Origin of the sequence: Azospirillum sp. 11R-A, assembly GCF_049472615.1 — a bacterium.
Lineage (GTDB): Bacteria > Pseudomonadota > Alphaproteobacteria > Azospirillales > Azospirillaceae > Azospirillum > Azospirillum palustre.
In genome coordinates, this window is record NZ_JBCEBL010000004.1 from 171844 (window position 1) to 380701 (window position 208858).

At 68.2% G+C, this 208858-nt stretch carries 179 protein-coding genes, 1 tRNA gene and 1 rRNA gene (1 of these 181 cut by a window edge); 86 read left to right on the forward strand and 95 right to left on the reverse strand.

The window, feature by feature from the left end; all coding sequences use genetic code 11:
* The 3 genes from VH569_RS08365 to ptsP form a co-directional block, all read right to left on the reverse strand.
* Nucleotides 1-1259, reverse strand: partial view of a fructose-specific PTS transporter subunit EIIC gene (locus tag VH569_RS08365; RefSeq protein WP_423314925.1) — the 5' portion only. The gene continues 514 nt to the left of window position 1, outside the view; 1259 of the gene's 1773 nt are visible here — the first part of the coding sequence; its start codon is at nucleotides 1257-1259; the stop codon falls past the left edge of the window.
* A 70-nt stretch (nucleotides 1260-1329) separates the two neighbouring features.
* The gene (gene pfkB / locus VH569_RS08370) at nucleotides 1330-2298 is read right to left on the reverse strand and encodes a 1-phosphofructokinase (RefSeq protein WP_423314926.1); all 969 of its coding nucleotides are present in this window, start codon (nucleotides 2296-2298) and stop codon (nucleotides 1330-1332) included.
* A complete protein-coding gene (gene ptsP, locus VH569_RS08375) occupies nucleotides 2295-4835 on the reverse strand; it encodes a phosphoenolpyruvate--protein phosphotransferase (RefSeq protein WP_423314927.1) in 2541 nt (846 codons plus the stop codon). The genes pfkB and ptsP overlap by 4 nt, the downstream gene beginning before the upstream one ends.
* Before the next feature lie 259 nt (nucleotides 4836-5094).
* On the opposite strand from ptsP, the gene VH569_RS08380 reads away from it, so the two are divergent.
* The 11 genes from VH569_RS08380 (at nucleotide 5095) to VH569_RS08430 (ending at nucleotide 22345) form a co-directional block, all read left to right on the forward strand.
* On the forward strand, nucleotides 5095-6108 hold the full coding sequence (locus VH569_RS08380; protein ID WP_423314928.1) for a LacI family DNA-binding transcriptional regulator: 1014 nt from the start codon (nucleotides 5095-5097) through the stop codon (nucleotides 6106-6108).
* A 518-nt stretch (nucleotides 6109-6626) separates the two neighbouring features.
* Complete coding sequence (locus VH569_RS08385; protein WP_423314930.1) at nucleotides 6627-8012, forward strand: oligosaccharide flippase family protein; 1386 nt, start codon at nucleotides 6627-6629, stop codon at nucleotides 8010-8012.
* A 41-nt stretch (nucleotides 8013-8053) separates the two neighbouring features.
* Complete coding sequence (locus VH569_RS08390) at nucleotides 8054-9901, forward strand: glycosyltransferase (RefSeq protein WP_423314931.1); 1848 nt, start codon at nucleotides 8054-8056, stop codon at nucleotides 9899-9901.
* A complete protein-coding gene (locus VH569_RS08395) occupies nucleotides 9898-12078 on the forward strand; it encodes a hypothetical protein (RefSeq protein ID WP_423314932.1) in 2181 nt (726 codons plus the stop codon). The genes VH569_RS08390 and VH569_RS08395 overlap by 4 nt, the downstream gene beginning before the upstream one ends.
* 60 nt (nucleotides 12079-12138) lie before the next feature.
* The gene (locus VH569_RS08400; protein ID WP_423314933.1) at nucleotides 12139-14457 is read left to right on the forward strand and encodes a GumC family protein; all 2319 of its coding nucleotides are present in this window, start codon (nucleotides 12139-12141) and stop codon (nucleotides 14455-14457) included.
* Nucleotides 14458-14509: 52 nt separating this feature from the next.
* On the forward strand, nucleotides 14510-15682 hold the full coding sequence (locus VH569_RS08405; RefSeq protein ID WP_423314934.1) for a glycosyltransferase: 1173 nt from the start codon (nucleotides 14510-14512) through the stop codon (nucleotides 15680-15682).
* A 20-nt stretch (nucleotides 15683-15702) separates the two neighbouring features.
* Nucleotides 15703-16689, forward strand: coding sequence for a glycosyltransferase family 2 protein (locus VH569_RS08410; RefSeq protein WP_423314935.1), 987 nt, complete (start codon nucleotides 15703-15705; stop codon nucleotides 16687-16689).
* Entirely contained in the window at nucleotides 16686-18203 is a 1518-nt protein-coding gene (locus VH569_RS08415) for an O-antigen ligase family protein (protein WP_423314936.1), read from the forward strand. The genes VH569_RS08410 and VH569_RS08415 overlap by 4 nt, the downstream gene beginning before the upstream one ends.
* Nucleotides 18188-19375: a glycosyltransferase family 4 protein gene (locus VH569_RS08420; RefSeq protein WP_423314937.1), complete on the forward strand. Its 1188-nt coding sequence runs from the start codon at nucleotides 18188-18190 to the stop codon at nucleotides 19373-19375. The genes VH569_RS08415 and VH569_RS08420 overlap by 16 nt, the downstream gene beginning before the upstream one ends.
* 10 nt (nucleotides 19376-19385) lie before the next feature.
* Nucleotides 19386-20645, forward strand: coding sequence for a glycosyltransferase family 4 protein (locus tag VH569_RS08425; protein ID WP_423314938.1), 1260 nt, complete (start codon nucleotides 19386-19388; stop codon nucleotides 20643-20645).
* Nucleotides 20642-22345 (forward strand): hypothetical protein, encoded by a 1704-nt coding sequence (locus tag VH569_RS08430; RefSeq protein WP_423314939.1) that lies wholly within the window; start codon nucleotides 20642-20644, stop codon nucleotides 22343-22345. The genes VH569_RS08425 and VH569_RS08430 overlap by 4 nt, the downstream gene beginning before the upstream one ends.
* Nucleotides 22346-22355: 10 nt before the next feature.
* On the opposite strand, the gene VH569_RS08435 is transcribed toward VH569_RS08430, so the two are convergent.
* Nucleotides 22356-23558, reverse strand: a complete 1203-nt coding sequence (locus tag VH569_RS08435) for a glycosyltransferase family 4 protein (protein WP_423314940.1) — start codon at nucleotides 23556-23558, stop codon at nucleotides 22356-22358.
* Between the two features lie 342 nt (nucleotides 23559-23900).
* Here VH569_RS08435 and VH569_RS08440 point away from each other — a divergent pair, with 342 nt between their 5' ends.
* Together VH569_RS08440 and VH569_RS08445 are read left to right on the forward strand one after the other, a co-directional pair.
* On the forward strand, nucleotides 23901-26672 hold the full coding sequence (locus VH569_RS08440; protein ID WP_423314941.1) for a carbohydrate-binding domain-containing protein: 2772 nt from the start codon (nucleotides 23901-23903) through the stop codon (nucleotides 26670-26672).
* Between the two features lie 720 nt (nucleotides 26673-27392).
* Nucleotides 27393-28202, forward strand: coding sequence for a LuxR C-terminal-related transcriptional regulator (locus VH569_RS08445; RefSeq protein ID WP_109049090.1), 810 nt, complete (start codon nucleotides 27393-27395; stop codon nucleotides 28200-28202).
* Between the two features lie 41 nt (nucleotides 28203-28243).
* Here the strand turns inward: VH569_RS08445 and VH569_RS08450 are convergent, their stop codons facing one another.
* The gene (locus tag VH569_RS08450; protein WP_391346613.1) at nucleotides 28244-30301 is read right to left on the reverse strand and encodes a sensor domain-containing protein; all 2058 of its coding nucleotides are present in this window, start codon (nucleotides 30299-30301) and stop codon (nucleotides 28244-28246) included.
* A 662-nt stretch (nucleotides 30302-30963) separates the two neighbouring features.
* Here VH569_RS08450 and VH569_RS08455 point away from each other — a divergent pair.
* Nucleotides 30964-31800: a formate/nitrite transporter family protein gene (locus tag VH569_RS08455; RefSeq protein WP_423314942.1), complete on the forward strand. Its 837-nt coding sequence runs from the start codon at nucleotides 30964-30966 to the stop codon at nucleotides 31798-31800.
* 66 nt (nucleotides 31801-31866) lie between these two features.
* Complete coding sequence (locus VH569_RS08460; protein WP_423314944.1) at nucleotides 31867-33621, forward strand: protein kinase domain-containing protein; 1755 nt, start codon at nucleotides 31867-31869, stop codon at nucleotides 33619-33621.
* Nucleotides 33622-33649: 28 nt separating this feature from the next.
* Here the strand turns inward: VH569_RS08460 and VH569_RS08465 are convergent, their stop codons facing one another.
* Complete coding sequence (locus VH569_RS08465; RefSeq protein WP_412504566.1) at nucleotides 33650-33829, reverse strand: zinc-finger domain-containing protein; 180 nt, start codon at nucleotides 33827-33829, stop codon at nucleotides 33650-33652.
* A 188-nt stretch (nucleotides 33830-34017) separates the two neighbouring features.
* Here VH569_RS08465 and VH569_RS08470 point away from each other — a divergent pair, with 188 nt between their 5' ends.
* From VH569_RS08470 to VH569_RS08485, 4 genes are all read left to right on the forward strand, one after another.
* A complete protein-coding gene (locus VH569_RS08470) occupies nucleotides 34018-35016 on the forward strand; it encodes an ABC transporter ATP-binding protein (RefSeq protein WP_423314945.1) in 999 nt (332 codons plus the stop codon).
* A gap of 4 nt (nucleotides 35017-35020) precedes the next feature.
* Complete coding sequence (locus VH569_RS08475) at nucleotides 35021-35998, forward strand: lysophospholipase (protein WP_423314946.1); 978 nt, start codon at nucleotides 35021-35023, stop codon at nucleotides 35996-35998.
* 98 nt (nucleotides 35999-36096) lie between these two features.
* Entirely contained in the window at nucleotides 36097-36276 is a 180-nt protein-coding gene (locus tag VH569_RS08480; RefSeq protein ID WP_423314947.1) for a hypothetical protein, read from the forward strand.
* Nucleotides 36277-36414: 138 nt separating this feature from the next.
* Nucleotides 36415-36654, forward strand: coding sequence for a hypothetical protein (locus VH569_RS08485; protein WP_246306903.1), 240 nt, complete (start codon nucleotides 36415-36417; stop codon nucleotides 36652-36654).
* 115 nt (nucleotides 36655-36769) lie between these two features.
* Here VH569_RS08485 and VH569_RS08490 read toward each other — a convergent pair whose 3' ends face one another.
* Nucleotides 36770-40090, reverse strand: a complete 3321-nt coding sequence (locus tag VH569_RS08490) for a maltotransferase domain-containing protein (RefSeq protein WP_423314948.1) — start codon at nucleotides 40088-40090, stop codon at nucleotides 36770-36772.
* A 217-nt stretch (nucleotides 40091-40307) separates the two neighbouring features.
* On the opposite strand from VH569_RS08490, the gene VH569_RS08495 reads away from it, so the two are divergent.
* The gene (locus VH569_RS08495) at nucleotides 40308-41123 is read left to right on the forward strand and encodes a polyphosphate kinase 2 family protein (RefSeq protein WP_423314949.1); all 816 of its coding nucleotides are present in this window, start codon (nucleotides 40308-40310) and stop codon (nucleotides 41121-41123) included.
* A 53-nt stretch (nucleotides 41124-41176) separates the two neighbouring features.
* Here VH569_RS08495 and leuD read toward each other — a convergent pair whose 3' ends face one another.
* The 14 genes from leuD to VH569_RS08565 form a co-directional block, all read right to left on the reverse strand.
* Nucleotides 41177-41776, reverse strand: coding sequence for a 3-isopropylmalate dehydratase small subunit (leuD, locus tag VH569_RS08500; protein ID WP_423314950.1), 600 nt, complete (start codon nucleotides 41774-41776; stop codon nucleotides 41177-41179).
* 2 nt (nucleotides 41777-41778) lie between these two features.
* Nucleotides 41779-43200: a 3-isopropylmalate dehydratase large subunit gene (gene leuC / locus VH569_RS08505; RefSeq protein ID WP_423314951.1), complete on the reverse strand. Its 1422-nt coding sequence runs from the start codon at nucleotides 43198-43200 to the stop codon at nucleotides 41779-41781.
* A complete protein-coding gene (locus VH569_RS08510; protein ID WP_423314952.1) occupies nucleotides 43197-44621 on the reverse strand; it encodes an FAD-dependent oxidoreductase in 1425 nt (474 codons plus the stop codon). The genes leuC and VH569_RS08510 overlap by 4 nt, the downstream gene beginning before the upstream one ends.
* Entirely contained in the window at nucleotides 44618-45232 is a 615-nt protein-coding gene (locus VH569_RS08515) for a cysteine hydrolase family protein (protein WP_423314953.1), read from the reverse strand. Before VH569_RS08515 ends, VH569_RS08510 begins: the two co-directional genes overlap by 4 nt.
* A complete protein-coding gene (locus tag VH569_RS08520) occupies nucleotides 45229-47316 on the reverse strand; it encodes a hydantoinase/oxoprolinase family protein (protein ID WP_423314954.1) in 2088 nt (695 codons plus the stop codon). The genes VH569_RS08515 and VH569_RS08520 overlap by 4 nt, the downstream gene beginning before the upstream one ends.
* A gap of 20 nt (nucleotides 47317-47336) precedes the next feature.
* Nucleotides 47337-49094, reverse strand: a complete 1758-nt coding sequence (locus VH569_RS08525; RefSeq protein ID WP_423314955.1) for a hydantoinase B/oxoprolinase family protein — start codon at nucleotides 49092-49094, stop codon at nucleotides 47337-47339.
* Nucleotides 49091-49993 carry an isocitrate lyase/PEP mutase family protein gene (locus VH569_RS08530; RefSeq protein WP_423314956.1) on the reverse strand — a complete coding sequence of 301 codons (903 nt, stop codon included), beginning with the start codon at nucleotides 49991-49993 and terminating at the stop codon, nucleotides 49091-49093. Before VH569_RS08530 ends, VH569_RS08525 begins: the two co-directional genes overlap by 4 nt.
* Nucleotide 49994: 1 nt before the next feature.
* Nucleotides 49995-51422 (reverse strand): MmgE/PrpD family protein, encoded by a 1428-nt coding sequence (locus tag VH569_RS08535; RefSeq protein ID WP_423314957.1) that lies wholly within the window; start codon nucleotides 51420-51422, stop codon nucleotides 49995-49997.
* Nucleotides 51423-51448: 26 nt separating this feature from the next.
* The gene (locus VH569_RS08540; RefSeq protein ID WP_423314958.1) at nucleotides 51449-52162 is read right to left on the reverse strand and encodes an ABC transporter ATP-binding protein; all 714 of its coding nucleotides are present in this window, start codon (nucleotides 52160-52162) and stop codon (nucleotides 51449-51451) included.
* A complete protein-coding gene (locus VH569_RS08545) occupies nucleotides 52155-52901 on the reverse strand; it encodes an ABC transporter ATP-binding protein (protein WP_423314959.1) in 747 nt (248 codons plus the stop codon). Before VH569_RS08545 ends, VH569_RS08540 begins: the two co-directional genes overlap by 8 nt.
* The gene (locus VH569_RS08550) at nucleotides 52888-53886 is read right to left on the reverse strand and encodes a branched-chain amino acid ABC transporter permease (protein ID WP_423314960.1); all 999 of its coding nucleotides are present in this window, start codon (nucleotides 53884-53886) and stop codon (nucleotides 52888-52890) included. Before VH569_RS08550 ends, VH569_RS08545 begins: the two co-directional genes overlap by 14 nt.
* Complete coding sequence (locus VH569_RS08555) at nucleotides 53883-54755, reverse strand: branched-chain amino acid ABC transporter permease (protein WP_423314961.1); 873 nt, start codon at nucleotides 54753-54755, stop codon at nucleotides 53883-53885. Before VH569_RS08555 ends, VH569_RS08550 begins: the two co-directional genes overlap by 4 nt.
* Nucleotides 54756-54862: 107 nt before the next feature.
* Nucleotides 54863-56107 carry an ABC transporter substrate-binding protein gene (locus VH569_RS08560; protein ID WP_423314962.1) on the reverse strand — a complete coding sequence of 415 codons (1245 nt, stop codon included), beginning with the start codon at nucleotides 56105-56107 and terminating at the stop codon, nucleotides 54863-54865.
* Between the two features lie 5 nt (nucleotides 56108-56112).
* Nucleotides 56113-56997 (reverse strand): GntR family transcriptional regulator, encoded by an 885-nt coding sequence (locus tag VH569_RS08565; protein WP_423314963.1) that lies wholly within the window; start codon nucleotides 56995-56997, stop codon nucleotides 56113-56115.
* A gap of 374 nt (nucleotides 56998-57371) precedes the next feature.
* Here VH569_RS08565 and VH569_RS08570 point away from each other — a divergent pair, with 374 nt between their 5' ends.
* Nucleotides 57372-57680 carry a putative quinol monooxygenase gene (locus VH569_RS08570; RefSeq protein ID WP_423314964.1) on the forward strand — a complete coding sequence of 103 codons (309 nt, stop codon included), beginning with the start codon at nucleotides 57372-57374 and terminating at the stop codon, nucleotides 57678-57680.
* A gap of 29 nt (nucleotides 57681-57709) precedes the next feature.
* Here VH569_RS08570 and VH569_RS08575 read toward each other — a convergent pair whose 3' ends face one another.
* Nucleotides 57710-58306: a TetR/AcrR family transcriptional regulator gene (locus VH569_RS08575; protein WP_109049114.1), complete on the reverse strand. Its 597-nt coding sequence runs from the start codon at nucleotides 58304-58306 to the stop codon at nucleotides 57710-57712.
* Nucleotides 58307-58460: 154 nt separating this feature from the next.
* Here VH569_RS08575 and VH569_RS08580 point away from each other — a divergent pair, with 154 nt between their 5' ends.
* Nucleotides 58461-59660 carry an acetyl-CoA C-acyltransferase gene (locus VH569_RS08580; RefSeq protein WP_423314965.1) on the forward strand — a complete coding sequence of 400 codons (1200 nt, stop codon included), beginning with the start codon at nucleotides 58461-58463 and terminating at the stop codon, nucleotides 59658-59660.
* A 19-nt stretch (nucleotides 59661-59679) separates the two neighbouring features.
* On the opposite strand, the gene VH569_RS08585 is transcribed toward VH569_RS08580, so the two are convergent.
* Nucleotides 59680-60579 carry a LysR family transcriptional regulator gene (locus VH569_RS08585; RefSeq protein ID WP_423314966.1) on the reverse strand — a complete coding sequence of 300 codons (900 nt, stop codon included), beginning with the start codon at nucleotides 60577-60579 and terminating at the stop codon, nucleotides 59680-59682.
* Between the two features lie 112 nt (nucleotides 60580-60691).
* Between VH569_RS08585 and VH569_RS08590 the strand changes: the two genes are divergently transcribed.
* The 5 genes from VH569_RS08590 to VH569_RS08610 all read left to right on the forward strand — a co-directional run bounded on the left by VH569_RS08590 (nucleotide 60692) and on the right by VH569_RS08610 (nucleotide 64972).
* Nucleotides 60692-61408 carry an SDR family oxidoreductase gene (locus VH569_RS08590; protein WP_423314968.1) on the forward strand — a complete coding sequence of 239 codons (717 nt, stop codon included), beginning with the start codon at nucleotides 60692-60694 and terminating at the stop codon, nucleotides 61406-61408.
* Nucleotides 61409-61449: 41 nt separating this feature from the next.
* Nucleotides 61450-62004 carry an ester cyclase gene (locus tag VH569_RS08595; RefSeq protein ID WP_423314969.1) on the forward strand — a complete coding sequence of 185 codons (555 nt, stop codon included), beginning with the start codon at nucleotides 61450-61452 and terminating at the stop codon, nucleotides 62002-62004.
* A gap of 156 nt (nucleotides 62005-62160) precedes the next feature.
* Nucleotides 62161-62556 carry a (R)-mandelonitrile lyase gene (locus tag VH569_RS08600; protein WP_098738516.1) on the forward strand — a complete coding sequence of 132 codons (396 nt, stop codon included), beginning with the start codon at nucleotides 62161-62163 and terminating at the stop codon, nucleotides 62554-62556.
* Between the two features lie 48 nt (nucleotides 62557-62604).
* Nucleotides 62605-63654: an NAD(P)-dependent alcohol dehydrogenase gene (locus VH569_RS08605; RefSeq protein WP_423314970.1), complete on the forward strand. Its 1050-nt coding sequence runs from the start codon at nucleotides 62605-62607 to the stop codon at nucleotides 63652-63654.
* A gap of 100 nt (nucleotides 63655-63754) precedes the next feature.
* Nucleotides 63755-64972 carry an MFS transporter gene (locus tag VH569_RS08610; RefSeq protein WP_423314971.1) on the forward strand — a complete coding sequence of 406 codons (1218 nt, stop codon included), beginning with the start codon at nucleotides 63755-63757 and terminating at the stop codon, nucleotides 64970-64972.
* A gap of 22 nt (nucleotides 64973-64994) precedes the next feature.
* On the opposite strand, the gene VH569_RS08615 is transcribed toward VH569_RS08610, so the two are convergent.
* On the reverse strand, nucleotides 64995-65345 hold the full coding sequence (locus VH569_RS08615; protein WP_423314972.1) for a cyclophilin-like fold protein: 351 nt from the start codon (nucleotides 65343-65345) through the stop codon (nucleotides 64995-64997).
* 262 nt (nucleotides 65346-65607) lie between these two features.
* Here VH569_RS08615 and VH569_RS08620 point away from each other — a divergent pair, with 262 nt between their 5' ends.
* Nucleotides 65608-66501, forward strand: coding sequence for a LysR family transcriptional regulator (locus VH569_RS08620; RefSeq protein WP_423314973.1), 894 nt, complete (start codon nucleotides 65608-65610; stop codon nucleotides 66499-66501).
* Between the two features lie 36 nt (nucleotides 66502-66537).
* Here VH569_RS08620 and VH569_RS08625 read toward each other — a convergent pair whose 3' ends face one another.
* A complete protein-coding gene (locus VH569_RS08625; RefSeq protein ID WP_423314974.1) occupies nucleotides 66538-67944 on the reverse strand; it encodes an amidase in 1407 nt (468 codons plus the stop codon).
* A 204-nt stretch (nucleotides 67945-68148) separates the two neighbouring features.
* Here VH569_RS08625 and VH569_RS08630 point away from each other — a divergent pair, with 204 nt between their 5' ends.
* The 4 genes from VH569_RS08630 to VH569_RS08645 are packed head-to-tail and all read left to right on the forward strand — an operon-like array spanning nucleotide 68149 to nucleotide 72118.
* Nucleotides 68149-69267 carry an ABC transporter ATP-binding protein gene (locus VH569_RS08630; protein ID WP_423314975.1) on the forward strand — a complete coding sequence of 373 codons (1119 nt, stop codon included), beginning with the start codon at nucleotides 68149-68151 and terminating at the stop codon, nucleotides 69265-69267.
* Between the two features lie 59 nt (nucleotides 69268-69326).
* Entirely contained in the window at nucleotides 69327-70373 is a 1047-nt protein-coding gene (locus tag VH569_RS08635) for an ABC transporter substrate-binding protein (RefSeq protein ID WP_423314976.1), read from the forward strand.
* A 35-nt stretch (nucleotides 70374-70408) separates the two neighbouring features.
* Nucleotides 70409-71266: an ABC transporter permease gene (locus VH569_RS08640; protein ID WP_423314977.1), complete on the forward strand. Its 858-nt coding sequence runs from the start codon at nucleotides 70409-70411 to the stop codon at nucleotides 71264-71266.
* A 15-nt stretch (nucleotides 71267-71281) separates the two neighbouring features.
* Complete coding sequence (locus tag VH569_RS08645) at nucleotides 71282-72118, forward strand: ABC transporter permease (RefSeq protein WP_423314978.1); 837 nt, start codon at nucleotides 71282-71284, stop codon at nucleotides 72116-72118.
* 6 nt (nucleotides 72119-72124) lie between these two features.
* Here the strand turns inward: VH569_RS08645 and VH569_RS08650 are convergent, their stop codons facing one another.
* On the reverse strand, nucleotides 72125-72478 hold the full coding sequence (locus VH569_RS08650; protein WP_423314980.1) for a hydroxyisourate hydrolase: 354 nt from the start codon (nucleotides 72476-72478) through the stop codon (nucleotides 72125-72127).
* 26 nt (nucleotides 72479-72504) lie between these two features.
* Here VH569_RS08650 and VH569_RS08655 point away from each other — a divergent pair, with 26 nt between their 5' ends.
* From VH569_RS08655 to VH569_RS08665, 3 genes are read left to right on the forward strand one after another with little or no spacing between them, the layout of a single operon-like run.
* A complete protein-coding gene (locus VH569_RS08655) occupies nucleotides 72505-73701 on the forward strand; it encodes an MFS transporter (RefSeq protein ID WP_423314981.1) in 1197 nt (398 codons plus the stop codon).
* The gene (locus VH569_RS08660; RefSeq protein ID WP_423314982.1) at nucleotides 73698-75104 is read left to right on the forward strand and encodes an amidase; all 1407 of its coding nucleotides are present in this window, start codon (nucleotides 73698-73700) and stop codon (nucleotides 75102-75104) included. The genes VH569_RS08655 and VH569_RS08660 overlap by 4 nt, the downstream gene beginning before the upstream one ends.
* Nucleotides 75101-75838, forward strand: coding sequence for a GntR family transcriptional regulator (locus VH569_RS08665; protein ID WP_423314983.1), 738 nt, complete (start codon nucleotides 75101-75103; stop codon nucleotides 75836-75838). The genes VH569_RS08660 and VH569_RS08665 overlap by 4 nt, the downstream gene beginning before the upstream one ends.
* Nucleotides 75839-75859: 21 nt before the next feature.
* Here VH569_RS08665 and hydA (VH569_RS08670) read toward each other — a convergent pair whose 3' ends face one another.
* The 6 genes from hydA (VH569_RS08670) to VH569_RS08695 are packed head-to-tail and all read right to left on the reverse strand — an operon-like array spanning nucleotide 75860 to nucleotide 82167.
* Nucleotides 75860-77296 carry a dihydropyrimidinase gene (hydA, locus tag VH569_RS08670; protein ID WP_423314984.1) on the reverse strand — a complete coding sequence of 479 codons (1437 nt, stop codon included), beginning with the start codon at nucleotides 77294-77296 and terminating at the stop codon, nucleotides 75860-75862.
* Between the two features lie 37 nt (nucleotides 77297-77333).
* Complete coding sequence (locus VH569_RS08675) at nucleotides 77334-78080, reverse strand: maleate cis-trans isomerase family protein (protein WP_247879520.1); 747 nt, start codon at nucleotides 78078-78080, stop codon at nucleotides 77334-77336.
* A gap of 42 nt (nucleotides 78081-78122) precedes the next feature.
* On the reverse strand, nucleotides 78123-79457 hold the full coding sequence (locus VH569_RS08680; protein WP_423314985.1) for an amidohydrolase family protein: 1335 nt from the start codon (nucleotides 79455-79457) through the stop codon (nucleotides 78123-78125).
* Nucleotides 79454-80272: an ABC transporter ATP-binding protein gene (locus VH569_RS08685; RefSeq protein WP_423314986.1), complete on the reverse strand. Its 819-nt coding sequence runs from the start codon at nucleotides 80270-80272 to the stop codon at nucleotides 79454-79456. The genes VH569_RS08680 and VH569_RS08685 overlap by 4 nt, the downstream gene beginning before the upstream one ends.
* A gap of 4 nt (nucleotides 80273-80276) precedes the next feature.
* A complete protein-coding gene (locus tag VH569_RS08690) occupies nucleotides 80277-81098 on the reverse strand; it encodes an ABC transporter permease (protein ID WP_423314987.1) in 822 nt (273 codons plus the stop codon).
* A 52-nt stretch (nucleotides 81099-81150) separates the two neighbouring features.
* Nucleotides 81151-82167, reverse strand: coding sequence for an ABC transporter substrate-binding protein (locus VH569_RS08695; RefSeq protein WP_423314988.1), 1017 nt, complete (start codon nucleotides 82165-82167; stop codon nucleotides 81151-81153).
* A 223-nt stretch (nucleotides 82168-82390) separates the two neighbouring features.
* Between VH569_RS08695 and VH569_RS08700 the strand changes: the two genes are divergently transcribed.
* Nucleotides 82391-83119, forward strand: coding sequence for a GntR family transcriptional regulator (locus VH569_RS08700; RefSeq protein ID WP_423314989.1), 729 nt, complete (start codon nucleotides 82391-82393; stop codon nucleotides 83117-83119).
* 23 nt (nucleotides 83120-83142) lie between these two features.
* Here the strand turns inward: VH569_RS08700 and mnhG are convergent, their stop codons facing one another.
* The 8 genes from mnhG to VH569_RS08740 are packed head-to-tail and all read right to left on the reverse strand — an operon-like array spanning nucleotide 83143 to nucleotide 90709.
* Nucleotides 83143-83562, reverse strand: coding sequence for a monovalent cation/H(+) antiporter subunit G (gene mnhG, locus VH569_RS08705; protein ID WP_423314990.1), 420 nt, complete (start codon nucleotides 83560-83562; stop codon nucleotides 83143-83145).
* The gene (locus VH569_RS08710; RefSeq protein WP_174469222.1) at nucleotides 83559-83840 is read right to left on the reverse strand and encodes a K+/H+ antiporter subunit F; all 282 of its coding nucleotides are present in this window, start codon (nucleotides 83838-83840) and stop codon (nucleotides 83559-83561) included. Before VH569_RS08710 ends, mnhG begins: the two co-directional genes overlap by 4 nt.
* Nucleotides 83837-84337: a Na+/H+ antiporter subunit E gene (locus VH569_RS08715; RefSeq protein WP_423314991.1), complete on the reverse strand. Its 501-nt coding sequence runs from the start codon at nucleotides 84335-84337 to the stop codon at nucleotides 83837-83839. Before VH569_RS08715 ends, VH569_RS08710 begins: the two co-directional genes overlap by 4 nt.
* Complete coding sequence (locus VH569_RS08720; RefSeq protein ID WP_423314992.1) at nucleotides 84334-85962, reverse strand: monovalent cation/H+ antiporter subunit D; 1629 nt, start codon at nucleotides 85960-85962, stop codon at nucleotides 84334-84336. The genes VH569_RS08715 and VH569_RS08720 overlap by 4 nt, the downstream gene beginning before the upstream one ends.
* Entirely contained in the window at nucleotides 85959-86303 is a 345-nt protein-coding gene (locus VH569_RS08725; protein ID WP_377806781.1) for a Na+/H+ antiporter subunit C, read from the reverse strand. The genes VH569_RS08720 and VH569_RS08725 overlap by 4 nt, the downstream gene beginning before the upstream one ends.
* Nucleotides 86303-89269: a monovalent cation/H+ antiporter subunit A gene (locus VH569_RS08730; protein WP_423314994.1), complete on the reverse strand. Its 2967-nt coding sequence runs from the start codon at nucleotides 89267-89269 to the stop codon at nucleotides 86303-86305. The genes VH569_RS08725 and VH569_RS08730 overlap by 1 nt, the downstream gene beginning before the upstream one ends.
* A 51-nt stretch (nucleotides 89270-89320) precedes the next feature.
* On the reverse strand, nucleotides 89321-89818 hold the full coding sequence (locus tag VH569_RS08735; protein WP_423314995.1) for a PTS sugar transporter subunit IIA: 498 nt from the start codon (nucleotides 89816-89818) through the stop codon (nucleotides 89321-89323).
* Between the two features lie 21 nt (nucleotides 89819-89839).
* A complete protein-coding gene (locus VH569_RS08740; RefSeq protein WP_423314996.1) occupies nucleotides 89840-90709 on the reverse strand; it encodes a universal stress protein in 870 nt (289 codons plus the stop codon).
* A gap of 235 nt (nucleotides 90710-90944) precedes the next feature.
* On the opposite strand from VH569_RS08740, the gene VH569_RS08745 reads away from it, so the two are divergent.
* Together VH569_RS08745 and VH569_RS08750 are read left to right on the forward strand one after the other, a co-directional pair.
* Nucleotides 90945-92624 (forward strand): ATP-binding protein, encoded by a 1680-nt coding sequence (locus VH569_RS08745; RefSeq protein WP_423314997.1) that lies wholly within the window; start codon nucleotides 90945-90947, stop codon nucleotides 92622-92624.
* Nucleotides 92621-93265, forward strand: a complete 645-nt coding sequence (locus VH569_RS08750; RefSeq protein ID WP_423314998.1) for a response regulator transcription factor — start codon at nucleotides 92621-92623, stop codon at nucleotides 93263-93265. Before VH569_RS08745 ends, VH569_RS08750 begins: the two co-directional genes overlap by 4 nt.
* 10 nt (nucleotides 93266-93275) lie before the next feature.
* Here VH569_RS08750 and VH569_RS08755 read toward each other — a convergent pair whose 3' ends face one another.
* The 7 genes from VH569_RS08755 to VH569_RS08785 form a co-directional block, all read right to left on the reverse strand.
* Nucleotides 93276-94025 (reverse strand): hypothetical protein, encoded by a 750-nt coding sequence (locus VH569_RS08755; RefSeq protein WP_423314999.1) that lies wholly within the window; start codon nucleotides 94023-94025, stop codon nucleotides 93276-93278.
* A 66-nt stretch (nucleotides 94026-94091) separates the two neighbouring features.
* Entirely contained in the window at nucleotides 94092-95474 is a 1383-nt protein-coding gene (locus VH569_RS08760; RefSeq protein WP_423315000.1) for an L-serine ammonia-lyase, read from the reverse strand.
* A 63-nt stretch (nucleotides 95475-95537) separates the two neighbouring features.
* Entirely contained in the window at nucleotides 95538-96812 is a 1275-nt protein-coding gene (gene glyA / locus VH569_RS08765; protein WP_423315001.1) for a serine hydroxymethyltransferase, read from the reverse strand.
* Between the two features lie 15 nt (nucleotides 96813-96827).
* On the reverse strand, nucleotides 96828-97382 hold the full coding sequence (locus tag VH569_RS08770) for a sarcosine oxidase subunit gamma (RefSeq protein WP_423315002.1): 555 nt from the start codon (nucleotides 97380-97382) through the stop codon (nucleotides 96828-96830).
* An 11-nt stretch (nucleotides 97383-97393) separates the two neighbouring features.
* A complete protein-coding gene (locus VH569_RS08775; RefSeq protein ID WP_423315003.1) occupies nucleotides 97394-100393 on the reverse strand; it encodes a sarcosine oxidase subunit alpha in 3000 nt (999 codons plus the stop codon).
* On the reverse strand, nucleotides 100390-100746 hold the full coding sequence (locus VH569_RS08780) for a sarcosine oxidase subunit delta (protein WP_423315004.1): 357 nt from the start codon (nucleotides 100744-100746) through the stop codon (nucleotides 100390-100392). The genes VH569_RS08775 and VH569_RS08780 overlap by 4 nt, the downstream gene beginning before the upstream one ends.
* A 10-nt stretch (nucleotides 100747-100756) precedes the next feature.
* Nucleotides 100757-102010, reverse strand: a complete 1254-nt coding sequence (locus VH569_RS08785) for a sarcosine oxidase subunit beta family protein (RefSeq protein WP_109047642.1) — start codon at nucleotides 102008-102010, stop codon at nucleotides 100757-100759.
* A 114-nt stretch (nucleotides 102011-102124) separates the two neighbouring features.
* Between VH569_RS08785 and VH569_RS08790 the strand changes: the two genes are divergently transcribed.
* From VH569_RS08790 to VH569_RS08815, 6 genes are all read left to right on the forward strand, one after another.
* Complete coding sequence (locus tag VH569_RS08790; RefSeq protein WP_423315005.1) at nucleotides 102125-103138, forward strand: GlxA family transcriptional regulator; 1014 nt, start codon at nucleotides 102125-102127, stop codon at nucleotides 103136-103138.
* A gap of 191 nt (nucleotides 103139-103329) precedes the next feature.
* Nucleotides 103330-103860: a YbaK/EbsC family protein gene (locus tag VH569_RS08795; RefSeq protein WP_423315006.1), complete on the forward strand. Its 531-nt coding sequence runs from the start codon at nucleotides 103330-103332 to the stop codon at nucleotides 103858-103860.
* Between the two features lie 41 nt (nucleotides 103861-103901).
* Nucleotides 103902-104765, forward strand: coding sequence for a formyltetrahydrofolate deformylase (purU, locus tag VH569_RS08800; RefSeq protein ID WP_423315007.1), 864 nt, complete (start codon nucleotides 103902-103904; stop codon nucleotides 104763-104765).
* A gap of 19 nt (nucleotides 104766-104784) precedes the next feature.
* Nucleotides 104785-104961 (forward strand): hypothetical protein, encoded by a 177-nt coding sequence (locus tag VH569_RS08805; protein ID WP_169055240.1) that lies wholly within the window; start codon nucleotides 104785-104787, stop codon nucleotides 104959-104961.
* 75 nt (nucleotides 104962-105036) lie between these two features.
* The gene (locus tag VH569_RS08810; RefSeq protein ID WP_423315008.1) at nucleotides 105037-106311 is read left to right on the forward strand and encodes an MFS transporter; all 1275 of its coding nucleotides are present in this window, start codon (nucleotides 105037-105039) and stop codon (nucleotides 106309-106311) included.
* Nucleotides 106312-106511: 200 nt separating this feature from the next.
* On the forward strand, nucleotides 106512-107258 hold the full coding sequence (locus tag VH569_RS08815; RefSeq protein WP_423315009.1) for a substrate-binding periplasmic protein: 747 nt from the start codon (nucleotides 106512-106514) through the stop codon (nucleotides 107256-107258).
* 54 nt (nucleotides 107259-107312) lie between these two features.
* Here VH569_RS08815 and fae (VH569_RS08820) read toward each other — a convergent pair whose 3' ends face one another.
* The 3 genes from fae (VH569_RS08820) to VH569_RS08830 form a co-directional block, all read right to left on the reverse strand.
* A complete protein-coding gene (gene fae, locus VH569_RS08820) occupies nucleotides 107313-107846 on the reverse strand; it encodes a formaldehyde-activating enzyme (protein ID WP_174469205.1) in 534 nt (177 codons plus the stop codon).
* Nucleotides 107847-107884: 38 nt separating this feature from the next.
* Entirely contained in the window at nucleotides 107885-109627 is a 1743-nt protein-coding gene (locus tag VH569_RS08825; RefSeq protein WP_423315010.1) for a methyl-accepting chemotaxis protein, read from the reverse strand.
* A gap of 135 nt (nucleotides 109628-109762) precedes the next feature.
* On the reverse strand, nucleotides 109763-110653 hold the full coding sequence (locus VH569_RS08830) for a glycine betaine ABC transporter substrate-binding protein (RefSeq protein ID WP_098738481.1): 891 nt from the start codon (nucleotides 110651-110653) through the stop codon (nucleotides 109763-109765).
* Between the two features lie 752 nt (nucleotides 110654-111405).
* On the opposite strand from VH569_RS08830, the gene VH569_RS08835 reads away from it, so the two are divergent.
* The 11 genes from VH569_RS08835 (at nucleotide 111406) to pabB (ending at nucleotide 125773) form a co-directional block, all read left to right on the forward strand.
* On the forward strand, nucleotides 111406-112686 hold the full coding sequence (locus tag VH569_RS08835) for an aromatic ring-hydroxylating oxygenase subunit alpha (RefSeq protein WP_423315011.1): 1281 nt from the start codon (nucleotides 111406-111408) through the stop codon (nucleotides 112684-112686).
* Nucleotides 112687-112768: 82 nt separating this feature from the next.
* On the forward strand, nucleotides 112769-113890 hold the full coding sequence (locus tag VH569_RS08840; protein WP_423315012.1) for an FAD-binding oxidoreductase: 1122 nt from the start codon (nucleotides 112769-112771) through the stop codon (nucleotides 113888-113890).
* Between the two features lie 65 nt (nucleotides 113891-113955).
* Complete coding sequence (locus VH569_RS08845; protein WP_247879513.1) at nucleotides 113956-115152, forward strand: GlxA family transcriptional regulator; 1197 nt, start codon at nucleotides 113956-113958, stop codon at nucleotides 115150-115152.
* A 167-nt stretch (nucleotides 115153-115319) separates the two neighbouring features.
* On the forward strand, nucleotides 115320-117365 hold the full coding sequence (locus tag VH569_RS08850; RefSeq protein ID WP_423315013.1) for an FAD-dependent oxidoreductase: 2046 nt from the start codon (nucleotides 115320-115322) through the stop codon (nucleotides 117363-117365).
* Between the two features lie 38 nt (nucleotides 117366-117403).
* A complete protein-coding gene (locus VH569_RS08855; RefSeq protein WP_423315014.1) occupies nucleotides 117404-119320 on the forward strand; it encodes a DUF3483 domain-containing protein in 1917 nt (638 codons plus the stop codon).
* A complete protein-coding gene (locus tag VH569_RS08860) occupies nucleotides 119317-120546 on the forward strand; it encodes an electron transfer flavoprotein subunit alpha/FixB family protein (RefSeq protein WP_423315015.1) in 1230 nt (409 codons plus the stop codon). Before VH569_RS08855 ends, VH569_RS08860 begins: the two co-directional genes overlap by 4 nt.
* Nucleotides 120539-121336, forward strand: coding sequence for an electron transfer flavoprotein subunit beta (locus VH569_RS08865; RefSeq protein ID WP_423315016.1), 798 nt, complete (start codon nucleotides 120539-120541; stop codon nucleotides 121334-121336). Before VH569_RS08860 ends, VH569_RS08865 begins: the two co-directional genes overlap by 8 nt.
* A gap of 67 nt (nucleotides 121337-121403) precedes the next feature.
* Entirely contained in the window at nucleotides 121404-122687 is a 1284-nt protein-coding gene (proV, locus tag VH569_RS08870; protein ID WP_423315017.1) for a glycine betaine/L-proline ABC transporter ATP-binding protein ProV, read from the forward strand.
* A 3-nt stretch (nucleotides 122688-122690) separates the two neighbouring features.
* A complete protein-coding gene (locus VH569_RS08875; RefSeq protein ID WP_423315018.1) occupies nucleotides 122691-123575 on the forward strand; it encodes an ABC transporter permease in 885 nt (294 codons plus the stop codon).
* Between the two features lie 140 nt (nucleotides 123576-123715).
* Nucleotides 123716-124318 carry a GNAT family N-acetyltransferase gene (locus tag VH569_RS08880; protein WP_423315019.1) on the forward strand — a complete coding sequence of 201 codons (603 nt, stop codon included), beginning with the start codon at nucleotides 123716-123718 and terminating at the stop codon, nucleotides 124316-124318.
* 3 nt (nucleotides 124319-124321) lie between these two features.
* Nucleotides 124322-125773: an aminodeoxychorismate synthase component I gene (gene pabB, locus VH569_RS08885; protein WP_423315020.1), complete on the forward strand. Its 1452-nt coding sequence runs from the start codon at nucleotides 124322-124324 to the stop codon at nucleotides 125771-125773.
* A gap of 104 nt (nucleotides 125774-125877) precedes the next feature.
* On the opposite strand, the gene VH569_RS08890 is transcribed toward pabB, so the two are convergent.
* The 4 genes from VH569_RS08890 to VH569_RS08905 form a co-directional block, all read right to left on the reverse strand.
* Nucleotides 125878-126951 carry a haloacid dehalogenase-like hydrolase gene (locus VH569_RS08890; protein WP_423315021.1) on the reverse strand — a complete coding sequence of 358 codons (1074 nt, stop codon included), beginning with the start codon at nucleotides 126949-126951 and terminating at the stop codon, nucleotides 125878-125880.
* Nucleotides 126952-127091: 140 nt separating this feature from the next.
* Nucleotides 127092-127664 carry a GreA/GreB family elongation factor gene (locus tag VH569_RS08895; protein ID WP_423315023.1) on the reverse strand — a complete coding sequence of 191 codons (573 nt, stop codon included), beginning with the start codon at nucleotides 127662-127664 and terminating at the stop codon, nucleotides 127092-127094.
* Between the two features lie 10 nt (nucleotides 127665-127674).
* Nucleotides 127675-128724, reverse strand: coding sequence for a hydantoinase/oxoprolinase family protein (locus tag VH569_RS08900; protein ID WP_423315024.1), 1050 nt, complete (start codon nucleotides 128722-128724; stop codon nucleotides 127675-127677).
* Complete coding sequence (locus tag VH569_RS08905) at nucleotides 128717-129709, reverse strand: ATP-grasp domain-containing protein (RefSeq protein WP_423315025.1); 993 nt, start codon at nucleotides 129707-129709, stop codon at nucleotides 128717-128719. The genes VH569_RS08900 and VH569_RS08905 overlap by 8 nt, the downstream gene beginning before the upstream one ends.
* On the opposite strand from VH569_RS08905, the gene VH569_RS08910 reads away from it, so the two are divergent.
* Nucleotides 129708-130451, forward strand: a complete 744-nt coding sequence (locus VH569_RS08910; protein ID WP_423315026.1) for a HisA/HisF-related TIM barrel protein — start codon at nucleotides 129708-129710, stop codon at nucleotides 130449-130451. The genes VH569_RS08905 and VH569_RS08910 overlap by 2 nt on opposite strands.
* Here the strand turns inward: VH569_RS08910 and fae (VH569_RS08915) are convergent.
* The 7 genes from fae (VH569_RS08915) to VH569_RS08945 are packed head-to-tail and all read right to left on the reverse strand — an operon-like array spanning nucleotide 130430 to nucleotide 136883.
* On the reverse strand, nucleotides 130430-130918 hold the full coding sequence (fae, locus tag VH569_RS08915; RefSeq protein WP_244592669.1) for a formaldehyde-activating enzyme: 489 nt from the start codon (nucleotides 130916-130918) through the stop codon (nucleotides 130430-130432). The two genes, VH569_RS08910 and fae (VH569_RS08915), sit on opposite strands and share 22 nt — an antisense overlap.
* Complete coding sequence (locus VH569_RS08920) at nucleotides 130813-131889, reverse strand: triphosphoribosyl-dephospho-CoA synthase (RefSeq protein WP_423315027.1); 1077 nt, start codon at nucleotides 131887-131889, stop codon at nucleotides 130813-130815. Before VH569_RS08920 ends, fae (VH569_RS08915) begins: the two co-directional genes overlap by 106 nt.
* Nucleotides 131886-132803 (reverse strand): ATP-grasp domain-containing protein, encoded by a 918-nt coding sequence (locus VH569_RS08925; protein ID WP_423315028.1) that lies wholly within the window; start codon nucleotides 132801-132803, stop codon nucleotides 131886-131888. Before VH569_RS08925 ends, VH569_RS08920 begins: the two co-directional genes overlap by 4 nt.
* A gap of 13 nt (nucleotides 132804-132816) precedes the next feature.
* The gene (gene mch / locus VH569_RS08930; protein ID WP_423315029.1) at nucleotides 132817-133782 is read right to left on the reverse strand and encodes a methenyltetrahydromethanopterin cyclohydrolase; all 966 of its coding nucleotides are present in this window, start codon (nucleotides 133780-133782) and stop codon (nucleotides 132817-132819) included.
* Nucleotides 133757-134920 carry an ATP-grasp domain-containing protein gene (locus tag VH569_RS08935; protein WP_423315030.1) on the reverse strand — a complete coding sequence of 388 codons (1164 nt, stop codon included), beginning with the start codon at nucleotides 134918-134920 and terminating at the stop codon, nucleotides 133757-133759. Before VH569_RS08935 ends, mch begins: the two co-directional genes overlap by 26 nt.
* Nucleotides 134917-135819 carry an NAD(P)-dependent methylenetetrahydromethanopterin dehydrogenase gene (locus VH569_RS08940; RefSeq protein ID WP_423315031.1) on the reverse strand — a complete coding sequence of 301 codons (903 nt, stop codon included), beginning with the start codon at nucleotides 135817-135819 and terminating at the stop codon, nucleotides 134917-134919. The genes VH569_RS08935 and VH569_RS08940 overlap by 4 nt, the downstream gene beginning before the upstream one ends.
* Nucleotides 135820-135869: 50 nt before the next feature.
* Nucleotides 135870-136883 carry a beta-ribofuranosylaminobenzene 5'-phosphate synthase family protein gene (locus tag VH569_RS08945; protein ID WP_423315032.1) on the reverse strand — a complete coding sequence of 338 codons (1014 nt, stop codon included), beginning with the start codon at nucleotides 136881-136883 and terminating at the stop codon, nucleotides 135870-135872.
* Between the two features lie 367 nt (nucleotides 136884-137250).
* On the opposite strand from VH569_RS08945, the gene VH569_RS08950 reads away from it, so the two are divergent.
* The 12 genes from VH569_RS08950 (at nucleotide 137251) to VH569_RS09005 (ending at nucleotide 149329) form a co-directional block, all read left to right on the forward strand.
* Entirely contained in the window at nucleotides 137251-138447 is a 1197-nt protein-coding gene (locus tag VH569_RS08950) for a formylmethanofuran dehydrogenase (RefSeq protein WP_423315033.1), read from the forward strand.
* Complete coding sequence (locus VH569_RS08955) at nucleotides 138440-140128, forward strand: formylmethanofuran dehydrogenase subunit A (RefSeq protein ID WP_423315034.1); 1689 nt, start codon at nucleotides 138440-138442, stop codon at nucleotides 140126-140128. The genes VH569_RS08950 and VH569_RS08955 overlap by 8 nt, the downstream gene beginning before the upstream one ends.
* On the forward strand, nucleotides 140119-141024 hold the full coding sequence (gene fhcD / locus VH569_RS08960; RefSeq protein ID WP_423315035.1) for a formylmethanofuran--tetrahydromethanopterin N-formyltransferase: 906 nt from the start codon (nucleotides 140119-140121) through the stop codon (nucleotides 141022-141024). The genes VH569_RS08955 and fhcD overlap by 10 nt, the downstream gene beginning before the upstream one ends.
* Nucleotides 141021-141830 (forward strand): formylmethanofuran dehydrogenase subunit C, encoded by an 810-nt coding sequence (locus tag VH569_RS08965; protein ID WP_423315036.1) that lies wholly within the window; start codon nucleotides 141021-141023, stop codon nucleotides 141828-141830. The genes fhcD and VH569_RS08965 overlap by 4 nt, the downstream gene beginning before the upstream one ends.
* Nucleotides 141831-142196: 366 nt before the next feature.
* A complete protein-coding gene (locus VH569_RS08970; protein ID WP_423315037.1) occupies nucleotides 142197-143216 on the forward strand; it encodes a GlxA family transcriptional regulator in 1020 nt (339 codons plus the stop codon).
* A gap of 192 nt (nucleotides 143217-143408) precedes the next feature.
* Nucleotides 143409-143906 carry a dihydroneopterin aldolase gene (locus tag VH569_RS08975; protein WP_109047611.1) on the forward strand — a complete coding sequence of 166 codons (498 nt, stop codon included), beginning with the start codon at nucleotides 143409-143411 and terminating at the stop codon, nucleotides 143904-143906.
* Nucleotides 143907-143910: 4 nt separating this feature from the next.
* Nucleotides 143911-144612, forward strand: a complete 702-nt coding sequence (locus VH569_RS08980) for a uridylate kinase (RefSeq protein ID WP_423315038.1) — start codon at nucleotides 143911-143913, stop codon at nucleotides 144610-144612.
* Entirely contained in the window at nucleotides 144609-145178 is a 570-nt protein-coding gene (locus VH569_RS08985) for a flavoprotein (RefSeq protein WP_423315039.1), read from the forward strand. The genes VH569_RS08980 and VH569_RS08985 overlap by 4 nt, the downstream gene beginning before the upstream one ends.
* Entirely contained in the window at nucleotides 145154-146578 is a 1425-nt protein-coding gene (locus tag VH569_RS08990) for a DUF6513 domain-containing protein (RefSeq protein ID WP_423315040.1), read from the forward strand. The genes VH569_RS08985 and VH569_RS08990 overlap by 25 nt, the downstream gene beginning before the upstream one ends.
* Nucleotides 146575-147210: a DUF447 domain-containing protein gene (locus VH569_RS08995; protein ID WP_423315041.1), complete on the forward strand. Its 636-nt coding sequence runs from the start codon at nucleotides 146575-146577 to the stop codon at nucleotides 147208-147210. Before VH569_RS08990 ends, VH569_RS08995 begins: the two co-directional genes overlap by 4 nt.
* Nucleotides 147207-147908, forward strand: a complete 702-nt coding sequence (locus VH569_RS09000) for a (5-formylfuran-3-yl)methyl phosphate synthase (RefSeq protein WP_423315042.1) — start codon at nucleotides 147207-147209, stop codon at nucleotides 147906-147908. Before VH569_RS08995 ends, VH569_RS09000 begins: the two co-directional genes overlap by 4 nt.
* Before the next feature lie 152 nt (nucleotides 147909-148060).
* Nucleotides 148061-149329: a CynX/NimT family MFS transporter gene (locus tag VH569_RS09005; RefSeq protein WP_423315043.1), complete on the forward strand. Its 1269-nt coding sequence runs from the start codon at nucleotides 148061-148063 to the stop codon at nucleotides 149327-149329.
* 13 nt (nucleotides 149330-149342) lie between these two features.
* Here VH569_RS09005 and hydA (VH569_RS09010) read toward each other — a convergent pair whose 3' ends face one another.
* From hydA (VH569_RS09010) to VH569_RS09035, 6 genes are all read right to left on the reverse strand, one after another.
* The gene (gene hydA / locus VH569_RS09010) at nucleotides 149343-150779 is read right to left on the reverse strand and encodes a dihydropyrimidinase (RefSeq protein WP_423315044.1); all 1437 of its coding nucleotides are present in this window, start codon (nucleotides 150777-150779) and stop codon (nucleotides 149343-149345) included.
* A gap of 56 nt (nucleotides 150780-150835) precedes the next feature.
* The gene (locus VH569_RS09015) at nucleotides 150836-152089 is read right to left on the reverse strand and encodes a cysteine desulfurase-like protein (protein WP_423315045.1); all 1254 of its coding nucleotides are present in this window, start codon (nucleotides 152087-152089) and stop codon (nucleotides 150836-150838) included.
* Between the two features lie 17 nt (nucleotides 152090-152106).
* Entirely contained in the window at nucleotides 152107-152634 is a 528-nt protein-coding gene (locus tag VH569_RS09020) for an ureidoglycolate lyase (protein ID WP_423315046.1), read from the reverse strand.
* Entirely contained in the window at nucleotides 152631-153410 is a 780-nt protein-coding gene (locus VH569_RS09025) for an amino acid ABC transporter ATP-binding protein (protein ID WP_423315093.1), read from the reverse strand. The genes VH569_RS09020 and VH569_RS09025 overlap by 4 nt, the downstream gene beginning before the upstream one ends.
* Nucleotides 153411-153441: 31 nt before the next feature.
* On the reverse strand, nucleotides 153442-154113 hold the full coding sequence (locus tag VH569_RS09030) for an amino acid ABC transporter permease (protein ID WP_423315047.1): 672 nt from the start codon (nucleotides 154111-154113) through the stop codon (nucleotides 153442-153444).
* Nucleotides 154114-154217: 104 nt separating this feature from the next.
* Entirely contained in the window at nucleotides 154218-155018 is an 801-nt protein-coding gene (locus VH569_RS09035) for a transporter substrate-binding domain-containing protein (protein ID WP_423315048.1), read from the reverse strand.
* A 192-nt stretch (nucleotides 155019-155210) separates the two neighbouring features.
* Here VH569_RS09035 and VH569_RS09040 point away from each other — a divergent pair, with 192 nt between their 5' ends.
* Nucleotides 155211-155930, forward strand: a complete 720-nt coding sequence (locus tag VH569_RS09040; RefSeq protein WP_423315049.1) for a FadR/GntR family transcriptional regulator — start codon at nucleotides 155211-155213, stop codon at nucleotides 155928-155930.
* 9 nt (nucleotides 155931-155939) lie between these two features.
* On the opposite strand, the gene VH569_RS09045 is transcribed toward VH569_RS09040, so the two are convergent.
* Genes VH569_RS09045 through VH569_RS09065 form a run of 5 tightly spaced genes read right to left on the reverse strand, consistent with a single transcriptional unit; the run spans nucleotide 155940 to nucleotide 160800 of the window.
* The gene (locus VH569_RS09045; protein WP_423315050.1) at nucleotides 155940-157220 is read right to left on the reverse strand and encodes a TRAP transporter large permease subunit; all 1281 of its coding nucleotides are present in this window, start codon (nucleotides 157218-157220) and stop codon (nucleotides 155940-155942) included.
* Between the two features lie 48 nt (nucleotides 157221-157268).
* Nucleotides 157269-157814 (reverse strand): TRAP transporter small permease, encoded by a 546-nt coding sequence (locus VH569_RS09050; protein ID WP_423315051.1) that lies wholly within the window; start codon nucleotides 157812-157814, stop codon nucleotides 157269-157271.
* A 43-nt stretch (nucleotides 157815-157857) separates the two neighbouring features.
* Complete coding sequence (locus VH569_RS09055; RefSeq protein WP_423315052.1) at nucleotides 157858-158796, reverse strand: dihydrodipicolinate synthase family protein; 939 nt, start codon at nucleotides 158794-158796, stop codon at nucleotides 157858-157860.
* Between the two features lie 56 nt (nucleotides 158797-158852).
* Nucleotides 158853-159749: a ribokinase gene (locus tag VH569_RS09060; RefSeq protein WP_423315054.1), complete on the reverse strand. Its 897-nt coding sequence runs from the start codon at nucleotides 159747-159749 to the stop codon at nucleotides 158853-158855.
* 28 nt (nucleotides 159750-159777) lie between these two features.
* Nucleotides 159778-160800: a TRAP transporter substrate-binding protein gene (locus VH569_RS09065; RefSeq protein WP_098738441.1), complete on the reverse strand. Its 1023-nt coding sequence runs from the start codon at nucleotides 160798-160800 to the stop codon at nucleotides 159778-159780.
* Nucleotides 160801-161061: 261 nt separating this feature from the next.
* Here VH569_RS09065 and VH569_RS09070 point away from each other — a divergent pair, with 261 nt between their 5' ends.
* Nucleotides 161062-162084 (forward strand): substrate-binding domain-containing protein, encoded by a 1023-nt coding sequence (locus VH569_RS09070; protein ID WP_423315055.1) that lies wholly within the window; start codon nucleotides 161062-161064, stop codon nucleotides 162082-162084.
* Here the strand turns inward: VH569_RS09070 and VH569_RS09075 are convergent.
* Nucleotides 162081-163028, reverse strand: a complete 948-nt coding sequence (locus VH569_RS09075; protein WP_423315056.1) for a LysR substrate-binding domain-containing protein — start codon at nucleotides 163026-163028, stop codon at nucleotides 162081-162083. The two genes, VH569_RS09070 and VH569_RS09075, sit on opposite strands and share 4 nt — an antisense overlap.
* Before the next feature lie 221 nt (nucleotides 163029-163249).
* Here VH569_RS09075 and VH569_RS09080 point away from each other — a divergent pair, with 221 nt between their 5' ends.
* From VH569_RS09080 to VH569_RS09130, 11 genes are all read left to right on the forward strand, one after another.
* The gene (locus VH569_RS09080) at nucleotides 163250-163999 is read left to right on the forward strand and encodes an SDR family NAD(P)-dependent oxidoreductase (protein ID WP_098738439.1); all 750 of its coding nucleotides are present in this window, start codon (nucleotides 163250-163252) and stop codon (nucleotides 163997-163999) included.
* 25 nt (nucleotides 164000-164024) lie between these two features.
* On the forward strand, nucleotides 164025-164882 hold the full coding sequence (locus VH569_RS09085) for a transketolase (RefSeq protein WP_423315057.1): 858 nt from the start codon (nucleotides 164025-164027) through the stop codon (nucleotides 164880-164882).
* Nucleotides 164879-165895: a transketolase family protein gene (locus VH569_RS09090; RefSeq protein WP_423315058.1), complete on the forward strand. Its 1017-nt coding sequence runs from the start codon at nucleotides 164879-164881 to the stop codon at nucleotides 165893-165895. Before VH569_RS09085 ends, VH569_RS09090 begins: the two co-directional genes overlap by 4 nt.
* 111 nt (nucleotides 165896-166006) lie before the next feature.
* Complete coding sequence (locus VH569_RS09095; RefSeq protein ID WP_174469157.1) at nucleotides 166007-167047, forward strand: TRAP transporter substrate-binding protein; 1041 nt, start codon at nucleotides 166007-166009, stop codon at nucleotides 167045-167047.
* A 193-nt stretch (nucleotides 167048-167240) separates the two neighbouring features.
* Nucleotides 167241-169133 carry a TRAP transporter large permease subunit gene (locus VH569_RS09100; RefSeq protein ID WP_423315059.1) on the forward strand — a complete coding sequence of 631 codons (1893 nt, stop codon included), beginning with the start codon at nucleotides 167241-167243 and terminating at the stop codon, nucleotides 169131-169133.
* Between the two features lie 59 nt (nucleotides 169134-169192).
* Nucleotides 169193-170110: an NAD(P)-dependent oxidoreductase gene (locus VH569_RS09105; RefSeq protein WP_423315060.1), complete on the forward strand. Its 918-nt coding sequence runs from the start codon at nucleotides 169193-169195 to the stop codon at nucleotides 170108-170110.
* Between the two features lie 50 nt (nucleotides 170111-170160).
* Nucleotides 170161-170910 (forward strand): response regulator, encoded by a 750-nt coding sequence (locus VH569_RS09110; protein ID WP_109096770.1) that lies wholly within the window; start codon nucleotides 170161-170163, stop codon nucleotides 170908-170910.
* A gap of 150 nt (nucleotides 170911-171060) precedes the next feature.
* On the forward strand, nucleotides 171061-172110 hold the full coding sequence (locus VH569_RS09115; RefSeq protein WP_423315061.1) for an ABC transporter substrate-binding protein: 1050 nt from the start codon (nucleotides 171061-171063) through the stop codon (nucleotides 172108-172110).
* Between the two features lie 153 nt (nucleotides 172111-172263).
* Nucleotides 172264-174453 carry an ABC transporter permease gene (locus VH569_RS09120; protein WP_423315062.1) on the forward strand — a complete coding sequence of 730 codons (2190 nt, stop codon included), beginning with the start codon at nucleotides 172264-172266 and terminating at the stop codon, nucleotides 174451-174453.
* The gene (locus tag VH569_RS09125; protein ID WP_423315063.1) at nucleotides 174450-175529 is read left to right on the forward strand and encodes an ABC transporter ATP-binding protein; all 1080 of its coding nucleotides are present in this window, start codon (nucleotides 174450-174452) and stop codon (nucleotides 175527-175529) included. Before VH569_RS09120 ends, VH569_RS09125 begins: the two co-directional genes overlap by 4 nt.
* Nucleotides 175530-175634: 105 nt before the next feature.
* A complete protein-coding gene (locus VH569_RS09130) occupies nucleotides 175635-178370 on the forward strand; it encodes a PAS-domain containing protein (protein WP_423315064.1) in 2736 nt (911 codons plus the stop codon).
* Nucleotides 178371-178452: 82 nt separating this feature from the next.
* Here VH569_RS09130 and VH569_RS09135 read toward each other — a convergent pair whose 3' ends face one another.
* Nucleotides 178453-179490, reverse strand: coding sequence for an ABC transporter substrate-binding protein (locus tag VH569_RS09135; RefSeq protein ID WP_423315065.1), 1038 nt, complete (start codon nucleotides 179488-179490; stop codon nucleotides 178453-178455).
* Between the two features lie 304 nt (nucleotides 179491-179794).
* Here VH569_RS09135 and VH569_RS09140 point away from each other — a divergent pair, with 304 nt between their 5' ends.
* Complete coding sequence (locus VH569_RS09140) at nucleotides 179795-180424, forward strand: hypothetical protein (protein ID WP_423315066.1); 630 nt, start codon at nucleotides 179795-179797, stop codon at nucleotides 180422-180424.
* Nucleotides 180425-180921: 497 nt separating this feature from the next.
* Here VH569_RS09140 and VH569_RS09145 read toward each other — a convergent pair whose 3' ends face one another.
* The 3 genes from VH569_RS09145 to VH569_RS09155 all read right to left on the reverse strand — a co-directional run bounded on the left by VH569_RS09145 (nucleotide 180922) and on the right by VH569_RS09155 (nucleotide 184597).
* Nucleotides 180922-181668 (reverse strand): metallophosphoesterase family protein, encoded by a 747-nt coding sequence (locus tag VH569_RS09145; protein ID WP_423315067.1) that lies wholly within the window; start codon nucleotides 181666-181668, stop codon nucleotides 180922-180924.
* 125 nt (nucleotides 181669-181793) lie between these two features.
* Nucleotides 181794-182876, reverse strand: coding sequence for a hypothetical protein (locus VH569_RS09150; protein WP_423315068.1), 1083 nt, complete (start codon nucleotides 182874-182876; stop codon nucleotides 181794-181796).
* Nucleotides 182877-183100: 224 nt separating this feature from the next.
* Nucleotides 183101-184597, reverse strand: coding sequence for an O-antigen ligase family protein (locus tag VH569_RS09155; RefSeq protein WP_423315069.1), 1497 nt, complete (start codon nucleotides 184595-184597; stop codon nucleotides 183101-183103).
* Nucleotides 184598-184701: 104 nt separating this feature from the next.
* Here VH569_RS09155 and VH569_RS09160 point away from each other — a divergent pair, with 104 nt between their 5' ends.
* Nucleotides 184702-185589, forward strand: a complete 888-nt coding sequence (locus VH569_RS09160) for a class I SAM-dependent methyltransferase (RefSeq protein ID WP_423315070.1) — start codon at nucleotides 184702-184704, stop codon at nucleotides 185587-185589.
* Nucleotides 185582-187852 carry a WecB/TagA/CpsF family glycosyltransferase gene (locus tag VH569_RS09165; RefSeq protein ID WP_423315071.1) on the forward strand — a complete coding sequence of 757 codons (2271 nt, stop codon included), beginning with the start codon at nucleotides 185582-185584 and terminating at the stop codon, nucleotides 187850-187852. Before VH569_RS09160 ends, VH569_RS09165 begins: the two co-directional genes overlap by 8 nt.
* On the opposite strand, the gene VH569_RS09170 is transcribed toward VH569_RS09165, so the two are convergent.
* The 16 genes from VH569_RS09170 to VH569_RS09245 all read right to left on the reverse strand — a co-directional run bounded on the left by VH569_RS09170 (nucleotide 187818) and on the right by VH569_RS09245 (nucleotide 206812).
* A complete protein-coding gene (locus VH569_RS09170) occupies nucleotides 187818-189038 on the reverse strand; it encodes a glycosyltransferase (protein WP_423315072.1) in 1221 nt (406 codons plus the stop codon). The two genes, VH569_RS09165 and VH569_RS09170, sit on opposite strands and share 35 nt — an antisense overlap.
* On the reverse strand, nucleotides 189016-190302 hold the full coding sequence (locus VH569_RS09175; protein ID WP_423315073.1) for a hypothetical protein: 1287 nt from the start codon (nucleotides 190300-190302) through the stop codon (nucleotides 189016-189018). Before VH569_RS09175 ends, VH569_RS09170 begins: the two co-directional genes overlap by 23 nt.
* Nucleotides 190299-191063: a polysaccharide deacetylase family protein gene (locus VH569_RS09180; protein WP_423315074.1), complete on the reverse strand. Its 765-nt coding sequence runs from the start codon at nucleotides 191061-191063 to the stop codon at nucleotides 190299-190301. Before VH569_RS09180 ends, VH569_RS09175 begins: the two co-directional genes overlap by 4 nt.
* Nucleotides 191060-192175, reverse strand: coding sequence for a glycosyltransferase family 4 protein (locus VH569_RS09185; protein WP_423315075.1), 1116 nt, complete (start codon nucleotides 192173-192175; stop codon nucleotides 191060-191062). The genes VH569_RS09180 and VH569_RS09185 overlap by 4 nt, the downstream gene beginning before the upstream one ends.
* A gap of 155 nt (nucleotides 192176-192330) precedes the next feature.
* Nucleotides 192331-193218, reverse strand: a complete 888-nt coding sequence (locus VH569_RS09190; protein ID WP_423315076.1) for a class I SAM-dependent methyltransferase — start codon at nucleotides 193216-193218, stop codon at nucleotides 192331-192333.
* A complete protein-coding gene (locus VH569_RS09195) occupies nucleotides 193215-194021 on the reverse strand; it encodes a polysaccharide deacetylase family protein (RefSeq protein WP_423315077.1) in 807 nt (268 codons plus the stop codon). The genes VH569_RS09190 and VH569_RS09195 overlap by 4 nt, the downstream gene beginning before the upstream one ends.
* A complete protein-coding gene (locus VH569_RS09200) occupies nucleotides 194014-194757 on the reverse strand; it encodes a class I SAM-dependent methyltransferase (RefSeq protein WP_423315078.1) in 744 nt (247 codons plus the stop codon). Before VH569_RS09200 ends, VH569_RS09195 begins: the two co-directional genes overlap by 8 nt.
* Entirely contained in the window at nucleotides 194754-195641 is an 888-nt protein-coding gene (locus VH569_RS09205) for a hypothetical protein (protein WP_423315079.1), read from the reverse strand. Before VH569_RS09205 ends, VH569_RS09200 begins: the two co-directional genes overlap by 4 nt.
* Nucleotides 195638-197668 (reverse strand): glycosyltransferase, encoded by a 2031-nt coding sequence (locus tag VH569_RS09210; RefSeq protein ID WP_423315080.1) that lies wholly within the window; start codon nucleotides 197666-197668, stop codon nucleotides 195638-195640. The genes VH569_RS09205 and VH569_RS09210 overlap by 4 nt, the downstream gene beginning before the upstream one ends.
* Complete coding sequence (locus VH569_RS09215; protein ID WP_423315081.1) at nucleotides 197665-199071, reverse strand: O-antigen ligase family protein; 1407 nt, start codon at nucleotides 199069-199071, stop codon at nucleotides 197665-197667. The genes VH569_RS09210 and VH569_RS09215 overlap by 4 nt, the downstream gene beginning before the upstream one ends.
* Before the next feature lie 20 nt (nucleotides 199072-199091).
* Nucleotides 199092-199715 (reverse strand): hypothetical protein, encoded by a 624-nt coding sequence (locus VH569_RS09220; RefSeq protein WP_423315082.1) that lies wholly within the window; start codon nucleotides 199713-199715, stop codon nucleotides 199092-199094.
* A gap of 58 nt (nucleotides 199716-199773) precedes the next feature.
* Nucleotides 199774-202041, reverse strand: a complete 2268-nt coding sequence (locus VH569_RS09225) for a GumC family protein (protein ID WP_423315083.1) — start codon at nucleotides 202039-202041, stop codon at nucleotides 199774-199776.
* Between the two features lie 49 nt (nucleotides 202042-202090).
* A complete protein-coding gene (locus VH569_RS09230) occupies nucleotides 202091-203464 on the reverse strand; it encodes a sugar transferase (protein WP_423315084.1) in 1374 nt (457 codons plus the stop codon).
* A gap of 18 nt (nucleotides 203465-203482) precedes the next feature.
* Nucleotides 203483-204823, reverse strand: a complete 1341-nt coding sequence (locus VH569_RS09235) for an outer membrane beta-barrel protein (RefSeq protein ID WP_423315085.1) — start codon at nucleotides 204821-204823, stop codon at nucleotides 203483-203485.
* 279 nt (nucleotides 204824-205102) lie between these two features.
* Nucleotides 205103-206215, reverse strand: a complete 1113-nt coding sequence (locus tag VH569_RS09240) for a glycosyltransferase (protein ID WP_423315086.1) — start codon at nucleotides 206213-206215, stop codon at nucleotides 205103-205105.
* Between the two features lie 3 nt (nucleotides 206216-206218).
* Nucleotides 206219-206812, reverse strand: a complete 594-nt coding sequence (locus VH569_RS09245; protein WP_423315087.1) for a polysaccharide biosynthesis/export family protein — start codon at nucleotides 206810-206812, stop codon at nucleotides 206219-206221.
* Nucleotides 206813-207137: 325 nt separating this feature from the next.
* Here VH569_RS09245 and VH569_RS09250 point away from each other — a divergent pair, with 325 nt between their 5' ends.
* A complete protein-coding gene (locus VH569_RS09250; protein ID WP_423315088.1) occupies nucleotides 207138-208313 on the forward strand; it encodes a glycosyltransferase family 4 protein in 1176 nt (391 codons plus the stop codon).
* 65 nt (nucleotides 208314-208378) lie between these two features.
* Nucleotides 208379-208564: a recombinase family protein gene (locus VH569_RS09255; protein ID WP_423315089.1), complete on the forward strand. Its 186-nt coding sequence runs from the start codon at nucleotides 208379-208381 to the stop codon at nucleotides 208562-208564.
* Nucleotides 208565-208617: 53 nt separating this feature from the next.
* Here the strand turns inward: VH569_RS09255 and VH569_RS09260 are convergent.
* Together VH569_RS09260 and rrf are read right to left on the reverse strand one after the other, a co-directional pair.
* Nucleotides 208618-208694 (reverse strand) — tRNA-Met (locus VH569_RS09260).
* A gap of 81 nt (nucleotides 208695-208775) precedes the next feature.
* A 5S ribosomal RNA gene (gene rrf, locus VH569_RS09265) occupies nucleotides 208776-208858 on the reverse strand; the annotation flags it as partial.

Consider the following 208858-nt stretch of genomic DNA (forward strand, 5'->3'; position numbering starts at 1 on the left):
GCCATCATCGCCCCGATCAGCAAGCCAAGCAGGATGGCGCTGCTGCCCTGCATGCCCTTCAGCCAGGCGCTCATCCAGGCCAGCGCCTCGGCGACCGGGGTGCCGACGACGTAGATCATCAGCAGGCCGGTCAGCAGCGAGCCCAGCAGCGGCAGGATCAATACCGGCTTCAACCCTTCCAGGTTGCGGTGCAGCTTGATGTGCCGGTTGAGGAAGGCGGTGCCGTATCCGGCGATGAAGCCGGCGACGATGCCGCCGAGGAAGCCGGCACCGATGCTGCCGGCCAGCATGCCGCCGACCATGCCGGGAGCGATGCCGGGGCGGTCGGCGATGGAATAGGCGATGTAGCCGGCCAGCGCCGGCACCATCAGGGCGAAGGCGCCCTTGGCGCCGATCTGGAACAGGGCATAGCCCAGCGTGCCGGCGTTGGATTCCTCGTAGACGTAGATGCCGCCCAGCGCGAAGGCCAGGGCGATCAGCAGGCCGCCCGTCACCACGAAGGGCAGCATGAAGGACACGCCGGTCATCAGATGCTTGTAGGGGCCGGTGCGCTGGGCCGAGCGCTCAGCCTTGCCGGCGGCGACGGCATCGGCCAGCGGGGTCGCGCCACCGGCGGCGCCATGCGTCTTCGCCTCGGCCAGGGCACGGTTGACCAAGGCCTTGCCGTCATTGATGGCGGGCTTGGTGCCGCTGAGGAACACGCGCTTGCCGGCGAAGCGGGACAGGTCGATCTGGGTATCGGCGGCGATCAGCACGACGTCCGCCTCGCGGATCTCCTCGTCGGTCAGGGTGTCGCGCGCACCGACGGAGCCCTGGGTTTCCACCCGGACCTTGTGGCCCAGCGCGGTCGCCGCCTGCTGGATGCCCTCGGCCGCCATGAAGGTGTGGGCGATGCCCGTCGGGCAGGAGGTGATGGCGACGATCCGGCGCGGGCCGGCCGCCGCGGAAGCGGCAGACGCGGAGGAGGACGCCTTCTCCAGCACGGCGGCGGGGTTGCCCAGCACCTCGTCGAGCGAGGCGGTGCTGCGCTTGAGCGCGGCGAAGCGCCCGTCGTCGAAATCGCCGCTGCCGATCAGGATCAGCCCGTCGGCCGTGGACAAAGCGGCGGCGTCGAGCGGAGACTGGATGCCGAGGCTGGTGCGAATCTCCACCTGGATGCGGTGGCCGGCCTTCGCCGCCGCCTTGCGCAGGGCCTCGGCCGCCAGAACGGCCTGAGTGGTAAGATCGCCCGCCGCGATCACGGCCAACAGGGTCGCCATTGTTTCCTCCTGGCGGGTTCGAGCCCGCGCCTGTCACTGCGTTGATTTCAGTCCGATAGTGTCGGAAATCTCAGTCGATCGGGGTCAGGGCCACCTGGGCGGCGAGCGACCGCACCGTCGCCGGATCGGGTAGGTTGGGGCCAAAGCAGCCGAGCTTGGCGGCGGCGAAGGCCACCGACAGCCGCGCGACGTCCTCCAGCCCGCCATCCTGTTGAAAGGCGGCGATCAGCCCGGCCACCATCGCGTCGCCCGCCCCGACGGTGCTGAGCGCCTGGACCGGCGGCAGCCGGCCGTGCAGGGCGCGGGCGCCATCGACGAACAGCGCGCCGTCCGCCCCCAGCGACACCACCACCACCGACACGCCGCGGCGATGCAGATCGCGGGCCGCATCGAGCAGGTCGGCGGTCGTCGGCAGCGGCCGGCCGGCCCAATCCTCCAACTCGTGCCGGTTGGGCTTGATGCAATGGGGCAGCGCACCGGTGGAGGCCAGCGCCGCCGCCAGCGGCGCCCCGCTGCTGTCCAGCACGACACGGGCGCCGGCCACCGCCAGATCGGCGGTCAGGGCGGCGTAGGAGTCGGCAGGCAAGCCTTCCGGCAGGCTGCCGGCCAGAAGCACCGGCGTTCCCGGCTCCACCAGCCCCAGCACGGTCTCCCGCACACGGTCGACGGCGCTCGCATCGGCGCTCAGGCCCGGCAGGTTGATGTCGGTCGTGTCGTTGGCCGCGAGGTCGGCGATCTTGATGTTGACCCGCGTTTCGCCCGGCAACCGGATGAAGGCGTCGGCGATGCCCTTGGCCTGGAACAGAGCCTCGAAAGGCGCGGCGTTGCCGGTGCCGAGCAGGCCGGTGGCGGTCACCGGTGTCCCCCAGTCTGCAAGGCAGCTGGCGACGTTGACGCCTTTGCCGCCGGCATTGTGGCGCACCGCCTTGGCGCGATGGACGCTGCCGGGCTTCAAAGCCTCGACCGTGATGGTCTGGTCGATGGCCGGGTTCAACGTGACGGTGACGACGGGCCGGGCCGTCTTCAGCTGGCCGCTCATGACGCTTCCCCCTCCAGCGCCCGCACCTCGTCGGACGATTCGCAATCCAGCGCCCGCTGGGCCAGTGCCCGCAGGCCGACGAGGTCGCTGTCGCGCAGCTTGTCCTTGACGCCGGGGATGTCGCGCGGGGTCATCGACAGCTCGCGCACGCCGAGACCGGCCAGCAACGCGGCGCCGAAGGGGTCGCCGGCGATGCCGCCGCAGACGCCGACCCAACGGCCGTGCTTTTCCGCCCCTTCCACCGTCAGGCGGATCAGGCGCAGCACCGACGGGTGCAGACTGTCGGCCTCCGCCGCCAGTTCGGGGTGCTGGCGGTCGATAGCCAGCGCGTATTGCGTCAGGTCGTTGGTGCCGATGGAGAAGAAATCGACATGGCGGGCCAGCACGTCGGCCTGGATGGCGGCGGCCGGCACCTCGACCATGATGCCCAGCGGCACCGCCGGGGCGTCCAGTTCCGCCCGGATGCGGTCGCAGACGGCGCGCAGCGTCTCGACCTCGCGCAGCGTGGTGATCATCGGGAACATGATCAGCAGCGCGCCGGGCTTCGCCCCCTTGGCGGCGCGGTAGAGCGCGCGCAGCTGCGGCTCCAGCAGTTCGGGATGGCGCAGCAGCAGGCGGGCGCCGCGCACGCCGAGGAAGGGATTCTCCTCATGCGGCAGTTGCAAATGCGGCACCTGCTTGTCGCCGCCGATGTCCAGCGCGCGGACGATCAGCGGACGGCCGTCCAGCGCCTCCAGCATGGCGCGGTAGGTCTCGTACTGCTCCTCCTCGCTCGGCGCATCGCCGCGCTCCAGGAACAGGAACTCGGTGCGCATCAGGCCGACGCCCTCGCCGCCCTGCGACAGGGCCATCGCCACCTGATCGGGCCGGTTGACGTTGGCGCCGATCTCCACCGTGTGGCCGTCGCGGGTGCGGGCGGGCAGGCTGCGCCGCTCCTCCTGCTGGGTCTTCCTGATGCGCTGCTCCTCGATCCAGCCATGGGCGGCGGCGATGTCGGCCTCGGAGGGGTCCAGATAGAGGCGGCCGGACTGGCCGTCGAGGATGGCGGTGGTGCCGTTGGCGAGCCCGGTCAGCGCAGCGCCGCCGGCGACCATCGCCGGCAGGCCAAGCGTGCGCGCCAGGATGGCGGTGTGGGAGGTCGGGCCGCCCTGTGCCGTCGCCAGACCGATGACGCGTCCCATGTCGAGGGCGGCGGTGTCGGACGGCGACAGATCGTCGGCGACCAGGATGCAGGGGGTGTCCGGCAGGTCGCGGATCGAGCCGCCGCGCAGGTCGGGATCGATGCGGGTCAGCACCCGGCGGCCGACATCGCGCAAGTCGGCGGCGCGGCCGGCCAGCACCGGGTTCGGGTTGGCGGCGAGCCTGGCGGCGCTGCGCTCCACCGCCTCGTTCCACGACCAGCCGGGACCATGCCCCTCGACCATCAACTGGCAGGCCAGCGTGATGACGTCGGTGTCGCTCAGCAGCTCCGCCTGCGCAGCGAAGATGCCGGCCTCGGCCGGCCCCAGCCGGCGGGCGGTGTCGTCGGCCAGCGCCTTCAGCTGCTGGCGCGTCAGGTTCAGCGCCTCGTGCAGGCGGTTGCCCCCCTCCAGCAGTGGGGCCGGACGGTCGGGAACGGTCAGGTCGGCCTTCGGCATCACATGGACAGGACCGATGGTCAGGCCCGGGCTGGCGCCGATGCCGGCAATCGCGGGCATCTCGCGACCGCCATTCGTGCCAGTGGCCGGCGGAGTCCAGCCCTGCACCACGGCCTTCGCCTTGCGCGCCGCGGCGGCGGCATCCGCCTTTTCCCGCGCGCTGAGGCCGGTGATGGTGGCGCGCAGCCGGTTCAGCACCGCGCGGGCATCGGGCCCGTCGGTGGACACGGTGATGCGGTCGCCAGGACGGAGGCCCAGTTGCAGCAGCGCCACCAGCGTCTTGCCGTCGGCACTCTCTTCGCCATGGCGGACGCGGACCCGGCCGGACGCGGCACGGGCGCTCTCGACCCAGACGGCAGCGGGGCGGGCATGCAGGCCGGTCGGATAATCGACCACCCACTCGAAATTCTCGGCAAGATCGCCGGCATCGGCGGCGGAGGGGACCGGCGATGCGGTCTCGTCGGACAGAGCGGCAACGAGATCGGCGGGGTCGCCGGTGGTGAACAGGGCAGCCAGCCGCGCCTCGTCCTGCATCAGGCGGGTCAGGCGGCGCAGGATGGCGATGTGGGCGTCGGACTGGGCGGCGATGGCGACGACGAGCCGGGCGGTCTGCCCGTCGTTCCACACCACGCCGTCCGGCACCTGCAGGATCGCGATCCCGTTGTGGCGGACCAGATTGCGGTCGTCCACCATGCCGTGCGGGATGGCGACGCCATGGCCGAGGAAGGTGTTCGCCACCGTTTCGCGCCGGATCATGCTGTCGGCATAGGCGGGATCGATGCAGCCCGCGGCGATCAGCAGCTGCGCCGCCTCGCGGATCGCCGCCTCCTTGCCCGCCGGAGCGGCGCCGAGGCGGATCAGATCGGGGGGAAGGCTCAAGGGGTGCGTGTCGGTGAGCATGGCGACCGTATCCTCCGCGGGCTTTTGTTTGTGCTGTTGAACTAAGTGAAAACGATTACAGTCCGGCTGTCAACGCTTGTTGCGTTGCAGCATATGGACTTTCCTGGATGAACGGCTTGTCAGGCGGACAAAAATAAAGGATGTTTTGCCGAGGCTACTGGAAACGTTTTCAGAAAATACCCCGCCCTGGTCATCTTCGGCCCATGCGGCTAAGGTCGCCTCCCCAATCGGGGCATCCCTCCACACGATCGGTCTGGACATGAGCGTCTCGGGAAAAACCGCCGGCATCAAGGACGTGGCCCTGGCTGCCGGCGTGTCGGTCGCCACCGTGTCACGCGTGCTGAGCAACGGTCCGGTCAGCGACACCCTGCGCAGGCGGGTGGAGGATGCGGTGCGCGCCACCGGCTACCGTCCCAACCTGTCGGCGCGGCGGCTGCGCTCGCAGCATTCGCAGACCATCGGGCTGGTGGTGTCCGACATCCGCAACCCCTTCTTCACCGCCGTCAGCCGCGCGGTGGAGGATGCGGCCTACCGCGCCGGCATGCGCGTGATCCTGTGCAACAGCGACGAGAATCCCGAACGGGAGGAGCTGTACCTGCGCCTGATGCAGGAGGAGCGGATCACCGGCCTGATCTTCGCCCCCACCCGGGCGACGCTCGACCGTCTGGACGGGCTGGATCTCGATTTCCCCGTCGTGCTGATCGACCGCAACGCGCCGACCGGCCGTCACGATGCCGTGGTCCTCGACAACCCGCGTGCCGCGGTGATGCTGGTGGAGCATCTGCATGCCCAGGGCTATCGCCGCATCGCCGGCCTGTTCGGCAACACCAGCACCACCGGCCAGGAGCGTCATGAGGGCTACCGCGCCGCCATGACCGCCCGCGGCCTCGCCCCGGCGGCCCGCTTTCTCGCCCCTCATGCCGATGCGGCGGAAGAGGCGGTGGTGGCGTGGATGGCGGAGCGCGACCGGCCGGAGGCCTTCATCGTCAGCAACAGCCTGTTCCTGATGGGCGTGGTCAAGGCGGCCCGCCGCCTGCGCCTGCCGATTCCGGACGGACTGGCGGTTGCCGGCTTCGACAACGAACCGTGGACGGAACTGGTCGGGCCCGGCCTGACCGTCATCGAACAGCCGGTGCAGGACATCGGCCAGTCCGCCATGGCCCTGCTGTTCGAACGGCTGGAGGCGCCGGACCGTCCCAGCCGCCGCCTCATTCTCGGCGGCACCTGCATCGTGCGCGGCTCCACCGCCGCGCGGATGGCCGCGGCCGACTGAAGACACCCATCAATGGCGTCAGGCGGCGGTCCGACGACGCCATGCGGCGGGGCGCAACGGCGCCTCCCCCTCCCCTCCCGTGTGCGACCGGCCCGGCAACGGGCTAATCCCGATGCCGGAAAATGGGCGTCGCCGATAACCGATGCCCGAAAGATACGCTAGGTCCGACAATCCCCACCAACGGATGTTCAAAGAAAAATACTCCCCTGGTGTGTGGGAAGAACAGTTCCGAAAGCGGCGTTGACCCTGGACCAACACCCCACTACCGTCCTGTTTGCAACGCACAACAAAAATGCGCGTCGGATCAAATAACGGCCGCATTTTACGATTGTTCCTCTTCCCGATAACTTTTGAATTCATCGGACAATGTTGGCAAGACCAACTATTTTTCGCCGGCAAAAGCAGGCAAGTGAAAGCCGCTTCAAATTGGGAATGGGGCTGCAATCAAAACAGGAGTTCCAGAACGGCAGGTTACGCAGTGCGCGGATTTCAGGGCCATCAACGGGGGTGACGGCGCGATGCTGAAGGGTTTGACCGGACGAACGGCGGCGGCAAAGCGGAACAGCTTCGCCCGGCAAGGCGTGGCGACGGTGCTCGTCACCGCCGCGACGATGGCGCTGGGGCTGCTGACGGGGATCCTGGTTGCCCGCACCATCGGTCCGGACGGCCGGGGGGCGCTGACCGCGGTCCTGACCACCGTGCAGCTGCTGGGCTGGCTGTTCGGCATGGGCTGCGGCAAGGCGGTGACCTATGCGCTGTCGCGGGACCATGCCGCCGGCGGTCGCCTCTTGAGCACCTGGACCCTGATCCTGCTGCCGGTCGCAGCGGTGGCGATCGGCGTCGGCTACTTGCTTCTGCCGACGCTGCTGGCGGCACAGCCGGCGGAGACGCTGGCGCTGGCGCGGCTCTACCTGCCGATGATCGCCATGGCCCTGCTGTCCGAACTGATGCTGGGGCTGATCCTCGGCGACCAGGATTTCCGCAGCTTCAACGCGCTGAATTTTCTTCAGCCGGCCGGCGTCGCCATCGTCTATGCCGCGCTGTGGGCCACGGGCCGCTTCACGGTGGAGGCCGCCGTCATCGTCCAGGCGGCGATGAGCACGCTGGTGCTGGTGGTGGCGACCGCTCTACTGGTCCGCCGGCACGGCATCGGCCGGCCCGATCCGGCACTCGGCCGTCAGACCGTCTGGTATGCCCTGCGCACCCACGGCGACGTGGTGGGCGGCGTCATCACGCAACGGCTGGACCTGCTGATCATCCCGGCCTTCCTGTCGGCGGCGCAGGTCGGGCTCTATGCGCTGGCGACCAGCCTGTCCTGGCTGATCGTCAGCCTGTCCGGCGCGCTCGCCACCGTCGTCATGCCCGCCGCCACCCGGCGGGGACAGTCGGGGCGCGCGCTTGTGCTGAACAGCCTTCAGGCGACCTTCGCCATCGGCGGGCTCCTGGGCGGCGGACTGTTCGTCTTCGCCGACATCGCCATCGGGCTGGTCTATGGCCCGTCCTTCGCCGACAGCGCGCTGCCGCTGCGGCTGCTGCTGCCGGGCGCAATCCTCTACGCCGCCGCGTCGATCCTGCTGAACGGGCTCTACGCGGAGAACCGGCCCTTCACCGCCACCCTGGCCAATCTGCTGGGCATGGTGGTCACGCTGGGCGGGCTGCTGCTGTTCCTGCGCAGCGGCGGGATCCTGGCGGCGGCCATCGTCTCCACCGTCGCCTACACGCTGGTGTTCGCCACCGCCGCGACGCTCTACCGCCACGCGACCGGACTGCCCTGGCGCGTCTTCCTTCCCGACCCGGCGATGCTCGCAGCCTTGCCGCGGCGCCTGTTCGACAAGCCGGCCCCGGCGGCAGCCGCTCCGGCCCTTACTCCGGTCGCCACCCCGGCCAGCCCCGCAGGCAAGTGACCGAACCCACCGGACATTCTTTAGGAATCGAGGAAACCGCAATGCGACTGTCGCTCTTGACGCCCGAATACCCACCCGGCGAAAAGCTCGGCGGTATCGCCACGCACACCCACACGATGGCCCGCGCGCTGGCGCGGCTGGGCCATACCGTCCAGGTGGTGACCCCATGGAAGGCCGGCGGCCTGCCGGCCGGCACCACCATCGAGGACGGGGTGACGGTGCAGCGCGTCGATCCGGGTCCGCACAGGCATGCGGTAATCGACCGCTTCCGGACCAACCGCCGGCTGGCCGATGCTGTCCGCGCCTTCGGTCCCGACGTGGTCCATGCGGCGGAGTTCGATGCCGACGCATGGTGGCTGACACGCTTCAGCACCATTCCGGTGGTGACGCGGCTGGCGACCCCGACCGGGCTGGTGATGGACACCAACACCCAGCCCTGGGTTCCGCACACCCATCTGCTGAATGCGCTGGAGCGCGACCAGACCAAACGCAGTGCCGCGATCTACGCCTCCACCCGCGCCATCGCCCGGCGGGTGGCCGATTACTGGCGCATCGCGCCGGAGCTGATCCAGGTCATCCCCAACAGCATCGACATCGCCGCGGTGGCGGCGAACCGGACGGCCGAACCGCCGATCCCTCTGCCGAAACGCTTCATCGCCTTCTTCGGCAGGCTGGAGGGGCGCAAGGGCATCGCCACGCTGGGCCGCGCCGTTCCGGGCGTTCTGGCCGCCAACCCCGACCTGCATCTGATGATGATCGGCGGCGAGGATGCGGCGAGCGCCGCCGTCATCGACCAGTTCCGCCGCGATGTCGCCCCGGTCGCCGACCGCGTCCATTTCACCGGCGCCCTGCCGCGCAACGACGCGCTGGCCGTGGTGGCGCGGGCCGAGATGGCGGTCGTCCCCTCCCTGTGGGAGAGCTTCGGCTTTGTGGTGGTGGAGGCGATGGCGCTGGGCGTGCCGGTGGTCGCCAGCGACTGCGGCGGCTTCCCGGAAATCATCGAGCATGGCCGCACCGGCTGGCTGGTCCCGCCGGGGGAAGCCGAACCGCTGCGCGACATGCTGATCGCCCGGCTGGCCGACCGCGAGGGGCTGAAGGCGGTCGCCGCGGCAGGTCTGGAGCATGCGAAGACCTTCGACGTCGACACCGTCGCCGCCCAGGTCGCCACCCTGCTGAAAAATGCCAGGGCGGAACGCACCCAGGCCGCCGGCTCCGGCATCTACAACAACGGCTACCGCCGCCATTTCCGTCCCGACCACCCGACCACCCCGTTCTACCGCATCTATGACGAGAAGCGGCGCGCGGTGGCGGCGGAGCTGGAGCGGCTGCCGCGGATGCGGATCCTCGATGTCGGCGGCGGCTACGGCCGCATCACTGGCCCCTTCGCCGGCCGTCACGACGTGACGCTGGTCGACATCTCCCACGAGATGCTGGCGGAAGCGAAGGAGCGCTTCCCCGCCCTGACCGTCCAGCAGGCCGACGCCCGCAAGCTGCCCTTCCCCGACGACAGCTTCGACCTCGTCATCGCCATGGATCTCCTCTGCCACCTGCCGGATCTGGAAGCCGGCGTCCGCGAGTTGCAGCGGGTGGTCAAGCCCGGCGGCCGGATCGTCTGCGACACCACCAACGCCAACCCGCTGTGGGTGATCGCCTATCCCCGCTATTACCGCTGGCGGCCCGACCGGCTTCTGGCGACCATGCGCTGCCATGGCGTGCTGCCGGAATGGAAGGCGCTGGTCCGCCACCATTGGGCGCCGGAGATGCGCAAGGCCATCGCCGCCACCGGCCTGACCCTTCAGAAGACCGATCATTTCGGCCCGCCGGGGGTGGCGAAATGGCATTTGTGGTGGTGCCGGCGCGGCGGCGGGACGGAGGGTCGCGCATCGTGACCAAACCGCTCCCCAAACCGCCCTTGCTCCTCTTCCTCGCCCATGGCGGCGATCCGCACCGCGTCGCCATGGCGCCGGTGCTGGCCGCCGCGGCGGAACGCGCCGGATGGACCTTCGACCTCTATTATGACGGACGCCGCAGCGGACGCCATTTCGGCGGCTGGGAAGACGGCAACCGCACCGAGGCGACCGGCACCGGCAGCCTGATGGCCGGCGGCCGGCATCTGGACCACGCGCTGTGGCTGACCACCTGCTTCCGCGTCGTGGCGCTGGGCGACCCCGCCTCTCCGCTTTGGCCGGTGGTGGAGGCGGGCGGCGAATGCGCCCTGCGCAGCACCGATCCGGCCGCCCTGTATGACGCCGCCTTCCGTCTGCTAGGCCAGCCGGTTCCGCAGGAGGTCGCGGTGCTGGATATGGCGCCGCAGACCCCGCTTGGCATCGTCGCCGCGCCGTTCCTCTATCCGCGTCTGATGGCGGAGCCCTGCCTCGGCATCGACGCCAGTGCCGATGCCGGGCTGCGGCAACGGCTGGAGGCGCTGGGCGCCCGCCGCTTCACCGGTTACTGCGTCGACCCGGTGCGTGCCCGCGCCTTTCCCGGCGGCCTCGATGCGGTCGAGGGCAAGGTGGCGGGGGAGAGCTATGCCAGCTTCAGCGTGGCGCTGGCCCGCCGCCATGCCGATTGGGGACGCGGCACCCTGCTGGGCGACCCCGACCTGATCGCCGCCCAGCTGCCGCTGGCGGCGGCCAAGCGGCTCCTGCCGCTCTATGGCCGGCCGCAGACCGACGTGATCGAGCGCGCCGCCGACCTGATCCAGGCCGGGGCCGATCCGGTCTATGGCCGACAGTTCGACGATCATGACTTCTTCGCGCTGGGTCGGCTCGGCCGCGGCTTGCAGATCGTCGATCCCGACCCGCCCTTCGCCAGCACTGCCGCGGTGCCGCTGCGCATCGCCGAGCCGCCACGCCCCTTCACCGACTTCGAGCCCGACGACGCCACCCTGCGCCGCTGGGCGGCGGAGGGGCGGGTGCTGACCACGCTGGTCCTGTGGTCCGGCATGATCCGCGAGTTGCATTGCATCCCGCGCATTCTCGATCTGGTGGCGGCGACCGGCCTGCGTTGCGGGCTGGTGGTCACCGTCGACAGCCTGACCCAGTCCAGCCCCGCCGACCTCGCCCTGCTGTCGGTGCCGGAGGAGCGCGGCGGCGTCCTGGGCCGGGTGGAGCTTCTGCTGGGCAGCACCGGCCGCGGCGTCTGCGCCGAGGGAGAGATGCCGGGCCTCGAAAACCGGGGCGGCGAGCTGACCCGTCTGTTGAGCGATGCCCGTGCGGAGATCGCCACCATGCTGCCGCCCGGCCTGATGCCGCGCGGCTGGTGGCCGCTGGTCGACTCGCCCCTGGTGCCCGGACACACCCCGCGCCTGCATTGGGAGGAGGGCCGCCCAGTGCTGCGCATCTCCCCGCGCCCCCGCCCGGCAGAAACTCCCGCAGCCAGCGTCGAGGTGCCCCCGGAAGGCACGCCGCGCACGGTACCGCAGACCGGTGCACCGGCGATGGACGCCCGGCGCCTGATCGGGAACGCGCTGCGCCGCTACCGGCTCGACCGCTTCTACGAAGCGTGGCGGCCCTACGACAGCGCCCGCCCCGGCCCGCTGCGGCCGGAGGTCGCCGCCGCAGTCCACTCCGCCGGCTTCGACTACATGTGGACCAAGTCCGGTTTCGGTGCCGCCGAGGCGGTGGTGACGGACGGCGGAGGTGGCGACGGCTTCGTGGCGCTGCCCTTCACCGCCGGCGACTGGGACGGCTGGTCGCCCTTCTACACCATCCGCAACACCGCGCAGGTCCGGTCGGCCGAACGCCGCCTGACGCGCAGCGGAAAGCCGGGATGGCTGGCCTCCAACATCGATTCCATCCTGTGGATGCTGCCCGGAGAGGTTCTGGAAAAGGGACGCGCGCTGTTCCAGGTCGCCCAGCTCGTCGCCAATGGCGGCGGGACCGGAACGCTGGTCAACGTCACCCCCAACACCGTCGCCCGCTATGCCCGCATCCTGGCCGAGGCCAAGGCCGGACATGGCGCCACCACGCCTCCCGCGATCCCACCGGAAGTCGGCGGCACACGGGCACAGGGTGAAGCGCCGGAAACCCGCCAGCCCAGCCGCGACCCGGCAGAGGTCGCCTGAGCCACCACAGCCGTCTTGCAACGCCGCGCACCGTTCGCCCGCTATGAAGGAGTTGAGCCCATGGACGCACCGGAACACCGATTGCCGTCAGGCACGTCCGGTCTCGCCGCCGGCTTTGTCGCACCGCCGGTCGGAACGGGCGCCGACAAGGTCGACGTCAGCCGGCTGGTGCAGATGCTGTGGCGCCAAAAATGGCTGATCCTCGGGCTGACCGCGGTGCTGTGGCTGCCGGCGGTGTTGCTGATCAACGCCATGACCCCACTCTACAGCTCCTCCACCGTGGTGGTGATCGACCCGCATCCGAACCGCGTCATCAACATCCCCTCTGTCTCCGAGCCGATGGGGATCTATCTCGACACCGTCAACACCGAAGTGGAAATCCTGCGCTCCCGCGATCTCGCCGCCCGCGTGGTCGAGGCACTAAACCTGGGACAGGAACCGGAATACGCCGCCCCCACCAACAAGCCCGGCCTGTTCAGCCCGCTGATGGAGGAAGGCCGTACCCTGTTGACGGAAGTGACGGCGATGCTGCCTGACTCGCTGGCCGTGCTGCTGACACCGCCGCCGCGCCCGGCCGCCCCGACCGGCAACGCGCAGGACAGGGAAGCCGACCGCCTGACCGAGGCGTTCCAGAAGAATCTGCGCATCAGCCCCGGCGTGCAGTCCCGCGCGATCCGCATCACGGTGGAGGCGAAGGACCCGCAGCTTGCCGCCCGCGCCGCCACCGCCGTCGCCGACGCCTATCTCGCCATCCAGGTGGAGGCGAAGCGCAAAGCCACCCAGAACGCCAGCGAATGGCTGCAAAGCCGCCTGGACGAGCTGCGCCAGGACATGACCACCACCGGCCGCGCCGCGGTCGAGGCGATGCGGTCCGAGACCGGCATGGTGAAGGGCCGCGACGCTCCGCTGGTGAATGAGGAAATGTCGGCCCTGAACGGGCAGCTGGCGGAGGCGCGCACCGCTCACGCCAATGCCCAGGCCCGGTTGCGCCAGCTGCAGTCGGTGCGGCCTGGCAACCCGGAATCGCTGACCGGCGCCGACATCGGCGGCGATCCGCTGATCACCACCCTGCGCCAGCGTCAGGCGGCGCTGAACGCCCAGCTCGCGGAATTGCGGGCCCAGTACGGCGACCGCCACCCGGCGCTGAACCGGCCGACCGCGGAACTGCGCGAGCTGAACGCCACCCTCGCCACCGAGGTCGACCGCGTGGTCCGCAGCCTGCGGGGCGAGGTGGAACAGCAGGTTGCCAAGATCCAGGATCTGTCCCGCCGGTTGGAAGGCCTGCGAACGGAATCCTTCGACACGCTCCAGGCCGACGTTCGGCTGCGCGACCTTCAGCGGCAGGCCGATGCGTCGGACGACAACTACCGCCGCGCCGTCACCCGCCTGAAGGAGACGCAGGTGCTCCAGGCGCTGGAGATGACGCCGGACGTGCGCATCGTCTCGGCCGCCGCCGTTCCGGGCGGCCCGGTCGGGCCGGGCAAGGCGGTGCTTGCCGGACTGGCCGCGGTCGTCTGCGGCGCCATCGCCACCGGCGTCGCCCTGGTGCGGACCATGCGGCAGCGCGGCGTCTACAGCTCCCATCAGGTGGAGGCGCTGCTGGGCCTGCCCGCGGTCGGCATCGTGCCGCTGCTGGGCCGGGCCAAGCGGTCAGCGCGTGCCGACGACGACCCCTATTCCAACACCGGCGGCGGCGATTTCGCCGAGGCGGTCTGGCGGCTCTGCGCCCGGCTGCATCTGGTCCGCACCGGGGCCGAGCCCGCCAGCGTCAAGGGCGGCGAGGTGGTGATGCTGACCTCGTCGGTGTCGGGAGAGGGCAAGACGACGCTGGCCGTCGCACTCTCCGCCTTCCTCGCCGACACCGGCCGGCGCGTCGTCATCGTCGATTGCGACACCCGCCGTCCGGCCGTGCACCGGCTTCTCGGCGGCGTCCGTCCGCCCAAGGGGCTGACCGACCTGCTGGAAGGCGACGCGACGCTTGATCAGGTGCTGCACATCGACGACCGCCGCCGGGTGTCGGTGATCGCCGCCGGCCGGCCGGTCGACCGGCCGCAGATCCTGCTCGGCTCCAAGGCCATGCTGTCGCTGCTGGTCGAGCTGGCCGAACGCTACGACGTCGTCGTCCTCGACACGCCGCCGGTGCTGTCGGTGTCGGACGCGCTGATCCTGGCGCCGCTGGCCGACCGTGTCCTCTACGTCGTGCGCTGGGCGCGCACCGCCTCCAGCCTCGCCAGCGCCGGCATCAAGCAGGTGCGGCAGGTCGGCGGGCGGATCGGCGGAGCGGTGCTGTCGATGGTCAACGCCCGCGAACACGCGAATCTCGAATATGGCGCCCGCCCGCCCAGCGGCCGTTCCTACCGCCTGCGCCGCATCGCCTGAGATCGAACTTTTGGGCTCAGGCAAGCGCCGGTCCCTTTCTGGAGAACCCACCATGAAAGTCGCGATCGTCCATTACTGGCTCGTCGGGATGCGCGGGGGCGAGAAGGTCGTCGAAGCCCTGTGCGAGCTGTATCCGGAGGCAGACATCTTCACCCATGTCTACCGGCCGGAACGCATGTCGCCGACCATCCGCTGCCACCGGGTCACCACGACCTTCATCGACAGGCTGCCGATGGCCCACCGGATGTACCAGAAATACCTGCCGCTGATGCCGCTGGCGCTGGAGCAGCTGGACCTCAGCGCCTACGATCTGGTCATCAGCAGCGAATCCGGACCGGCCAAGGGCGTGCTGACGCGGCCCGACGCGCTGCATGTCTGCTACTGCCACACGCCGATGCGCTATGTGTGGAGCGGCTATCACGATTACCTGCATTCGGCCGGCCCGATCGTCCGGCCGCTGATGCCCTATGCCATCCATCGTTTGCGGCAATGGGATCTGGCGACCGCGGCGCGGGTCGACCGCTTCATCGCCAATTCGCACACGGTGGCGCAGCGCATCTGGCGGGTCTATCGCCGCGACGCCACCGTCATCCACCCGCCGGTGGAAACGCAGCGCTTCGCCACCGTCACCTCTCCTAACGGCGGCGACAGGAGCGACCATTACCTGTTCGTCAGCCAGCTCGTTTCCTACAAGCGCGCGGATGTCGCCATCGAGGCGTTCAACCGCATGGGCCGCAAGCTGGTGGTCGTCGGCGAGGGGGAGGAGTTCCGGCGGCTGAAGCAGATGGCCGGCCCGACGGTGGAGCTGGTCGGCCATTGCTCCCCGGCCGACCTCGACCGCCACTATGCGTCCTGCCGGGCGCTGATCTTCACCGCCAACGAGGATTTCGGCATCGTCCCGGTGGAGGCGATGGCCGCCGGGCGGCCGGTGATCGCGCTGAACCGCGGCGGCGCCACCGAGACGGTGCGCGACGGCCTGTCCGGCCTGTTCTTCGACCAGCAGACGCCGGAGGGCCTGATCGAGGCGGTGGAGCGGTTCGAGGCGCAGGAGGCGCGCTTCAACCCTGCCGCCATCCGCGCCCATGCCGCCCGCTTCGACCGCGACGTGTTCAAGGTGCGCCTGCGCGAAACCATCGACAGCTGGATGAACGGCGAGGAAGCCTCGCTGGCGCCCGACCGCCCCACGGCGATCAGCCGCCGCGGACGGGAGCTGGCACCGGCATGAGCGGCGGAACGACTCCTTCCATGGCGACCCGCCCGGTATCGCTGGTGCCGATTGACCCCACCGCCACCGAGCGGCTGGGCGTCACCGTGATCGTCCCGACCTATCGCCGGCCGGACCAGCTGGCAGGTTGCCTGGACGGGCTGGTCCGCCAGACCCTGGCGCCGGTCCAGGTGGTCGTCACCGTGCGCGACAGCGATCCGGAGTCCGCCGAGGTCGCCCGCCGCTACCGCCCCGCCCTGCCCGTCCGGGTCGTCGGCATCGACGTGCCGGGGCAGGTCGCCGCCATTAACTGCGGCATGGACCATGCTATCGGCGACATCGTCGCCATCACCGACGACGACGCCGTCCCCCATCCCGACTGGGTGGAGCGGATCGAGGCGTGGTACCGCACCGATCCCCGCATCGGCGGGGTCGGCGGCCGCGACCATGTCTTTCACGGCAACGTGCCGGAGACCGGAGAGGCGGAAATCGTCGGCCGGCTGCAATGGTTCGGACGCGTCATCGGCAACCACCATCTGGGCGTCGGCCCGGCGCAGGACGTCGACGTTCTGAAAGGCGCCAACTGGAGTTTCCGCCGGGTGGCCATTGCCGGCCAACGGCTGAACACCCGGCTGCGCGGCAGCGGTGCCCAGGTCCGCAACGAGGTGGATTTCTGCCTGCGCCTGTCCCGCCAGGGCTGGCGGCTGGTCTACGATCCGCTGGTGGCGGTCGACCATTTTCCGGCCGTCCGTTTCGACATCGACCAGCGAGGCAGCGATCATTTCCACCCGCTGGCACAGGAGAACGCGACCTTCAACGACACGCTGGCGCTGATGGCCCATTTCGGCCCGGCCAACCGCGCCGCCTTCGCCGCCTGGGCCATGCTGGTGGGAACCTGCGAGTTTCCTGGACTGGCGCAATGGGCGAGGCTGCGGCTGCGCGGCGACCGCCATGCCGGGGCGAAGCTGCGCGCCACGCTGCGCGGCCGGCTGGCGGGGATGCGCGACTGGCGGGAGACAGCGGCATGACCTTCGCCACCGCCGGCCAGGATCAGAGCCATCTGGCGCAGAACCATCTGGCCCATACCCATCACGGCGCGGGCGGCCTACCGTCCCTGGGCAAGCTGGCCGCACCGGTCTTCTGGTTCCTGGTTCTGCTGCCGGTGCTGGTCGGCAAGGCCGGCCTGCTGGAGATCATCTTCCCGGTCGGAGCCCTGGCCGTCGGCGCGCTGCTGGTGACGCGCGACCCGGCCCGCTTCGCCGCCTTCACCTGGTGGCTGTGGTTCCTGACGCCGGAGGTGCGCCGGCTGGTCGATTACCAGGCGGGCTGGAGCGTCATCAGCCCGGTCATGGTGACCCCCTTCGCCGTCGGCGCCATGACCTGGCTGGTGATCGCGCAGTATCTGCCGATGCTGCGTTACCGCGCCTATTTCGGCTTCGTGCCGGTGATGCTGGGCATCTTCTACGCCTATTTCAACGGCATCACCCAGGCCGGCATGGCGGCGGCGACCTTCGCGCTGCTGAACTGGCTGGTGCCGGTAACGCTGGGTCTCTACGTCGCCCTGCACTGGCCGCTCTACCCGCAGATGCGCGACGCGGTGCTGCGCGCCTTCGTGGCAGGGCTGGCGCTGGTCGGCGGCTATGGGCTGATCCAGTACTTCTTCATGCCGGCCTGGGACGCGCGCTGGCTGATCAATGTCGGCATGACCAACCAGGGCATGCCGCTGCCGATGCAGGTGCGGGTGTTCAGCACATTGAACTCCTCCGGCCCGCTGGCTTTCCTGCTGGTGACCGGGCTGGCGGTGCTGCCGGCGGCCCGCGGCATCCTGGTGCCGATTGCTGGCGCGCTGGCGCTGGGGTCGCTGCTGCTCAGTCTGGTGCGGGCGGCGTGGCTGGCCGGGCTGTTCACCTTCGCCTGGCTGTTGCTGACCATGCCCGGCCGGCACCGGTTGCGGCTGGTCGCCGTCGGCGTTGGACTGATCCTCTGCTCCCTGCCGCTCCTCAGCGTGCCGTTGGTCAACCAGGCCATCGTCTCCCGTTTCGACACGCTGAATTCGATGGAGAACGACCGCAGCTATCAGGAACGGCAGGAGTTCTACGGCCGCTTCCTCATCCAGGCGCTGACCGAGGTGCGCGGCGCCGGGCTCGGTACCATCGACACCGCGACCAAGCTGACCAACGAGGACGGCCAGTTGGGCGCCATGGCCTTTTTCGACAGCGGCATCCTGCGCGTGCCCTACGAACTCGGCTGGCCCGGCACGCTGGGCTATGTCGCCGGGATCATCGCGCTGACGGTGGGCATGCTGCGCCGCGGCGGGGCGCCGCCCGACCCCTTCGCCCGCTGCGCCGAGACCGCAGCGCTGACGATCCTCCTCTGCATGGTGTTCGAGCACACGCTGGTGAAGGTCACGGGCGTCGGCTTCTGGTTCTTCCTGGGCATGGCGATGGCCGCCAAGAACCATGGGCTCGCCACCCAGCAGGCCATGCTTGCGGCAACCACCGCACGCCAATTCCAAGAGGACGAGCAATGGACGGAAGCCTGATCCTGCCCGGCACCCTGCCGGAGGAGATGCGGGAGGCCAGCGTGCTCCAGCTTGGGCTGGGCTGGTTTCCGGAGACCCATGGCGGGGCGGAGAACATGTTCTACCACCTCGCCCGCCATCTGCCGCAGCAGGGCATCGCATTCTCCGGGCTGGTGCTGGGCACCGTCTCCGAAACGCTGGACAACGGCGCCCGCATCGCCAGCTTCGCGCCGCCTTCGGCCTCCCTGCCGCGCCGGATGGTGGCGGCGCGGACCGCCATCGCGGAGGCGCTGCGCCGGCAGGCTCCGGACCTCGTCGCCTCGCATTTCGCGTTGAACACGGTGGGGGCCCTGCCGGCCCTGCGCAACCGCCCGATGGTCGTCCATTTCCATGGCCCCTGGGCACTGGAAAGCGCTGCGGAGGGGGCCGGCCCGCTGGCGGTGCGGCTGAAATTCATGGTGGAGCGGCTGGTCTATCACCGCGCCACCCGCTTCATCGTGCTGTCCCGGTCTTTCGCAACCGTCCTGGCCGAACGCTATGGCGTGCCGCCGGAGCGCATCCACCGGGTGCCGGGCGGCGTCGATGCCGACCGCTACGACCTTCCCGACAGCCGGCAGCGGGCACGCGCCCGGCTCGGCTGGCCTCCGGGGCGTCCGACCGTGTTGACGGTGCGGCGGCTGGTGAAGCGCATGGGGCTGACGGCGCTGGTCGATTCCATGGCGGAGCTGCGCCGCCGGGTGCCCGACGTGCTGCTGGTCGTCGCCGGGCGCGGGCCGGAGGCGGCAGCCCTTCAGGACCGCATCGGCGCGCTGGGGCTGGAGGAGCATGTGCGGCTGCTGGGCTTCGTCCCCGATGCCCATCTTCCGCTGGCCTACCGCGCCGCCGATTTGTGCGTGATGCCGTCCCAGGCGCTGGAGGGCTTCGGCCTGACCGCGCTGGAATCGCTGGCCGCCGGCACCCCGGTGATGGTCACCCCGGTCGGGGGCCTGCCGGAGGTGGTGGAGGGGCTGGACGGCGACCTCGTGCTCGCCGGGACCGACGCGCGGTCCATCGGCATCGGCCTTGCGGAGGCGCTGACCGGAGTCCGCCGCCTGCCGGATGCCGACGCCTGCCGAGCCCTGGTCCGCAGCCGCTTCGACTGGCCGGTGATCGCCGCCCGCACCGCCGCGGTCTACCGCGGCGCCCTGCAATGAGAATTTTGTTATGAGTACGGTGGTCATCCTCTGCGACCATGCCCACCCCAGCGGCGGGCTGGCGAAGGTCGCCATTGCGGGCGCCGTCGGGTTGGCCGGGCGCGGCCACCGGGTCCAATTCTTCACCGCCGTGCCGCCCATCGATCCGGCCCTGCTGACCGCCGGCATCACCGTGCATTGCCTGGAACAGGCCGACCTGAAGGGCAATGCCGACCGTGTGCAGGCGGCGCTGCGGGGACTCTGGAACCGCGAAGCGGCGCGTGCCCTGGAGAACCTGCTTGCCGGCTGCCCGGCCAACGACACGGTGATCCACATCCATGGCTGGGCCAAGGCGTTGTCGCCCAGCGTCTTCCCGGTCTGCCGCAAATCCGGCCTGCCGGTGCTTCTGACCCTGCACGATTATTTCCCGCTTTGCCCCAACGGTGCCTTCTTCGTCTTTCCCGAAGGCATCAACTGTCCGCACCGGGCGCTGTCCGCCGGCTGTCTCGCCACCGACTGCGATGCCCGCGCCCTGCATCACAAATGGTGGCGGGCGGCCCGCCATGCGGCAGGCGCGCTGGCCGGCGGCTTCACCGGGGGCATGGCGCTGGTGACGCTCAGCGACCGGCAGCGCGCGGTGATCGCCCCCCACCTGCCGCCCGGCACCATGACCTTGCCCATCCCGAACCCGGTCGAGGTGCCGGACGAGATCAGGAATCGCGGTCCGGCTCCGGTCGCCGACAACAGCCACATGCTGTTCGTCGGCCGCCTGTCACGCGAGAAGGGCGCCGCCCTGCTGGCCGAAGCGGCGGCCGAGGCCGGTTGCCCGGTGCGCTTCATCGGCGACGGCGACGAGATGGAGACGGTCCGCCGGCTGAACCCGGAGGCGGAGCTTGCCGGCTGGCTGCCGCCCGATGGAGTGCTGGAGGAGGTGCGGCGGGCGCGCGCCCTGGTGGTTCCGTCGCTGTGGTACGAGACCTTCGGCCTCGCCGCCTATGAAGCGATGGCGAACGGCGTCCCTGTCATCGTCAGCGACAATTGCGCGGCGGCGGAGGCGGTCCTGTCCGGCGAGAACGGTTTCCTGTTCCGCAGCGGCGACGCCGCCGACCTCGCCCGCTGCCTGAAGCTGTTCGCCCACGATGCGGAGGTGACGCGGATGGGCCGCAACGCCTACGACCGCTATTGGCAAGCACCCTTTACCCTGGATCGCCATCTCGACCGGGTGGAGGAGGTCTATCGCGCCGCCCTCAGCGGCGGGCTCCAGCGACCGGCGCGGGTTCGTGTCCCATGAATGACCGAACCGGCAGCCACATCGGCAGGCGTGCGCTGCTGGCCACGGCCCTGGCACTGCCGGCTGCCGCATCCGCCGCCGTAACTGCCCTGGCCGCTCCGGACAAGCCATCGCGCCCGTCCCCCAACCCGGCCCCCGACCACCACCCCGGCTCGCCGCCGCGGAACGGCCCGGCCCTGTCGATCCGCGACCGCGGCGCCATCGGCGACGGACGCAGCCACCCCCTGTCGGAACGCTACAAGACCCTGGAGGCGGCGCGGCGTGTCCATCCGCATGCCCGTTCCCTGGACCAGGAATGCGATTGGGCCGCCCTGCAAGGCGCTGTCCTGGAACTGTCGCGCACCGGCCAGGGCGGGACGGTGCTGGTGCCGCCGGGGCAATACCGGCTGGATGGCGAGATCGTCCTGCCCAACCTCGACCGCTACGACGATGCCTTCAACGAGGTCGAGATCGTCGGCGCCGGCATGCGGGCCTCGCTGCTGTCCTGGCCGGAGGATCTTGGGCCGGGCCGCTTCGCCATCCGTGCCGGCAGCCGGCAAGCAGGCCGCGACGATAACAAGGGCTATCAGCGCAGCCGCATCGCGCATCTCAGCCTGCGCGGGCCGAAGCCCGGCAACCGGCCGGGCAATGCGCCGCCGGGCATGGGCGGGGTGGCCCTGACCTCCCGCTTCCTGCTGGAGCGGGTCGGGGTCTACGGCTTCCGCGCCGGGGTGGATGTCTGGCGCGACCATTCCTCGCTAATTTCCTGCCAGCTGACCAAGAACCACATCGGTGCCTACTGGTCGGCGGGAACCGACAGCTTCGGCGATCATCTGTTCCTCGACACCGATCTCGCCGGCAACACGCTGGCCTCCATCGCCGTGGCGCCGGAAAACGGCATCGATCATGCCAGCTTCCTCTCCTGCCATTTCGGCTTCTCGCCCTACGCCATCCTGGCGGAGGACGGGGCGCCGAAGCGGACCTTCCTGTCCAACAACAAGTTCCTCGACTGCGCCTTCGAGGCCTGCGGCAACGGCTGGATCCAGGGGCCGATGGCGGAGATGTACGGCAATGTCCTAATCGGCTGCAGCGGGTCTCTGCTTCCCGACTATCGTCTGGCCGGGCGTCCGGTCACCGGATTGATCGTAGTTCGGTCGCTGGAGCGCAACCGGTTCACCGGCGGCAGCGCCAGCTTCGGCGACGGCACCAACGACCGCGCCGCCGACATCGAGACCGCGGCCGTGGTGGCATCCTCGGCCGTCGGCAACCGGTTCGAGGATGCGGAGCGGCTGATCCGCCTCGGCCGCGACGGGTTCGCTCCGGCGCTCAGCATCTCCGGCACCTGCCGCGCCAACCGGTTCGAGGCGGTGGACTGCGCCGGCGAGTTCCGCAGGGTGGGCTCCGGCGGCGTCGATGCCGGCAATCTGGTGCAGCGCGATTACGACCGGGTGCGCCGGCTGGAGCAGGACCGCCCGGCCGACGGCGTCGCCCTGACCTCGGCATCAGCCGGCGGCGTCGTGCCGGTCGCCACCAGCGGCACCGCACCGGTCGGCAAGACCCGCGCCGCCATCCGCATGGGCAGCCTGCTGCGCCCTGCCGGCGGCGTTCCTCAGCGGGTCGATTCCACTGCCGGACCCGCGGCTGCGGTAGGCGTGGCCGTGGCGGACGCCCCGGCGGGGAGCGACAGCGTGATGATGGATTTGCGGCTGGGAGCGCGCTGACGGCACCCGGTCAGGGGGCCGATCCGGCCAGCAGTCCCCGCCCCTCGACCGCCTGACCCGCGCATCCCCGCTCCTCCAGCAAGTCGGCATACTGCCCGGCCGTCACCGACCAGTCCTGGCTCTCGGCGATCCGGCGCCCGGCCTCGCCCATGCGGCGGCGGAGCGCCGGGTCGGCCGCCAGGCTGCGCATCGCCTGCACCAGCTCGGCATGGTCGTCCGGGCGATCCAGCACGATGGCCGCCCCGTCTTCCAGCAGCCGGCCGGCACCGGCGAGGCGCGTGGTGACGACCGGCAGCCCGCTCGCCGCCGCTTCCAGCAGGACGAGGCCGAAGGGCTCGTAGCGGGTCGGGAAAACGAACAGGTCGGCTGCCCGCATCAGCGCCGCCACGTCGCGCCGGTGGCCGAGGAAGCGGACCCGTTCCTCCACCCCCAACGCCCGCGCCATCGCCGGGAATGGGCCGCCCCGCTCGTCCCCGACCACCGCCAGCGCCAGATCCGGCACCTCGGCCAGCGCGCGCAGCACGCCGTCCAGATTCTTGCGGTCGCTGCGGGCATCGCCGACGAACAGCGCCACCGGCCGGCCGAGCGGCAGGCCGAACAGCGCCGGATCCGGCGTTCCCGGATGGAATTCTTCGACATCGACGCCATTGTCGATCACGTTCAGCCGCCCAGGCGCGATGCCGTCCTGGCACAACTCGTCCGCCACGGTGCGCGACACCGCCACCAGCCGGCCGGCGCGGCGAAAGCTCCAGCGCTCGAACCCGACATTCAGCAGCGTGTAGAGAGCCCGGTAGAGCGACAGGGGCGAGATGCCCTTGCGGATCGGGTGGGTGGGGGAGCGCATCCAGGCGGAATGGACGAAATGCACCGCATTCACGTCCGACCACGCCCAGCTGACGAAGCCGTTCACCACCACCCGGTCGATCTCCGGCCGGTCTTTCCCCCGGCGCTTTTCCCGTGCCAGCGCCCGGCTGGCCCGCCATGCGAACAGCTGGTCCTTCGCCAGTTGCGTCGGCACCCCTCCCCCGTCGATGCGGACCCAGCGCAGGCGCGGATGACGCGCCAGTTCGTCCGACAGTTCCGACGCGATGGCGACGACCTCGTGCCCGCGGCGAAGCAACTCGTCGACCACGACCGCGTTCACGCGGCCCTGGCCGTCATGGCGGACGATCTTCTGCGTAACAACGGCGATGCGCAGGGATTCGGTGCGCATGGGGAGGTCTCCTGCCCTGCCTGATCTGCGGTATCGGCGACGGTTCGTGCCGCAGTGGACCATGGAGGCGGAGCGGACACCAAACAAACGAAAGATACGATCTCCACACAACAGGCTTAAGACTGCCGATCCCGGATTCAGTCTTTCAGCGTCTAAAGCATTCGCGGACTCAAAATCGATTTTTTTGGAAGAGTCAAAGATGAGTCAGAGTCATGTCCCAAGATTGACTCTCTCAATTACATAACCTTTCGTGCGACTACTCCTAACGAGAAGGGTAATCCGACCGATACGGGTAATCCCGTTTTGGAAGATCTTAATATCCGATTAATAGGAGTCGTGCCGATGTCGTCCACCGAGTCCAATCTCATCGATGTCACCTTTGCGATCGACGCATGGGGACAGGCTGCCGGCGGCATCTGGCCGCATCTGGCGCTCAAACTCGATGGTGCGACCATCGGTCAGGCGACGGTGAACAGCAGCACCGCGGGCCGTTACACGATCACCACCAAGGTCGCCGCCGGCAGTGCGCACAACCTCCAGCTCGTCTATGACAATGACGGAGTGGTCGGCGGCGCCGACCGCAACCTGTTCGTCCGCGCCGTGGCTGTGAATGGCACCTCGATTGCCGTCACCGACCCGTCGGTCACCTATGACAAGGGCGCCGTCGACGGGAAGGACGTGGTGAAGGGTCAGGAAGGTCTCTATTGGGGCGGCGCCTTGAACGTGCCGCTGCCCGCCTCGCTGTTCCCCGCTCCCACGGCGACCGATGCCGCCGAGGCGGTGGTCGCGACCCCGGCGGCGACCAAGTCCTTCAGCGTGGTCGTCAACGCCTGGGGCACCAGTGCCGGCGGGGTGCCGCCGCACTTCAAGCTTCTGGTTGACGGCAAAATGGTGGGCGACGCCAAGGTGGCCGCCACCAGCCAGACCGCCTACAAGTTCACGGTCGATCTCGATCCGGCCCTGACGCACAAGGTCCAGGTCCAGTACGACAACGACGCCGTGGTCAACGGCCAGGACCGCAGCCTCTATGTCGGCTCCGTCGTGGTGAACGGCCACAGCGTCGCCTCGACCGCCGCAGGCGTCACCTATGACCGCGGCGCGCTGGACGGCAAGGACGTCATCGCCGGCCAGCAGGGCCTGTGGTGGAACGGCACGCTCAGCATTCCCGTCAGCAAGGACATGCTGGCCAGCGGCACGACGACGACCACCCCCACGGCGCCGACCACTCCCACCACTCCGACGGCACCGGCCGCCACGCTGCCGAAGAACGACCACAGCGCCAGCGCCGGGGTCAGCAGCGAGCGTCCGCCGCTGATGTCGGACGTGTCGACCATCTCCTGGGGCGCCGACCGTGGGCTGGCGCCGCAGCACCTGTTCTGGGAATCGGTGCCCGACTACGCCAATGCCGCCCATCTGAAGGAAACCCGCGACGTCGCCGCCGGCCATCTGGCCGACGGGGTGATGCCGCTGATCGGCATGCAGCTGTGGGAGGACACCTTCGAGTTCTCGCAGAACGGCGGCGAGTTCGCCAATCTGGGCGGCCACAAGGCGTGGGTGTCGTGGGTCAAGGCCCATCCGCAGTATCTGGGACGTGACGGCGACGGCAATGTCCTGAACTCCGACAGCAGCAATCCCTATGGCTGGGGCTATGTCAGCCCGCTGATGCCGCTGGACGCCAAGGATGCACCGGCCGGCTGGACCGGCGGTACCGCCCATTATGCCGACTGGATGGCCGACAAGCTGGGCCGCCTGTCCGCCCTGACCGGCACCCGCGGGTACGAGCTGGCCGACTTCTTCGACGGCAGCCCGCATTCCGGCGTGATGGACTTCTTCAACTCCCGCATGATCGCGGAGTTCAGCAGCAAGACCGGCATCAAGGTGGCCGGCAGCACGCTGGCGCAGCAGGCACAGGACATCGTCAACAACCACCCGACCCAGTGGCTGGACTATTTCGTCGACGGCTGGGCCTATGGTTGGAAGGCGCTGGACGACGCCATCGTGAAGAACACCGGCAAGGCGGCCTGGCTGACCACCCAGGTGTCCTTCACCCCGGCGGCGATGCGCGAATTCGCCGGCGTCGATGCCCGCGTGATCGCCGACACGATGAACGAGAAGGACATCCTGTTCAACGTGCAGACCCTCGAACGTTTCGAGATGCAGCACAAGCAGGCCCCGGCCTCCTACGAGCAGGCGATGCTGGGCATCCACGCCGCCCGCGCGCCGGACGCCCATTTCGGCCACATGATGTCCTCGTCGGAGGACGATTACTGGGGCGCGGTGAACAGCCTCTACACCGGCGTCACCGGCACGGTGCGTGACGAGCTGGGCTGGGGCCGGTTGGAGCAGACCTGGCTGCAAAGCGGCTGGACCATGATCGCCGACGACCAGGGCGGCGTCCGCCGGGCGGCGGAGCAGTGGTCGCGCAGCTATCACGATTGGGGCGAGGTCAAGCAGCCCTGGCTGGACATGCTGCGCGACATCGTGCCGACCCGTCCCTTCGGCCCGGCGCTCTATTACAGCGCCAACGCCGAAAAGGCGATGAATGCGCTGGAGCCGGCCGGCAACTCCATCGGCAATGCCTATCTGGGCGAATTGCTGGAGCCGATCACCAAGCTGCACGATGCCGGCGTGCCCTTCGGCTATTACGTCAGCGACGCCGCCCTGCAATCGATGACCAAGGCCAGCGCGCCCAGCGCCTTCATCATCCCGCAGGCCACATACGAGGGGCACAACCTGTTCAGCGACGCCGAGATCGCCGCCCTGAAGGCGAAGGCCCCGGTGTTGATCGGCGACGAGGCGCTGAACTATCACCATCCGCTGACCTTCACCGACAAGGATCCGGATGCCCAGATCACCGGCTACGGCTTCTACGACCAGAAGGACCGGCTGATCGTCGTCGCCTCCGACCGCGTCGATTTCAATGACACCGCGGCGCGCAAGGCGGTGGCCACCCATGTGGAATTGCAGCTCGCCAACGGCCACTACACGGTCCAGGACCTGATGCACAACACCACCCAGGGTTTCGACGTGGTGAACGGCGTCGGCGGCTTCGACACCACCATCGCCCGCTGGGACACCGGCGTCTATGCCATCACCCACGACGTGGTGGCATAAGGCGGCGGCCAAGACGCAGCTAGCCGGAACGAAAATGGAGCCCCGTCCAGGCGGGGCTCCATTTTCGTTTCCATGGTCAACGAAGATTCTCCTGGCAACCGCTGTTTAAGAGTCTATATTATCGATGGTGAACTGGCGCAGATCGGACAGATGACAAGTCAATCCATCTAATATAAGTTGCTTTATGATGGTTTTTTTCTTCTTAGTATGGCAAAATCGTTTGGCTCCCTTCCCTTCGGACCCGCCACTATTGGCGATATCCCTTGGAGCCCCCACTGTCTTTGTCGGGTAATCATCTCTATACCGGCACACGAGGATGGTTTATTACTGCTGTCCGTCTGACAAGGGACTCCGCCCTGACAGGGTGATTCTCACCCCCACTGAGCCTGGAACAATTCCAAAAGTGATGCAGACAATGCCGTGAGTGCCGGATCATAGTTTGATCTAAATTCGAACGGGCGAGCACGACACCAGCGATACAACGTGCATCGTCCATCGGAATTGCGGCATTGCGCGGCCAAGCGCGGCGGCATCGGAGACTGCGGAGGCAACGGTCCGAACGGGGGGCCGAAGGTCGGACGCCGGGCAGAAGAATCCGGCAAACCTGAATTGCCACGCACCGGCACCGCCGACATCCAAGCACAGCGTCCAGGGGGGAAAGCCTGCCTTCCGGCCGCGCAATGCCGTCCACCATTTCGTCTATTCCTGGGGGAGACGGACATGTCCGATCGTATTCGTGTGATTGTTCACAACCAAAGCCGATTGCTGCGCGAATCCATCCTGAACATTCTGGATGACTGCTTCGAAGTCATCGACCCGCAAAGCCGGCTTGTAACTGGACTTTCACCCAAGACGATGTGGAACGGCAGAACGAACGGCGCCGCCGACCGCTATTCCGACGGGTTCTCCGCCAGGGGGGCTGTGGCCACGCTGGAGGCGCCGCCTGGAAACGGCTCCGGAAACGGCAATCCCGACCGATCCGCCGACATCGTGCTGTTCGATCTGGCCTCGCTGAAGACCGACGCCTGGAACTTCCGCAGCTGGTACGGCGAGCAGGCCAAGCTTGCGATGATCGCCGACGAATTTTCCGCCCACCACATGCGGATGGCCCTGCGCTTCGGCGTGCGCGGCTATCTCCTGAACCGGATGGCGCCGGCCGCCTTCGTGCTGTCCCTGCGCCTGATCCATGCCGGCGAGCCGGTGGTGCCGGAGGAATGCTTCGATTACTTCTCTCCCACCGCACTGCGCCGCGGTGGCGAGGATGGGGCGATGGCCCAGCATGAAACCGAACTGCTGGGTTATCCCGGGCTCTATCCGCGTCACGCCCGCATCCTGAAGCTGATCATGGACGGATGCAGCAACAAGGAAATCGCGCGCGAGATGCTGATGACGGAAGATCTCGTGAAGCTTCATGTCCGTCACATCATGCAGACCATCAACGTCCGCAACCGCACCCAGGCCGCCCTGTGGGCTGCCCAGAGCGGCATCATCCAGGAGATGGAGTATTTCCTGGAACGGACGGCGCCGTAAGCCGGGTTATCCCCTCTCCCGGCGGGAGAGGGGAGCAGCCGTCAGGCCGGAACCACGCTGTTGCCGAGGAAGGCTTCGAACTGATCGATCGGCAGCGGCCGGCTGATCAGATAGCCCTGGATGCGGGTGCAGCGCTGCTGGCGCAGCATGTCGGCCTGCTCCTGCGTCTCCACCCCCTCGGCGATGGTGTCGAAGCCCAGGCTCTCGGCAAGATTGACGATGGTGCCGACGATGGCCGGGTCGGTGGTCGACTTCACGATGTCGCGGACGAAGCTGCGGTCGATCTTCAGCGTGTCGATGGGGAAGCGCTTCAGATAGGCCAGCGAGGAATAGCCGGTGCCGAAATCGTCGATGGACAGGCGGACGCCGATGTCCTTCAACCCGTTGAGGATCGTCACCGCCTTCTCGATGTCGCCGATCATGGCACCTTCGGTCAGCTCCAGCTCCAGCCGGTCGGCCGGGATGCCTGCCGATTCAACCACGCTGCGCACGAAACCGACGAGGCGGGCGTCCTGGAACTGGCGCGGCGACAGGTTCACCGACACCGAGGGGATCGGCAGGTCGCGCCGGATCCAGTCGGCCAGCCGTCGGCAGGATTCGATCAGGGTCCAGGCGCCGATTTCCCAGATCAGGCCGGTTTCCTCGGCAAGCGGGATGAACTCCGCCGGGCTGACCACGCCGCGGACCGGGTGACGCCAGCGGATCAGCGCTTCCGCCCCGATGGTGCGGTTGCCGACCAGATCGATCTTGGGCTGGAAATGCAGTTCGAACTCATCGCCGCCGCTGGCGCGGCGCAGGTCGCTCTCCAGCCCCAGCGTGAAGCCCGACCGCTCGCGCATCCCGCTGTCGTAGAAGACGTATTTGTGCTCGGGATTGCGCTTGGCGTGGTACATCGCCAGATCGGCATTGCGCAGAAGCTGGTCCGCCGTCTCGCCGTCGTCGGGATAGAAGGCGATGCCGATGGACGCGCCGCAGAAAAGCTCCTGATTGTGGACGCTGAACGGCTCCGACATCGAATAGAGCACCTTCTCGACCAGCCGGGCTCCGGCGGAGCGGTCGGCGGCGTCAGGCGCCACGATCAGGAACTCGTCCCCGCCCAGCCGGCCGACGGTGTCGGTCATGCGGGTGCAGTTGCGCAGGCGCCGGGCCACCAGCTTCAGCAGTTCGTCGCCGGCATGGTGGCCCAGCGTGTCGTTCACCTGCTTGAAGCGGTTGAGGTCGAGGAAGGCGACGGCAACCTTGCTCTTGGTCCGCTGGGCACGGACGATGGCCTCCTCCAACCGCTCGCAGACCAGCCAGCGGTTGGGCAGGTCGGTCAGCCGGTCGAAACTGGCCTGATAGCGGATCTGGTGTTCCTGCGACTTGCGCTGGCTGATGTCGGCGATGGTCAGGACGTAATGTTCCAGCACACCGTTCGGCGCGCGGACCGACGTCACCGACAGGGCGGCGGCGAAGGCGTCGCCCGAATGGCGGAAGCTGGTGACCTCCCCCTGCCAGCGGCCGGCCTGGCGCGCCGTGGTCCAGATGGCGTCGACGAACTCCCGCTCGTGCGAGCCGGGGGCGAAGAGCACCAAAGGCTTGCGGAGCAGCTCCTCCCGTTGGAAGCCGGTCATGATCTCGTAGGCCGGGTTGATCGCCTGAACGGTCAGTTCGGGATCGACGATCAGAATGCCGTCGGCGACGCTGTCGAACACGGTGGCGAGCAGCCGGATTTTCTCCTCATGCTGCTTGCGCTCGGTGATGTCCTGGACGGTGCCTTCGTAATAGCGGATGCGGCCGGCGGCGTCGCGCACGCAGCGCGCACTTTCCGAAATCCAGATGATGGAGCCGTCGCGGCGGAAGACGCGCGCCTCGAAGCTGAGGACGCGGTCCTGGCGGGCCATCAGGTCGGCGAAGGCCTCGCGCTTGCCGGGATCGACATAGAGCTGACAGGCGATGTCGGTGAGGTTGGCGATCAGGTCTTCGGGCGAAGCATAGCCGTAGATATCGGCAAGCGCCGGATTGACCCGCAGGTAACGGCCGTCGACGGTGGTCTGATAGATGCCTTCGACAGCATTCTCGAAGATGCTGCGGTACTGCTCTTCAGTGTCGTGACTCATAGTACGCGCCTCATCCGACGCCGATCCCGAACCGCCTGGAAACAACATAGGCCTGCAACTCAAACAACGATTGTGGAACTGCCATCTTTCCGCAATGCGGCAAAGTAGACGCCGGTTCGATGAAGCCCGTCAAGCGACATCGCCTGTACTGTCTCATAGTACGAAGGGAAAATATAACAAAAAGGTAACCGTTCCTGACCATTACCGGCACATCCGACCCGGACCATTGCTCAGAGCATTGATTTGCAACGATAGTTTGACGAGCTTCGGTTAAAATCCTGAAAGACTTCCCCGCTATAGCCCTCGCTGTAACGGCCGTTCGCTTGTCAGATAGCATAATCGTTCTTGTACAAATGACTGATTTTTATTCAGCACTGCCCGGTCTTTGAGCAGTACAGGATCTTCTTTGCGTTGCAGCGTCGTCGCGGTGATCGAAATGCCGCTGCTTTGCTGCATTCCAGCGTTTGGCACATCCCGTGCAATGTGCCTTCCCGTTCAAGCCAACGGCGGTTTGACCAGCGCGGACCCAATGACTGCGGCCCGCACCCAAATCACACGCACTGCGTCCTTCCTCCTCCCGCCCCGCACCGGACCGGTGCCGCGCGGATCGCACCGGACGCTGCCGTGCCGTTTCTTCAGCGCTTGTTCCAAGGGGACTTGTCATGTCGTATCTCGTGCCCTCCGAGTTCGTCACCAAAATGGTGGACGCCGGCGAATCCAAGATTTTCATGTCCACCCGCGACACGATCATCCGCGCCTACATGGCCGGGGCGATCCTGGCGCTGGCGGCGGTCTTCGCCGTCACGGTCACGGTCCAGACAGGGTTCCCGATCATCGGCGCCATCCTGTTCCCCGTCGGCTTCTGCATGCTGTATCTGCTGGGCTTCGACCTGCTGACCGGGGTGTTCGTGCTCACCCCGCTGGCGCTGATCGACAAGCGGCCGGGCGTCACCATCGGCGGCGTGCTGCGCAACTGGGGGCTGGTGTTCGTCGGCAACTTCCTGGGCGCGCTGACGGTGGCGGTGATGATGGCCGTGGTCTTCACCTATGGCTTCTCCACCCCGCCGGACAAGGTCGGCACCGTCATTTCCCACATCGGCGAGAACCGGACGCTGGGCTACGCGCAGTATGGCGCGGCAGGAATGCTGACCATCTTCCTGCGCGGCATGCTGTGCAACTGGATGGTCTCCACCGGCGTCGTCGGTGCTATGATCTCCACCTCGGTCAGCGGCAAGGTGATCGCCATGTGGATGCCGATCATGCTGTTCTTCGGCATGACCTTCGAGCATTCGGTGGTGAACATGTTCCTGTTCCCGTCGGCGATGCTGATGGGCGGCAACTTCTCGGTCATGGACTACATGATCTGGAACGAGCTGCCGACGGTGCTGGGCAACCTGACCGGCGGGCTGGCCTTCACCGGCCTGACGCTCTACGCCACCCATGTCCGCACGGCACCCAAGCGCCGCCTGCCGCAGCCCCACCTGCAGCCGGCCGAATAAGCCACCTTGCCCGTCCGTCCGCTCTCCCCGGTCCGTCCTGGACCGGGGCCCGGAGCGGAGTTTTCCTTGAGCGGGGCCGGTATCGTGAAAGAGCTGCGGATCTCCATCGGCCAATGGTCCGACAAGGGGCGCAAGGAGACCAATCAGGATTTCCATGGAGCGTTGATCCCGGTGGCGCCGCTGCTGGGCATGAAGGGCATCGCGGTGGCGCTGGCAGACGGCATCAGCACCAGCCGGGTCAGCCACATCGCCAGCGAATCCGTGGTGAAGAGCTTCCTGACCGACTATTACTGCACGCCGGAAAGCTGGTCGGTCAGGATGGCGGCGCAGCGGGTTCTGGCGGCGACCAATTCCTGGCTGCACGCCCAGAACCGGCGCAGCGAATACCGCTACGACCAGGACCGCGGCTATGCCTGCACGCTGAGCGCGCTGGTGCTGAAATCGGCCACCGCGCACCTGTTCCATGTCGGCGATTCCCGCATCTACCGAATTGCCGGCCGGTCGCTGGAGCAACTGACCGACGACCACCGCGTGGTGGTGTCGTCGGAGGTCAGCTATCTCGGCCGGGCGATGGGCGTCGTTCCGCATGTCGAGATCGACTGCCGAGAGTTGCCGGTGGAACCCGGCGACGTCTTTCTGCTGGCGACCGACGGCGTCTATGACCATATCGATGCCGAATTTTTAATCAGCACAATCGACAGGCACCCGGACGACCTCGACCTTGCGGCGCGATTCGCGGTGGAAGAGGCGTTGCGGCGCGGCAGCACCGACAACCTGACCCTCCAGATCGTCCGAATCGAGGCGGTTCCCGACGCCGATGCCGGCGACCTGTTCCACCGGCTGTCCGACTTGCCCCTGCCGCCCCTGCTGGAACCGAGGACGGAGTTCGAGGGCTACCGCATTCTTCGGGAGTTGCATGCCAGCAGCCGCAGCCACGTCTATCTGGCCCAGGACGGTGCGGGCGGCTCAGGGGGGGCCCCGGCGGTGGCGCTGAAGGTGCCGGCCATCGACCGGCGCGACGACCGCGCCCACCTCCGCCGCTTCCTGATGGAGGAGTGGATCGCCCGCCGGCTCAACAGCCCCCATGTGCTGAAACCCCCGCCGCAAAGCCGGCCACGCCGCCACCTCTATGTTGTCACCGAGTATATCGAGGGGCAGACGCTGACCCAGTGGATGCGCGACCATCCAGACCCCGACCTGCCCGCCGTGCGCGCCATCGTCGAGCAGATCGGCAAGGGGTTGCAGGCCTTCCACCGGCTGGAGATGCTGCATCAGGATCTGCGGCCCGACAATGTGATGATCGACGGCACCGGAACGGTGAAGATCGTCGATTTCGGATCGGTTCTGGTCCCCGGCATCCTGGAGACCATGCCCGACGCCGACCGCGGCGAGATTCTGGGCACGCTGCAATACACCGCGCCCGAATATCTGCTGGGGGAAGGCGGAACGCCGGCGTCGGACCTCTATGCGCTGGGGGTCATCGCCTATCAGATGCTGACCGGCCGCCTGCCCTATGGCGCCGATGCGGCGACGGCCACCACGCGGGCGCGCCAGCGCAAGCTGGTCTACCGCACCGCCCTGGACGACCGGCGGGCGGTTCCCGCCTGGATCGACGGGGTGCTGCGCAGGGCGGTCCACCCGGACCCGGCCAAGCGCTATCAAGAATTGTCGGAGTTCCTGTACGACCTGCGCCACCCGCGCAAGCAGGCGGCGGGCACGCGGCGCCGGCCGCTGATCGAGCGCAACCCGCTGGCCTTCTGGCAGGGGCTGTCGGTGCTGCTGGCATTGGCCGTGCTGATCCTGCTGGCCGGCCGGGTCTGACCGGCCCGCCAGCAGGAGAAACGGGCTGTCAGTGCCCGTGGGCGACCTTCGCACCTTCCTTCAGCTTGAACAGGCGCGAGCAATAGGGGCATTCGACCTGCCCTTCGCGATCCAGCGTCAAATAGACCAGCGGATGGCCCAGCGCGCCGCCGCCGCCGTCGCATCCGACGGTCGAGGTTTCAACAAGGATCGTCTCGGTCGGCTGCATAGCAGTCATCCTCTGTTTTGACAGGCGCGCCGGTTCACGCCATCGTGGACACGCCCGCTGTCCGGGCCCCCGATCAGGGTTCCGCGCGCGCGGGCCGGATGATACCCATCGCGCGCCGCGGATCAACGGGGGAAACCACCGGACGCCGGGGCTTTTTCGCAAACCGCAAACATCATGGTTCAGGATCAATGGCCGCGCCAACCGATACCCCCACGCCCGTCTCGCTCCCGGCCAACGCGGTCGAGCTGCGCGGCCTGACCAAGATCTACCAGCCGACCGGCAAAGCCGGGCCGAAGCACGCGCTGAAGGGCATCGACCTCGTCATTCCGCGCGGGTCTCTGTTCGGACTGCTCGGCCCCAACGGCGCCGGCAAATCGACGATGATCAACATCCTCGCCGGGCTGGTGAACAAGACCGGCGGCACCGCCACCATCTGGGGGCATGAGGTGGCCGACCATCCGCGCCGCGCCCGCGCCTCCATCGGCGTGGTGCCGCAGGAACTCAACATGGATCCCTTCTTCACCCCGCGCGAGATGCTGGAGCTTCAGGCCGGCCTCTATGGCGTGCCGAAGAAGGAGCGCCGGACGGACGAACTGCTGGCCGCCGTCGGGCTGGCCGACAAGGCCGACGCCCACGCCCGTTCGCTGTCGGGCGGCATGAAGCGCCGGCTGATGGTGGCGAAGGCGATGGTCCACACCCCGCCGGTGCTGATCCTGGACGAGCCGACCGCCGGCGTCGATGTCGAGCTGCGCCGCCAGCTGTGGGACTATGTGCGCACGCTGAACAAGTCCGGCACCACCGTCCTGCTGACCACCCATTATCTGCAGGAGGCGGAGGAGCTGTGCGACACCATCGCCATCATCAACCACGGGCAGGTGGTGGCGTGCGAGCCGAAGACGACGCTGCTGCGCCGGGTCGACAACAAGGCGCTGTGCCTGACCCTGGAGCGCGACCTGACCGCCGCCCCGCCCGCGCTGGAAGGCTATACGGTCGAGCTGCCGGAGCCGCGGCGGATGGTCGTCCGCTATCAGCCGAGCCGCCAGCGTGCCGGCGCCATCCTGTCCGCTCTGGCGGCATCCGGAATTGGGATCGTCGATGTCACGACCGAAGAGTCGGATCTTGAAGATATATTCCTCCAACTGACGGGTGGTGCTCACAGCGACACAGGGGTAATCCATGCGGCATAGCGGAATGGCGGCTGTTCTCGGGTTGGGGCTTCTGCTTGGCGGCTGTGCCGCGGATTTCCAACCGATGGGGATGGCCGTCGTCCAGCCGCAGCTGAACGACAAGGTGCTGATCGCCGCCGACGGCTTCGAGCTGCCCATGCGCTCGTGGCTACCGGCCGACGGCAAGGTGCGGGCCGCGGTGGTGGCCCTGCACGGTTACAACGACTATTCCAATGCCTTCGACGGTGCCGGCCGCGACTTCGCGACTGCCGGCATCGCCACCTACGCCTATGACCAGCGCGGTTTCGGCGCCACCCGCGAACGCGGCGTGTGGGCCGGCACCCCCACGCTGGTCAGCGACGCCCGCACCGCGGTGGAGATGGTGCACAAGCGCCATCCCGGCGTGCCGGTCTATCTGATGGGCGAGAGCATGGGCGGTGCCGTCGTGCTGAGCGCGATGACCGGTTCCAACCCGCCCAAGGTCGACGGCACCGTCCTGGTCGCCCCCGCCGTCTGGGGGCGGCAGGCGATGGGCTTCTTCCCGCGTGCCGCGCTGTGGATCACCTACAATCTGGTTCCCGGGATGGTGGTGCATCCGCCGAAGGATCTGGACATCCACCCGTCCGACAACATCGAGATGCTGCGGGCTCTCGGCCGCGACCCTCTGGTCATCAAGGGCTCGCGCGTCGATGCGCTGGAAGGGCTGACCGACCTGATGGGGTCGGCGCTCGACGCCTGCCAGCATCTCCAGACACCGTCGCTGGTGCTTTATGGCGCCCATGAAGAAGTCCTGCCGCCGCGGCCGGTCGAGCGTGCCCTGAAGGATTTCGAATCCGGCGGGCGGCATGTCGTCGCCGTCTATCCCGACGGCTACCACATGCTGCTGCGCGACCTGAAGGGCAAGCTGGTGGTCAACGACGTCATCGCCTGGATCGCAAACCCCAAGGTGCCGCTGGCCAGCGGAGCCGACCGGGCGCCACGAGCGTTGCTGGCCGCCAAGTAAAGAACGGCCATTTTTTATCACAGGCGCCTGCGCGATTGCCGGTCCGACGGATTGTTCTTCATCCATCGCACCCTTTGGCAATGGTGGAGGACTGCCCGGTGAGCAATAACCCCACTCCCGATTTGCGTCTGTCGCCGGAAGAAGTCCGGGAGATGGCCGCCGAATACAAGCTTTCACCCCTGTGGGTGCGGCTGGCCCTGCTTCTGCGCCCGGCCAACCGCGCGGCGCTGGTGGCACTGCTGGGCTGGGCCAGCGGATTGCCGCATCCACCTGCCTGAAAGGGGCGGCCCAGGGCATGGGACCTTTGCAGCCAAAGGTATAGTACCCGTTAGCACCAAAGCCACTCTGCCCCTTCCAGCGGTTGAGAGCTAAGGTACCGCATAAGCGGACACCGTATGTCCCCGTTGGGAGGAACCATGCACAGCGTCGAATCTCAGGTTACCCCGTCCGGCGCCACCCGCGCCGCGGCGACTGCCCAGACGACCATGTCCTCTACCATGGATGTTCAGACCATCGCCGACCGCTACGGCTGGACCACCCCGATGGCCCGCTGGTGGATGGCGTTCGCCGCCTCGTCGGTCGGACCGAAGCCGGATACCATGATCGATTTTCTCGACAAGACCGTCGGCGGCGTGACGATGATCCGCCGGCGCTGATCGGCGCATCGACGGACTTTAAAAAGCGGCCCTCCAGGGCCGCTTTTTTATTGGGAAATTTTTTCGGCGGCAGATGTGGGGCGGCAGAGTGGTATCTGCCGCCGAAATCCCTTCCTCACCCCCCCGGCGGTACGATCCGCCAGATCGCCGCCGGGTTGCGGTGGGGATCCAGCCAGACATTCTGGAACTTGCCGATCCAGGTGAAGCGGTGGCCGCTGAACAGATCCTCCACCTGGACATGGGCACCGTCGGACAGGCCCAGCTCCCACAGCGGCACCTCGATGGTTCCGCCATGGCCGTTGTACGGATCCAGGTTAACCGCGATCAGGATCACGTTGTCCTTCGCCGCCGTCATCTTGCCGTATAGCAGGATGTTGTCGTCGAAGGCGTTGTAGAATTTCAGATTGGTGAACTGCTGCAGCGCCGGGTTCTCGGCACGGATGCGGTTGATGGCGGTGACGTAGTCGCGGATGTTGCCGGGCTTGTTCCAGTCCCAGTGCCGGACCTCGTATTTCTCTGAATGGTTGTATTCCTCCTTGCCGGGATAGGCTTCCGCCTCGCACAGCAGATAGGGACCGTAGAGCCCATAGACGCCGGCCAGCGTCGCCGCCAGAACCGCCCGCATCATGTGCGCCGGACGACCGCCATGGGTCAGGATCGGCGGCAGGATGTCCGGCGTGTTGGCGAAAAAGTTCGGCCGCATATACTCTCGCGATTCACCCTGCGTCAGCTCGGTCAGGTACTCGGTCAGTTCCGGCTTGGTGGTGCGCCAGGTGAAGTAGCTGTAGGACTGGGTGAAGCCGACCTTGGCCAGCCGCTTCATCAGCTTCGGACGGGTGAAGGCCTCGGCCAGGAACAGGGCGTCGGGATAGCGGTCCTGCACCTCGCGGATCATCCATTCCCAGAAGGGGAAGGGCTTGGTGTGCGGGTTGTCGACGCGGAAGATGCGCACACCCTCCTTGCACCACATCAGCACCACGTCGCGCAGCGCGTACCACAGGTCCGGGTAGGACTGGCGGTAGAAGCTGACATTGACGATGTCCTGATACTTCTTCGGCGGGTTCTCGGCATAGCGGATGGTGCCGTCGGGCCGCCAGTAGAACCAGTGCGGATGTTCCTTCACCCAGGGATGGTCGGGCGAGCACTGGACGGCGAAGTCCAGCGCGATCTCGATGCCATGGCGCTTGGCCTCGCGCACCAGCCGGCGGAAGCCGTCGAAGTCGCCGATCATCGGGTCGATGGCGTCGTGCCCGCCCTCCTCCGCACCGATGGCATAGGGCACGCCGGGATCGTCGGGGCCGGGGTTCAGCGTGTTGTTCCTGCCCTTGCGGAAGGCACGGCCGATGGGGTGGATAGGCGGGAAATACAGCACGTCGAAGCCCATGTCGCGTACCATGGGCAGCAGATTGACCACGTCGTCGAAAGTGCCGGGACGCGACGGGTCGGGCGAGGCCGAGCGTGGGAAGATCTCGAACCATGCCGAATAGGCGCCGGCGGTGCGGTCGACATAGACCTCCAACTCACGCACATAGCGCGACTTGTACTGCCGCTCGCCATACTGCTTCATGACGCGGCGCGGCTCGTCCGACAGGGCGTAGTCGATGGCCTCGCGGCCCGACAGCGCCTGCATCCGCTCGATCACCGCCTGGAGCGCCGCACGCCCGTCGCCATGGTTGAGGTCCAGCGCCTGCTCGACGAAGCGGCGGCCCTCCACCAGTTCCAGATCGACGACCATGCCGGCATCGACCTTCTTCTTGAAGTCGGCGCGCCAGCTTTCCCACACGTCGCGCCAGGCTTCGATGCTGTAGGTGTAGCGGGCGTTGCGGGTCAGCGGCACGCGGCCGACCCAGCGGTCGTTCTCGTGGAAGCGCATCGGCGCTTCGCTCCACCCGTCATCGCCGTCCGCCTTGTACATGACGGAGGCCGCAAGCACGAAGGTGCCGTCGGTGTAGATGTCGGCCCACACCTCCATCGCATCGCCGACCGCGCGCTTGATGGCGAAGCGGCCGCCGTCCAGCTCCGGATAGACATTCTCGATGGTCATGCGGCCGGCGGCGATGGAATCCATCCATTCCCGCTCCTCCACATCGTGCAGTTCGATGGCGTGGCTGCGGGCGGCGCGGGCGCGGAAGACGCGCAGCTCCATCGGGCGCAACGTCATCGGCGCGCCGGGCTCCACCGGCAGCGGCTCGGCCTCCGGCGTCACATCCTCGAACGCCTCGTAGGTGCCGCCGGTGGCCGCCAGGATCGGACCGACATCCAGCGTGTGCGTCCGGTTCTCGTCCGGGTTCAGCACCAGGATGGCGCAGCCGTCGGGCTGGTCGAGGGCAGCGCCGTCCACCTGCCGGATCAGTCCCAGCACCGGGCTGTGAGGGGAGGTCACGCGGCGCTGCGGCCCCTCGACGTTCAGGGCCGGGGTGGCCGCCTTCATGGCGTTGACGGCACCGATGAAGCCGGTCAGGTCCAGCTTCGGCTGCTCCCAGTCGGCCGGGCTGCTGCGCACCACGTCCAGCTTGCGGGTGAAACCATATTCGAAGCCGACCGGCATCATCACGCCGGTGGAGAAGCTGGCTGCGAACAGGTAGTGCATCTTCAGCTGGGCGGCGAGCCGCACGGCGTCCTGGCTGCCGACCTCCGCCGCCAGCCTGTCGGTGTCGTGGCTTTCCGGGAAGGCGATGGACGGCGCGATCCAGCGGAATTCCTCATACTGGTCCAGCAGCCAGTCGGCCTTGAAGTCCCACCATTTGGCGCTGTTGAACAGGAAGTCGAAGCCGGCGCCGCACAGCTCGCGCACCTGCTCCACCGTGCAGCCCAGCGTCTCGGCGAAGAATTTCACCTCCGGGTTCACCGCGTGGGCGGCTTCGATCAGGCTCTTCCACACCTCCGCCGGCACTTGGTAGGCGGCGTCGCAGCGGAACCCCCGCACGCCAAGCCCGATATAATGGCGCAGGTAGTCGGACCAGTAGCCGATCAGCCCGGCGCGCGACTCCGCCCGCTCATAATCGAGCGAGGCGAGGTCGCCCCACACCGTGACATGGGCGGTGTTGTTGGGATCGACGGCCCCCGGACGGTGCAGGTCGCCATCCGCGCCGCGCTTGTACCAGTCGGGATGGCGCTCGACCAGCAGCGCATCGCGCGAGGTGTGGTTGATGACGAAGTCCATCATCACCGACTGGCCGTGCGCGGCGGCGTCAGCCGTGAAGCGGCGCAGAAGCTCGTCGTCGCTTTCGTGCGATCCGCCGCGGAGCGCGTCATGCAGGCGGTAGGGGTCCTTGATGGCGTACAGGCTGCCGGAGAATCCGGGCTGGTGGATCGGGTTCAGGAATATCCAGTCGAAACCCATCCCCTGGATCCGCGGCAGGTGCCCGGCCCAATCGCGCACGGGACCGACCAGGGTCGGAAACAGGTTGTAGATGCGCGGTCCGACGATGCTCATGGAACCCCCTTCCTTGGCCCTGCTTCTCCGTTGACAGCCTGCCGCTCCCCGTTGTGGGATCGACCAGGCGGCATCGGTGCTTTTCCCCTCACGGGTGTGCCGGCGCCGACGCAGATGCCGACACCGTGCCCCCGCCGGAAAACCCGCAGGAGCAGTGAAGGTTCCGCCCGCCCTGTTGGCAAGCCGCAACCGAACCCACCAGCACAGGATGCAACGCATGGCCGAGAAGCCCGGCAAGGTCTCAAAAATCCGTCTCGGGAAACTGGACCAGGAGCAGGCGCGGATCGAGACGGCGGAGGAATATGACCGCCGACTCGGCAAGCTGCAGAAGGAGCTTCTGCACATCCAGCAGACCTACTGGCACGAGAAACGCCGCGCCATCGTGGTGTTCGAGGGCTGGGACGCGGCCGGCAAGGGCGGGGCCATTCGTCGCATGACCGAGCCGCTCGACCCCCGCGGCTTCCATGTCTGGCCGATCTCCGCCCCCACCGCGGACGAGCAGGGAAAGCATTACCTGTACCGCTTCTGGACCAAGCTGCCGGCGCCCGGCACCTTCGCCATCTTCGACCGGTCCTGGTACGGCCGCGTCATGGTCGAGCGGGTGGAGAAGTTCGCCACCAAGGACCAGTGGAAGCGCGCCTATGACGAGATCAACGAGTTCGAACGGCTGCTGACCGACGACGGCGTGCGCATCGTCAAGCTGTTCCTGCACATCACCCCGGAGGAGCAGCTCGACCGCTTCCGCGAGCGGATGAAGAACCCCTACAAGCGCTGGAAGCTGACCGAGGAGGATCTGCGCAACCGCGCCAAATGGGACGATTACGTCAAGGCGGCGGAGACGATGTTCGAACGCACCTCCACCACCAACGCGCCCTGGCATGCGGTGGAGGCGAACTCCAAATGGCATGCCCGCCTCAAGGTGCTGGAGATCGTCACCGCCGCCTTGAAGGAGGGTGTGAACATCGCCCCGCCCCCCATCAACGGCAACGTCGCGAGAATCGCCGCCGAGGTTCTGGGGATAGAGGCGGAGTAAAACAAACATCCCCCCTTTTCCCCCGCGGGAGAGAGGGGATGTTCCCAGGCGAGTTATCCCCCCGCCGGCACCAGCCAGGGCCGCCGCACCGCATCCTCGCGGTCGAAGGCGTCGATGGCGTCCTGTTGGCGCAGGGTCAGGGCGACGTCGTCCAGCCCTTCGACCAGACAGTCCTTCTTGAAGGGATCGATGGCGAAGGACAGCGCCCGGCCGTCCGGACCGGTCAGGCTCTGGGCCGGCAGGTCCACGGTGACGGTGGCACCCGGCGTCGCCTGCAACTGGCGGCGCAGCAGTGCCACCGTATCCTCCGGCAGGGTGACGGTCAGCAGGCCGTTCTTGGCGGCATTGGCGGCGAAGATATCGCCGAAGCTGGGGGCGACGACGCAGCGGAATCCACCGTCCACCAGCGCATAGACCGCGCCCTCGCGCGAGGATCCGCAGCCGAAGTTGCGGTCGCTCACCAGAATGCGGGCGCCGGCATAGGCCGGGTCGTCCAGCGGGAATCCCGGCTTGCGCTCGTCATGGAACAGGAAATTGCCATAGCCGGCGCTGCGCGGCTTCTTCAGGAAGCGGGCGGGCAGAAGCTGGTCGGTGTCGATGTTGGCGATGTCGAGTGGCACCGCCGGCGCGGTCAGCGTGACGAAGGGATCCATCCTCAGGAAACTCCCAGCTTGCGTACATCGAGCTTTCTGACATCGGTGAGTTTGCCGGTCGCGGCGGCGGCGGCGGCCATCGCCGGGCTCATCAGATGGGTGCGGGCGTTCGGCCCCTGGCGGCCGGGGAAGTTCCGGTTGGTGGTGGAGGCGCAGCGCTCCCCCGCCGGAACGAGGTCGCCGTTGATGCCGACGCACATCGAGCAGCCGGGTTCGCCCCATTCCAGCCCGGCGTCGATGAAGACCCGGTGCAGCCCCTCCGCCTCCGCCAGCATGCGCACCGGGACCGAGCCCGGAACCACCAGCCCCGGCACCGCCGCGCGACGGCCGCGCAGCACCGACGCGGCGGCGCGCAGATCCTCCAGCCGGGCGTTGGTGCAGGAGCCGATGAAGACGCGGTCGATGGCCACCTCCTCCAGCGCCATGCCGGGGGCGAGGCCCATGTAATCCAGCATCTTGCGCATCTGGCCGGCGCGCACCGGATCGCTTTCGAATGCGGGATCGGGGACCGCCGCCGTCACCGGAACCGCGGTTTCCGGGCTGGTGCCCCAGGTCACCGCCGGGGCGATGTCGGCGGCATCCAGCGTCACTTCGCGGTCGAAAACGGCATCCGGATCGCTGGGCAGGGTGCGCCAATGCTCCACCGCGCGGTCGAACACATCCCCCTTGGGGGCGAAGGGCCGGCCCTCGATCCAGGAGAAGGTGGTGTCGTCCGGCGCGATCATGCCGGCCCGCGCCCCGGCCTCGATCGACATGTTGCAGACGGTCAGGCGGCCTTCCATCGACAGGGCGCGGATGGCGCTGCCCGCATATTCGATGACATGGCCGGCGGCCCCGTCGGCACCGATGGCGGCGATCACCGCCAGGATCAAGTCCTTGGCCGTGACATGCGGCCCCAGCACGCCATCCACCGTGATGCGCATCGTCTTGGGCCGGCGCTGCCACAGGGTCTGGGTCGCCAGCACATGCGACACCTCGGTGGCGCCGATGCCGAAGGCCAGCGCGCCGAAAGCTCCATGGGTCGAGGTGTGGCTGTCGCCGCAGACGATGGTCAGGCCGGGCAGCGTCAGCCCCTGTTCCGGAGCCAGCACATGGACGATGCCCTGGGCCGGATCGTGCAGGCCGAAATGGCGCAGGCCGTGGCGGCCGGCATTCGCCTCCAGCATCGTCACCATGTTGGCGATCTCGGGATCGGCAATCGGCCTGGACCGGCTGTGCGAGGGGACGTAATGGTCGGCGACGGCGAAGGTCAGCTCCGGCCGGCGCACCTTGCGGCCGGCATGGTCGATCATGCCGAAGGCGTGGAAGGACCCCTCGTGCAGGAAATGGCGGTCGATGGCGAGCAGGGCCTGACCGTCCGGCCGGGTCGCCACGACATGGGCATCCCAGACCTTCTCGAACAGGCTGCGTGGCTGTGCGGTCATTGGTTGGTTTCCTCACTAACGGCGCCCGCGGCGGCCATCCCGGCGATGCGCCCCAGCGCCACCGCGGTCAGCAGGCCGTTGCCGGACAGGTAGCCGGACGCCTTGGATCCCGACACGCCGCAGGCGGCCCCGCCGGCGGCATAGAGGTTGGGCAGCGGCGTCCCCTGCCCGTCCAGAACGCGGGCCTCGTCATCGACGACCAGCCCGCCCTGGGTGTGGAAGAGGGCGCCGGTGACGCGGACGGCGCGGTAAGGCGGCACCAGCGGGGCCGAGCCGGCGAAGTCTCGGCCGAACCCATCAGTCCAGCCCTCCGCCTTAAGCCGGTCGATGTCGGTCAGAGTGGCGGCAAGGGCATCCGCGTCGATCTTCATCAGACGGGCCAGTTCGGCCGGCGTGTCGGCGATCAGCACCGCGCCCATCGCCTCGGCTTGCCGGAAATCCTCGAACTGGCGGGCGATGCCGGCGATGCGCTCGTCGAAGACGGTCCAGGCGATGCCGTCCGGCTGGCGCAGCACCACCGCCGCCTGTTCCGAATAGCCCTGCGCCTCGTTGGAGAAGCGCCGGCCCTCCGCATTCACCTGCACGCCGCCCTCGGTGATCGTCGCCCAGGTGACGAGGATGCCGGCGGGGTGTGCCACGGAGCCATGGCCCTGATGCCCCGACAAATGCCGGGTTGCCGCCCCCAACGCCTCGCCCCACAGCAGCGCGTCGCCCTGGTTGCCGGGATGGCCGAAATAGAGCGCGTCGGCCAGTTCCGGCACATGCTGCCCAACCAGCGCCCTGTTGCCGCCATAGCCGTTGCAGGCAAGGATCAGCGCACCGCAGCCGACCCGCTCGACACTGCCGTCGGGCCGCGTGATCTCGACACCGCGAATCCGTGCGCCATCGGCATGGAGCGCGGTGACATGTGCCTCGCACAGCACGTCGATGCCGGCGGTTTCCACGGCGCCGCGCAGCCGGTCGATCAGTTCCGCGCCCGACCGGCTGGGCAACCCATGCATGCGCCTGGCGCTATGTCCGGGATAGCTGAAATTGTCCACCACGGAAAACGGCAGGCCGTAACGGTCGGCCAGCCATTCCAGGGCCGGTCCGACCGCCTGGGCGACGCGGTCGACCTCGGCCGGATCGGGCTCACCCTTCGCCTTGGCGAGGATGTCGGTGGCGAAGCGCTCCGGGCTGTCCTCGATGCCGGCGTTGAGCTGCCAGCGGGTGCCGGGGGCCGGGATCAGCCCGGCCGACAGGGCGGTGGACCCTTGCGGCAGCGCATCGCGCTCCAGAACCAGCACGCCGGCACCCCGCTCATGGGCGGCCAGCGCCGCGACCATCCCGGCCGCTCCGCCGCCGATCACGACAACGGGGACGGTGAACTCGAACTCGACGCCATCGGCAGGCAGGATACGGCTTGGATGACCTCCACTCATGGGTTCGCCACCTCCTCCAGCATCGCAGCGACGGTCGCCACCCGGCAAACCGGGCGCAGCGCGGCGACGGAAACCTCATGCACCTCCGGGCTGAAGGCGGCGCAGCCGTCCTCCAGCAGGATGGTCTCGAAATCGCGGACATGGGCGTCGCGCACGGTGGAGGCGACGCCGCCATTGGTGACGATGCCGCAGACCAGCAGCCGCTCCACCCCGCATTTCCGTAAGACCCATTCCAGCCGCGACATGTAGAAGGCGGAATAGGCGACCTTCTCCACCTCGACATCGACGGGCTGGAGGGCGTCGACCGTCCGGTGCCCCCAGCCGCCGGGCTGGAAATCGCCCTTCGTCAGGAAAGGACGCAGCGATTTCAGATGCGGCGAGATCATCGGCTCGCCGCCACGGCCCGGCACCAGGGTGAAGTTGGTGGAGATCACCCAGCCGCCGCGCGAGCGCAGCAGATCGGCCAACGGCTTCACCCGCTCCGGCAGCGCCGCAATCTCCGGTGCCGTCTGTCCGGCCCGGCCATAGGCGCCTTCGGGATGGAGAAAGTCGTTTTGCAGATCGCAGACCAGCAGGGCGGTGCGCTCGACCGGGATAACGGTGGTGCTCATCGGCCGCTCCTTTCGACGATGACGTTGCCGAAGCCGTCGACACGGGCGGACAGGTCGGGGTCGATGACGGTGGTGGCGTCCGGCTGCTCAAGGATCGCCGGGCCCTGGACAACGGCGCCGACCGGCAGCTCCAGCCGGTTGTAGACGGCGGTCTCGTGCCAGGCCCCGTCGAACCACACCGGCCGCGACCCGGCATAGGCGCTCTCCACCGTCGTTCCGGCGGCCGGAGCCAGGGCGGAGAGGTCGAAATGCGGACGTCGGCCGATGGCGGCGGTGCGCAGATTGACGATCTTGGCACCGACGCCCGGCAGCAGCCGGCTGAAGGACGTCTGATAGGCCCGCTCGAAAGCGGCCCGGATGGTCGACTCGTCGATTCCGGTACTGCCGTTCTCGACCGACACCGGCAGCGGTACGGCGACCGTGTGGGTCTGACCGATGTAGTGCATGTCGAGTTCAAAGACGAGGTCGATGCGCTCGACGCTGAGCCCGGCGGACTCCACCACGGCGCGGGCTGCGGTCGCCTCCTCGACCATGCGGCGGTCGAGCGAGCGAGCGTCGATCCCCGCCAGCGGCAGATTGACCGTCTGCACCTGATCGTGGCGGATGTCGGCGATGACGCAGCCGAGTGCGGAAGTCACGCCGGGGAAGCGCGGCACCAGCGCCGCCTTCAAGCCGACCTCCTTGATCAGCGCGCCGACATGCAGCGCTCCGCCGCCGCCGAAGGGCACGGCGGCGAACTTGGCCGGGTCATGGCCGCGCTCGATGGAGACGAGGCGGATGGCGCCGGCCATCTTGCTGTTGGCGATGCGCACCACCGCTTCCGCCGCCGCCATGACGTCGAGGCCGAGCGGCTCGGCGACATGGGTGGCAATGGCGGTCCGGGCGGCATCGACGTCCAGCCGCGCCAGCTTGCCGCCAATGGGGCGTTCCGCATTGATGCGGCCGAGCAGGACATTGGCGTCGGTCAGGGTCGGACGGGTGTTGCCCTGGCCGTAGCAGACCGGCCCCGGCCGCGAGCCGGCGCTTTCCGGCCCGACCTGGAGCATGCCGCCAGGATCGACCCCGGCGATGGAGCCGCCACCGGCGCCGATGGTGGTGATCTCGATCATCGGGGTGCGGACGACCAGACCGAAATCGATGGTGGTCTGGGCGGCCAGCATGGTCTGCCCCTCCACCACCAGCGACACGTCGAAACTGGTGCCGCCGAGATCGCCGGTGATGACGTTGGGGAAGCCCGCCGCCTTGGAGATCGCCGCCGCGGCGATGACACCGGCCGCCGGCCCCGACAGGGCGGTGCGCACCGGCAGACGCCTTGCGGTGTCGGTGGACATCACGCCGCCGTTCGACTGCACAATGTGGAAGCGGCCGCCGAACCCCTCCCCCGCCAGTGCGTTGTCGAGCTTGGCGAGATAGCTGCCGACCACCGGCTGGAGATAGGCGTTCAGCGCGGTGGTGGAGGTGCGTTCGAACTCGCGGATTTCCGGCAGGATGCGGGACGAGCATTCGATATTGGCGTTCGGCCAGACCTCACGCGCCGCCTCCAGCGCCGCCAGTTCGTTGGCCGGGTTGGCATAGGCATTGATGAAGACGATGGCAAGCGCCTCCGCCCCCTGGTCGGCCAGCCGGCGGGCGCAAGCGCGCACCTCCTCCGGGTCGATGGCGCTGCGGATGGTGCCGTCGGCCAGCGTGCGCTCCGCCACCTCCAGCCGCATATCACGGTCGACCACGGGGACGAAGTCGCCCCACAGGCCCCAGGTGTGGCGGCGGTCGCGGCGGCGCATCTCCAGCACGTCGCGGAAGCCGGCAGTCGTGATCAGGCCGACCTTGGCGCCCTTGCGCTCCAGCAGCGCGTTGGTGCCGACGGTGGTGCCGTGGACGATGGAGCCGAGATCAGCCACCGGGCCGAAGCTCTGCAAACCGGCCAGGAAGCCGACCGCCTCGTCGCCGCGGTTGGACGGGACCTTGGCGGTGCGGAAGCTGCCGCGCGCCTCGTCGTAATGGAACAGGTCGGTGAAGGTGCCGCCGACATCGACGCCGACGATTGCGCCCCCAGAGATGGCGCCCTTGGAAATACCGTTGCTCATGGTCTTGGATCCCGGAATCGTCAGGCGGCGGAGGATTCGCGCAAGGTCGCGGTGGCGGCGATGTCGAGTGCGCCGTCGTCGGTCAGCGCCACGCCATAGGCGCTGTGCGCCGCGTCACGGCCGAGGTAGCCGAGCCGCACGTCGCGGGCGACAGCCTCCGCATCGCGGCGCTTCGGGTCGCCCCATCCGCCGCCGCCCGGCGTTTCCAGCCGCACGCGCTGGCCGTCGCGGATCTTCACGTCGGTGACCTTGGAGGCGAGCGGCGGCGACTTCTCGCCCTCGTCGCTCTGCCAGGTGAAGCGGTTCAGCGCCGCCGGTGTGCCGCCGGCGACACCGAAGGGCGCGAAGACACCGCGCTCGCCCAGCAGAAAGACGTCGGCGTCGGTCAGCGCCTCGATCTCATAGACGGCTCCGAGCCCGCCGCGATGCAGGCCGGCCCCGGCGGAGTCCGGACGCAGCGCCCATTGGGTGAACATCACCGGATAGGCGGCTTCCAGGATTTCCACCGGCGGAATGGTGGCGGTGGAAATCGGGTTGTTGGCGTGGTTCAGCCCGTCCGTCTCCGGATTGCCGCCCAGGCCGCCACCGAAGAAGGAGAACATCACCCAGCGCGAGCCGTCCTTGCGGTGGCCGGCCAGCGACAGCGCGTTGATAGTGCCGAAGGGGGCGGCGGTGGCGCGGGCCGGGTCGGCCAGCGCCAGCGCGCCGAACACCACGCCGATGACGCGCAGGATGGTTTCGGTATAGCCGCCGACTGGCTTCGGCGGCTTGACCGCCAGCAGCGTGCTTTCCGGAATGACGAAGGTGATCGGGTTGAGGCAGCCGGCATTGGCCGGCACGTCGGTGAAGACATGCTTCAGCGCGACGTAGCAGCAGGCAACCGCGGTGGAATAGGCGATGTTCAGCGGCCCGGCGCAGGGAGCCGAGGACCGCGAGAAGTCCAGCGTCATCCGGTCGCCGGCAATCGTCAGGTCCAGCGCGATGAGCAGCCGGTCCGCCGTGATGCCGTCATTGTCGAGATAATCCTCGAAGCTGTAGACCCCATCGGGCAGCTTGGAGACGGCGCTGCGCATCAGCGCGTCGGCCCGCGCGGTGAAGGCGTCGAAGGCGGCGGAGACCGTCTCCTCGCCATGCTCGTCCAGCAGCTCGGTCAGGCGGCGCACGCCCAGATCCAGCGCGTTGAGCTGCCCGTTCAGATCACCGTAGTTCGACACCGGCACGCGCGAATTGGCGGCGAGGATCGCCAGCAGGTCGTGGTTCATTGCGCCCGCCTTGACCAGCTTCACCGGCGGAATGCGCACGCCTTCCTGGAAGCTGTCGGTGGCGCGGGCGTTGAAGTTCCCCGGCACATTGCCGCCGATGTCGAGCCAGTGACCGACCGAGGCCATCCAGCAGAACAGCTTTCCCTGCCGGAAGATCGGCCGCACCAGACGGAAGTCGTTCAGGTGGGTGCCGCCGTCATAGGGATCGTTGAACAGGAAGATGTCGTCCGGGTGGAGGTCGCCCTCCTTCGCCACCTTGTCGATCACCGCCTTGACCGCGAAGGCCATGGCGCCGACGAAGATCGGCAGGCCGTTGGTGCCCTGCACCAGCGTGGCGCCGGTCTCGGCATGGTAGAGCCCATGGCAGGCGTCGCGCGCCTCGGCGATGATCGGGTTGAAGGCGGAGCGGTAGAGCGTCGCGTCCATCTCGTCGGCGATCTGCTCAAGCCGGCCCTTCAGGACGGCCAGCGTGACGGGGTCGATGGAAGTGGTTTTGACAGTGGTCTGGGTGGTCATGCTGCGTCCTCCCGCTTGGCGGGGCCAAAGTCCTTATAGGTTTCGCCGAGCGCCAGCATCTCCGGCGTGCCGATCAGGTCGTTCAACGCGTTGAAGTCGAACATGCGGTCGCGGAAGGGCTGGGTGGTGCCGTGCTGCGCCAGCGAGCCGTAATAGTCCTGCGCTTGCCGAGCGAGCGCTCGCACGATTCCGCCGGGGAAGATCACCAGCCGGTAGCCCAGCTCGGCCAGATCGGCGGCGGAGCTGATCGGCGTCTGCCCACCCTCCACCATGTTGGCCAGCAGCGGACGGATGCCGCCCAGGTCGCTGGCGATGGCGGACAGCTGCTCGCGGCTCTTGGGCGCCTCGACGAACAGCACGTCGGCCCCGGCCTCGACATAAAGGCGGGCGCGGTCGAGGGCGGCGGACACGCCTTCCACCGCCACCGCATCAGTGCGGGCGACGATGAGCGTGCCTTCGCTGGTGCGGGCGTCGACCGCCGCCTTGATCTTGCCGGCCATTTCGCCGGCCGGGATCACCGCCTTGTCGGTCAGGTGGCCGCAGCGCTTGGGAAAGCTCTGGTCCTCCAGCTGCAACGCGGTGGCGCCGGCACGTTCGAACATGCGCACGGTGCGCTGCACGTTCAGCGCGTTGCCATAGCCGGTGTCCGCATCGACGATCAGCGGCGTCGGCACGCGGTCGCGCACCAGGGCGATGGTGTCCGCCACCTCGCTGACCGACACCAGCCCGATGTCGGGCCGGCCGAGCCGGGTGTAGGCGATGGCCGCACCGGACAGATACAGCGCCTCGAACCCGGCGGCGGTGGCCATCGACGCGGTGAAGGCGTCATAGACACCGGGAGCCAGCACGACGCGGTCTTCGGAAAGCCGCTGTTTGAAGCTGAGGTCGGGCATGGTCATCTCAGACGCTCCCCCCGGCGGCGGCAGGCGCCGACAGAAGCCGGGTCAGGGTTGAAAGATCGGCCGCGCGGTCGATGGTCTCGACGCAGTCGGCGATGGCGGCGGCGTGCGAAGCGCCCCAGACCGGGCCGGCGAGTTCGGCGAACTTCGCCCGCACCTCGCCGGGGCTGTAGGGATCTTCGGTGTCGCCCTTGTTGGTCAGCGCCTCCGCCGCGAAGTTGCGGCCGTCGGCGAGCGTCAGGCGGACACGGGCCGGGCGCAGGCCGGGAAGACGGGCGGTCAGGCCGACATCCTCGCGCACCGTCACCCGGCGGGCGAGTTCGCGGGTGGCTCGGGCCTGCCGGGCTTCGTCGCGGAAGGCGTCGGGCGTCGCCGCCCCGTTGGCGAGGACGGTCGCCAGGGCGAAGGGCAGCGAGAATTTCGCCGCCAGCATGTTCTTCGGCTCTGGCCCGTTCAGCTGGGCGGCCCAGACATAGGTGTCGACCTCGATGGAGGCCACCTGCTCCGGTGCGATCCGCCCGCCGGCCTGCGCCACGATGTCGCCCAGCGCATCGAGCGCGCCGTGGGTGTAGCGGCAGGCGGCGTGGCGCTTGAAGTAGTTGCGGGCGATCTCCCAGCGCTCGCCCAGCTCGTCGACCATCAGATCCGGCCGGAAATCGCGGGCGATGACGCCGCCGAACACGCTGCCGACCCCGTCGGTCTCGCCGACAATGCCGCTGGCCGCCAGATCCCAGGCGGTCAGACCCAGCTGGTTCGACACGCCGGCATAGGCGTTGCGCACGGTACCGCCCTCCAGCATCGTCCGCCGGCTGGTGGCGAGGCCGAGGGTGGAGGCGATGTTGATCGTCTCGATCATCGCCGCCGCGTCGGCCCGGTTCAGGTGCGCCACCGCCAGCGCCGCGCCCGCCGTGCCCCAGGTGCCGTGCGGGTGGGTGGTGACCAGCAGCTTGGCGGCGATGCCGATGCGCGAGCCGATCTCGTACCCCAGCGCCAGCGCGGTCAGCAGATCGGCCCCGGAGGAGGTCAGCCGCGGCCCGGCGGCGAGTGCAGCCGGCAGCACATGGATCCCCGGATGGCCGCGGGCATACTGGTTGCCCTCGTCCAGTTCCAGCATGGTCCCGGCGAGGCCGTTGAGGAAGGCGGCCGAGCCGGCGGGAAAGCCATGGCCCGAACCGATGGCCGGGCAATTCCCTGCACCGGCGGTCTGGGCCATCCGGCCGACCAGGGCGCGGCATTCCGGTTCCTGCATGCCGGCGGCGATCACGCCGATGCAGTCGAGCAGCACCAGCTTGGCCCGCTCCACCACCGGGGCCGGCAGGTCGGCGAAGGTCAGGCCGGCGGCGAAGGCGCCCCAGCGGTCGAGCCAGGACGGGCGGGCGGCGGCGAGCAGTTCGCTCGCCGGCTTCACGTCGAAGGACAGGCTTGTCATGTCACCGCTCCCAGGCGGACGGCCCCTCAAAGGCCGAGATAGGTGCGTTTCAGTTCGGGGTCGCGCGCGATCTCGTCGGACGGTCCCGACAGCGCGAAGACGCCGTTCTCAAGGATGTAGGCCCGGCGGGCGACCTCCAGCGACTGGACGACGTTCTGCTCCACCAGCAGGATCGCCAGCCCGTCGGCGTTCAGCTTGCGGATCAGCCCGAACATCTCCTCCACCACCAGGGGCGAAAGGCCGAGCGACGGCTCGTCGAGGATCAGCAGGAGCGGCTCGGCCATCATGCCGCGGCCGATGGCCAGCATCTGCTGCTCGCCGCCGGAGAGCGTGCCGGCGAACTGGCCCTCGCGCTCCTTCAAGCGGGGGAAGGTCGCGAAGATGCGCTCCAGGTTCCGTGCCCGGTTCGGCTTGCCGCGGCGGTAGCTGCCGAGTTCCAGATTCTCGCGGATCGACAGGTTGGGGAAGATCTTGCGGCCTTCCGGCACCTGGATCAGCCCTTGCTCGACGATGCGGGCGGCGGACTTGCCGTCGATGCGGGTGCCGCCGAAACGGATTTCTCCGGTCCAGGCCGGCAGCACGCCCGACATCACCTTGTTCAGCGTCGTCTTGCCGACGCCGTTGGAGCCCAGCACCGTGACGATCTCGCCGGCATGGACGGCCATGTCGATGCCGCGCAGCACCTCGGTGGCGCCATAGCCGGTCTTCAGCCCGCGGATTTCCAGAAGCTGCTCAGCCATGGGCCGCCCCCTCCGCCTTCAGGCGGGCGGCGGCGCCGTGGCCGAGATAGGCCTCGATCACGCGGGCGTCGGCACAGACGACGGCGGGCGGCCCTTCGGCGATCATGCGGCCCTGGGCCAGCACATAGACGCGCTCGCACAGGCTCATCACCGCCTGCATGACGTGTTCGATCATCAGGATCGTCACCCCTTCGTCGCGGATGCCCCGGATCACCGGGATGATGTCGCGGATCTCCGACGGGTTCAGCCCGGCCAGCACCTCGTCCAGCAGCAGCAGCTTCGGCTCGGTCGCCAGCGCGCGGGCCAGCTCAAGCCGCTTGCGCCCGGCCACCGTCAGTCCGCCCGCCGGCCGGTCAAGCTCGGCGCCCAGCCCGACGCGGCGCGCCACGTCGCGCGCCTTGGCGGTGGCGTCGGCCCGCCTGGCATGGCGCAGATAGGCGCCGACCGCGATGTTCTCGCACACCGTCAGCCCGGCGAAGGGCTGGACGATCTGGAAGGTACGGCCGATGCCGCGCTCGGCCCGGCGGTGCGGCTCCTCGGCGGTGATGTCGGTGCCCTCGAAGCGGATGCGCCCGTCGGTCGGTGCGACAAAGCCGGAGATCATCGAAAACAACGTGGTCTTGCCGGCGCCGTTCGGGCCGATCAGCCCGACGATGCCGCCGGATTGCAGCGACAGCGTCGCGCTGTCCACCGCCATCAGCCCGCCGAACCGCTTGGAAACGCCGTCAACGGCCAGCATGGGAAACCTCCTTGGGTCCGCGCGTGACCATCCCGCGGCCGCGGTCGCGTAAGCGTTCCAGCAGGCCGAGGATGCCGCCGCGGGCAAAGGCCACAGCCAGCACCAGCACGCCGCCGAAGACGATCAGGTCGATGCCGGGGATGCGGCCGGCGAACTGCTTGGCCACTTCGCCCAGCCCGTGCAGGGTCAGTGCGCCGACCACCGGGCCGAAGACGGTGCCGACGCCGCCGATGATCGGGGCCAGCAGAAGCTCCACCGAAATCCAGCTGCCATAGGCGATGTTGGCGTCGATGTAGAGGAAGTATTGGGCATAGAGGCAGCCGGACAGCGCCGTCACCCCGCCGGACAGGGCGATGGCGCGCAGCTTAACCGTCAGGGAATTGACGCCCAGCGCCTTGGCCGCGTCCTCGTTCTCGCGCACCGCCACCAGCTGCGCCCCGAAGCGGGAGCGCTGGATCCAGCGCGTCAGCAGCAGCACCGCGGCGACGAAGGCCAGCACCAGCCAGTAGAAGACGGCTCGGTCGTCGAATTGCAGGTTGACGGCGCGGACATCCAGCTTGATCAGCAGCCCCGCCGCACCGCCGGTGAATGACGCGGCGTTGGCGAGGATGCGGAACACCTCGGCAAACGCCAACGTCACCAGCGCGAAATAGGAGCCGCGCAGGCCCGAGCGGAAGCTGAGGAAGCCGATGACCCAGCCGACCGCCGCCCCGGCCAGGGTCGCCAGCACCAGCCCGGCCCAGGCGTTGACGCCGTAGCGCAGTTGCAGAATCGCCGTCACATAGGCGCCGGTGCCGAAGAAGGCGGCATGGCCGAAGCTGAACTGGCCCCCGAAGCCGCCCAGGATGTTCCAGCCCTGTGCGCCCAGCGCCACGATCAGCATGAAGACCAGGAAGTTCAGCACCGGGCTGGACGTCACCACCAGCGGCAGCAGCGCCGCCAGGAGGGTGAGGACGGCGATCGGGATCAGGTCGCGCGCGGTCATGCCTTGGCTCCGAACAGTCCGGTCGGCCGCACCAGCAGCACGGCGATGAAGATCAGGAAGATGCCGATCTGGCCCAGGCTGTCGCCCAGGAACAGGCCGCACAGGCTCTCCACCACGCCGATGAACAGGCCGCCCAGCAGCGCGCCGGGCAGCGAGCCCATGCCGCCCAGCACCACCACGGTGAAGGCGACCAGCACGAAGGCGCCACCGATGCGCGGGTTGACGTAGAAGGTCGGCATCAGCAGCCCCGCCGCGACGGCAAGACAGGCGCAGCCCAGGCCGAAGGTGACGGCATAGACATGCGGCACGTCGATGCCGACCAGATTGGCGCCGAGCTTTTCCTTGGCGACCGCGCGGATCGCCTTGCCGGTGTCGGTACGGTTCAGCACCAGCCACAAGAGACCGGTGACCACCACGGCGACGCCCAGCCCGATCAGCCGCGGGTAGCTGAGCAGCAGCGGCCCCAAGGCCACCACCTGGAAGGAATAATCGGTGTCGAGCGTGCGGGTGTCGGACTGGAACACGGCCAGCAGCACATTCTCCAGCACGATGGACAGGCCCAGCGTGACCAGCAGGATGTTGCCGTCGTCGCCATGGCTGGCCGGCCCGATGACGAAGCGCTGCAGGCCATAGCCGAGCGCGAACATCAGCGGCACCAGCGGCAGGATGGCGAGATAGGGGTCCATCCCCAGCCATGCCCAGGCGATCCAGACCGCGAACATGGCACAGGTCAGCAGCGCGCCGTGGGCGAAGTTGATGATGTGGAGCACGCCGTAGATCAGCGTCAGGCCGAGCGCGATCAGGGCATAGACCGCACCGGTCATCAGACCGTTCAGCGCCGCTTCCAGGATGATCTGAGGTGAATACATGGCAGCCCGCGCATGAGGGGAATGATCCCTTCACCCGCGCCGGGTCGGCCGGCTCGCGGCGACCCGGACGGATGGGGGAATGCGGAGGTGCGACGGCGAAAAACGGATCAGGCCGCCGGGAAGTTGGCCTTCGCCTCGGCGAATGCTTCGGGGAAGATCGCCTTGATGTCCTCACCCTGGATCTGGGTGTTGATCGGGGTGGCGCCCTCGTTCTGGCCGTTGACGAACTTCGTCGGGCCGTAGGGCATGATATGGCCGGCGAAGGTGGAGGCGTTCAGCGCCTCGATGATCTTCTTGCGGTCGGACGATCCCGCGCTCTCGATGGCGTCGGCCAGCAGCAGGACGTTCGAATAGTTCAGCGAGACGTTGTAGGCGAAGGACTTGCCCTGCCCTTCCACCGCCTTGCGGAGAGCCAGCGCCTTCGGATTCTTCGGATCGTGCCAGTGGTTGCAGTCGATGACGTTCTGCGCCGCCTGCGGGAATTCCTTGACAAAGCGGCCGTTCGACGCCGCCCCGCCCAGGATGGCGTAGATGCCCTTCGGCTTGATGCGCTGCTGCTGCATGGTGCGGGCGAGCAGCACGAACTCGCCATAGTAATTGGACGGGATCACCAGATCGGGGTTCAGCGAGCGGATGCGCAGAGCCACGTTGGACATGTCGCGCGCCGGGGTCGGGTGGGCGATGGTCTCCAGGATCTCGAAGCCGCGCTTGGGCAGTTCGCTTTGCAGCAGCTTGGCGAGGCCGGAGCCGAACAGCCCGTCCTCATGCACCAGCACCACGGTCTTGGCCGGCTTGCCAGCCTTGTCGTTGATGGCGGTCAAATTGTCGAGCGCCACCTGGGTGACCTTGCCGAAGCCGGGGCTGAAGCGGAAGGTGTTGGTCAGGCCGCGCGCCATGATCTGGTCCGACACGCCGACATCGACCAGATAGGGCAGGTCGTAGCGCGCCGCCGCCTGCGAGGCGGCAAGGCAGATCGGGCTGGCGAAGCCGCCGACGATGGCGGACACGCCTTCGGCCTGCATGCGCTCGACCTCCTGCGTGCCGGCTTCGGGGGTCGAGCGGGCGTCGCCGAACAGCATTTCCAGCTTGGCGCCGCCCAGCGACTTGATGCCGCCGGCGGCGTTGATTTCGTTGATCGCCATCTCCGCACCGGCCCGGCCGAGGTCGCCGTCATGGGCCAGCGCGCCGGTCACCGGCTGGAGAATGCCGATCTTCACCACCGGGGTCTGCGCCCGCAGGACCGAGGGGGCGGCAAACGGCAGCGCGGTGACGGCGGCAGCCGCCGCACCGGCCTTCAGAACCGTGCGGCGGGAAATGCCGGCGAGGGTGGAGTCCTGAACCGAACGTCCCATAACGCTCAACTCCTCTGTTTGATGACCCGCGCGGTGCGGGTGGGCTTTTCGCCCGATTTGCTTTTCTCGGATTTGCTCTTGTCGGTCTTGGTCTTGTCGGCCCTGGGCTTGTCGGCAGCGCGCGGCCAGCCGAGCGCCGGGCTCCAGCGCCGTTCGCCGTCGCTGCCGGTGCGCACCAGATCCATGTGGAAGCTGTAGCGGTCGGGCCGGTACAGCGCGTGGAGATGCTCCACGCCGCGGCCCGACGGCTCATAGACGATGCGGGTCAGGGTCAGCAGCGGCGAGCCGATCTCCAGATCCAGCGCCGCCGCAGCTTCCGGCCCGGCCAGCGTGGCGTTGATCGCCTGGGTGGCGCGTTCCGTCGTCACGCCCGACCGTTCGATCAGTTCCAGCAGCGGGCGCGCCGCCAGTTCCGCCTCCGAATAGGTCAGGCCGATCCATTCCGGCACATGGGTGGTCAGGTAGGAGAAGGGCTCTCCGTCGATCAGGCGCACGCGCACCGACCGCTGCGCCCGCTCGCCGGGTTTCAGGCCCAGGCTTTCGGCAATCGATTCGGGCGGCACGCCATAACCGAAGGACAGCAGCCTGACGTCGGTGCTGCGGCCCATGTCGATCAGGTGCGACAGCACATTGGACAGGTCGGCGACGATGGGCCGGACGGCGCGCGAGTCATGAACGAAGGTACCGGACCCGGCCTTGCGCTGCACCAGCCCTTCCTTGTCCAGAAGGTCCAGCGCCCGGCGCACGGTGACGCGGGACACGGCATGTTCGGCGGCCAGCGCCGGTTCGCCCGGCAGGCGCGCGCCCGGCGGCAGTTCGCCGGCGACGATGCGGTCGCGCAGCAGCAGATAGATCCTGCGAGCCTTCAGGGGTTCGACCGCCGACTTCACAGCACTCCGCCTCCCCTTCCACCGGAAACCGTCCCACCGGGACCCAAGGCTGTCCATTCATCAGACAGGAACCTGTATGATGGATAATACAGCTTTGGTCAACAGCGTTGTTGGGGGTGCGAACCATCGCGGCCCGGCCCGTCTGCAATGGCATACCTCTTACGCAGGCGCTTGGTGATCGATGGGATTCGCTTCTGGCTGAAATCGCAACTCCGCATTTCCGATTTCGATTTGCCCGGTCTATCCCTTGGTCACAGGCCAAGGGGCCGGGTTGCCAGCCGCCGCCCCGCGGACGAGGATCGGACGGATCCCGGCGCTGCAAAGCCCAAGTTCGAAAAGCTAGCTTCCAACCGTCCATCAGGGGAAAGACCGCCATGACCATTCCGCCGAGCGAGCAGGTGCAACTCGTCGCCTATCTGATCGCCAAGCCCGGCCAGGAGCAGGCGCTGGCCGACGCCATCACCGCCATCGTCCCGGACGTCCTGAAGGAGCCGGGCTGCCTCGCCTACTCCGCCCATGTCAGCCGTGAAAAGCCCGGCACCATCGTGATGTACGAGATCTGGCAGGATCAGGCGGCGCTCGACACCCATGCGAAGGCTGCGGCCTTCACCCGCCTTGCCGCGCAGTTCGATGCGCTGCTGGGCGAGCCGCTGCGGATCGACCTGCTCCGCCGCATCGCCTGACTGGAATCGCCTGATCGACGCAACGGCGGTCAGGCGTCGCCGGCCTCCGGCTTGCCGGGAGGCCGGCCAAGGCTCGTGCGTGCCGCCTCCAGGATCTCTTCCGACAGGGCGGGATCGTCGACGGCACGCGCGAGGATCAGGGCGCCGACCATCTCCGACAGGGTGGTCAGCGCCGCCTTCCGCTTCGCCTCCGCCGAGCGGCCCGGAACGAGGCGGCTCAAGCCGTCGAGGAAGGGCCGCAGTCCGCGGGTGAAGGCACTCCGCGCCACTCCGCCCTGACGGGCCACATCGATGCCGAGTGCCGCGATGGGACAGCCGGCGGCACTGCGGTCGCGGTGGCGCGGAGACAGGTAGCTGTCCAGCAGCGCCGTCAGAGCCTCGTCCCCCTTCGTCTCCGCCGACACGCGCCAGCGCTCCGCCGCCACCTCCATCGCGTGGGCGCAGGCCTCCGCCGCCAGATCCTCCTTGGAGGCGAACTGGCCGTAGAAGCCGCCGTGGGTCAGGCCGGCCTCCTTCATCAGGTCGGCGACGCCGATCCCGTTGAAGCCGCGCTCACGGAACAGCGCGCTCGCCACCTCGACGACGCGGCGCCGGTTCTCCGCCGCCTGCTCCTTGCTCACCCGCATGATGCACCTTCCCTGACACGACCCTGAGAAGCGTCCCCACAAAGCGATGGGAGACCCGTTGACAAATTATATGACGATCATCATCAATTATGCAAACATGATACTCGTCATTTAAATGTCGCCCCAGCCGGGCCACCGATCCGGAGACCGCAACATGCACACCACTTCGACCCACGACCCCGTCGTCATCGTGTCCGCCGTCCGCACGCCGCTGGGCCGCTTCCAGGGAGAGCTGTCGGCGCTGCCGGCCCCGGCTCTCGGCGCCCGCGCCATCACCGCGGCGGTGGAGCGTGCCGGCTTGCCGCCCGCCAGCATCGACGAACTGCTGTTCGGTTGCGTCCTGCCCGCCGGGCAAGGGCAGGCGCCGGCCCGGCAGGCAGCCCGCGGTGCCGGGCTGCCCGATGCAACCGGAGCGACCACGGTCAACAAGGTCTGTGGCTCGGGCATGAAGGCGACGATGCTGGCCCATGACCTGATCCGCGCCGGATCGGCCGACATCGTGGTGGCCGGCGGCATGGAATCGATGACGAACGCCCCCTACCTGCTGGCCAAGGCCCGCGGCGGATACCGCATCGGCCATGACCGGCTGCTGGACCACATGATGCTGGACGGGCTGGAGGATGCCTATGAGGGTGGCCGCGCCATGGGCGATTTCGGCGAGGCGACGGCCGAGGCCTACGGCTTCACCCGCGCCGAGCAGGACGCCTATGCCGCCCGGACGCTGACCCGTGCCCGTGCGGCGGTCGAAAGCGGTGCCTTCACGGCGGAGATCGTGCCGGTCACGGTTCCCGCCAAGGGTGGCGAGCGGGTGGTCGCGCAGGACGAGAACCCGCTGAAGGTCTCCCCCGACAAGATCCCGGCGCTGAAACCCGCCTTCCGCCGCGACGGGACGATCACCGCCGCCAGTTCGTCGGCCAATGCGGATGGTGCCGCGGCGCTGGTGCTGACCCGGCGTTCGGTGGCCGAGGCCGCCGGTCTGCCGATCCTGGCGGAGATCCGCGGCCACGCCACCCACAGCCAGGATCCGGCCTGGTTCACCACCGCTCCGATCCCGGCGATCCGCAAACTGCTGGACAAGGTCGGTTGGTCGGTCGGCGAGGTCGATCTGTTCGAGATCAACGAGGCCTTCGCCGTCGTCGCCATGGCGGCACAGCGCGACCTGGGGATCGATCCCGAGCGGTTGAATGTCAATGGCGGGGCCTGCGCGCTCGGCCACCCGATCGGCGCCACCGGGGCGCGGCTGATCGTGACGCTGCTGCATGCCCTGGCGGCGCGCGGACTGACACGGGGCGTGGCGTCCCTGTGCATCGGCGGCGGCGAGGCCACGGCCATCGCCATCGAGCGGGTCGGCTAAGGCGCCGGAAGCGGCGCACCTATCGCGCTGCCTCCTCCCGGTTCAGCCGGCGCCCCATGGCGTCGAGGAACAGGCGCACGCGCGTCGGCAGTTGCCGTTGCGAGGGGAACAGTGCACAGACCGGTGCGGGGTCGCCATGCCAGTCCGGCAGCACCCGCACCAGCCTGCCGGCGTCAAGGTCGTCCTCAACATCGATCCGCGACTTCCACAGGAGGCCGCAGCCGGCAAGCGCCCAATCCTGCGCGACGTCGCCATTGTCGCAGCGCAGGCGGGATGCGGTGTCCAGTTCGACCACCGCACCGCCGGGTCCCAGCAGGCGCCAGTGCCCGCCGGTGCCGCGATACTGGATGCAGTCGTGGCTCTCCAAATCCCGTGGCGAGGCGGGCCAGCCGCGACGCTCCAGATAGGCCGGCGCACCGACCAGGATCCGGTGATTGTCAGCCAGCCTGCGCATGACCAGCGCCGAATCCCTGGGCGCCCCGATCCGCACCGCCACGTCCAGCCCCTCGTCGATCAGGTCGACCATGCGGTCGGTCAGGCGGAGGTCGACCGAAATCCGCGGATAAGCTTCGACAAGCTCGCGGCAGACCGGGCCGACATGCATGCGGCCCAGCGCAGCCGGCGCTCCCACCCGCAGAATGCCCTGCGGTTCGACACGGCCATGGCTGAGAGCCTCCTCGGCCTCAGCGACCTCGGCGAGGATGCGCTGGGCATGCCGGTACAGCCGCTGCCCCTCCTCCGTCAGGGCGAGGCGCCGGGTGCTGCGGGCCACCAGCCGTGTGTCGGTCCGCCGCTCCAGCGATGCCAGCCGCTTGCTGACCACACTCAGCGCCAGATTCATCTCGCGGCCGGCGGCGGACAGACTGCCCGCGGCGACGATGCGGACGAAAGTGCGCAGCTCATCGAGATCGCCCAGCATGCCCGCCGCATTCTTTCCATTCGGTGGAGAGTATATCGATCAGGTCGAGGATACTGCGCAATCCGGAGAGGTTCTAGACTTCCTTCCAGCCCACCCCTGAAGGAAATACACCATGTCAGACAGCTTGAAGAACACGCGCGTGCTGGTGGTCGGCGGCAGCTCCGGCATCGGTCTGGCGACCGCGACGGCCGCTGCCGAAGCAGGCGCTTCGGTCACCATCGCCTCGCGGTCGCGCGGCAAGCTCGACGCCGCGGTCGCCGCAATCGGCGGCAACGCACGCGCCGTCGTGCTCGACACCCGTGACTTGGAGGCGGTCGAACGCTTCTTCGCGGAAGAGCCGGCCTGGGACCATGTCGTCATCTCCGCGGCGCAGACGCCCGGCGGGCCGGTGCGCGGCCTTGCCGTCGCCGACGCCCGGACCGCGATGGACAGCAAATTCTGGGGCGCCTACCACGTCGCCCGTGCCGCAAAAATCAGCGAGACCGGATCGCTGACCTTCGTGTCGGGCTTTCTCAGCGTCAGGCCCTCCGCGACCTCCGTTCTGCAGGGGGCCATCAACGCGGCGCTGGAGGCGCTGGCCCGCGGGCTGGCTCTGGAACTCGCCCCGGTCCGCGTCAATGCCGTCTCGCCCGGCCTGATCGCGACACCGCTGTGGTCCGGCCTGCCGGCGGAGAAGCGGGAGGCGATGTTCGCCGGCGCCGCCCAGCGCCTGCCCGCCCGCCGGGTCGGCCAGGCCGAGGATATCGCCAACGCCGTGCTGTTCCTCGCCACCACCCCCTTCGCCACCGGCTCCACGGTGCGCGTGGATGGCGGCGGCGCCATCGCCTGACCGGCCGCTGGACCTCACTGCCTGACACCCTGGAAAACGCCATGCCCACCAAATTCCAAAAGATCGCCAGACGCGCCCTGTTCGTCGCAGCCCTGGGTTCCGTTCCCGTCGGCAACCTGCTGGCTGCCGACGGCGTCCCCATCCACGAGTTGGTCGTCGCCACGCCGCAACCGGGGTCCCGAGCCGATGCGACCGTCAATGCGGCCCGTGCCTTTTACGAATTCTGGAACAGTGGAGACACCGCCTATCTGAAACAGGCGGTTTCCGACCGCTTCACCGACCGCACCCTGCCAGCCGGCCGGCCGCAGGGGCCGGAGGGGCCGGCATTCGCTTCGCGCGGCTTCCGCACCGCCGTGCCGGATCTGGGCGTCATGGTGGAGAAGATGATCGTGGCCGGCGATTACGTCACCGTTCACATGACCTTCACCGGGCATTTCAGCGGCAAATTCGGTGACACTGCCGGCAAGGGGCAGGCGATCCGCTTCATCGCAACCGACCTGCTGAAGGTGGAGGACGGCCGGATCACCGACAACTGGCATATCGAGGACAATCTGACCCTGTTCCAGCAGATGGAACTGGCCCGGACCGGTCCGTGAGCTGACATCGAAACCGCGACACGTCACGGGAATTGATGAATTTTCTTCATAAGTCCATGCATCTTTGGGGGACTAATCGCAGACAGTCCCGTGGACTAGCTTCTCTGGCGCCACCACCGCCGCACCGCGGCGGGCAACGACCGGAGGATCGAGGCCATGGACATCGCACGAGTCGGCTCGCAGCCATCCACCAGGGGACCGGCGGACTGGTTCACGGGTACGGTCCGCATCGACCCGCTGTTCCAGCCGCACCCGCCGGCCCGCACGACGGCCGCCAGCGTCACCTTCGAGCCCGGCGCCCGCACGGCATGGCACACCCATCCGCTGGGGCAGACGCTGATCGTCACCGCCGGCTGTGGCCGTGTCCAGCGCGAGGGCGGTCCCATCGAGGAGATCCGCCCCGGTGACGTGGTGTGGTTCGCGCCGGGCGAACGGCACTGGCACGGCGCCTCGCCCACCATGGCGATGACGCACATCGCCATCCAGGAACAGCTGGACGGCAAGGCGGTCGACTGGATGGACAAGGTGACGGACGAGCAATACGGCGCCTGACGCTGCCCATCCCGGAACAGAAGCCGAGAAAAGCGAGGAGTTTCCCCCATGACTGTGAAAGCCTATGGCGCCCATGCCGCCGACAGACCGCTGGAGCCGATGGACATCGCCCGCCGGGCTCCTGGCCCGCATGACGTGCAGATCGAGATCGCCTATTGCGGCATCTGCCATTCGGATTTGCATCAGGTGCGGGCGGAATGGGCCGGCACGCTGTGGCCCTGCGTTCCCGGCCACGAGATCGTCGGCCGGGTTTCCGCCGTCGGCGGTCATGTGAAGGGCTTCCGCGAAGGCGATCTGGTCGGCGTCGGCTGCATGGTCGACAGCTGCCAGCATTGCGACGACTGCGAGGCCGGGCTGGAGAATTACTGCGACGGCATGGTCGGCACCTACAACGGACCGACCGACGACCCGCCCGGCCACACGCTCGGCGGCTATTCGCAGCGGATTGTCGTCCACGAACGCTATGTTCTGCGCGTCAAGCACCCGGAGGAGCAGCTTGCGGCGGTGGCGCCGCTGCTGTGCGCCGGCATCACCACCTATTCGCCCCTGCGCCACTGGCAGGCGGGGCCGGGCAAGAAGATCGGCGTCGTCGGGATCGGCGGCCTCGGCCATATGGGCATCAAGCTGGCCCACGCGATGGGCGCCCATGTGGTGGCCTTCACCACGTCCGAATCCAAGCGGGAGGATGCGAAGGCGCTGGGTGCGGACGAGGTCGTCATTTCCCGCAACGAGGACGAGATGGCCGCCCATGCGAAGAGCTTCGACCTGATCCTGAACACGGTGGCGGCTCCGCACGATCTGGACGCCTTTCTCGTGCTGCTGAAGCGCGATGGAACGATGACTCTGGTCGGTGCGCCGGCCGCGCCGCATCCCTCGCCCAACGTGTTCAACCTGATCACCAAGCGGCGGTCCATCGCCGGCTCGATGATCGGCGGCATCCCCGAAACACAGGAGATGCTGGATTTCTGTGCCGAGCACGGCATCACCGCGGACATCGAGCTGATCCGCGCCGGGGACATCAACGCGGCCTATGAGAGGATGCTCAAGGGCGACGTCAAATACCGTTTCGTGATCGACAACGCTTCCCTGTCCGCCTGACCCCGGCTCTCGCCTCCCTTTAAAAATGCGAGCACCCCCGAACCGGCGCGCCCCCAGTGGTCCGCCGGACGGGGGCTTGCTGCCCTGGATTTCGGCAAATATGCAAACTCACGTCTCTTCGGATGCCGACAGGACCGCGCCGCAGCCGGCAGCATGGGGTGCCGTCTTTGCGCTGTCCCTCGGCGCCTTCGCCCTGGTCGCATCCGAATTCATGCCGGTCAGCCTGCTGACCCCGATAGCATCGGAACTTCACATCACCGAGGGGCAGGCCGGACAGGCCATTTCCGTATCCGGCGCCTTTGCCATGCTGACCAGCCTTTTCATCTCGTCCCTGGCCGGCTCGCTCGACCGCAAGCATCTGCTTCTGGGATTGACCGTCCTGATGATCCTGTCGGGAACCATCGTGGCCGCTGCACCGGATTACCCGACCTTCATGGCGGGCCGGGCCCTCATCGGCGTCGCCATCGGCGGATTCTGGTCGATGTCGGCGGCCACGGCCATGCGGCTCGTTCCCGACCGTCAGGTGCCGCGGGCGCTTGCGGTCCTCAACGGCGGCAATGCGCTCGCCACCGTCGTCGCCGCACCGATGGGAAGCTTTCTCGGCGGTCTCATCGGCTGGCGCGGCGCCTTCTTTCTGGTGGTGCCGGTCGCCGCAATCGTCCTCGTCTGGCAGGCGGTCAGTCTTCCGTCCATGAGGACGGAGAGCCGCTCATCCCCCGTGACGGTCTTCCGGCTGATGGGCCGCCCCGTCGTTGCGTTGGGAATGATTGCGGTCAGCGTCTTCTTCATGGGGCAGTTCACCCTGTTCACCTACCTGCGGCCGTTCCTGGAAACGGTCGCCCACGTCGACGTTTCCACCTTGTCGTTCATGCTGCTGGCGATGGGGGCGGCCGGCTTCGTCGGCACCACCCTGATCGGCGGATTCCTGAAGACGGGTCTCTACCGGACGCTGATCGTCATTCCGGCATTGATGGCTCTCATCGCCCTGTTGCTCGTCGCGGTTGACTGGTCTCTGCCGATGACGGCGCTGCTGCTCGCCTGCTGGGGGTTGTTCGCCACGTCTGCACCGGTCGGCTGGTGGACCTGGGTGGCGAGGACGCTGCCGCGGGACGCCGAGGCGGGTGGCGGCCTGATGGTGGCCATCGTCCAGCTTGCCATCACCCTGGGAGCGGTGGTCGGCGGCCTGCTGTTCGACACAAGCGGCCATCGCGCCACCTTCGGCGCCAGTGCGGCCATGCTCGCTCTCGCCGCCCTGCTCGCCGCCTTCACGTCCCGCGCCGCATGGAAACGGACGCCTGCGGATGGCAACCGCTCCTGAAGCGAATACACGGCAAGCCCCGTCACTCCACCTGCTCGACCCCGAGGGGAAACCTGCCCCGCGTCAGCAGCGGCCCGGTCCCGCCCTCAAGCCGGCCAAGCCGGATCAGGCCGCGGGAATAGCGATATCCCGCATGGAACAGGGCAAGATTGCCCCAGGGGGCATAATAGCAAAGGTCGCCGGCAGCCTCGTTTCCGAACGGGCCGCTGCCCTCCTCGGTCAGCTTGCGCGGCAGATAGGCGATCTTCTCGTTGGTCGAATAGTCGTCGATTGTCAGCGTCAGCGGCAGCATCGACAACAGGTCGCGGCTGGACGGCGTATCGTCGAGCAACGCCGTGAACACATGATCGCTGAAATGCAGCCTTATCCTCATGGCCCGATCCTCCCCTTTGCGCGTCGTGTCTGCGGCAACCGAGCCCGGCGCAACGAGCCGCGGAACCACGGCACCCAGCAGGACCGCCGCCAGGAGCGACCGACGCGTAGAATTTCCGATCATCCCGTGCGTTTCCCTCGTCTTGATTGCCGCGCACCTGCCCTGTCGTGGCCGGACGGCGCACGGTCGGGTAGCTTTCCTCCAATTCCCTGTGATTGGTTAGGCGCTATGATGCGCATGACGATATGAAGGAGAATCATGAATGCCGCGTGAGAGTGTCGACGATCTGCTGGCCTTCATCGCGGTGGCCCGTGAGCGGAGCTTCACCAGGGCGGCGGCGCAGTTCGGCCTGTCGCAGTCGGCCCTCAGCCACACCATCCGCCAGCTCGAAGCCCGGCTCGGAATCCGGCTTCTGACCCGCACGACGCGGGCGGTGTCGCTGACCGATGCGGGCGAGCGCCTGTTCAATGGCATCCGTCCGCATTTCGAGGAGATCGGCGCGCAGATCGACGCGCTCAGCGAGTTGCGCGAGAAGCCGGCCGGCAACATCCGTATCAGCGCATCCGACCATGCGGTCGCCCATGTGCTCTGGCCCAAGCTGCGCGACATCCTGCCGAAATACCCCGACATCAAGGTCGAGCTGGTTCTCGACAACGCGCTGATCGACATCGTCGCCACCCGGTGCGATGCCGGCGTCAGGATGGGCGAACTGCTTGCCAAGGACATGATCTCAGCCAGGATCAGCCCGCCGGTCCGCTTCGCCGTGATCGGCACCCCCGCCTACTTCGACGGCAATCCGATCCCCGCCAGCCCGCAGGAGCTTGTCCACCACAGCTGCATCAATCTGCGCCTGCCGACATACGGCGGCCTATGGGCGTGGGAGTTCGAGCGCGAAGGGCAGACGGTCAACATCCACGTCGATGGACAGGTGGCCTTCAACAACATCCACAATGTCCTGGAGGCGGCCCTGGATGGCTTCGGCCTTGCCTATGTTCCGGAGGACATCGCCACCCCCCACATCGCGCAGGGACGGTTGAGGCGCGTCCTCGAAGACTGGTCGCCTTACTGGGAAAGCTATCACCTGTATTATCCGAGCCGGCGGCAATCCTCGCCGGCCTTCATCGCGCTGGTCGAGGCGCTGCGCCATCGCGAATGACGGGACGGGACCGGCGTCGACCGGAGCGCCGGCTTCTCAGTCCGGCGGCCAGCGATGGACGAAGCCGGCGTCGCGCTCCAGCCGGCGGCCCAGGCCGATCAAGCGGCGCTCCTCACCCGGACGGGCGATCAGCTGGATGCCGAAGGGCAGCCCGTCGGCATCGCCGGCAGGCAGCGTCAGCACCGGAAAGCCGATCAGCGTCACGATGGCGGTGACGCCGAGATAATCCAGAATCGTCTCCGTCGGACTGCCGTCGATGGCGGTCACCTCACCATCCTCGTTCGGCCAGGGCATCACGCCGCAAGCGGGGGCCACCAGGATATCGATATCCCGGAACAGTGCCGTGAAGCGACGGTACAGCGCGGTTCGCGCCGCCTGCGCCTCCAGATAGGCCTGGGCGGTGATGCTTCTGCCCGCTTCGATGTTCCACCGCACGGTGTCGGTCAACCGGTCGCCGTGCCTGTCCAGCAGCGGGCCGTGGGCGTGGCTGATCTGTGCGGCGCGCAGCGTGCGGAAGGTCGCCATGGCGTCGCCGCAGTTGGGATGACGGCGGAGGACCGGCCCTGCCACACCCTCCAGCCGGGCAATGGTGGCGGCGAAGCGCTCCCTCACCGCATGCGACACGGTTGCGGCACCGAAATCGGCCGTGGCACCCAGCCGTGAGCCCACCCCTCCATCGGCACCGTCGCGGAACGGCGCCAGAAGCGATGTCGGATCGTCGATGTCCATTCCGGCCATCGCCGCGAGCAGCACTGCGCAGTCCGTGGTGTCACGCGCGATCACCCCATGCGTCGCCAGCGTATCCCAGCCCAGCGGCCGTTTCGGCGCCGGGATCGATCCGGGCGTCGGCCGGATCGAGGCGACACCGCAGAAGCCCGCCGGCACCCGCACCGACCCGCCGAAGTCGGTGCCGTGGGCCAGCGGAACCATGCCGGCAGCAACGGCGACCGCAGCGCCGCCGCTCGATCCGCCGGATGTCAGCCGCGGATCGAACGGGTTGCGCGTCGGTCCGGCCAGACGGTTGCCGCAGATGGCGCCGAAGCCGAATTCCGGTGTGTTGGTCTTGCCGATGACGATGCCGCCGGCCGCTTCGATCCGTTCCACCGCGACATCGTTCGCCGCCGGCACATGGTCGGCGTAAAGCTCCGACCCATAGGTCGTGCGGATACCGGCGGTGTCGGTCAGATCCTTGATGGCCACCGGCACGCCATGCAGCGGCCCGACCGGGCGGCCGGTCTTCGCAAAGGCGGCATCGAGCGCCCTGGCCCGCCCCAGCGCCTTGTCCGCGGCGACGGTGAGGAAGGCGCAGAGCGCGGAATCGGCAGCCGTGACCCGGTCCAGATGCGCCTCTGTCACCGCGCGGGCTGAAAGCTCCCCGCTGGCGAGACGCGCTGCCAGGGACGCCGCGCTGTCCCGCCACAAGACATCACTCTGCACAGACATTCATCAACCTCCCGGCAATGGCGTCAAAAGCGGCATATGCATCCGGCCTGCGCACAAGATGGCGGCAATTCGGGTTCCGCAAAAACCGCCGCCCAGCGCAAAACAAGGCTATCATATTGCTATATAACGCAAAATGCAAAATCGGCATGCCGTTTGCTAAAGAGGAAGGCAATCGAACGGCAACGCGAAAGGGATGGTGCAGCCATGGTCAGCGCTTCGCCCAACGGCCCGGCTTCCCCGCGCGGGCAGACGCTTCTTCTCGACGGGATCACCCAACGCTACGGCACGTCGCTCGCGGTGAACGAGGTTACGCTCGACATCCGCGGCGGTGAACTCGTGGCGCTTCTCGGCCCGTCGGGCTGCGGAAAGACCACCCTGCTGCGGATCATCGCCGGTTTCCTCGCCCAGACGAAGGGGCATGTGATGGTCGGCGGCAAAAGCGTGGACGGGCTGCCACCCAACCGCCGCTCGGTCGGCATCGTCTTCCAGAACTACGCGCTGTTCCCGCACATGACGGTCGCGGAGAACGTCGCCTACGGCCTGGATGCACGCGGCGCCGACCGCGCCACCCAGCGCAGCGAGGCGCAACGCATGCTGGATCTGGTCAAGCTCGGCCATCTGGGCGACCGCACCCCGCGCCAGCTGTCCGGCGGCCAGCAGCAGCGCGTGGCGCTGGCCCGCGCGCTGGCGGTCAACCCGTCGATCCTGCTGCTGGACGAACCCTTCGCCGCGCTGGACAAGAATCTGCGCCTGGACATGCAGATCGAGGTCAAGCGCATCCAGCGCCTGTCCGGCATCACCACCATCCTCGTCACCCACGACCAGGAAGAGGCGCTGTCGATGGCCGACCGCGTCGCGGTGCTGAGCCAGGGCAAGCTGGAACAGTTCTCCCCGCCGACCGAAATTTACGACACGCCCGACAGCCTGTTCGTCAACACCTTCGTCGGCTCGGCCAATTTGCTGGGCGGCGTGCTGGTCGACAGCGACCGCAGCTCCGGCCGGGTGCGGCTGGACGCCGGCGGACTGATCGAGACCCGCGCGCCCAAGGGCGATCTGCGGCCGGGCTCCCGCGTCACCGTCTGCCTGCGCCCCGAACATCTGAGCGTCGATCCCGCCACGGGCGACACCGAGACGCTGAACGGCGTGGTGGAGATGGGGCTGCCGCTGGGCGCCACCGTCGTCCACGAAATCCGCGTCGGCGACGGCACCGCCGTCAAGGTGTCGGAACCGCGCATCCAGCGCACCGACCTGCTGGCGCCCGGCACCCCGGTGCGGCTGGCACCGGTCGCCCCCCGCCTCGCCTCGGTCTTCGCCGCGGCCTGAATCTCCTCTTCACCCCCCTCCTCTCACCTTCAGGCCCCTCTCACCTTCAGGAGTGAACGATGCTGCTGACCCGCCGCAATCTGATGCAGACGGCGCTGACGCTGGGTGCCATGCACGCCTTCCCCGGCCTGACCTGGGCGCAGGCGCGCCCGCTGGTCTTCGCGACCTTCACCGGCAGCTGGGAGGAAGCCCACAAGGCCGTGCTCGTCCCCGCCTTCCGCAAGGCGGCGGGCAACGCCAACATCGTCCTCGACCCGATGCTATCGGTCGACCAGATCGCCAAGGTCAACGCCGCCAGGTCCAACCCGCCGATCGACGTCATGCTGCACGATCCGGGGCCCGCGCTCCAGGCCATCGCGCAGGATCTGGTCGAACCCTATCCGGTCGAACAGAGCGCCTATTACAAGGACCTGATCCCGGCGGCTCAGGTCCCGATGGGGCCGGCGCCCTTCTTCCAGGTGGTCGGCATCACCTACAACCCGGAGACGGTGAAGACGCCGCCGACCTCCTGGGCCGACCTGTGGAAGCCGGAATTCAAGGGCCGCGTCGGCATCACCAACCTGAACTCGACGCTCGGCACCGGCTTCATGGTGGAACTCGCCAAGATGCATGGCGGGTCGGAGGCCAACATCGACCCGGCCTTCAAGGCCATCGAGGCGCTGCGCCCCAGCCTTGCCGCCGTCGCCGCCAATCCCGGACAGCTCGCCACCCTGTTCCAGCAGGGCCAGATCGACATTTCCCCCGGCAACTTCAACGCCATCCAGATCCTGAAGGCGCGTGGAGTCCCGGTGGAGTTCGTCATTCCGAAGGAGGGCGCCATCGCCTTCAAGACGACCATCCACATCGTCAAGAACTCCCCCAACAAGGAACTGGCCTTCAAGCTGATCGAAGCCGCCATGTCGCCGGAGGTGCAGGCCACGCTGATGGAGGAGCCCTACCTGATCGTGCCGACCAACACCAAGGTCGCGATCAAGGGCGAACTGGCCAAGACGCTGGCCAAGGACCATGCGGAGATCGCGAAGAAGTTCGTGTTCCAGGACTGGGGCAAGATCAACGAGCAGCGCGCCGCCTGGATCGAGCGGTTCAACCGCGAAATCCGCGTCTGACCGCTCAATAGCCCGCCAGCCGGAGGAGGCGCCCCATGGCCGCGACGTTGCGCGACGTCACCACCTACGACCTGAAGCTCGCGGCTCCGCTGGCGGCGGGCTTCGTCCTGTTCTTCGTCACGCCGCTGGTGATCCTGCTGGCGCTGAGTTTCCAGACCGACCCGCAGGGCGGCCATTACGGGCTGACCCAATATGTCGCTTTCCTGGGCGACAGCTTCAGCCTGGGGGTTCTGGGTTCGACCCTGTGGCTGGGGGTGAAGGTGACGGTGCTGACCCTACTGCTGGGCTATCCGGTGGCATGGCTGCACCAGCGCTCTCCCGGCTGGGCCAGGGGGATCATCATGCTGCTGGTGCTGCTGCCGCTGCTGACCAGCGTGGTGGTGCGCACCTTCGCCTGGGTGGTCATCCTGGGCCGTCAGGGCATCGTCAACGCCACGCTGTCCTGGATCGGGCTGATCGACACGCCGCTGAAGCTGCTCTACACCGAGGGCGGCGTGGTCGTGGCGCTGGCACAGGTACAGATGCCGCTGATGGTGCTGCCGATCATCACCGCGCTGAGCCGCATCGACCCGAATTTCGCCGACGCCTCGTCGGTGCTGGGGGCCGGGCACTGGCGGACCTTCCGCAAGGTGATCCTGCCGCTGTCGCTGCCGGGCATCGTCGCCGGCTGCCTGCTGACCTATGCCGCGGCGATCACCGCCTTCATCACGCAGAGCCTGATCGGCGGCGGCCAGATGCTGTTCATGCCGATGTACATCTACCAGCAGGCTTCGACCCTGCAGAACTGGCCCTTTGCCGCGGCGATCTCCATCGTCTTCCTGCTGTCGGTGCTGGTGGTGGTGTCGATCTTCAACGCTCTCGGCCGCCTGTCGCGCGGCTATGCCAACGCCTGATCCGGGGAGGCAGCGATGTCCGATTACGCAAAGCCGGTCTCCGGCGGCCGCCGCATCGATTTCGATGCGCTCAGCTTCCGCATCGTCATGACCGGCATCGCGCTGATGGCGCTGGTCCTGCTGGTCGCCCCGACGGTGGTGGTGATCTGGGTGTCCTTCACCAGCGGCTATTCCCTGAAATTCCCGCCGCCCGGCTATTCGCTGCGCTGGTACGCCGAACTGTGGGACGCGTGGCAGCTTCAGTTCGCGATGATGAACAGCCTGACGGTGGCCGCCTGGGCGACCGGCCTGTCGATCCTTCTGGGGGTTTCCGCCTCGCTCGGCATCGCCCGCTCGCCGACCCTGACGGCCAAGGTGCTGGACAGCCTGTTCCTGTCGCCGCTGGTGCTGCCGGCCCTGGCCTTCGGCCTGTCGTCGCTGATGTTCTTCTCGATGATCGGGGTGCCGGTGTCGCCGCTGACGCTCATCATCGGCCACACCGTCGTCTCGGTGCCCTTCGTCGTCCGCAACACCGTGGCCTCGCTCGCCCAGATGAACCCGTCGCTGCTGGAGGCCTCGTCCAGCCTGGGTGCCGGGCGCTGGTACGGCTTCCGCCGCGTCACCCTGCCGCTGATCCGGCCCGGCATCATGGCGGGCGGCTTCATCGCCTTCATGGCGTCCTTCGACAACGTCCCCGTCTCGCTGTTCCTGCGCGACGCCGCCACCGACATGCTGCCGATCCGCATGTGGCAGGATCTGGAAGGCCGGTTGGACGTCACCGTCGCGGCGCTGTCGGGCGTGCTGATCGTCGTCACCATCGGCCTGATGCTGGTGATGGAACGCGTCGCCGGTCTCTCCAAAAGGTTGACCTGACCCCCGTCACACACCGAGAAAGAGGGAAACCCCGTAGGGGGTGAACTTGAAGGGCAGATGCAGATGGCGGTCGAGGTCGGTGACGACGAAGCGGAACGGAACGATGTCGAGGAAGCGGGCCTGCTCCTCGGCATAGCCCGCCGCCTGCAGCCAGTCGCCAACATGGAACAGCACCTCGTGCGGGCCGGCGGCGATGCCGTCGCCGCGCACGGTCGGGTGGTCGAGTTGGCCGTTGGCGCCAAGCTCCCCCGCCGCCAGCAGCCGGCGCTCCGGGGTCAGCGCGTGAAGCTCCACCCGCATGCCCTGGGCGGCGACGCCGCGCGCCACATCCACACCATGGATCGAAATTCCGCCAGCCATGCTGTCTCCGTCTTCGGTTCGCCGAAATGGTAGCCGAGACGGCGACGGCAACGCCAGCGCCGCTGCTCCCCCCGCTGCTGCCGGCACTGGTCGGCATGACCGGTTTGCAGGCGCTGGTCGCGCTGGCCCTGTTCGCGCCGGGGGTGCTGGCGCCCCGATTGGGGATCGACCCGGCGGGGCTGGGCCTGTTCACCACCACCGGCTTCGCGGTCGGGATGGCGGCGTCGCTCTATGGCGGCGTGCTGGCCGGACGTCTCGGGCCGTTCCGGATCGCCAGCCTCTGTGCGGTGGCGGTCGCCGCCGCCATGCTGTGCGCGATGACGGGCGGGAGCGCCGCGGGGCTGCTGGCCGCCGGTGTCGCCATCGGCCTTGCCTGCGGACCCGAGACGCCGGCCAGTGCTGCGATCCTCGGCCGGCTGGTCCGGGAAGCAGACCGGCCGATGGTGTTCTCCGTCCGCCAGACGGGCAACCAGATCGGCGCCATCGCCGGATCGCTGGCTCTGCCGCTTCTGGCCGTCGCCTTGGATCCCCGCGCCGGCTACGCGGTCATCGCCATGCTGGCGCTGGCCTGCATTCCGGTCTTCGAGCGGCTGCGGCCCGTCTACGATCCATTGACCCGCAATGCCGCCGCAGGTTTCGGATTGGGCACGGCGGTGCAGTTGCTGCGCGGCGACCCGGCGCTGCGGCGGATGGCGCTGGCAGCCATGCCCTATTCCGCCAGCCAATTGACGCTGAACGGTTTTTTCGTGGTCTTCGCCGTGACGGAACTGGGGCTGGAGCATGTGTCGGCCGGGGTGGCGCTGGCCGCCGGGCAGGCGGGCGGGCTGGTGGGACGGCTCGGCTGGGGCGTGGTGGCGTCGCGCTGGATGGCGCCGCGCCGGCTGGTCGGCCTGCTGGGGCTGGGCATGGCCGCGGCATCGATCCTGGTGGGATGGGCCGGCGCCGCCCTGCCCTTCCCGGTGCTGACCCTGGCGACCTTCCTGTTCGGATTGACCGCCAGCGGCTGGAACGGCGTGTTCGTGGCCGAGGTCGCGCGGCTGGCCCCCGCCGGCCGCATCGGCGAGGCGACAGGGGCGGTGATGGTCGGCGGCTTCGCCGGACTGATCGCCGGACCGATCCTGCTGGTCGCCGCCGCCGCGGTCAGCGACCTCGCCACCGGCTATGTCGCCGTCGGCCTGCTGGCGGCGCTGGCCGGCCTCAGCCTTCTGAAGGACAAGCGATGACCACTCCCCCGCGCGCCGCCGCCCCACGCGCCGCCGCCATTGCCGAAGCCGTGCGCATGGGCCGCAGCAGCGCCCGTGCCGAAACGGAAGCGGCGCTGGCCCGCATCGCCGCCGGCAATCCGGCGCTGAACGCCTTCGTCTTCGTCGACGAGGCCGAAGCGCTGGCAGAGTCGGATGCGGTCGACCGCAGGCTGGCCGCTGGGGAAACGCTGCCGCTGGCCGGGGTGCCGGTCGCGGTCAAGGACACCATCTGGGTCGCCGGCCGGCGCGTGACCCAGGGATCGCGCCTGTTCGCGGACTTCCGCGCTCCGGCCGACGCCATCGCGGTGGAGCGGCTGCGCGCTGCCGGCGCCGTCATCGTCGGCATGACCAACAGCTCCGAATTCGCCTGCAAGGGCGTCACCATCAACCCACTGTTCGGACCGACACATCACCCGCAGGACCCAAGCCTGACCCCCGGCGGGTCGAGCGGCGGGCCGGCCGTGGCGGTGGCGGCGGGGCTGGTGCCGCTGGCGCTCGGCACCGATGCCGGCGGGTCGAGCCGCCGCCCGCCCGCCCATGTCGGCGCGGTCGGGTTCAAGCCGTCCTTCGGCGCCATTCCCTATGGACCGGGTTTCGCCGAGCCCTTCACCGGCATTGCCGTGATGGCCCCCATCGCCGCCGATGTCGCCGACGCGGCACTGATGTTCGAGGCGCTGTGCGGGCCCGATCCGCGCGATCCCGAATCCATCGCCATCGCCCCGGCAGACACCCGACCGCCCGAAAGCCTGACCGTCGCCTACAGCCCCCGCCTCGGCCTGGATGCGCCAATCGACGAGGATGTGCGGCAGGCGGTCGAACACGCGGTGGAACTGCTGGAACGGGCGGGAGTCCGCGTCGTCCGACGCGATCCGCCCTGGCCGACCGGGGTGACGGAAACGGCGCTGATGCCCTTGCAGCATGCCGGGCTGGCCACCCTCTACGGCGACGCCTTCCGCCGCGATCCGGCCCGGTTCGATCCCGACATCGCCGCGCAGATCGAGCGTGGACTGACCCTGACGGGACCGGAGGTCGCGGCGGCGCAGTTGCTGGGTGTGGAGGTCGCACGCGCGCTTGCCGGCTTCTTCACCGACAACGACCTGCTGCTCGGCCCGACCACGCCCTGCGTCGCATGGCCGCTCGACCGGCTGGGTCCGGAGACCATCGGCGGACAGGCGGTACCGCCACGCGCGCATGCCGTCTTCACCCCGCTGTTCAACCACGCCAAGGTCCCCGCCCTCAGCCTGCCCTGCGGCACCGGCCGTGCCGCTCTGCCGGTCGGGTTGCAGGTCGTCGCCCCGCGCGGGCTGGACCGGCGGGTGCTGCGCTTCGCCGCCTTCATCGAAACGCTGCTCGCCACTGGCGGGCGAGGACTGGCCGGATGAGCATGGACAACACCGTTCCCGGCGACGTTTCCGGCGACACCCCCGAAGCCGCCCCCCGGCGGCGCCGGACGGTGCCGCCGCCGCCTCTGGCGGAAATGGCGGTGGAGCGCCTGCGCTCCATGATCATCTACGGCGAACTACCACCCTCGGCCCGGCTGATCGAGCCGGAGCTGAGCGAAAAGCTCGGCATCTCCCGCACCCCGCTGCGCGAGGCGCTGAAGCTGCTGGCGGCCGACGGGTTGGTGATGCTGCGCCCCAACCGCAACGCCATCGTCGCCCCGCTCGATGCCGACGAGCTGATCCACCTGTTCGAGGCAGAAGGCTGCATCGAAAGCTTCGCGGCGAAGCTCGCCGCCGAACGGATGACCGCCGCCGACCTGCGCCGCCTGCGCGGCTTCCAGGACAGGATCGAGGCTTTGCAGGGAGCCGGCGCGCTGGAGGAGTATTTCTCCATCAACCAGAAGATCCACCGGATGATCGTGTCGGGCGCCAAGAATCCGGCGCTGGTGGACGCGCATGACCGGCTGCTCGGCCGGCTGGCGCGGGCGCGCTATTTTGCGCTGGGCGCCCAGGGCCGCTGGAAGGAATCGGTGCTCGAGCACCGCGAGATCCTGGCGGCGATGGAGGCCCGCGACGGCGAGACCGCCCAGCGCCTGTTCATGCACCATGTCGGCCGCACCGGCGAGGTGGTGGCCGCCGCCTGCGCCTCGCCCAGGGCACGGCGGGCGGTGTAAGAGCACCGACCGCCGGGACCGTCAGAACGGCAGGACCGGCGCCGGGGCGCTCTTGGGACGGGCGGGCGCCGGCAGGCCGCAGGGCAGGAACCGGCCACGGCCGGGCTCAGCCAGCAGCGCGCCGTCACGGCACACCACCGCTCCGCGCGAGATCGTCGCCACCGGCCAGCCCATGACCTCCATCCCCTCATAGGGGGTGTAGTCGACATTGTGGTGCAGCATGGCGTTGGTAACGGTGACCCGGCGGTTCGGATCCCACAGGACGATGTCGGCGTCGGCCCCCACCGCGATGGTGCCCTTGCGTGGATGCAGCCCGTACATGCGGGCGGGGTTGGTGGCGGTCAGTTCCACGAATTTGGTCAGTTCCATCCGCCCGGTCATCACGCCGGCGGAGAACAGCAGCGGAAGGCGCGTCTCCACCCCCGGAATGCCGTTGGGCACACAGCGGAAAGGCGCCTGTTCGCCGTGGACCCTCTTGCCGCCCGGACCGTCGAAATGGAACGGCGCATGGTCCGACGAAAAGACCTGAAAGGTCCCGCCGGTCAGCCCATCCCAGATGACGGCCTGATTGGCGGCATCGCGCGGCGGCGGGGAACAGATGCACTTCGCGCCCTCGAAACCCTCCCCACCCAGATCGTCGGCGGTCAGGAACAGATATTGCGGACAGGTCTCGGCATAGATCCGCAGGCCGCGTCCCTGCGCCCAGCGGATCTGCTCCACCGCGTCGGCGCCGGAGACATGGACGATCAGGATCGGCACATCCACCAGCTCGGCGAGCGAGATGGCCCGGTGGGTGGCCTCGCGCTCCGCGACGCGCGGGCGGGAGACGCCGTGGAAGAAGGGCGCCGTCTGGCCGGCGCGCTCCAGCTTCTCGGTCAGCCAGGCGATGCAGTCGGCATTCTCCGCATGCATCATCACCATGGCGCCCTCGCTGCGGGCGATGTCGAGAACCTCCAGAATCTGGCGGTCGTTCAGCTTCAGCGCATCGTAGGTCATGTAGATCTTGAAGGACGTGTAGCCCTCGCGGATCAGTGCCGGCAGTTCCTGGCCCAGCACCTGCTCGGTCGGATCGGTGACGATCAGGTGGAAGGCATAGTCGATCACAGGCTTGCCGGCGGCCCGCCGATGATAATCGTCCACCGCCTCGCGCAGCGACCGTCCTTTTTCCTGGCAGGCGAAGGGCAGAACCGTGGTGGTGCCGCCGAAGGCGGCGGAGCGGGTGCCGGTCAGGAAGTCGTCGGCCATCACCGATCCGTCGCCGGTCGGCTGGTCGAAATGGACATGCCCGTCGACGCCGCCCGGCAGGACCAGCAGCCCTGCGGCGTCGATCTCCTCGGCTCCGGGGGCGAGGCCGGCGCCGAGCGCGGCGATGGTCCCGCCGCGCACGCCGACATCGGCCTTGAACACATCCGACGCGGTGGCGACCGTGCCGTTGCGGATGACCAGATCGAACTCCATGCTCCCCTCCCCCGTTTCAGCCCTCAACCGTCAGCGGTCAGCCGTGCAATTCCCGGAACAGGCTGCCCCAGCCCTCGACCCGGCGGGTGTCGACGCCGGTCATGCGCAGCGCCTTCCACACCACGGTGGACACGGTGTCGTAGACGGGAATGCCCAGCGCCTTCTCAACCCGCTCCGCCACCGGGGCGCCGCGCATGTTGGTGCAGATGATGGCGATCGCGTCGGGCTTGGCTTCCGCCACCTCGGCGCACATGCGCTCGATCCGCTCCTCGGTGATCTCGGAGAAGGAGAAGTTGCCGCGGTCGTTCAGATGGCGCTCCGCCACCACCTCGAAGCCGGCGGCGTTGTAGTTGGCGACCATCCGCTCCTGGATCTCGTCGAGATAGGGGCTGACGATGGCGAAGCGCTTGCGTCCCGTCGTCTCCAGAATCTCGTTCAGCGCCAGCATTGAGGTGCAGGCCGGAATGCCGGTCTCCGCCGCGATGGTGCTGCACAGCCGCTCGTCGGCATCGAAGCCGAGCCAGCCGGCCGAGGTGCCGTTCCAGCCGATCACGTTCAGCTTGGCGTCGGCCAGCAGCCGGGCGGCGTCGAGGAAAGGTGCATCGGTGAATTGGTCGAGTGCCGCGGCGCGCAGCGAGATCTCTTTGACGGTGAAGCGGCCGAAATGGGCCGACACCTCCGGCAACCCGCTCAGCATGGCGGAGGTCACCGGCTCGAGAACCGTGTTGGAGGACGGGGTCAGCATCCCCAGAAGGACGCGCTTGGTCAGATCAGGCGTGGTCATGTTCGGTCCTTATCGCTTCAGGCGTTTCTTGTTTTCAGGGATTTAAGCGCGCGCCCACAGCGCGCGGGCGGCCTCGTCGGCCTCGATGCAGATCCGCTCCAGATCGGCGCGCAGCAGACGGCCGTCCTCGACCAGAACTTCGCCGTCGACCATCACCATCTCCACGTCGCGGCCCTGGCCGGTGTGGACCAGCGTGCCGAGCGGGTTGGTCTGCGGGCGCAGATGCGGACGGCGGCTGTCGAACACCACCAGATCGGCGCATTTGCCGACGGTGAGCGTGCCGATCCGGTCGGCCATGCCGACGGCCTGGGCCCCGCCCAGCGTCGCCATGCGGAAGACATCGGCCGGCTGCCAGTCGGCGGTGACGCCGCCCTGGCCAACGCGGCCGGTGGCGAGCGCCCAGCGCATCGTCTCCACCATGTCGCCATGCTGGGTGTCGGTGCACAGCGCCAGATTGACCCCTGCCGCCTTCAGGGCCGGGGTCGGCGCCAGCCTGCCGGAGGCGGCGTTGCATTTGGGCACATGCACCGCATGGGCGCCGGCGCGGGCCAGCCGCGCGATGTCGTCGTCATCGACATAGAGGCAATGGGTGGCGAGAAGCCGGTCGTTCAGCATCCCGGTCTCTTCCAGCAGGGCCGCGGGAGAGAGGCCGGTGGAGGCGCGGACGCGTTCCACCTCCACCCGGCTCTGCGCCAGATGGGTGTTGACGCGCATCCCGCGGGCCGACGCCTCGGCGGCGAGGGTCCGCAGGAAGCCGGGGGAGCAGGTGTCCGGCGCATGGGCGGCCATCTGCACCGCGATGCGCCCATCCAGCGCCCCGTGCCAGCGGTCGTGCAGGTCGAGCGTCCGGCGCAGCAGATCCTCGCCGATCCCGGCATCGAAACGCCATTCCCCCTGCGGCACGCGGGCGAAATCCACGTCATGCACCCGCCAGCCGGCATGGACCCTCAGCCCCAGCTCGGCCACGGCCTCCAGCGTCGCCTCGGCATGGACGAAATGGTCGCAGACCAGAGTGGAGCCGGACAGCAGCGCCTCCGCCACGCCCAGCCGTGCGAGCGCCCGCGCCTCCTCCGGCGTGGCGTCGGTGCCCTTGGGAACGCCGGGGGTGTAGGACGGGGCGAAGCCGAGATCGGCGGCGACGCCGCGGACCATCACCAGCACCGCATGCAGATGGGCGTTGACGAAGCCCGGCGTCACCAGCCGGCCGGGACGGTGCAGCGTGCGCTCCGCCGCCGGCAGCCCGGCGGCGACCGGGGCCAGATGGGCGATCCGGCCGTCGCGGATGCCGATGGCGGCATCTTCGATGATGCCCAGCGCCGGATCGCCGGTGATGGCGGTGACGCCGGTCAGCAGCAGATCGAGGGGAGCGGGGTTCATGCCGCAGCACCCTGTCGGCTCACCGCCATGGAGCCCGGCTTCGCCTCCTTGCGCTGCTGCATCCCTTCCTCGCGGATCAGGTTCAGGATGTGGCGCTTGTGGTCGTTGAACTGCTGGCTGGTGATGTCGCGCGGGCGCGGCAGGTCGAGGTCGATCAGCTCGCGCACCCGGCCCGGCCGGCTGGTCAGAACAGCGACCTGCGTGCCCAGCACCAGCGCCTCGTCGACGCTGTGGGTGACGAAGACGATGGTGCAGTGCTGCTTCTGCCAGATGGCGACCAGTTCCTCCTGCATGTCCATCTTGGTCTGGGCATCCAGCGCCGCGAAGGGCTCGTCCATCAGGATGACCTGCGGGTTCAGCAGCAGGGCACGAGCGATGCCGACGCGCTGACTCATGCCGCCCGACAACTCCGCCGGATAGTGGTTCTCGAAACCCTGGAGCCCGACCATGTCGATGTATTCCTGCGCTGCGGCCCGGCGGTCGGCCTTGCGCCAGCCCTTCAGCCGCAGATGGAAGGCGACATTCTCCCACACCGGCAGCCAGGGCATCAGGTTGGCCTGCTGGAAGACCATGCCGCGGTCGGCGCCCGGCCCGTCCACCGGCTTGCCGCCGACCGTCACGCTGCCGCCGGTCGGCTTCTCGAAGCCGGCGATCATGTTCAGCAGCGTGGACTTGCCGCAGCCCGACGAACCCAGCAGGCACAGAAACTGGTTGGGTTCCACCGACAGGCTGACATCGTCGATGGCCAGCAGGTCGCGCTTGCGCTTGGCGTCGCGGAAGATCTTGGTGATGTTCTTCAGCTCGATGGAGGCCATGGCGTCAGCCCTCCCGGCTTTGCAGGGTGGATCCGTGCTGCCAGTGCAGCGCCACGGACATCAGGAGCTTGATCAGGCCGTCGGTCGCATAGCCGAGCAGGCCGATGCTGGCCATGGCGGCGAGCACGAGGTCGTAGCGCAGGAAGTAATAGCTGTCCCACAGCACGTACCCGAGGCCGCTCTTGACCGCGACCATCTCGGCGGTGACGGTCAGCATCCAGGCGGCGCCGATGCCGATGCGCAGGCCGGCGAAGATGCTGGGCAGGGCCGCCGGGAACACCACATGGCGCAGAAGCTGCTGTTCGGTGGCGCCCATCATCGCGGCGGCGCGGATCAGGTTGCGGTCGGCCGTCTTCACCCCATGGATGGTGTTCATCAGGATGGGGAAGAAGGCGCCGAGGAAGACCAGGAAGATGGCCGGCTTGTTGGCGATGCCGAACCAGATGATCGCCACCGGAATCCAAGACACCGGCGGAACCGGGCGCAGCATCTGGATCGTCGGCTCCACCGTCCGCTCGACCCAGCGCCACCAGCCGATGGCGATGCCCAGAAGGATGCCGCTGGCCGCCGCGATGGCATAGCCGGCGGCGACCCGCATGGCGCTGGACAGCGCATCGGCAAACCAGCGCCCGCTGTTGGCCTGGCTGGTCTCGTCGAAGCCGAACACCCAGTCGCCCCACGCATGCAGGACCACCGTCGGCGGCGGCAGCAGCGCCGCGGGCAGAAGGCCGGACCGCGACACGGCCTCCCAGGCCACGAGGATGACGAGGGGAACGACCGCCCTTTCCCAGGCGAACCGCTCCCAGATTTTTCCTATCGCCGTCATGAACCGGACTCCTGTCCCATGAAACATCTGGCCGGATAGAGCCGGCAGCCGATCAGAAGCCCAACTCGGTCTTCGGCTTGGCCGTGACGGTTTCCAGGAAGCTGTAATCGAGGTTCTTCTCGGCCGCGGCGGAGACGTCGTGGCTGATGTATTTCAGGTCGCGCATCATCGCGGCGATGGCGAGCGTGCTGTCCTTGTGCATGGCATAGTCGGGCGCGGCGTTCTTCAGCGCCTCGGCGGCGACCGTCTTGTCCATGCCGGTGTATTTGTTGATGGTGTCGACCCAGGCGCCCCGGTCGGCCTTCAGCTTGTCGACCAGCGCCACGACGGACGCGACGGTGGCCTCGACCGCCTTGGGATGCTCCTTGATCACGTCGGAGCGGGTGACGATCAGGTTGGTCAGGTTGCCGGCGGCCTGATCGTAGGGAAGCGTGAAGTGCCGGCCGGCTCCGCTGCTGCGGATCTGCGAGGCGAAGGGCTCCACCGTGCAGATCACGTCGACCTCGCCGCGCTGGAGGGCGGCGGCATGGTCGGACGGGTTCGGGATGTTGACGAACTGCACGTCCTTGTTGGCGTCGATCCCGTTCTTCAGGAAGGCGCCGCGCATGTGGATGTCCTGCGCATTCCCGCGCGAGGCGGCGACGCGCAGCGGCTCGCCCTTTGCCTTGCGGTCGGCGATCAGCGCCTTCAGCCCGGCCCAGTCGTCCGGCTTCAGCTCGATGCCCTTGGCGGTCAGGATTTCCGACCCGCCATTCACCTGGCCGGAGATCGCCACCACGTCGAAGCCCTTGTCGAGGGCGGTGATGTAATGGAGGTAGGTGACCTGCGCCACGTCGATGCTCTTGGACACCAGGGCCGTCAGCACGTCGTTGCCGGAATTGAAGTTGATGGCCTCGATCTTCACGCCCTTCGCCAGATCGGGCGTCAGCGCCATCGGCAGGCAGTGGGCGCATTTGGCGAAGCCCAGCTTCACCGCCTCCATGTCGGCGGCCTGGGCGGTCGCGGCGGCCGCGGACAGAGCGAGGACCGCGCCGGTGACGGCGCCAAGCGTGAAGGATCGAAGCGACATGGGCAGGGTTCCCTGATGCGATTGCGATATTCCCTCTGTCGCAAACCGCGTGCCAGATTGTATACAATATGACGATTTTAGATTTATTATTTAATATCAATGCTATATAAGTTTTTTGAAACCAAGTGCACACCGCGTCTCTCTTGCCTTGTTTTTAAGCGCATGGCATCGTTTGCGCATAGCTGCACAATCATTCAGCATTATGGACATCGCCGGATCGACCATGGACATTGTGAAGACCGCCAAGTTCCCCGCCGGGCCGATCCGCCGTGAAACGCTGCACCATGGTGCCGTCGCGGAGCTGCGCGCGATGATCCTGTCCGGCGAATTGCGGCCGGGCAGCCGCGTGCCGGAGGTCCAGCTGTGCGAACAGCTGGGGGTCTCGCGCACCCCTTTGCGGGAAGCGCTGCGCGTCCTGGCGGCGGAAGGGCTGGTGGAACTGCGCCCGCACCGCGGCGCCGTGGTGACGCCGATCGACCCCAAGGAGATCGCCGCCATCTTCGAAGTGATGGAGGCGCTGGAGGCGTTGGCGGGCGACCTTGCCTGCCGGCGGGGCACGCCGGAGGAGTTCGCCGAACTCGACCGGCTCCACGCCCAGCTTCACGCCCAGTTCGATGCCGGCGACCGGCCGGCCTATTTCCTGACCAACCGGCAGATCCACGCCCGGATCGTCGCGATGGCGCGCAACCCGTCCCTGGACGCCACCTATGCCGGCTTCGCCTCCAAGATTCTTAGGGCGCGGTCGCTGGCCAATTACGATGAGGAACGCTGGCGGCACTCGCTGAGCGAACATGACGGCTTCATGGCCGCATTCCGGCAGCATGACGCGGCGACGGCCGGCGGCCTCCTGGCCGCCCACAGCCGGCAAACCGCCGATGCGGTGCTCGCTGCGCTGAACGGCTGCGGTTCAGACGATCCAGGCAACGTTGGGCGTCAAACCGCATCGCCGTGATGGGCGATCCCTGTCATACCGCATCACACATCCTGCCCGCCACCCAAGCCCGGCCGGGACTGAGGGTCAGAGCCGGAAGTGCGCGCGTCCTGGCCGGAGGGCGGCGGCGGCACCTCGTCGCTTCCCTCGCTGCGGTCGCGGTAGAGGGCGGCGCGGGCCAGCAGCATCAGGGTGATCGGGGTGGTGACCACCATCAGCGCGGTGATCAGCACCTCGTGCAGAATCGCCCTGGATTCGAGAACCGAGAAGACCAGCATCGAGGCCAGCAGGATGCAGCCGATGCCCAGGGTCGAGCCCAGCGTCGGCGCGTGTACCCGCTGGTAGAAGCTGCCGAACCGCAGCAGCCCGACCGTGCCGATCAGGGTCAGCACCGCACCGGCCAGCAGCAGCAGGGCGGCGGGAATGGCGGCCCAGGCGGGGAGATCGGCCAGATGGTTGTTCATTCGATGACCTCGCCGCGCATCAGGAACTTCGCCAGCGCCGCCGTCGACACGAAGCCGAGCAGGGCGATGATCAGAGCCGCCTCGAAATAGAGGATGCTGCCGTTGCGGATGCCGAAGGTCAGCAGCAGCATCGTCGCCGTGACGTAGAGGGTATCCAGCCCCAGCACCCGGTCCTGTGCCCGCGGCCCCCGCAGCACCCGGAAGGTCGCGAAGGCCATGGCGACCACCAGCATGATCTGGGTGAGGAAGATCGTTCCCATCAGCAGGGTCAGGATCATTCGAACAGCTCCATCAACCGTGTCTCGTAGCGGCCCTTGATGGTGTCGATCCACTCCTGCTCGTCCACCAGATCGAGGATGTGCAGAAGGATGGTGTTCCGCCGCCGGTCATAGGCGACCCACACCGTGCCGGGAGTGGCGGTGACGATGCAGGCGAGCGTCGCCAGCCCGTAGGGCGCCCGCAGATCGAGCGGGATGCGCAGGAAGCCCGACACCCGTCCGCCGCCGCCCGGCCGCAGGATGATCTTCGCGACCGCCCAGTTGGAGCGGAGGATATCCACCAGCACCACACCCAGCAGCGACAGCGCGGCCTGCGGACGGCGGAAGCGTCCGCCCGGCAGGTCGAGCACGCCCAGCGTCGCGGCCGTCCCCAGCGACAGAACGCCGCCCAGGATGATGGTGCCGGGGGCGACGCTCTCGTTCAGCAGCAGCCAAACCCCCAGCAGCGTCGCCGTCATCATGGGATAGGGCAGCAACCGCCTCATCAGCCGTCTCATCGGGCACCTCCGGCCGTCGGGCCCGCCATCGGGATGCCGGACAGCACGGCACCGTTATAGTCCTGCGGCGCATGGAGCGCGCGCGCGGTGTCCTCCATGTAGCGCATGGCCGGTCCGGCCTGGATGGTCAGCGCCAGATTGAGGGCGAGCAGCAGCAGGACGGGCGCGATCTCGGCCACCCGCACCCGCGGCACCTCGGCGGCCGGCGAGGCCCAGAAGGCGTCGATGCCCACCCGCGTCATCGCCACCACCGTCGCCAGCCCCGACAGCACCAGCGCCGCCAGCAGGATCCAGGTGGTGACGGGAACCTCCGGCCCGGCGGCCAGCAGCGGCGACAGGATGGCGAACTTGGCGAGGAATCCGGACAGCGGCGGCAGGCCGGCCAGCAGGAGCGCGCTGGACATGAAGCCGATGCCGAGGATCGCCATCGTCGCCGGAATGGGGACGCCGGCCCCGCCGCCACCCCCGCCGTCGTCGGCATCCTCGTCGTCGCCTTCGCCGAAGGCCTCGCGGGTCACCGCCAGCACGTCGGCGCCGACCCCCCGGCCGCGCTCCACCAGCTCGACCAGCAGGAAGAAGCCGGCGACCGCCATCACGGAGCTGGTCAGATAGAACAGAACCCCGCCGGTGACCGCCATCTGGCCGGCGCCGATGGCCGCCAGCAGGGTACCGGACGACACCAGCACGGTGGCGCCGGCAAGCCGCGCCATGTTCTGCGTCGCCAGTACGGCGATGCAGCCGAAGCCAATGGTCAGCAAGCCGCCGATCAGCAGGACCGTGCCGCCGAAGCCGCTCGACGCCCCCGCCCCCTCGCCGAACACCAGCAGCCACAGCCGCAGCACGGCATAGATGCCGACCTTGCTGAGGATCGAGACGATGGCGGCCGACGCCGAGCCCAGGGTGGAATAGGTGTTGGGCAGCCAGAAGCCCAGCGGCCACATCCCCGCCTTGATCAGGAAGGCGAGCCCCAGGATCGCCGCGCCGGCCTCCAGCAGCCCGCGATCCTCGGCAGCCAAGCTGGCAACGCGGCCGGCGAGATCGGCCATGTTGAGGGTGCCGGAAACGCCGTAGATCATGCTGACGCCGATCAGGAACAGCAGCGACGCCGACAGGTTGATCGCGACGTAATGCAGCCCCGCCCGCACCCGCGCCAGCCCGGAGCCATGCAAAGCGAGACCGTAGGAGGCCGCCAGCATGATCTCGAAGAAGACGAACAGGTTGAACAGATCGCCGGTCAGGAAGGCGCCGTTCAGCCCCATCAACTGGAACTGGAACAGCGGGTGGAAATGCGCCCCCGCCTTCTGCCAGCGCGGCAGCGAGAAGGTCAGGGCGGCTACGCCCAGGATCCCGGTCAGCACCAGCATCAGGGCGGCGAAGCGATCCAGCACCAGCACGATGCCGAAATTCGCCGGCCAGTTGCCGAGCCGGTAGACCCGGATCCCGGCGGCACCCGTATCGGCGACGCTCAGCGCCAGAATCGCCAGCCCCAGCAGCATCAGCGCCGACGCCATGCCGATCGCGGCCTTCAGCGTGCGCTGCCGCTCGTCGATCAGCATCATCACCGCCCCCGCCAGCAGGGGCACGACGATGGGGGCAATCGTCAGATGGTCCATCCAGCCGCTCACCGGCCGCTCTCCTTTCCGTCGACATGGTCGGTGCCGGTCAGGCCGCGGGCGGCGAGCAGCACGACGAGGAACAGGGCGGTGGTGGCGAAGCCGATGACGATGGCGGTCAGCACCAGCGCCTGCGGCACAGGGTCGGCATGCATGGCAAGATTGCCGGCCCGGCCGCCCTCAAGGATCGGCGCAGCACCCGTGCGCAGGCCGCCGGTGGAGAAGATGAACAGGTTGACGGCATAGGAGAGCAGCGACAGGCCGACGATCACCTGGAAGGTGCGGGGCCGCAGCAACAGCCACACGCCGGAGCCGGTCAGCACGCCGATGCCGAGCGAAAGGATCAGTTCCATCAGTCGTCTCCCACGGCAGTCTGTCCCAGGGGGGTCGCAACCGGTTCGGGCACCGCCGGAACCTCCGGCGGACGGGGGGCGGCGGCGCGGTGGCCGCGCAGCGATTGGCGGGCCAACGCGATCAGGATCAGGATGGTGGCTCCCACCACCAGGGCGAAGACGCCGATGTCGAACAGCAGGGCGCTCGCCACCGGAACCTTCCCCAGCACCGGAATCTGCGAATAGGCGAAATAGCTGGTCAGGAACGGCCGGTCGAACATCCAGGCGCCGAGCCCGGTGCCGGCGGCCAGCAGCAGGCCGATGCCCATCCAGCGCATCGGCAGAACGCGCAGCCGCGCCTCGACCCACTGGGTGCCGCCGAACATGTATTGCAGGATCATGGCGATGGCGACGGTCAGGCCCGCGGCGAAACCGCCGCCCGGCAGATCATGGCCGCGCAGCAGCAGGAACAGCGCCACCAACAGGATCACCGGGAACAGCAGACGGGCGATCAGCGACGGGATGAACAGCCAGTCGGCCACGGTGTCGCCGTCCTTGCGGTCGGGCCGCGAGGCGTCGAAGGCGCTCTGGTCACGCTGCTGCTCGGGAACGTCGACGCTGTCCGACGCCGGGCGGAAGCGGCGCAGCAAGGCATAGGCGGTCATCGCCACCACCCCCAGCACGGCGATCTCGCCCATGGTGTCGAAGCCGCGGAAATCGACCAGGATGACATTGACGACGTTGGTGCCGCCGCCCTCGCTGTAGGCCAGCTCCAGGAAATGGCGGGCCAACAGCTCCGGCGGAAAGCGCGTCATCACCCCGAAGGCCAGCCCGGCCATGCCGGCCCCGGCGGCGACCGCGATGCCAAGGTCGCGCAGGCGCCGGGTCAGCGTGACCGCCTCCGACCCGCGGCCGCCGGCGCCGCCCATCCGCTTGGGCAGCCAGCGCAGGCCGAGCAGCAGCAGGATGGTGGTGACCACCTCGACCAGAAGCTGGGTCAAAGCGAGGTCGGGGGCGGAGAACCAGACGAAGGTGACGCAGACGACCAGCCCGGTGCCGCCGAGCAGGATCAGGGCCGCCAGCCGGTGGAACTTCGCCTGCCAGGCGGCACCCAGGGCGCAGGCGGCCCCCAGCAGCCAGATCAGCGCCAGCACCGGGTCGATCCCGGACGGCACCAGATTGCCCGGCCCCACCCCGCGGGTCCAAACGGTCCAGCCGGCGGCCAGCACCGCGGCGGCCACCACCAGCCGCAGCTGCGGCTGCAGGCGGCGGGTGCCGAGCACGCCTTCGGCGGTGCGGGCCAGCCGCCAGGACAGGAAGACCATCGTCCGTTCGAACATGCGCCGCCCTTCCAGGCTGCGGATCAGCGGCGGCCCCTCGATGCCCTTGGCGAGGTGGCTTTGCAGCAGCCGGTAGAGGATCAGCCCGGCGGCGAAGGCGGCCATGCTCATCACCAGCGGCAGGTTGAAGCCGTGCCATACCGCGAGGCTGTATTCCGGCGTCGCCGCACCCAGGGCGGCGCGGGCGGCCATGTCGAGATAGGGGCCGACGGTGGCGGCCGGCAGGATGCCGATGACGATGCAGGCCAGCACCAGCACCTCGACCGGGAAACGCATCCAGGCCGGCGGCTCGTGCGGCTTGTGCGGCAGGTCGACCGGATCCGGCCCGAAGAAGGTGCCGTGGATGAAGCGCAGCGAATAGGCGACGCTGAAGGCGCTGGCCACCATCGCGGCGACCGGCAGAATGTCGAAGAAAACCGGAAGCGGGTCCTTGGCGGAGAGCGCCTCGGCGAAGAACATCTCCTTCGACAGGAAGCCGTTCAGCAGCGGCACGCCCGCCATCGCGCCGGCGGCAATCAGGGCAAGACGGGCGGTGAAGGGCATGAAGCGGTTCAGCCCCGACAGCCGCCGGATGTCGCGCGTCCCCGTCTCGTGGTCGATGATGCCGGCGGCCATGAACAGCGAGGCCTTGAAGGTGGCGTGGTTGATGACGTGGAAGATCGCCGCCACCATCGCCAGTTCGCTGTTCAGGCCGAGCAGCAGGGTGATCAGGCCGAGATGGCTGATCGTCGAATAGGCCAGCAGCCCCTTCAGGTCATGCTGGAAGATGGCGACATAGGCGCCGAGCAGCAGGGTGGCGAGACCGGCCGACCCGACGATCCAGAACCACGCCTCGGTCCCCGCCAGCACCGGCCACAGCCGCGCCATCAGGAAGACGCCCGCCTTCACCAGCGTCGCCGAATGCAGGTAGGCCGACACCGGGGTCGGCGCCGCCATGGCGTGCGGCAGCCAGAAATGGAAGGGGAACTGCGCGCTCTTGGTCAGCGCGCCGAGCAGGATCAGCACCAGCGCCGGCAGGTAGAGCGGATGGGCGCGGATGAGGTCGCCGGCCGCCAGCACCGCGTCGAGTTCATAGCTGCCGACGATGTGGCCGAGGATCAGCACGCCGGCGAACAGGCAGAGGCCGCCGGTCGCCGTGACCGTCAGCGCCATGCGGGCACCGTCGCGCGCAGCGGCGGTGTGGTGCCAGTAGCCGATCAGCAGGAAGGAGAAGAGGCTGGTCAGTTCCCAGAAGAAGGCGAGCTGGATCAGGTTTCCCGACAGCACCACCCCCGTCATCGACCCCATGAAGGCGAGCAGGAAGGCGAAGAAGCGCGGCACCGGATCCTCGGCCGCCATGTAATAGCGGGCGTAAACCACCACCAGCGCGCCGACCCCGAACACCAACCCGGCGAAAAGCCAGGCGAAGCCGTCCATCCTCAGGGAGAAGTCGAGCCCCAGCGACGGCATCCATCCGGCAGTGAAGCGGAGCACGCCACCCGCCGAAACCGTCGGGTAGGCCGCCCACACCATCGCCAGCCCGAGCAGCGCCACCCCGCCGGCCAGCCACGCCGCGGCGTTGCGCGCATGGGTGGGCAGCAGTCCGGCGGCGACCGCGCCGACGAAGGGCAAGGCGATGGCGATCAGGAGCGGGAGTGCGTCGGGCATGAAATCCTACGGCAGACTGGCGGCACACTGGAGCGGCGGCGATGGACGGCGTCAGAAGCCGGGGGATGCGTCGTTGCAGTCCCGGTCGTCCTCGTCCTGGGCAACGGCCTGGACGACGATCTGGGCCGCGTCGTCGGCGGTCTTGGCGCCGCGCAGCCGGCGCAACGACTGCGGATCGCGCAATGCCCCGCAGATTTCCGCCATGGCCGCCAGCAGCCCCTTGCGGTTCGATGCCGGCCAGAGCGCCAGGAAGACCAGATCGACCGGCTCGTCGTCGCGCGCGTCGAAATCGACCGCGCGCTGGAGACGGGCGAACAGGACGACCGGGGCCGCCAGATCGGCAAGCTCCGTGTGGGGAAGCGCCACGCCCCTGCCGAGCGCGGTGGAGCCGATCTTCTCCCGCGCCTGCAAGGCTTCCAGGATCTCGGGCGCCGGCCGCCCGCTGCGGCCGGCAGCCTCCGCCGCCAACTGGTCGAGCAGCGCCGCCTTGTTGCCGGGCGCGGCATCGAGAATCACATCGGAAGCGGAAAAATGGTCAGCGATGGTCATCCGGTTCTCCATTCAGGCCCATCAGGGGCAAAGTGTGGGTGCGGGCGCCGGGGACCAGCCGGAGCCCATTCCCATTCCCACGCCACCGATCAGCACGTCACAGGGCAGCACGTCGATCACCTCGGACGCCGTGCTGCCCAGCAGGGCGCGGGAAACGCCGCTGCGCCGGGCGGAGCCCATTGCGACCAGATCGTACCGCCCCTGCCGGACCAGTCCGACGATCCGCTGTCCGGGAGAGCCGGTCAACAGGATCGTCTCCACCTCCACCCCACCCGGCGGCCCTTCCCCCTGGGGGCCGAGCACGCTCCGGAAATCGTGCTCCACCTGTGCCTTGTCCAGTGCCGACGCTTCCGGCAGATCGGCGACATGCAGCAGGTGGATGCATCCCTCCGCCATCAGCATGCGCGCCGATTCCACCGAAGAGCGCGACCGTTCGGAAAAATCGACCGGCACCAGCGCCCGCAGATAGGGCTGGAGCGGCTTGTCGCGCACGATCAGCATCGGCGTTCCATCGGCAATCGCGATGCGCTCGACGGTGGAGGCCAGGAACAGGTCCGCCACCCGGTCGCGCTGGTGCAGGCCAACCACCAGAAGGTCAGGACGCCACAAACCGGCATAGCCGGCGACCCGGTGTTCCACCGCATCTCCGCGCACCGCGACCGCCTGCGCCCGGATGCCCGCCCCGCCGCTTGCCGACAGGATGTGGCGTTGCAGTTCGCCTTCAACATGGTGGAGCGGCAGGCAGCCATAGCGGCCGCCCTTGCCGTCGACGACATGCAGCGCCGTCAGCTCCGCATCGAACCGATGGGCGAGCTGAACGGCGCGCTCCAGGGCGCGGTCCGATTTCGGTTCCAGGTCGGTTGCCAGCAGAATGCGCTTGAGGCTTGCCATCGTGACGGTTCCGGTCGCTTGGGGTCTCCGGTCCTTTTGTTCCGGTGCGGTCCGTTGCCTGCCGGAAATCGCTCTGCAGGAAACAGCTCAATGATCGGAAGTCGGCGGCAGTCTGTCCATGCCGGGAAATACGGACCCGAAGGGACCGCATCCGACGCCGCAGGCTGTCCGTAGTAATACGGGCCCGGCGATTTCACTTGATGCAGTCGGAGTGGGTTGGCGTTACCATCGCCCCATGTCGCAGATTGTCCGCCGCAAATGGATGTTCGTTCCGGCCTATCTGGCCGTCCACCTGTTCCTGGATTGGATCAGCTTCATCCATGCGGTCTCGTCCATCAACATCACGCCGTGGAACCCGCCGGCCGGGCTGATGATGGGGGTGTCAGTGCTGTTCGGCGTCCGCGCCGTGCCCCTGGTCTGGCTGGCCCTGACCGCCGCCGACCTCGTCGTCCGCGATCTGCCCATAACGCTTCTGCCCATGACGCTGTGGACCCCGTTCCTGGCGAACGGCGTCGTCGCCTTGGGCTATGGGATCGCAGGATGGCTGCTGCGCCGCGCAATCGATCCGGGTCTGTCCCGGCTGCGCGACATCGTCCTGCTGCTGGGCGGCAGCGCCGCGGCGGTGCTGGGCATCGGTCTGTGCTTCATCGCCATCCACACCGCGGCCGGGCTGTTCGCGTGGACGAACTTTCCCGAGGTGCTGCTGCGCTATTGGACGGGCGAAGTCATCGGCATCGCCGTTCTGACGCCGCTGGTGCTGATCGGCCGGCGGATGCCGGCCCTGCGCTGGTCCTGGAGCGGTGCGGCGGAGACGCTGGCGCAAGGGGGGCTGATCGGCTTCACCCTGTGGCTCGATTTCGGCCCGCTCGCCTCCTCGCAGTACGAGCATTTCTATCTGTTGTTTCTACCATCAATTGCCATCGCCGTGCGGTATGGGCTGGTCGGCGCGGTGGTGGCCTCGGTCGCCACGCAGGCCGGGCTGATCGCCGCCATCCAGGTGACCGGCGTCGACACCGACCGCATGGCGCATTTCCAGCTGCTGATGCTGACGCTGGCCGTCACCATCCTGCTGCTGGGCGCGGTGGTCAGCGAGCGACGCCGGGCGGAGGATAGGCTGCGGGTGCGGCAGTCCGACCTCGCCCACGCCTCCCGCCTGATCGAGGCGGGCGAGATGACGGCGGCGCTGGCCCATGAGCTGAACCAGCCGCTGGCGGCGACGATGGGCTACGCCCGCGCTGCCCGCAAGGTCGCGCGGCTCGAAGGGGCCTCCCCTCGCCTGACCGAGATCCTCGACAAGACCGTCACCCAGGCGGAGCGGGCGGACCGGGTCATCCGCAGCCTGCGCGATTTCGTGCGCAAAGGCGCCAGCGACCGCGCCCCGCTGCCGGTCGCCACGCTGATCGCCGATTGCCTGACGCTGGCCGGCCCGCTGGCCAGCCGCCATGCGGTGGAGATCGTCGCCGAAATCGACCCTGCCCTTCCCGCCCCCCTGCCGACTGTTGACGGCGACGCGGTCCAATTGCAGCAGGCGATTCTCAACCTCGTCCGCAATGCCGCGGAAGCGATGGGCGACGTCGCAAATGGCGGTCCGTCCGCCCAGGCCCCCCGGCGCCGCATCGTGATCTTCGCTTGCCCCGCCGCGCAGCCCGGCTTCGTCGCCATCGGCGTGCGCGACACCGGACCCGGCCTTGCCGAAGTGGTGGAGCGCAACCTGTTCGCCCCCTTCGTCACCACCAAGCCGACCGGCATGGGGCTTGGGCTCTCCATCGTCCGCACCATCGTCGAGAGCCATGGCGGCACCCTGACCGCAAGAAGCGGAACGGATGGCGGCACCGTTGGCGGTCCCATTGGCGGTACCGTGTTCCAGTTCACCATTCCCGCTCATGCCGCGGGCAAAAACGGAGAGCCCGCATGACGACCGAGACTCCCGCCGCGGACTCCGGAGCCACCCCGGTGGCTTTCGTGGTGGACGACGACGAGGCCGTGCGCGATGCCCTGGCGCTTCACCTCGATCTGGCCGGGTTGGCCGTACGCTGCTGCGCGTCGGCCGCCGAATTCCTGGAGACGGCATCCCCCGACCAGCCGGGCTGCGCCATTCTCGACATCCGCATGCCGGGCATGGACGGGCTGGATTTGCAGCAGGAGATGATCCGGCGCGGACTGACCCTGCCCGTGATCGTCATCACCGGCCATGGCGACGTCACCGCCGCGGTGCGGGCCTTCCGGGCCGGGGCGGTTGATTTCCTGCAAAAGCCGTTCGATGAGGATCTGCTGATCGAGCGAGTGCAGGAGGCGTTCGCGCGTGACCTCGCCGCGCGCAGCGCCGATGCGGAAGTCGGGGAAATCCGTCGCCGCCTCGCCCTGCTCAGCCCGCGCGAACTGGAGGTGATGGAGATGGTCGCCCAGGGCCTGCCCAACAAGACCATCGCCACCCGCCTCGCTATCGGCATCCGCACGGTCGAAACCCACCGCGCCCGCGTGCTGGAGAAGATGGAGGCCCGCAATGCCCCGGAACTGGTGCTGATGCGGATGAAGCTGGGTGAGCGGCTGGAATGACGCTTCGCGCTCAAAGGGCGAACAGCACCGCCCCTGCCGTGCGATCGAGAAGAGCGGCCAGCCGCCACTCGAAACCGATGGAAGTCCAGAAGCGCGCCGGACGCTCCACCACCAGAAGATCGCCGCCGGCGTCGAGACTGGCGGCGCTCTGCGCATCGGTGGTCGGCCGCACCATCGAAAGCCGGACCGGACACCGGCAGTCCAGTTGCCGCAGCCACTCGTCCGTAGCAGCCGGATCGGTGCGCTCGTCGAGAATCAGGTGAACCGACGCGATGGCCGGGAAGAGCCGTCGGGCGATGCGGAAGGATTTCAGTTCGCGTGGTGGCCCGTCCGCCAGGATGGCAATGCTTCGCCCCAGGTGGGACGGTGTCTCGCGCGGGGCGACCAGAACCGCGCCGAACCGCTGCGCATCGGCACTCCAGCCGGTTGGCTTGCCGGGCTGCGGCCTGCCGGCCACCAGCAGATCGAACCTCCCGATCGGCGGATCATGGCTCAGGTCGAGCGCTCCCTCACCGGGGAGAAGGGCCGCAAGGCGGCGCGCCTGGCTTGCCGCGCCAAGCAACAGCGCGTCGTTGCCGTGGTCCTGCGTGAGAATATGCGGATCCATATAACCGCGTGCGCACAGTCCGGCACCCGGCCCGCGGTCCGGAGGGCCGGCCGTGACGGTCACGCCTGGATTCATCGACAGCAGCCAGCCGCAGGCCAGCACCGCCTCCAAATCGCCTTCCAATGCGGCGAATATCCGGACGCCGTTGCCCATGGGGATCGACCTCGGCTGACGACGGAGAGATTGGCGGTGAGGCTGGCGGCAAGACGGCGGAGAGCGTCAGCACTCCGGCAGATTGACCGCAAGCCCGCCCAGGCTGGTCTCCTTGAACTTGGTGCTCATTTCCTCGCCGGTCTGCCGCATCGCCTGGATGCAGTTGTCGAGCGGCATGAAGTGCTGGCCATCGCCGCGCAGCGCCAGGGACGCCGCGGCCACCGCCTTGGTGGCGCCGATGGCGTTGCGCTCGATGCAGGGCACCTGGACCAGACCGGCAACCGGGTCGCAGGTCATGCCGAGGTGATGCTCCAGCGCGATTTCAGCGGCATTCTCCACCTGCTCCGGCGTCCCGCCCAGCACGGCGCACAACCCCGCCGCGGCCATGGCGGCGGCCGACCCGACCTCGCCCTGGCAGCCGGCCTCCGCCCCAGAGATCGACGCGTTGTGCTTGATCAGCCCGCCGATGGCCGCGGCGGTCAGCAGGAAATCGGCGACCTTGGCCGGCTCCGCTCCGGCGCAATGATCGAGGTAATAGCGGAGCACCGCCGGCACGACGCCGGCCGCCCCGTTGGTCGGCGCGGTCACCACCCTGCCGCCGGCCGCATTCTCCTCGTTGACCGCCATCGCATAAATGGCGAGCCAGTCGGACGCAACGTGCGGCAAGCTCGAATTGGCCCCGCGCTCGCGCAGAAGCTGCTGATGGATGGCCTTGGCCCGCCGCTTGACCTTGAGGCTGCCGGGCAGTTGGCCATCCAGGCTAAGGCCACGCTCGATGCAGCCGTTCATCGCCGCCCAGACCGCGCCGAGCTTCTCGTCCACCTCGGCAGGGGAGCGGACGACGATCTCGTTGGCGCGCTTCATCTCGGCGATGGACGCGCCGCTCTCCCGCGCCATCCGCAGCATCGCCGCGGCGTTGTGGAAAGGATAGGGCCAGCCGGCGGACTCGCTCGCGAACACCGTCGGCGGAGCTTCCCGCTCCGCCGCTGTGACGACGAAGCCGCCACCGATGGAATAGAAGATCTCCGACAGCGTCACCTTACCGGCCGGGTCCAATGCCTGGAAAACCAGCCCGTTGGCATGGCCGGACAGCGGCGGCCCGAAGTCGAAGACCAGGTCGGTTTCCGGATCGAAGTCCAGAGCCGGCAAACCGACCGGGTGCAGCCGCCGCGTCCGCCATAGCTCGGCGATCCGCTCCTCGGCTTCATCGACATTGAGGTTGTCCGGCCGGTAGTCGAGAAGCCCAAGCAGCACCGCCCGGTCCGTCGCATGCCCCTTGCCGGTGAAGGCGAGCGAGCCGTGCAGCCGGACCGTGATCGCCGCGGGTGCGGCATCCGCCGACGCCCGCAGCATGTCGAGGAACCGCACCGCCGCGGTCATCGGCCCCATCGTGTGCGACGACGACGGGCCGATGCCGATCTTGAACACATCGAAAACGCTGAGAAACATCGCGCGCCTCGTCAGGTCAAACAGTTGGCCTTAAGCAGGATTTCCCAGCGGCACGTGTCCCGGTCACCCGTAGATCGGGAAGCGCTCGCACAACTCGCGGACTTCGCCATGCACGCGCTTCTCGACCTCGGCATTGCCCTCCGGTCCGGCGGTGGCAAGGGCGTCGATGACGGTCAGGATCAGTTCGCCGATGCGGGCGAACTCCGCCTCGCCGAAGCCGCGGGTGGTGCCCGCCGCGGTGCCGAGACGGACGCCGGAGGTCACCGCCGGCTTTTCTGGGTCGAACGGGATGGCGTTCTTGTTGCAGGTCAGGCCGGCCCGCTCCAGCGCGCGCTCCGCGTCACGGCCCTTCACGCCTTTCGGCCGCAGATCGACCAGCACCATGTGGCAGTCGGTGCCGCCGGACACGATGTCCAGCCCGCCCTTGACCAGCGTACTGGAAAGCACCTTGGCGTTGGCGACCACCTGCGCGGCATAGGCCTTGAACTCCGGGGTCAGCGCCTCGCCGAAGGCGACCGCCTTGGCGGCGATGACATGCATCAGCGGACCGCCCTGGTTGCCCGGGAACACCGCCGAGTTGAACTTCTTGGCCAGCGCCTCGTCGTTGGTCAGGATCATGCCGCCGCGCGGGCCGCGCAGGGTCTTGTGCGTGGTGGTGGTCACCACATGGGCATGCGGCAGCGGGTCCGGATACTGGCCGGTGGCGACCAGACCGGCGTAATGGGCCATGTCCACCATCAGATAAGCGCCGATCTCGTCGGCGATGCGACGGAACTCGGCGAAGTCGATCACCCGCGGATAGGCAGAGGCACCGGCGACGATCAGCTTCGGCTTGGTCTCCAGCGCCTTGGTGCGCAGGGCGTCATAGTCGATCAGCTGGTCGCTCTCGCGCACCTCGTAGCTGACGATGTCGAACCACTTGCCCGACATCGTCACCGGCGAGCCGTGGGTCAGGTGGCCGCCATGGGCCAGCGACATGCCCATCACCCGGTCGCCCGGCTGAAGCAGGGCCAGGAACACCGCCTGATTGGCCTGGGCACCCGAATGCGGCTGGACATTGACGAAGCCGGCGCCGAACAGCTGCTTGGCGCGGTCGATGGCGATGGTCTCGACCTCGTCCACGAACTCGCACCCGCCGTAATAGCGGCGGCCCGGATAGCCCTCGGCGTACTTGTTGGTGAGGATGGAGCCCTGGGCGGCCAGCACATCCGCCGAGACGATGTTTTCCGAGGCGATCAGCTCGATCTCGTACTTCTGGCGGTTCAATTCGCGCCCGATGGCCGCCGCAATCGCGGCATCGGTGAGATCGGATTTCGGCAGGGACTGATGACGGGTCATGTGCGGTTCTCTCGATCAGAGGCCGAGCGCGATTTCGCGGCTGACGGCGTGCAGGATTCCCCAGACATGGTCGGCGAAGGAGCGCCAGACCTCGATCCGGAAGCGGTTCTTGTCCTCGCGGATCAGGACGATCTGCGCCTTGTCGAACAGGGTGCGGCAGCCGGTGCCGACCGCCATCGCCCCGACATCGAAGGCGATGGCCGAGCGCAGGGCGAGTGCCGCGGCCTCCCCCTCCACCATGATGCCGACCTCGCGATGGCCGATATCGACGAGGCTGTGCGTCTCCCCAAGGGCGGCGAAGGCATCGGCGATGCCGTCGCTCTCGGCGATCGGCGCCGTCAGCACCCATTCGTCGGGGCCGAGTTGCAGCGCCATCCGGCCGCCGGCCTCCACCATCCCGCCGATGCGGGTGGGGAGCGGCGTGCCGAAGGCGGCCCCGGCCGCCTGGACGGCGGCGGGATCAATGCGCAGGCTGAAGCGGGCAACGTCGTCGGCCGCGCGGATGGTCAGCTTGCTCGCGGTGTCGCCGGTGATCGTCTTGCCCAGCAACGGGTGATTGGCCAGAAGCATGGGTAAGCCTCCTATGCGCTGAGACGCTTGTTCTCGGGATCGACGAACACCATGCCGGTGATGGTCGCGGCATGGACCTTGTCCGGCATCGGCACATGCACGGTCTTGCCCTGCAGGGACCGGCCGCCCTGGATCACCGCAAAGGCGACGGACCGCCCCAGCTCGGCGCTCCAGTAGGACGAGGTCACATGGCCGACCATGTCCATCGGCACCGGCTGGTTGGGGTCGAGGACGATCTGCGCCCCCTCCTCCAGCACGGTCTTCGGATCGCTGGTCAGCAGGCCGACCAACTGCTTGCGGTCCGCCACCAGCATGTCCGGGCGGGACAGGGAGCGTTTGCCGACGAAGTCCGGCTTGGTCTTGCCGACGGCCCAGGACAGACCGGCATCGTCCGGCGTCAGCGTGCCGTCCGTGTCCTGCCCGACGATGATGTAGCCCTTCTCGGCGCGCAGGACGTGCATCGTCTCGGTGCCGTAGGGGGTGATGCCGAAGCGCTGCCCGGCCTCGAACAGTTTTTCCCACACTGCGCGGCCGTAGCGGGCCGGCACGTTGATCTCGAAGCCGAGTTCGCCGGTGAAGGAGACGCGGAACAGCCGGGTCGGCACGCCGCAGATTTTGCCGGTCGCCACCGCCATGTGCGGGAAGGCGCCTTCCGACAGGTCGATGCCCTCGACGAACGGCTCGATCAGCTTGCGGGCGTTCGGACCTTGCAGCGCGATCACCGACCATTGTTCGGTGGTCGAGGTCAGCCAGACCTTCAGGTCGGGCCATTCGGTTTGGAGGTAATCCTCCATCATGCCCAGCACGCGCGCCGCACCGCCGGTGGTGGTGGTGACGTGAAAGCGGTCATGCGCCAGACGCCCGATCACGCCGTCGTCGCGGATGAAGCCGTCCTCGCCAAGCAGCAGGCCGTAGCGGCAGCGGCCGGGCGCCAGCTTGGCCCAGGCGTTGGTGTACATGCGGTTCATGAACTCGGCGGCGTCGGGACCGACGATCTCGATCTTGCCGAGGGTGGAGGCGTCGAACATGCCGAGCGACGAGCGCACCGCCTTGCATTCGCGCGCCACCGCGGCGTGCATGTCCTCGCCGACCTGCGGGAAGTACCAGGCGCGGCGCCACAGCGACACCGGCTCGTACACCGCGCCGTTTTCCTCGGCCCAGCCGTCGATCGGCGTCTTGCGCGTCACCTCGAACAGTGCACCCTTGTTGTAGCCGGCGAAGGTGCCGAAACTGGTCGGGGTGTAGGGCGGGCGGAAGGTGGTCAGGCCCACGGCCGGGATCGGCCGCTTCAGAGCATCGGAGGCGACGGCCAGACCGTTGATGTTGGACAGCTTGCCCTGGTCCGTCGCCATGCCGTTGGTGGTGTAGCGCTTGATGTGCTCGATGGATTTGAAGCCCTCGCGCACCGCCAGCCGGATGTCCTTGGCCATCACGTCGTTCTGGAAATCGACGAACGCCTTGGCGTGGCCCGGATCGAGGTCGGTCGGCAGCTCGCGGCCGGTCACCCCGGTGAAGGACAGCTCGCCCTCCACATGGTAGGCGGCCGGCTCGACGCCGAACCCGGCATCCGCGGCAGCGGCGGCGCCGGCGGCGGCACCGTCCTCGAAGGCGGCCTTCAGCCCGAAACGGCCCTTGCCGGCGCCGGCCAGACGGCACTCCTCCTTGCCGCGACCGGGCAGGAACATCTGGCCGTCCTCGTTCCAGGTCAGCGACCCCTGGGTGTGCGAGAACAGATGGATGCTGGGGGTCCAGCCGCCCGACATCAGCAGGGCGTCGCAGGCGATGGTCTCGGCACCGCCGACCTTGCCTCCGGAGCCGACCGGATTGACCCGCACCGAGGAGACGCGCAGCCGGCCCTTGGTCCCGGTGACGGTCCAGCCGATCAGCGTCCTGATGCGCAGCGCGTCGGCCGCCGCGACAAGCTGGGTCGGCACGGTCCCGCGGACATCGACGATGGCCGCGACCTCCACCCCCGCCTTGGCAAGGTCGAAGGCGGCATGCCAGGCGCTGTCATGGCTGGTGACCGCGACGACCCGGTTGCCGACCTTGACGCCATAGCGGTTCAGGTAGGTGCGGGCGGCCCCCGCCAGCATCACGCCCGGCCGGTCGTTGCCGGCGAACACCAGCGGCTTCTCGATGGCGCCCTGGGCCAGCACCACCTGCTTGGCGCGCACCTTCCACATCCGCTCACGCGGGGCGCCGTCCGGCACGATGCGCAGATGGTCGGTCAGCCGCTGGCACAGGCCGACGAAATTCTGGTGGTAGTAGCCGATGGCCGTGGTGCGCGGCAGCACGGTGACGTTCGGCATCGCCGCCAGCGCGGCGTTGGTGTCCTCCAGCCAGTCCCAGGCCAGTTGCCCGTTGATCTCGGCCGTCGGCTCCGCCAGGAGCGAGCCGCCGATTTCCGACTGCTCGTCGCACAGGATGACCGACGCGCCGCTGCGGCCCGCTTCCAGCGCCGCGGCAAGACCGGCGGCACCGCCGCCGACGACCAGCACGTCGCAATGGGCGAAGCGGCTGGCATAGGTGTCGGGATCGGGGGCGGTCGGCGCCTTGCCCAGGCCGGCGGCGTTGCGGATGACCGGCTCGTAGACCTTGTCCCAGAAGCTCTTCGGCCACATGAAGGTCTTGTAGTAGAAGCCGGCCGAAAACAGCATGTAGAGCGCGTCGTTGACCGCGCCGATGTCGCGGGTCAGCGACGGCCAGCGGTTCTGGCTCTCGGTCTTCAGCCCTTCGAAGACCTCCAGCACCGTCGCCCGGGTGTTCGGCTCGAACCGGCCGTTGCCGCGGTTGCTGCCAACCAGCGCGTTCGGCTCCTCCGACCCGGCGGTCAGGATGCCGCGCGGCCGATGGTACTTGAAGGACCGCCCGACGAGATGGACGCCGTTCGCCAGAAGCGCGGACGCCAGCGTGTCGCCCTCATAGCCGTTGTAATCCACGCCGTCGAAGGTGAAGCGGAGCTGGCGGCTGCGGTTGACCCTGCCCTTGCCGGCAATGCGGAAATTGCTCATGGACGTGCATCCTTGACGCTGGCGGCGGAGGCGGCAGCGGAGTCGGCGGCGGCGCTGGAAGCGCGCGCGATCTCCTCGTCGCTCGGACGCGGAGCCCCGGCCTTGTAGGTCATGGAGAATTTGTCGGTCACGGTGTCGCGCACCGCGTTGAAGAAGCGGCCGCAGCCATGCATGTGGCGCCAGCGCTCGAAATGCCGGCCGCGCGGGTTGGTGCGGATGAACAGGAAGTCGCGCCATTCGTCGTCGGACAGGGCGGAGGGGTCCGCCGGGCGCGCGATGTGCGCCTCGCCGGCATAGGTGAACTCCACCTCCGGGCGCTCTGCTTCGCAATAGGGGCAGCGGATGAGCAGCATGATCGTCTCCTCAATGCGCGACGGCGGCGGCGGCGGCCTCGTCGATCAGCCGCCCGGTCTTGAAGCGTTCCAGCGTGAAGGGCGCGTTGATCGGGTGCGGCTCGTCGCGGGCGATGGTGTGGGCGAAGACGTTGGCCGACCCCGGCGTCGCCTTGAAACCGCCGGTTCCCCAGCCGCAATTGACGTAGAGCCCCGGCACCGGCGTCTTGGCGATGATCGGCGAGCGGTCGGGCGTGACATCGACGATGCCGCCCCATTTGCGCAGCATGCGCATGCGGTTGAAGATCGGGAACACCTCGCAGATGGCGGCGACGGTGTGTTCGATCAGCGGCAGACCGCCGCGCTGGCTGTAGGAGGTGTACTGGTCGGTGCCCGACCCGATGACCAGTTCGCCCTTGTCGGACTGGCTGATGTAGGCGTGCACCGTGTTGGACATCACCACGCAGGGGAAGGCCGGCTTGATCGGTTCCGACACCAGCGCCTGCAACGGATAGCTTTCCAGCGGCAGCCGGACGCCGGCGGTGTCCATCACCACCGAGGTGTTGCCGGCGGCCGACACCGCGACCTTCTTGGCCTTGATGAAGCCGCGCGCCGTCTCAACGCCGGTGACGCGGCCGGAGGCGTCGCGGCGGATCGCGGTCACCGGGCAATTCTGGATGATGTCCACCCCGCGCGCCGACGCGGCCCGCGCATAGCCCCAGGCAACCGCATCGTGGCGGGCGGTGCCGCCGCGCCGCTGCAACGCGGCACCCATCACCGGGTAGCGGGCGTTGGCGGCGATGTTCAGCGGCGGGCAGTATTCCTTGGCCTGCTCCGGCGTCAGCCACTCGTTGTCGATGCCGTTCAGGCGGTTGGAGTGGATGTGGCGCTTGAAGCTCTGGATGTCATGGACCGTATGCGCCAGCATCATCACGCCGCGCTGCGAGAACATGACGTTGTAGTTCAGCTCCTGGCTCAGCCCTTCCCACAGCTTCACCGCATGCTCGTAGAGCCGGGCGCTCTCGTCGTACAGGTAGTTGGAGCGGATGATGGTGGTGTTGCGGCCGGTGTTGCCGCCACCGAGCCACCCCTTCTCCACCACCGCCACGTTGGTGATGCCGTGTTCCTTGGCGAGGTAATAGGCTGCACCCAGACCATGCCCGCCCGCGCCGACGATCACGACGTCATATTCGGATTTCGGTTCCGCATCGGGCCATTGAGGCTGCCAGTTCTTGTTGCCGGTCAGCGCGTTGGTCAACAGCGAGGAGAATGAGAAGCGGGTCATGGCAGCACCGCGAAGTTCAATGTGCTGACAGTATCGGGAAGCGACCCTTCCTTGGACAGAATGGATGCGTCAGTTTAATGTCACCTGTGCGACGGTGCGTCCGCCGGAGGTCACATGACAATCATTGCCAAGGCAAACGCCATCAGGCCGGGCCGCTTCCCGGACCGTTCCGCGGCACCGCGCCTGTCCGTCGGTTTCATCCTCGCCCACCGCTTCACGCTGTGCGCCTTCGCCAATTTCGTCGATGTGCTGCGGCTGGCTGCCGACGAAGGCGACCGCAGCCGGCCGATCCTCTGCGAGTGGTCGGTGCTGTCCGACCAGATGCGGCCGGTGGCATCCAGCTGCGGCATGCTGATGCAGCCGACCGAGCGGCTGGGCGATCCGGCAAAGTTCGACTACATCGTCGTCATCGGCGGGCTGATCGACGAGATCTCCAACCTCAGCCCCGACTACATCCGCTATCTGCGTCAGGCGGCGGCAGCGAAGATCCCGCTGGTCGGCGTCTGTACCGGCGCCTTCATTTTGCAGCGGGCCGGGCTGATGGACGGATACCGCTGCTGCATCAGCTGGTTCCACCACGCCGACTTCCTGGAGCAGTTCGACGGCATCACGCCGGTCTCCGACCAGATCTTCATCGTCGACCGCGACCGGCTGACCTGCTCTGGCGGGACGAGTTCGGCCCATCTCGCAGCCTATCTCGTGGAAAAGCATGTCGGGCGGGCCCAGGCGCGCAAAAGCCTGCACATCATGATCATCGACGACGCCCTGCGCGGGGAGAAGCCGCAGCCGGGCATCCCGCTCGACTTCTCCACCAACGACGAGGTGGTGCGGAAGGCGCTTCTGCTGATGCAGCAGAACATCGACGTGCCGCTGTCGGTGGCGGAGATGGCCCGCCGGCTGGGAGCCGCCCGGCGCCAGATGGAGCGGCATTTCCAGAACGCGCTGGGCATGACGCCGACCGAGGCCTACCGGATCATGCGGCTGGAGCATGCCGAATTCCTGCTGCGCAACACCGAGCAGTCGGTGACGGAGGTGGCCGCCGCCGTCGGCTTCTGCGATTCCTCGCACTTCGTCCGCGCCTTCAAGGAACGGCGCGGCATGACGCCGTCCGTCTTCCGCAAGGGCTGAGACTCCGCCAGGGACTCTGCCAAGGCCGTTCCATTCAACGCCGGTGACGTACCTGTACAATCGGCAGGTGGATCCTTTCGCCATGCTGCGTCCAACGGAACGGTCGGGAGCGCAACCATCCACGGTGCCCTCGACCCGCACTGCGGCAATCCGCTTTCCGTGGCTTGCCGGGCTCAACAAGGATGGCGACCATGCTCGACGACAACGACACCATGCAGCTGCACTGGCGCGAGGCCGGCATTCCCGAAGAGCTGTGCCGGGAACTCGCCCTGGCATCGACGCCGATGCGCCTGCACGCCCATCCGCCGGTGCGGACCGTCGCCGATGCGGAGGAGCATTGGCGCAGCGTTCCCGGCGTGCACACCAAGAACCTGCTTCTGAAGGACGCCAAGGGCGTGCTGTGGCTGGTGGTGCTGCCGCACGACCAGTCGGTGAACATGAAGGAGCTGGCCCCGGTCATCGGCTCGGCCAAGCTGTCCTTCGCCTCGCCGGTCACGCTGGAACAGGTCCTGTCCATCGAGCCGGGCGGCGTCAGCCCGCTGGCGCTGGTGGCGGACAAGGAGCGCCGCGTCCGTCTGGTGCTGGAACGCCGCATCCTGGCCGGTGACACCGTCAATTTCCACCCGATGACCAACCGCGCGACGCTGTCGATGCATCCCGACGACCTGTCGGCCTTCCTGGCCCGGCTCGGCTATGAGCCGATCATCGTCGACATCGCCTGACCATACCTCCCCCGGCCAAATCCTTAGGCGCGAGATCTGCGATGCGTCCCAATCACAACCTCTTCTACATGAATGTCAGTTGCCTGAGCCGGCCGGGGATCATCTCCGCCATCTCTACCTACCTGTCCGACCGCGACTGCGACATCATCGAAAGCGCGCAGTTCGTCGATCACGATGGCGAGCATTTCTTCCTGCGGATGGCCTTCGACGCTCCGGAATCGATCCGCAGCGAAGCCGCCCTCATTGAAGATCTGCAACCCATCGTCGGGCGCTTCGGGATGACCCTGACGCTGCGGGATGCCCGGCGGCGGCCGAAGATCCTGATCATGGTGTCGAAGTTCGGCCATTGCCTGAACGACCTTCTGTACCGCCACAGCATCGGGGCGCTGCCCATCGACATCGTCGGCGTCGTCTCCAACCACGATGCCTTCCGGTCCCAGGTCGAATCCCACGGCATCCCCTATCACCATCTCCCGGTTTCGTCCGGCACCAAGCGGGAGCAGGAACTCCGCCTGATGGAGATCGTGGAGATGAACGACGTCGAACTCGTCGTGCTTGCCCGCTACATGCAGGTCCTCTCGCAGGACCTCTGCACGCGGATGGCCGGGCGGGTCATCAACATCCACCACAGCTTCCTACCCAGCTTCAAGGGGGCCAAGCCCTACCATCAGGCCTACAAGCGCGGCGTGAAGCTGATCGGCGCCACCGCCCACTACGTCACCGACGACCTCGACGAAGGACCGATCATCGAGCAGGAGGTGGCGCGCGTCGATCACTCGATGTCGCCCGACGATCTGGTCGCCATCGGCCGCGACGTCGAAAGCGTCGTCCTGGCCCGCGCCATCCGTCTGCACATCGAAGCGCGCGTCATGCTCCACGACCATCGGGCAATCGTCCTGCGGTAACAAAAGGAGTCCACCGATCTTGCAGCTCATTGACGAAAACGCCACCCAGGCGGTCCGCCGCGCTTTCGCATCGGGCGGCCTCGCCGCCGCGGTGCAGGAGTTGCGCCGTCATGTCGTGATCGAGGACGAACGCATGGCGCTCGCCACCGTCGAGGCCTTTCTTGCCAGTGTCCACAACGGCGATACCCGGCTATAAGGTCGCCGTTCCCGCCTTATCGGGACTGTCGGCCCCGACAAGGCGGGCGTTTCTCCCCCTCCGGCGGATCAAGCGATGTCCCTCATCCAACCGATCGTCCCGCTGCTTCTCGCGGTGTTCCTGATGATGGGAGGTACGGGAGCGCTGACGACCATCGTCAGCGTTCGGCTGGATGCCGCCGGCGCCCCGCCCATCCTGCTGGGCGCCCTGACCGCCGCCTATTACCTGGGGGTGACGGTCGGATCGACACAGGCGTTCCGGCTGGTCGGGCAGGTCGGACATATCCGCGCCTTCAGCGCCTCCGCGACGGTTCTGGTGGCGGCGACGCTCGGGCACACGCTGGGGTCCGACCCCGCAACCTGGATCGCCCTCCGCCTCGTGGAGGGCTGCTGCATGGCGGGCCTGTTCGTCTGCATCGAAAGCTGGCTGAACCAAAGCGCCACCTCGGCCACGCGCGGACAGATCCTGGCCCTCTACATGATCGCGCTCTATGGCGCGCAAGGGGCAGGCCAGTATCTGATGGTCATTGACGATCCGCACGGCTTCAAGCAGTTCGTCATCGTGTCGATCCTGGTCTCGCTCGCCCTTGTCCCGGTCGCGCTGAGCCGTACGGCCCCGCCCCTGCTGCAGAAGCTGGAGTCCGTCAGGATCGGCCATCTCTACCGCGCCAGTCCGCTGGGATTTGCCGGTACGGTGATCAGCGGGCTGGTCGTCGGCGCCTTCTATGGGCTGGGTCCGGTCTATGTCCGGCATCTCGGCTACGATCTGGGCCAATCCGCGACCTTCATCAGCGCTGCCATCATCGGCGGCATGCTCCTTCAATGGCCTTTCGGCAAGCTTTCGGACCTTATCGACCGGCGGCTGGTCCTGGTCGGCCTGTTCGCGGCCCTGGCCGTCATCAGCATCGGCATGACGATGCTGCCGGAGAGCGGGTTCGGCCCGCTGCTGGCCGGCATCTCCCTGTTCGGCGGGATCATCTTCGCGATCTATCCGATCTGCGTCTCGCACACCAACGACTTCCTGACGCCGGCCGAAATGGTACCGGCCAGCGGCGGCATGGTGCTGGGCTTCTCGATCGGCGCCATCGCCGGCCCCTTCCTCGCCTCGCTGGTGATGGCGGTTTTCGAGCAGGATGGGTTGTTCCTGTTCGCGGCCCTGGTCGCCATCGTCGCGCTGGCGTTCGCGCTCTGGCGGATGACGGTCCGCCCCCCTGTGCCGTTGGACCAGCGCCTCCCCTTCCTTCCCCAGGCACCGATTCCCGGACCCTTGGACGGCGTCACGCCGGGTGTGGAAAAGTCCGGGAACGGCATCGGGGAGGAAGAGCCCGAAGCGGAACCGTCGAGGCTTTGAAGGCCCCCGGGGCAACGGGGGGCGGCACGACCGTCGATAAGATCCCTTCCCCAACCCGAAGCTGTCGATGTACCACTCGCCGGAGACGGAGATGCTGCTTCACCCATGAAGCGTGCATCCCCCAAAACTCCGGCATGTTGGCGAGATCGATGGTTCCTGTTTCCAGTATTCTTCATCCCGCGAAGCGGACGGCACCGATCATGAGGGTGCTGGGCACTGTCCTGGGGTGCATCGCGACGCTGCTGGTTGGCGCGCTGATTTTCAACGCAGCCCCGGCCCGTGCCGAGAACTGGCTCGTCGCTTCCGAGGATTTCTTCCCGCCCTACAATTTTACGTTGCGGGGCAAGCGGACGGGAATGGACACCGAGATCGTCGAAGCGATGCTGAAGGAAATCGGCGTGTATCCGGTTCACCGCCCGATGACCTGGCCGGAGGTGGTGCGCGCCCACGATGAAAACGAGGTGGACGTCGCTTTCCAGTTCTTCACCTCGCCCCGCCGTCTGGAGCGCGGCCATCTGATCGGACCTTACCGGGTCGGCGCGACCGTTCTGATGGTCCGCAGCAATTCGGACATCGGTTACACGGGTATCGAGGATCTGCGGGGGCTGCGGGTCGGCGTCGTCGAAGGCTTCGAATACACGCCCGAGTTCGACAAGTCGCAGCTCTTCGAGAGGATCCCCAGCAGCAGCAGCGTCGTCTCGTTCCGGCGCCTGCTTCTCGGCCGTGTCGATGCCATCGCCGGCGATTTGCAGGTGCTCAAGTATCTCGCCGACAGCGAGGGCCGCACCGCGTCGGTCAAAATCCTGCCCAAGCCTCTGGCGATGGTGCCACGCTACATCTCGGTGCCGAAGGCTCGGGCGGATAAGGCCGAACGGCTGCGTGCAGCCTATGAAAAACTCAAGAAGGATGGCACCATCGACGCCATCATCCGCAACTGGGACCGGTAGTCGAAGACCCGATCCCAAGGAGCCGGCGCATGGCTGCCGTCCCGGGGCTGAAGCTCACTCCTGCGCATCCAGCATGAAGTGGCGAACCTTGTGCCGGTTCTCGATCAGCTCGTCGATGGTGGGTTCGTTGCGCATCGCCCGGCCGATGGCGATCTTGGTCGCCTCGTAGTTGGTGCGATAGAGATCGGCACGGTCGAGATTCGCATCGGTGGCGCAGCGGGGATCGATCCACACCATCACCAGAATGCACAGGTCGTTGATCCCGTCGCGCGGTAGAAGGCCGTCGATGACGCAGTCCAGCACCGCATCGGCGGTGGCGGCCTGGACGACGCCACCGAACAGGTCGACGTAGGCGCTCGACTTCATCGTCACCTTGGACACCATCATGGTGGCCGGACGAACCATCTGGTTGCAGTCCCGCACCGCGAACATGCGGGTATGGCCGGCGGTCTGCCCCATCATGGTGGCGAACGCATGGCCGGCCGGACCGTCGACCGTGCCGATCACGATTTCCGGCATGGCGTCGGTAAACTGGCCTTCCTTGGCGAAGACGGTGGCCTCGCCGACACGGAACAGCGGATTGCTCATGGGATTCTTGCTCTCTTGAGAAAGGGTGGTGGGGCCGGTCATCCGGTACGGATGCCGTCCAGCAACTGTTCGATGCTGCCGCGCAGCCGTACGGTCTGACCGGCGAGGTCGGCAGCGGCGGACAGGACGTGCCGTGTGGCGCTCTCGGTGTCTCGGGCGCCGCCGGTGACATGCCGGGCGTTGCGCGCGACCACGCCCGCCCCGGATGCCGCCTGGTCGATGCTGGCATGGATGGTGGCCGAGGCGGCAGCCTGCGCCTCCATCGACTTGGCGATGGCGACCGAAATCGTGCTGATCTCCTCGATCACCGTGGTGATGCTCTGCAAAGCCTGGGCGGCATTGCCGGTCGCGTCCTGCATCGCCTGGATGCGGATCGAGACATCCTGCGTCGCCTTGGCGGTCTGGCTGGCAAGCTGGCGCACCTCCTGCGCCACCACAGCGAAGCCCTTGCCTGCCTCGCCGGCACGGGCGGCTTCGATGGTCGCATTCAGCGCCAGGAGATTGGTCTGTCCGGTGATCTCGTCGATGATGCGCACGACGTTGCCGATGCCGTCGGCCGACTGCCGCAGGCTGTGCACCGACCGGTCGGCCTTGCGGGCCTCCTCGACCGCCGACAGGGCGATGCGGGTGGAATTGTCGATGCGGAGGCGGATTTCTCCCAACGACCGAAAGGTCTCGTCGGCCAATGCGGCAACGGACTGGACGTTGCTTGCGATCTGCTCCGCCGCCACCACGGTCTCGCCCGCCTGTTCGTTGGTGCGGTCGATGATGCCGGTCAGCTGGCGCGCGGTGCCGTCGAGCGCTCCCGCCGACGAATCCACCGTGTCCAGCCCCGCCATCGCCGTCCGTTCGAAATGGGAAATCAGTTCCTCCAGTTGGACGGAGCGCTGGCGCTCGCGCCGCCGTGCCGCGATATCCTGGAAGGCCGACCGAACATGGTCGTTCGCGGGAGACCCCAGGATTTCATCCAGGGTGCCGACCTGCGCAAAGCGGCCGTTTTCCATGAAGGCGATCCGGTCCGCGATCCGCATCGCCTCGTCCGGGTCCTGCGTGGTGAACAGCACGGCCGCCCGATGCGCCCGCTGCCAGTCGAGGAATTCCGCCTCAAGCTCCAGCCGCAGGACGGGGTCCACCCCGGCGAAGGGAGCATCCATCAGCAGCAGCGGCGGATCGCCGATCAGGGACCGCGCCAGCCCGATCCGCAGCCGCGCCTCGGATGGAATTTCAAGCGGACGCCGGTCGGCCAGATGGGCAAGCCCCATGCGCGCCAGCACGGCCCGGGCACGGTCCTGACGCTCGCGCCGGCGCAAGCCCGCGACCTCCAGCCCGAATGCCAGATTCTCCAGAACGGTGCGGTTGGGCATCAGCGCCACGGCGCCGAAGGTCATCGCCATGGTATCGCGGCGGGCGGCCACCAGTTCGGCCGGCTTCATCGCCGCCATGTCGCGCCCGTTCAGGCACACGATGCCCGAAGTCGGTTCGACCAGACGGTTCACCATGCGGATCAGGGTGGATTTGCCCGAATTGGACCGCCCGAGAATCGCAAGGATCTCGCCGGCCGCAAGACCGAACGAAACATCGGCGACCGCCACCGCCGTACCGGCTTCCCGCCGGATGTCGGCGTGGTCCTTCCCGGCATGCAGCATGGTCACGGCGCGGGCGGCATTGCCGCCATACAGCTTGCACAGTCCCGTAACCGACAACATCCCGGTGCCGTCCGGCACACTGTCTTGCCCGGTGCCGTCCGGCACAATGCCCTGCTGGTGAGCTGGCGAGTTCATCGGCGCTCCCGATCATGAAAGGACTGGAAACGGGAATGGCTGGAGACGGCCGTCCGTCACGCGATTGCGCGTCGAGAACGGACCGCCTCCATCGACAGTGCCGGAAATGGCGCGGGAAAGGCGCCCGGCTGTGGATCAGAGCTTGCCGGTGACCCAGTAATCGATCCGGGCCTTGTTGTTCTTGATGTAATTGTCGACCGCCTTCTCATAGCTGGTCTGGCGGGCTTCCTGCATCATCGCCTCGAGATCGCCGATGGGCAGGACCATCCGGTTCAGGAACTCGTAGATTTCCGGGTGATCCTGGTAGAAGCCCTTCCGGACCACGGCGTTCACGCTCTCCAGCCCGCCCAGCGCGCCCTTCGGATCCTCCAGATAGCGCAGCTTCCAGTTGGCGAACATCCAGTGCGGGCTCCAACTGGTCACGACGATCCACTCGTTGCGCTTCATGGCGCGCTCCAGAGCGGCGAGCATCGCGGCGTCGCTGGCCGACACCAGCTGCATTCCCTTCAGATCGTAGGTCTTCAGCGCCTTTTCCGACGCCTGCATCAACCCCGATCCCGGATCGATGCCCTGGATCTTGCCGCCGAGCTGCTTCTGCACCTCCGGCTTCTTCAGATCCTCGATGGTCTTGACCTGATCGACGGGGATGTAGTCCGGCACCACCCAGCCCAGGCGGGCGCGGGTGTAGAGCGGGCCGAGATCGACGATGTCCTTGCCGACCTTGTCGAGATAGGGCTTGTGGGTCAGCGGCTGCCACGACATCAGCATGGCGTCCAGCTTGCCGCTGGCGATGCCCTGATACTGGATGCCGATGTCGGCCATGGTCAGTTCGACCTTGTAGCCGAACCGCTCCTCGATCACCGCTTTGGCGAGTTTCGTCACCGCCTCGGCGTCCGACCAGGCGGTCCAGCCGATGTTGATCGACTTCTCCGCGGCCTGCGCCGGGATGGCGGTCACAGCGGTCCCCAGACCGACCGTCATGGCCGCCGACAACAGCATGCCCAAGGCTTTACCGAAGATTTTCATCAAGAAGCCTCCTCGTGTCGTTTGTTTTGTCGTTCGTTTGTTTGGGTTCTTCCGCTTGGAATGACCGATCCGCCGTGCCGGGCCTTCAACCGGACGCGTGCGCATGGCCCGGCAGGTCATCTCCGACCTACCGGTGATTGCGGCCGCATGACGGGTTGGCGTCCATGAGAACGGGTGGCCGACCGCCTTCCGGCATTGAACGGAAAGCTGTTTCCAACCGATGCGAACCTTTGCTGGCATCAGTGCTGATTGAGGAAGAATGCCGGGCTTGAAAGCAAAAAACCTTCATCACAGCGGCAGTTCGTATCGCATTTGCGACAACGCCGTACGACACCCGCTCGTCGGGCGAATGCTACCGGATTTGGCTACGGATATTTTAAAATCTGCCATGGAAATAGGAAAACGCTTCGGCAGTCCTGTGGCGATGAGACGTTATGGAGGATAGCCGGCACTTATCATCTCGCCGGATGCCGGCCGTTCATTCTCCCGGCCGGATCGAACGACCATCCTTCCCGAATATTCGCATCCTGTCGCAAACCGACCATTGCGTCCGCCCCGGCCTGCGCAAAAAGACAGGATGTCCTGTCGGCCTTTTTAAAGTTGATGTCGCAATCCAGAACGCGACGCGCTGCGGCCGGCGGCAGGCTGTGTGTCGTGGAATCGAGAAAATCACAGCCCGGTCAAGGTTGAAGCGGCTCCACGAACGCATTGCCCAACTCCCGCTGGCCCACTCCCGCAGAAGGTCAACAACCATGTCGTCCGAGATTTCCATAGAAGCCCTGCTGAAGCGCCGAAAGAAGGGTCACAGCCTGGAAGCCCCGTTCTACACCAGCGATGAGATCTTCAAGCTGGACATGGAGATCATCTTCGGCCGCCACTGGCTGCATGTGGGTGTGGAACCGGACGTGGCGGAGCCGGGCGACGTGATGGTGGTGGACATCGGCAAGACGTCCGTCATCGTCATGCGCGACGACGACATGGAACTGCGCGCCTATCACAATGTCTGCCGCCACCGCGGCGCGCGCATCGTCCTGAAGGAAAAGACCTCCGTCGGCAATCTGGTGTGCAGCTATCACCAGTGGACCTACGGCCAGGATGGCGAGCTTCTGTTCGCCGAGCATATGGGCAACGATTTCGACCGCAAGTGCCGGAACCTGAAAAAGGTCCACATCCGCTCGGTCGGCGGCCTGATCTTCATCTGTCTGGCGGAAGAAGCCCCGGACGACATCGACCGCATGGCGGCGGCCATCGAGCCCTATATTCTTCCGCACGATCTGAAGAACTGCAAGATCGCCAAGACCGTCGACCTGATCGAGAAGGGCAATTGGAAGCTCACGATGGAGAACAATCGTGAATGCTACCACTGCGTCAGCAATCATCCCGAACTGACCATCCCGCTGTTCGAATACGGCTTCGGCTTCGCCCCCGATGGCACCAACCCGAAGCGGATGGAACATGCCGCCAAGTACGATGCGCTGGTGCAAAGCTGCCATAGCAGCTGGGAGGCCTCAGGCTTCCCCAGCCGCGAGATCGAGCATCTAACCGACACCACCGGCTTCCGCGCCGAGCGGCTGCCGCTCGACGGTGCCGGCGAGGCTCACACCAAGGACACGCGCAGCGCCTCCAAGAAACTGCTGGGGTCGATCGCCGAGCGCAAGCTGGGTGCCTTGTCCTTCTGGACCCAGCCGAACTCCTGGAACCACTTCATGAGCGACCACATCGTCACCTTCTCGGTGTTCCCGCTCGGTCCCGACCGCAATCTTCTGCGCACCCGCTGGCTGGTCCACAAGGACGCGGTGGAAGGCGTCGATTACGACCTGAACCGCCTGACGGAGGTGTGGGAGGCGACCAACCAGCAGGACGCCGATCTGGTCGAGATCTCGCACAACGGCGCCATCAGCCCGGCCTACGAGCCGGGACCCTACTCGCCCTACACCGAGCCGCTCGTCGAGAAGTTCACGGAGTGGTACGTGGGCCGCATGGCCGAGCATCTGCTGGGCAAGCAGGCCGCAGTGAGCGTCGCCGCCGAATGACGCGGCGCCGGGGCATCCCGGCCGGCAAGGCGCCGGGACCGCCCACCGTTCGCGACCAAGGCTTCACGGCTCAGGAAGAGAGATGACGATGCAGCAGGATGCGGCTCTGCCTCCGGTCCGGAACTGGGATCCCGAAACCGACGACACGCTGGTGTGCCGGGCGGTGCGGGACGAAACGCACGATGTGAAGACCTTCGTCTTCGCACCGCGGCAACCCTGCCTGTTCCGGTTCAAGCCGGGCCAGTTCATCACGCTGGAACTGCCTATCGGTGGCGAAACCATTCACCGCAGCTACACCGTCTCCTCTTCCGCCGCCCGGCCGCACCGGCTTTCGATCACCGTCAAGCGGGTGCCCGGCGGCCCGGTGTCGAACTGGCTGCACGACACCCTGAAGCCGGGCGACACCATCCGCGCGGTCGGCCCGCTCGGCGAATTCACGCCGGCCGAGTCCGAGACGCCGCGCAAGTTCCTGTTCCTGTCCGGCGGCAGCGGCGTGACGCCGCTGATGTCGATGACCCGGACCTTCGACGATCTCGGCGAGGATCACGACATCGTCTTCGTCCACGCCGCCCGCACTCCAGCCGACATCGTCTTCCGCCGTGAACTGGACGCGCTGACCGGCCCCGGCCGGCGCCTGCGCGTCGCCCATGTCTGCGAGGGCATCGGCACCGAGGCTCATTGGGCCGGCTTCACCGGCCGGCTGTCGCTGCCGATGCTGGGCCTGATCGCGCCGGACTTCATGGAACGGGAGGTCTATGTCTGCGGCCCCGGTCCCTTCATGAAGGCGGTGCGCGCCTTCCTGGAGGAAGGCGGCTTCGACATGAGCCGCTACCATCAGGAGAGCTTCAATTTCGAAGAGCTGGTGGCCGACCTTGCCGCCGGGGGACCGCCCCAGGACGCACCGGTCCAAGAGGCACCGATTGAGGACGCGCTGCAATCGGCCGGCTTCCGCATCGAATTCGCCAGGACCGGCAAGGTCTTCACCTGCCTGCCGGACATGGCCGTGGCGGACGCGGCATCGGCGGCCGACATCCGGGTTCCGACATCCTGCTCGCGCGGGCTGTGCGGGACCTGCAAGACAAGGTTGATTTCCGGCACGGTGGAAATGAACCACACCGGCGGCATCCGCAAACGGGAAATCGACCAGGGGTTGATCCTGCTCTGCTGCAGCCGTCCCACCAGCGATCTGGTGGTGGAGCGTTAGACGCATCGCCAATGAATTGTCTTCCGGGGGCAGGCCGCTGACGCTAGCATTCCGAAGGATGGAAGATGGCCGTCAAACGGGGGCCGTCGGACTGGGAGGGTGTCCTGGTGGGGAAGACAGTGGAATATCGCCGGTTCGGCGGTAGCGGTCCCGCCCCCCGGCAGGAGGAACGCGCGCTTCTGTCGGTCGGGTTCATCCTGACCAACAATTTCACGCTGACGGCGCTGGCCCCCTTCATCGACGCCCTGCGGCTGGCCGCCGACGAGGGCGACCGGTCGCGGCAGATCCGCTGCCGCTGGACCATCATGGGGTCACGGGCCGAACCGGTGATGTCGAGCTGCGGCATCGGCGTCGCCCGCTGGGAACCGCTGACCGATCCCCGCCGCTTCGACTATGTGGTCGTGGTGGGCGGGTTGCTGCATGCCGGCCCACAGCTGGACGACGAAACGCTGGCCTATCTGCGCGCCGCAGCATCCTATGGCGTGACCCTGGTCGGCGTCTGCACCGGCAGCTTCGTGCTGAGCCGCATCGGCTTGATGAAGAACCGGCGCTGCTGCGTCAGCTGGTATCATCACCGCGATTTCATCGAGGAATTTCCCGATCTGGTGCCGGTGGCCGACCAGCTCTATGTGGTGGACCGCGACCGCATCACCTGTTCGGGCGGCGCCGGGGTGGCCGATCTGGCCGCTTTCCTGATCGAACGCCATCTGGGCCGCGCCACCGCCCAGAAAACCATGCACATCCTGCTGATCGACAAGGCGCGTCCGGCCAGCCAGTCGCAGCCCCAGCCGCCGACGGTGGTGGAGATCACCAACGACCGGGTCCGCCGCGCCCTGCTGCTGATGGAGCAGCACATCAGCGATCCGCTGTCGGTGGAAGAGATCGTCCACCGGCTGAACGTCAGCACCCGGCAGTTCGAACGGCTGTTCCGGCTGGCGGTGGGCACCAGCCCGGCCACATACTACCGGTCCCTGCGCCTGCGCTATGGTCACTGGCTGCTGCGCAACACCAAGCGGTCTGTCACCGCCATCGCGAACGAGGCCGGCTTCGCCGACTGCGCCCACTTCTCCCGCCAGTTCCGGGAGCTGTTCGGCGTTTCTCCATCGGAGGTGCGCCGCACCGCCGGACCGGATGCGGAGGCCGATCCGCATTTCTCCCCCCTCGCCGCCTTCCGGCGCACCAACGCCAACTCCCTTCTGCCCGACCGCCGCCTGTTCGAAGACCCGGAGCCAATCGTCCGGGACGCCGCGCAGGTCGACTGAAGGGGCAGATACGCGCCAATTTTCCGGAAAATTCATATACTTGTTCGGTCGGCGCCCTCCTGTTTCTCTCCTGTCGCAAAAAGGTAATTCCCGGTCGCGGGGGGCAACGCGACAATGGCGCCGATGGTGAATTCTTGGCAGGCTCAATACTGGGGATCGTTCCTGCCATGTCCTCACCCGCCGAAGCCCTTCTGAAGCCTCTGCAGATCAAGCATTTGACGATCCGTAACCGCGTGATGAGCACGAGCCACGCGCCGGGCTACGGGTCCGAAGGCAAGCCGAAGGAACGCTACCAGCTCTATCACGAGGAAAAGGCCAAAGGCGGCATCGGCCTGACGATGTTCGGCGGTTCCTCCTCCGTCGCGGTGGACAGCCCGGCGGCGCCGTGGAACCAGATTTCCGTCGCCGATGACAGCGTCATCCCCTTCTTCCGCGAATTCTCCGACCGGGTGCACCGCCACGGCGCGGCGCTGATGATCCAGCTGACCCACATGGGCCGGCGCACCCGCTGGGACACCGAGAACTGGCTGCCCACCGTCTCCGCCTCGGCCGCCCGCGAACCGGCGCACCGCAACACGCCGAAGGAGATGGAGGATTTCGACTTCAAGCGGATCATCGCCGGCTATGCCGCCGCTGCCCGCCGCTGCAAGGAAGGCGGTCTGGACGGCTTCGAGCTGTCGGCCGCCCACGGTCACCTGATCGACCAGTTCTGGAGCCCCTCGGCCAACCGGCGCAGCGACAGGTACGGCGGCAGCCTGGAAAACCGCATGCGCTTCGGCATCGAGGTGTTCGAGGCGATCCGCGCCGAGGTCGGCGACGATTATGTCATCGGCATGCGCATGTCCGGCGACGAGTTGATCGACGACGGCCTCAGCCATGAAGACTGCATCGCCATCGCCCGCACCTATGCCGAGCGCGGGCTGATCGATTTCGTGAATGTGCTGGGCGGACAGGCGCGCGATCATCTGGCGCATGCCATCTCTCTGCCCAACATGTCCTTCCCGGTCGCCCCCTTCCTGCATCTGGCCAGCGGCATCAAGCGCGAGGCCGGTATCCCCGTCTTCCATGCCCAGCGCGTGACCGACCTCGCCACCGCCGCCCGCGCGGTCGAGGAGGGCCATGTCGACATGGTCGCCATGACCCGCGCCCACATCGCCGACCCGCATCTGGTGCGCAAGCTGATGGAAGGGCGGTTGGACGACGTGCGGCAGTGCGTCGGCGCCGGCTATTGCATCGACCGCATCTATGTCGGCGGCGACGCGCTGTGCATCCAGAACGCCGCGACAGGCCGAGAGCGGACCATGCCGCACGTGATCCCGAAGGCGGAGCGCAAGCGCCGCGTCGTCGTGGTCGGCGGCGGTCCCGGCGGGCTGGAAGCCGCCCGCGTCTGCGCCGAGCGCGGCCATTCGGTCGTGTTGCTCGAACGCAACGCCGCCCCCGGCGGCCAGATCGGCATCGCCGCCAAGGCGACCTGGCGCGAGGCGATGAGCGGCATCACCCGCTGGCTGTCGCAGCAGGTCACCAAGCTGGGCGTCGATGTCCGGCTGGGGGTGGAGGCCGACCGTGCCGCCGTCGAGGCCGAGAACCCCGACGTGGTGATCCTCGCCACCGGCGGTCGTCCCAACCGCGGCGACTTCAAGGGCGCCGATCTGGCGGTGTCGACCTGGGACATCCTGACAGGCGCGGTGGAGCCGACGGGAACCGTCCTGATGTATGACGGCACCGGCCAGCATCACGGCGCCTCCTGCGCGGAGTTCATGGCGAAGCGCGGCGCCCTGGTGGAGATCGCCACCCCCGACCGCATGGTCGCGGAGGAGGTCGGCACCACCAACCAGCCGATCCACCTGCGCGAGCTGTACAAGCTGAACGTGGTGATGACCACCAACCAACAGCTCGTGGAAATCTACCCGGAGGGCAACCGCCGCGTCGCCGTCCTGCGCAACGAATACACCCACGAGGAAGAGGAACGGCTGGTCGACCAGATCGTGGTGGAGCTGGGCACCCTGCCCAACGACGGCCTCTATTTCGATCTGAAGGACCTGTCGCTGAACCGCGGCGAAACCGACCTCGACAGCCTGATCGCCGGCCGGCCGCAACCGGTGCAGGCCAACGGCCATGGCGGTTACACGCTGCATCGCATCGGCGATGCGGTGGCCGGTCGCAACATCCACGCCGCCATCTACGACGCGGCGCGTCTCTGCAAGGACATCTGACACCTCTAACCCCAGCCAAGCGACAGGAGCCGTCCGACGTGATCGCCACCGCTCTCACCACCGTCGTCCTTGCCGTCCTCGCCATCGGCGCGGCATTGGCCGCCTGGCAGTCGCGGCGTTGGCTGGCCGGCCGGCCGGCAACGGTCGGTGTGGTCGCCGGGTTGCGCGCCCTGCCCGGCCGCTATCTGGTCGATGTCCATCATGTCGTGGGGTGGACGCCGTTCAACGCCCGCTTCCATGCGCTGGTCGCCGGCGGTTTCCTGGCAGCGCTGGCGCTGCTGGTGTCGATGGGCGTCGCCTTCGGTGGATCGCGCATTCTCTGGCTGCTGCTGGCGGTGGTGCTGGCCGTCATGCTGGCAGGTGCCCTGATGGTCCGGCATCGCCGCCGGGTCTTACGCCCGCGCGAGCTGTCGCAAGGGCGCTTCGCCCGCCTTCCGCTGTCGCTTCTGGGGTTTTCCGGCGGCCTGCTGCTGGTGGCCCTCGACCAGGCGCTGGGCGGTGTGATGCCGGAGGCGCTCGCCCTGGTCCTGATCGCAGTTGCCGGGGTGGCGTTGGCCGATCTGGTGTGGGGCGTGTGGAAGGGGCCGCTGAAGCATGCGGTGCATGGGGCGCTGCATCTCGCCTTCCATCCGCGTCCGGCCCGCTTCCACGATGGCAAAGGCCGTGACACCGGGCTGAAGCCGCTGCCGCTCGCTCCCGCGGAAGAGACTGAGCCGGGCACCCTGGGTGTCGAGCGTCCCGTCGATTTTGCCTGGAACCGGCTGCTCGGCTTCGATGCCTGCGTCCAGTGCGGGCGCTGCGAGACAGCCTGCCCGGCCTATGCCGCCGGCCTGCCGCTGAACCCGAAGAAGCTGGTGCAGGATCTGGTCGCCGCCATGGACGGGCAGGCCAGCGACGCTGCCTATGCCGGCAACCCCCATCCCGGCCGCGGCGTCGGCAAGGCCCATGGCGGGGCAGCGCTGCCGCTGATCGGGCCGGATGCGATGATCCATCCCGACACGCTGTGGTCCTGCACCACCTGCCGCGCCTGCGTGCAGGAATGCCCGATGATGATCGAGCATGTGGATGCCGTCGTCGACCTGCGCCGCTTCCAGACGCTGGAGCTGGGCGCTACCCCGGGCAAGGCCGCCGTCATGCTGGAGGAACTGCGCGCCACCGACAATCCCGGCGGCCGCGCGCTCGCCCGGCGCTGGGACTGGGCCGCCGACCTGTCGCTGCCCCGGCTGGCGGTCGGCGGTTCCTGCGACACGCTGCTGTGGGTGGGCGACGGCGCCTTCGACCTGCGGGTCCAGCGCTCGCTGCGGGCGCTCGTCCTGCTGCTGCGCCGCGCCGGGGTGGACTTCGCCGTGCTGGGCGAGGAGGAGCTGGATTGCGGCGACGTCGCCCGCCGGCTGGGCGACGAGGCGACCTTCCAGTCGCTGGCGACCCGCAACGTGGCGACGCTGAACGCCCGCCGCTTCACCCGCATCGTCACCGCCGACCCCCATGCGCTGCACACGCTGCGCAACGAATATCCGGCCTTCGGCGGCAGCTGGACTGTCGTCCACCACACCGCCCTGCTGCTGGAGCTTGTCACCGCCGGGGCGCTGACGGTGACCAAGCCGGTCGGGCGCAGCGTCACCTTTCACGACCCCTGCTATCTCGGCCGGTACAACGGCGAGATCGAGGCGCCGCGCGCCCTGCTCGACGCCATCGGCGTGGAACGCCGGGAAATGCTGCGCGCCGGCCTGCGGTCGAGCTGCTGCGGCGGTGGCGGCGGCGCCCCGCTGACCGACGTGTCGGGCGAACGCCGCATCCCCGACGTCCGCATGGAGCATGCGCGGGAGACCGGCGCCTCTCTGGTCGCCGTCGCCTGCCCCAACTGTGCCCTGATGCTGGAAGGCGTCGTCGGCCCCCGGCCGGAGGTGGCGGAGATCGCCGAACTGGTGCTCGCCGCGACGGAGACCGCCCGATGACCAGCCCCTCTCCGATCCGCCGCCGCGTCGATCCCCGTGCCGAGCGCGCCGCCCGCACCGTCCTGACCGGCCAGCGTCCGCGCCTGCTGCGCCAGCCGGTCGCCGCCTCAGTCAACGAACGCCGCCGCGACCCGCGCGCCCTTCGCGCTGCCGCATTGGTGCAGAGCCAGCCGCGCCTACGCTATGACTGGACGCGCGACGCCGCCTCGGCCGGCACCGCCGCGCCTCACTCCGTCACCGTCGCCGCCATGCCTGCGATCCCGCTCCGGGTGATCGCCGAGCCGGCCTATCTGGTCCTCGCCATGCTCGACCGCTCCGGCGGTGAGGTCGGCGAGCATGACCGGCAGGTGATCGCCGCCGCCCGCCTGCTGGCCGATGCGGGGGGCGGTGCCGTGGTGACCGTCTGCACCGGTTCGGGCGAGGCGCTGGCCGAGGCCGGGTCCGACCGCCATGTCGCTCTGCCCGACGGCTGGGCCGACGATTACGTGCCGGAACGGCGCGCCGCCGCCGCTTCGGCGCTGATGACCGCACTGTCTCCCCGCCACATCCTGTTCCCGGACAGCCCGGACGGCGCCGACGTGGCGCGGCGGCTCGCGGCGGCAACGGGAGAGCGGCTGTTCACCGGCGTGCAAAGCCTCGGCCCCGACCGCGCAACCCGCCAGTCGGCCGGCGGCTCGTTGGAGACCGGGCACCGCCCCACCCGGCTGATGACGGTCGCGGCCGACGCCTTCGCCCCGCTCGACGGCGTGCGGCACGAGGCCCGGCCGCTCGATCTCGAAACTTCGGTGGCGGCGGACGAGGTTCGGCCCCGCCTGGGCGGCGCCCGCCGGCTGGCCGTCGATCCCGACGCCCTGTCCCTGTCGGAAACCGATTTCATCCTCAGCGCCGGCAATGGCGTGACCGACTGGCCGAGCTTCACCGATCTGGGCGAAGCGCTCGGCGCCACCCGCGCCGGCAGCCGCGTGGTCTGCGATGCCGGGCATCTGCCGCGCGAACGGCAGGTCGGCGCCTCCGGCACCGTGGTCGGCGCGCGCTGCTACCTTGCCTTCGGCATTGCCGGCGCGCCGCAGCATCTTCAGGGCATCACCGGCGTCCGCCACGTGATCGCCGTCAACACCGACCTCCATGCCGAGATGATCAAGCGGGCCGACCTGTCCATCGTCGCCGATGCGCAAGTCGTCATGCCCGCCCTGATCCGGCTGATCCGGGAGCGCCGCCATGACTGAAGCAGCCATGCTTGATGTCGCCGTCCTGCTCTCCATCGGCCGCCATCCGGTCTCCGGCCGCGCCCGCCGCGCCGCCACCGACGCGCAGGCATTGGAAATGGCGCTGGCGCTGCGGCCAAAGCGGCTGACGGCGATCCATGCCGGACCGGCCGCCGATGCCGACGCGTTGCGCGCCTATCTCGGCATGGGGCTGGAGCGGCTGACGGTTCTGGTCCTGCCGGAGGGGGCCGATCCGGTCGAGCCGCTGATCGCCCATCTGCGCCGCCTCGCTCCGTCGCTGGTCCTGACCGGGCGGCAGGCGGAGGATGGCGAGGGCAGCGGCATGCTGCCCTATCTGATCGCCCGCGGCCTCGAAGCCGCCGTCGTCGCCGATGTGGTGCGGATGGGCCCATCCGATGCGCCGGCCTCCTCGGCCAGCATGACCGACCTCGTCCAGGCGCTGCCGCGCGGACAGCGGCGGGCGCTGACCGTCACCGGCCGCCTCATAGCGACCGTCCATCCATCCGCCCCGCCCGCCCGCGCCTCGGCCTTCGGCCCGGCCCGGCGGGGCGTCATCGAGCCGGTGGCGGCCCAGGCGACCGCCGATCTCTTCCTGTCGGAATGCGAGCATCGGCCTTGGCGCCTGAAGCCCAAGCTGATGCGCGTGAAGCGCGGCGGCTCGGCCCTGGACCGGCTGAAGGCGGCGACCGAGAGCAAGAGCGGAAAAGGCCAACTGCTGGTCAACCCGACACCTGAAGCGGGGGCGCTGGCCATCTACGACAGCCTTGTCGAACAGGGAATGCTTCCATGAAAACCATGCAAAACGACCCTCCCAGTACCACAGGTCACGCTGTCGCCAACCCGGGGGAGGCACGCCGATGAACACGATGATGCGAAGCGCGGTCTCGGTCGGCGGCCCTGCCAGCCTTGGCTTTCCCCGCGGAGCGGCCAGGACGGGCATCGGCGAGGATGCGGCGGTCCGGCTGGAGGTGCGGAACGTCTACAAGGTCTTCTCGGCCGATCCGAAGCCCGCCCTGTCGATGCTGCGCCAGGGCGCCAGCAAGGCGGAGGTCCTGGAAAAGCTGAACGTCAATGTCGGTGTCCTCGACGCCAGCTTTCAGGTCCGCGCCGGCGAGATCTTCGTCATCATGGGGCTGTCGGGGTCCGGCAAATCCACCATGATCCGCCTGCTGAACCGGCTGATCGAGCCCAGCAGCGGCGAAATCCTGCTGGACGGCAAGGATCTGGTCAGCATGTCGAAGGCCGACCTGATCCAGGCCCGCCGCCGCAACATGGGCATGGTCTTCCAGTCCTTCGCCCTGATGCCGCATCTGACCGCGCTGGACAACGCCGCCTTCGGCCTGGAAATTTCCGGCGCCTCCAAGGCGGAGCGCCACAAGGCGGCCCAGCAGGCGCTGGAGCAGGTCGGCCTGGGCACCTATGCCCACCGTTACCCGCGCGAGATGTCGGGCGGCATGCAGCAGCGCGTCGGCCTCGCCCGCGCGCTCGCCAACGATCCGACCATCCTGCTGATGGACGAGGCGTTCTCCGCGCTGGACCCGCTGATCCGCACCGAAATGCAGGACGAGCTTCTGCGCCTGCAACGCGAACAGCAGCGCACCATCGTCTTCATCTCCCACGACCTCGATGAGGCGATGCGCATCGGCGACCGCATCGCCATCATGGAGGGCGGGCGCATCGTCCAGGTCGGCACGCCCTACGAGATCCTCAGCCGGCCGGCCGACGATTACGTCCGCTCCTTCTTCCGCAACGTCGATGCCTCGAAGGTGCTGCGGGCCGGCGACGTCGCGCGGTTCGAGGCGACCAACACGGTCATCCGCCTGCCCGGCGAACTGGCTCCCGCCTTGCAGCAGCTGCGCGAGAACGACCACAATTTCGGCTATGTCCGCACCCCGGAAGGCCATTTCGAAGGCATCGTCTCGCGGGCGACGCTGGAGCGTGAGCTGAACGGTCCGCAGCCGCGCTTCGTCAATGCCTTCCTGCCCGGCGTCCGCACGGTCAACGCCGCGGCGCCGATCCATTCCCTGCTCGCCCTGGTCGCTGACAGCGAATGGCCGGTGCCGGTCGTCGACGACGACGACAACTTCCTCGGCGCCATCTCGCGCGCCCTCATGCTCCACACCTTGGTTCGGGGGGATTGACCGATGGACTTCGAAATCAGAATCGGCAAATGGGTCGAGGAACTGGTCACCTTCATGCTCGACCATTTCCAGCCGACCTTCGACGCCATCGCGACGGTGGTGAACGGCTTCGGCGGCGCCATCGACTTCGTGCTGGTGGGCGCGCCCGCCTGGCTGCTGATCGGGCTGATCGTCGCGACCTCCCTGTGGCGGGTCGGCATCGGCTTCGCCGTCTTCACGGTCGCCGCCCTGTCGCTGATCGCCGGCATGGGGCTGTGGACGGAGACCGCCTCCACCCTGGGGCTGGTCCTGACCGCCACCCTGCTCAGCCTGCTGATCGGCGTGCCGCTGGGCGTCTGGATGGCGCGCAACCGCGTGGTCGAAAGCATCGTCCGCACCACGCTGGACTTCATGCAGACCATGCCGGCCTTCGTCTATCTGATCCCGGCGGTGATGTTCTTCGGTCTGGGCCGGGTGCCGGGCATCCTCGCCACCGTGATCTTCGCCATGCCGCCGGCCGTGCGCCTGACCTCGCTCGGCATCCAGCAGGTTCCGGCCGAGATCGTGGAGGCCGGCAAGGCCTTCGGCTGCCATGACCGCCAGCTTCTGTTCAAGGTCCAACTGCCGAACGCCCTGCCCTCGATCATGGCCGGGGTGAACCAGACCATGATGATGGCGCTATCGATGATCGTCATCGCCTCGATGATCGGTGCCGGCGGCCTGGGCAATGTCGTGCTGCAAGGCATCCAGCGGCTGGACATCGCGCTCGGCTTCGAAAGCGGGCTCAGCGTTGTTCTGCTGGCGATCGTCCTCGACCGCATCACCCAGAGCTTCGGCCAGACCGCCGCCGCTCCGCGCCCGGTACGCTTCGCGTTCCTGCGCCGGTTCCTGCCGGTGCCGGCACGGTGAGCCCGGGGGCGCTTCCGGAAGGGGGCTCCGCCGCCGCTCTTCCGGCGCGGCCCCTGCCTCCTCACGGGCTGCGGCCGCATGCCGATGCACAGGCGCGCGGCGCGGGGTTGGAGCCGGGGCCAGGGTTGGAGCCGGGCGACATGCAGGTGGAGCGGCTGGCCGGCGTCGCCCTGGCCGACCGGCTGGAGGAGCTGGCCGCCCTGCGGCTGGCGGTGCTCGGCGAGTTCCCCTATCTCTATCGCGGGTCGGCCGCGTACGAGGAACGGTATCTCTCCGATCTCGGCAGCCTGCCGGGCGGCCTCATCCTCGCCGCTTTCGACCGCAACCGCATGGTCGCGGCGGTCACCGGTGCGCCGCTCGACCAGGAAATCGACGCCTTGAGCGATCCCTTCACCCATGCCGGCCGCGACCCGAGCGCGATCTTCTATTTCGGTGAGGTGGTGGTCCTGCCCTCCCACCGCGGGCGGGGTGTCGGAACGGCCCTGCTCGAAATCGGCGAATCCCATATCCGCGACGACGGCCGTTTCGCATCCGCCGCCTTCGGCGAGATCGTGCGCTCAACCGACCATCCCCGCCGCCCGAAAACCTACCGGACGCCCGATGCCGCATGGCGGCGGCTGGGCTACCGGCTGGAGCCGGACATCGGCGGCACCCTGTCCTGGTGCGACTCCTGCGACCGGGAAGAAACCGCCAAACCTCTTCGCTTCTGGGTCAAGTCCTTCACCCCCAGCACCGGAGCATGACACATGCCGCATGACGGCCTTGTCTTCGACCTCCCGGCCGGGGAGAGCGCGGGCGACGAGTGTCCGCTGCTGATCCGCGAAATTCCCTACCGCGATCCGGTCACCGCCTTCGCACCCTGGTCCGGCCAGCCTTTCGCCACCCTTCTGCACAGCGCGGCGGAAGCCGGGGGCCGGGGCCGCTGGAGCATCGTCGCCGTCGATCCCTTCCGCACGGTCGAAGCGCGTGGCGGCTCCGTCACGGTGGATGGCGAGGCGGTTGCCGGCGATCCGTTCACCGCGCTCGAACGGGAACTGGACGCCCATCGCCTGCCCGTTCCCGCCGACCTGCCCGTTCCCTTCACCGGTGGCGCCGTCGGCCTCCTCGGCTATGAATTGGGTCAGGTGCTGGAACGGCTGCCGGCACGGCATGGCGACGACAGCGGCCTGCCCGACATGGCCTTCGGGCTCTACGACACGGTCATCGTGTTCGATGAACAGGAGCGGCGCGGCTGGGTCCTGTCCAATGGATTTCCCGAACGCAGCCCGGTGAGCCGCCGCCTCCGCGCCGCCCGCCGCCTTCAGTCCTTCGCCGATGCGCTGGCAGCGGCGCCCAGCGATTTGCCGCCGCCCAACCCCGCCACCGCGCCCTGGCAGCCCGAGATCGAGCGCGACGAGTATTGCCACCGGGTGGAGCAGGTGCTGGAGTACATCCGCGCGGGCGACATCTTCCAGGCCAATTTCACCGGGCGCTTCCTGGCCGACCGCCCGGCGGGCCTGTCGGTGCTCGACCTCTACCGCCGCCTGCTGGCGCGCAGCCCCGCCCCCTTTGCGGCCTGCCTGTCGCTGCCCGGCGGCACCGGTCTGGCCAGCGCCTCGCCGGAACGCTTCATCCGGCTCGACGCCGACGGCCGCATGGAAACCCGTCCGATCAAGGGAACCCGCCCGCGCGGCGCCACGGCGGAGGAAGACGAGGCGCTCGCCCGCGAGCTTGAACACAGCGTCAAGGATCGGGCCGAGAACCTGATGATCACCGACCTGCTGCGCAACGACATCGGCCGCGTGGCGCGCATCGGCAGCGTCAGGGTGCCGGTCCTGTGCGGGGTGGAGCGCTTCGCCTCCGTCCATCATCTGGTATCGGTCATCGAAGGACAACTGAAGCCGGGGCTGGGGCCGGTCGACCTGCTGCGCGCCACCTTCCCCGGCGGCTCGATCACCGGCGCGCCCAAAATCCGTGCCATGGAGATCATCGACGAGCTGGAGTCCTCTCGGCGCGGCGCCTATTGCGGATCGGTGGCCTGGATCGGCTTCGACGGGGCGATGGACAGCAGCATCGTCATCCGCACCCTGACCGTCACGCCCGACCGCGTCGTCGCCCAGGCCGGCGGCGGCATCGTCGCCGATTCCGATCCCGGTGGCGAGCATGACGAGATGATGGTGAAGATCCGCCCCCTGCTGCGCGCGCTGGATGGCGGCTGAACCGGCGACGACCGGCGCGGATGTTGGGAAAAAACAAAGGCCCCGGCCGGTTCAGCGGTCGGGGCCTTCCTGTTTTGGGCGATGGCGGGCAAGAGCCGCCGATGTCACTGGATATCGTTCGGTTGGACGACGACCCAGTTGCGGTCGGCGAGGACCGGCAGCTTCTGGTCCGCCTGCCCGGCGGCGGCGGCTTCCCACATCTGCTTGATCTGCTTCATATACTTGTCCTTGCGGTTGACCCAGACCCGCAAGCCGCCATTCGCCGCGTCGGTGGAATGCAGCAGCATGTAGCCGTCGCTGGTGGGGGTGTCTCCGGCCACCAGGACCGGCTTCTTCCACTGGTCGATATAGGTGAGAATCGCCGCATGCTTGCCGGCGAACCAGGTCAGCGGCGCCCACAGATAGGTGCCGAGTTCCAGGTCCATCGTCTTCGCCCAGTCGTATTTTCCCTCGGCGATCAGCTTGCGTGCCGTGGTCACCTCGCCGGTGGAGCGGTTCTTCAGCAGCATGGTGACGCCGATGACGTTCTGCGGCTTGACGTTGTAGCCGTATTTCGGATCGGACAGGACCATCCGGACCAGTTCCTCGCTGGCGGCGGTCACCACATAGACGTCGATCCCGTTGGCGGTCAGATGGTTCACCAGTTCCTGCTGGCCGGTGTAGAATTTGGGCGGGCTGACCTCGACCGTCTTGACCGCGTCGCCCTCGTAGTAGGTGGCGGGGATCGGCTTGCCATCGGCCAGCATCTCGTCGACGAAGCCCTTCAACCGGGCCAGGGTGAAGCCGGAAAAGATCTGCGCCACCCACGGATAGCACACCTGATCGTCGATCTCGCACAGCCGGTAATAATAGCTGTTCAGGCTTTCCTTGTGCCCGTTCATGTCCTTGAACGGAATGATCTTCAAGGACGGATCCATGCTCTCGCGCGACAGCACGCCCTTGCGCTCCAGATAGGGCAGCAGGGATTCCTCAAGGTCGTAGCGGTACAGCGTGTTGTCGGCATCGAACACCGCATAGGCGCCCTTGCCGGCATTGGCGGACACCAGAGCCTTGAGGCTCGCCGCAGCCTCCGCCGGCCAATGCGCAAGCGGTTGAGGGGATCCCGATTGCGCCATGGCGGCCATCGGCGCCATCGCGACCATGCCCGCGAGCAGCGCGGAGCGGAAAAGCGTCTTCATCTGTGCCCTCTCTTCCCTGTTCAAAGACACGATTCTTCGAGACCGGGACCACTCTGTTGGAGTGGTCCCGGCTGTTCTGGGGATTATCCCGAACTGTCCAAGATTTTTTCAGTTGAGAGGCGCAGTTTATGACAGATTCTTTACACATGTCCACTGAATCTAATTTTCAGAATCCGTCGCGGATTGGCCTGAAATCGTCGCCTATACAGAGGAATTCCTTGAGATATCTGTAGCCGCTCAGCTCGGCGAGACCGAACGGATGGTAAGGGATAGGGCTTTGCCCCGGCGCGGCCAGTCCACCACGTCGCCCACCCGTCCACCGACTCCCCTAACGGGGATTGCCAGCTGATGCGGCCGGCAGCGGGATCGGCCTCTTCCCCGCCCACCAGCGTGAAGGTCCAGCGGCGCCCGGTCTCATCCTCCGCCACAACGACGGAGCCGAAGCCGGCTTCCTCGGCCGGGCCGGACGGGCGCACCACCACGGCGGCAGCCAGCCGGGCGCGCAGAAGGTCGGCGCGCCGCTTGGCACTGCTCATCGCCTGCCGGTCCTCCGGCGCATCGGAACCGCGCAGCTGCGCCATCTCCGCGTCAGCCGCGGCAAGCTCCTCCTGCCAGGCGGCGACGGTGGCGGCGGACACATGCAACGGCCCGTTGACCTGGGGCAGCGGGCCCTCGGTCTCGGCATCGCTTTCCTTGACGAAGGCGCGGCTCATCCCGGTTCCCTCAGCCCAGCAGCGCCATGGCCGCGGCGGGGGCGCAGCTTGCGACCCAACCCTGACCGGGAGCCCCCACCACATCGCAGAAATCCAGGTAGGGGCGGCCGAGCCGGCCAGCCACCTCCCGCACCACGGCACGCCCGACACCGGCCCCGACCACGGGCGCATCCTGTGGCAAGGGCGGCGCGCCGGCCGACAGCACCCGCGAAGCGGCATCGTGGATGCAGCGCAGCTGGCGCTCGACCAGATCGCCGGCCATCGCCCGCCAGACCGCCGGATCGTAATCGCCGGCATCATGGCCGACCATGCGGGCCAGCCGGCGCAGGCTGGCCTCGACCGTCTTCTGCCCATTGTCGGCGGCGGGATGCTGGTCCGCCGCCTCGTCCAGCCGGCCCAGAACGCGGTAGAGGTCGGCGCTGGTGGCGAAATACTCGGCCATCATCGGCAGCCGCTCGCCAGCGACCAGGGCGGTGCGCTCCATCGCCATCACCGCCGTCCGGGTCAGTCCGGTATAGAGCAGCTCCTCCACCGCCATGCGGTCATGATCGGTGACACCACGGGCCGCCACCTCGCCGTCGCGCACCGGCACGATGTCGGTGGTGGTGCTGCCCATGTCGACCAGCAGCGCCGCCGGCAGCCGCTTGGCGACCACGGCGGCGGTCGCCATCCAGTTGGCCGATGCCACGTCCATCACCTGTCCGCGTGCCTCCTGCGGCGACAGCAGCCCGCGCCGCCCGGCATAAACGCGCAGCCGCCCCGGCGGGACGGCCTCAGCGATGCGGTCGATCAACGTGTGCACGCCCTGGGTGCGGTCGTCGAACAGATCGACCAGTTCGCCCGTCATCGTCACCACATGGTCGGCGCCGGCCGGCAGGCGTTCCAGAACCGTGGTCAATGCCGTGTCCAGCTCGCCCAGCCCTTGCCAGAGCCGGCAGGGCACCTGCACAGCGTCGCACAGTCGGCCATCCTCCGCCCAGGCGGCCTTCAGATGGGCGCCGCCGATGTCCCAGCCGATGACTGCCGTTCCATTGGGGGCCGTTCCACGGGTGTCAGACATGCGCATCCTCCCGGCCGGCATCGGCCGATCTGGTGTGGAACAGAACCAGGATGTCGCCCGCCGGGTTCCAGCCCAGCACCCGCGACAGCCCGGAATAGCCGACGGACAGGCGCGGGTTCACCTCCACCACCACCGGGCCATTCCCATCCGTGTCATCGGGCCGGTCGATGAGGTCCACGGCGACATAGCCGCGCAAACCCGGGATCGCGGCGGCAATTGCGCGGGCCAGCGGCTCCCAGGTGGCGCGGCGGTGCTCCATCGCCCCGACCTCGACACCGTGGAAAGAGAAGCTCCCGCTCCCGCGCTCCACCTTCTGGCGGTTGCAGCCAAGCAATCTCACCCCGCCGATGGCATCGACCAGCATGGACAGGCTGCATGCTTCGCCTTCGATCAGCGGCTGGACGATCCAGCGGCCGGCGTGCGGCGGCGTCCAGCTGGCGATGTCGTCGACGATGAATGTGTCGAGGCAGCCGGCGCCGTCGTCCGGCTTCACCACATGGCGGGCGGCGGGCGGCGGCGGGGCGCCGAAGGGGACGGTGGGAATCGTCGCGATGCCGTGGGCGGCCAGCCGGGCCGCCGTCGCCGTCTTCGACGACGCCAGAACGATGGCGTCGGGAGCGCAGGCGACCACCGGCCGGCCGGTGTCGCGGAACAGGGCGGTCACCTGCGCCAGCAGCCCGTCGCTTTCCGGCGCAATCGGCCAGACCATGTCGCACAGGGCGGCCGCGGCGCGCCAGCGCGCCTCCGGCTCCTCGCCCGGGGCAACCGGGAACAGGGCGACCCGGTCCGCCGGGAAAGACGGTGGGGCAAGGCGGTTGTCCCAGCACAGCGTGACGTGCAGTCCATCCAGCGCGACCAGATCGCCGACCAGGGCCGCGACCATCGCGTTGGCCTCCGCCATCAGGTCGGTCGGAAGCGGCCCGTTGCACAGCGCGCCGCCGGTGACATACTCGCAGACCAGAATCCGACGAAGGCTGTTCTCCATGGACATCGTTCCCGTCATCGACCTGCTGGGCGGGCAGGTGGTTCATGCCAAGCGGGGGGAGCGCGACCGCTACCGCCCCATCGAAAGCGCGCTGACCGCCGGATCGGCCCCACAGGATATCGTGGCCGCGCTGCTGGCGCTGCAACCCTTCCGCGCCTGCTATGTCGCCGATCTCGACGCGATCCGCGGGAATGGCGACCATCGCTCCACCGTCGCCGCCCTCCAGGCGCGCTGGCCGGAGGTCGCCTTCTGGGTCGATGCCGGGCTGGCAACGGCGGATGATTGCCAGCGCTGGTTCGACGCCGGACTCCGGCATCTGGTGATCGGCAGCGAAAGCCAGACCGACGGCAAGACGCTGGAAGCGGCGCTGGCGCTGGCCGGCGGGGACCGGGTGGCGCTGTCGCTGGATGTCCGGCGGGGCGAAGCGCTGGGACCGGCGGCGCTGCACGAGGATGCCGGACTCTGGCCCTCGCGGGTGATCGCCATGACGCTGGACCGGGTCGGCTCGGGCGAGGGTCCTGACCTCGACCGCATCGCCACGCTGGCGGCCCGACGCCCGGGGGTTCGGGTGTGGGGCGCCGGCGGGGTGCGCGATGCGGCGGACCTGGAGGCGCTGGCGCGGCACGGAACCGATGCCGTGCTGGTGGCCAGCGCGCTCCACGACCGGCGCCTCGACGCCGGAACGCTGTCCCGCTTCGTCTCCGGTCAGCCGGTTTCCGGTCAGGAGGCGGCGAAGGGGTGAACCGCGGCGGCCATGCCGTCCAGCATCTCCTTGGCGGTCGGGCTGCCGGCGATGGCGCGCTTCAGCGCCAGCTTGGTGGCCTCGTGGTTGTAGTCCTGGATCTTGCGGTCGTCCTCCGCCTGCCAATGGATGAAGACGCCGACCGAGATGAACAGGTCGTCGGCCTCGTCCGCCGGGATGGTGCCGTCCTCGACGCATTCGGCGACCGCCAGGGCGACGGCACGCTGGGCCGGGCCGAACATCTGCACGGCCTGCTTGGCGTTCTTGATCGTCACCTTGTTGAACATGACCGTGGAGGGCTTGACCATCAGGTTCGGCGCCAGCACGGCCAGCAGGCCGTTCACCCCTTCCTTCTGGTTGGTCAGGGTCTGGCAGAAGGCGGTCTCGGCGGCGCTGCCGCGCGGACCGACGATGAGATCGATGTGAGCGACCTCGTTGCCGTCGCCCACCAGAGCTTCGCCGACCATAACCTTGTCGATCTTAGGCATTGCGCGTCCCTTGCGATGGTTGGTTCGATCAGATTCCGCCGGTTGTCGTCCGGCGGCCACGGTCCGGCCGGCAGTTCGCCGGCCAGCCGAAGCACGAACAGGCAGGCCACCGTCAGATCGGCGGACGTGCCCGGATTGAGGCCGCGGCGCTTCAGCGCGCGGTCGAAAGCGAGGAGCCGGCGGGCGACGCCGGAATGGGTGCCGAACGTCGGACCGGTGGAAAGGCGCCGCTCCAGCCGGAACGCCTGCGCCCGCACCCGCTCCGCCACCGCCGCGCCATGCTTGCGGGCGATGTGGGTGTCGGGGTGCAGCGCCATGAAGCCCAGATGAATGGCGCTCGCCGCCTCCGCCGGACTGGCGCCGCGACGCAGGGCCGAGCCTCCACGCGCAACGCCGAAGGTGAAGACATCGGCGAAGGCGGTGGCATACTGCCGGGCGATCAGGTCGCGGTCGGCCGCCGCAGCCATCGCGGCGCGCAGATCGACACGCGGGGCCGCGGCGACGTCATGCTGCCGGGCCTCTCCCAGCCCGGCCGGCAGAGCCAGACGGATCGCGGCGAAGGCGTCGGCGGCATCGGCGACGCTCAGCCCATCGAGCACACGCGCCAACCTCAGCCGCAACGGCTCGCCCTTATCGCGGCACAGCACGGCGGCGGCGAGCGGCGCCAGCAGCAGGACGATGCCGAGATTGGTGTTGCAGCCGGCGACTTCCCGTGTCGCCGCGACCGCGCGTAGGATCGTCTCCCCCACCCGGCGGCCCGGTGTGGCGAGGATCGGGGCGATGGCCGCAGCGCTGTCCAGGAACTGCGTCACGCTCATCCCATGGCCTTCGGCATGGATGTGGACGTTGCCGGGCTTCAGCGCCATCAGTTCCAGCCGGCAGGCGGTGAACACCGCTTCCTCCACCAAGGCCCGGCAATCGTGGAGCGGGGTCGGCAGCAGGGCGCTCATCCAGCCCTCCGCGCGTCCGCCGATACCGGCGAGGCCGATGCCAGACGGGCCAGGACCAGATCGGCCAGCGCCTGCGCCACGTCCACCGGCGTCACCGCCTGCAGGCCGCGCCATGCCGGCATGCTGTTGACCTCCAGCACAAGGAACCGGCCGTCGGGCGCACGGATCACGTCCACCCCGGCATAATCGGCACCGACGGCGGCGGCGGCGGCCACCGCCAGATCGCCCAGCACACCGCCCGGACTGGCCGGATGGCAGCGCGCCCCCTGCTTGACGTTGGTGATCCAGTGATCGCCCTGGCGGACCATGGCGGCCAACGGACGCCCATCCACCACGAAAACGCGCCAGTCGAACCAGCCGCCATCGGCCGCACCGACATATTCCTGCAGGTGATAGACACCGGCGATCTCGTCGGAACCGGGCAGAGCCATGCCGGGATCGAGCCGGCGCAGCCCCTTGCCCTGCGACCCGAACAGCGGCTTCAGCACCGCGGACCGTTCCTCGGCATGAAGGGCGGCCAGGATGGTGGAGGCCTGGACCGGATCGGCGACGCTCCAGGTCCGCGGGGTCGGTATCCCGGCGGCGGCCAGCCGGAAGGCAGTGGCGCTCTTGTCGACACAGCGTTCGATGGACACGGGGGTGTTGACGACCGGCACCCCGCCATGGACCAGCGCATGCAGCACGCCAAGCCGCAGCGTCACCTGCTCGAAACTGCCGGCTGAGATGGTGCGGACCAGGCAGGCGTCGGGCAGCCCGCCATCGAACCCCGGAATCACCGCCCCCTCCGGACCGAAACCGCAGGCGCTGAGCGATATTGGGACAGCCTTGGCGCCGAGGCGGGCGAAGGCGGCGGTCAGCCGCCGGGTGTGCCAGTCGGCGCCGTCCACGAAGATGGCGATGCGGGTCCGCCCCATGGCCCGGCCTCCCCTACCCGCCGATGCCGAAGGAGCGGTCGAGCAGCGACGGTGCTAGCGCCCCGGCACTGAAGCTCCGTCCGCTCTCGAAGGCGGTGACGATCACGCGGGCCGGGCTGAACAGCATCGGATCGATTTTGAAGAAGTCGAAGCCGCTCGCCGCGAACAGGTCGGCGAAGGGCCGGCCATAGTCGGCGGAGGCCGAGCTGGGCAGGCGGGCCGCCAGATCGGCCGCGTCGTCGTCAGGACCGTCGACCAGCAGATGGACGGTGCCGCCGAACAGGATGGCGTCGTTGGTCCGGCCCATCGCCTGGACGAAGTCGCGTCCCGGCGGCGGCAACGGCGCACAGCCGACGCCGTCGCGCACACGCTCCAGCGGAAAATGCAGGGCGTGCAGCTTGTGCAGCCCGACCTCCAGCACGCGGGCGACAATCTGGACGATGCCGGCCGGGCTGCGGGTCGGCGTCAGGATCAGGGTCACGCGCTCCGCCGGCACGCCGCAGTCGCGCGCCACCTTTTCCACCACCGATGCCGGCGGCCACTTGTCCGTCTCCAGCACCAGCACGGCGCGGTCGGCCATGTCGCGGTAGCCGAGTTCGGCGAACAAAGGCTCCTTCACCGCCAGGGCGCGTCCCGGCCCCGATCCCAAGGCCGAGAATTTCTCGCCCGACAGGCTCCAGCCGGCATATTGGCTGCCGAGGCAGGCCAGGACCGGATCGGCGGCCGTCACCGTCACCTGCGCCGGCCAATGGGCGAAGGGAGAGTCCAAGCCGATGCGCACGCTGCCGGCGCCGCCCAGGCAAATCTCGGCGATGCGGCGCCCGGCCTCCAGGCTGCCGGGCCGGTCGATGCCGGCATCGATCACGGTGCAACCGGCGGGGTGCCGCTCCACCCCGATCCGCAGCATGGCGGCGTCCGCCACCAGGGCATGGACCAGGGGTGCGGCAAGCCGGCTAACACTGAAGGGAAGGGACGACATCGGCGGTTCTCTCCACAATACAGGCCCGCCGCGTGCAGTCCGCGACGATGCGTTCGATCCGGCAGGACAGGCGGCGCCGCGCTTCCTCCTCGTCGCCGCCCCAGGCGGTGACGCTGCACAGCGGCAGTCCGACCCCCACCGCGCTGCCGGCCCGAGGCAGGTCGGCGCACCAGGGGGGCCAGGGGAAATCCGCCGGCATCGTCAGGGCGGAGGCGGCATAGGCCACCGCACCGGCAACGACGCCCGGACGCGCCTCCCCCAGCGTCCAGCCGCGTCCGGCGGCAGCGTCGAGATGGGCCCGCATCACCCCACCCTGCCGGTGGCGTTCGAGCAGGTCGAGCGTGGCCCCCGGACGCGGATTGACCTCCAGCACCGTCACCGACTCTTCATCGACCAGCAGGTCCAGGCTGTTGAGCCCGACCAGCCCGAAGGCGGCGGCGATGCGGCGCGCCGCTTCCGCAAGCCGGTCGGCCAATGAAGTCGGCACCGCCGCCGGAAGCACCGCCCCGCCATAGCGGAAGGGCGCATCGGGCGCCGGATCGGCCCATTGCCGGCTGATCGCCACCGTTTCGCACCGGCCGGTGCGGTCGGCGATGAAGGCGACGGAGGTTGGCCGTCCCGCCGCCCGCCGTTGCAGATAATGACCGTCCGGCAGCGGACCTCCGGCCCAGGGAGCGACGTGCCAGCCCCCGGCCGCACCAACCCGTTTGACCAGCCAGTCCTCGGGGATCGCATCGTCTGGCATCGCCACCCGCGTTTCCGGATGCCGAATCTCCAACCCCTCCAGCCCCAGCACCGCCAGCCGCGCGGCGAAGCCGGCCGGGTCCTTGACCGCCCGCACCACCTCCGGCCGGTTGCCGAGCAGCCGATAAGGACCGGCCTGCATCAAGGCGGCCAGCAGGCCGGGCGCCTGTTCGAACCCCGATCCGACGACCAGACCGCTGCCCGGCGGAGCCAGCGTCCGGGCGGCGGCGATCAGCGCCTCCCGGTCGAAGCCGGTGACGGGATCGCCGGCCACGCAACGGGCGGGCAGCGGCAGGTCGGCGTCGCCGAACTGGTCCAGCGTCGCCACGGCGACCCCGGTGCGCACCACCGCCTGGGCGATTGCCCGGCCCGACAGGGCGGCCACCAGAATCACGCCGCTTTCCGGCATTGGGCGCGGGCCAGGACAAAGGCATCGTCAAAGGCCAGATAGACCGGCTTCGCCGCCTCGCGCATCGCCTTGAACAGGCCGTGCTGGGTCTTGAACTTCACGTTGCCGATGGCGAGCGCGCCGATGCCGACGGCGTCGGTCCCGTCGATGGCCACGCCATCGCTGAAGGCGTCCACCCCCTCCACGCCGGCCGGCGGCACGGCATTGACGTCGGCCACCACCCGCACCGATGGGGCGGCGGCGATCTGTGCACGGCTCAGCACCTGGACGCCGGCACGGGCGACCGCCAGCACCACATCGGTTTCCGCCAGGATGGCGGCCTTGTGGGCGTCGGTCGAGCCATCCACCGCGCCCAGCGTCACGCCGAACCGCTGACGGTAGGAGGTCGCCCGCTCGGTTACGGACGCCGCACCGTCATGGCCGACCAGTTGAACGGACGCACCGGCACGCGCGGCCAGCACCGCAGCGACACCGCCAACCGGTCCCTTGCCGCCGAACACCGCGACCCGCGATCCGGCCAACGCCAACCCAACCTTCTCAAGCTGAGCCTCGACCTTCGCGATCATCGCCGCGGCGGTGGTGTAGGCGCCGGACGGATCGGCGAAGACCGAGATTTCGAACGGCGGGACCATGGCCCGGCGCGCCGCCTCCAGCATGTCCAGCGCCGTCAGGATATCGCGGCCGGCGATGAACAGACCGGTCCGCTTGGCGTCGCCCGGAGCGCGGGAAAAGATCATGTCCTGGACAAGACCCGGCACCTCGCCAGTCTCGACATTGGTGTAAGGCACGATGATGCCATAGCCGGCATCGCACGCCATGTTGATGTCGAATGGACTGACCGCCTTTACCGGAGTAATGGCGTGCATGATATAGGGCTTTTCCATGAAACGAAGTCCTCGGTTCGCTTCATGGCACTGTCTTTCACCTTACATATTCACGCTGTCTTTTTTGCGACTGTTTCATATCCGGCAGCGACTGCGCTTCGATCGGAGAAAGTTTCCACCACCGCACCGTGATTCCGCCCCCGACAGACGACGAAACGCAGGTTGGGCCGTGTCCGCCAGCGCGTCTGCGCGCCCTCCGCCGCCCGCTCCGCCGATGCCGCATCGCCGAAGATGGCAAAGCCGGTCGGCCCCCAGGAGCTCTGCCCAACCCCCGTGGCGCCGGCCGACGGTAGCCAGCGCAGAACCTCGGCGACATCCGGGCTGCTGAAGCGCCCACCCTGGGCCGGGGCGAAATGATCGCCGACCACGCTCTGGAGTTCGGTCACGGCGGCGCCGAACCGCATCGCATCCCCTTCCGCCAGCGCCGGCAATCCGACCATCAGCGCCAGCCGGCACAGATAGGCCGCCTTGTCCGCCGGGAAGGGGGGCAGATCGCGGAAGGCGACCGTCTCGGCCGTGCCGGACAGGCCGCGGTTGGCGTCATCGAACACCAGCAGCATGCGCCACGGCTCCGGCAGGGCCATGCGGCTGATCACCGGCGGCGGTTCGTCCAACGCGCCCTTGCCGCCGTCCAGAATGACGCCGCCCTGCTCGAAGGCGCCAACGCCGATGCCTGACCGCGCCCCCCGGTCGAGCAGGCTGGCGACCCGGCGCGGCGGCAGCGGCCGGCCGGTCATCGCCGACAGGGCAGCCCCGACGGCCAACGCCAGCTGGGTGCCAGACCCAAGCCCGGAATGGGACGGGATGGTCCGGCCCAGCCTCAGGGAAAAGCGGTTTTCCAAACCCAGCGCACCGCACAGCCGGTCGAGATAGTCCGTCGCCCGGCAGGCAGGCCGGACGGAGAGATCGCCTCCCGGCCTTCCGCGCATCAGCATCAGTTCCGTTCCCAGCCCGTCGAGCGTCAGGCCCAGGCTGCCGAAGCGCCGGCCCAGCCCGCCTTCCATGTCGAGGAACCCAAGATGCAGCCGGGCGGGCACCTCCACCCGCACCGTGTCGACCGTCATGCGCTGTTCGCCGCAAATCATGGCCTACCTGTCGCAAAAGCCAAGGCGACCAGCCGCCTTTCGTACATAATAAAATTGACAGCGATAAAATCAATGAGAACAACGATAAAAAACAGATTATAGTCCAAAAATCTTTAAAAATCGGATTATATTTATTCATTTCCGCAAAGGATATGAACTGTAATTTCATGACCATTATTATTTAAGACAACCCTCCACACTCGACATCATGCGCGGGGTTTAGGATATGGACTATGGATTCGGCGGGAGCGATCTCCCACCGCCCATGAGCGATGTCGTTTGCCCATTCTGCGCAATGGCCTGCGACGACCTTGCAATCGCACGCGATGGCACAGGACAGCTCAGGGTGACCGCCAACGGCTGCGCACGGGCACGCACCCTGTTCGCCCTTCCGGCATTGCCTGCCCACTGCTTCATCAAAGGCCGCGCCGTTCCGCTCGACGAAGCGCTGGACGCAGCGGCGGCCTTGCTGCGCGATGCGGCCTCTCCCGCCGTCGGAGGACTGTCCGCCGACACCGAAGGAGTCTCCGCGGCCCTGGCGCTGGCCGAACGGCTGGGTGCGGTGGTGGACCATGCCGCGTCCGACAGCCTGTTCCACGGCCTGCGCGCGCTCCAAGTGACCGGCGCCATGACCGCCACCTTCGGCGAAATTCGCAACCGTGCCGACCTGTTCGTCCTGTTCGGAACCGAGTTCGAGCGCCATGCCCCCCGCCTGTTCGACCGCATCGTCCGTCCGCCGACAGCCCTGTTCCGCGATGCCGGCGCGGCGCGCGGCTTCCTGATCGGTCCCGGCGACGGCCCGGCACCGGACGGGTTCGAACGCCTGACCGCCGACCTGACGCACGCCCCTGCCATCGCCGCCGCCCTGTCGCAGTTGCTGGCCGGCGAAACACCCCGCGGTGACCAAGTCGGGGGCATCGCAATGGAGGACCTCGCCCGTGTCGCCGCAGCGTTGCGCGAGGCGCGCTTCGGCGTGGTCGGCTGGATCGCCGCCACGCTGGATCCGGCGGCCGGCGATATCGCCATCGAGGCCTTCAACCGATTGGTGGTGACCGCCAACGCCTCGACCCGCTGCGCCGGCTTGCCCCTGGGCGGCAAGGGTAACGCGCTGGGTGCCAACTATGTGTGCGCCTGGCAATATGGCGTGCCGCTGCGCTCCCGCCTGGGGGCCGGCCCACCGGAACATGATCCGCTGCGCTACCGGCTGAAAAGCCTGCTGGCAGGCGACGAGGTCGATGCGCTGGTCTGGCTTTCGGCCTTGAACGGCGCGGAACTGCCCGACACCCGCACCCCGATGATCGTGCTGGCCCGCCCCGGACAGCCGCTGCCCCGCGACCCGGAGGTGCTGATCCCGGTCGCCATCCCCGGCCTCGACCATTCCGGCAGCATCCACCGCGGCGACGGCGTCGCCGCCCTGCCTCTGCGCCGCTTGCGAACGACCGCCATGACGCTGCCGTCGGCCGCGTCGGTGCTGAGCGCCCTGCTCGACCGCCTCCCCGCCTCCCCACTCCCCGTCCCGCTTCGGGAGACAGCGCATGTCTGACGCCTACACCCTGCTGCGCAGCGGTCGCGTCTGCGATCCAACCGTGAGCACCGACGGCGGCGGGTTGCGTGACCTGTATCTGAAGGACGGCCGCATCGCGGCAGCACCCCCGGAAGACGCCCGCATCGGGGAGGTGGTCGATCTGGACGGCCGCATCGTCATGGCCGGCGCCATCGACATCCACAGCCACATCGGCGGCGGCAAGGTGAACCTCGCCCGCCTGCTTCTTCCGGAGGAGCATCGTGAGCACGCCAGCGGCCCCGACGGCCTGCGCCGCTCCGGCAGCGGCCTGTTCACCCCGTCCAGCTTCGTCACCGGCTACCGCTATGCCGAGATGGGCTACACCGCGGCCTTCGAGCCGGCCATGCTGCCGTCCAACGCGCGCCACACCCACCTGGAGCTGGCCGACATCCCAATCATCGACAAGGGCTGCTACGCCGTCCTCGGCAACGACGATTTCCTGCTGGAGCGGCTGGCCGCCGGGGCGACGCAGTCGGAAGTCAACGACTATGTCGCCTGGATCCTGCACGCCACCCAGGCGGTCGGCGTCAAGGTGGTGAATCCCGGCGGCATCAGCGCCTTCAAGTTCAACCAGCGCCGCCTGGATCTGGACGAGGCGCATCCCCATTACGGCATCACGCCGCGCCGCATCCTGACCACGCTGGCAACCGCCCTGTCCGACCTGGGGGTGCCGCATCCGCTGCACATCCACTGCAACAATCTGGGCATCCCCGGCAACGAAGCGGTGACGCGCGACACCATCGCCGCGCTCGACGGGCTGCCCGCCCATCTGACCCACCTGCAATTCCACAGCTATGGGACGGAGGGTGACCGCCGTTTCTCCTCGGCCGCCGCCGAGATCGCCGAAGCGGTGAACCGCAGCCCGAACATCTCGGTCGATGTCGGCCAGATCATCTTCGGTCAGACAATCACCGCCTCGGCCGACATCATGTCGCAGTTCCGCAACAGCGGCCTCGCCAGTCCGCGCAAATGGGTGTGCACCGACATCGAATGCGACGGCGGCTGCGGGCTGGTGCCGTTCCGCTACCGCGACAAGGCCTTCGTCAACGCCCTGCAATGGGCCATCGGGCTGGAGCTGTTCCTGCTGATCGAGGATCCTTGGCGGGTCTATCTGACCACGGACCACCCGAACGGCGGCCCCTTCACCAGCTATCCGCATCTGATCCGCCTGCTGATGGACCGCAGCTTCCGCAACGAGCAGCTGGCGCGGATCAATCCCGATGTCGCGGCGCACAGCCGGCTCGGCTCCATCGAACGCGAATACACGCTCGACGAGATCGCCATCATGACCCGCGCCGGCCCGGCCCGCGTGCTGGGCTTACGCGACCGCGGCCACCTGCGCCCCGGCGCCGTCGCCGACGTGGTGGTCTATGACGACCTGCCCGACCGCGAGGCGATGTTCGCGGCCCCAGCCTGGGTGTTCAAGAGCGGCCGGCCGGTGGCACGGAACGGCCGGCTGACCGCAACCGGCTGGGGCGACACCATCGTCGTCCGGCCGGAGTTCGACCCCGCCATCGAACGGCGGCTGAAGCCCTGGTTCGAGGATCACCAGACCGTCCGGCTCGGCAACTTCCGCATCGCGGACGGCGAGATCCTCGACCATGGCCGCGGCGGCCTGTCCATCGTTCCGACCCTGACGGCGTCCGACCCATGCTTCTGAACGGCATCCATATCGAAAGCACTTATGCCGAGGCCTTCGACATGAAGGCGACCCGGCTGATCGTGACCGCCGACACGCCGGCCTGGGCGCGCCATGCCGGCGGGGCTGCCACCGGCTTCGCCACCTCGGTCATCGCCTGCGGCTGCGAAGCCGGGATCGAGCGGGAGCTGGCGCCGGAGGAAACCCCCGACGGGCGCCCCGGCGTGTCCCTGCTGTTCTTCGCCACCGGGCGCAGCGTGCTGGGAAAGCAGGTCGAGACCCGCGTCGGCCAATGCATCCTGACCTGCCCCGGCACCGCCTGCTTCGCCGGCGTGCCGCGCGGGGTGACGGAGGATCTGATCCCGCTGGGCCGGAAGCTGCGCTATTTCGGCGACGGCCAGCAGATGTCGAAGCTGCTGGGCGGCCGGCGCTATTGGCGCATCCCGGTGATGGACGGCGAGTTCCTGTGCGAGGAATCGAGCTGGAGCGTTCCGGCGGTCGGCGGCGGCAACCTGCTGATCCTCGCCGATGCGCGGATGGCGGCGCTGGAGGCGGCGGAAGCGGCGGCGGACGCCATGCGCGCCGTGCCCAACGTGGTGCTGCCCTTCCCCGGCGGGGTCGTCCGCTCCGGCTCCAAGATCGGGGCGAAGTACAAGGGCATGCCAGCCTCCACCAACGACGCCTATTGCCCGACGCTGCGCGGCCTGCCCCGCTCCCGCCTGCCGGCCGAGGTCGAATCGGTGCTGGAGATCGTCATCGACGGGCTGACCGCCGCCGATGTCGCGGCCGCCACCACGGCCGGGCTGAAGTGCCTGATCGAACGCGGGCGCGGCTCCGGCATCTGGGGCGTCACTGCCGGCAATTACGGCGGCAAGCTGGGCCGCCACCATTTCCATCTTCACGAGCTGCTGCCATGAGCGTGCTGAGTTTCCGTCTGAAAGGCCCGCTGACCGGCCGCATCGACGCCTCCCCCCTGCTGCCGCACCGCTTGGCGGAATTGACCTTGCCGGAGATCGCCGCCTTGCCTCTGCGGCTCGGCCGGAGCCATGTCGCGGTGGGCGACCTGTTCGACCTGTCAGGCAGTCCGGGCGACATCGTCGAACTGGAGGGTGACGGGCGGCTCGACTTCGTCGGGGCGGGGATGACCGGCGGGACCATCCGGGTCGCCGGACCGGTCGGCCACCGCGCCGGCACCGGCATGAGCGGCGGCTCGCTGCTGGTGGAGGGGTCGGCAGGGCTGGCGGCGGGGGCGTCCATGCGAGGCGGCGAGCTGATCGTCCGGGGCGACGCCGGCAGCGAGTTGGGCGGCGCCCTCCCCGGCGAGCGGGCCGGCATGACCGGCGGGCGGATCCTGGTCCATGGCGCATGCGGCGACCGCGCCGGCGAGCGCATGCGCCGCGGTCTGATCGCCATTGGCGGCGATGTCGGCGCCTACGGCGCCCTGCACATGACTGCTGGCAGCCTGCTGATCGGCGGCAGGCCGGGGGCTTTCACCGGCCATGGCATGCGCAACGGCACCATCCTGTTCCGCGGCGAGATCGATCCGCTGCCGGGCTTTGCCGATTGCGGCCTCAACCAGCTGCCCTTCCTGTCGCTTCTGGACAATCACCTGTCGGGGCTTGACGAAGCGCCGCCCGCCTGCCGGGGACTGACCGGGCGGGCGCGGCGCTGGCTGGGCGACCGTGGATTCGGTGGGCGCGGCGAGATTCTGGCCTGCCTGTGAAGGCTCGCTCGCCGACCGTCGGCGAGCGGCGGCCGTTCACGCCAAGAGGGGCTACCTCATAGAGAGAGCGTGGTTGCTCCACCGGATGGTGCTATTGTTCGCTTCTCCGGATGATTTGCATGAAAAACAATCTCGACTCGGTCAACGTCGCGCTCCTTCAAGGATTATGTCCGCTTTGTTCAATGTCGCAGGGCCCCGACCTGCGTAGGCTGCTTGTCATAAAAACTTGATGGTGCGCAAAGGGATCGATCCCCCGCCCATCCGAACGCGGCCGCCACTGCAAACAAGGCCGCGGGTAAACAGCGTGTTCGCCGACCATTCGCGACCCACGATACGAACAGGAAAGCGGAAGAGGGGCACGGGACAATGAAGTGCAATGAGCAGCAATCCGGCGTTTCCCAGGCCGACACCATCGGTTTTCTCCTGGTTCCCGATTTCTCCATGATCGCATTCACCGCGGCGGTGGAGCCCCTCCGCCTCGCCAACCACATCAGCGGAAAGGAGTTGTATCGCTGGGTGCTGCTCTCCCCGACCGGCGGCGTTCAGCGGGCCAGCAACGGCATCGGCATCTGCGTCGACCACGCCATCGCCGACTGCCCGCCACTGTCCACCGTGATGGTGTGCAGCGGCATCGGCGGCCACTGGTACGAGGATCGGGCGATGTTCTCGTGGATGCGGCGTTCGGCCGCCCAGGGGATCGCCTTCGGCGCCCTGTGCACGGCCAGCCATATCCTGGCCCGCGCCGGCCTGCTGAACGGCTACCGCTGCACCATCCACTGGGAGAACATGGCCGGCTTCGCCGAAACCTTCCCGGAGATCGAAGCGACGGGCGAGCTGTTCACCATCGACCGCAACCGTTTCACCTGCGCAGGCGGCACTGCCGCCACCGACATGATGCTGCACCTGATCGCCGCGCGCCATGGCGAGAAGCTGGCGATGGACATCGCCGAACAGCTTCTGCACACCAAGATCCGCGCCGGCAGCATCCGCCAGCAGGAGGAGTTGCAAGCCAATCCGGTGCTGGACCACGAGGATCTCCACGCCGCGGTGGCGGTGATGCAGGCCAACATCGAGGAACCGCTGGATCTGCTGACGCTCGCCGCGGAGCTCGGCCAATCCCGCCGCAATCTGGAACGGCTGTTCCGCAAATACATGAACTGCTCGCCGGCCAAATACTATCTCGGCCTCCGGATGAAGCGGGCGCGGCAGCTGCTGTGCCAGACCCGCATGTCGGTGATGGAGGTGTCGATCAGCTGCGGCTTCATCTCCGCCACCCATTTCAGCAAATGCTACCGCGATCATTTCGGCATCGCACCGCGCAGCGACCGCCAGAGCCAGCGGCACAGCCCGCTCGCCGCCGCGCACGAGTTCGCCGGCCTGACCTGATGCCACAGCGGGCGGGCGGAAGGTCAAGCGGGACCGGATGGGGGAAACAGGCATGGGGCGGCGGAAATCGCCAGATTGCTGTCGCTTTCGAACAGATGCCGCCCCCCGGATGTCGGTAAGGTACAAATGCGGCCCGCCCGACACCAAATCCACGCTCGGCCCCGCCGGACAACAGCCAGGAGGACGGCACCGATGCTAGACGCGATTCTTTCCGCCCAATGCGCGCGTGGCCTGACCGCCGCCGGCTCCGGCCCGTCCACCATCCCCGCCGGCCTTTACGAGCTGTTCCTGGAAAACGTCGTCCTGCCCTGCCGGATCGGCGTCTTCGATTATGAGCGCGACGCGCCCCAGCGGGTGCGCATCGACCTGCTGCTGCAGGTGCGCCAGGACGGCGCCCAGTTCTCCGACGACATCGGCGACGTACTGTCCTACGACGATCTGCTGTCCGGGCTGAAGCGGATCCTGATGGACGAGCACACCAACCTTGTCGAGATGCTGGCGGAAAAGATCGCCCGCATGTGCCTTGCCCACGAACAGGTGCAGTCGGCCCGCGTGTCGGTGGCGAAGCTGGACATCTACGACGGCGTCGCGGTGCCGGGCATCCGGCTGGAGCGGACGCGCGACCAGATGCCGGGCCAATCCCTGCCGGCGTCGCGCCGCCCGCTGGCGATGGCGGACCGGCGGATCTGACCCGATGACGGCCAACGCATCGCCTGAGGACGGATCCCCAGCCCCCGCGGCGCGGCCCTGGGTGATCAAGATCGGCGGCAGCCTGTCCGACTGGCACCGGCTGGGAACGTGGCTGGATCTGATCGCCCGGCCCGGCCATCTCCATCCCGTGGTCATCGTACCGGGCGGCGGGCCCTTCGCCGACGCCGTGCGCGACGCCCAGGACAATTGGCGCTTCGACGACCGGCTCGCCCACCGCATGGCCCTGCTGGCGATGGAACAGTTCGGGCTGATGCTGCACGGCATCTGCCCGACCCTGCAAACGGCGGCGACGCGCGAGCGGCTGCGGTCGCTGATCCGGGCGCGGATGCCCGCGGTGTGGCTGCCGTCCGCCATGGCGCTCGACCAGCCCGAGATCGCCGAAAGCTGGGAGGTCACCTCCGACAGCCTCGCGGCATGGCTGGCGGTGGAGCTGGACGCGGCGGCGCTGGTGCTGGTCAAGTCGGGGCCCTGCCCCTGTGCGGCGACTGATGCGGCGTCGCTGGCCCGCGACGGGCTGGTCGATGCGGCCTTCCCGCTCTGGCGCGCCCGTTTCGCCGGCGACAGCTGGTGCATCCACCGCGACAACCACCTGCTGATGGAGGAGGCGCTGGCGGGCCGCGCCACCCCCGGCTGCGCCCTGCTGCGCTGCCCGGAGGTCGAGACCCTGCCCAGCGTGCGGGCATGAACAGCATCGCTCCCCCGCCGGCACCGCCGCGACTGGCCTGGGCCTTGACTGGGTCGGGCCATTACATCAAGGAGACGCTCGACCTGATGGCGCGCTTGGCGCCGCTCGACGTCTTTCTCAGCAAGGCGGCCGAGGAGGTGATGCGGATGTACCGCCGCCGCGACGGCAACTTTCCTCCCGGCACCCGCCTGTTCCGCGACCGGGCCGCCAGCGCCCCGCAGATCGGGCGGTTCTATTTCGGCGAATACCACACGCTGGTGGTGGGTCCGGCGACCTCGAACACGGTCGCCAAATGCGTGCAGGGGATTTCCGACACGCTGCCGACCAACGCCTTCGCCCAGGCCGGCAAATGCCGGGTGCCCTGCATCGTCTTCGCCTGCGACACCGCGCCGGAAATGATGACCGAGGCGCCGCACGGCATGGTGCCGGTCTATCCCCGGCGCATCGACTTGGAGAATGTCGAACGGCTGCGCGGGTTCGAGGCGACCACCGTCGTCGAAACCGTTCCCGAACTCGAATCCACGCTGAAGGCGCGTCTGGAATGTCTGACCACCTCGTCTTCGTGACCGGAAAGCTGGCGGAGCCGCGCCTGAGGGCGATGCTCGACGGGATGGCGCCCGCCCCCTTCCGCTTCGACGTGGTGCAGATCGGCGTCAGCGTCGCCGCCCTGATGACCGAGGAGCTGATCAGGCGCCGCCTGCCGCCCCCGCCTCCCGGCGCGCGCGTGCTCCTGCCCGGCCGGACGCGCTGCGATCTGGCGGCGCTGTCCGCACATTTCGGCGTCGCCTTCGAACGCGGGCCGGAGGAGCTGCGCGACATCCCCGCCTATCTCGGCGGGCGGGCGGCACAGGCCGACCTGAGCGCCCATGCGGTGACGATCTTCGCCGAGATCGTCGACGCGCCCCGCCGTTCCGTCGACAATCTGCTGGAGACCGCCGCAAGGCTGCGCCGCGACGGCGCCGACGTCATCGACCTCGGCTGCCAGCCGGGCGAGCGGTTCGAGGGGCTGGAAACTGCCGTTTCCGCTCTGGTCGCCGCCGGCCACACGGTCAGCGTCGACAGCGCCGACCCCGACGAACTGTTGCGCGGAGCGGCGGCCGGCGCCTCCTACCTGCTCAGCCTCAGCGAGGACACGCTGTGGGTGCTGGAGCGGACGGCAGCCACGCCGATCCTGGTTCCGGCCAAGCCGCGGGACCTGGAGTCGCTGTGCCGCGCCGTCGACCGGCTGCGGGCCGACGGCCGGCGTTTCCTGGCCGACCCGGTGCTCGACCCCATCCATTACGGCTTCACGGACTCGGTGGTGCGCTATCACGCCCTGCGCCGCCGCTATCCCGACATCGGGATGCTGATGGGAATCGGCAACCTGACCGAACTCACCGACGCCGACACCACGGGCACGACGGCGCTGCTGATGGGGATGGTGTCGGAACTGTCGATCGGCGCCGTCCTCACCCTTCAGGTCAGCCCGCATGCCCGCACCGCGGTGCGCGAGGCCGACCGGGCGCGGCGGATCATGCATGCAGCGGCGGAAAGCGGCAGCCTGCCGAAGGGCATCGACGACGGGCTGATGGCCCTGCGCGACCGCCGCCCCTACGCCGGCACGCCGGAGGAAATCGCGGAAACCGCCCGCAACATCCGCGACCCCTCCTTCCGGGTCGAGGTGGCGGAGGACGGGGTCCACGTCTACAACCGCGACGGCCACCATGTGGCAACCGATCCCTACAAGCTCTATCCCCTGCTCGGGCTGGCGGAGGACGGCGGACACGCCTTCTACATGGGGGTGGAGTTGCAGAAGGCCTTCCTCGCCTGGCAGCTCGGCAAGCGCTACGTCCAGGACGAGGATCTCGCCTGGGGCTGCACGGTGGAGGAAGCGCCGGAAGCGGAGGCAGGCAGCGATCCCCACGGTTTCAAGGCGGCGGGCACGACCTTGCAGGAGCGGCGGCGGGCCTGCGGAAAGGCATCATGATCCTCGAAACCATCGTCACCACGCTGGGCGCCGACGGAACCCCGCACATCGCCCCCTTCGGGGTGACGCGGACCGCGGACGATCTGGTGATCGCCCCCTTCCGCCCCTCCGTCACGCTCAACGCGCTCGAAGCCACCGGCCGGGCCGTGATCAACTTCACCGACGATGCGCGCCTGTTCGCCGGCTGCCTGACCGGGCGGCGGGACTGGCCGCTGGTCCCGGCAACCGCCATCGCTGGCGTGCGTCTGGCCGACAGCCTCGCCCACTGGGAGGTGGAGGTGGTCCGGATCGAGGCCGACCCGGTGCGCCCGCGCTTCCATTGCCGGCCCATCCATAGGGAGGCGCATCGGCCCTTCGAAGGCCACAACCGTGCCGCCGCCGCCGTGATCGAGGCGGCGATCCTGTGCAGCAGGCTGCACATGCTGCCGTGGGAGAAGGTGGAACGGGAAATGGCCTACCTTGCCATCGCCGTCGAGAAGACCGCCGGAGAGCGCGAGCGGGAAGCCTGGGGCTGGCTGTCCGACCGCGTGGCGGCCTTCCGGTCCGAAAGTCTCGCGGCAGAACCGCCCGCCACCGGAGACGCCGCCGGGCCCGCTGCGGACGATATGGCAAAACAACAGGTGTCCTCATGATCCGCATGCTCGCCAGCGTGACCAATCCCGTGGAGGCCGGGATCGCCGTGACGGCCGGGGCCGGCCTGATCGATCTGAAGAACCCGGACGACGGCGCCCTGGGTGCGCTGCCGGCCAACATCATCGACGCCTGTCTGCGGACGGTCGATGGCCGCAGACCGGTCAGCGCCACCATCGGCGATCTGCCGATGAACCCGGCAGTCATGGCGGCGGCGGTTTCCCGGACGGCGGCCACGGGTATCGACATCGTGAAGATCGGGATCGCCGCCGGAGGCGATCCGCATGCCTGCATCGCCGCAGCCGCCGAGGCGCGCGGCGCCGCCGCGCTGGTCGGCGTCATTCTTGCCGACCTGACCGCCCCTACCCCCGAACTGGTCCGCGCCATGGCCGATGCCGGCTTTATCGGTGTGATGCTGGACACCGGCCTGAAGGATGGCCGCACCCTGCGCGATCATCTGTCGGCCGACGCGCTGGCCGCCTTCATCGGGCAGGTGCGCGAGGCCGGATTGCTGGCCGGGCTGGCAGGGTCGCTGAGACTTGCCGACATCGGTCCTCTGGCTGCGCTAGGGCCCTCGATCCTCGGCTTCCGCGGCGCGCTTTGCCAGGGCGGCGCGCGGCGCGACGCAATCGACCCGGACAGGGTTGCCGAGGTCGTCCGAAGCGTGCGCGATGCGGTTGCGCTGAGCGAGTGCCTCTGACACCCGAACGCCTGCCCCGGATTTGCTGCTTTCTTCCTTCACACCACGGGTCCCCACGGTCGCTGGGGTGGGTTGCAGCGTGGGCGGGTTGACCCTGCGGGCAACCAATGGTCGATTGCTTGGCCCCGCCAACAAAACCGCCCAGGCTGCTCATGACCATCGAAAGCGCCGCCGGCCGATCCGCCGAGCCTCCCAGCGGCGGCCCGGCGGCCACCCGGCCCGCCCCCCTTCCGACGAAAAACTCACAGGCGGAGAACCCGGCGCTGCATCATCCGCTGCTGGTCGCCGTCACCCTCGTGCTGGTGGCGCTGAACCTGCGGCCGGCGCTGTCGAGCCTTGCACCGGTGATGGGCGATGTGGTGCGCGATGCCGGCCTGAGTTCGGGACAGGCCGGACTGCTGACGACCTCGCCCGTGCTTTGCCTCGGCCTGTTCGGGGTGATCGCACCGCGTCTGGCCCAGCGCTTCGGCACGGAGCGGACGATTTTCTTCACGCTGCTGGTCCTGGGGTTCGGCGTCGCGCTGCGCGGGGTCGGCAATTTCGCCGCGCTGTTCGCCGGGGCGACGCTGGCGGGTGCGGGGATCGGCATCATCGGCGTGCTGCTGCCCGCCGTCGTGAAGCGCGATTTCCCCCGCAAGATCAGCCTGATGATGGGGGTCTACACCATGGCGCTCTGCGCCGGGGCGGCAACCGCCGCGGGCGCAACGGTGCCGCTGGAACGGGCGCTCGGGCAATGGACCGGCGCCCTGGCCTTTTGGGCGGTGCCGGCGGTGGTGGCGGCATTGGCCTGGCTGCCGCTGACCCGCGGACGGCAGAGCGAAGCCGGCCCCGCCGGCGCGTCCGTGCGCGGCCTGTGGGGCAACCGCCTGGCCTGGCAGATCACCCTGTTCATGGGGCTGCAATCGGCTTTGGCCTACATCGTGCTCGGCTGGATGGCGCCGATGCTGCGCGACCGCGGGTTCGACCCGACGACGGCCGGACTGATCGTTTCCGGCTCGGTCATGGTTCAGGTGGTGGCGGCGCTGGTCGCGCCCATGCTGGCGACGCGGACGCCGAGCCAGAGTTTCGCCGCCGTCTCGATGCTCGGTTGCAGCCTCGTCGGCATGGTCGGCTGCCTCTACGCTCCGCTCTGGACCATCGCGCTGTGGGCAGTGATCCTCGGAATCGGTCAGGGCGGAGCCTTCGCCGTCGCCCTGACCCTGATCGTGCTGCGCTCACCCGACAGCCGCATCGCGTCGCATCTGTCGGGCATGTCGCAGAGCGTCGGCTATACGCTGGCGTCCGGCGGCCCGTTTCTGGTCGGGCTGCTGCATGGCTGGAGCGGCGACTGGCACGCCTCCGCCCTGCTTTTCGTCGTGATCGCGGTGGCGGCGGCCGTCTTCGGCTATCTCGCCGGCCGCCCCCGCCAACTCCGCCTCTGATCGCGCGCTCCGCTCAGTCATACTGAGTCGGGCGGCGGCCGCGCGGTGCCGCGAAGGGCGAGATCGACCGGTGCAGGAACCGGCCATCGCCCGCCTTGCCGGTCTGCACGCCCTTGTCGATGATGACGGTGCCGCGCAGCAGGACGGTTTCGGGCCAGCCCGTCACCTCCATGCCTTCATAGGGCGTGTAGTCGGCCCCGTGATGCATCAGCTCCTGGGTGATCGTCACCTTGCGGTCGGGGTCCCACAGCACGAGGTCGGCATCCGCCCCGATGGCGATGCTGCCCTTGCGCGGGGCGAGACCGTACATCCGGGCATGGTTGGTGGATGTCAGGGCGACGAACTCCTGCAAGGAAATCCGCCCCTTCCCCACCCCTTCGGAAAACAGGATCGGCAGCCGGACCTCGACGCCGGGGATGCCGTTGGGGACCCATTTGAAGGCCGTGCGCTCGCCCTGCTTCTTCTTGCCGGCGGGGCTGTCGAAGCGGAAGGGGCAATGGTCGGAGGAGAAGACCGAGAACAGCCCGGATTGCAGGCCGGTCCAGCAGGCGTCCTGGCTTTCCTTGTCGCGCGGCGGCGGGCTGCAAACATATTTGGCACCCTCCATGTTCAGCCCCTTCAGGTCGTCGGCCGTCAGGGTCAGATACTGGGTGCAGGTTTCGGCATAGACCTTCAGGCCGCGGCTCTGCGCCCAGCGGATCTGCTCGATGGCGTCGGCGGACGAGACATGGACGATCATGATCGGCACGTCGACGATCTCGGCGAAGGAGATGGCGCGGTGGGTCGCCTCCCGTTCCACCGGGATCGGACGGGATTCGGCATGGTAATAGGGATCGGTGCGGCCGGCGCGCTCCAGCCGTTCGGTCAGGAACTTGATGGCGTCGTAGCCTTCGGCATGGACCATCACCAGCGCCTTCTCGCGCCGGGCGACGTCGAACACCTCCAGAAGCTCGCGGTCGTTCAGCTTCAAATCGTCATAGGTCATGAAGACCTTGAACGAGGTGTAGCCGTCCTGCACCAGCGCCGGCAGCTCCTGGCCCAGCACCTGCTCGGTGGGGTCGGAGATGATGAGGTGGAAGGAATAGTCGGTCAGGCACTGGCCTTCCGCCCGCGCGTGGTAAGTCTGCACCGCCGCGCGCAGCGATTTGCCCTTGGGCTGGAGCGCGAAGGGGATGACCGTCGTGTTGCCGCCGAAGGCCGCGGACAGCGTGCCGCTGCGGAAATCGTCGGCCATGATCGTGCCGTCGTCGCCGTCCTGCGCGATGTGGACGTGACTGTCGATGCCACCCGGCATCACCAGCCTGCCGGAAGCATCGAGGACCTGTCCCGACGTGTCGAGCCGTTCGGCCAGCGCCACAATGCGGCCGTCCTTGATGCCAATGTCGCAGCGGCTGACATCGGCGGCCGTGACCACCGTGCCGTTGCGCACCACCAGATCGAACTCAGCCATGTGCCTGATCCTGTTCCAGATGTGATCGGTCGGTCATCTTCGGGTCGGCCCTAGGCTCACCGCCGCTGCGGCATGGCACTGCCGAGGGCGTCGATGAGACGGTCGACCTCGTCCAGCGTGTTGTAATGGAGCAGGGACACGCGGATCACGCCGTTGACCGCGGCCAGCCCCAGCGTCTCCACGAGGCGCTTGGCATAGAAATCGCCGAAGCGGATGCCGATCATCGACGCATCGACCGCGCTCACCACCTCGTCGGACCGGTATCCGTCCACCACGAAGCTGATGGTCGGCACCCGCAGGGAGCGGTCGGCCGCTGCGTGGCCGATGACCTTCACATCGTTGCGTCCGCGCAGATAGGCGAGCAGCCGTTCGGCAAGCGCCTCCTCATGGGCGGCGATGGCGTCGAAGGCGGCCTCGATCCTGGCTCGGCGCGGCCCGGTGGCGCCGCAGCGCTCGCCCAGCTCGGCAAGGTAATCGACGATGCCGGTGCAGCCGACGGCGAGTTCGTAATTCACGTTGCCGGGCTGGAGCTTGTAGGGGATCACCGTCTGGTCGATGAAGTAATGGTTGAGGCTGGGCAGCGCCGCCAGATGCTCGTGCTTGCCGTAGAGAACGGCGAAATGGGGACCATAGACCTTGTAGAAGCTGAAGACATAGTAATCGACATCCCAGCCGGCGACATCCAACGCGCGATGCGGCGCATAGGCGACGGCATCGACCAGCAGCTTGGCGCCGTGCCGGTGCACCAGCCGGGCGATGTCGGCCACCGGGTTGATGGTGCCGAGGATGTTCGAGGCATGGGTGACGCAGACGAGCCGCGTGCGCCCGTTCAGCAGCGATTCCAGATCGTCCAGCGCCAGTTCCAGGCTGTCGGGGCGGACCGCCCAGGTCCGGATCACGGCGCCCTTCTCCTCCAGCTTGCGCCAGGGTCCGATGTTGGCCTCGTGGTCGCAGTTGGTGACGACGATCTCGTCGCCGGGCCGGATCCGGTCGGCCATCGCCGCCGACAGGGTGTAGAGCAGGGCCGTGGTGCTCCCGCCCATCACCACCTCGTCCGGCCGGGCAGCGCCGATCAACTCGGCGATGTCGGCATGGGCGTCGGCGACCCGCGCGCCGGACTTCCGCGACACGGCGTAGCTGGCCCCCAGCTGCACGTTGCTGGTCAGCAGATAATCCCGGATGCGGTCGGCAACGCGCGTCAGGGTCTGGGAACCCCCGGCATTGTCCATGAAGATCCAGTCGCCGGCGAGCGCCGGGAACTGGGCGCGGACAAAGGACAGATCGAGCGGGGAGGTCGTCACGTTCGACACGGGTTCGGTTCCTTCGGTCAGATCGCCGCGGCGTGGTCGGCGACCAGCAGCGGCACGGACAGGGAGACGACGCGGCAGTCGGCGTCGGGATCGGGAGCGCGCCACATCATCATGGCGAAGTCGGCGGTCTCGTCGAGAGCCACAAGCGGACAGTGCCAGACCCCTCCCGCATAGGTGATCGCCTGATCGGGACCGGCGACGAAGGCGCGGGCGGTGTCGGGATCCGGCTCGCCCCCGTCGTCGGCGAGGGCGGCCACCACCAGGAAGCGCCCGCCGGTCATGGGGACGAATGTCTGGCTGCTGAGCGGATGCTGCTCCATCGCCGTCACGGCGAAGGGCAGCTGCGACGGGGTGATGCGGTAGAGCGCCAGCACCGGCGGCAGCGGCTCGCCGGCGAAGCCCAGCCCATGCTCGGCGTCATAGCGGATGCCGCGCCCGTCATTGACCAGGGACGACCTGCCCATGCCGGCGGAAAGCACCGTGCCGAACGGGGCGAAGGCGTCGCTGGTCAGCGGCACCGCCGGGATGATCCGGGCGGCGCTCAATGGTTCAGGACCGCTTGCAGGAAGGCGCGGGCGCGCTCCTCCCTGGGTGCGGAGAAGAAGGCTTCCGGTTTCGCCTCCTCGACGATCTGGCCGCGCTCCATGAAGATGACGCGGTCGGCCACACGGCGGGCAAAGCCCATCTCGTGGGTGACGATCACCATCGTGACGCCGGTGCGGGCCAGCGACTGCATGACGTCCAGCACCTCGCCGACCATCTCGGGGTCGAGCGCCGAGGTCGGCTCGTCGAACAGCAGGATTTTCGGTTCCATCGCCAGCGCACGGGCGATGGCGACGCGCTGCTGCTGGCCGCCCGACAGCTGGCCGGGGAACTTGCCGGCCTGTTCGGCGATGCCGACACGGGTCAGCAGTTCCATCGCCCGCTCCTCGGCGGCCTTCGGTGCCAGCTTGCGCACCCGGATCGGCGCCAGCGCGACGTTGCGGAGCACGGTCATGTGGGGGAACAGGTTGAAGCTCTGGAACACCATCCCGACCTCGCTGCGGACGGCAGCCAGATTGGGACCGGGCCGGACGGCGACATTGTCCACCGTCACGGTTCCGGAATCGTAGGTCTCCAGCAGGTTGATGCAGCGGATCAGGGTCGATTTCCCCGACCCCGACGGGCCGAGCAGAACGACCACCTCGCCTTCCCCGACATCGAGGTTGATGCCGGACAGGGCGCAGAAGCTGCCATACATCTTGCGCAGGTCGCGGATGGCGATGATCGGCCGGCCGGCCGGGGGCGCGGATGCCGCCCTGCCCGCTTCCCCCGCCTGCATATCCCCCGGCTGGATATCGTTGATCTGCATGTCAGCGGCGCTCCCTGGCGAAGTGTCGTTCCAGCGTGCCCACGGCGCGCACCATCGGCAGGAGCAGCAGCACATACAGCGCGGCAGCGCCGATCAGCGGCGTCGGGTTCGCCGCCAGCGCCTGGGCCTGGGTCGCCTGCTTCAGCAGGTCCGGCATCGCGACGACGGAGGCGAGCGCGGTGTCCTTCATCACGTTGATGCAGTTGCTGGTCATCGGCGGAATGACGATGCGGACGGCCTGCGGCAGGACGATATCCCCCATCATGCTCCAGTAGGACAGGCCGAGCGCCTGACTGGCCTCGAACTGGCCGCGCGGGATCGCCTGGATGCCGGCCCGCAGGATTTCCGCGCTGTAGGCGGCGCTGACCAGCGACAGGGCGGTGGTGGCGGATGCGAAGGGGGAAAGCCGGATGCCGACGAACGGCAGGGCGTAGTAGACGATGACCAGAAGCACCAGGATGGGAATGGCGCGGAACAGGTCGATGTAGAGCACCCACAGTCCGCTCAGGACCGGCGGGCCGTAAAGACGCAGAAGAGCGAGGGCCAGGCCGCCGATCAGGCCGAGCACGATGCTGAGGATCCCCAGCGACAGCGTGGTGCCCAGCCCCATCAGCAGGAGCGGCAGCGCATCCCACAGCACCCTTCCGTTGAAGAAGGTGTCGATCAAATCCATAAGGGAATGTCCAGGCATGGGCCGGGCACGCGCAACTCAGGCGCCGTGTGCCCGGCCATGGGGTCCGATGACGGGGTGTCCAATGGCGGGGAGACGGTCCGCGCTCAGGACTTCTTCGGGATGTCGAGGATCTTGACGGTGCTGCCGTCGGCGTCGGGCTTCACGCCGAACCACTTCTCATGCAGGGCGGCCAAGGTGCCGTCCTTCTTCATCGCGGTGATCTGGTCGTTGACGGCGGGCAGCAGCGGGCTGTCCTTGGCCAGCATCACGGAATAGCGCTCACCGGTCGGGATGCGCTGGACGACTTTGAACTGCGGCTTGTCCTTGGTGTAGTAGAGCAGCGCCGGGATGTCGCTGATGTAGCCGTCCAGGCGCCCGGCCCCGAGGTCGAGCATCGCCGGCTGGAGCCCCTCGTAGCGGCGGACATCGCCGAAGCTGTATTTGGCCTGGTTCTGGTTCACCCACATGTCGCCGGTGGAGCCGGTATCGACGCCCAGCGACTTGCCTTTCAGGTCATTGACACTCTTCAGCGGGGTGTTCGCCCGCACGGTCAGCGACTGGTCGCTGTCATAGTAGGGCTGGGCGAAGGAGACCGACTCCAGCCGCTTGTCGGTGATGGTGATCGACGAGATCGCCATGGCGATCCGGCCCGACTGGACGGCGGAGAACAGGCCGTTGAAGGGGATGTTGACGATCTCCACCGTCTTGCCCAGGCGCTTGGCCGCCTCGTTGACCACGTCGATCTCGAAGCCGACGAACTTGCCGGTCGCGTCCTGGAACTCCCACGGGACGTTGCCGATGTTGGCGCCGACGGCGAGGTCGGCGGCGTGGGCCGGTGCGAAGCCGCCCCAGACGGTGGCGGAGGCCGCGGCGAAGAGAGCGAATTTGAGAATCTGTCTGCGCATGGCTGTACCTGCGTCTCCCTGCATGGGTGGGTGAATGCCTGACGCGAATCCCTGAAAGCCGGTTTTGTCGTTTTCTTTGGTCTGATAGGCCATACCGGTCTGACCAGTTGGATTGCACGCCCTTTCTGGGCTATTGTCAAGGCGTCGCGTGGGGCACCCCGGCAAGAGCAACGACAGACAGGGATCGGCAGGATGCGTGGACGGCTGTTGGTGCCACAGGCGGCGGTCGAGAAGATCCGCCGGATCATCGACGAACAGGGGCTGCGGCCGGGCGACCAGCTGCCGCCCCAGCGCGAGCTTGCCGAGAGGCTGAGCATCAGCCGGGCATCGCTGCGCGAGGCGCTGTCGGCGCTGGAAACCCTCGGCCTGATCCGGATCGAGGTGGGGCGCGGCGTCTTTCTCACCGACGGCAAGCCGCCGGACCCGGTCGCCGCCTGGCGGTTCGCCGACCTCTATTCGCCCCGCGAGGTTTACGAGGCGCGGCTGGCGCTGGAGCCGCAGGCAGCCCAACTGGCCGCCATCGCCCTGCCCGACGCCGCGCTCGACACGCTGTCCAGCACGCTGGTGCGGATGCGCACCGCCTTCGAGGCGCATGACTTCGCCCAGGCCGGGGTGGAGGACAGCAAGTTCCACCACCTGATCGTCGAAGGCTGCGGCAACCGCATGTTCAAGGACCTGTTCCGCACGGTCGATGCGGTGGTCACGGAGATCCAGACGCTTCCCTTCGCCCAGGAGGACCGCATCTGGGAAACACTGGAGGAGCACGAACGGATTTTAAGGGCGTTGCAGACACGCGACGGCGCCCGCGCGGCGCAGGCGATGTCCGATCACATCACCGGTGCCGCGGGGCGCCTGGGCATCCTGCTGGGTGCCGGGAGAGCTGCCGAACCCGTGGCCGGCAGCTCCCTGTAGGGGATCGGCTCAGCCCGCGAACCAGCGGGCCGGGACCATCACCAGCGACGGGAACAGCACCAGCAGGGTCAGCACCAGAAGCTGGGCGAGCAGGAAGGGCCAGACGCCGCGCATCAGGCTGCCCATGTTCAGCTTCGCGACGCCGGCCACCACGTTCAGCACGGTGCCGACCGGCGGGGTGATCAGGCCGATGGCGTTGTTGATGATGAACAGCACGCCGAAATAGACGGGGTCGATGCCGGCCTGCTTGATCACCGGCATCAGAACCGGGGTCAGGATCAGGATGGTCGGCGTCATGTCCATCGCCGTCCCGACGATCACCACCAGCACCATGATGGCGGCCATCAGCAGGGTCGGGCTGCCCATGAAGGGCTCCAGCATCTCGCCGACCTGGGCCGGCAGGTTGGCGATGGTGATCATCCAGGCCGACACCATGGCGGCGGCGACCAAGAACATCACCACCGCGGTGGTGGTGGCCGCCGAGGCGAACAGGTCGAACAGCTGCGACGGCTTCAGCTCGCGATAGACCACCACGGCGACGAACAGCGCGTAGACCGCCGCCACCACCGCCGCCTCGGTGGGCGTGAAGATGCCGAACTTCAGGCCGAAGATGATGATGCCCGGCAGCATCAGCGCCCAGAAGCCGTCCTTCACCGCCGCCGCGACCTCGCCCTTCGTCGCGCGCGGCGGCGGGGCCAGATTCTCGTGACGGACGACCAGCCACCAGGCGGCGACCAGACCCAGACCCAGCATCAGGCCCGGAAAGATGCCGGCCAGGAACAGCTTGGTGATCGACACGTTGGCTGCGACGCCGAACAGGATGAAGCCGATGCTGGGCGGGATGATCGGCGCGATGATGCCGCCGGCGGCGATCAGCCCGCAGGAGCGCGCCTTGTCATGGCCGGCCCGCACCATCATCGGCACCAGCAGGGCCGACAGGGCGGCGGCATCGGCCACCGCCGACCCGGACAGGCTGGCGAGGATGCAGGAAGCGAGAATGGCGACATAGCCGAGCCCGCCGCGGATATGGCCGACCAGCGCCATCGCCACGGCGACGATGCGCCGCGACAGGCCGCCGGCATTCATCACCTCGCCCGCCAGCATGAAGAAGGGCACGGCGACCAGCGGGAAGCTGTCGGCGCCGTTGACGACGTTCTGAGCGACGATCTGGGCGTCGAACAGGTCCATATGGAACATCAGCGCCACGCCGCACAGCAGCAGCGCGAAGGCGATCGGCGTGCCGATGGCCATGGCCCCCAGCAGCGAGCCGAGGAAGACGGTGACGGTCATGGGAGAAACTCCTTGCCGCTCGGGCTATCGCGGAATCAGGCCAAGGGATCAGGCGTGCCGGCCGGTGGGCGCATGGGTGGCGTCGGCCGTTTCCTCGGACTCCGTCACCGTGATCAGCTCGCCGTCCTTGAGGCGGCCGGTGAGCGCACGGACGAGGTTGTAAGCCAGGATCACCAGCGCCAGGACGCCGAACACCACGCCGGAGCCATAGAAGAACCCCATCGACAGGCCGGTGGCCGGCGCCGTCACCGACAGGTTGATCAGGGTCTGGTCCCAGCTGCCGCCGAGCAGCAGGCCGGTCGCGTAGATCATCAGCAGATGGCTGAGGCAGAAGCAGACCAGCCGCCCCGTCCTGGGCAGGAGGGCGACCATGGTGTCCATGCCGAGATGGCCGTGCTTGTGCAGCGCCACCACCGCGCCCATGAAGGTCATCCAGACGAAGAGAAGCCGCGACAGCTCCTCCGACACCGTGATGCCGCTGTTGAAGCCGTAGCGCAGCACCACGTTGCCGAACACCAGCACCAGCATGCCGGCCAGACAGGCCACGATCGCGACCTTCAGAACGAAGACATACCCGTCGATGAAGCGGCCCATCCGTTCCTCCCCTAAAGCTCTTTTCGTTCAGGACCCCGTCAGGTCATTCGGCCGGCAGGGCCGCGATTTTGGCGCGGAAGGCGTCGGTGCCGGCGACGACCTTGTCGAGCACCGCGTCGAGCGCCCAGAAGCGTTCGCGCACGTCGTACTGGATCACCCGGCAGCGGATCGACCCGAAGGTGCCGAGGCGCTGGTGGTACATCTTGGCGAAGGCCGGATAGCCCAGGCTTTCCGACACCGCGGCCACCACCAGGAAGGTCGCCAGCTCGTCCGCCAGTTCGGGATGGCGGTCGCCATGCAGCCGCATCCAGCGGTAGAGGTCGGGGTGGATGTTGGTGAAGACGCCGGTGAAGCCCGGCGACCCGGCCCGCATTGCGTCGCGCGCGATGGCGGCGTTGGCGTTGATGATGGCGAGGTCGGAGCCCTCAGCGATCTTCAGCCGGCGCTCGACCGTCGGCAGATCGCAGCTGACGTCCTTCAGCAGGACGAAGCGGCCGCTGTCGATGCACAGCCGCAGTTCCTCGTCGCTCAGCAGCCGGCGGTAGGGCGCCGGGCACTCGTAGAGGCCGAGCGGGATGTCGCTCGGCAGACGCTCCAGCAGATGGGACAGGTGATGGCGGAACGCCTCGGTTCCCTCGTTCTTCGGGTCGAGGTGGTTGGTCACCAGAACCAGCGCGTCGCCACCGGTGGCGGCCATCGCCGTCAGCTCCTCGACCTGGGCGTCGAGGTCGTCGCTGATGTGGCCCGACACCACCACCGGCACCCGGCCGGCGACGGCAGCGACGACGAATTTCGCCAGATCCACCCGCTCGGCCAGCGACAGGAACTGCATCTCGCTGGACTGGCAGACGGCGAACAGGGCGTCGGCGCCGTTGGCGAGATACCACTCGATCAGGCGGGTCAGCCCCGGAAAATCGATCTCGCCGGCATCGGTGAAGGGGGTCAGCATCACCGGAATGATGCCGTCAATGCGCTGCGCCATGGGAAGACTTCCAATCGGGAGGGAATGCGAAAGCAAGAGAATGGACGGGTGGCCGGTCAGGCGACCGCCAGCCCGCCGAGTGCTCTGTCGGTTTCCGCCGCCGCCGGCAGGCTGGCCTGACCGCCGGCCCGCGTGCAGGACAGCGAGGCGGCGCAGGCGGCGCGGCGGATGGCGGCGGCGAGCGGCCGGCCGCGGTCCAGTTCGGCCGCCAGCACTCCGACGAAGCAATCGCCGGCCCCGGTGGTGTCGCGCACCGCGACGGCGGGAGCCGGCTGCCGGCCATTGCCGTTCACTGCCGACCATTCGACGCCGTCGCCGCCCAGCGTGCGGATCACCGTGCCGCCCAGCAGGGAACAGAGCGACGGCGCGTCGCCGGCGCAACCGAGATGGTTGCCGAGCCACGCCGCCTCATCCTCGTTGACCACCAGGATGTCGACGGACTTCAGCACGGGGAGCGGCAGCGGGGCCGCCGGAGCGAGGTTCAGGATCACCCGCGCCCCGAGCCGGCGGGCGCGCAGGATCAGCGCCGCGGTCTCGCCGGGATCGGACTCCATCTGCACGATCAGATTCGTGCCGGGCGAGAGAAGCGCGTCCTCCACCTGATCGGCACGCGCCTGCAGGTTGGCCCCGCCGGCGACGACGATCTGGTTGCGGCCCGCCGCGTCGGTGCAGACGGCGGCGGTGCCGGTCGCCCGGTCTGTCACCGCGACACGGGACAGATCGACACCGGCGCCGCGCAGACCGCTCAGCGCGGTTTCCTTCAGCCCGTCGCCGCCGACGGCCCCGACCATGGTCACCGCGGCGCCGTCGCGGGCGGCGGCGACGGCCTGGTTGGCCCCCTTTCCGCCGGGATGCAAATCCAGCGACCGCGCCAGCAGGGTCTGCCCGGCAAGGGGCAGGTCCTCCATGGCGAAGATCATGTCGAGGTTGATGGATCCGAAGACGACGATCATGGCTCTGCTCCGCTGCCTTACCGCACCGTCACTGGGCGGCGCGCGCCTTGGCGATTTCGGCCTGGGCCTGCGCCATCAGGGCGGGATCGACCTTCTGCGAGAACTTCTCGACCACCGGGCGGATCTTGGCGCGGAACTTCTCGACTTCCGCCGGGGCCAGCTCGGTGACGGTCATGCCCTTGGCCTTCAGCTCGTCCACCGCCTTGCTCGCCTGCTCGCGCGAGACGCGGCGCTCGTAATCGCGCGCTTCCAGCGTGGCGTCCTGGATCAGCTTGCGCTCGTCCTCGTTCAGCTTGGCCCAGAACTTGGCGCCGACCAGCACGGCCTGCGGGTTGTACATGTGGTTGCTGAGCGTCAGGTACTTCTGCACCTCGTTCAGCTTAGCGGTCAGGATGCTGGGGGCCGGGTTCTCCTGGCCGTCGACCGTCTTGCTCTCAAGCGCGGTGTAGACTTCCGGGAAGGGCAGCGGCACGGCGTTGGCACCCAGCGTGTTGAACAGGTCGATGTAGATCGGCGACTGCACGACTCGGATCTTCAGGCCGGCGATGTCTTCCACCGTGGCGATCGGGCGGCGGCTGTTGGTCAGCTGGCGGAAGCCGAGTTCCCAATAACCGAGACCGACCAGCCCCTTGGCCGACAGCTTGTCCAGCAGGGTCTTGCCGACCGGGCCGTCCATCACGGCATCGGCGACCTTCGGCGAGTCGAACTGGAACGGCAGGTCGACCATGACGAAATTGTCGTCCAGGCTCGACAGCAGCCCGGCATTCAGCACCGTCATCTCGACGATGCCGCCCTGGAGCGCGGAGATCATCTGCACGTCGCCGCCCAGCACGCCGTTGGTGAAGAGCTGGACCTTGATCTTGCCGCCGCTCTTCTCCTTCACGATCTCGGCGAACTTCGCCATGCCCAGCGCCAGCGGCGACCCGTCGGCACCGGCGCTCGCCAGCTTCATGGTGTGCGCGCCGATCTCCGCCGCATTGCCCATGCCACTGAACAGCAACATGCCTGCCGTGACGGCGCTCGCCAGAACTGCCTGAAGACCGTTGCGCATACCATTCCTCCTGATGCGGCCCGTTCGTCGGCGGGCCTTCGCGGGTTGCCATGGGAAAAACGGGCCGGGAAACGTGAGCGCGTCACAGGGCCGGCACCATTGATGTAAGCGCTTACATAGATCGCGTCACGGACTGATGCAACAACAAACTTGACGTGGATTGGAGGATATGTAACCGCTTTCAATGAAGCGGTTCCGCACAACCTTATGGAGATGCCGGCGATGTCAGAGCGCGATCCGAAGCCCGGACCTGCGCCCCGTGTGTCTGGTGCACCGCGTGCGCCCCGTGCCGTGGATGTCGCCGCGGCGGCGGAAGTGTCGATCGCCACCGTTTCGCGCGTCTTCAACAATCCGGAAAAGGTTGCCCCGGCGATCCGCGAACGCGTGCTGGCGACCGCCAAGGCGATGGGCTGGATGCCGCATGCCGCCGGCAGCGCGCTGGCCCGCCGCCGCACCTCCATCGTCGGGGCGGTGATCCCCACCCTCGACAACGAGGTGTTCGCCGCCCAGGTCGGGGCGATGCAGGCCGCCTTCGCCGACCGCGGCATCACGCTGCTGCTGAGCTGTTTCAATTACGACCAGGATCAGGCGGCGCACGACGTCCAGGCGATGCTGGCCCGCGGGGTGGAGGCGCTGGCCATTGTCGGCGAGGCGCACCGGCCCGACCTGTTCGCCAGCATCCAGGCCCGGCACATTCCCTATGTCGTCACCTACAGCCACCGGCCGGACAGCCCACATCCCTGCATCGGCTTCGACAACCGGCAGGCCTTCCACAGCATCGCCCGCCACCTGCTCGACCTCGGCCACGAAACCATCGGGGTCATCATCCAGCCGACCGCCGGCAACGACCGTGTCGCCGCGCGCCTGGACGGTGTGCGCGAGGCGCTGGCCCAACGCGGCCTCGGCATCCGCCCGCAGCATCTGTGCGAAGGCGAATGGAGCATCGATTTCGGCCGGCAGAGCGTGCGCGCCATGCTGGCGACCGATCCGCCGCCGACCGCCGTGATCTGCGGCAACGACTACCTCGCCCTCGGCGCCCTGCTGGAGGCGCGGGCGATGGGACTGACGGTGCCGCATGACCTCAGCATCACCGGCTTCGACGACATCGCCATCAGCCGCCAGCTCGACCCGCCGCTGACCACCATGCACGTCGACAATCACGAGATCGGCCGGCGCGCCGCCGCCTATCTGCTCGCCTGCCTGGAGGGGAGCCGGCCGGCCGCACTGCCGCCGCTGGTGCCGACCCTGATCCGCCGGGGAACGACGGCGGCTCCGCACACTTAACGCGCCGCCGCCACCCCTTGCAGGGACGCGAGGTAGCGCTCCTCCCACTGGCGGCAGGATTCCAACTCGTCGAACAGCCAGTCGCGGAAGAGCCGGACCTTCGGCAGGTCGAAGGACGACTTCAAGGTCACGAAGCCATGCCCCTGCGCCTTGAGCGGCCGGGGCGGAAACGGAATCACCAGCCTGCCCGACTCCAGTTCCCGCCGGGCGAGCAGCAGGCTGTCCAGGCAGACCCCCATCCCGTTCACCGCGGCGTTGATCGCCATGAAGGACCGGTCGAAGCGCAGGCCGCGCTCCATGTCCAGCTGTACGCCGCGATGCCGGCGGGCCCAGTCGCGCCAGCCGACGATGTTGATTTCCGAATGGATCAGGATATGGCGGCTCAGATCCTGCGGCCGGCGGATCGGGTTCAGGCCATTGGCCAGCTCCGGGGCGCACATCGGCACGATGGTGTCCTCCGGGAACTGGGCCATCACGCAACCGGACGGCGGCGGACCGGGTTTGTAGCGGATGTCGATGTCCACCGCCCCCGTCGTCAGGTCGATGGGTGAGACCGATGCCTGGAGCCGGATGTCGATGGCCGGGTGAAGCTCCTTCACGCGGTTCAGCCGCGGCATCAGCCATTGCGTGGCGAAGCTCGGCATCGAACGCACGGTCAGGATGGTGGTGCCAGCCCCGGCGGTGGTGGCGTTGCGCGTGGCGGTGTCGATGCGGGCGAAGGCGGCGATGATTTCGGAGGCATAGGCCCGCCCCGCGTCGGTCAGCGTCACCGACCGGTGAACCCGATGGAACAGCGGAAAGCCCAGCTGCTCCTCCAGAAGCTTCACCTGATGGCTGATCGCCGACGGCGTCAGCCCGAGATCCTGCGCTGCGGTTGCAAAGGATTGCAACCTCGCGGCAGCCTCGAACGCTTGCAACGCCTTGATTGAGACCCGCTTCCGCATCGCAGCATTTCAGTGAATTCAGTTCATCTAATTGCGATCTTATTCGTTTGTCAGGCTCATCTCAAGAACATAGTATTTCCTCAACGGTCGGCTGAACGAACCATCAGCGGACCACACCGAACACCCCGATAGCCCGACAAAACTCCCAACAAATCCGATGCTCCGTCGCGGCACCCGCATGGCCGCCACGGCGGAGCCTGCTTCGAGAAGAGGAAGCGACCATGCTGCTGTCCAACAAGGTCTGTGTGATCACCGGGGCGGCGTCGCGCCGCGGCATCGGCCGGGCGACCGCCAAGCTCTTCGCGCTGCATGGCGGGCGCGCGATCATCCTGGATCTCGACGCCGCCCAGGCTGCCGAAGCCGCCGCCGAACTGGGCGAGGCGCATCGCGGCTTGGCCTGCGACGTGACCGACCGCGACGCCTGCTTCGCCGCCGCCAACCGCGTGGTGGAGGAGTTCGGCCGCATCGACGTGCTGGTCAACAACGCCGGCATCACCCAGCCGCTGAAGTTCATGGACATCGGCCCGAAGAATTACGAGGCGGTGACCGACGTCAGCCTGCGCGGCACGCTCTACATGAGCCAGGCGGTCGTCCCCCACATGCGGGAGCGCAAGTCCGGCTCCATCGTATGCATCTCGTCGGTGTCGGCGCAGCGCGGCGGCGGCATTTTCGGCGGCCCGCATTACAGCGCGGCCAAGGCCGGCGTGCTGGGTCTGGCCAAGGCGATGGCGCGCGAACTGGGACCGGACAATGTCCGCGTCAACTCGGTCACGCCCGGCCTGATCCAGACCGACATCACCGGCGACAAGCTGACCCCGGAACTGCGGACGGAAATCCTGAAGGGCATTCCGCTGAACCGCCTGGGCGACGCCGACGACGTGGCCCGCTCCTGCCTGTTCCTGGCGTCCGAGCTGTCCTCCTACGTCACCGGCGCCACGCTCGACGTCAACGGCGGCATGCTGATCCACTGATCCCGAAATGCTGGAGACACCTCCCGTGGACACCGCAACCGACACCACCCCGCTGGGGCACAATGTGCCGCTGGCCGAACGCGCCTACCGCATCCGCCGCAACGCCCTGCTGATGGGCGAAGTGCAGGGCCAGGGCTATATCGGGCAGGCGCTGGACATCGCCGACGTGCTGGCGGTCTCCTACTTCCACGCCATGACGTACCGGCCCGAGGATCCGCATTGGGAGGGGCGCGACCGCTTCCTGCTGTCCAACGGCCATTACGCCATCGCCCTCTACGCCGCCCTGATCGAGGCCGGCATCGTCCCGGCCGAAGAGCTGGAGACCTACGGCAGCGACGACAGCCGCCTGCCGATGTCGGGCATGGCCGCCTACACGCCGGGCATGGAGATGTCGGGCGGCTCGCTCGGCCTCGGCCTCGGCATCGCGGTCGGCATCGGGCTGGGGCTGAAGCGCAAGAACTCCGCCAGCCGCGTCTACACCCTGTTCTCCGACGGCGAGCTGGACGAGGGCTCGGTGTGGGAAGCCATCATGTCGGCCGCCCATTACAAGCTCGACAATCTGATCGCCATGGTCGACGTCAACAACCAGCAGGCCGACGGCCCGTCGACCCAGGTGATGGCGTTCGAGCCGCTGGTGGACAAGCTGGAGGCCTTCGGCTGGTTCGTCCAGCGGATCGACGGCAACGACATGGACGCGGTGGTCGCCGCCTTCGACGCCGCCAAGTCCCACCCGGAGCCCAAGCCGCGGATGATCGTCTGCGACACCAAGATGGGCAAGGGCGTGCCCTTCCTCGAATCCCGCGAAAAGAACCACTTCATCCGCGTCGACGCGCACGAATGGCAGCTGGCGCTGGACGCGCTCGACGCCGGGAGGACCGCATGAGCACCGCCGCCACCACCCCCGGCTCCAACGCCGCCAAGCCGCGCCTGAAGACCTCCGCCATGATCGCCTCCATCGCGGCGGAGGGGCAGCGGACGAAACCGGCCCCCTTCGGCCATACGCTGGTCGAGCTGGCGAAGCAGCGGCCGGAGATCGTCGGCATGACCGCCGATCTCGCCAAATACACCGACCTGCACATCTTCGCCCAGGCCTTCCCGGACCGCTTCTATCAGATGGGGATGGCCGAACAGCTGCTGATGGGTGCCGCGTCGGGCATGGCGCATGAGGGCATGATGCCCTTCGTCACCACCTACGCCGTCTTCGCCTCGCGCCGCGCCTACGACTTCGTCCACCAGACGATTGCGGAGGAGAATCGCAACGTCAAGATCGCCTGCGCCCTGCCGGGCCTGACCTCCGGCTATGGCCCGAGCCATCAGGCGGCCGAGGATCTGGCGCTGTTCCGCGCCATGCCGAACATGGTGGTGATCGACCCCTGCGACGCGCACGAGATCGAGCAGGTGGTGCCCGCCATGGCCGCCCACAACGGCCCGGTCTATATGCGCCTGCTGCGCGGCAATGTCCCGCTGGTGCTGGACGAGTACGACTACCAATTCGAACTCGGCAAGGCCAAGCTGCTGCGCGACGGCGCCGACGTGCTGGTCATCTCGTCCGGCATCATGACGATGCGGGCGCTGGAGGTGGCGCAGCGGCTGGAGGCCGACAAGGTCGGCGTCGCCGTGCTGCACGTCCCCACCATCAAGCCGCTCGACACCGAGACCATCCTGCGCGAGGCGGCGCGCACCGGCCGCATGGTGGTGGTGGCGGAGAACCACACCGTCATCGGCGGGCTGGGCGAGGCGGTGGCCGGCACCCTGCTGCGCGCCGGCGTCACCCCGGTCTTCCGCCAGATCGGCCTGCCCGACGAGTTCCTGAAGGCCGGCGCCCTGCCGACCCTGCACGACCTCTACGGCATCTCCACCGATGCGATGGCGGCCAGCATCAAGGGCTGGCTGTAAGGGCCTTCGGGACGCGGGGAGGCTGTCTCCCCGCCCTGGCCGCCGTCAGATCCAGCCGCCCAAGAAAGCCGAACCCCAAAAAACCAATCATAGACCTCCGGAGAGGAAACCATGCTCAAGATGCCGCCCTTCCGCGCGACCTCCTTCCGTCCCAGCCGCCGCGCCGTTCTGGCCGCCGCCGGCGCCATGCCGCTGGTCACCATCCTGAAATACCCGGCGGACGCCGCCGAGTTCCAGTTCAAGTACGCCACCGGCCAGGACCCGACCCATCCCGTCAACATCCGCGCCCAGGAAGCGATCGACCGCATCCGCGAGGCGACCTCCGGCCGGCTGGACATCAAGCTGTTCCCGGCCAACCAGCTGGGCAGCGACACCGACCTGCTGGGTCAGGTGCGCAACGGCGGCGTCGAGATCTTCAATCTCAGCTCGCTGATCCTCGCCACCTTCGTCCCGGTGTCCGGCATCACCAGCATGGGCTTCGCCTTCAACGACTACAACGCCGTCTGGCAGGCGATGGACGGCGACCTCGGCAAGCACATCCGCGCCGAGATCGCCAAGACCCCGATCATGACGCTCGGCAAGATCTGGGACAACGGCTTTCGCCACGTCACCTCCTCCACCCGCGTCATCAAGACCGCCGACGACATCAAGGGCTTCAAGATGCGGGTGCCGCCGGCGCCGGCGCTGACCTCGCTGTTCAAGGCCATCGGCGCCGCTCCCGCCCCGATCAATTTCAACGAGCTGTATTCCGCGCTCCAGACCGTGGTGGTGGAGGGGCAGGAAAACCCGCTGGCGATCATCGCCACCGCCCGCCTGTACGAGGTGCAGAAGACCTGCAGCCTGACCGGCCATGTCTGGGACGGCTACTGGGTGCTGGGCAACAAGCGGGCCTTCGCCAAGCTGCCGGCCGATGTCCAGGGGATCGTCGGCCGCGAACTGGACCGCTCGGCCGACGACCAGCGCGCCGACATCGCCGCCCTGAACGACAGCCTTCAGAAGGATCTGGCCGCCAAGGGGCTGACCTTCCACACCGTCGACCGCGAGCCGTTCCGCAAGGCGCTGTCCTCGACCAGCTTCTATCAGGAGTGGAAGGACAAGTACGGCGCGACCGCCTGGGAACTGCTGGAGAAGGTGTCCGGCAAGCTCGGCTGAGACCGTCCGGGCCGAAACCGTCCAGGCCGAGGCCCTCCAGACTGAGACTGCCGTCCATTGAGACTGCCGTCGATTGCGACCCGGCCGATCCGCACCCCCGCCCTGAACCCGGTTCGAATGGTACCGGTTTCAGGGGCGGCGGGTCCCGGTCGGCCGTCCCGTCCACCGATCGTCCTTCCGAAGGGCTGGCCTCATGAACACTCCCATCAATGCGGCGGCAACCGTCGCTCACGGTTCCGGACAGCCGTCCGGCATCCAGGCCCGCTGGCTCGGCCAGCTCGACCGGGGCATCGGGTTCCTCGTCGAACTTCCGGCGGCGCTGCTGGTGCTCGCCGAGGTCGGCGTGCTGCTGGTCGGCGTCATCTGGCGCTATCTCCTCCACAGCCCGATCATCTGGTCGGACGAGCTGGCCTCCATCCTGTTCCTCTGGCTCGCCATGTTCGGCTCGGTCGTCGCGTTGCGCCGGGGCGAGCATATGCGGATGACGGCGCTGGTCGGCATGCTGGGACCGCGCGCCCAGGCCTTCCTCGACGTGCTGGCCATGACGGCGGCGCTCGCCTTCCTGCTGCTGATGGCCGAGCCCGCCTATGAATTCGCCTCGGAAGAAGTGTGGGTCACCACTCCGGCGCTCGACATCGCCAACTCCTGGCGCGCCTCGGCGCTGCCGGTCGGCATCGTCCTGATGATCTCGGTCGCCCTGCTGCGGCTGGCCCGTGTCGGCCGCGCTGCCGACGTGCTGTGGGCGGCGCTGGCGGTGGTCGCGACCATCGGTGCGGCGGTGCTGGCCGGTCCGGTCTTCGCCGGGCTCGGCAACCTCAACCTGCTGCTCTTCTTCGTCGTCGGCGTCGGCGTGATGGTGTTCCTCGGCCTGCCCATCGCCTTCTCCTTCGGGCTCGCCACCTTCGGCTACCTGTCACTCGCCACCTCGACCCCGGCCATCGTCATGGTCGGCCGCATGGACGAGGGGATGAGCCACCTGATCCTGCTGTCGGTGCCGCTGTTCGTCTTTCTCGGCCAGTTGATCGAGATGACCGGCATGGCCCGCGCCATGGTCGGCTTCCTCGCCAGCCTGCTCGGCCATGTGCGCGGCGGCCTGTCCTATGTGCTGATCGGCGCCATGTATCTCGTGTCCGGCATCTCGGGCTCCAAGGCAGCCGACATGGCCGCGGTGGCGCCGGTGCTGTTCCCCGAGATGAAGGCGCGCGGCGCCAAGCCCGGCGATCTGGTCGCCCTGCTGTCCGCCACCGGCGCCCAGACCGAAACCATTCCGCCCTCCCTGGTCCTGATCACCATCGGCTCGGTCACCGGCGTGTCCATCGCCGCCCTGTTCACCGGCGGATTGCTGCCTGGCATCGTTCTCGGCGTGGCGCTCGGCGGGCTGGTCTGGTGGCGCTATCGCGACGAGGACCTGTCCCATGTCCGCCGCGCCAGCCGGGGCGAGATCGGCAAGGCGTTCCTGATCGCCCTGCCCGCCATCGCCCTGCCCTTCATCATCCGCGCCGCGGTGATCGAAGGCGTGGCGACGGCGACCGAGGTGTCGACCATCGGCATCGTCTATGCCGTGATCGCCGGGCTGCTGGTCTACCGCCAGTTCGACTGGCGCCGCATCTATCCGATGCTGGTCGATACCGCGGCCCTGTCCGGCGCCATCCTGCTGATCATCGGCGCGGCCACCGGCATGGCCTGGGCGCTGACCCAGTCGGGCTTCTCCAACACCCTGGCGACGGCAATGCGCGAGCTGCCCGGCGGCGTGCCGGTGTTCATCGCGGTGTCCATCGTCGCCTTCATCATCCTGGGCAGCGTGCTGGAAGGCATCCCCGCCATCGTGCTGTTCGGTCCGCTGCTGTTCCCCATCGCCCGCCAGATCGGCGTGCATGAGGTCCATTATGCGATGATCGTCATCCTGGCGATGGGCATCGGCCTGTTCGCCCCGCCCTTCGGTGTCGGCTATTACGCCGCCTGCGCCATCAGCCGCATCAGCCCGGACGAAGGCATGAAGCCCATCCTGGGATATCTGGCGGCGCTGGCGGTCGGGCTGATCGTCGTCGCGGCGTTCCCCTGGGTGTCGATCGGCTTCCTCGGCTGACCCGCTCCGGCACCGGCCTCTCTCCCCTTCACAGTCTCCGCATCCAAGGACACCGGACAATGACGATTGTCGGATTCATCGGCCTCGGGTCCATGGGAATGCCCATGGCGAACAATTTGCTGGCCAAGGGCCTCGCCGTGCAGGGCTTCGATGTCCGCGGCGACAGCGTCGCCGCCCTGGCGTCGCGCGGCGCCCGGCCGGCGGCCAGCGCGGCTGCGGCGGCGGCCGGTGCCGATGCGCTGGTGCTGATGGTGGTGAATGCCGCCCAGGCCGAGCAGGCGCTGTTCGCCGACGGTGCGCTGGAGGCCTTGCCGGACGGATCGGCGGTGATCCTGATGGCGACCTGCTCGCCGGGAGCGGTGGCCGCCCTGGCGGCGCGGGTGGAGGCGGCAGGACGCTGCTTCGTCGACGCGCCGGTGTCCGGCGGGGTGGTGGGTGCGGTCGCCGGCACCCTGTCGATCATGGCGGCGGCACCGGCCGCGGTGGTGGAGCGGCTGCGCCCGGTGCTGGCGGCGATGGGGGACAAGGTCTTCCATGTCGGCGAGCGGCCGGGCCAGGGCGCCACGGTGAAGACCGTCAACCAGCTGCTCTGCGGCGTCCACATCGCCGTGGTCGCCGAAGCCTTCGCGCTCGCCGCCAAGGTCGGCGTCGATCTCGACATCCTGCTGGAGATCATGAGCGGCTCCGCGGCGTCGAGCTGGATGCTGAAGGACCGCGGTCCGCGCATGTTGCAGGCCGATCCCGGCATCACCAGCGCCGTCGACATCTTCGTCAAGGATCTCGGCATCGTGCTGGAGGCCGGCCGCGACACCAAGGCGGCCTTGCCGCTGGCTGCCGTCGCCCACCAGATGTTCCTCGCCGCCTCCGGCCGCGGAGAGGGGGCGATGGACGACAGCCAGGTGATCCGCAGCTACCACGCGCTCAATGGAACAGGCCAGGCTGCGGAACCGATTGGAAATCCCGGCCAGACCGGTTGATCCCGGCGGGAAGGAATGCGATCCTGCGCCCTCATCAGCGGGCGGGCAGGATGTCATCGAACACGTCACCGAATGGCGGCAGGCGTCTGACGATCGGGATCGTCGACGACGATCCCGATGTCCTCCAGATGGTCGCCGACCTGCTTGCCGGCGAGGGGTACGAGACGGTGCGCTGTCCCGACGCGGCGACGCTGATGACGGTGCTCGGCGCCGGACGGCTCGACCTGATCGTGCTCGACCTGCGGCTGCCCGACCGCGACGGCATCTCCATCGCCGCCCAGGTGCGGGGCACGATGGATATCCCGATCATCATGCTGACCGGCCGCGGCGACGACATCGACCGCATCATGGGGCTGGAGGTCGGCGCCGACGATTACATCGTGAAGCCGTTCAACAACCGCGAGTTCATCGCGCGGGTGAAGGCGGTCCTGCGCCGCACTGCCCGCGAGAGCGTTCCCGTCCCGGCGCCCTGCAAGCGCGGCTACCGCTTCGCCGGCTTCACCCTGGACGAGGACGGGCGGCGGCTGTTCGACCCGGCCGGCAAGCCGGTACCGCTGACGGTGGCCGAGTTCGATCTTCTGGTGGCGCTGGTCCGCGCCCATGGCCGGGTGCTCAGCCGCAACCAGATCCTCGACCTGACCCACCATGACCGGGACGACGTCTTCGACCGGACCATCGACGTGCTGATCCTGCGCCTGCGCCGCAAGATCGAACGCAACCCGCAGCAGCCCTGGCTGATCCGCACCGAGCGCGGGCTGGGATATGTCTTCGACTGCGACATCGAGGCGTTCGGCCACTGACAGCCGCCCCCAAGCGGGCTTCTGTTAACAAAGTTACAGCCACTCCCTTGAAGCGTGACATTCGCCGTTCACCCTGACCGCTTACGTTGGGGAAGCGAACAAATGCGCGATCGTCAAAAATCAACCCGAACTCCAAGGGAGGAGTGTTCCGTGACATCCGCTGGCAACTGGATCAAGTCGGTCGGCCTCGGCATCCTGGCGGCCGGCTCCGTGATCGCCCTGACGGCGACCCCGGCCAAGGCGCAAGGCCCCCTCACCGTTCTCTGCGGCGTGCAGGAGGAATGGTGCAAGGCGATTGCCGTCGCCTTCGAGAAGAAGACCGGCACCGCCGTCGCCATGAGCCGCAAGAGCGCCGGTGAGGCGCTGGCGCAGATCCGCGCCGAGTCCGCCAACCCGAAGACCGATGTCTGGTGGGGCGGCCCCGGCGACCCGCATCTGCAGGCGGCCGAGGAAGGGCTGACGATGGCCTACGAAAGCCCGCAGTTCGCGGACCTCCAGCCCTGGGCGCAGAGCCAGTACAAGCAGTCGCAGGGGCGCAGCGTCGGCATCTATGCCGGTGCGCTCGGCTTCGTCTACAACACCGAGCTTCTGGCCAAGCGCAAGATCAGCGCGCCGAAATGCTGGGCCGACCTGCTGCGTCCGGAATTCAAGGAAGAAATCCAGATCGCGAACCCCAACGCGTCGGGCACCGCCTACACCGCGCTGGCCACCCTGGTCCAGGTTCTGGGAGAGGATGGGGCGTTCGATTACCTGAAGAAGCTGAACGACAACGTCAACCAGTACACCAAGTCGGGCAGCGCCCCGGCGGCGGCCGTCGCGCGCAGCGAAACGCTGGTCGGCATCATCTTCATGCATGACGGCATCAACCAGAAGGTGAACGGCTTCCCGGTCGATGTCGCCGCCCCCTGCGAGGGCACCGGCTACGAGATCGGCTCGGTCAGCATCATCAAGGGCACGAAGAACCTCGACACCGCCAAGGCCTTCTACGAGTTCGCCCTGTCGCCGGAAGGTCAGGCCACCGGCGCCGAGACCAAGCAGTTCCAGATGCCGTCCAACCGCAAGGCGGCGATCCCGCCGGAGGCGCCGAAGCTGGAGGCGATCCGCATGATCGACTACAACTTCCAGAAATTCGGCACCGCCGAAGAGCGCAAGCGCCTGCTGTCGCGCTGGGACGCCGAAATCAAGGCCGTCGCCAAGTAACGGTTGCTGAATAACGGTTGCCGAATGGCGGTTACAGCGTAACCGCTGTCCGGCCTTTCCCACCGATCAGGACATCCGTCGCCACCCTCCCCCCGCCACAGGGGGAGGGAAGGGGCGGTCATGCCCGGACCGCAAGAATTCGCAGGTGAAGTGATGCGTCCTCGTTCAGCAGTCTGGCTGGCGCTGGGGTGGGTGGGCTTCGCCCTGCTGCCCTGGTTCGCCGGCAGCGGCACCCAGCCCGCACTTGCACCACCGTCCCCAGGCCCGGCCGGCTCCGCCCTGATCGACGGATTGACCAACGGGCGCTGGTGGCTCCTGCCCGCCGCCCTGCCGCTGATCCTGGCGCTCGTCGCCACCGCCCTGCCCCGGCTCCACGCCCGGCAACCGGCGATCCTGCTGGCGAGCGGAGCCTTCGGGCTGGCCTGGGTCGCCGCACAGGGCTTCGCCATCGGCCTCAATGGATGGGCCTGGGGTTGGCTCGGCGCGCTGTTCGGTCCGCTGCCGCTGGGCCAGGGCGGCTTCGGCGCCGGAGCGGCGCTAACCGCACTGTCCTTCCTGTTCCTGATGACCAACGGCTTCGCCGGGCTGGGCTTCATGAAGGGCGACCGCTTCACGGCGGGCGCCATCGGGCTGGTGCTGGCCGCCATCGCCGCCTTCGTCTTCCTGCCGGTCGGCTATGTGCTGAGCGGAGCCGGCGACACCGGCAGCGGCGCCTTCTCGGCCGCGGCGTTGTGGTCACGCCTCGCCGCCCCCGACATCTGGCGCCTGTCCTGCCTGACCGAGGCGAAAGCCTGCGGGGTGGTGTGGAACAGCGTCTTCCTGGCGGTGATGACCGGCATCGCGACGACCCTGCTCGGGCTGGCCTTCGCCCTGGTGGCGGTGCGCACCGGCTTCCGCGCCAAGAAGCTGCTGCGCGTGCTGACCGTGCTGCCGATCATCACGCCGCCCTTCGTCATCAGCCTTGCCGTGATCCTGCTGTTCGGGCGCAACGGCACCGTCACGCTGGTGCTGGCCGACTGGTTCGGCATCCCGGTCTCGCGCTGGATCTACGGGCTTCCCGGCGTGCTGCTGACCCAGACGCTGGCCTTCACGCCGATTTCCTTCCTGGTGATGATCGGCGTCGTGCAGGGCATCGGCCCCTCGCTGGAGGAGGCCGCGCAGACCCTGCGGGCCAGCCGCTGGGTCACCTTCCGCACCGTCACCTGGCCGCTGATGCGTCCCGGCGTCGCCAACGCCTTCCTCATCAGCTTCATCGAGAGCCTGGCCGACTTCGGCAACCCGCTGATCCTCGGCGGCAATTTCGAAGTGCTGTCGACCAAGATCTATTTCGCGGTCGTCGGCGCCCAGAACGACCCCGGCCGTGCCGCCGCGCTGGGCATCATCCTGCTCTTCATGTGCCTCGGCGCCTTCTGGGTGCAGCGGCAATGGCTCGGCAAGAAATCCTACGCGACCGTCGGCGGCAAGGGCGACAACGGCATCCCGTCGCAGCTTCCGCGCGGCATCAAGATCGCCGCCTATGCCACCGCCCTGCCCTGGGCAGCCTTCACCTTCGTGCTCTATGGCCTGATCCTGTTCGGCGGCTTCACCGAGAACTGGGGCCGCAACAACAGCCTGACCCTGCGCCATTATCTGGCGGCCTTCGACCTCAGCTGGGGTCCGGGCGGGCTGATCTGGTCCGGCCGCGCCTGGGGCTCGCTGTTCACGACCATCGAGGTCGCCGCCCTGTCGGCTCCGCTGACCGCCGCCGTCGGCCTGCTCACCGCCTATCTGCTGGTGCGCCAGCGCTTCAAAGGCCAGGGCGCCTTCGAGTTCCTGACGATGCTGAGCTTCGCCATCCCCGGCACGGTGATCGGCATCAGCTACATCCTCGCCTTCAACCAGCCTCCGATCGAGCTGACCGGCACCGTCACCATCCTGATCGTCTGCTTCGTCTTCCGGAACATGCCGGTCAGCATCCGGGCCGGCGTCGCCGCCATGTCGCAGATCGACCGCAGCCTCGACGAATGCTCGCTGACGCTGGGGGCCGGCAGCGTGCAGACGATCCGCCGGGTGATCCTGCCGCTGCTGCGCCCGGCCATCGTCGCCTCGCTGGTCTACAGCTTCGTCCGGGCCATCACCTCGATCAGCGCGGTGATCTTCCTGGTCAGTCCGAAATACGAACTGGCGACCGCCTACATCGTCGGCCGCGTCGAGCAGGGCGATTTCGGCCTCGCCATCGCCTACAGCTCGGCCCTGATCGTCCTGATGTCGGTCGTCATCGCCCTCATCCAGCTGCTTGTCGGCGAGCGCCGCATCGGCCGCCGCACCGCCACCCCCGTCACGCTTCAGGAGAAGCCGGTATGAGCATCGCCAGCAAGCCCGCGGGCGTCGAGTTCCGCAACGTCAGCCGCCGCTACGGCAACACGGCCGCCGTCGACAACGTCAGCTTCACCATCGAATCGGGCACCCTCGTCACCCTGCTGGGGCCGTCCGGCTGCGGCAAGACCACCACGCTGCGCATGATCGCCGGGCTGGAGATGGCGAGCAGCGGGACCATCCTGATCGGCGGCAAGGACGTCACCCGGCTGTCGGCCACCGACCGCAACGTGACCATGGTGTTCCAGTCCTACGCCCTGTTCCCGCACATGAGTGTGGCCGACAACGTCGCCTACGGTCTGGTGGTCAGCGGCGTGCGCAAGCGCGACGCCGCAGCCAAGGCGGCGGAAGGGCTGGAACTGGTCGGGCTCGGCGGCTACGGCCAGCGCCTGCCGAGCGAGCTGTCCGGCGGCCAGCAGCAGCGCGTCGCCGTCGCCCGCGCCCTGGTGCTGGAGCCGGAGGTCCTGCTGTTCGACGAGCCGCTGTCCAACCTCGACGCCAAGCTGCGCCGCAAGATGCGCGACGACATCCGCGAGCTTCAGCAGAAGCTCGGCCTGACCTCCGTCTACGTCACCCACGACCAGGAGGAGGCGCTGGCCGTCTCCGACCGGATCATCGTGATGAACAGATCGGTGATCGCCCAGACCGGCACGCCGGACGAGCTGTACCGCCGGCCGAAGAACCGCTTCGTCGCCGACTTCATCGGCGGTGCCAACCTGATCGACGGTGAACTGGTGGGGCGCAGCGGCGGCATGGCCACGGTGGCGCTCGGGCCGCTGACGCTGTCGGTCCCCGATCCCGGACTGCCGGCCGGCGAGGTGCTGCTGGCCGTCCGGCCGAACGCGATCCGCCTGCGCACCGTGTCGGCCGGCGAGACTGGCGGAGACGGCATCCCGGTGACGGTCCGCAAGGCGACCTATCTCGGCTCGCACATGGAGTATGGGCTGGTCAGCGAGTTCGGCGACCTGTTCGTGGTCGATCCGAACGTCGCCAACCCGGTGCCGGCGGGGGCCAGCGCGCTCGCGACCTTCACCGGCGACGGCATCGCCGCCGTCGCGCGCTGAGGCCCTCCGCCCCGTCTCCTACCGCCCCGTTCGCGCCGGCCGCTGATTTTCCCGCTGGCGCCGGCGGGGTGGCCGGCGCTAGCCTCCAACCCGATGGTCAGACGCATGCTGTCCCCCGTTAGTGTTCGCGGCCGGCTGCTCGCCGCCTTCGGAGCCATGGTGGTCCTGACGACCGCGGTCGGCGGGGTCGGCTGGTTCGGGCTGGGGGAGACGGAACGCGCCCTGCTCTCCCTCCAGCGCGAGGGGTTGGGCAACATCGCTCTGGCGATGCGGATGGCGGAGCTGAGCACCGGCCTCGCCGCCCGCGCGCCCTTCATCGCCGCCATCGAGGCGACGCCCAGCCTGGACGAGGAGCGCAGCCAGCTCGAACTCAAGCTCGCCGACCTGACCGGGCTGGTCAACCGCCTGCCGGGACTGGAGCGCGCCTCGCTGCATGTCCCGTCCGACGTGCCGTCGCTGGTCCGCCTCGCCGGCCGGCTCGACGGCACCTTGCGCAACCTGATGGACGTCACCGGAGAGGCCATCGCCGTGCGGGCGGAGGCGTCGGCGATCCGGCTCGGGCTGGAACACCAGCGCATCCTCGGCGAGACACTGGCCGGGGCCGCGGCCAGGACCTTCGAGCATCCCGGCTTTCCCGGCCTTGAGGGAACCGGGGCGCCGCCCCTGCCCTTCTCTGTCCTGCGGCTGGCCGACCGCACGCGCGACGCCGTCTCGGCTGCGTTGACGACGACCAACCCGGCCGACCTCGCCCGCTGGTACGGCGGCTTCGACGCCGACCGGCAGAGCCTGCGGGCAATCGACACCACCGCTCCGGCGCTGGCGATCATGGCCCCTTCGCTCGACCAGCTTCTGACCGTGCTGGACACCCAGTCGTCCGTCTTCGACATCCGCACCCGCCAGCTCGGCATCGAGCAGCGCAGCCGCTTCCTGGTCGCCGCCGCCAACACCCTGTCGGTCCAGCTGAACCGCGAGGTTGAGAGCGTCACCAGCACGATGCAGACGGCGGCGCGCAGCCGGGGGGACGCGACCTTCTCCGCCCTGTCCTCGGGCAAGGCCAGCATCCTCGCCCTGGGTGCCCTGTGTGCGCTCGCCGCAATCGCCGCGGCGGTCTATGTCATGCGCGATGTCGCCGGCAACCTGCGCGCGGTGACGCGGGCGATGTCGGCGCTGGCCGGCGGCGACAGGCTGGTGAGCGTCCCCGCCACCGGGCGGCCCGACGAGATTGGCGATCTTGCCCGCGCCTTCAGCGTGTTCAAGGAGAATGTCGCGGAGCGCGACGCGCTGGCCCGCAAGCTCGGCGAAAATTCGCGGATGCTGGAAGCCGTGTTCGTCAACATGAACGACGGGCTGTCAGTGTTCGACGAGAACGGCCGGCTGGTCACCTGGAATCCGCGCTTCCTCGACCTCAACGGCTTCACCCCGGCCGAGGTCGCCGGTCGGGAGCTGGCGGAACTGCAACGCAGCCTGTTGCGGCGCGGGGTCGGTATCCGCATGCTCGACGGCAGCAGCGTCGATCTCGACGCGCTGACCCGGCTGCGCACGGAACAGGCGGTCCGCTGCGAGCATCACTTCCCCGATGGCCGGGTGGTGGAGTTGCACAGCAGCCCGATGCCGTCCGGCGGCTTCATCACCACCTATTCCGACCTGACCGAACGCAAGGACATCGAGAAGCAGCTGCGCCACGCCCTGAAGATGGAGGCGGTCGGCCAGTTGACCGGCGGCATCGCCCACGACTTCAACAACCTGCTCGCCGCGATCATGGGCAATCTGCAGATGATCCACGACGAGTCGCCGGAGCAGGACCCGGTGCGCGGCAAAGCGCTGCGGGCGCTCGACGCCGCAGAGCGCGGCGCCACGACGATCCAGCGGCTGCTGGCCTTCTCGCGGCAGCAGGCGTTGCAGCCTCAGGCGGTCGACCTGAACGAACTGGTGGAGGGCATGCTCGACCTGCTGGCCTACGGGCTGGGCGGCGGCATCGTCCTGAAGACGGCGCTGACGCCGGGGCTGCCCCCCGCCCTGGTCGATCCAGGCCAGTTGGAAAACGCGCTGCTCAATCTCGTCGTCAATGCCCGCGACGCCATGCCCGATGGCGGCACCATCGTCATCGCCACCGAAGCCGCCACGCAGGATTCCAGACAGGATGGGAGCGACGCCATCGTCCTGTCGGTCCGCGACGACGGCAGCGGCATGCCGCCCGCCGTGCTGTCGCGCGTCTTCGAGCCCTTCTTCACCACCAAGCGCTTCGGGCGGGGCAGCGGGCTCGGCCTGTCGATGGTCTATGGCTTCGTCCGCCAGTCGGGCGGCAAGGTCGATATCCAGAGCGAGGCCGGTGTCGGCACGCTGGTGGCGATGGCCTTCCCGCGTGCCCGGATGCTGCCGGAAACACGGGTCCTGCCGCGCGACCCCAGCCCGGTTGAAGGCGGTCCCGAGCGCATCCTGGTGGTGGAGGACGACCCCGCCGTCCGCACGACCACGGTCGACATGCTGACGGCGCTGGGCTACCGGGCGGTGCCGGCGGCCTCGGCGGAAGAGGCCCTGCTCCTGCTGGAGGGGACGGCGTTCGATCTCCTGTTCACCGACGTCATCCTGACCGGCGGCATGAACGGCCCCGCCCTGGTCGCTATCGCCAAAATCCGGCAACCGACGCTCCAGACCCTTTTCTGCTCCGGCTATGCGCGGGACTTTCTAGTGGAAAGCGCCAGTCTGCCGCTCGACATCCACTTCATTCAGAAGCCCTACCAGAAGCCCTTGCTGGCCGCCCAGATCCGCAACGTCCTGGGCGGCGCCCCGGCCGCGGCCCGCGGCCGGGCGGAGATTTCGGCCCTGCCGGGACAGCCCTGACGCCGAACCGGTTCCCGCAAACGGAAAAGCCCGCCTCCCCCGGCATGGGGGGAAGCGGGCTTGCCGAAGCCGGGCCGCCTGCTCAGTTGGCGGCGGACTTGATCTCGGCATCCCAACGGCCCAGCAGCCGCTTGCGCTCCTCGGCCATGCCGTATTTCTGGAAATTATAGTCGATCAGCCGGACATCCTCGAATTTCGGCGCGTCGGGCGGCAGCACCGACCGCTTGTTGGACGGTGTCATCTGGAAGTTGGTGGCACCGTAATCCTGGGCTTCCGGCGTCAGGGCGAAGTCGTAGAACTTCTTGGCCGCCTCAAGGTTCTTGGCACCCTTCAGGATGCTCATCGAACCGATCTCGTAGCCGGTTCCCTCGCAGGGGGTCGAGATCTCGACCGGGAACTTGTTCACCTTCTGGATGACGCTGTCGTTGACCCAGGAGATGCCGACCAGCGTCTCGCCCCGCGCCACCGCCGCCGCGGGTGCGGCCCCGGACTTGGTGTACTGGTTGACGCTCTCGTTCAGCTTCTTCAGATAATCGAAGCCGGCATCCTCCCCGAAGATCTGCACCAGGGTCGCCACCGCGGTATAGGCTCCCCCCGACGAATTGGGGTTGGGCATCTGGATCTCGCCCTTGAATTCCGGGCGCAGCAGGTCGGCCCAGCATTTCGGCGGCTGGATGCCCCGCTTGGCAAGCATCTCGGTGTTGTAGACGAAGCCGAGCGCACCGGCATAGATGCCGACGCTACGTCCCTGCGACTGCTTGTACTGGCTCTCCGCCCAGGATTGCAGGTCCTTCATCTGCCCGCTCTCGTAGGCAACGGTCAGGCCCTCCTCGGCCGCCTGGAGATGCGGATCGCCCGAGCTGCCCCACCAGATGTCGATTTTCGGATTGGCCGCCTCGGCGCGGATCTGGGCCAGAGCCTCGCCGGCGCTCTTGCGGGTCATGGCGACGCCGATGCCGGTCTTCTTCTCGAAGGCGACGACCATGGCCTTGCACCATTCCTCCTGCACACCGCACATGACGGTGACGCTTCCCTGCGCATAAGCCGGGATCGCGGCAAGCGCAACCAGCGCGCCGATGCCGACACCGACAGACTTCATCTTGGCAACCGCACCAACCATGAGAGGAATCCTCCGATTGAACTTGTGTTCTTGTTTTCTCTGACGATATCGCGTCGCCCAAAAGCTTTGGCACTTCAGGGAAAGGCTGATATCAATGGCGACGAGGGGCAAAGGCAACTTTCCCTGTTCCTTCGACCGCCCCCATATTTCTGCATGGCGCATTGTTTGCCGGCACCATTGTTTCCAATTGTTCATACAAGGGCCGAATGAATGGTGGATGTCACCGTTATGGGAAATCGGCGAAACACTGTTAACCGAAGGCTCCCGGCTCTGCCCGGATCGAGGCCTGCGGAGGCCGGCGACCTTGAGTGACTCCCTCGTCGCCGCCGCCAACCGGGCGCGCGGATGCGCCGGTTTCCTGCCCGTCGAAGCGGTGGCAGCGCTTGCCGACGACGGTGTTCTGGTGCTCGATCCGTTTTCGACCCTGGTTTCGCCGGGCGTCACCCTGGCGGCCGGCGTCACGCTCTGGCCCGGCACGATCGTTCAGGCGACGGGGGGCGGCGCGGTGACGGTCGGCAGCGGCACCCGGCTCTTTCCCGGCACCCGCATCGTCGCTGCCGGCACGCGGGTGACAATCGGTGCCGACACCGAAATCGGCGAAGAGGGTGGCTTCACCATCAAGGCCGATCATCCCGACGGCCTGATCGAGATCGGCAGCCGCGTCCGGCTGCTCGGCGCCGGTTCGCTCGCACTCGACAACCATATCGGTGACGGGGCCCAGGTCCTCGGCGCGATCCGGATGCAGAATTGCAGGCTCCAGGCTGGCGGCAGCCACCGCGACCCGGACCCGGACCGGCGGGGTGGCGTCCTCAAGGGGAGCGGCGTCGCCCGCGGCCTCACCGTACCGACCGGAATGGTCATTCAGGCTTTCGGCCTGTTCAACGACGCCCCTCTGCGCCCTCAGTCCTTCTTCCATCCGAAACAGCGGACGTGACGCCAAGTGAACGCTTCAGGATCGGTCCAGCGAAACCGGGCCGCTCAATGCGGCACGCATGATTTCGATAGATCGCTGTGGGTGAAGGCGACGCCACACCCGTTCCCCGGCCGTTGCGTCGCCGAATTGATCGAGCCATCGCTCCGGATTTCCCTGCTCGCGCACCTCGTCCCAGCTGTCCACAAAGACCAACGGCAACGAGTCGAACAGAGGGTTTAGAGTGCGGATCAGAACTGGTCTGCGGTTGAGGAAAATCAACGCCTTCAGCACATCAGACCGGGGTTTTGATAGACGCTCTTAGGTCATGCCCCACGGGGTGGTGCAGGAGCTGTTGGGAACCGGCCCGCGGTGGCGCCCTCCGATGGCTGGCGTAGGCGGGACGGTTCCCAACAGCGGGCGGTCATCGTGGCTCTTCGGTAATGTCTGGTCACCACAACACAACCTCGACCGAGGGTGACCACGATGACCGCCGAGCGATTGGCGCTTGATCGGCTCGTTTACCGCCGGTTCGGCCCGGCGTCTGACGGGCTGGATCGGGATCCGTCGGCACGAGCCTGGATGAAACGGATCATCGTGCCGTGCAGCACTACTGAGGTCAAAGGCCCGCCGGCATAGGCGCCGGTATCGATGCCAATCCGGTTGTAACGCGCCTCGGGAAACGGACTTATGGAATGACCGTGGACGATCCGTTTTTCGTGCGCTCCGACGAAGTCCAGAAACGGCTCCCGTATCCGGCACAGATCGTTCTGATTCTGATCGGCCAGGGGCAGGCCCGGACGAATGCCTGCATGGACGAAGGCATAATCGCCAATGATCGTCAACGGCGCGAGACTCTCCAGAAACACCCGATGGGAGGGCGGAAGGCAGCGGCACAGACCGTCGCGAAGCAAGGCCAGATGCACCGGGTCATCCAGATTGTGCAGAGCGGTCACGCCGTAGCTGGCCAACGTCGCCACCCCTCCAAACTGCAGCCAATCCTGGCCGGACACGGGGTCACGCAGAAACTCCAGCATCGCCTGCTCGTGATTGCCGATCAGAAATCGAAGGGAAAAGCCCGGCATCGAAAGAGAGACGAGGCGTTCGATCACCCCGGCGCTATCAGGGCCGCGGTCGATGTAATCGCCGAGAAAGATCAGCCACCGCTGCATACCGTCCGGCTGCTGGCCGGCGTCCGCACGGACACGGTCCAGCAACTCGTCCAGCTGCCCCAGACAACCATGGACATCGCCGATGGCATAAACCACGACGTCATCCGGAACGCGGGAAGGCTCTGTGCGGACATCGTCCCCGTCATGCGCCTTACCGAAGACACGATCGATCCGGGTGCGAAGCCAATCAAAAGGGCAGCGTGACGAAAACCGGAACCCGATCACGACGGGCTGGCGTTGGCAAAGATGGTCGATGTGTCGTTGCTCGGGTTGGTGACCTGGGGCGTTTGGGTCCCGGTCTGCCGATCGGTTTGCATGCTCGATGCCGTGACCGGGACGGAATTGTTCAGGATGCGGTTCATCTCCGACGGGTTGTTCGGATTGACCTGACTGAGAACGTTGCTCTTGCCGGCATCGGCGATTGACTGGGCAACCTCCCGCGACGCGGACGGGGCGACCGATGCGACGACGGTGGATTGTGCCGCGGCATAGGAGTTCGACATGGCCTGGATGGCCGCAGCGGGTGCCGACTGATACACGACCGGGTTGGACACCACCGTTGCGACCATTCCGGCGATCGCCCCCACGGCCTGCGGCGACCCCCGTTGCGCTTCAGGATTGATGATGATCCGGGCGGCGGAGGTGGCGACGGCCATCACCTGCTGCGGAGAACTCTGCTGGACCACGCTCGAACCCACCGCCTGCATCGCCTGGCTAGCGATCTGGACCGCGGCCGCGGGGTTCACGGAAAGCACGGACTCGGCGACCCGCATGGCGTTAGCGGAGACATTGGCCACCAGGGTCGGGTTCCCCGTCGAAACCGCAACGGAGATGGCGGCGGCCGCGACGGAGGCCGTCAACTCCGGGGCAACCCTCTGCGCAGCGGGAGAGACGAAAATGCGCGCGGCCTGGGTCAGGACCGATTCCGTCTGCTGGGGCGCCGCGGTGGCGACAGCAGCCGCGCGCACCGCCTGGACAGCGGCGGCGGCGGCTTGAAGCGCCCGCATCGGATCGGTGGCGAGGGTGGCTTCCGCAGTGGATAACAGGCTGGCGGACAGCGATGCGGCAACCGTCGGATTGCCGCCGGACAGGGTAGCGATGGCGGTGGCGATCTGCTGTGAATTGCCGGCGCTGAACGCCGCCTGCAAAGCCGGAGGAAGGCTGGCCGCTCCCGAACCGTTCTGCCTGGCCTGCTGGGACCAGGCCGGCGACAGCGGAGCGGCAAGGGTCAGAACCGCAAGGGCCAGAACCGCGCCCGCCATATCGATGCGGCGTTTCCCTAGGCCGTCAGAAAAGACCTTCATCTCACCCCCGCAGATCGCAACACGGTTTTGACAGTCCAGCGGATGCCGCACCGGGCAGAACCCGTTTATTCACATAAGAAAAAATCTAGCACACGATCCTGTTGATTGACCAGGGCGTACAGCCGTCGATCGAACAGACGGTGGACGCCTTGAAATTCTACTTGCGGTATCGTCACCAGGAGCTGCGGTCGATGCGGTTCCAGCGCCACAACCTGCCTGACCGATCAGGTCGCCGTGCCAACCCCCATTGGGGCCGCTTCATCCACCGATACCCGGCGTTCCAGCCCTCCGGCACCCGTGGACACGCCCCTCACGTGACGCGCCGCGCATCCCATGGCGGTTCCGGCGATGGCCGCCCAGGTGATCGCGACCGCGGGAATCTGCATGCTGAAATCGACCAGGGAGTGGACCGCCACCAACGCCGTCGCGGCACAGCCCAAGGATACATGCACCCGCCGTCCGCGATGCCGGAACGCGGCTCGCAGACAAGCGGCGAACACCCAGGCGATGGCGGACAGCAGGCCCAGCGCGGCTGGAATGCCCAACTCCATCGCCAGTTCCAGATAAAGGTTGTGCGCCTGGAGCCAGACCTGGGAAATGCTGGCCGGGCGGGCCATGGCAAAGACATCGGGAAAGCTGCCCAGCCCATAGCCGGTCCAGGGGCTTTCGGCGATCAGGCCGGCGGTGACGACATAGACCCGGAGGCGATCCGCCGCTTCGGAGGCCGGATGGGTCGCGCCATGGTCGAGGAACACCAGAAAGGCCAGCACGACCGCCCCCGCGAGAGCGGCGCCGGCCATCGCCCTCCGCGGCCAGCCCCAGCGCGGCGAGAGCAGGCCATAGGCGAACACCGCCATGCCGACGGCGGCAGCGGCCATTCCGCCGCGGGATCCCGTCGCCACAAGCGCCGCGATCACCGGGATCGCGGTCAACAGATAGAACAGCGTCGGACGCGCCAGATGCCGCAGCAGGCGGCTTCGCCGCCCGCCCCCTTCAAGCCGGCGGACGACAGCAGCCGACGCCGCCAGCAGCCCCAGCCCCGCATAGGTTGCGTAGCTGTTGCGGTTGACGAAGGTGGAGGTCAGGTTGTCGCGGTAGGCCCATTTCTCCATCCAGAGGACCATCGGCGGATCGGCGTTGAAGGCGGCCAGCCCATAGAGCGCATACAATGCGGCGACGACAGCCAGACCATCGACCAGGGCGTCGGCCCGCCGCCCCGAGGCCGCGTGCTGATAGGCCAGCCAGAATGTCAGTGCGTAGCAGGACAGCCGGACCAGGCCCTCCGCCGCGGCCGATGGCGCCAAACCCAGGCGGCCAACCGTTTTCGGCGCCACGGACAACAACGCCGCAACATCGGTCCACAGCGGATGCCAAGCGACGAAGGGTGGCGCCAGCCAGGTCTGCGCCGCCGCCCACCCCGCCACGCACAGGAACGCAACACCGGGAATGGCCAGGGGACCGAGGCCGTTGCTTGGCGCACCCCGTTCGCGCAGGACGGCCAGGGGCCACAGAATCGACAGGACCGCCATGGCCATCGCCAACGCCGTCCAGGCCAGGGGCCGGTTCGCGCCGAGCGGCAAGGGGGCAAGCGACACCGTCGCCAGGAAAATCCAGAAATGCAGTCGCCGTGGCCGCATGGGCGTCGATCGGTCCTTCGGAGATTGGCGTCGGGACGCACGACGACGATGCTCGAAGGTAAGAGATCCGATGACACGCCTCAAGCGGTGTCCGCACATGCCGGGCAGCGCGCCCCGTGCAGCCCGCAGTTGGCTTTGGAACAATCTGGTGGCATTGATTTGGCCCCCACCGATTGTAGCGGATTCCGATGAGTGACTTGACGCCGACGCGGACGGTCGAATTCGATTTCACACAGGCCGACCTGACAGAACTGGTCGCCGGCTGCGCCGCCGATCCGCTCGCCGCGATCATCCACCGCCGGATTGCGCCGGGATCGCATGTTCTCGAAGCGGGCGCCGGATCGGGAAAATGGCTCAAGGCGCTTGCCGACCAGGGCTTTGCGGTCGACGGGATCGAGATCAACGCCGCGAACGTCGAACGGTTCCGTGCCGCGTGGCCGGACATTCCCTTCATCCAGGGGGACGTCGAAAGCATGCACTACGGCGACGCCGCGTTCGACGCCATCCTCTCGCTGGGGGTCGTGGAGCATCTGATCGACGGACCCGAGGGCGCCCTGGCAGAAATGCATCGGGTGCTGAGGCCGGGCGGCACGCTGATCCTGACGGTGCCCGACGCCAACGCCTCGTTCCGGCTGGAACAGGCCAAGGACCATGTTCTCCACCGGCTGTATGGCTGGGACACATTGCGCCGCTTGCTGGGCAAGCCGCCGACGACCTATTCCCGCAACACCGAGAGGCAGCGGCTGGACGCCATCGGACGGCGGCGACGGGCAGGCGTTCCCGTCAAGTTCAGCTTCGCACCGGACCATGGGCGCCGATTCTACGAATACCGCTTCACCGCCGCGCAGATCGCCGGACTGATCGGAGCCGCCGGTTTCGAGACCATCGCCGTCGAGCGGCTCTATCACGCCGACCGGCTCTATCAGATTTTCGGCCGGATGGCGGGGACCGCCGGGATGAACCGGCCGGTCTCGCTCAATCCCCTGGGGCGGTTCCTGCTCTCGTCCTTGCCGCCGAACTGGACCGATCACATGATCCTCGTCGTCGCGCGGCGACCGGACCAGCGGCATGGGTGAGCAGGTCGCCGTGATCGGACGCTCCCTGCGCTGGACCTGGGGCCTCAACACCGTCGCCGCCGCCCTTCAACTGGCGCTGGCCTGCCTGACCGCGCGCTTCGTCGCGCCCGCCGACTACGGCCTGATGGCCGCGGCTGCGGGCACCGTCCGTTTCGCGCTCTATCTGGCAGATCTTGGCATTTCGTCCACCATCATCCAGAAGCCCGATTTCGATACCGCGCGCGATGGTCCGGTCTTTTTTTGGACGTCGGCCGGGGCCGGGGCCGTCACCGCTTCGCTGATCTGGCTGCTGGCTCCCTGGCTGGCGGGATGGAGCGGGCATCCCGAGGCGGTCTGGCTGATCCGGGCCTACGGATTGATCGCCGTGCTGTCCGGAGCGGGGCAGACCGGCCTTGCCCTGGCCCGGCGGCGCCTGGATTTCCGCGCCATCAGCCTGTGGGGGCTGAGCGCGATGCTGGTGGGGCAAGGGCTGGTCGCAACGCCTCTGGCCGTCGCCGGATTCGGTCCCTGGAGCCTGCTGGCGGGCGGTCTGACGCAAGCCGCCATACTCGCGCTGCTGGCTCTCCGCTCCAGCGCCGGCATCCTGCGGATCGTTCCGCTCACCCGCGTCCGCGGCATCGAACTGGCGAGGCTGTCGTCGCGCTTCCTGACATTGCGCATTCTCGACTCCGCGGGTCTGCACCTGTTGCCGGTGGCCGTCTTCCTGCTGTGTGGCGCCTATGGGGCCGGCTTGTGGGACCGCGCCTTCGCCCTGACGGTCGTGCCGTTGGACATGGTCGCGATCGGGCTGGGCCAAATCCTGTTCCCGCTGTTCAGCCGCCTGGGCGACGATCCCGCCGCAAGGCGGGAGGTCTGGCTGAGCAGCCTGATGCTGATGGTCACGATGACCGCCGCCATCGCCGCCGGCATGGCCGCCGCCGCGACCGCCCTGGTTCCCCTGGCGCTTGGCGAAGACTGGTCGGCCACGGCGGCACCCTTCTTCTGGCTGGCCGTGTGGAGCGCCATCCGTTCCGTTACCCAGGTCTCCGGCTCCCTGCTGGAAGGGGCCGGCCGGCTGACGGTCCGCGCGACGATCCAATCGGCCTACCTGCTGGCGATGGGCGCCGCGCTGCTGCTGGTTTCGCCGACCAGAGCCGAGGATGTGGCGCTTTGCCTCGTCGCCGTGGAGCTGGCGGCGGCCTTGCTGCTGCTGCCGGCGGCGGCGCGCACCTGCCGAGCGGCACCGGGCGCCGTGGCGGTCCGCCTTGCCGCCGCCCTGTCGCCCACACCCGTCGTTGCGGCGGCGGCAGGGGCCGGCGTGGCGCTGGGCGGCAGCCCGGCCTCCGGCACCGTCCTTGCCATCGTCTTTTCCATCCTGGCCCTGCTCGGCACCCTGCTGTGTCACCCCTATCGGCCCTTGCGTCGCACCGTCTTCCACCACCTGCTGCCGGCCCTGACCGGGCGGTCGGCCACCGTGCCGCCCGAGCCGGCTCCACCAGACACCGCACCGGGCACATCGCCCCTGCCGCCGCCTGGAACGGCACGGCTCGATGTGCTCGGCCTCGGCGTCGATCCCTTCAGCCTCGACCGGGCGGTGGCCGCCATAACCGAGTGGATCGCCGCCGGAACGCCCGGCTACATCTGCCTTGCGACGGTGCACGGGGTTATCGAAAGCCGGCGAGATCCAGAACTGGCATCCGCCTATGCCGGGGCGTCCCTTGTCGGAACCGACGGCGTGCCGCTGGTGTGGTGGTGCCGGGCGGCGGGGCTGCCGGCCGAGCGGGTGTACGGGCCGGACTTGACACTGGCGGTCTGTGCCGCCTCGGCCGCGCTGGGGTGGCGCCATTTCCTGCTGGGCGCCACCGATGAGACGCTGGCGGCGCTGACCGGCAATCTCCAGCGCCGTTTCCCCGATCTCCAGATCGTCGGGACGCTGGCTCCGCCCTTCCGACCGATGACCGGGGCGGAGGAGGCGGAGATCGTCGCCGCGATCAACGCGGCCCGGCCCGACATCGTCTGGATCGGCCTCGGCGCGCCGAAACAGGAAAAATGGATGGCCCGTCATCGCGGACAGGTGGCGGCACCGATGATGATCGGGGTCGGCGCCGCCTTCGACTTCCTGGCCGGAACCAAGCGGCAGGCGCCGCCCTGGATGGGCCGCAACGGGTTGGAATGGCTGTTCCGGCTGTGTTCGGAGCCGCGCCGTCTGGCCCGGCGCTATCTGGTCGGCAACACGCTGTTCGTCGCGCTCACCCTCGCCCGTCTTGTCCGGGGACGGGGCTGAGGGACAAACCGCGCAGCGCCCGCCGGTACAGCGCCAGGGTGGCGGCGAAGGCCGCGTCCGGCGCCAGACGACGCTCCCAGGAGTCCCGTTCCCCCGCTCCCAGACTTGCCAGAGCGTCCGGATCGGCCAGAAGGGCCACGGCCTTGCGCCGCCAGTCCTCGGCGTCGCCGGGACGGGCGAACAGGCGCGGGTCGCCGGCCTCCCCCAGCACGTCCGCCGCCGCTCCGCCCCCGGCGCACAGCGCCGGCAATCCCGCCGCCATCGCCTCGGCCACCACCAGCGGGAAATTCTCGTAGCACAAGGACGGGAACACCAGCAGCGCCGCCCGCGCCATGGCCTGCGCCGCGATGGCGGCCGGCTTGTGCCCGAGGAAGCGGACCTGCGGGGGCGCCATGCCGCGAAGCCGGTCCATATCGGGGCCATCGCCGATGATATCCAAGGGAGCATCCACGCCTCTCCAGGCGGACAGCAGGGTATCGAGACCCTTTTCCGGGCTGAGCCGGCCCACGAACAGCGCGCCGGCACGCGGCGGGCCGCCCGCCGGATGCCCCACCGCCGCGCCGCCGCGGGCGGACGGGTAGTCGAGCAGCGGAGGGCGGACGGCGATCCGATCGGCCGGGATCCCGCCGCGCGCGAAAAGCCCGGCGGCGAACGGGGTCAGGGCGTGATAGACGGCCACGCCACGGCGATGAACGCCGCCCAGGCGCTGTGACAACGCATATCCGGCCACCGCCGCGGTGGCGGCGCGGCTTCCGCGATAACAGCCATGCCGCAAGCCCGACCATTTGGAGGTTTGCCCGACGCAGGCCTCGCACGGTGCGCCGTCGCGCAACAGCAGGGCGTTGGGACACAGCAGACGATAGTTGTGCAGGGTCTGCACGACCGGCACGCCCATCGAGCGGGCGGCATCGAACACCGACGCGGACAGCAGCGGAAAGCTGTTGTGGACGTGGACGATGTCGGGACGGAACCGCGCGATCGCCGCCCTGGTCGACGAATATCCGCTGCGCGACCACAGGGCGCCGACGGCGAGGCCAAGGGAGCCGCCGCCGTCGATGGCGGCGTTGTCCGCCGTCAGCAGATCCGTTTCCACGCCGTAACGGGCCAGCAGTTCGGTCTCGCCTTCGACCACCACATCCTCGCCGCCGCGCTGGCGGTAGCGCTCATGTACGATCAGGACGCGCATGGACCGCCATAACCTCGATCAGATGAGCGCGGACCTTCAGGGCCACCGCCGCCGGCTCCAACACGCCGGTGTCCAGCACCAGCCCGCCCGGTTCCTCCGCCGCCAGCCGCGCATAAGTCCGGTTCTGGCGCGCCGCCTCCTCCAGCGTCGCTTCCCCCTTCCGGCGGATCAGGACATCGGGTGGCGCGGTCAACACGACGGTGACGGCGGGGCGCGGTGCGAAGCGGGCCATCAGCGCCAGGGCCGGGGCCGGAACGGCGATCCCCCGGCGACCGGGCGCCGCGCGGTAGTCGGGAACATAGCGGTCGAAGACCACCACCCGTCCGGCCACCAGCGCCGGCCGGACCCACAGCAGCCCGCCCAGCCAATAATCGGCGCAGGCGATCGCCCAGCGAATCCAGGAGCGGACGAGGCCGGGAGGGATCCGCGGCGCGGCGGTCTCCACCGCCACGGGTGGAGGAGGCGATACGCCCAGGCGCGGCAGCAGAAACGGCCGGGTGTGGAACACGCGGACGCCGGGGGCCATGCGGCGGGTCAGCGCCGTCGTCAGCCCGGCGATCAGAGAGGACTTGCCGGCACCATCAGGTCCGCTCACCGCCAGCAGAATGCCGGGGGGGCGGACCAGCCGCCGGCCCCAATCCAGGATTTTGGCCGCCGCCAGGCGCAGGACCAGAGCCGGCCGGCGCCGCAACGCGACCATGAGCGCGGTGAAACGCCGCGCCGCCGCTCCACCATTCCATGGCCGGTCAAGACCGTCCTCGCGCCCCACAGCCGCCAGCGCCAGCGCCGCCGGAACGTCGACAGGCGGCGAGCCGCCGTGTACCAGCCACTTCTCCAGGCTCCGCACGGCACAGGCATCCTCCGGCCGCAACCGCAGCGCCCCGCGCTCGACGGTGGCGGCGGCGAAAAGGGCGGGCACATCGGCGAACGGCACGCCGCGGGCGCTGAGCGCACGATGGAAATCGATCTGCGCCGCCCCCGACGGATCGTCCGGGTCGGCAGCCAAATCTGCGGCCGGATCGGCCAACCACACCGCCATCACGCCCCCCATCGGGACAGCGTTGACGACCTTCCAGCCCCGGCGTTCGGCCACGGCATGGACCAGCCCCAGCCAATCCGGCCAGGGCCGCCAGCCGGCCAGGAGATCGGCATCGGTTCCCTCGAAAGCCGCCGCCGGGTCGGCGGCGGCATCCAGCCGCGCCAGATGCCAGGCCCGGCCCCGCGCCATGCGCAGCAGATCGGCGAGCAGCGCTTCCCGACTCATCGCCGCATCGCCTCGCGCACGCCGTCCCACACAGCCTCGCCCACCAGCCGCTTGATGCCGGCCTTGACGCCGGCGAGCCTGCCGAGGGCGCCGTTCGGCCGGGCCTTCAGCAGCCAGCCCAGCGTCCGCGAACCGACATGGCCGGACAGGACGATTGCCGGCAGAATGGCGTCGGGATCCTTGTCCCAACCCTCCTTGTCCCACCCGGCCGGAGCCACCCCCCAGCCGGTGCCGCGGATATGGCGGAACCCAAGCCGCCGCGCCGCCGCGGCGGCGGCCGGGGTCCATATCCCGCCGGGCGGAGCCAGCCAATCCACCGGACCCGCCGTGAGCGCGCCGAGGCATTCACGGCTGTCGGCCAATTCGGCGGCAAGCTCCCCGGCCGTCAGCCGGTCGAACGGCCGATGGCTCCAGCCATGGCAGCCGACGACATGGCCGGACGCCGCCAGCGCCGCCACGTCGGCCCGGCCCAGGCGCCCCGCCCCGCCGATCCGCCCGGCGGGAATGAAGAAGGCTCCGCGCCAACCCCGGCGGTCCAGGCAACGCGCCGCGGCGAGATGATCCATCGATCCGTCGTCGAAGGTCAGGGCCACGCCGCGGCCGTCCCCAAGCCGCAAGACCGGCGGCCCGTCCGATGCGCTGGCCCCCAGCCGGTCCAGCAGGTCGAGATGCCGCTTCAGCATAGCGGGGGCGACATCGTGGAAGCGACGGCCCGCCGCGTCTCCGGTCAGCCGGTGATAGACGAGGAAGCAGGTGCTCATCGCCCGTCCTCCGTCGTCCCGCCGGCTTGTTCCATCGTCAGCCCGGCCGCCGCATAGACGGCCCCGACGGCCGCCGGCCAGCCGAAGCGGTTGCCGGCGTTCCCGCCCGCCCGCCGGGACAGGGCCTGCCAGCGCGCCGGCTCCTCGATCAGGCTGCGCAGTCCTTGCGTCAGCCCGCGAACCGCTTCCGCCGGCTCCCGCGCCGGCACGGCGATCCCGCCTTCCCCGGCCATGGCGCCCGGTCCGCCCAGGGCGAGGCAGACCGGCGGCAGGCCGGCGGCCATGGCCTCGGCCACCGCGAAACCTCCCGAATCATGCAGGGCCGGCAACAGCAACGCCCGCCCGGCAGCCATCAGCCGCCATGCCTCCTCCTGCGGCAGGCGGCCGTGGAAGATGATCCTGCCGGCGATGCCGAGCCGCGCGGCCCGGCTTTCCAGCCAGCCTCTGTCGGGACCATCGCCGACGATGTCCAACCGCCAGTCGCCGGACAGCCCGGCCACCGCCTCCAGCGCAAGGCGGGCGCCCTTGTGGGGACGCAGGTCGCCGAGATAGATCAGCCTTGCGGGCGCCGCCTTCGGGACGGTTTCGCCCAGGAACGCCAGCATCGCCAGCCGATCCGCTTCCAGCGCCACCTGCGAGCGGACGATCACCCGGCGCGCGCCCAGCCGGACCAGACGCTCGGCCGTTTCCGGCGTGGCCGCGACCGCGAGGCGGCACCCGGCGGCGGTGGCGCGCGCCCAGGGCAGCCAGGGGGACGCGCGGTGAAGGAGCCAGCGCGCCGCCTCCCACAGGGCCGCCCTCCCCCCCATGCCCGGCCAGAAGGCGGCGGGTTCGATCTCGCCGCCGCCGACCGGTCCCCAGATGAAGGGAACGCCCAGGCGCGCCGCCTCGGTCAGGGCGCAGGGCGACCAGAATTGCGCGAAGGTGACGTGGTGGGCCGCATCGAAGCGGGCGGCAGACAGCAGGCTGCGCACCCGCCCCTTGACGGCGACCTGCCACAGGCAATAGCGCAGCCGCTTGCCGGGTCCGCCGAGCCGGCGGAAACAGGCGTCCAGCCAGGATGGCAGGTCGTAATAATGGACATGCAGGCGGGGCGGCGCCTCCCCCGCCATCGCGCGCTCGATCTCCGTCCGCCAACGCCTTCGGGTCAGAACATGCGTCTCATGCCCGGCCTCTGCCAGGGCGGTTGCCCACCCCCAGCCCAAGCCGGGTTCGGAGCCACGGCCGGGCGCGCAGGCATATGCGGAGAGCAGCACCCGCATGGCCGTCAGCGCCTTCGCGCCAGAGCGATAAGCCCATCGCGCGCCAGTTCGCGGTCGGGCAGATGGGCGAAATCGGCATGTGGCGGGGCGCGCCGCAGTTCCGCGAGATCGTCGGTTCCGCCGCCGGTGGTTTCCCAGAACAGGACGTCGAACGGCGCCTCCTCCAGCAACGTGCGATGCTGCACCGCGCGCAGCCGGTTCAGCGGGGTGTAGGGATTGTCGAACCAGCGCCGCCACGTCGTTTCGGAATAACGCAGGAAATGGAAGCGTGGCAGGGCCGGATCGAAATGGTGATACAGGTCGGTCAGCTCGATCGACAGCAGATAGAGGCCGCCGGGCCGCAGCAGCCTGGCGGCATCGCGATGGATGGCGCGCAACTGGTCGGATGCCGGATATTGCAGCACCTGCGTCGCCGTGATCAGATCGAAACCGGCGTCGGGAAACGGCAGGGGTGGCGACAGCGGAGCGTGATAGGCGATGCCCAGCCGCTCCAGCCAGCCGGCCGGAGGCTCGTCCGCTGCCGGGGCCAGCGGGACGGCGGCGGGATCCAGCCGGTCGAGAATCGCGGCGGCGGCGGCGGCGTCCTCCGGCCGCATGAGGCGGGCGACGTCGATGATCGTCTGCCGGGCCAGTCCATGACGACGCAGGATCAGCGGAATGACCGGAAGCCAACCTCCGCCGATCTCCAGATGATCGGTCAGGGCTTCCGCCTCCGTCCCGCCGGCCGCCCGGAGTATCTCCAGATACCGGCCGGCGACGCCGAGTTTCTGAACCGTCACCTCCTCCAGATCGGCCAGGATCCGCCGCCGTCGCGTCCGCTCGTAACGCGCCGCGCCGCCGGGAACGGTGCCGATCAGCCGCTGGATCGCCACCTTGGCCAGAAATCTCATCATGGGAAGCCGTCCTGTGGTCGCGACGGCGGGGCATCCACCGGCCGAAGGGTCACGAGCGCGCGATTGACCACCCGGCTTTCGGCCGGGAAGGCCGCAGCCGCAGTCGCGAGCGCGCGGTCCAGCGCTCCCCACAATCCGCGGGCCTCGATCTCCCACGAATGACCCCACAGGTGGAAGACCCCACGGCGAAGCGCCGTCCGCCGCGCCAGCACGGCAAGGGCGTCGCCCAGGGCGACGTCCTGGGCCGCTCCCCCCCGCAATGCCAGGGCGCGCAGGATCGCCAGCCGGCTCCCCCCGCCGCCGTGGCGCAGCCAGTTGCGCAAAAGCGCCGCCGGCCGATGAGGGTAGATCTGGGCGGTCGTGGCCATGGCGAAGGGGTCGGCGCCGGCATCGATGCGGAGCATCTGGGTGGTCCTGGCGTGGGAGAACCCCAGCTCCCGCGCCAGGAGCCGGCCCCAGCGCCCGGGCCGGCCGCCTGGGAAGCAGAAGCCGTCCACCGGCCGGCCAAGGATGTCCTCCAGCGCAGCGCGCCCATCGGCCATCTGGCGTCCGGCATCCGCCCGCGACAGGCCCGGCAGCCGGCGATGGTCGGCGGTGTGGGAACCGATCTCGAATCCGGCCGCGGCCAGTTCCCGCAGGTCGGCCGCCGCCATCACCGGCCGGTCCGCCCGGTTGCGCCCCGGAACATAGAAGGTTCCGGTCACGCCATGGCGGAGCAGCATCTCGGCCAGCCTCATGTCGAGCGGATGACCGTCGTCCCATGAGGTGGTCAGGACGGGCGCCGACGGAAGCGGTTCAGCCATGGTCGGCCTTCCGCGCCAGGACGATGCCGCCGACATGAAACGGCGCATGGGGCCACAGCGCCCGGTCCAGCGGCTCCAGCAGCCGCGCCAGCGTGTGGAACGGCGCGGCCAGAAGCAGGGAGAACCCGAGCCGGAGGGCGTCGGCCGGAGTCCTGCCGGACCGCCAGCCCTGTCGCCTCGTGACCAGCAGGCGGCCGGGAACCGAGGCCATGATGCTGGCCACCGCGTAAAGCGGTCCGCCGATCGACCGCGCCGCCACGGGCGTCAAGCCGGCACGTTGCAATTCCAGGGTCATGCCGTCCAGTGTCCAGCGCCAGAGGTCGCGGTCGCGTCCCTGCAAGGTGATGAAGGGGTGGACGACAAGGATCAGGCCACCCGGACCCAGCACGCGCGCCGCCTCCGCCACTGCGGCCCGGGGATCCGTCACATGCTGCAGCAGGTGACAGGCGATCACCACCGAAAAGCGCCGGTCGGCGAATGGCAGATTCTGGACGTCGGCCACCGCCCGGACCCGGTCGCCCGGGCTGATGTCGACCGTGACGAATTGCGTTTCCGGGCCGAGCGCCCGCCGCAACGCGGCGCCATAGGGATCGGGTCCGGCCCCGATATCCAGGCATCGTGATTGCGAGGGCGCGGCGCCGGCCAGATGGGCGGCGATGAAGCGGCGGACGATCGTCCGCTCCGGCAGCAGCAGGTCGAGCGCCAGGCGATAGAGGGTGGCGAACCGGTCGATCATCGGCTCACCTCTGGCAACAGACGGTCGATCAGGGCCAGCAGCCGCACTCGCCGGCGATACTCGGGCGACCGCGCATCCCCCAGCCCTGCCGCCGCCGCTTGCTCCAGCTCCAGGCGACGGCCGAGGTGAAGCAGGAGGATCGCCGCCAGATGCCGCGCCCCGGTGAGCCTGACGAGCCATCCGGCGGTCCGGGCGACCGCCCCATCGCCGCCGATGGCGGCGGCACGACGCAACAGGGGAACGGCGGTCCAATAGAGCCGGTCATGGCCCAGCGGGGCATTCGCGACTCCATATTCGAAATCGATCAGGGTCGGCGGCGCAGCGCGACGGCGCAGCACGTTCCAGTGGATGAAATCGCCATGCGCCCGACCGCAGGGCAGCGGACGGTCGCCCTCCCCGTCCAGCAGCACGCGCCTGTGCCGGGTGATGGCGGAGCGTGGGTCGCCCTCCCCCTCCGGCACCATTTCCGCCAACACCGCCGACAATGGCCGGACGACGCTCCTGCCGCCGACGCCCCGATCGAACGGCCCGGATCGGACGAGAAGCGACCGCCAGCGCGATTGGGGAACCCCGTCGGCGTGCGACAGCCAAAGCGCCGCCCAGTCATCCCCGTCATGGAACCCCAGCAGCGCCGGACGGACGAACGGCGACCGCGGTGGCGGCGCGGCATAGGCGGCGGCCTCGCGGCGGGCCAGCGCCACGGCGAAGCCGCCGAAGGCCAGCTTGACGAATCCGGCGCCGTCGCCGAGCCGAACCGCCAGCCGCCCGAACTGGAGACGATCCGTCCGGATCGGTTCCGCAGCGATGCCCGCAGCGGAAAGCCGATGCGCAATGTCGTGCCTGTCGATCTCCGGCCGTGGAACCGTAGAGCCGCAAGCCGTCATGACGGCGCCCCCGCAAGGCCGAGGACCCGGCGGGCCGCGGCGGCATAGGCGTCGGCCGCCCGCTCCACCCCCAGCGCGTCGCCGGCGCGCCACGCCCCCCGGCGCAATCGGGCCAGCATGGCCGCGTCCGCGGCAAGCCGTTCCATCGCCGCGGCAATCTCGGCGGGATCGACGGCATCGGTCAGAAGACAGCTTTCGCCGTCCTCCAGATAGGCGAATTCCGGACCGTGGGGAGCGCCGGCGCGACAGGCGATCACGGGAACCCCATGCGCCGCGGCGTGAGCCGCCACCAGACCGACCGAGCCGGGCACCACCACCGCGGTGGCAAGCGCGAACAGCGCGGCCAAGGCGTCGGGATCGAACTCCGCCGCAGCGAAGCGCACCGTCGGCAGGTCGGCCGCCAGCCCCCTCAGACGCCCGTCGTCGACGCCGGAACCGACGACCAGCAGACTGGCCTTGACGCCGCGGTTGGCGAGCAAGCGCATGGCCCCGATGGCGGCGTCCACCCGCTTGGTCGCGTAGAGCCGGCCGATGAACAGGAAGACCGCTCCGTCGGGCAACCCGTATCGACGGCGGGCGTCTTCCACCGCCGTTGACGGCAAGGCCGCCAAAGACGCCCGCGCCTGTTCGACATCGACGCTGTTGCCGCAGACAAAGATACGATCGGCAGGAATACCAATGGCCAGACAGTCGCGCATCCCCTCTTCGGTGTAGGGGAGAACGGCATCGGCGCAACGGGCGAGGATGCGGCGCAATCGACGCCGCACCGGTCCCAGCGGCCAGCGTCCCGGCTGGGAAAGCGCGAAATGGCCACTGATCATCACCTTGGGCCGCCCGAGCAGACGACGGGCCAGACAGACCGCCCAAACGCCCAGGTCGTGGGTGTGCAGGCCGACACAGGCGGCGTCGAAACGGCCGCTCAGGGCTGCGAAGCTGCCGGCCGTCCAGGCGAAACGGCCGCCGCAGACCCGAGGCCAAAAGATGTTACGGCCACGATGCGCGGCGATCGGCAGCGCCGCCGTGCTGCCCGCCGCCGTCAGGCCGGTCTGCCCATCCCCATGATACACGACGAAGCGCGGAACGGCCGATTGCGCCAGTGCCCGCATCAGCCCGAAGCGATAATCGGGAACCACGCCCTCCACCAGGAGAACGCGGCGGTCCGGCGTCGGATCGGGGCAAAGCGCCGCCACCACCCCCTTGATCAAGGGGGCCGCCCACCAGACCGGCCAAAGGGGGCCGCCGTGACGGCGGGCGAAGACAAACCAGGCCCGCCATGGCCGGCCACGCGGGCCGGTCACCGCCCGGAGACGGGCGACGAGGGAAAGGTCGGGATCGCGCCAGGGCAGCGGCCGGGTGTCCCGATCGCAGTGCCCGAACCAGCCGGGCGCGACGGCCACATCGATGCCAAGAGCCAGCGCCCGCAGCCCATAGTCGGAGTCGGCCATGCTCTGGACGCCGGCGAACACCGGGTCGATCCCACCGAGGCGTGTCGCCGCAACACGCGGCACCAGCAGGACATTTCCGTTGACCAGTTCGCATTCCCTGGGGAGATCGCTCACCGGCAACCGCGCCGACCGCAACGGATGGAACCCGCTGCGCCGCCCGCCACCAAAAGTCACCGATCCGTCCCCCGTCGACAGCACGGATCCGACGACGATCAGCGGCCGCCCATGCTCCCGCATCCAGCGGTCATGGGTTTCGACCAGCCGCGCCAACGCATCCGGCCGCAATACGACATCGTCGTTGAGCCAGAGCTGGAAGTCGGCATCCGCGGAACCGGACCGCAGGCCAAGCGCCATCGCGCCCGCCCACCAAAGCGTGCCGTCGGCCGTCACGATGCGCGTGGCGGGAAAAAGCTCCGCCACCGCCGACGCCGTGCCATCGGTGCAGCCATCATCCACAAGGATCGTTTCGATATCGAAATTTGATATCTGCCGCGCTGCGGCCTCCAGCGCCTCAAGGCAGCGAAGCGTGACTGCGCGCCGGTTGTGGCAGGCGATCACCGTCGTGAGGCGGCGCCGGATCATGGCCGGCCCGTCGCGACGCCGCCGGGGCTCTCGCGCCCCAACGGCACGGTCGCCGGCGTCCGCGCGCCGGTCGCCCAGGCCACCGGGGATCCCCCCGGGGATCGTACCGCGGCGCCACCGGCTGCCGCGATCCCAGCCAGCGCGCCCAGCCACACGCCCTGCTCGGAGAGGTGGTTGTAGGGAATGTCGTAGATGACGATCGTGGCCAGCAGGGAGACGAGGCAAGGCCGCCACTCGGCAAGGCCGGCCGGGAGCCGTGCCAGCAATCCGGCGGCTATCCGGGCAAAGCCGTACACCCACAATCCAACGCCGACCAGCCCCGTATCCAGAAGCATGGCGATGTAGAAATTGTGCGGCGACTGGAACACGGTCGTCCAGCCGATCTGCCGTTCGTAGCCGGCGCCATACCCGGCACCGAACAGGATCGTCGGCCACCCGCTGGAATAGACGCGCTCCAGCAGCAGTTTCCAGCCGGTGATGCGCCAGCCCAGACTGCTCTCCGTGGTGAAGGGTTCTTCGATGGCCGACTGGAGCGCGAGCGTCAGGAGGTTGTCCCCCATGCCCTGGTACAGCATCCAAAGCAGGGCCAGCCCCACGCTGCCCAACAATAGAAATGGCGCGAACCGGGTGAGCCATTGCCGGCTGGATGCCAGCAATGCGCCAAGGCCAGCGAACGTCGCCCCCCACACGCTCCTGTGAAAGAGGCTGAGAGACACGATCAGCAGAACGATGGAAAGCACCCGCACCACCAGGGAGGAGCGGATCTGCGACCATACCGCCAGTCCGGCCAGTCCGGCCTGCGCCAGGATCAACGCCGAGGCGGCCGGCAGCACCCGCACCTGATCGAAGGCATACAGGGATCCCTGCGTCCAGTCGCGGCCGCGGGGGATGACCCCGCCCAGCAGCCACTCACCGGCGGCCAGCGCCGCCAGAGCCGTCCCAGCGATCAGCCAGATTTGCACCAGCCGGCCCAAGCGCGGCGGCGTCCAGGCGACGGTGAGGCTATAGGACAGGGCAGCGAGCACGTAAAAATGCTGACGATAGAAACTCACCGCCGGTTGCAGTCCAAAGCTGCCCACGCCAACGGCGAAACACAGAAATCCGTATCCGAGGATGACCAGCCAAAGAAATTGGAAACCCGTCATCCGTCCCGCCACCAGGATGCGGAAGAAGGCGGCGATCAGCAATCCCATCGCCACCAGATCGAAGGGCGACACCGTATAGCCGGCGACCTGGAAGCCGAGGTCGATGCCGAGCTGCGTCTCCAGGAGGCTCATGGCGAGCACGGCGACAACCCCGACCTCCCAGAGAACGGTTGCGGACGCCGCCAGCACGGAGAAGCCGAGGACGGCCGCAGGCCCCTGCATGGTGCTGAAGAATTGCTGGAAAAACTCGCCGTCCATCGGTCGCGGTCTTCTCTCGTTCAATGCTTGAGATGGGAGAGGCGCCGCTCGAAGTCGGCCGCCGCCGCCGGTTCCGCCGCCAACCCCTGGCGCACGATCTCCTCCGCGCCAAAGCGGACGGCGAGTTCGGTCACGCTTCCCGGTCCCCAGGCGAAGAAAGTGCGCACCTGCAAATCCATGGCATCCCGCCCGTCGGCGTCCATGTAGGGCCACAGGGCGAAGCCGCTCTCCAGGCGCCTCGCCATCGCGGCGGGATCGAAGGCGCCCGTGACGACCGCCATGCGCCACGCCTGGGCGGCTTCGAGCGGGCGATGGCGGAGTTGCTCGGTGAAGGCCAGCCGTTCCCAGGTGGCCGCGACCAGCGGCGCCCCCAGGAGCGCCCGACGCAGGTCGGCCACGGTGGCCGCAAGACGATCCTCCCGTTCCGCCCGGCTTTCCGCGTTGGAAAGCCCGGCGAGACGCAGGGCGGCGGCAGCGGCGGCGGCGCGCGCCACACCGGACCCGGCCGCTTCCCGGCTCAACGCATCGACAAAGCCGGCCGGCATCATCCGTGCGGCACGGGTGGCGCTCTGCAGCAGCGTCCATTCCGCACCCAGCCGTCCGAAGGAAAGGGCCAGGGCGAACAGGCCGCACAGCACGGACACCGCGACGGCGGCTTTCGATACAGAGGCGGGGCGCCGCCCCCCCGAGGTCGTCACCGGCCTAGTTGGTGTAATAGTTGCGGTGCTTGCCATAGTAATACCCCATGTCGCGGTAACCATAGCTGGCATGCTTTCGTACGTTGACGCGTGTCAGAAGCACCCCGGCGACATTCGCCTTGGCGTCCTTCAGCATGCGGACCGCGGCAAGCACGCTCTCCCGTGGCGTGGCGTTCCAGCGCAGGCAGAACAGGGTCGCATCGGCATGGCGCGCGAGGACCTGCACGTCGGCGACCGAGAGCACCGGGGGACAGTCGAAAATCACCAGGTCATAGGCGTCGCGCATCGCCAGCATGGTCTGATGCACCTTGTCAGCCATGGCCAGCATGTCCACCGGCTTCCGGCCAGCGGCCGTCGCGGTCAGGATGTCGAGGCCGGTCAGGGGATCGCGGATCACCGCGCTGTGGAAATCCAACCCCTCGGTCAACACCTCGGCCAGGCTCAGATCCGATGCCTTCCCCACCTTGGCGCTGATCGAGGCCCGGCGCATGTCGGCATCGACCAGCAGCACCCGCAGGCCCAGCATCGAGGCGGTCCGGCCGATCGACAAGGACGTCAGGCTTTTGCCTTCGTCGGGCACCGTCGAGGTGATGACCAGTGTCTTCGGTTCCGGACGGTCCGGCGGATGGCGGATGGCGAAACAGGCGATGCGGAACGCCTCGGCGTAGGAGGAGGCCGGGCGCTCCACCAGATAGGCGGCGACGTTGCCGGCCGGCCCGCTGATCTGCGGCACCAGCCCGAGCGCCGGCAGGCCGGTCAGCTGCTCCAGCTGGTCCTTGGTCCGAATGGTGTTGTCGAACTTCTCGACCAGCAGCACCAGGGCGAGCGCCGACATCATCCCGCCCAACGTGGCCGCCAGGATCAGCATGAATTTCTTCGGCGAGGTCGGCGACCGCGGGCGCTCGGAGAAGGAGATGATGCGGGCGTCCGGCTGCTGGATCGTCTCCTGCTGGTCGGTTTCCTTGAAACGGTTGAGGAAGGTTTCGTAGAGAATGCGGTTGGCCTGAGCCTCGCGCTCCAGCTCCCGCAGGCCGATTTCCGCGTTGTTCTGGCTGAAGGATCGCGACTCCATCTCGCGGATCTCGCGGGACATCGACTGTTCGCGGTCCTGCAGAACAGCCAGTTCGCTGCGCAGCCCCTGGGTCAGACGAGCGATCTCGGTGGAAATCTTGCCGCGAATCTCCCCCAGCTCGGCACGGATCTTCGCGATCTGCGGATGGCGCTCGCCATAGCGCGACGCGAGGTCGGAGGCTTGGCCGGACAGCGTCGCCTCCTGCTCCTTCAGCCGCGAGAGGAACGACGAGTCGAGCAGTTCGTCCGAAGCCGCCATGCCCCGCCCGGCCCGGCCCACAGCCTCCAACCGCGCGATCCTCGCGGCGACCTCGGCCCGCTTGCTCTGGGTCTCCACCAGGCGCGAGTTCTGCTCGGTCAGTTTCTGCTGGGTCGTGGACGCGCCGTGGCTTTCCAGAAGATTGTGGGTGGCGCGATAGGCACTGATCGCCTGTTCGCTTGCCGCCAGATCCCGGCGCAATCCCTCCAGCCGTTCGTTCAGCCAGTTGGTGGCGTAACGGACCGCCTGGAATTTCGCTTCGAGCTGCTCGGTGATGTAATGTTCGGCGAACGCGTTGGCGATGCGCGACGCCGCGGCCGGATTGGGGGAGCGGTACGAGATCCGGATGACCATCGACTGCGGAACGGCGGCAACGCCCAATCCGCTGCGCAGCCTGTCGATCACCTCGGCGCGTTTGCTCGCTTCGGCTTCTGCCGGCGTGGGGCCTATGGGGGTCGGGGACTCCAGCGACAGCACGTCCCGGAGCTGGGTGGCCACGCTCCTGAGCGAACTGAAGTCGAACAGCGATGGCTGCTCCGGCCGGAGAGCGGGGTTGAACTCGGGATCGTCGTAGAGATTGAGAGCGTCGGCCACCCGCGTGGCGAGAGTGCGGGACTGCAGAACCTCCACCTCGCTGCTGACGGTGACCAGCTGGGGTGAGAGCTGCGAGAGAATCTCCTTGATGTCGACGATGCGCGTCCGCCGGCTGTCGATCATCACTTCCGCCGTCGCCGTGTAGACCGGCTGGATGCGGGACACGAGAAGCCAGGCGCCGCCTGCGGCGATCGCCGTCAGCAGCAGAATGTAGTAACGCCGCCGCCAAAGAGTGATCAGCGTCTGCTTGAAGTCGAGTTCACCCACCAGTCCCAGGGCGTTCCGCGCCGGGTCATCGTGATGCCGGGGAACGTGATGCCGAGGAGCGTAATGATCGGCGGAGGTCATGGTGTCGGCATTCCCAGTTCAGCAATCCTTGAGCGGACGGTTCGGTCGGTCACCATGCGCCCCGCCCTGTCAGCACGATGGCGACGCTACGGGCCAGGATGTGGAAGTCGAGCCAGATCGACCAGTTCCGGACATAATAGGAATCGAGCGCCTGCTGTTCGTCCAGGGTGCTGAGGCTGCGCCCCGACACCTGCCAGAGGCCGCTCAGGCCGGGGCGGACCATACGGCGCAGGCGGCACGATGCCGGATCGAGCGCGGCGATATGGTAGGCCGGCAAGGGACGCGGCCCCACCAGGCTCATTTCCCCACGAAGGACGTTCAGCAGCTGAGGAAGCTCATCGATGCTGAACCGGCGCATGAAGTGCCCCAAGCCGGGGATGATGCGCGGATCGTCGGGCCGCTTCATCCCTCGCTGCCAGTGGGAGACCGCCGGATCTCCGCCGTCCGGCACCGGCGGTGGATGGGTATCCGCATCGACCCGCATGGTGCGCAGCTTGATGAAGCGGAAGGGCCGACCGCCCTGCCCCTCGCGCCATTGCAGGAAAAAGGCCGGCCCCGGCGAAACGATCCTGACCAGCAGGGCGAAGACCGCGATGATCGGCACGGCGCACAGGCCGAATGTCAGGACCAGCGCCAGGTCGACGCCGCGCTTGATCGCCATGTTCAACCCGACCAGCAGGTTGCGCCGCATCTCCAATCCCATGCATGCGCCGACATCGCGCGCCGAGACCCAGAGATTCTGCCACTCCACCACGCCGGACAGCACGAGGATCATGCCGCGATACGGCAGATGGTCGATGGTTTCGACATCCAGGGCTTCGATGGATGGGACGGCGAACACCGCGAAGGAGGCGCCGTCCACCGCGACGGGCTCGTCAGCTTCGTACACCGGTATCCAGCCGATGTCCGGCCGGCCGTTCAGGCGGTCGATGACGCGGTGGCGATGCTCCGGCGGGCCGAACACCGCCACTGGCGCCCCCCACACTCCGCGCCACACCAGCACGCCACGTGTCAGCGCGTCGGCCACCGGCCCGGCGACCAAGCAGGTCCCGGCCGCGATCAGCAGGATGCCGCGCGACCATTGTCCATTCTGGGCGATGTAGTCGAAGAGGATCAGGCTTCCAAAACCGATGGAGGTGACGATGGTCCTCAGACGCAGCCGTTCGACCCCGGTCAGGCCATAGCCTGGATAGAGGCCGGCCAACCAGTAGCCGGCCAGGATGCAGGCCACCGCCACCATCGCCCCTGAATAGACCTCCGCACCGATGCCGATGGGCAACCAGATGGCAAGAAGGGACCGCATGACGACGCCGCAGAGCACCGCGGCTTCAAGAACCAAAAGGTCGACCAGGACCAAAACCAGCGGCGCCCATACGATGCGCGGCCGACGTTCGGACAGGCTGCTCAACGGCGCGGCGACCATACTCCTGCTTCACTCCGTTCAAAGATGCGCGCCGAGCCGCAGAAGCATGACCGTCTGCGTGAATTCGGACGACTTGACGGTGGAGGTTCGGACGCGGGTTCCCGTCTCGGCGCCGACGTAATATTCCGGGGCGAGTGCCCAGATGCCGCGCAGACGGGCCTCGTAGGTCCAGTTGCTCTGGCGGGTGCCTTCGTAATAATCGTTGAAGACCTTGCCGCTCGCGGTCAGCACGATGTTCCGCTCCAATTCATGGCGCACCAGCAGACCGGCCGAGGTTCGCACCAGGGCGCTGGTCTGGGAGGCGGTGGTTTCCTGGATGGAGCGCTCCAGGCTCGGCACCACCACCGTCAGCTTGCTCGGCGTCCAGTTGAAGCTCGCGCGCACCGACAGCCCGTGCGGATCGGTGAAGCGGGAATCCTCGTAATCCTGCGCCATATAGCCCACGGTGAAATCGCCGCGGACCAGCTGGCTGAGATCGACGCTGACGCCGGTGCGGGCGGCATACCCCCAGCTCGACCGTTCGAAGCCGAGATCGTCACGCCTGTCGTCATAGCGCCGGCGATTGGCCGACAGTTCGGCAACGGCCGCGTAGCCGGGAAACAACTCATAGGATGCCGATACCGTGCCTTCGCTTTCGATGCGGTTGCGATCCGAATTGTTGATTGCGGTGCCGGTCGACGTGGAGACGTCGCCGTAGAGACGCCGGTCGAGTGTCAGCACGGCGGCGTAGGTCATGCGCCCGCTGCGCTGCTTGGACCCAAGCCGGGTGGAATAGGTGTTGGTCAGGGTCGGGTGTTCGCCGGCCACGGCATCGGGACTGCCGCGATCCTCATAGCTGCGGTTGAAACTGAGAAGGCCGTTGGCTTCCCAGTCGCGCGACAGATCGTACCGGCCGTCGGCCATGATATTGGCGTCGAGATGGTTCTCGGCATCATGGGTGCGGTAAAGAAATTGTTCGGCGCGCGCGGTAAAATTGACGGCATGTTCGGAAAACCGCGAGCGCAGTTTGATTTCCGGCATCACCTTGTCGACGATGTCGGCTTTGACGTTGTCACGTGTGCTGTAGATATTGCTGTTGAATAAGACTTCGTTTTCAATCGCCGGGAACAGAATGAAGCTGCCGAGTTCGACTCCCTTGGGCTGATAGGAAGCCTGGACACGCTCCTTGTCATCTGCCCCGCTGTCGCGGGGAGACACTTCCTTGGTGATCCGGGCGGCATTGTTGACCCGCCGGGGATCTTCTTCCTGCTGGACGTTCAAGGTTTGGGCAAAGGCCAACGACGCACTCGACACCGTGCCGAGAGCTGCCAACGCAAGCGCGATCTGCCGGTAATCCTTGTAAATCGTTCCAGCATACATTGTAAAAGCCTCACAGACCATCAATTGCTGAAATACCCCACTACCATACACTAAAGTCTTATACTACAAGAATAGTCTGAACGCCGACGGGATGATGGAAGAAGCACGCAGACAGCGGGGAAACGCTGCCGACGACTGCCCTTGCCACAAACAAAAAAATTACCATCTCTAGTTGTTGCCCATCAGGGCAGGGCCGAGTCCATCGCGGTAATGATCTGTCGCACGCCAATGGATGATCTGCCGCACGCCGACGATCGACGCTGAACGATGCAGCCCAGTTCAATCGGACCGCAGACACCCGTAAAGCCGGAGATAGCGCGCAACCCCGACGCCGGTCGAGAAACGGCTACGTGCCGCCTCAGCGATCCATCCAGCATTGTGTCGATGCTCGCTGTCGGCGGTAGCCGACATCGTTTCAAGGCCGGCAGCCAGTCCCTCCACGGTCGGCGGAACATGAATCACACCCGGAGCGATCCCCCTGAAATCGGCAAGGCCGGGAACGTCGGCGAGAATCTGCGGCAGGCCGCTCGCCATGGCCTCTACCGCCGCCATGCCGAATCCCTCCCGCAACGACGGCATCATGTGAAGGTCGGCGGCATGGAGGTGGCGGGGCACGTCGTCGGACTGGCCGACAAAGCATGCCCGGTCCGACAGGCCCAGCTTGGCTGCCACCTGCGCCAGGGAATCGCCGGTGGCAGGATCGACGGAACGGCCGACATGCAGGAAGCGCACCCTTCGCTCCGCGCGGACCCGGCCAATCGCCTGCAGGGCACGGTGATAATTCTTGACCGGCTCATGATTGCCGATGCTCACCACCACCAGATCGTCCGGCGCAAAGCCGAAATCCCGCCGGGCGGCTTGCCGTTCGGCGTCCGTTGGCGGAAAAAACCGGGTGTCGTCGTACCAGTTGGGACAGAGGGTTGTGTCGTTCATGAAGCGGCAGCGTTCATTGACACGCACCGACGGGCTGGGAACGACATGGCTGACGCCGAAGACGCGGTGACACAGCCAGCGCTCCGCCCCCTTGCGCAGACGCAGCGGCCCGGTGAAATCGAACCAGGCATGGATCGTGCGCACCACCCTGGTCGTCGGTGCCGCCAACGCCGCATACAGCAGCGCCGCCCGTTCGCAGTGAACATGCGTGACGTCCGGCTTCACGTCGGCCAGAAGGCGCCGAAACAGTCGGGCATAGCCGGGCGTCCGTTCGAACGGCAGGTGATGAACGATGCAACCGGCCCGCTCTAATGCCGGAGCGAACACCCCCCGCTCCGCACCGGTGGACAAAACATGGGTGTCATAGCCGGCGTCACGGAAATGCCGGGTCGCGACCGCCAGCATGACCTCGGCCCCGGAGCGCTGCAAGGCATTCAGGACATGCAGAACGCGCGGCATCCGCTAGTACCGGCGCTCCAGTACCTTCACGATGTCGCCGGGCATGATCGGAGTGAACTCGTCGGCACGATAGAGTTTCTGCTCTTCACCTTGGGGACGGACCAGCACGACTTCGCTCTGACGGGCACGGTAGTCGTATCCGCCTGCACGGGCGATGGCGCTCAGGACGGTCAGCCCGGTCGTATAGGGAAACTCTCCGGGTTGCCGCACCTCTCCCATCACGTAGAAGGGCTTGAATGTCTGGATCTCGACCGAAACCGAGGGGTTGAGCAGCAGCGCGTTGCGACGCAGCACATCTTCGATGCGCTTACCGGTTTCCCTGGCCGTCAGCCCGCTGGCGGGAATGTTACCGGCGAGCGGAAGGGCGATGTTGCCGACGCTGTCCAGCGAGAAGTCGCCCGACAGGTTTGGCTCTTCGAACACGATGATCCGAACACGGTTGCCCGGTTCGAGACGATACCCTTCGGTCAGGTTGCTGATCTTCTTCGGCGCCGTTTCGCTTGGAAACTCGCCGATGGTTGAAGCACATCCCGCAAGCGCGACGAAACTGGCCAGCAGGAACGTCCTGCAGGCGTGGACGATTAGACTTTTGGCCAAGATGATTCCCACCGGTCGGATAGTCCCATAGGGATGGTATAACCGACTGATCGTCTGGTCGCCATGCTGAAGCGCATCGGCCGGATTTCCTAAGAACGCCACCACCCTGTGCATGGCGCGCCGAACATCGCTGCGATAATGACCGCTCGATGCTATGTAGAAACGCTGTGTTCCTATCGATAAGGCCCCGCATGCCCTTGTTTCGCCGATCGTATCCGACAGCGTTCGCGGCAGCCACAACCGTGGCCGGGCCAAATCCGCTGGCGCACTGCGGAGAGAGGCCTGCCCGGTTCGATTGGGTCGCGGTCCGGATGTGGTTCCAGGCATGAACACGGCCCGCCCCATGCGCATCGGCATTGCCGCGCCAGCGGATCTCTCGCTTCTCGGCGCGATGTTCCCGAATTCCGCACTGCCGCAAGGGCTTGGCTCCACAGTCATTTCCCAGCTTGTGCTCGCCTTGTGCGATGGCGGCGACAGGGTGGTACTCTACACGTTGGATGAGGGCGTGACCTGCCATCAGCGCTTCGATGCGGGAAACCTGACGGTCCATGTTGCACCCTACCGCCGCAGGCATCGCATGCGGGACTTCATGGCTGCGGAACGCCGGGCGATTCGCGACATGATCAGGAAGGACCCGCCGGACGTCGTCAGCGCCCACTGGGGCTACGAATTCGCCCTTGGTGCTCTGGCCGCCGGCTATCCGACCCTGATCACGTTCTACGATTGGGCACCGATGATCCTCAGGTTCAAGCCGGATCTCTACCGGCTTGGCCGCCTGGGGCTGTTCCTGTGGACGCTGGTCTCCGGGCGGCATTTCGCAGCGCCCTCCCCCTATATCGCGGAACGGATCGGCCGCTTCAGCCGGAAACCTTGTCCGGTGGTTGGCCAGCCGCTTGAAGAGCGCTTCTTCCGCCCGGTTCCGCGCCGTTGGCCAGGGGGGAGGCCTGCACTCGTTTCTGTCGCCAACGGATGGGGGCGTCTGAAGAACACGCGATCGCTGATCCAGGCCTTCGCCATGTTGCGGCGGCGCTTTCCAACAGCCGTCCTGACCTTCTACGGGTCCGACCACGGTCCAGGGCAGGCTGCCGAGTGCTGGGCGCAGTCCGCCGGCCTGACCGAGGGCATCGTCTTCGCAGGTCTCGTCCCCAACACCGTTGTGCTGGAGCGCTTGGCCCAGTGCCATCTGTGCGTTCATCCATCTTTGGAGGAGGCCTTCGGCCAGATCGCTCTCGAATCCTTGGCGTTGGGCACCCCGATTGTTGCCGGGCAGGATGCGGGGGCTATTCCCTGGGTGCTGGAAGAGGGGCGGGCTGGCCTTCTGGTCGACACGCGCGACTCAGCCGCGCTGTCCGATGCCATGGCCTCCCTTCTCTTGGACCACGATCGGTGGGAGCGTTATTCCGTCGCCGGGCTGGCCAGCGCGCGCCGGCGCTTCACCGCACGGGCGGTCGCTGACCGATATCGTGCGCTGCTTCGTGACCTGAGCAATGAGACTGGCTGACCAGGGGAATCAGGATCTGATATTTCGGGCGCGGTGCTAAACCGCCCGTCACCCCCAGGGGTGAGGTGGTCCGCGAGATCTTCACCGCTTTCGCCGGCGGCCACAGCCCCAAGCAGATCGCTCGCGATCTCAACACCCGCGGTGTTCCCGGCCCCCGTGGCGGCATCTGGCGCGACACCACCATCCGCGGCCATCACCACCGGGCGAGCGGCATCCTGCGGAGTCTGCGAAGGCGCTGCTGCGATGCGTAAGGCTCAGACGCACGAACGCCCCGGCTCTTTCGAACCGGGGCGTCAAGTGTCGGTGGTTGCGGGGGCAGGATTTGAACCTGCGGCCTTCAGGTTATGAGCCTGACGAGCTACCGGGCTGCTCCACCCCGCGGATGTATCATTGTCGGGTGATGGACTTCGTGAAGATGCAAGCGTGCGTGCTTTGGATTTGAGCGTCTCCTGTGCCTGAGCGACCTGGCGGCGACCTACTCTCCCACGTCTTAAGACGCAGTACCATTGGCGCGGAGGCTTTTCACGGCCGAGTTCGGGATGGGA

Coding starts and splice junctions, on each gene's coding strand:
- pfkB (WP_423314926.1), bottom strand. CDS start 2,298: ATGAGCGGCCAGCTGAAGACGGCCCGGCCCGTCGTCACCGTCACGTTG.
- ptsP (WP_423314927.1), bottom strand. CDS start 4,835: ATGCTCACCGACACGCACCCCTTGAGCCTTCCCCCCGATCTGATCCGC.
- VH569_RS08380 (WP_423314928.1), top strand. CDS start 5,095: ATGAGCGTCTCGGGAAAAACCGCCGGCATCAAGGACGTGGCCCTGGCT.
- VH569_RS08385 (WP_423314930.1), top strand. CDS start 6,627: ATGCTGAAGGGTTTGACCGGACGAACGGCGGCGGCAAAGCGGAACAGC.
- VH569_RS08390 (WP_423314931.1), top strand. CDS start 8,054: ATGCGACTGTCGCTCTTGACGCCCGAATACCCACCCGGCGAAAAGCTC.
- VH569_RS08400 (WP_423314933.1), top strand. CDS start 12,139: ATGGACGCACCGGAACACCGATTGCCGTCAGGCACGTCCGGTCTCGCC.
- VH569_RS08405 (WP_423314934.1), top strand. CDS start 14,510: ATGAAAGTCGCGATCGTCCATTACTGGCTCGTCGGGATGCGCGGGGGC.
- VH569_RS08410 (WP_423314935.1), top strand. CDS start 15,703: ATGGCGACCCGCCCGGTATCGCTGGTGCCGATTGACCCCACCGCCACC.
- VH569_RS08415 (WP_423314936.1), top strand. CDS start 16,686: ATGACCTTCGCCACCGCCGGCCAGGATCAGAGCCATCTGGCGCAGAAC.
- VH569_RS08420 (WP_423314937.1), top strand. CDS start 18,188: ATGGACGGAAGCCTGATCCTGCCCGGCACCCTGCCGGAGGAGATGCGG.
- VH569_RS08425 (WP_423314938.1), top strand. CDS start 19,386: ATGAGTACGGTGGTCATCCTCTGCGACCATGCCCACCCCAGCGGCGGG.
- VH569_RS08430 (WP_423314939.1), top strand. CDS start 20,642: ATGAATGACCGAACCGGCAGCCACATCGGCAGGCGTGCGCTGCTGGCC.
- VH569_RS08435 (WP_423314940.1), bottom strand. CDS start 23,558: ATGCGCACCGAATCCCTGCGCATCGCCGTTGTTACGCAGAAGATCGTC.
- VH569_RS08440 (WP_423314941.1), top strand. CDS start 23,901: ATGTCGTCCACCGAGTCCAATCTCATCGATGTCACCTTTGCGATCGAC.
- VH569_RS08445 (WP_109049090.1), top strand. CDS start 27,393: ATGTCCGATCGTATTCGTGTGATTGTTCACAACCAAAGCCGATTGCTG.
- VH569_RS08450 (WP_391346613.1), bottom strand. CDS start 30,301: ATGAGTCACGACACTGAAGAGCAGTACCGCAGCATCTTCGAGAATGCT.
- VH569_RS08455 (WP_423314942.1), top strand. CDS start 30,964: ATGTCGTATCTCGTGCCCTCCGAGTTCGTCACCAAAATGGTGGACGCC.
- VH569_RS08465 (WP_412504566.1), bottom strand. CDS start 33,829: ATGCAGCCGACCGAGACGATCCTTGTTGAAACCTCGACCGTCGGATGC.
- VH569_RS08470 (WP_423314945.1), top strand. CDS start 34,018: ATGGCCGCGCCAACCGATACCCCCACGCCCGTCTCGCTCCCGGCCAAC.
- VH569_RS08475 (WP_423314946.1), top strand. CDS start 35,021: ATGGCGGCTGTTCTCGGGTTGGGGCTTCTGCTTGGCGGCTGTGCCGCG.
- VH569_RS08485 (WP_246306903.1), top strand. CDS start 36,415: ATGCACAGCGTCGAATCTCAGGTTACCCCGTCCGGCGCCACCCGCGCC.
- VH569_RS08490 (WP_423314948.1), bottom strand. CDS start 40,090: ATGAGCATCGTCGGACCGCGCATCTACAACCTGTTTCCGACCCTGGTC.
- VH569_RS08495 (WP_423314949.1), top strand. CDS start 40,308: ATGGCCGAGAAGCCCGGCAAGGTCTCAAAAATCCGTCTCGGGAAACTG.
- leuD (WP_423314950.1), bottom strand. CDS start 41,776: ATGGATCCCTTCGTCACGCTGACCGCGCCGGCGGTGCCACTCGACATC.
- leuC (WP_423314951.1), bottom strand. CDS start 43,200: ATGACCGCACAGCCACGCAGCCTGTTCGAGAAGGTCTGGGATGCCCAT.
- VH569_RS08510 (WP_423314952.1), bottom strand. CDS start 44,621: ATGAGTGGAGGTCATCCAAGCCGTATCCTGCCTGCCGATGGCGTCGAG.
- VH569_RS08515 (WP_423314953.1), bottom strand. CDS start 45,232: ATGAGCACCACCGTTATCCCGGTCGAGCGCACCGCCCTGCTGGTCTGC.
- VH569_RS08520 (WP_423314954.1), bottom strand. CDS start 47,316: ATGAGCAACGGTATTTCCAAGGGCGCCATCTCTGGGGGCGCAATCGTC.
- VH569_RS08525 (WP_423314955.1), bottom strand. CDS start 49,094: ATGACCACCCAGACCACTGTCAAAACCACTTCCATCGACCCCGTCACG.
- VH569_RS08530 (WP_423314956.1), bottom strand. CDS start 49,993: ATGACCATGCCCGACCTCAGCTTCAAACAGCGGCTTTCCGAAGACCGC.
- VH569_RS08535 (WP_423314957.1), bottom strand. CDS start 51,422: ATGACAAGCCTGTCCTTCGACGTGAAGCCGGCGAGCGAACTGCTCGCC.
- VH569_RS08540 (WP_423314958.1), bottom strand. CDS start 52,162: ATGGCTGAGCAGCTTCTGGAAATCCGCGGGCTGAAGACCGGCTATGGC.
- VH569_RS08545 (WP_423314959.1), bottom strand. CDS start 52,901: ATGCTGGCCGTTGACGGCGTTTCCAAGCGGTTCGGCGGGCTGATGGCG.
- VH569_RS08550 (WP_423314960.1), bottom strand. CDS start 53,886: ATGACCGCGCGCGACCTGATCCCGATCGCCGTCCTCACCCTCCTGGCG.
- VH569_RS08555 (WP_423314961.1), bottom strand. CDS start 54,755: ATGTATTCACCTCAGATCATCCTGGAAGCGGCGCTGAACGGTCTGATG.
- VH569_RS08560 (WP_423314962.1), bottom strand. CDS start 56,107: ATGGGACGTTCGGTTCAGGACTCCACCCTCGCCGGCATTTCCCGCCGC.
- VH569_RS08570 (WP_423314964.1), top strand. CDS start 57,372: ATGACCATTCCGCCGAGCGAGCAGGTGCAACTCGTCGCCTATCTGATC.
- VH569_RS08575 (WP_109049114.1), bottom strand. CDS start 58,306: ATGCGGGTGAGCAAGGAGCAGGCGGCGGAGAACCGGCGCCGCGTCGTC.
- VH569_RS08580 (WP_423314965.1), top strand. CDS start 58,461: ATGCACACCACTTCGACCCACGACCCCGTCGTCATCGTGTCCGCCGTC.
- VH569_RS08585 (WP_423314966.1), bottom strand. CDS start 60,579: ATGCTGGGCGATCTCGATGAGCTGCGCACTTTCGTCCGCATCGTCGCC.
- VH569_RS08590 (WP_423314968.1), top strand. CDS start 60,692: ATGTCAGACAGCTTGAAGAACACGCGCGTGCTGGTGGTCGGCGGCAGC.
- VH569_RS08595 (WP_423314969.1), top strand. CDS start 61,450: ATGCCCACCAAATTCCAAAAGATCGCCAGACGCGCCCTGTTCGTCGCA.
- VH569_RS08600 (WP_098738516.1), top strand. CDS start 62,161: ATGGACATCGCACGAGTCGGCTCGCAGCCATCCACCAGGGGACCGGCG.
- VH569_RS08605 (WP_423314970.1), top strand. CDS start 62,605: ATGACTGTGAAAGCCTATGGCGCCCATGCCGCCGACAGACCGCTGGAG.
- VH569_RS08610 (WP_423314971.1), top strand. CDS start 63,755: ATGCAAACTCACGTCTCTTCGGATGCCGACAGGACCGCGCCGCAGCCG.
- VH569_RS08615 (WP_423314972.1), bottom strand. CDS start 65,345: ATGAGGATAAGGCTGCATTTCAGCGATCATGTGTTCACGGCGTTGCTC.
- VH569_RS08620 (WP_423314973.1), top strand. CDS start 65,608: ATGCCGCGTGAGAGTGTCGACGATCTGCTGGCCTTCATCGCGGTGGCC.
- VH569_RS08625 (WP_423314974.1), bottom strand. CDS start 67,944: ATGTCTGTGCAGAGTGATGTCTTGTGGCGGGACAGCGCGGCGTCCCTG.
- VH569_RS08630 (WP_423314975.1), top strand. CDS start 68,149: ATGGTCAGCGCTTCGCCCAACGGCCCGGCTTCCCCGCGCGGGCAGACG.
- VH569_RS08635 (WP_423314976.1), top strand. CDS start 69,327: ATGCTGCTGACCCGCCGCAATCTGATGCAGACGGCGCTGACGCTGGGT.
- VH569_RS08640 (WP_423314977.1), top strand. CDS start 70,409: ATGGCCGCGACGTTGCGCGACGTCACCACCTACGACCTGAAGCTCGCG.
- VH569_RS08645 (WP_423314978.1), top strand. CDS start 71,282: ATGTCCGATTACGCAAAGCCGGTCTCCGGCGGCCGCCGCATCGATTTC.
- VH569_RS08650 (WP_423314980.1), bottom strand. CDS start 72,478: ATGGCTGGCGGAATTTCGATCCATGGTGTGGATGTGGCGCGCGGCGTC.
- VH569_RS08655 (WP_423314981.1), top strand. CDS start 72,505: ATGGTAGCCGAGACGGCGACGGCAACGCCAGCGCCGCTGCTCCCCCCG.
- VH569_RS08660 (WP_423314982.1), top strand. CDS start 73,698: ATGACCACTCCCCCGCGCGCCGCCGCCCCACGCGCCGCCGCCATTGCC.
- VH569_RS08665 (WP_423314983.1), top strand. CDS start 75,101: ATGAGCATGGACAACACCGTTCCCGGCGACGTTTCCGGCGACACCCCC.
- hydA (WP_423314984.1), bottom strand. CDS start 77,296: ATGGAGTTCGATCTGGTCATCCGCAACGGCACGGTCGCCACCGCGTCG.
- VH569_RS08675 (WP_247879520.1), bottom strand. CDS start 78,080: ATGACCACGCCTGATCTGACCAAGCGCGTCCTTCTGGGGATGCTGACC.
- VH569_RS08680 (WP_423314985.1), bottom strand. CDS start 79,457: ATGAACCCCGCTCCCCTCGATCTGCTGCTGACCGGCGTCACCGCCATC.
- VH569_RS08685 (WP_423314986.1), bottom strand. CDS start 80,272: ATGGCCTCCATCGAGCTGAAGAACATCACCAAGATCTTCCGCGACGCC.
- VH569_RS08690 (WP_423314987.1), bottom strand. CDS start 81,098: ATGACGGCGATAGGAAAAATCTGGGAGCGGTTCGCCTGGGAAAGGGCG.
- VH569_RS08695 (WP_423314988.1), bottom strand. CDS start 82,167: ATGTCGCTTCGATCCTTCACGCTTGGCGCCGTCACCGGCGCGGTCCTC.
- VH569_RS08700 (WP_423314989.1), top strand. CDS start 82,391: ATGGACATTGTGAAGACCGCCAAGTTCCCCGCCGGGCCGATCCGCCGT.
- mnhG (WP_423314990.1), bottom strand. CDS start 83,562: ATGAACAACCATCTGGCCGATCTCCCCGCCTGGGCCGCCATTCCCGCC.
- VH569_RS08710 (WP_174469222.1), bottom strand. CDS start 83,840: ATGATCCTGACCCTGCTGATGGGAACGATCTTCCTCACCCAGATCATG.
- VH569_RS08715 (WP_423314991.1), bottom strand. CDS start 84,337: ATGAGACGGCTGATGAGGCGGTTGCTGCCCTATCCCATGATGACGGCG.
- VH569_RS08725 (WP_377806781.1), bottom strand. CDS start 86,303: ATGGAACTGATCCTTTCGCTCGGCATCGGCGTGCTGACCGGCTCCGGC.
- VH569_RS08730 (WP_423314994.1), bottom strand. CDS start 89,269: ATGCCCGACGCACTCCCGCTCCTGATCGCCATCGCCTTGCCCTTCGTC.
- VH569_RS08735 (WP_423314995.1), bottom strand. CDS start 89,818: ATGACCATCGCTGACCATTTTTCCGCTTCCGATGTGATTCTCGATGCC.
- VH569_RS08740 (WP_423314996.1), bottom strand. CDS start 90,709: ATGGCAAGCCTCAAGCGCATTCTGCTGGCAACCGACCTGGAACCGAAA.
- VH569_RS08745 (WP_423314997.1), top strand. CDS start 90,945: ATGTCGCAGATTGTCCGCCGCAAATGGATGTTCGTTCCGGCCTATCTG.
- VH569_RS08750 (WP_423314998.1), top strand. CDS start 92,621: ATGACGACCGAGACTCCCGCCGCGGACTCCGGAGCCACCCCGGTGGCT.
- VH569_RS08755 (WP_423314999.1), bottom strand. CDS start 94,025: ATGGGCAACGGCGTCCGGATATTCGCCGCATTGGAAGGCGATTTGGAG.
- VH569_RS08760 (WP_423315000.1), bottom strand. CDS start 95,474: ATGTTTCTCAGCGTTTTCGATGTGTTCAAGATCGGCATCGGCCCGTCG.
- glyA (WP_423315001.1), bottom strand. CDS start 96,812: ATGACCCGTCATCAGTCCCTGCCGAAATCCGATCTCACCGATGCCGCG.
- VH569_RS08770 (WP_423315002.1), bottom strand. CDS start 97,382: ATGCTTCTGGCCAATCACCCGTTGCTGGGCAAGACGATCACCGGCGAC.
- VH569_RS08775 (WP_423315003.1), bottom strand. CDS start 100,393: ATGAGCAATTTCCGCATTGCCGGCAAGGGCAGGGTCAACCGCAGCCGC.
- VH569_RS08780 (WP_423315004.1), bottom strand. CDS start 100,746: ATGCTGCTCATCCGCTGCCCCTATTGCGAAGCAGAGCGCCCGGAGGTG.
- VH569_RS08785 (WP_109047642.1), bottom strand. CDS start 102,010: ATGACCCGCTTCTCATTCTCCTCGCTGTTGACCAACGCGCTGACCGGC.
- VH569_RS08790 (WP_423315005.1), top strand. CDS start 102,125: ATGACAATCATTGCCAAGGCAAACGCCATCAGGCCGGGCCGCTTCCCG.
- VH569_RS08795 (WP_423315006.1), top strand. CDS start 103,330: ATGCTCGACGACAACGACACCATGCAGCTGCACTGGCGCGAGGCCGGC.
- purU (WP_423315007.1), top strand. CDS start 103,902: ATGCGTCCCAATCACAACCTCTTCTACATGAATGTCAGTTGCCTGAGC.
- VH569_RS08810 (WP_423315008.1), top strand. CDS start 105,037: ATGTCCCTCATCCAACCGATCGTCCCGCTGCTTCTCGCGGTGTTCCTG.
- VH569_RS08815 (WP_423315009.1), top strand. CDS start 106,512: ATGAGGGTGCTGGGCACTGTCCTGGGGTGCATCGCGACGCTGCTGGTT.
- fae (WP_174469205.1), bottom strand. CDS start 107,846: ATGAGCAATCCGCTGTTCCGTGTCGGCGAGGCCACCGTCTTCGCCAAG.
- VH569_RS08825 (WP_423315010.1), bottom strand. CDS start 109,627: ATGAACTCGCCAGCTCACCAGCAGGGCATTGTGCCGGACGGCACCGGG.
- VH569_RS08830 (WP_098738481.1), bottom strand. CDS start 110,653: ATGAAAATCTTCGGTAAAGCCTTGGGCATGCTGTTGTCGGCGGCCATG.
- VH569_RS08835 (WP_423315011.1), top strand. CDS start 111,406: ATGTCGTCCGAGATTTCCATAGAAGCCCTGCTGAAGCGCCGAAAGAAG.
- VH569_RS08840 (WP_423315012.1), top strand. CDS start 112,769: ATGACGATGCAGCAGGATGCGGCTCTGCCTCCGGTCCGGAACTGGGAT.
- VH569_RS08845 (WP_247879513.1), top strand. CDS start 113,956: ATGGCCGTCAAACGGGGGCCGTCGGACTGGGAGGGTGTCCTGGTGGGG.
- VH569_RS08850 (WP_423315013.1), top strand. CDS start 115,320: ATGTCCTCACCCGCCGAAGCCCTTCTGAAGCCTCTGCAGATCAAGCAT.
- VH569_RS08860 (WP_423315015.1), top strand. CDS start 119,317: ATGACCAGCCCCTCTCCGATCCGCCGCCGCGTCGATCCCCGTGCCGAG.
- VH569_RS08865 (WP_423315016.1), top strand. CDS start 120,539: ATGACTGAAGCAGCCATGCTTGATGTCGCCGTCCTGCTCTCCATCGGC.
- proV (WP_423315017.1), top strand. CDS start 121,404: ATGAACACGATGATGCGAAGCGCGGTCTCGGTCGGCGGCCCTGCCAGC.
- VH569_RS08875 (WP_423315018.1), top strand. CDS start 122,691: ATGGACTTCGAAATCAGAATCGGCAAATGGGTCGAGGAACTGGTCACC.
- VH569_RS08880 (WP_423315019.1), top strand. CDS start 123,716: ATGCAGGTGGAGCGGCTGGCCGGCGTCGCCCTGGCCGACCGGCTGGAG.
- pabB (WP_423315020.1), top strand. CDS start 124,322: ATGCCGCATGACGGCCTTGTCTTCGACCTCCCGGCCGGGGAGAGCGCG.
- VH569_RS08890 (WP_423315021.1), bottom strand. CDS start 126,951: ATGAAGACGCTTTTCCGCTCCGCGCTGCTCGCGGGCATGGTCGCGATG.
- VH569_RS08895 (WP_423315023.1), bottom strand. CDS start 127,664: ATGAGCCGCGCCTTCGTCAAGGAAAGCGATGCCGAGACCGAGGGCCCG.
- VH569_RS08900 (WP_423315024.1), bottom strand. CDS start 128,724: ATGTCTGACACCCGTGGAACGGCCCCCAATGGAACGGCAGTCATCGGC.
- VH569_RS08910 (WP_423315026.1), top strand. CDS start 129,708: ATGGACATCGTTCCCGTCATCGACCTGCTGGGCGGGCAGGTGGTTCAT.
- VH569_RS08905 (WP_423315025.1), bottom strand. CDS start 129,709: ATGGAGAACAGCCTTCGTCGGATTCTGGTCTGCGAGTATGTCACCGGC.
- fae (WP_244592669.1), bottom strand. CDS start 130,918: ATGGTCGGCGAAGCTCTGGTGGGCGACGGCAACGAGGTCGCTCACATC.
- VH569_RS08920 (WP_423315027.1), bottom strand. CDS start 131,889: ATGAGCGCCCTGCTGCCGACCCCGCTCCACGATTGCCGGGCCTTGGTG.
- VH569_RS08925 (WP_423315028.1), bottom strand. CDS start 132,803: ATGGGGCGGACCCGCATCGCCATCTTCGTGGACGGCGCCGACTGGCAC.
- mch (WP_423315029.1), bottom strand. CDS start 133,782: ATGTCGTCCCTTCCCTTCAGTGTTAGCCGGCTTGCCGCACCCCTGGTC.
- VH569_RS08940 (WP_423315031.1), bottom strand. CDS start 135,819: ATGGAAAAGCCCTATATCATGCACGCCATTACTCCGGTAAAGGCGGTC.
- VH569_RS08945 (WP_423315032.1), bottom strand. CDS start 136,883: ATGACGGTCGACACGGTGCGGGTGGAGGTGCCCGCCCGGCTGCATCTT.
- VH569_RS08955 (WP_423315034.1), top strand. CDS start 138,440: ATGTCTGACGCCTACACCCTGCTGCGCAGCGGTCGCGTCTGCGATCCA.
- fhcD (WP_423315035.1), top strand. CDS start 140,119: ATGCTTCTGAACGGCATCCATATCGAAAGCACTTATGCCGAGGCCTTC.
- VH569_RS08965 (WP_423315036.1), top strand. CDS start 141,021: ATGAGCGTGCTGAGTTTCCGTCTGAAAGGCCCGCTGACCGGCCGCATC.
- VH569_RS08970 (WP_423315037.1), top strand. CDS start 142,197: ATGAAGTGCAATGAGCAGCAATCCGGCGTTTCCCAGGCCGACACCATC.
- VH569_RS08975 (WP_109047611.1), top strand. CDS start 143,409: ATGCTAGACGCGATTCTTTCCGCCCAATGCGCGCGTGGCCTGACCGCC.
- VH569_RS08980 (WP_423315038.1), top strand. CDS start 143,911: ATGACGGCCAACGCATCGCCTGAGGACGGATCCCCAGCCCCCGCGGCG.
- VH569_RS08985 (WP_423315039.1), top strand. CDS start 144,609: ATGAACAGCATCGCTCCCCCGCCGGCACCGCCGCGACTGGCCTGGGCC.
- VH569_RS08990 (WP_423315040.1), top strand. CDS start 145,154: ATGTCTGACCACCTCGTCTTCGTGACCGGAAAGCTGGCGGAGCCGCGC.
- VH569_RS08995 (WP_423315041.1), top strand. CDS start 146,575: ATGATCCTCGAAACCATCGTCACCACGCTGGGCGCCGACGGAACCCCG.
- VH569_RS09000 (WP_423315042.1), top strand. CDS start 147,207: ATGATCCGCATGCTCGCCAGCGTGACCAATCCCGTGGAGGCCGGGATC.
- VH569_RS09005 (WP_423315043.1), top strand. CDS start 148,061: ATGACCATCGAAAGCGCCGCCGGCCGATCCGCCGAGCCTCCCAGCGGC.
- hydA (WP_423315044.1), bottom strand. CDS start 150,779: ATGGCTGAGTTCGATCTGGTGGTGCGCAACGGCACGGTGGTCACGGCC.
- VH569_RS09025 (WP_423315093.1), bottom strand. CDS start 153,410: ATGCAGGCGGGGGAAGCGGGCAGGGCGGCATCCGCGCCCCCGGCCGGC.
- VH569_RS09030 (WP_423315047.1), bottom strand. CDS start 154,113: ATGGATTTGATCGACACCTTCTTCAACGGAAGGGTGCTGTGGGATGCG.
- VH569_RS09035 (WP_423315048.1), bottom strand. CDS start 155,018: ATGCGCAGACAGATTCTCAAATTCGCTCTCTTCGCCGCGGCCTCCGCC.
- VH569_RS09040 (WP_423315049.1), top strand. CDS start 155,211: ATGCGTGGACGGCTGTTGGTGCCACAGGCGGCGGTCGAGAAGATCCGC.
- VH569_RS09045 (WP_423315050.1), bottom strand. CDS start 157,220: ATGACCGTCACCGTCTTCCTCGGCTCGCTGCTGGGGGCCATGGCCATC.
- VH569_RS09050 (WP_423315051.1), bottom strand. CDS start 157,814: ATGGGCCGCTTCATCGACGGGTATGTCTTCGTTCTGAAGGTCGCGATC.
- VH569_RS09055 (WP_423315052.1), bottom strand. CDS start 158,796: ATGGCGCAGCGCATTGACGGCATCATTCCGGTGATGCTGACCCCCTTC.
- VH569_RS09060 (WP_423315054.1), bottom strand. CDS start 159,749: ATGATCGTCGTCTTCGGATCCATCAACCTCGACATGATCTTCGCCATG.
- VH569_RS09065 (WP_098738441.1), bottom strand. CDS start 160,800: ATGCGCAACGGTCTTCAGGCAGTTCTGGCGAGCGCCGTCACGGCAGGC.
- VH569_RS09075 (WP_423315056.1), bottom strand. CDS start 163,028: ATGCGGAAGCGGGTCTCAATCAAGGCGTTGCAAGCGTTCGAGGCTGCC.
- VH569_RS09080 (WP_098738439.1), top strand. CDS start 163,250: ATGCTGCTGTCCAACAAGGTCTGTGTGATCACCGGGGCGGCGTCGCGC.
- VH569_RS09090 (WP_423315058.1), top strand. CDS start 164,879: ATGAGCACCGCCGCCACCACCCCCGGCTCCAACGCCGCCAAGCCGCGC.
- VH569_RS09095 (WP_174469157.1), top strand. CDS start 166,007: ATGCTCAAGATGCCGCCCTTCCGCGCGACCTCCTTCCGTCCCAGCCGC.
- VH569_RS09100 (WP_423315059.1), top strand. CDS start 167,241: ATGAACACTCCCATCAATGCGGCGGCAACCGTCGCTCACGGTTCCGGA.
- VH569_RS09105 (WP_423315060.1), top strand. CDS start 169,193: ATGACGATTGTCGGATTCATCGGCCTCGGGTCCATGGGAATGCCCATG.
- VH569_RS09110 (WP_109096770.1), top strand. CDS start 170,161: ATGTCATCGAACACGTCACCGAATGGCGGCAGGCGTCTGACGATCGGG.
- VH569_RS09120 (WP_423315062.1), top strand. CDS start 172,264: ATGCGTCCTCGTTCAGCAGTCTGGCTGGCGCTGGGGTGGGTGGGCTTC.
- VH569_RS09125 (WP_423315063.1), top strand. CDS start 174,450: ATGAGCATCGCCAGCAAGCCCGCGGGCGTCGAGTTCCGCAACGTCAGC.
- VH569_RS09130 (WP_423315064.1), top strand. CDS start 175,635: ATGCTGTCCCCCGTTAGTGTTCGCGGCCGGCTGCTCGCCGCCTTCGGA.
- VH569_RS09135 (WP_423315065.1), bottom strand. CDS start 179,490: ATGGTTGGTGCGGTTGCCAAGATGAAGTCTGTCGGTGTCGGCATCGGC.
- VH569_RS09150 (WP_423315068.1), bottom strand. CDS start 182,876: ATGAAGGTCTTTTCTGACGGCCTAGGGAAACGCCGCATCGATATGGCG.
- VH569_RS09160 (WP_423315070.1), top strand. CDS start 184,702: ATGAGTGACTTGACGCCGACGCGGACGGTCGAATTCGATTTCACACAG.
- VH569_RS09165 (WP_423315071.1), top strand. CDS start 185,582: ATGGGTGAGCAGGTCGCCGTGATCGGACGCTCCCTGCGCTGGACCTGG.
- VH569_RS09170 (WP_423315072.1), bottom strand. CDS start 189,038: ATGCGCGTCCTGATCGTACATGAGCGCTACCGCCAGCGCGGCGGCGAG.
- VH569_RS09175 (WP_423315073.1), bottom strand. CDS start 190,302: ATGAGTCGGGAAGCGCTGCTCGCCGATCTGCTGCGCATGGCGCGGGGC.
- VH569_RS09180 (WP_423315074.1), bottom strand. CDS start 191,063: ATGAGCACCTGCTTCCTCGTCTATCACCGGCTGACCGGAGACGCGGCG.
- VH569_RS09185 (WP_423315075.1), bottom strand. CDS start 192,175: ATGGCGGGGGAGGCGCCGCCCCGCCTGCATGTCCATTATTACGACCTG.
- VH569_RS09190 (WP_423315076.1), bottom strand. CDS start 193,218: ATGATGAGATTTCTGGCCAAGGTGGCGATCCAGCGGCTGATCGGCACC.
- VH569_RS09195 (WP_423315077.1), bottom strand. CDS start 194,021: ATGGCTGAACCGCTTCCGTCGGCGCCCGTCCTGACCACCTCATGGGAC.
- VH569_RS09200 (WP_423315078.1), bottom strand. CDS start 194,757: ATGATCGACCGGTTCGCCACCCTCTATCGCCTGGCGCTCGACCTGCTG.
- VH569_RS09205 (WP_423315079.1), bottom strand. CDS start 195,641: ATGACGGCTTGCGGCTCTACGGTTCCACGGCCGGAGATCGACAGGCAC.
- VH569_RS09210 (WP_423315080.1), bottom strand. CDS start 197,668: ATGATCCGGCGCCGCCTCACGACGGTGATCGCCTGCCACAACCGGCGC.
- VH569_RS09215 (WP_423315081.1), bottom strand. CDS start 199,071: ATGGACGGCGAGTTTTTCCAGCAATTCTTCAGCACCATGCAGGGGCCT.
- VH569_RS09225 (WP_423315083.1), bottom strand. CDS start 202,041: ATGACCTCCGCCGATCATTACGCTCCTCGGCATCACGTTCCCCGGCAT.
- VH569_RS09230 (WP_423315084.1), bottom strand. CDS start 203,464: ATGGTCGCCGCGCCGTTGAGCAGCCTGTCCGAACGTCGGCCGCGCATC.
- VH569_RS09235 (WP_423315085.1), bottom strand. CDS start 204,823: ATGTATGCTGGAACGATTTACAAGGATTACCGGCAGATCGCGCTTGCG.
- VH569_RS09240 (WP_423315086.1), bottom strand. CDS start 206,215: ATGCCGCGCGTTCTGCATGTCCTGAATGCCTTGCAGCGCTCCGGGGCC.
- VH569_RS09250 (WP_423315088.1), top strand. CDS start 207,138: ATGAACACGGCCCGCCCCATGCGCATCGGCATTGCCGCGCCAGCGGAT.